The sequence below is a fragment of the Methanobrevibacter arboriphilus genome (assembly GCF_019669925.1).
GTDB lineage: Archaea > Methanobacteriota > Methanobacteria > Methanobacteriales > Methanobacteriaceae > Methanobinarius > Methanobinarius arboriphilus_A.
This window is the reverse complement of sequence record NZ_AP019779.1, coordinates 1233358-1464043: the sequence shown is the minus strand read 5'-3', so window position 1 is coordinate 1464043 and position 230686 is coordinate 1233358. Positions and strand designations below refer to the sequence as shown.

Below are 230686 nucleotides of genomic sequence, written 5' to 3'. Positions count from 1 at the left end.
TGGCTCTTGGAAGTTCATACTTATCACAAATAGCAAAAGCTTCATCTACATATTTTGGATTAATAACAAAAACCATTCTTTCTTGAGATTCAGAAAGCATAACTTCATAAGGAGTCATGCCCTCTTCTCTTAAAGGGATTGAATTTAAATCAACTAAAGCACCATTTCCACATTTATCAACAAGCTCAGAAATACAGCAGGTTAGTCCTCCACCACCAAGATCTTTAACTCCAGCAACATCGATATTTTCAAGTATTTCCAAAGAAGCTTCTAAAACTTTCTTTTTTGTAAAAGGATCCCCAACTTGAACAGCAGGCCTATCTTCAATTTCACTATCAGATGTAAGTTCTTCTGAGGCAAATGTAACACCATGAATTCCATCCCTACCAGTTAATCCACCCATTAATAAAAAAACATCTCCTACATTTGGGGCTATTCCCTTAACTATATTATCTTTTTCAACAATTCCTGCACACATAACGTTTACAAGAGGGTTTGTTCTAAAAGATTCATCGAATTCAACTTCTCCACCAACTGTTGGAACACCAACACGATTACCATAATCAGAAATTCCTTTTACAACATGTTCAAAGAGATATCTAGATTTTTGATCTTCAAGAGGTCCAAAACGAAGAGAATCTAAAAGTGCTATTGGCATTGCTCCCATTGAAATAATATCTCGAAGAATACCACCAATTCCTGTTCCAGCCCCACCATAAGGTTCAATAGCTGAAGGATGATTATGACTTTCAATTCCTACTGCAAGAGCTAACTTATCTGTTATAGCAACCATTCCAGCATCATCACCAGGACCTAATATAATGTTTTTCCCTTCAGTAGGGAAAAGTCCAAGTATTGGCCTACTACTTTTATAAGAACAATGTTCAGAAAACATTATATCTAACATTCCCTCTTCCAACTCATTAGGACTTCTTCCAAGCATTTGTTCAATATAATCCATTTCAGAATCTGTTAAAGTCATTAAAAACACATACTCCTCATAAAATTGTTTTTGAATAATATTAATATATTATTAAGCTTCAGCTTTAATAATTTAAACTTCAATTTTAAGAATAATATTTTCATTTTCTATTTTCCACTCTTTAATATATTGTTTTTTATCTTTATTATCTTTATTATCATTATCATTTATAGAAGTTTCATGAATATTTTCAAATAAAATATTATTAGCCCTAACTTCATTTGAGATAAAATGAATTTGAGATGCTATCATAGTTCTAAAATCTTCATCTGCATCAACAGCAACATTAATATTAGCTTCAACATCTAAATCCATATCCTTTCTCATATCTTGGATTCTTCTAATTAATTCCCTTGCCATAGCTTCAGATAATATTTCTGGAGTAATCTGAGTATTAACAAAAACATTTCCTCCATCAAAATCAGAACTAACAATATCTTCAGGAAGTTCATTATCAAATAAAACATCTTCAACTGATAATTCAATTATTTTAATATTTTCTTGTTTTTCATTATTAGAATCTTTTTCATTATTAAAAATAGAAACATTAATCTTTCCATTAGCTTCTAATTCAGATTTAATCTTATTTCCATCATTTTCAGCTAAATATTTCTTAACAAAACCCATGTCTTGTCTAAGTCTAGGTCCAAGAGTTTTTAAATTTGGTTTAGCTATATATTTAACATTTTCAAACTCTTTTGAAGTGATTACTTCTTTAGTATTAGATTGATCTTTAATAACAGATTCAAGATTATTAACAGCTTCAAGAACAAAATCATCATCAGAAACAACTGTAATGTCATTTACAGGCCATCTTAATTTATATTTAGCTACATCTCTTGCTCTTGCACTAGCTTCAATGATTTCTCTTACAATGTCCATTTGGTTTTCAAGGTCAACATCAATTAGATTTTCATCATGCTTCCAATCTTCCATATGAATACTTAGCTTCCCATCAGATTTAGTACCTTTAACTAAATTTTCATAAATATTTTCAGATATATGAGGAGCTATTGGAGCTAAAACTTTAATTAAAAGTTCAATTGCAGTATAAAGTCCATAATATGCACCTAACTTATCAGGATCATCTTTTTCAACCCAAGTTCTGCCTCTTATAAGCCTTACATACCAACGACTAAGATCTTCCAATATGAAACTATTAATCTTTCTTGTAGCTTGATGGAAGAATGCATTACCTAAATCCTCTTCAACATCCCTTAATAATGAATTAGCTTTAGAAATAATCCATTTATCTTCATCTCGAAGAACAACACTATTTTCATCATTTAAATCACAATTTTCTGGATTAAAATTATCAAGAGACATATAAGTTGTTGAAAATACATAAACATTCCAAAGAATATTGAACATCTTTTTTATATTATTAAGTTCGTCCCAAACGAATTTGAGATCATCCCAAGGCTTACTTGCCCATAAAAGATAGAATCTTAAAACATCTGCACCATAATCTTCAATAACATCTTCAGGTTGAACCACATTTCCAAGAGACTTACTCATTTTCTTGCCCATCTCATCAAGGACAAAACCATGCATTAAAACTTTTTTATAAGGTATTTGATCAAATGCAATAACACCAGTGCCAAGTTGTGAATAGAACCAACCTCTTGTTTGGTCGTGCCCTTCAGTTATAAAGTCATATGGGAACCATTCATCAAACATATCCTTTTTTTGAGGGTAATAAAGAGACGCCCATCCAGCCACTCCTGAATCAATCCAAACATCTAATACATCAGGAATACGTCTCATTTCACCATTACATATATTATTTAGGTCATCAGATCCAGTTTTATCATTACTATTACAATCACATTCAAGTGAATCACATTTAATAATTATTTCATCAACATAAGGCCTATGAACTAAATCTTCATCATTAGCTTTAATTTCATTGATAGAATTATCTTTTAATTCTTTTACAGATCCAATAACCTTTATATTTCCACAATCTTCACATACCCAAACAGGGATAGGAATTCCCCAATATCTTTGTCTTGAAATTGTCCAATCTTTTGCATTATCAACCCAATCATGGAATCTTCCTTCACCTGCCCATTTAGGAACCCATTCAACTTTTTCAATTTCAGATAGCATCTTGTCTTTAATTTCAGTTATTTTTAAAAACCATTGCTCTGTAGCTAAATAGATAATCGGAGTTTTACATCTCCAACAAGTTCCATATCTATGTTCTATTGTTTCTTCCTTAAATAAAAGATTTTTCATCTTTAAATCATTGATAATATTTGGATTTGCATCTTTAACAAATTCTCCAAAATATTTGCCTCCAAATTGAGTGAAATTCCCTTCTTCATCAACTGGGCAAAATATTGGAAGATTGAATTGTTTTCCTATTTCAAAATCATCAGGTCCATGTCCGGGAGCAGTGTGAACAAGTCCAGTTCCTTCTCCAAGCTCTACATGGCCTCCTGGTAAAATTGTGTGAACATTAGATGAATATTTATCTTCATTATCTTCATCAAATTTCTTTTGTTCGGGAATTTCATCTAAAAGAGGATATACATAAGATAAACCTTCTAAATCAGAACCTTTAACAATCTTTATAACTTCATAGATAGGTTCTCTAATTTCTTCAATTTCTTTAATAGGTTTTCCATTCTCGTCTACTTCACCAGTATCTTTTTTAACTTTTGTTATTTTTACAGCTGGACCAAATATTGTTTCAACCAAATCACTAGCTAAAATTAATATTCCTTCATTATTTAATATTAAATCATTTGATATTTCATCCCCTTTTTTCTCATTTAAAAATTTAACAAATGAATAATCGAAATCAGGATTCATACAAATAGCCAAATTAGCTGGAAGTGTCCAAGGAGTAGTAGTCCAAACTAAAAAATACTCTTTTAATACATCAGGGTTATCTGCTTTGTTCAATATTGGTTCTGTTGATGGGAATTTAACATATATTGAAGGATCAATTTTATCTTCATAGTCTATTTCAGCAGCAGCTAATGCTGTTTCACATCTTGGACACCAACTAATAACTCTTTTATCTTTTAAAAGAAGATCTTTTTCATGTGCTTTTTTAAGAGTCCACCAACAAGATTCCATGTACTTTGGATCAAAAGTCACATAGGGATCATCCCAGTCCATCCATACCCCAAGATCTTCAAATTGACTTGTCATTGCATCTTTATTTTTCAATGCAAATTCCTTACATTTTGAAACAAAATTAGCTATTCCAATCTCTTCTTCAATCTGTTGTTTATTCTTGATATTGAGTAACTGTTCCACTTTATGTTCAATAGGAAGGCCATGAGTATCCCAACCTGCCTGTCTTCTTAATGAAAAACCTTTCATTGACTTAAATCGAAGATAAGTATCCTTAATAATTTTATTCCAAGCTGTTCCAAGGTGTATTTTTCCACTACAATAAGGAGGACCATCTAAAAAAGAATATTTTGGACCTTCTTCCCTTAATTGGTTTGTTTTAGAATAAACTTGATTTTTAATCCATACCTCTTGGACTTCTTTTTCTATTTTCTTATGTTCATATGATTTTTCTGCCTCTTTTATTGGCATTAGAATTCTCCTTATAATAATGAGTTAAATAAACTTATGATTTAAATAATCTATATAATTAGTAAATAAGCTATATAATTTAAATAAAATTTAATATTTAAGTTTATTAGCTAAGTAAGCTTAAGCTAATAAACTATATGGTTTAAATAAGTTTTAAGATTAAATAATTTTTATGATTAAATAAGATTATTGTTAAATAAACTTTATAAGTAATAATTAAATATTATAGAACAATTAATATTTGCTTAAGTGATTAAACAAAATGTAAAAATAAAACTAAAAATAGATTTAATAATATTAAAATAATGGAAAATAAAAATGTAGATTATCTTTATAACCTACAATTTAATTAAACAATATTCTTAAAATGTCCTTGCTTTGCCTTTTACAACATTTTCTGTTATGGTTGATATATTTTCAAGCCAACTATCCATGACAGAAGCAACTTTTTTACTAACATCATCCATTTTATATCCATCTTCAAGAATTATTTGAGAAGTTGCAGCCTTAGGTTGATCAATAGGTTTACCAATTTGACTCAAAATCATTATATTAATTTGTTTTATTCCTTCAACATTATTAGCTATATCATTAGCCATTTCATTAGATAAAATATTATAAATTTTACCAACATGATTTATAGGGTTTTTACCAGAAGTTGCTTCCATAGACATCGGCCTATTAGGAGTTATAAGACCATTAGCCCTATTACCCCTACCAACAGAACCATCATCACCCATTTCAGCAGAAGTTCCAGTGACTGTTAAATAATAACCTTCTTCTCCCTTAGCATTATCATTATCAGCAGTATTTACAAATACTTCAATCTCCCTATCTGTAACTTGGCTAGCTATATCAAGAGCTACATTTTTCAAGCCTTCACGGACAGCTATATATTCTTCACGGTCAGTAACATATTTTGAGACCATAGCACATGCAATAGTCAAAGTAATTTTATCATTATCACGAAGCCCCATAACTTTAATATCTTCACCAACAGCAGGATTCTTCTTTGTAAAAGCTTTAGAATTTAATAATTCTTCAATAGCTAAGACTATAGTTTCAACTTCTGAAAATGGAGCATAACCTACACCAAAAGAAGTATCATTAGAAGACGGTGCACCATCTCGTTTAAACACGTCAACAAGGTCTCCTGAACCATGTCCTATTTTACATTCAACTACAGCATGAGATTCTACTTCAAGATTAGGAATATATTCATCTAAATAAGTTTTAGCAGCATCAATAGCTACTACATCAACTGGTAACTTTTTACCTTCATATTCAGAAACTCCACGACCTGTAAGAAGGAAATCAATAGGCTTAATTACATCTCCTCCTCCAAAAATAGGATTCGATTCACCTGCAGTTATTTGAACTTCATCAGTATTGTGGTGGAGTACTCCTCCAAATTCATCCATATAAAGTTTACAAAGAGCTCGACTTACAGACTCTGCAATTCCATCACTAATACTGTCAGGATGACCAATTCCTTTCCTTTCTACAATTTCAATGTCTAATTTTTCTATTGGTGTTTGGTTGAGCTTTTCAACAATGATATTTCTCATAAAAACCCTCACATAAGATTTTAGTAAAGTATTAAAGATCAATCTATTTATTAATTTTAGTTATTAATTTTTATTAACCTTAAGATTTAAATTTTAAGATCTGATAGTTTAAATAGTATATATAGATATAATTTAACTTTCTATATTATCTTTTTGATAAGATAATAAATAAATGTTAGTATTATAAGTATTAATAATATAAAAATTAATAATAAAACATAGAATATAATGAGATATATAATATAACAAGACGTAAGATATGATAGATAATAAAATATAACATTATAATATCATACAAATAATTAATTTAATTTTAACACTTAAAAACTTTTATAAATTTTTCAAAATTAATGAAGTGGAAGTATTTATTAAAAGTTTATGAATAGTAAAAATTGATTATTAATATGAAGTTAATCAATAATATGAAAGTCGATTAAAAATATGAAAATTGATTAAATATAAAAGTTGATTAAATATGAAGATTGATTAACAATATTAAAATATGAATAATATGGAAATTGACAAATAATACAATATTCTATAATAACATAATTTATAGAAGGTGATTTAGATAAACAATAAAACTATTTTAATAAAAGAAAAAAACAAAACACAGGAAAAAATAGTTTTAGGCCCTATAAAATTTGCAAATAATTTTTTATCTAGATTCCAAGGACTGATGTTTAAAAAAGAATTAGAATATATTTTTGTTATGAAAACAGCTAATTCTAATGTTAAAATCTATTCTTCAATACATACATTTTTTATGAGAATAAATATTGATGTTATTTTTTTAAATGAGGAAAAAAAAGTTATAGAAATAGCAAATATTTCACCTTGGAAGTTTTATAACCCCAAAAATAAAGCTCATTATATTTTAGAATTAAAAGAAGGAAGTATTAAAAAATATAAAATAAAGATTGGAGATAAATTAGATTTTTTTTGTGAGTCTGTATAATAAGTATATCGACTATATTTTTAGATAATAGTATATTAATTAATAATTATTAATTATAATTACTTATATTGAGTATAATAGTTATATTGGCTATATTTAGATAATAGCTATTATATAATTATATTAATTATAATTATATATGCTGATTAATCTATCTGATTAACCTATAATGATCAGGATATTTATATTGTGAATATTTTATATCAATTATGATACCTATATCAATTATTAGATTAGATTTTAGATTATATTAGATATAAACTCAGCAATTTCATTAGGATGTTTTAAAACATCAATATCTTCCATTAAAACTAACTTATGAGTGTTTTCAATATCTATTTCCCTCATATGAATAGTGATTAATTTTCCAGCTTTTATAGCATTAAATGGACATGAATCTTGGCAATCACCACATCCAACACACTTAAGTAAATCAATTTCCTGTTTAGCTATTATTGCCTCTTGAGGACAAGATTTAGATGCTTCACACTCATCACAATCTGCACAACTTTCAAGATCTAACTTAGATGGAAGAATTGTTTCAACATCTCCCTTTTCCATGTCCACTGGAATAACAATAGTTTTAACTCCACCTTTTCCAGCTTGAGCAACAGAATTTGTAACAAGAGTATCAGAAATTCCATGAACTATTTTAGCAACAGTATTAGAGGTAGTAGGAGAAACAATTAAAAGATCATACTTTCCTAGAGAAAAACGTCCAGAAATAGGATAACTAAAACTTTGATCGCTTTCTAAAGCTAATTCTTTATAATATCCCCCTGTAATAGCAGCAACTCTTTCAAAAAGACCATACATATTTAAAACTTCTTCTCCAGCATTAGAAAGTAAAATTGTTATCTTATTATCCTTAGATAACTCTTCCATTACTGCAACACTTTCATCTAATAAATGTCCAGCTCCAGTTATTGCCCATCCAATACGCATTTTTAACTCCATATCATTTAAATTATTTCTAAATATTAGAATTGGATATATTTATAAGCTTCTGATTCCTCAAAGGCATAATGAACTTTAGTATAATCATTCATAAATTCACTAACTTCATCTTTAACATAAACTTTATCCATACAAACTCTCATTATAAATTCAGCAATATCAGACATCTGAGATTCTTTCATACCTCTTCTTGTAATCTCTTGAGTACCCACTCTAATACCAGAAGGATCATCAGATCTATTAACATCATCCCATGGAAGGAGATTTTTATTTAAAATAATATTATTAGATTCTAAATCTTTAGCTAAAGAAGAGGCTCTACCAATATTAGAAACATCAAAACCTACTTGATGAGATTCTGTAAATCCTTGATCTTCACAAAGAACATTGAAACCATATTCATTTAAAGCTTGAGCTAAAGCTTTAGCATTTTTAATAGTTTGACTAGCATAATTTTCACCAAATTCAAGCATTTCAGCTGTTGCTATTCCAAGCCCAGCTACATGATGAAGATGATGATTACTAACAACACCAGGGAAAACCGCCTCATCAATTTTTTTAGCATACTCTTCTTTAGTTAAAATAATACCTCCTTGAGTTCCAGGAAATGTCTTATGAGTACTACCCATCAAAACATCAGCACCTTCACGAAGAGGATCTTGGAATTTTCCACCAGCAATAAGGCCTAAAACATGAGCACCATCATACATGATTTTAGCTCCAACTTCTTGAGCAGCTTCGTATGCCTCTTTAACAGGATGGGGGAAAAGGAATAAACTACCACCGAAAAGAATTATTTTAGGCTTTATTTCAAGAATCTTCTTATTCATTGCATCAACATCAATAGTCATTGATTTTTCATCAAAAGGATGTTGATGTACTTTAAGGCCCCTTATACCAGCAGCACTTACATTTGCATGGCTAATATGTCCACCTACTGGAACTTCGAGAGCCATTATAGAGTCTCCTGGCTTTGAAAAAGTAAAAAATGCTGCAAGATTAGCTACAACACCAGATGTTGGTTGAACATTTACATGTTCTGCTTTATAAAGTTTTTTTGAAAGACGTATAGTAATTGATTCAATATCATCAATATATTTACAACCTTCATAAAGCCTTTCACCACATTTACCTTCAGCATATCTATGAGAAAGATCTGAAGCCATTGCAGATTGTACTTGAGAGCTAGTTATATTTTCACTAGCAATAAGATTTATACTATTTTTCATCCAATCATTGTGATCTTTCATCAATTTTTGAATTTCAGTAACATTGCTTTCATTTTCAAACATTTATACACCTATATAATGAATATTAAAAATTAATACTCCTTGAAATTGTATTTAATAATAAAATATTTAATAATAAAACTTACTATTAATTTATCAAAATGATAATTTTATAAATTTTAAGATATATCATATTAAGACATTTTAATTATATTAAGATATTTATATAATAGATATATCAAAATATTTTAGTTAAGATTTTATAAATTTTATAAATATAATATTTTCATATTACAATTATTCTATATTATTTTCTAATTATTTATAGTTTTAAAATTTTCAAAAAAAATAAGATTAAATTATAAAAAACAAATTGAAAAAAAAGTTAAATATATTAAAATATACTTAATTATAGTTAAAAATAGCTAAATATAGCCAAATACAGCTAAAAAAAGTAAAAACAAATAAATTCTTAATTGAATAATTTAAAAATAAATAAAAAAATAAAAAATGGAGAATAAATCTCCAGGTTTATTTACCATCTTCAAGAGCAGCTTCAATTTGTGCCATGATTTGGTCAGTTTTGAAATGATTTTGATCCATAGCTCCAGATGGGCATGCAGCTACACAAGTACCGCATCCTTTACATAATGCAACATTAACAGTTGCTTGATCATCTTCAATAGCTACTGCACCATATGGACAAAGTTCAACACAAACTTCACATGCCCCACAGACATCTGTATCAGTAGTAGCAATAATAGGTTCAATTTCCACTTCACCTTTAACCATAGGAATCGCTGCACGTGCTGCTGCACCAGAACCTTGTGCAACTGCATCAGGAATATCCTTAGGACCTTGTGAAACACCAGCTAGGTAAACACCGTCTGTTAAAGTATCAACAGGTCTGAGTTTTGGGTGAGCTTCCATTAAGAAACCATCTCCACTCTTAGATAAACCGATAGTTTGTCTTAACTCTTCTGCTCCTTCAGGAGGTACAAGACCAACACTAAGAACAACTAAATCATAATCATATTCAGTTACTGTATTAAGTAATGTATCTTCTCCCCTTACAGTTAAAGTTAAATCATCGTTTTCGATAATTTCAGAAGGACGTCCTCTTAAGAACTTAATACCATATTTTTCTTGAGAGTTTTTATAGAACTCTTCAAATCCTTTACCGAAAGCTCTGATATCCATGTAGTAAAGAGTTACATCAGTATCTGGTTCGTGATCTATAATCAATTGAGCATTTTTCATAGAGTACATACAACATACTCTTGAACAATATGGTTTACCAATCTTATCATCTCTTGAACCAACACAATGGATAAATGCAACACGTTTTGGAGATTCATGATCAGATGGTTTAATAACATGTCCTTCAGTAGGACCAGATGCATTAATCATCCTTTCAATTTCCATAGCAGTAATTACATTAGTATGAGCACCATAACCATATTCAAGTTTTTCTGTAGGATCATAAGGGTCATAACCAGTAGCTACAATAATAGTTCCTACTTCTAAATCAATGAATTCAGATTCTTGGTCATGTTTAACTGCTCCACGTTCACAGATTTGATCACAAAGTTTACATTCAATACAGTAATCCTTGTCTATAGTAGCACATAAAGGTACTGCTTGAGGGAATGGAATAAATGCAGCTTTAGTCATGCCAATACCTTCATCGAAGTAATTAGGCATTTCAATTGGACAAACTTCTACACAAGATCCACAGCCAACACATAACTCTTCATCAATATATCTTGGTTTTCTTTCAACTTTTACTTTAAAGTTACCAATATAACCATCTACTTCTCTTACTTCAGAGTAAGTTAAAAGTTCGATGTTTTCGTGTTTACCAACATCCACCATCTTAGGAGCAAGAATACACATTGAACAATCAAGTGTTGGGAAAGTTTTATCAAGTTGTCCCATCCTTCCACCAATGGTTGGTTGTTTTTCAACCATGTAAGTTTGGAATCCCATATCAGCTAAATCAAGAGCAGATTGAATACCAGCTACTCCTCCACCAATAACCATAGCTTTATTATCCACAGACACAACAGAAGCTTCTAAAGGTTCTAAAAGTCTAGCTTTAGCTACAGCCATTCTTGTTAAATCTTTTGCTTTTTCAGTAGCAGCTTCTGGTTCACCCATGTGTACCCAAGAATCATGCTCTCTTAAGTTAGCAAACTCAAACAAGAACTGGTTTAATCCAGCTTCTCTAATACATCTTCTAAATGTAGGTTCGTGAAGCCTAGGAGAACATGCAGCTACAACTATTCTGTTAAGATTATGTTCTTTAATGTCATTTTGAATTACTTGTTGTCCTGGATCAGAACAATAATATTTATAATCCTTTGCAATAACCACATTAGGGAGAGTTTTTGCATATTCGGCAACTGCTGGGACGTCGACGACCCCACCAATGTTTATACCACAGTGACAAACATATACTCCAATACGTGGCTCTTCATTTTCTATATCTCTCTTCTCTTCTGCCATTTATAATCACCTTGTACAAGTTGATGATATCTAATATTTTATAACAATGCCCCTATAAACAACCATTAATAATCAATTTTCAATAATTAATTATACTAAATTTAAAGAATATTGTTTAATATTAAATATTTTAAATTATTAAATAAAATTATTAACTAATATTTAAATTATTGACTAATTTATTATTAATTAATTTTTTATAATTTCAATTTATTAATATTTATAAAATTTTAGATAGTGTTATGTATGCCATTTAAATAAATAAAGGTTTCTATTATTATTATTGAGTAAAGTTTATATATAATAAAAAAATTTTGAATTAAATTGATTAGAATAAAGAAAAAAAGAACTAAAAAGATTAAAATAAGAATCAAACTATTAAAAAGAATTAAAAAATATTAAAAGCACTTATAAATAATTAAAAATGCTTAAAAAATCTTTCAATTATAATTATAAAAAGTCAAAAAAGAGAAAATTTTTTTAAAAAAATAAAGTTATGTGAAATTTCAAAGCAACATATAATCTTATATAATGCCCGTGATAAAAGGCAAGGTTCCAATTAAGATAGGTAAAGTAATCAAGCTAAAAACAGTAGTGACAACTGAACAATCAGCAGAAATACCAAAATCTAAATTATAAGTAACTGCCAAAACCATTGTTAACATTCCAGATGGCATTCCAGCTTCTACAATGGCTATTGTAAATTCCATATTAGACAAACCTAACAAAGTTACAATAGTTAAAGCAATAATAGGGGCAATCACAAGTTTAACAATTACATCCAATCCTGCTATTTTTAAATTATTTTTAAGACCTTTAAATTGGAGAGAAAGGCCTAATGAAATCATTATTATTGGAATAGCTGCTGCAGATAAATATCCAATTATACTAGCAGGAATATTTCCAATAGGAATATTTAAAAGATTAAAAGTAATTCCTAAAATAAATGCCCATAAAACTGGAAAACCTAGAATTCTTTTAAACACATCCTTGATATTACCTCCAAAATTAGCAATCAATAGTATGCTTAAAGAAAGAAACAATATTAGAGTACCCATATCATAAAAAATTGCTCTTAAAAGACCTGATTGACCAAAAACACCTAAAACCATTGGAAATCCTAAAAAAGCAGTGTTTCCAATAACAACCGGTACAACAGCTCCCCATAATTTTTTTTCAGGCAAGTTTTTCTTTCTAAGGATAAGGTAAACAAGCAACCCTGAAATTGCACCTACAGTAATACTAATTGTGGGCATTACAGCCAGAGTTGTAATATTAGATAAATTTGCAGCATATAAAGAAGAAAAAATGAGACATGGCATTGCAACATTAATAACTAATTTATTCAACACTTCAATGTCTTTGATATTAAGTAAATTAATTCTTTTAAGAAAATATCCCAAAAAAATCAAAAATAAAATAACAATTATAGTACTTATTACTTCAGACATCGTTTTCACTTTAAACGTAATTATAAAATTTTTAATTATAAAATTTAATTTTCATAAAAATATATTCGTTAATCTATTAATCTTATCAATAAAATCCTATCCTAAATAATAATATTTTTTATTTCATCATTAATAAAACTAAAGCATTATCTAAATCAAAGCAAATCTTAAAAATAAATGAATTCACTATTAAAAATAAATCAAAGTTACTATTAAAAATATAATTAAATTTATTATATATTAAGAAAAAACAGAAAATATTAAACAATCCAAAATAAATGAATAAAAATTAAAGAATAAAAAATTAAAATAAAAAAGAAAGTTAAATTAGTAACTTAATCAACAATACCATCACTAGTAATTTTAAATACACATTCACCTTCTGGTAAATGAGGAGAATCAACTAAACGAGCAATTCTTTTACCGGCTAGACCTTTTTTAAGCCAAATTCTATAAGTAGAAGCATGCCCTAAAACATGCCCTCCAATTGCTTTTGTTGGGCTACCAAAGAAAGCATCTGGTCTTGCTTGAACCTGATTAGTAATGAAAACAGCCACATTGTAAGTATTAGCTATATTTTGAAGAGCATGCAAATGTTGATTTAATTTTTGTTGTCTTGTTGCTAATGATTCTCTTCCTACATATTCTGCTCTAAAATGAGCCATTAATGAATCAACAATTACTAATTTTATATTTGATCCATTTTGGATCAATTCATTAATTTTATCTGCCATTAAAATTTGATGAGCAGAATTAAAAGCCCTAGCTATATGAATTTTTTGTAAAACCTCTTCATGATCAAGTTCAAAACCATCAGAAATTTGTTCGATTCTTTCTGGACGGAAAGTATTCTCAGTATCGATAAAAACACATTCTCCATCAAGTCCACCACGATCTCTTGGAAGTTGAACAGTTACAGCTAATTCGTGAGAAATTTGACTTTTACCAGACCCAAACTCACCAAAAACTTCTGTAATAGATTGAGTTTCAATTCCTCCCCCAATTAACTCATTAAAAGCTTCACTTCCAACTGTAATTCTTCCAACATCACGTCTTCTTTCCATAACATCATATGCAGTTTCAAAATCAATAGATTCTGCTTTTCTAGCTGCTTCAATAACTTTTTCAGCAACACCTTCTCCAATTTCTGCTTTTACAGCTAATTCCTTTGCAGTAGCCGTAGCTAATCTCATCATATCCGCAAAACCAGCGTCTCTTAATTTTTGTGCGGTTTTTTCCCCAACACTAGGCAAATCTTCAAGTTCTACCATAATACTCATTCCTATATTATTTATATTTTATTTTTATAATTTTTGCTTTTATAATTCATTTATAAATTTCATACTTTAATAGTTCTAAAGATAAATTACTAATTCAGTCACTATAATTCTGTAGAAATAATTTTTTTAGGATTTAATCTAATTTCTTCATTATATTCATCAAAATTAACATCAGCGATAATTTTAATACTGAGACCTGCTAAATTTTCAACTTTTCCTTCTAAAACACCTTCATCAGCACTTTCTTCAACAATCTCTGCTGCTTCATCAGTAGTCATTCCAAGAAGTTTTTCAGCTAATTTACCAAAAAATGTGATAGAAATTTCCCCAGTATCATCCTCTATCCTAGCAGGAATCATCAAAAGATATCTTGGCTTTTCAACATCTTCTCCACAATAATCACAAACATATTCATCATCAATTTGATCTAATCTATTGTTACAACTAGGACATCTAGCAGAAAGAATATTATTACCAAAAGTATCACCCAATGCCCCTTGAATCTTAATATTTCTATCATCATCCTCTAAGTCAACAATGTTTTTAGATTGATATAAAATTTCTTCCAATTCTTCAAAAGAAGGTAATTTATCTAATTCATCATCTTTTGCCTTAATTATTTTAGTGTTATTACTAATACTTAACTCAAGATTATCATTTCTAAAAGTTACCCTTGGATTTTCAATTTTTAACGCATCTCCAACTTCATAAGGATTATTTGCTTGTTCATTCCAAAGAGTAGTTCTTATAATTCCAGTATCATCACCAATTTCAATATTTCTAACTAAACCAGGAGTTCCATCTTGTCTCTGGAATTCATTCACATCTTGAATATCAATAACTCTTGCTAAAACTCTTATATTAGAATCATCTTCTTCCAATTCATCAATTTTTTTAGGAACATAAATCATATCTTCAAGTTCTGAAAAAGAAGGTAAATCACCAGTTTCATCTTCATCTAATTTTATAATTCTTGCAGTTTTTCCTATATTAAGTTCCACTGAATAAAGACCCATTCGAGTCCTTGCATTCTCAATTAGAAAAGCATTTCCAGGTTCAAAATTATTTTGAGCTTTTTCATCCCAAAAAGATAACCTAACAACACCTGTTTCATCAGCTAAATCTCCAGATCTAACTAAACCAGTAGTACCATCATCTCTTTGAAACTCTCTTGGATCATGCATGGTTATAATTCTACCAAGAACATCGACCTCTTCACCATCTTCCTCAATTTCTTGAACAACTTCAACTTTAATTGGTCCTAATTGTGATTGATAATCTTTTAAAAGATCGATTAAACTATTATCTTCATCGGGATTAGTTATTATTTGAGTGTTCCAATTAGTATTAACCCTATAACCAGTTTCAGTATATTCATCAAATTCAATGTTTCCACCAGTAATTTTAATAATATCTCCCTTATTGATGTTTAATTTAGTATCATCACCCCAAAGAGTTACTCGGATAGAACCTGTATCATCAGCTACCTCAATAGATTTAACGGCCCCTTTAGAACCATCAGCTCTATCAAATTCTATAGTATCTTGAATTTTAGTGACAATTCCAAGTAATGTCACATCTTTCATTTCCTGAACTTCAGCAATTTTTAAGATTTTATCCTCATATTCTGGAACTTCAAAATCCCCTTTAACTATTCTTCCATCCCAATGAGACAAAGATACTTCACCATTTCTTTCTCTAGCAGAAGCACCTAATATTTTTAAAGAATCTCCTTCTTTAATATCCAAGCTGTTTATTAAACCAGTATCTTTATTCCATAATGTATAACTAATTTTTCCAGTTTTATCTTGTAGTTCTAAAGAAGTTACTTTACCCTCTTTTCCATTTTTCTCATAGCTTCTAATTTTAGGAACTCTTATTAGTCTTGCAATAATATTTACAGTGGTATCTGGGGTAATTTCATCTATAGGAGTTATTATTTCCTCATATTCTGGAAAATTATGATAATCATTACTATCTAAAACATTTATTGTTGAACGTGGCTGTAAATGAATTTCTTTAGTTCCAGATTGATAGCCGTCTTTAATATCGACTCTGTTTATTTGAATAACATCTCCTTCATTAAAATTTTTTAATAATTTTATGTTTTCAGTCCATAAAACTACCCTTATTTCTCCAGTATCATCAGCTATTTTTAAATTAGCTAGTTTTCCATCTTTCCCTTTACGACTTGTGAAAACTTTTGGATTTGAAATACCCATTACTCTACCAATTACACTTAAATTTTGAGCTCCAGATTCTAATTTAGATATTTTATCCATTGCATGTTCTTGACTTTCAGACCTATGTTCATTTTTTTCATTGATATATTCCCCTACAACAGTCCGAGCAATGTCAACATCACTCATAAAGCTTATATCCTTATAATCTTTCTTTTTTTCATTCATTTTCTCTAAAAATTCTTCTTCAGAGATTTTATCTTTAATTTTGTTATATTCTTCTATTATTTCATTATCCATACCAAGCCCTCACAGTTAAATATTAATTATTTTTTATAGATAGGATTTTTCCAAGCAAATGAGGAGTAATATTTAAATAAATATTAAATTTTAACAATTATAATACTAATTTTTCAAAATTCTTTTTTATAAATATAATATTCTCTATAAAATTATTAAAAATATTTTTATAAATCCTCATTTATCACTAAAATATCCTAATTTATTAGTAAATTTTTACTTATAATTAGTAGATTTTTACTTATATAATTAACATTGCTTGTATTACAATTAAAAAGTTAGTAATAACTATCATATAAATATTATTACAATTATTTTAAAAGATTGTAATCATATACTAATATTATAGTAATTAAAACATAGCAAAAAAGATTGATTAAAAGTTAATTAAAAAATTCACAATTTAAAAATAACAAAACAAATTTAATAAGCATTCTTATTACCTTTCAAAATCGTTTTCCACATGATTAAAATATCTAAACCAAAATACCAATTTTCTACATACTCAATATCATACTCAATACGCCTTTTAATAGAAGTGTTTCCTCTATACCCATGTACTTGAGCCAATCCAGTGAGTCCTGGTCTAACTTGATGTTTTACCATGTACTTTGGAATTTCATCTCTAAACTTCTCTACAAAAAAAGGTCTTTCAGGTCTAGGACCAACAACACTCATTTCACCTTTTAAAACATTGAAAAACTGAGGCAACTCATCAATACTAGTTCTTCTAATAAAGTCCCCAATTCGAGTTTTTCTAGGATCATCTTCAGTAGTCCATTCAGATTTCTCTTCAGATTCATCCTGTACTTTCATACTTCTAAACTTGTACATCATAAAAGGCTTTCTTTGATATCCAATTCTTTCTTGTTTAAAAATAATAGGGCCTGGAGAACTTATTTTAATAGCAATAGCTGTTAAAATCATTATAGGAGAAGTTATAATAATAGCAATTAAAGATATCACAATATCAGAGACTTTTTTCATAAATCTATTTAAAGCATCATCTAAAGGTACATAACGAATATTTATAATAGGTAATTCATCAATCATGTCTACAGAAGGCTTTGCAGGGAAATATCTATAATAATCAGGAATTATCTCAGCTTTTACACCATGATTTTCACAAATATCCACCAACCTAGTCAAATTATCATAATATTTAAGAGGAATAGCTATTATAACCCTATCATATTGATTATTAGCTAAAAAATCATTTAAATCACCTATTGATCCAATAACAGAAGCCCCATTAGTTCCATCAATCATATGCCCAATTTTATGATGAGAACCTAAAAATCCACTAATAGAATAACCTAAATATTTCTTAGATATGATTTTTTTAGCAAATTTAATAGCTAACTCCCCATCCCCAACAATTAAAATATGTTTAAGGTTTTTATCATTGGATCTAATATGTTTTAATATAGATCTAAATATTGCTCTTTCAATTATAGCAAAAACAGTACTAAAAGAAGCAAACACAAAAATTAACTTCCTTGAATAGTTAGGTTCATCTATAATAAATAATAATGCAATTAAAATAATAAAAGCCATTAAATTAACTTTAAAAATCTCTGTAGCCTCAGATATTATATTTGATTGATTTCTAAAAGGCTTATATAATCCTGAAAAATAGTAAAAAATTAAATACAATGGAATAATAAAAAGTGCAAGTAGCAAATAATTTTCAAATGGAAGAAATCCTCCCAAAGGTCCAAAAATAGTTGTTTTAAATCTTAAAAACCAAGCAGCAATAAATGCTAAAACAACCACTAAAGCGTCAGTTGTAATTAATATAGCATTTAAAAGTCTTTGGTTTTGTTTTATCATGATATCCCTATTAATATATTGATATGAATTAATTTAAATTAAATATAAATTAATCTAAATTGATATAGCTTAAATATAGCTTAAATATAAATTAAATATAAACTAATATAAATTATAATATTTTAATATGTTAAATAATTATACAATTATATAATATAATTACTATTATTTATATCATTATTGTAATCTAAATAAATTTATATAAATACAATGATGAATACTAATTATTTAATATTTATAGAAATTAAAATCAGCATCATTTCTTAAAAACATTTAAAAATAATTTAATCGTTAAAAGAAAGATTATACCTAAATATACCAATAATCTAGTAAAAAAAGAGTATTTCTTATCATAATTCTTATTATAAAAAAGATACATAGCTCTATAAAACTCATATATTAGCTTAGATTTTTGTTTTTTACTGCTTGCGCCTTTATAATGGATAATTTCAGATTTTCCATAGTATATAATTTTCCAACCAGCACTTTTTATTCTATAGCACCAATCAATATCTTCACCATACATAAAATAATCTTCATCTAAAAGACCTACTTCATTTATAGCTACCTTTCTAACAAGCATAAACGCTCCAACCAAGCTATCTACTTCATAAATTCCATTATCATCAAGATGATCTAAATTATAATCATCAGAATTAGAATTTTTAATCTTATTAAAACCAAAAAGCTTGTAAAAAGAATTTTTAGGATTTGGAAAACTACGTTTACAAGATTTATCTAAGTCACCATTAGGTAAAAGAATCTTACAACCAACAGCCCCAACATCATTATGATTCTTTATAAATTTTAAACAATCATCGATTGAATCATCTTTTACAATAGTATCCGAATTTAAAAGAAGAATGAAGTTCCCTTTAGATTTTTTAATAGCTACATTATTAGCAGCAGCAAATCCTTGATTAGTTGGATTATGTATAAAATTTATCTTTCCATTCGAAGCTTCATTTGAAAAATGAGAAAAGTAAGATTTTAATTTTTCATAACTCCCATCTTGAGAATTATTGTCAACTAGGAAAATCTCATAAGGTGACTCTGTTGTTTCTAAAACAGAAATAATTGTATTTTTTGTTAGTTCATAAGTCTTATAATTAACAATTATTATTGACAAATCCATATAATCACTATAAATTTATAATCACGATAATTCTATGATTAAAATAATTCTATAATTAGAATAATTTTATAATTAGAATAATTAGAATAATTAGAATAATTCTATAATCATTTGTAAATAAGTTTAAATGTATTGATTATTAGTCTCCCTTGAATTTTAAAATAATTTTTTAAGTTATTTCTTTTAAATTCTATTTTTTTTATTTTATTCCTATTTTTTATTCCCTCTTTTAAGCCTTTTAGATATAAATCCCCATATCCTTTCCTAACGAAAAAAATATATTTTATTAAAAATCCAATAGCTAAAAATCCTATATTTAGTATTATTTGAGGCCAAGGCATATTTTTATATATAACCCATATGTTATTACGAGCAGCTAAAGGTATTTTAAATTCATTATACTTATCTCCACTTGAACCACTCCCAATATGATAAACAATTGCATTTGGACAATATACATTTTTAAATCCATTAATTAAAGACCTGTATCCAATATCAACATCTTCCATATATGCAAAAAAATTTTCATCAAAAAGCCCAATTTTATCTAAAATCGATTTTTTATATAATGCTGCACCTGCACATGATGAAAAAATTTCATAAGAATTATTATACATTTTCTCATCTTTCCCTTCGCCTTTTTTAATAGTCCAACCCATTATATTATAATAATCCCCAGCATCGTCAATTAAATCCCTATTGTTAAATTGAATCATTTTTGAAGATACAGAAAATATGTTTTTATTGGAATTTTGATTATTATATGATTTAAAACAATTTATTATATTTAAAATAAAATTTGGATCAAGTTCTATATCATTATTAAGTAATAAAATATATTCTGATGACGAATGATTAATTCCTTGGTTAACAGCTGCGGAAAATCCTAAATTAGACTTATTTTTCAGTACTTTGATATTTTGAGATAATTTTTCACTAAACCTATTTACAAAATAAATACTATTATCTATAGAATTATTATCAATGAAAATAATCTCAAATTCTTGAAAACTTTGATTTTTAATAGAATTAAAGCATTTTTCAAGAAAATTTTCTCCATTATAATTTACTATTATAATTGAAATATTGTTAATATTATCACCAAATCATTAAGCAAATAAAGAATATCATATAGAAACTGTATAATTAAAAAATAAAACTTAAAAGAATTAATACAATAATGAATATGGAATAAAAATAGAATAAATAAGGATCATATAAAATAGTAAAAGGAAAAAATACAAAATAAAAGCTTATTTGTTATATTAGATAGTTATACTATGTAATTATATAATTATATTACATAATTTAAAGAATATTTAAAAAATTATTGGCTAAATATTTTGATTTTTAATCTTACTATTTATTTTCCCTTTGTTCATTTTCAATTTCTTCCAAAGCCCTTTGTTCTTTTTCTTCCATTGATTTTAAAATTTTTTGTCTCTTCTTAAGGTTTTCAATCCGTTTCAATCTTAAATTCTTAGAGAGATCCTTATCTTCATCCAAAGTTTTTTCAAACTCATTACAAACCTCTTCACAATCCCCTTTCATTACAATTTCACCTTTTTCCAGCCAAACTGCTTTGTTACATAATCTACGAACTTGATTTAATGAATGAGAAACAAAAATCACAGTTGTTCCTTTTTCAAATAGTTCCATAATTCTTTTTTCACTTTTTTTTCTAAATTTTATGTCACCAACTGATAAAACCTCATCTAAAATAAGAATATCTGGATCAACTAGAGTAGCAATTGAAAAACCTAATCTAGCTTTCATTCCAGAAGAGTAATTTTTAATTGGAACATTCATAAAATCTTTTAATTCAGAAAATTCAACTATTTCATCAAGTTTAGAGCGAATAAACTCCTTAGGAAACCCCATCATTGCAGCATTTAAATAAACATTCTCATAACCAGAATAATTAGAATCAAAACCAGCACCTAATTCTAATAATGGAGCTATTTTACCAGTTATGGCAACATCTCCTTTTGTTGGTTTCATTACTCCAGAAATAATTTTAAGAAGAGTACTTTTACCTGCTCCATTTAAACCAACAATTCCAATCCTATCTCCTTTTTTTATATTAAAAGAAACATTTTTTAATGCCCAAAAGTTATCATGTTCAATGTCTCTTTTTATAAATTTAATAATATACTCTTTAAAATTATCAATTTTTTCTTTGCTTAGATTAAATTCCATACTGACATTATTTACACTTATTACAATATCATCAATATTTTCTGATTCCTTCTCATCAGGCAGATTTTCTGTTTTTTGATTGTTGGAATTGATTTCAACCAAATGTATCACCTAAACATTAAGTATAAATTTATTTTGGTATTTATAAAAGATTATTACTCCTATTATCAGAGATACTAAAGCAAATGTTGATAAATATAGAAAAGGACCAATTGCTGGAAGTTGACCATAAAGAATAGAATCCCTAAATGAACTTATAGCTGAGTAAACTGGATTTGCAAGGAAAAATGGTAAGAATTGTGAAGGAACAATAGAAATTGGATAAAAAATTGCACAACCATACATTAAAAGAGTCATGAAAACCCCATACAAATATTCAATATCTCTAAAGAATACCGTAACTGTTGCCAATATTAAACCTACACCAAGAGTTAATATAAACAAAGGAATGATAGTAAGTATTCCTGCTAGATTAAATACTGAAAATGATGCTCCGGTTGCTATCATTACTAATACTAACACTATTAAAGAGATTAAAAAGTTTACAAAGTTTGAGATAATAACACTTAGACTATATATATATTTAGGAACATATACTTTTTTCATAATAGAGGCATTTGATCTTATTGAAACCATTGCTGCCCTTGTAGATCCCGAAAAGAAATCAAATATCAATCTCCCAGTTAATAAATAAACTGGATAATTAGGTATATCTCTCTGAAAAAATGTAGAAAAAACAATTGTTAATACAATCATCATAAGTAATGGATTTAAAAAACTCCATAAAATTCCTAAAGCAGATCTTCTGTATTTGATTTTTATATCTCTTTTTACAAGTTCATATAAAAGAAATTTATATTTAGAAAAATTTAAAAGAAATCTGTGTTCAAACATCAAAAATCTCCTTAATAATCATTAGAATATGAACATATTGTTAATAAGTTAGAAAGATGAATAATATTCATAATTCAAGCTTATGTAAATTTTTTTTGGCTAATTCTAAATCTGCCTTAGTATCAATCTCATAAGACTCTATGAAAATTGTTTTTAAAGGAAGACTTTTTCCTAAAGCATCCACAACATAGTTATCATTTTCAGTAATTTTAACATCATTAGTTACATATGTAATGCCTGCATATTCATAATCAAGAGGATATTCTCTTTGAAAATTAATAACCCTATTATCATCATTTAATTCAGCAAATATAGCATCTTCAGTTTTAGAAGGAGTTATGCCAACAAGAGATTCATTTTTACAGTTTACAATAAAGTTTTCAAAATCTGTCTTATTAAATAAAACATCACCAATTATAAGGAGATAAGGTTCATCTAAATCTTTATTAGCTAAGCTAACACTATAAGAAGTAGAAGTATTTCTAAAATCATGATTAGTAATAAATTTAACATCATCTCTAACTTTTTTAACATGCTCTTTTACTTTTTCTTTTTGGAAACCAACTACAATCCTAACATCTGGAACATCTTTCAATCTATCAAGATGGTAATCAACAATTTTTTTTTCACCAACTTTAACCAAACCTTTTGTAGTATCTAAGCCTAAACGTGAGCCTATACCTGCCATAATTATAATAGCATGTTTAACATTTTCCATAACATTTCCTCATTAAATATACATTTTTCAATTTATTGTAAATAATCATATTTATATTTTTTTAAACTTTATTTCGTAAAATAAATTTATAGTATATTTATTTAATTATATTATATATTCAAGATATATGTTTTAAATATTTTAAATATTTTAATACATATTATTTTTAATTTAAAATTATTAAATAAATGATTAAATATATAATTAGCTATAATTTAATAAATTCAATCAATTTTCATATTAGATAGCTTAATTAAATAATCACCATAATCTGTTTTTTGAAGAGAGTTGGCAATTTTAACAAGTTTTTCACGATTTATATATCCTTTATAAAAAGCAATCTCTTCTAAACAAGCGATATATAAACCTTGTCTTTTTTGAACTGTTTCTATAAAGTTAGCTGCTTCTAAAAGTCCATTATGAGTACCAGTATCAAGCCAAGCCATACCTCTACCTAAAAGCTCAACTTTAAGTTTATTTTGCTTTAAATACTCTTCATTTACAGAAGTTATTTCTAATTCTCCTCTTGAAGAGGGTTTAACATTTTTAGCTATTTCAACAACATTATTATCATAAAAATAAAGCCCTGGAACAATATAATTTGATTTTGGATTTTTTGGTTTTTCTTCAATGGATAAAACATTTCCTTCATTATCAAATTCTACAACACCAAAATCTTCAGGGTTATTAGTATAATAACCAAAAACAATTGCACCTTCTTCAAGTTTATAAGCATGCTCTAATATTTCAGTTAATCTATGACCATAAAAAACATTATCTCCTAAAACAAGAGCGACATTTTCATCTCCAATGAAATTTTCACCTACAATAAATGCTTCAGCTAAACCGTTAGGATTATCTTGAACTTCATAGCTAAAAGATACTCCAAAGTCACTTCCATCACCAAGTAATTTTTCATATTGAGAAATATCATGAGGAGTTGAAATAATAAGTATTTCTTTAATTCCTGCAAGCATTAAAACAGATATTGGATAATAAATCATTGGTTTATCATATAATGGAAGTAATTGTTTGGAAACTACCTTTGTAATCGGATATAAACGAGTTCCAGAACCTCCTGCTAAAACTATACCTTTCATTTTTAAATCTCCATCCATTTAATCATTATGTTTAATTGTTAATTTTAATTCTAAGCTTAATCTCCATGTTTAATCTCTATACTTAATCTTTGTGTTTAGTTTCTAATTCAATCTTCATATAATTTTTAAGAGCATTTTTATAAGATCTTAATGATTTAAAACCAGTGTTTTCCCATTTTTCATTTGAAAGAACTGAATACGATGGTCTTTTAGCTGGTGTAGGATATTCTTCAGTAGTAACAGGTACTATATTAATATTTATATTTGCTAATTCAAATATTTCCTTTGCAAATTCATACCAAGTACAATTATCACTATTTGTAACATGATAAATTCCATATTTATCAGTTTTAATAATTTCAGATATAGCCATAGATAAATCTTTTGTAAAAGTAGGAGAACCATGTTGATCATTAACAACCATAATTTTATCATTTGTTTTAGATAATTGAAGCATAGTTTTAACAAAGTTCTTTCCATTAAAACCATATAACCATGCAGTTCTAATTATAAAATAATTATCTGTATTTTCTTTGATAAATAACTCTGCTTGAAGTTTAGTTTCACCATAATAACTATTAGGATCAGTTTCATCATCTTCATGATAAGGTTTCAAGCTATCACCAGAAAAAACATAATCAGTGCTAATATGTAATATTTTAGCATTAATTTCATTTGATACTATAGCTAAATTCTTAGGACCAATTGAATTAACATTGAAAGCTAAATTTCGATTAGTTTCACAGCCATCAACATCAGTATATGCAGCTACATTTATTATAAGTTCTGGTGTTTCTTTTTTTAAAAATTCATCTACTTGATTAAAGTTAGTTATGTCTAAATTTTCAACATCAGTAAGGATTAAATCGTGTTTATTTTCATTTTTTAAAGTTTCTACTAAATCTGAACCTAACATTCCTTTATATCCTGTTATTAAGATTTTCATATTATCCACTTTTTATTGAATATCAACATTTTTGACTCATTGATTTTTGAGTTTTTATAAAATACTTATGATTATTTTATTATTTTATTGAATAAACTAAATAATTTTATTTAATCATAATCTAACTACCAATTTGATAGTATTCAAAACCAAGATTATTTAATAATCGTTTATCAAATTGATTCCTACCATCAAAAATAATTTTATTATTTAATCTATGATAAATTTCGTTAAAATCAGGACTTTTAAACTCATTCCATTCAGTTACAATAATAAGTCCATCACTATTATTTAATACATCATATTTGCTATTGAAAAATTTAATATTCTCATTACCCTTGAAAATATCCTTAGCTACCTCACGAGCCTTAGGATCATAGGCTTTTACAGTTGCTCCAGATTCAATTAAACCATTAATTATGACAACAGATGGAGCTTCCCTCATATCATCTGTTCCAGGTTTAAACGATAAGCCCCAAAGACCAAAACTAAAGTTTGAAAGGTCTTCACCAAACTTTTCTTTTATCTTATTTAAAATGACCTTTTTTTGTTCATTATTAACATTTTCGACTTCATTCAAAATTTTAGGAGTATAGCCAGCTATTTCACCAGTTTTAATTAATGCACTAACATCTTTTGGAAAACAACTCCCACCATAACCACAACCAGCATATAAAAAGCTATAACCGATTCTTTTATCACTGCCTACTCCTAAACGAACTTTATTTACATCAGCCCCAACTTTTTCACAAATATTAGCTATTTCATTCATGAAAGATATTCTAGTGGCTAGCATTGCATTAGAAGCATATTTAGACATTTCTGCACTTCTAATATCCATTATAATAAATCTATCATGGTTTTTAACATAAGGAGCATATAGCTCTTTCATCATATTGATAGTTTTTTCATCTTCAGAACCAATTATAACCCGGTCTGGTCTCATAGAATCTTCAACAGCAGTTCCTTCTTTTAAAAATTCAGGATTTGAAACCATTTGAAATTTATAATTAACTCCTCTTTTATCGAGCTCTTTTTGTATAATTCTATCAATTTTATCTCCTGTTCCAACTGGTACAGTAGATTTTGTGACAATTATCAGATCATGAGACATTAATTCCCCAATACTTTTAGCTACTTGAAAAACAACATTTAAATCAGCACAACCATCTGAAGCCATTGGAGTTCCTACCGCTATAAAGCAAATATTCGACTTAGATAAACCTTTTTCAAGTTCTGTTGTAAAGATAAGATTTCCTTTATTATGATTTTTAATAACCATGCCTTCTAAATGCTGTTCATAAATAGGTATTATCCCATTTTTAAGGGATTTAATTTTTTCCTCATCAATATCTATACAATAAACATTGTTTCCCATTTCTGAAAAGCAAGTTCCTGTTACTAATCCCACATACCCTGTTCCAATAACTGTTATATTCATGTTTAATCACTGATGAATTTTAATATTAAAAATACTAATTTTTTATAGGTTATTCTTAATAAATAAAGAATCAATAGAGCCTAATATAGTATAAAAATGTTTATTATACTACAATCAATATAAGATAAAATATTTAAATATACAATATATTATACAATATAAATATAATAGAAGATAATTTTACTGTATAATATTTTACTATATAAATTAAAATTTAATATGAGAATTTTATATATAATAAAAGTTAAATTAGTATTGTTTTTAATAAATACACTAAACATAATATTATTTTTACTGATATATAAATATTCTAATACTATATAATATTTAATATTAGTTAAATTAATAATTACTTAAGGATATATAATGAAAATAAAATTTTTAAATATAATTATTTTTAATAATTATCTAATAATTATTTATATAATTCAGAATTATTTCTATAAATCTAAATCTATAAATTTGAATAGCTAGTGATTATAATGAAAGTTTGTATAATTGGTCAAGGGTATATTGGTCTTCCAACAGCAGTTTTATTTGCAGATAATGGTTGTGAAGTAGTAGGAGTAGATATAAACCCAAATATTATTAGTAGTTTGAATAGTTGTGAGCTTCACATAGAAGAACCAGGACTTAAAGAAAAATTAGAACTAGCTATAAATAATAAAAGATATTCTGCATCATTAAATCCACAGAAAAGTGATGTATTTATAATAACAGTTCCAACACCAAACAATATAGAAGATCTCTCTTGTGATTTAAGTTATGTTATATCTGCATGTAAATCTATAATTCCTTGCTTAGAAAAAGGAAATATCGTAATTATAGAATCAACAATAGCTCCAATGTCAACCAATAAAATTATAAAACCTATTTTTGAAAAAGGGGGATTTGAAATCGGGAAAGACTTATACCTTGCACACTGCCCTGAAAGAGTTCTTCCTGGGAAAATAATAGAAGAACTCATAAATAATGATAGAATAGTCGGAGGAATAACACCTCAATGTTCTAATAAAGCAGCTGAAGTTTATGAAACTTTTGTAAAGGGAAAAATAATGAAAACAGAGGCTAAAACAGCTGAAATGTCAAAATGTATGGAAAATACATTTAGAGATGTTAATATAGCTTTAGCAAATGAATTAACAAAAATATGTTCAAAAATAGGAGTAAATACTCTTGATGTTATTGAATTAGCTAATAAACACCCGAGAGTTAATATACACAGTCCAGGTCCAGGAGTTGGCGGACATTGTTTAGCTATAGATCCTTATTTTATTTATTCATTAGCTCCTGATGAAGCTAAAATGATTAAATTAGCCAGAGATACTAACAATAGTATGCCAAAATTCGTGGTTGATAAAACAAAAGAAATATTAGCGAAAATTAGTGGAATTGAAACTATTGAAAACCTAAAAATAGCAATTTTAGGAGTTTCATATAAAGGGAATACTGGAGATACAAGAGAAAGTCCTGCTCTTACCTGCATTGAGCTATTTAAAAAAGAAGGTTTTGATATAGCTATACATGATCCTCATATTAATGATGAAAATTATTGTAGTTTTGAAGAAGCTATTGAAGATGCTGATATCTGTATTGTATTATCTGAGCATGATGAATTCAAGAATTTGGATTATAATTTGATGAAAGAAAAAATGAAATCCCCAATTGTTTTTGATACTAAGAATATCGTTAAAATTAGTGATAAAACTAAAAAAGAAAATATGGACATTATAAATTATGGAAATATGAATAAACATTAAAAATAAAAAAATGTTTAAAAAAGTGTCTTATTGGCATTGAAAAAATAAAAAGAAATCTTAATATTTAAAAGTCTATTTAAATATTTTTCCTATAATCCTAATAGGTTTTGTTAATTTCCAAGAATTAGAAGAATATAATTCTTTAATTTCCTCCTTAATTTTTTTATTTTCATTATTCAATTTTTTATTTTTATTAATTAATCTTTTATTTTTAGTTCTTAGTTCATAGTTTTCTTTTAATAATTTAAATTCCAAGTAATTTGATGATTTAAGTATAATTAGATAAAAATTCAGATTTTTCTTATTCAAATTGTCTTTAAAGTCTTTGTTGGATTGAGTATCTTTGCTTATATTTGAAAAATATTCCTTCATAATCCAAAAAAACTTTTTTTTATATTTATCATCCATTAAATTATATTTATTTCTTGTTGTTAAAACATTAAAATTAAGTAAATCTTTTTTAAATCTATCATAAGCATTATTTTTTCGAAAAACATTAGTAATTATATCAATGATTGGTATTATTCCATAATACGAATCATTTATAGATGACATTACTGATGATTCTCTTCTTCGTCTATAATATACGTATTCATCTAAAAGAAAAATTTTATCAGCTTTTAGCATTAAATCAAAAAAAAACGGATTATCTTCAAATATAAATCCTTCTGGAAAACGAGTTCCTGATTTCTTTAAAAATTCAGTGTTGTAAAATTTATTAGCAGTTGAAGTAGTTATTTTAAATAAGCTATTTTCAATGTCTTTAATTTTAAATAACTTATTATTAAATTCATTTAAAGGTTTAATTTTATAATAATCACTCTTATAAAATTCATCATTTTTTTCATCATAATCAAGCATTTTAAATATGATTATATCAGTATTCTTAGATTCAGATAAATTATAAAGCTTTTCAAAGATGTCAGAATCTACCCAATCATCAGCATCAACAAAAGCTACGTATTTGCCATTAACATTTTCCAATCCAACATTTCTTGCAGAGCCAGCTCCCCCATTTTCTTTAGATATGACTTTTATTCTACTATCTTTTTTTGCATAATCATTTAAAATTTCAAGAGATTTATCAGTAGAGCCATCATTTATACAGATAATCTCAATAGTCTCTAATGTTTGCTTATTTAAACTATCTAAACATTTTTTTAGGTATTTTTCCCCATTATAAACTGGTACAATTACAGAAACATCTATATTAACCATTATAAACCTCAAATATATAATTTATATTAATAATACAATAAAAACCTCTATCATTATTATTTTATATATTCTTATTATTGCTTATAGTATTAAATATAGTTATTTTATGATATTTTATTATCAATATATTCTTCAATTTCAACGAAAGAATTAAAATCTGCAACAGAAGCATAGTCCATTAAAATAATCATTTTAGTTTTAATAGGCTTTTTTTTATCATATTTTACTATTTCAATTAATTCTTTCTTCTTGGAGTATAAGTTTCTTTCTTTTTCATTTTTTAGTATTTTAATAGTATTTTTAAAACTTATTTTATTATTTCTATATTTTCTTACAATTTTATAAATATTAGGATTTAAAAAGAAATCTAAATAATTTAATCCTATTAATTTTAAAATTATCTTTCCTTTAAAGCCTAATTTTTTGTTAAGATACTTTTGTAAAGGAACTTTTAATTTTTCTCTAACATAATCATAGTCCCAAAAAAAAGGAACCATTTCATGGAATTTAGATTCATATATTGTAGAATAAGGTTCAACATCAATTTGAGGTAACTTATCTCCAACAAATGGAATTTCTAAAAGTTTTGGTTCAGCTCTCTTTAAAATCTCATATACAAATTCTTTATAACCTGATTGAGTATCGTTATATAATAATGCTAAATATGCTTCTTTTTCGGTGTAGAATAGTGGAAAAAAGAAATTGAAACCAGCCAAAAATCTTCTTGAACCCCATCTGTTTCCAGAATATATTAGATTCATATTCTTTTTTTTATAAGCATCTTTTCCAGTACAGTAGAATAATTTAGAATCATGTATAAGTCTATTGAAAGGTTTATAATTATTCGAATTCCAATCTCCTTGTGAAGAATAAAAAGTCGCCATATATTCAGAAATCTTTTGAGGGAGTGGAGACTTTGATTCTACAGTATCATTGAATGAATAATCAATATTTAATTTATCAACTATCATTTTAGCAATGAAAACATCAGGATGATTATTATTCCCAATAGTGAAACATTCCAAAGATATATTCTGTTTATTACATATTTTAAATAATACTGAAAGTGTAATTCTTGAATCAAATCCCCCTGTTAGCCCCAATCTTATTTTTGAAATATTTGGGCTTAAAAATTTTAAGCTATTTTCAACTGAATTAAATAAATTCTCATAATATTTGTCATAAAACCCCGTTTGTCTATGATTAAACTTATTTAAAAAGTTTTTTGGTATTTCTATAGTTGATTTTTTCTTAATTAATATTTTTCCTTCTTTAAAAAATATATTATCATGAGGAAGGATTCTTTTAATATTCTTAAAGATTGTATGTCGAGGAAATTTACGATTCCCCCATTCATTATAAATAGAATCAAAAATAAAGTCTACATCAAAATTTTCAGAGAAAGTCTGTTTTTGGATATTATAAATTCCATCAACAATCAATTTTATTTCTGTAGATAATACACTAAAATTTTCATCTTCATAATAAAATAACTGTCTTAATCCAAAATCAGGAGTCTTCAAAAATCCATTTCCATTCTTATCAATATTAACAAGCTGATAATCTCCCCAAAAGTTAGATTCCTGATTTAATTCATGAAAAACATCTTGAATATCTATCTTTATTTCATTATTAACAGTGAAAAAACCATTTGAAAGTAATAACTTATTTTCATCAAAATAAAAAGAATAATCTTCTTTTTCCTCAATAATTTGATCATAAAGATAAGAATAAATAATAAAATTACTAATATTTATTTTAACATAATTATTAGCTATAAGAGAAGGAGCAGTATTAGAAGATAAATAACTATCATTGATTATTTCATTATCAATCCCAGATCCATCATTTATTGAAATTATTATAAAATGCATAGGTAGCTACTCCATTAATCTTTTAATAATTTTTTGAATTTTCTAAATGGTTTAGTTATTTTCAATACCTTTGATGATTTCAAAGAGTTAATTTTTTGTTTAAGTTTATTATTTTCCTTTGTACATTTTTTAATTTTGTTTTCCAACTCTTTAATTTCATTTAATAGTTCTACTTCATTATAAGAATCAAATTTGACAATATTTAGGTAAATATCTTTATATTTTTTAGGTAATTTTCTTAATTTAACTTCAGACAATCCCATGCTTAGAAATTCTTCTTTAGACCTAATAAAATATTTTTTTTGATAGCTTTCACCACATCTTAGAAACCAAAAATTTATTTGACCTAATTTAAACTGATAAAACTCAAATTTATATGATTCACAAAAATTATTAATAATTAAAAAATCTTCAACTTCATCAATAACCTCAAAAATATCAAATATTCGAGGAGTATCTTTAGAAATTAAAAGCATGGACTCTTGATGATTTCTTCTATAAAAATATAAATATTCTGGGCAAAAAGACAATTTTTCAGCTTTTAATAAAGTTTGAACATGGAAAGGTACATCAGGATAGGTTATATTTTCTTTAAAGTAAAAATTATGCTTTTTTAAAAACTCTAACTTATAAAATTTAAACCAAGGTGCAAAAAGAGTATTCATGACTTGTTTTTTAATATTTTCTGCTTTAAAAGTAAAATTATTATAATCAGTACCTTCATTAAAATAATTTTCAAGATTAAGAGACTTTGGATAAATATAAGAATCATTATCAGAATAATAAAAAACAACTTTAAAAATTACAACATCAGAATCATTAGATTTAGCATTATTATACAATTTTTCAAAAGCATCCAGAGCTAGCCAATCATCATTATCAGAAAATGCTACATATTCGCCATTAGCTATTTTTAAACCTGCTTCTCGAGCAGCTCCTACATCCTTATTTTTTTGAGTAATTATCTTAATCCTATTATCTTTTTTTGAATATCTTTCTAATATTTCTGGTGAAGAATCTGTTGAGCCATCATCAACGCATATAATCTCAATTTCTTTTAATGTTTGATTAATTAAGCTATCTAAACATTTTTCAAGATATCTTTCAGAATTGTAAACTGGAACAATGACCGATACTTTTATATCATCCATATAATCACATTATGTATTACTTATGACATATATTAAATTATTTACTCAATTTACCATATAATAAATTAAAAAAGCATGAAAAGAATAATATAAACTATTTTAAACTATGGAATGATTTCCTTAATTTTCTAATAGGTTTAGTTATTTTCCAGCTATTTGAAGATTTAATAGTTTTCAATTCTTCATTTTTCTTTTTTAATTTTTTATTACTTTTTTTAAGTTCATTTTTAATTTTTGAATTTTTAATAATGCATTTTTCATATAAAAGACTCATTTCTCCGATTATAATTCCATTATCATAATTTTCTTCTGATATTAATTCAAAAAATGAGTAATATGCAATGTTAGTTGGCTTAATATTGTTTTTTGATAGTAATTGAAAAAGTCCTTTTGCTTTTATTAAAAGTTTCTTTTTTTCATTATGGGATAAATTACTTAAAAGTAAGTTCTTCACCCACCAAGTTAAATGTATATTTAAAAAATTAATAAAATAATCTTCTTTATCTTCTTCTTTAAATAGCTGCCAAGTTTTTTCGTAGCCATCAATTAAGCTTGCAGTATATTTATAATTTCGTATTTTGCTTGTTGATTTTGTTTCAGAATCTTGTAATCTATAATAATAAGTAATATCATCTATAAATTTTATCCCATCTGCTTTTAAAAATGTGTGGGATGAGAATAGAACATCTTCTGCTAAAGAATCTTCTGGAAACCTTATTCCACCTTTTTTAATAAAATTTGTTCTAAAAATCTTTGTCCATGCTGCAGGAGGCAAAGAAAAAAAGTTAGGATTTTCATGAATAGATTTAACTTTTTTCAACCCTTTAAGATGACCAGATTGAATATTATCATCATTAAAAACTTGGTACCTACCAACTACAATATCAAAATCCTCATTTTTTATTGTGTTGTATAATAACTCACACGCATAAGATGGGCATTGGTCATCATGATCAATTAACATTAAATATTCACCATTTGCAGTTTCAATTCCAATGTTTCTTGCTCTGCCTGGAAAACCAGAGTTATAATCTAAATAAATGTGAAAAACATTCTCATATTTTTCACTATATTCATTGATAATTTTTTTAGTTGAATCAGTTGAACCATCATCTACTATTATAAGTTCTATATTAGAAAATCCAATAGTTTGATTTATAATAGAATCAACAGTTTCATTAAGATATCTTTCAATATTATATGTTGGTATGACCACACTTATTTTATAATCCATTTATTCTCCTCTATTAGTTTTTCTATTACAATTTTTTTCTTTTTTATTTTTATTAAACAACCTAATCAAGTGATAGGGCCATGTGAAAGTTTTTTTCGAAGGTTTACTTGCTTTAACCATTAAATCTCCAATCTGATATCTTATAGAGTTTTTATGTTTTTTATTTTCTTTTCTTAGTTCCTTTTTTAAAGCCTTTATTTTTACTTTATCTTTAGAGTATTGACTTATATTATCATTATCTAAGTAAATAATAGGTTTGTTTGGTATTTCATATGGTTTTCCACCCCTAACAAAACTTAAAAATTTTTGATCCCATTCTAAAAATGTAGAATATTTCTTTTCAGGTAGATCTAATTCTTCCAATAATTTATTTTGTGGTATGATATCTTCCAAAAATTCATTAAAATAGTAAAAAACAGTTATAGTCCTCCATAAAATAAAGTCTACTGGAACTGGAAAATCAAAGCACCATTCATAATCAATAATAATATATTCATTTCCATCTATAAAAACATTATTAAAAATTAAATCAAGATTGGGGTATTCTAAGCATTTATTAAATCTATTGTCTCTTTTATCTCCAAATATTTCTGAGAATTTAGAGTCATGATAATCTTTACATACTATAGAAGAATCTTTAATAGTTTTAGAAAAAGATTTTATATATTTTAAAAATTTATTGATGTCATTTTCATTTATTAAATCTAGTAATACTGAATCTAATGGATTTTTTTCAATGAAAGGGTATGATAAACTATTATTATTAATATATTTAGTTTTTAAATAATTTAATTTGCTGATTTTATTTTTTGAACTTGTTTGTGACATTTTTACAAGGTGTTTTTTGGCTTTTTCATTTAATGGTGTTTTAATAGCTATTAGTTCATTATCATGTTCTTCAATAAAAGTAGCTATTCTAAAATCTTCTCTACGGCTTGCACTTAATTTTACAAGTTTAATATTTTCAGATAAGCTCCCTTCATCATTTTTTATTTCCACTAAAAAAGAGTTTGAAAAGTATTTTGAAATTCCTTCATATCCGAGTGAATTATTTAAAAGGCTTTCATTGAAAAATTTAGCTCTCATTTGGTCATAATTTGGAATTTTTTCTTTAAAAGGGTATTTTTCTATGAAATAATCAGTGTGAATTATTTCTGGAAATTTATAGTCGGGATAAGGGTAAAAAAATTTGTAGTTAGAAAAACCTGCATTTTCAATAATTTTTTCTAATTCTAATTTAGAAAAAGTTCTAACTTTATCAGTGTCAGAATATTGATTTATTCCAGAAAAAAACATGCTTGTATGGTCTTCTTTAAATCCAGATATATATTTCAAGCCTAATCTATTTTCTATAGCAACTAATATAACCCCATCATTCTTAAGAAAAGATTTAATTTTTATTAAAAAGTCTTTAAAAGGATCATCTGTGTTTGTAAATTGTTTTGCATATTCTAAAACACCGTTTAGAATCACATAATCAAACTTTTCACCGAATTCCATATTATTTAAATTTCCCGCGAAAATTTCTATGTTTTCTTTGTCTTTATGTCTTTCATATATTATTTGAGCCCTTCTATCTGTTAATTCAACAGCTTTAACTTTACCAGCCTTTTGAGAAAAAAGCCCAGTCAATGCTCCACAGCCAGCACCAACTTCTAAAATCGAACAATTTTCCTTAAATGGATACCAATTAAGAATATTTTCCCTTAAATGAGATAAATGATAAAAAATAGCCCAATTATCTTTAAAATCACTCAATTCTTCTAAATTATGATTAGATTTGACAATTTTCAATATAGTGTCCTCAACAGAACCATCTGAATATTCTCTTTCTCCTTTATAAAATTCTTTATTTATTGTAGCCATTGAATCACTTTGAACTTAAAATAACACATAAATCGTGAAATCAAAACCTATAAAACTATAATATAAGTTATTTACTTAAAATCTTTTTAAGTTTTCTAATAGGTTTTGTAATTCTCCAACTCAAAGAGCCTTTCATCTTTTTATTTGTTATCTTTTCTTTTTTTAATTTTTTCTTTAATTTTTTAATTTCTTCTTTGAATTCTTTATTTTCATCAATCGCTGAAGAATTATCCCTAATTATACCAATTCCAGAAAGTCTTTCAATTAGGTATTTCTTATTAAATCTATTTTTTTCATAATGTATTAAGTTATAATCTTTCCAAGTTTTAATGTTTTCTTTTTGATGTTTATCATAATGGCCATGCCAACCATATTTTTTCCTGTCAGACTCAAATCGTGGAAGCCTATCCTTAAAAATTTTTTCTATGGCATGTTCTTCATTTCTCAATGGGTAATGCTTCATTAAAAATTTTAATGGAAAAACTTTTTTAAATGGAAATTCACAATTGTGTCCACCATATCCTGCTAAAGATATATCTTTATTATTTTTCCATGTATTAACCCTTAAAAAATGACCATCTCTTCTACCAAATTCATAATCTAAAATATTTCTTTCAAACTCACTATAAATATCCAAATTTATGTCAGTAAATCTAAAAACTATCTCAGAAAAATCAATTGCATTATATCCTAAGTAATTTGCCCAAGAAATAGCTTCTATAAGTTTTATATTTTCCCAAGGAGCGTATCTTATTTCATCAGCATCATGATGTATAATCCAATCATAATCAGAATCTATAGCTATTTTTTCTTTATGTGATAGAATATCATGCCACTTATATTGTTTATGTTTAGGTTTTTCTAAAGGAACTCTTGAAATAGTTACTCGTTTATTATTTTGATATTCATTGACTAAAATTCTATATGTATCATCAGTAGACCAATTATCCATTACATGAACATCCACTCCTTGATTTAGCAAATGATAGACAACTTCTAAAATAATGTCTTTTTCATTGAAAGTTGAGATAATAGCTAAACATGATACATTAGGAACTTTTTTTATAGCAGTTTCTTTTCCAAATATGGATAAAAATACATTTTTCTCATTTGTATAATTATTATTTCGTGTATATCCAATAGAATAAGGATTTAAATCATGAATTGCCAGTAATTGATAGAAATCATTTAAAAAACATTTTTCATCTAAAATTTCATGATTTGAATGATTTTTTTTGAAATATTCATAATCTACTGTAAATAATAAATATTTACTGCTGTTTACAAAGGTTTTAATAGTTTTTAAAAATTTATCCAAAATTTTTTGGTTACTAATATGTTCTAATATATTATTTGCTATTACAACAGAATTTTCAAGATTTTTTATATTGTAATTACTATTTAAATTTTTAGTAGTGTAACCTAATTTATTATAATATTCCACATATTCTTCAATTGTTATTACTAGTATACTGTATTTTTTATTGAAAATTTCTAAATTATGTTCTTTTCCTGCAGTAATATAAATAAAAGTATTAGACTGTGATTTATCCAATAAATATTTACTGAATTCCCAAACACACGGTTGTTTTACTAATTGATTCATGATTTTTTCCCATAATTAGTTTATTATTTTAAAATTTTTGATGAGTTTGATCTATTTTCTAATAGTGCATCTAATGTTGCTTCTAGATATGCAAATCCATATTTTTTATCTGGTTCTAAATGTGCTCCTTCTGCCCATTCATTCCAAGCATTAATAAAAACAATTTTATTATCAGGGTGGATTTTTTCAGTTTTTTTTATTGCATTAGATAACCATTTTTTATAGAAATCTGGAGAGGAATTATAATATACATGCCCATTATTTTTCTTTCTTGCAGTATTATCCCAAGAGGGTAAAACAGTTTTATAAAGATTTTCATTTTCTTGAATATCTATAAAATTCTTCATTACTATCTTTGGCAAATCAAAAATTCTTCCTTTAAAGTTAGGATTTATAATTTTCTCATTATTGAGAGTATCTCTATATGAAATATTATTGGGAGGAAATTCTAACTCTCCATCAAAACCCCAATCTAAAGAATTAGATTCAAATCCACCAGTTCTTGTGTGTAATAGATATAAATCATCAAATCCTTCTCTTTTTCCATATTCCCTCCAAATTTCTGACATTTTCAACATCATATCTTTTGAAAAAAAATGAGGGCGATATATAATTAAAATTGGGCAATTATTGACTTTGATGTAACGTTTATCTTTTAAAAAAGGCATGATATCTTTAATGAATTTTTTAATATCAGATTCTTCAAACTTTTGGTCTATTAATATATCATCTTCTGAGCCATCCCATCTTCTTGACCATGGTTCATTTGCCCAACAAAGCATGAAAGGAAAATCTAAAGATTTATCATTTAAATAATTAAAAATAGGTTTCTCTAATAATCTTTTTCCGCCTGAAAACCAATAATAATGGAAACAAAACCCGTAAACTCCATATTTTTTTGCTAAACTAACCTGTTCTTTGAAAATTTTAGTGTTATCTAAATCATAGAAGCCTAATTCATCTGGTAAGTGTGGTTGATAATGTCCAACAAATTGAGGTTGACCCTGAGTAACATTTGTCCATTCTGTAAATCCCTTACCCCACCATTTATCATTTTCAGGAATAGTGTGGAATTGAGGTAAATAAAAAGGAATTAGCTTAGGATCATTTTTTTTTCTTTCAAACTCTCTTGAAGATTTTTTAATATAATTTTTAGAGAATAAATTAGAGTTGTTAGCATAAATATCTTTTAATATTTCTTCATTGCTTGCTTTTAAATTTTTATAGTTTTTTTCAAGCTTCAGATATCTTTTTTTAAGCTTTTCATATTTTTTCATGCTAACTATATTGAATATCTTAGAAACTTTATTATTCATAATTTTTTTCATAATTATTCCCTATTTAGATTTATTATTCGTTCTATTCTGATTTTCCATTATTTTCATTTTTAAAAGCTTTGGCAAATAATCTTAATGGTTTTGTTATTTTCCAACTATTAGAGTTTTTAATTTTTAATATTTCTTTTTTATTCTTATTAATTAGATTTTTTTGAGATTTAATTTTTGATTCATATTTTTTAATTTTTTTATTATTTTTTATATTCTGTTTTTTATATGTGTCAATACTTTTTTCATACTTCTGAATTTTTTCACAATAATATTTGAGATTTATATTATTATAATTAATTTCTCTAGCTTGTTCATTTATTTTATTCTTCAAATCTATTTCAACATAATACTCAGAGTCTAAAGTATTAAAATATAAGTTATGAAAGATATCTGGTAATTTATCAATTTTTTCTTTTTTTAAATGGATATCAAGAAGCCCTCTTTTAAATTTTTCAAAGAATTTTTGCTTATATTCTTCATTGATTTTATAAAACCATGAATTAAATAGATGAAGATAAAATAATAAAAATTCATAATCATAATAATTAAAGAGGTCATTTTTTATTAGAAACTCTTTTATTAAATTTATAGCTATAAATACATCAAAAACCTTTTCTCTAGTATTATTCATTATAGAATTTGAGTTAGATCGCCTATATAGATATAAACCTTCATTACAATAGGATATCCGTTCTGCCCTAATTATTACTTGAACATGGAAAAAAAGGTCTTCAAAAATTCTATGTTTTGGGAAATAAAAATCATCATATTTATATAGAAAACTTTTTTTGTAGAGTTTTGACCAAGCTGAGAAATAACTATTTAAAACACATTCTTTTATTTCATATGCTTTGAATGTTAAGTTGTTAAAATTTTCAGAATTTTTAAGTGAATTAAAAGCATTACATGAAATACATGGATCAAAAACTCTGTTTTCATTGAAATCACAAAAATTAAAAAAGACTAGCTCAGAATCATTTGATAATGCATTTCCATAGACTTTTTCACATGCATCATTTTTTATATAGTCATCAGAATCAACGAATAATATATATTCCCCAGAGGAATTATCTAAACCAGTTTTTCTCGCTGCACCTAAACCTTCATTTTTCTTTGTTATAATTCTGATTCTATTATCATTTGCAGCGTATTCTTCTAAAATTTTCAATGAATTATCAGTAGATCCATCATTAACACAGATGATTTCAATATCTTCTAAACTCTGATTGATGATACTATCTAAGCAATTAGACAAATATTTTTCAACATTATAAACAGGCACAATAACTGAAATCTTGATGTTATCTACCATAATATCTCCTTAATACAACCATTAATCAATAAAAACTTAATTTACAATAACAACTTAATACATAACATGAATATTTCATTAAATATATTCATTAAACATGTTTAATTATATAATTCTAAGTTATTTATTTTTATGCTTTTTATAATATTTTTATATTATTATAGTATAATTATATTAGTATACTATATTAGCATAGTTTATACTAGTATAATCCTTCAAAATTAATATATTTCAAATAATATAATTAATTAAGATTGTATTATTAATTCTAAAATCGTTTTAAATTTCTAATATTTCTAAAGAGTTTAGTCATTCGCCAACTATTAGAAGAGTATATTGCATTAAGTTTATCTTGATGTTTTTTATTTATTTTTTTTAACTTTTCATTTTTAGCTTTTATTTTCTCATTTTGAATATTAATAGTTTTATTAGCTAAATCAAGTTTATTTTCAGTCTCTTTTAAAATATAATCATTATAATAAGCATACTTATTGACACTTGTTGTATTTTTCCCTAATAAAGACAAATAAAATTCAACACCGTTGGATTTTTTTCTGTCATTTTCATTTAAATGGCCAGTAAATCGTTGGCATTTGCTTATAAGATTTTTTCTTATTTTTAGATAGTTATTTTTATTAGAAGGAGGGTTTTCAACATCAAATATATTATAATTCTGAAAATAGTCATCAATTTCAGTAGTATATAATAACTCCTTTAATCCTGAAAATCTATCTTTATCGAAGTTATAATTATCTAATAAAAGAACTGGTGTGTTAAAAGCTAAGCATGGGAGTGCAACATGAAGCCTATTGGTTATTACACATGAAGCAGACTGATATAAATTTAATAAATCTTCTGCTAAAGAAAATTTTTCATTTGGTGTATATAATGTACTCAAAGATTTAAATGAAGGAAGAGATACATCAACTGGAAGAAGATGAGTGATATCAATGATTTTTTTTTTTAGTTTTAGTTTTTAAAAATGAGATTATTTCTTTTGGAGCATCTACTGCAATAATGAAATCTTTATTATTAATATTTGGATTTTTATCTAAAGTTAAAGTTAAACAACCGGAAAAATATGAGGGAATATCATTATCATTTAAAAAATTCATTGTAGAAAAGCTACGAGCTCCAACAGGACCATATTTTATCAGATATTCACGACTTTTGTCTGAAAGAAATGTGTTTAAAGTCCTTTCATCATTCGTATTGATATGTATAGATATCAATAGTGGATAAATTGAATTTGAAGGAGGCCATGAAGTATGATTATCAAGATACCATGAATTCATAATAGTTTTAACTTTTTCTTCAGTCTTAAACTTGGGTAATTCTTCATGCTCAATAAAATAATCTACCTTTGGTAAAAATTTACGTGCAGCTATGCTTTGAATTTCATTCCCAATATTTTTTGTATACCCATACTTTATTAGTCCAAACTTAATTTAAAAATCTCCTTGATTATGCTAATCAAATAAATTATCTAAATCAATAATTTCTATTTTATTATCTTAAAACCATGAAATTACTTCATTATGATTAACATCCATCTTCATAGCATTGTTTACATTTTTATTATTTTATTTTCCCCCGAAATAAATAATATATTTATTATAATTTTTTATTACTGTTATATATATACTTTTCTTTTAAAATTTGACTTTGAAGTTTGATTATAGACTAAACCATTAAAATGATTCATCTAATTCATATTAATTGTTGTAAAACACATATAGCCTCATATTCAAATTATTATATACAATCTATCAATAGAAGTTTTAATTCTTTAATTTCAAATTTACTTCCAAAAACCAATTTAAATTTTCATTATCCTTCCAATATTCTTTATTTTCCAAAAATTTTTCTTGAATAGATAACCATAAGACATTTGTTACTTTATTTTTAGAAAACCCATTAATATTTTCTTTTATGTTTTCAAATGTTTTATTATCCACTTTAAATCCAAAGAGATTTGGATCCTTTTTTTCAGCCAATATCCCCATTATTGTTCTAGAACATTTTTCACATAAGCTACAGTTTTTTCCACTAGTATTTTCCCAGCAAACATGTAAATAATCAGTTTTATTATTATTTTCTAAAAAATTAGTTATGATTCTAATTTTATCTTGTCTAGAATTTTCTACACCATCATGATTAACATTTCCATTTTTTGCAAATTTAAATTCATTATCAGTACTTAGACAAGAAGCACATGGTATTTCATTTACTCCATAAATTTTAGATTATGAATAAGAATAAGTACTTGGAATTAAAACATTGTTAATTTTATATAAATATGCATATGGAATAGCATGGCTGATAATACTCATTCCATGTTGTAATCCATGCCACCAATTATCATCGAGCTGTTCTTGAAATTTGTTTGAAAGATTTTGTGTGTTAAGTAATCTTCTAAAGTCTGATTTAATAAATAGTCTTTTTAATCCGAATTCTTCTGAAAAATCTGTCAATTTCCTACCAATATAATTCAATCCAACTTCTTCTTCTAAAGGAATATCAGATCCCCTAATATTAACCAATATAGGATTCTTATCAATATTATTGATTATTGTACTTGTAGAATCAACCCCTAAGCTAAAAAATGATAAATATTTTTCATTATAATTAATTTCATAGTCAATAATATTTTTAACTATTAGTTTCCCTTTAAAATCACATTTAGGATATAAATCTGAATATTTATTTTTAATTCTATTAATACTTTCATAAAAAGTCTTATCTAATTCATCAATGATAATTGTCGTATCAAACATCCAAGATACTGGTAAAACATTGCATAATATAGGTATTATCAATATGCCTTCTGGAACCTCATTTAAGTTTCTATCAATGTTTAAATATTCTACAAATGAAGTTTTTTGCATGAAAAAAATCATTTAAATTTTTACTTGTTTTCAAACTAAATTTTATAGTATTATTTGAAATTTTTGGAATATTAATACTAATAAAATTATTTTTATAAAGATTAAAAGCATTATAAATCATGTTTTTTAACATTATTTAAGCCTCATTAAAAGAAAATTAAAAATTATCACAATTGTTTATATAAATGTTAAGCAATAATAATTAAATACACTAAGATTAAATAAAATTATATTATTTTATAAACATAATATTATTAAATATTTTTAGTAACTAATTATTATAATTAAGTATTATGTTATTATTATATTTAAAGTTATTAATATAGGATAAAATATAGTTTATTGTATAAGAATAAGTGACAAATAATTATCAAATTATAATAATTATCATTAAATACTATAAATAATACAAAATCTTTATGTTTTATGAATTATCTTAATAAAATTACCTTAATAAATATTTGGAGAATAATAATCATGTCAATGACAATGTCCGAGAAAATATTAGCTAAAGCATCGAATAAATCTTCATCTGAAGCTGGTGAGATAGTTATGGCTAATATTGATGTAGCTATGACTCATGATTTAACTGGACCTCTTTCGGTTGAATCATTTAGAAAAATAGGAACTGAAAAAGTTTGGGACCCTAGTAAAATTGTTATCCCTTTTGATCATCAAGTACCTGCTGATTCATTAGATGCAGCTAATAATCATATTATTATGAGAGAGTTTGTGAAAGAACAAGGAATAGAAAGCTTTTATGATGTTAATGAAGGAGTTTGCCATCAAATATTGCCTGAATTAGGTCATGTTGTTCCAGGAGAAGTAATAGTTGGAACCGATTCTCATACTTGTACTCATGGTGCATTAGGTGCTTTTGCAACTGGAATTGGATCTACTGATATGGCCATGGTATTTTCAACTGGTCAGTTATGGTTTAAAATTCCAGAAACTATTAGATTTAATATTGAAGGTACTTTAAATGAAAATGTTTATGCAAAGGATGTAGTTTTAAACATCATAGGTAAAGTTGGAGCTGATGGTGCAACCTATAAAGCATGCGAATTTGCAGGAGAAACTGTATCTAACATGAGTGTTTCTGATAGGATGGTTCTTTGTAATATGGCTATTGAAATGGGTGGTAAAACTGGTCTTGTAGAACCAGATGATAAAACTTTAAATTATGTCAAAGCTAGGTCTAATAAACCATTTGAAGTTTTTAAAACTGATTTAGAAGCTCCATCTCTTGAAATTATTGATATTGATGTAAATAATCTTGAACCTCAAATAGCTTGTCCTCATAATGTTGATAATGTTAAACCAGTTAGTGAAGTTGACAAAGAGATTGATCAAGTTTTCTTAGGTTCATGTACTAATGGAAGAATAAGTGATCTTAGACAAGCTGCTAAGATATTAAAAGGAAATAAAATAGCTAATGGTGTTAGAATGCTTGTTATTCCTGCTTCAAAAGAAGTTTATACTAAAGCTCTTAATGAAGGATTAATAAATATTTTTGTTGATTCTGGAGCATTGGTTTGTAATCCTTGTTGTGGCCCTTGTCTTGGAGGTCATGTTGGTCTTATTGGACCAGGAGAAGTTAGTCTTTCAACTTCTAATAGAAACTTTAAAGGAAGACAAGGTAGTCCAGAAGGGGAAGTTTATTTATCTTCAGCTTCAGTAGCTGCTTCTTCAGCTATTGAAGGAAAAATAGTAGCTCCAAAATAATTAAGTTAACAAGGAAGTGTAATAATGAAAGGAAAAGTTTGGAAATTTGGAGATGACATTGATACAGACATCATCATTCCTGGAAGATATTTAGTAGTAACTGACCCTAATAAATTAGCTAAACATTGTATGGAAGGTTTAGATTCTGATTTTTGTGGTAAAATTAATAAAGGAGATTTTATTGTAGCTGGAAAAAACTTTGGTTGTGGTTCTTCACGTGAACATGCGCCACTCGCTCTTCAAGGAGTTGGAATTGGAGCTGTAATAGCTGAATCTTTTGCAAGAATATTTTATAGAAATGCTACAAATGTTGGAATTCCTCTTCTTGAAGCTCCAGGCATAAGTAAAGCTTTAGAGGAAGGAGAAAAAATAGAAGTCAATATGAAAAAAGGAGTAATTATATCTGAAAGTGGAAAAGAATACAAATTCAAAAAATTACCTCCATTTATGCTTGAAATCCTTGAAAAAGGTGGTTTAATACCTTATTTAAAATAAAAAAGCTAATATGAAAATATTTTATTTGATTGAATTATTATAATTATTATTTTAATAATATTCTTTCTTGAAAATATATTCACAAAGAAGTTTTGATATAATTAATCATTATTTGCTTCTATTTAGTATTTAATTCTGTATAATTAATATATAATTAATAAAATTACATATAAATTAATCGATAGTTTAAAATATTATTAGAATAAAAACTGATTATAGCGAATTAATAGTAAAACTATATAATTATTATTGATAATATTAATTATCAGCTCTAAAATAGAGGTCAATGAATGAATTTTTTAAAAAAAATTTTGCTAGGTAATAGTTATACAAAAAAAGCTAAATATAAATACAATACTTTATCAAAAAAGTTAGATTATATTACAATACAGAATAATCTTACGACTATTCGAAACAAGAAGAAAATTAATGTTATTTTTATTTTTTATTTTAGAACAAGTGGCATGGATTCATTAATTGATTTATTAAACAAAGATGAATCATTTAATGTTACAGTTTTACTAGTTCCTTTTAAAACCATTAGTTATAATGTATATAAAAATGATAGACTTCATGATTCCCAATTAGAAGAATATAATGATAATTATAATTATTTTAAAAGTAAAGGGTTTAATACTATTAAAGCTTATGATGAAAGTACTAATTCTTTAATAGATATAGAACTTGAATTAATGCCCGATATAATTTTCTATATGAGTCCATGGGAAGGAATATTACCTCCAGAATATAGAATGCATAATTTACCTCAGAATATTATCTACTGTTATATACCTTATTCAATGTACCTTTCTAAATTAAAAAATGATCAATTTAATCGTCCTTTACAAAAAAAAGCTTGGAAAATATTTGCTCAAACACCATTACATAAACAATTAGCTATTAAATATTCTAATAATAAGGGTTCTAATGTTCTTGTAACAGGATATCCAAAAATGGATCCTTTAATCAAAAATACAGAAGGAAATATGCCAAAAATTTGGAAAAGCGAAGGTTCAGAAAAGATAAGGATTATATGGGCTCCACACTACTCAATTGGAAAAGATGAAAATGTTAAACTTGCATTTTCGACTTTTGAATATAATTATAAATTTTTCTACGAATATGCTAAAAAACATCCAGAAATTGAGTGGATATTTAAACCTCATCCAAAATTAATATATGCTGGAGAGAGGATGCCTGATAATGAGAATTTTAAACTTGAAAATCTCAAAGAATATTATAAAAAATGGGATGAATTGCCTAATGCCACAGTATATGAAAGAGGAGATTATTTAAATGTTTTTAAAAATTCTGATGCTATGATAACTGATTCTATTTCATTTTTAGCAGAATATTTATATGCAAAACATCCAGGACTATTATTAACTCGTCCAGAACAAGAATTTAATGAATTTGGAGAGATAATAAAAGAGGGATGGTATAAATCTGATGGTAAAGATTTAGATGGAATTGAAAAATTCATTAATGATGTTTTAATTGAAGGAAAAGATAATTTGAAAAATGAAAGAGATAATATTTATTTTGCTTATTTAAATAAAAATGGTGTTTCTGCATCTCAAAACATTTATAAATATCTTAAAAAAACATTAGTGGATTAATGATATATAATTATATTATTATTTATAAAATAGATAAAAATCATTTAGCTATTATTCGAAATTAAGTTATAAATTTTATATTAATGAATTATTTTATAATAGTTGACTATTATTTAAATTAAGGTGAGTTAGAGGTTTATTTATGGACAATGTTAAAATTTCAGTTATCATTCCTGTTTACAATGCTGAAAAATATCTTAAACAATGTTTAAATAGCATTACTAAACAAACTTTAAGAGATATTGAAATTATTTGTATTAATGATGGATCTACTGATAATTCTCTTAAAATTCTTAGAGAATATGCTGAAAAGGATGAAAGATTCAAAATTATCAATCAAAAAAATGCTGGTGCAGGATCTGCAAGAAACGTAGGTTTAGATAATGCTACTGGAGAGTATGTAAGTTTTATTGATGCAGATGATTGGATTAAGCACAAATTATACAAAAAACTCTATTCAATTGCTGAAAAAGAAAATTTAGATATTATAATGTTTAAAATGATTAATTACGATCATGAAAAGGACAAGTTATATGAAACAAATTATTATAATCTTTCAGAGCTAAAAAAATGGTTTGATGGATCTTTATTCAGTGAAAAAATAACTAAAAATAAAATATTCAATATGTCGGTTTCACCAGGAGGGAAATTTTATAAGCGAAGCCTAATTGAAAGTATTAATGCTCGTTATCCAGAAGGAATAATATTTGAAGACACTCCTTTTTATATGGAAACCTATTTAAATGCTAAACGTTGCAAAATAATTAATGAATATCTATATTTTAGAAGACGAAGTGAAAAATCTGTTACTACTCAATTTGACAAACACTATGAAGATATAATATATATGAGTAATATTCTTATAGATTTATTCAAGAAACATGATAAATACAAATCATATAAAAAAGGATTATTTAACTTTAAAATTGCATTTATTCGTAAAAAATATAATGATATTTTTAAAAACAGAGAAAAACTATTTTATTTAATAAAAAAAAATTTTTTGAAAATGAATAAAGAGGATTTAAAAGAAGAAGACTTAGAAACATTTCTTTATCCATATAATTACAAATTTTTCTCAGAAATTATTAATAACTCAGAAATTAATAAAAAATCAGATTTTGAAATATTTGAAGTATTAAACAAAATATCTGTTTTAAAAATAGAAAATGAAAAACTAAAGAAAGAAATCAGTAGACTAGAAAAAATTAAATCAAAAAAGATTATAAAAAATTTTTTAAGTTTGAAAAACAAATTTAAATATTCATTCTAATAAATTAAAGAATAATGATTAAATTAATAATTAAATTAATAATGTATATAAATGAAATATTTATATAATATTTGAAACCAAAAAAATATTGTAAAAATAAATTCAAGTAATTAGAGGCATTATATTGAAAAATTGGGTAGAAACTACATATAAAATGAATATTGATGAAATTTCAACATATAATTTTCCTAAAAACGAATATTTTGGTCTAAAAATTATTGAAAATAATGTTAAATATGAATTTATAATAAAAATATCAAGTGAAAGTAAAGGACTTTTATGTTTAGGTCCAGGAGTTATAGATCAAAAAACTAAAAGTATTCCTAGATTTCAAAGATATCGGTGGAAAGATGATTTTGAAGAATCTGTAATTTATTATTTTGACCCTACTTTATATTTAGATCCTAAATTAGGTGCATGTTGGTGTATGGGAACTAAAGATGATTGGTATTTAGAAAAAATTAGTAAAATTATAGAAAAAATTGTATACAATGGAAAAATTAAGAATGAAAACATATTATTTTATGGTACCTCTATGGGAGGTTTTGTATCAGCAATGCTTAGTACTATGATTAAAGGATCAAGTGCATTAGTAGGTAACTTTCAATACTCCATATTTAAAGTTCATGCCAAAAAATATCTTAATGATGTTAAAGAAGTTTGTTTTCAAAATTTAGATGATAAAACCCTTTTAGAAAAATATGAATATAGATTTAATCTAATAAAAATGTTTAAAAAAGAAAATTATGTACCTCCAATTATTTATTATGTAAATGCAAATTCCAAAGCAGATATATTATTACAATGCATTCCATTCATTAAAGGATTGGAAAAATTAGATTATTCTGATAATGATGTCGAAATTATAATATACCATGACCAAAATGGACATCAGTCAAGAATATCCTATGAAGAAGCTTATCCATTAATTCAGATGGTTTTAAAAAGAAAAATTTATAGATACTATAATAGAAGCTCTTTTCCTGATAAAAGAATAGAAGCACTTAGTAAAGAAAACCATACTCTTAAATTAGAATTAGAAAAAATTAAATCCCAGAATAATACTCAAAAGAAAACCAAAAAAAATAATAATATAATAAAAAAAATAAAAGAAAACTTATTGTTTATCAAAAATTTATAATATATGTTAAATGTTGGAAAATATCTTAATATTCATTATATTATAATATTTTGTAAAGAAAGGAAAGAGTGTAACTTAACACACACTACAAATAAACTAAGTCTTTTTATTCTGTGAATACTTCGAGACCAGACCTTAATAAGTATCTTTTTTGAATTGCTGCTGCAAAAGCATAATCTTGGGAAATTCTTTTTTTAGCAGTATTTGGTTTATTATCCTTATAATTATAATTCATCCAAATTTTCCATCGACCTTTAATATAATTCATAACAGTAGGATTTTTTAAAACATCGAATCCTTTTAAACCACCTACCCATCCAGTCAACATATCTGACATTGAAATATAATATTGTTGAACATTGTCATAGTCTTCACAATTATCAAAACTACTACAAAATACATTATTTGTAGCACCTTCATAAAGTCCATGTAGTCCACTATCTGAAATACGCTTCTTATTTTTGTCTTCTGCCACAGGACTTATTTGATACAGAAAATCATATTCAGGATGATTATATTCATCGCGTCCGACTAAATTATCCATATGTACTGGACAAGCAATATCTTGAACATAATGAAATGCTTTTCCAAGTTGGTAAGCAGCTTCCCTATATTTTCCACTATTGAAAGAAGATACTGCTTTATTACTAAGAAAATCTGCTTTACTTTTACAAAGGTCATAATTTAATTGGAAATGATTATCCTTCCATTCTTCATCTATTTCATCAGGATTATGCCATTCGTTAGTTTTATCACTGCTATTAAATAATGTTTCTTTATAAGGAGCTAATTTATTCTTAGCATTAGTTCCAAGCATATTATACAAAAGTCTATTTAAAAGTTGGTGACCGCCAGTTTTACCAGCAGCTGGTGGAATAGTAGCATCAGAATATTTTCCTACTCTCCAACAAAACATAAAAAGTACCCGTAGTACTAATCTTGCTTTTTTAATTTTATTTTCATATTTCATATTCTCAACTCCATTTTAAAATATTTATTATAAAAAAGACATTTAGCAAATTAACAATTAAAATATAAATTAAAAAGTAGTGTTATATGCCCTTTTTATAAAACTGATACATGACAATTTCATAATACTGTAATAAGTAATCCAACTATAACTGTCAATAATCCAGATAATATGGGTAATCCAATTCCAAATACCCATTTAAGAATATTTACTGAGCCTGTAAGTATATCAACAGTTTCTTTAAGGGTAATAATAATATCTTTTATATCTTTATCTTCTTTTTTTAATTCTTCAACATTATTTTCAATATTTTTAATTCTTTGTTTTTGACTAGAAAACTCTTGAGAACTAATTTTTTCTTGTCCTTTTGAAGGAATATATTGTTTATTGTTAAATTCCATCACCATTTATTCACCCTCTATTTTGTATCTTTAGACAAATATCCAACTAATCCACTAATACTCGCTATTAAAGTTTGATCATGCCCAAAAAATGCTCCAACAATTCCAAGAAACATGACCCCTGCAATTAAAATAGTTATATTGTTTATTTGCATATTTATACCTCTAATTATCCATTATAATTAGTAAAAATCGCCCATAATTTAACAAATTTAATAGAATATCATTGCATAATGTATTATAATGAGATTTAACTTATTTATTTTAAATTGATTCTAATAGTCTTAATTATAGTGTGAATTAATACCTATTAAGACTAGAAGAAATTTATTATAGTATTAATTTCTATAATCATTAAATCCTTGTCTTAATACTAATCCACATTTCTTACAAAAAAGTTCATCTCTTTTAGAATCATATTCAAGTTCATCACTATCACATATAAGATTAAAGTAATCTGTTTTTCTTTTAATTTGAGTATTGTTATTATTGAGATTATGATCAGGTCTTATGAAGATTTTTTCAAAAATAATCAAATTTTTATGTTTTTTTTGATGATTAAAAAGATTATTGTCCCAATTTTTATTTAATACAGATTTCATTATTTTCACCTCCACATCAATAACACATGTACTAGCAACGGGATAAATAAAGAATGAAAAATACATTGAATTATGTATTTTTATATCTAACTAAAGATTTTTTTTGGTAAAAATCGCACATTTTTGTTATCAGGGTCAAACAAGTTTTTTCAGTTAATTTATTCTCTTTAAAAACCTTATAATCAGCTAATTTAATTTTACTCAGGTTTGACTTCATTACATAAAAACATATTGTAGCTATTACCATTTCAACAGAACAATTCCTACACAATTCTTTAAAATCGCCGATATCTTGAATTATATAAAGTATTCTCTCTTTATCTGCCCCATTTATATTCAATCGCCCCATCATTATTTTTGCTATCCTGATTTTCTGTTTCATGTTCCAAGCAGATTTTCCTTCTTTTTTTTCCCTTCTTTTATTCCAAATTTCACCAGGTTGTTTAGTTTCATATTTATTTAACAAATACTCAATATTTCTATTTTTATTTAGTTTAATGCTCATTATATAACCTCATTTTCAGAATTAAATTTTTAAAAATATAACAATACATTTTAATCTGAAAAATAAAAAACTCTAATTCTGATAATTTAAAAAATTTAATATATATTAGAAATATTCTATATATAGATAATTTTTTCAAATAGTTTCACAAATTCCATTAAAATTACAATTAGTTCCTATAAAAAGTTTTTCTAGAACAAATTTAGTGTGTTTTTTGATGATTAAAATAAAAATTATCCAAATTTTTATTTAGTACATATTAATTATTTTCATCTACACACCAATAACACATGTACTAGCAACGAAATAATTATATAATAAATTCCATTCAAATTAAATACTATCAAAAATTGGATACTAAAGTTCTTATATAGATTTACAATTCTTTAAACACATGTTTAATAAAATATAAAGAATGTTTTATTTTTAGATTCAAATAAAAACTTATAATTGAATTAATCAATCAATATCTATTATTTTATCTTATTTTTATAAATAGACTACAGATTTCCCCTTGCATATAGCCTTAGCCCATCACCCACCCACCCACCCATCAATTCAATGTTGGCAAGTTAAACTTTTTTTATTTATAGTTTTAGGGCATTAGAACTATACCTTATTTGAAGGTTTTTTAGAGGTTAAAACATAGTTATTCATTAAATTACTGAAAATCTTCAATTTTCGATAATTAAAGGCTTAAAGTAGTGAAATTTACGATTATCTTAATAAAATGATGATAAACTTCCAAATAGCACCATAAAATATCAATGAAAAATAATTAGGATATAAAAATATGTGAACAACCCTTAAAATATTTAAAAATAATGAAATAATCTTAATATTTGATAAAAAGTACTTATCAATCAAATTTTTCCAATATACCTCATAAAAAACATTAGATTCATATTCAAAGTCAAAAAAGACAACTATAAATCCAAAACAATGAAATAAAGGGAAATTACAGAAAAATAAACTTAAAAATCAATGAAAAAGACTACAAATAATAAAAAACGCCAAAACCAAAGAAAAACTATTAAATGAGGAAAAGATTAAGTTTAAAAATTATTAAAATCCCCACAAAAAATAATAAAGTAATTTTAATAAGTACTTTACCAATAAAAGAAGTATCATATGATGAAATCAATAAATTGTATCGTCAAAGATGGAAAATTAAAAAATCATTTGAAATATAAAAAAACAAGCTATAAATAGAAAATATAAGCATTTACAGTAAAATATCAGTTGAACAAGACTTTTATTCATAAATATTAACCTATAACATAGTTCAAGACGTAAATAACAAAGCTAATGAAATTTTAAAAGAACAACAAAGGAAAAGCAATAAAAAAGAAAATCCAAAAAACAATAAAAAAAGGAATAAACGCGACTAAAAATCAATACAAACCGTTTAATAGGTTATTTCAGGGAAAATATCCTAAAAATAAATCAAAAATTGTAAAAAATAAAAAATTAGATATAATATCAGAACTTCTGGAAAAAATTAATATAAACAGTCTTCAGTAATTTTAGTGGAGCCATATGATTCTGCACGTTCTCCAGCTTTACACAACAATTTAATGCCATAACGTAGATCATTTCTCTCAAAAGTATAGTCACTAGCTAAATTAATAATTTTTTCAGAAATAACCCCTGAATAAAATCCTGAAGTACACCTATTTTTAAGAATATCAAATATTTGAGAATATGTATATCTAGGAAAATTAATTTCAACAGGATAAAAGCTAGAAACAACACTATCACTTAAAATAACATCTTTATATTGTGAAGATATAGTTACTACAGAAATTTTAACATTATTATATGTTTCATGGACTCTTAAAAGATTATATAGTGTTTTATTTAATTCTTTATCATTTTTTATAAAATCGAAATCATCTAGTGCTACAATTAATATATTATCTTTTTTTTTAATTTCTTTCATTATTTTTTCAAAGATATTAAAAGTAGATAATCCATTAACTATTATATTTTCTCCAAAAAATCTTTTATATATTTTTGTAAAAATCTTATATTCTGTTTTATTTATCTGACAGTTAATATGCACACAAATAACATTGTTAAATCTTTCTTCAATTAAATTAAAATATTTTAATATTGTGGAAGTCTTACCAGTCGCATATTTACCTATTAACATCATATTTTGAGGAAGTTTTCCATTTTTAAGACCTTTAGAAAATCTAATCATTTCATACAATTGTTTATCACGATATTTATAAACATCTGGTAGATAATTAGGGCTAAAAACGTCAATATCTCTAAAAATAGTTCCTGTTTCATTAATTATATTATCGAATGTTTGTTTATCCAAAGTAATCACCAGAGAAATATATTAAAAAAATAGAATATAAGCTGAATCCTAGCATTTGAAAAGTAATCTAATAATAAAAAACTAATAAATAACAATAATGAATTTGATTAAATTAAAATATCCTTTGAATATTAAAAATTAGGAGACTCACAATTATTTCTTCAATTAATATATACCAAGATGAACAATTTCTAAAAAATTTTATAATATGTTATTTTGTTCAAAAATACTTTAAATTTAGTTTTTTGCTTATTGAAGTTGTAATTGTGAGTCACCCTCAAAATATGATAAGAAAATTATTTAAAAAAGCAGAAAAACAAGATAAATATAAGAGAAAGACTAATTATAACTTTATATAGGGATTTATATTGATTTAATATCTAATTTTTCAACTTACTAAAAAATTTTTTTATGTTATCCACAATCTTTACAATTTTTCTTGATTTATACTCTTCTATAATTTTTTCATATTCTTTTAATTTATAATTTAAAGATTGGTTATTTGCATCATTCTCTGCATAATAATTATAAATATTTCTATCTAATACTAACTTAATTAATGGTATACATATCGATCTAGATAACCTTGCTGAATGACCATCTTCATCATGATATACAATTATTTCTACTTCATTATTATTAAAATCTGGGAATTTCCCTAATTCTTCAAGAAATGGGATGCATTGTTTATATAAATCCCTTTTAGATTGAGCATTGACAAGATAAATTATATGAGGAATGTATTTTTCTCTTTTAAAAAGATCAAATGTATTGAAACGATACCCATACTCTTTTAAAAGTGTTTCATCATCTAAGTCATTGAAACAATATTTTTTTATGTTATCAAATGGTCTTTGATAATGATTTGGAACAATTAATTGAGGATTACCTACTAGTGTAGTAGATTTTTTAAATAATGTAGAGAGCATTACTGATGAAAATCCCCCAGCTGATGTTCCATAAAATAAAATATCCTGATTTTTGATTTTATGATTAGCTGCTATTTTTGAAATTATCTCTGCAATTCTTTCAAGATACCAATCATCTTCAGTTCCCATATACCATCCTGTCTTTATTTCTTTATTAACATGAAAAGTAGGGTCTGCATAGTATATCAATGATTCTTGAAAGCTTTTATGCCAAGAATGTCGAGGGAAATCGGGAAGTTTAGCTTTTTCTCTTACCAATCCTCCTTTAGCACCAAAACAAATAAGTTTTTCACTTTTATCATTTAACTTTATCAAAAATTCATATTTAACATTATTTTTTAAGATTTTCAACCCAAATAGTTCATTTTTTGGGAAATTATAGGTAGATATTTCACTTATGTCTAATTCTAAAGTTGTATCAACTAAATCTTTCAATAAATCACCTTTATTGTATTAATAAATTATATGTTTAAAAATATGATGAAAATTAAAAACTATAATAATGATTAGAAATACATAAGTAAAATACATAATTTAAATTTATTGAAGTTTAAAATATATATTTTAATATTTTCAGTATTTGTTAAACAATAAATATATCGTTTAAACTAGTATATAAATTTAAATAATGCCCTATTTAAATCTTAATATTATAATAAATATTTTAAATAGAAATTAAATAAATACCTAATTTAAATAAATAACAAAAAATAATATCTAATAATTAAAATCTAACAAAATATATATTTAATAAAAATCATTGTGTAAGTATTACTGTAGAAAATAAAAATGTGAAATATTAAAATCTGAGTTTTAATCATATCATAAATTATTATTATCGTATTAATGATACAGATTTTATATTTTATATCCTATTAATCAGAAGTTATACAAATTGTAAATTAAATTTTTAGTTAGAGTGGATAAAATGGTTTATAAACTAAGTATAATCATCCCAACATATAATAGAGAAGAATATATAAAAAAAACTATCGATTCTGTTATTAACCAGACAATTGGATTTGAAAATATTGAGCTTATTATAATTGATGATAATTCTAAAGATAATACTCAACAAATCATTAATGAATATGCAAAAAAATATTCTAACATTAAATCAAAATATTTAGACGAAAATAGTGGATATCCAGGCAAACCCAGAAATATTGGAATTGAATTATCCACTTCAGATTATATAATTTTCTTAGACTCTGATGATTATTTTGAAAAGGATGCTTGTGAAATTTTATACGAAAAAATAAATAGTGAAAAAGCAGACCTTGTATTTGGATCATGTACTATACATAAACTTGGTAGAACACTTGATGGTACTCCAAAATACTTTAAAAATAAAGGTATTCTGAAATTTAATTCTAAAAATGATGAATTTATAAAAATAATCGAATTAATATCTCCTCAACTTCCTAAAAATATTTTTAGTAGAGAAATAATAGAAAAAAATAAAATTAGATTTCCTGAAAGGATTCCTGCACAAGATGCTGTGTTTATAATCGAATATTATTTTAGTTCAGAAAAAATTATTTATTTAACAGATTTCAATGTTTACAATTATATTTTCCATGAGGGTTCAATAACAACAACACAAAACCTAAAATACTTTAAAGGAGTTTTTAAAGCAGAAAATTATATTTTAGATATTTTTAAAAGTAATAATAGAGAAAAAGATTATAAATATCATTTAAATAGAAAAATTAATTTTTTCATTTCCCAAATTCTTTCAAATGAAATTGAAAAAAAAGGAGAATTAGAAGATGTTTTCAAATTATTTAGCAAATTTTTTAAAAAAATATCGATATATGATATTACTCCTAAAGATGATTTATACAAAATAGCATTATATTTAATAGAAAATAATGATATTGATAATTTTAATCATTTGAAACATATTAATAAAAAAGTTAAAAGACTTTGGAACAGTAATAAAACTCTGAAAACTAAAAATTCCAATATAAAAAGAAAAAATATTAATTTAAAAGAGAAAAATTCTAATATAAAAGAAAAAAATCTTGAATTAGTAGAAAAATACTGGAAATTAAGAGAAAAAAACGATTTATTTAAAGAACAGATTAAAGAATTACAATCAATAAAAGGTTGGGTCGGTTATAAAAAATCGGATATAATAAATAGGATTAAAAAATAATAATTTTGTGATAATATGTATAAAATAGCAGTTATTCCTGGAGATGGGATTGGAAAAGAAGTAATGGAAGCTACTTTAAATGTTTTAGAAGCTTTAGACATCGATTTTAAATTTGAATTTGGTGAAGCTGGTGATGAATGTAAAGAGAAAACTTGTGTTGCCCTTCCTCAAAAAACAATAGATTTAGTAAAAAATTCTGATGCTTGTTTATTTGGAGCTGCTGGTGAAACAGCTGCGGAGGTTATAGTTAGACTTCGCCAAGAAATGGATTTATTTGCTAATCTTAGACCTGTAAAGTCATATCCTGGAACTAAATCAATATTTGATGACCTTGATTTCATGATTGTTAGAGAAAATACTGAAGGGATGTATATTGGAGATGAAGATTATATTAAAGACGATGCAGGGAATATTACTGGAGCAACAGCTAAACGAGTCATAACAAGAGATGCATCAGAACGCATATGTGAATATGCTTTTAAATATGCAGAAGAAAATAACAGAAAAAAAGTTACAGGCGTACATAAAGCAAATGTATTGAAAAAAACTGATGGCTTGTTTAAAGAAGTATTTTATGAAGTAGGTAAAAAATATAAAAGTAAAGGCATTGAATATGAAGATTTTTATGTAGATGCAACAGCAATGTACTTATTAACTAGACCTAAAAGCTTTGATATTATTGTAACAACAAATCTTTTCGGAGATATCTTATCTGATGAAGGTGCTGGTCTTGTTGGTGGCCTTGGACTTATACCTTCAGCTAATATTGGTGAAGAAAGAGCATTATTTGAACCAGTTCATGGATCTGCACCAGACATAGCAGGGAAAGGTTTAGCTAATCCAACAGCTATGATATTATCAGCTATTATGATGCTTGAATATTTAGGTGAAAAAGAAACAGCTAATGCTATTGATAAAGCTGTTTTAAAAGTTTTATCAGAAAATAAAACTGTTACTAGAGATTTAGGTGGAAAATCTACTACAATAGAAATGTCTGAAGCTATAAAAGAAAAAATAAGATTTTAAAAAATAGTATAATAGGATTTTAAAGAATAAAATTCTAATAAAATTCTAAAAAACATAGTTTTAAAAAATAAAATTTAGATAAAAACAAAAATCATAGCTAAAAATATAATATTTAAATATTAAAATAGGAGGAATTTTTTGACTTCAATAGAAAACATTAGAAAAGATTTTCCTATTTTAAAAAATATAATTTATCTTGACTCTGCAAGTACTAGTCTCACCCCAAATCCTGTTGTTGAAGCTATTGATGATTATTACTATAATTATAATGCAAATATTGGTCGAGGAGCATATAAAACAGCTATTAAAACTGGGCAAAAAGTAGAAAATACAAGAGAAAAAATAGCTAATCTAATCAATGCTTCAAGTAATGAGATTATTTTTACTCAAAATACAACTAGTGCTATTAATATTGTAGCTAATGGTTTTTCTTTTGAAAAAAATGATAATATAATTATTTCAAACATTGAACATCATTCTAATTTTATTCCTTGGTTGAATGTTGAAAAAAGCACAAAAAATAATCTTTCAATTGATGTGAAAATAGCTGAAGCTGATTCAGACGGAATAATTGATTCATTAATAATTGATGAATTGATTGATAATAATACTAAAATAGTAGCTATTAGTCATGTTTCTAATTCTATTGGATCTTGTCAAGACATAGAAGAAATTTCAAAAATAGTTCATGAACATGAAAATGTTTATCTTTTAGTAGATGTTGCTCAATCAATTGGACATGAAAAAATTGATATTAAAAAATTTGATGCTGATTTCATAGCTGCTCCTGGACATAAAGGTCTGCTTGGACCTAGTGGAACTGGATTTTTATATGGAAAAAAAGAATTATTAAAAAAATTATCCCCAACAAATCTTGGTGGAGGGACAATTACAAGTCTTAAGAACAAAGATTTTAAATTAGAAGAAGTTCCTTATAGATTTGAAGGAGGAACTCAGAATATTAGTGGAATTATCGGCCTTGGAAGAGCTATAGAATACATTAACAGTATTGGCATTTCAAAAATTAAAGAACATACTCAATATTTAACACGAGAGCTTTATACTCTTTTATCTGAAATTGATAATGTTATTTTATATGGAGATCTTGAAAACATATTTAATATTGTTTCATTTAATATAAAAAACGTTAATCCATATGATGTTAGCAAAATACTTGATGAAACTGAGAATATTTGTGTTAGAAGTGGATTTCATTGCGCTATACCATCATTAAATCTAATCAATGCTAATGAGGGAACTGTAAGAGCTTCAATACATTGTTACAATAATTTAAATGATATAAAAAAGTTAGTTGATTGTGTAAATGAACTATCTAAATTTTTTTAATATGAATAATATAAGATGATTAACCTATAAATTAAAATACAAGTTTTAATAACAATAAAATAAACTATAAAATATTTATAAAATAAATATTTATAAAATTTCTATAATATTTTTTATGATATTTTTAATGTGGATTTTCTATAAAATTGGATTTTCTATAATATTTTTTATAAGATTATTATAGAAATTTTCTATAATATATCTAATAGAAAATTTTTATAATATTTTTAATAAATATTATTCTAACTAATAAATATTGATTTGGAGGCAAACAATGGATATAATAAAAATAGCAGCCATAATAATTATTTTAATTATGGTTATGAGTGCAGCTGCTGGTTTCTTACTTATGGTACAATAACATATAAAATAATATATAACATTAGAATTAATTTAAAAATTAATACTATTTATTAAATTGGACGAATATAAGATTAAATTATAACAACAAAATGTTTAGAGGTGTTTTTATGGTAAAGTATAGAATAGGAGCGGTTGTAGCTGAATTTAATTATGATTTAACCCATATGATGTTAGAATTAGCTAAAGAAGAAGCAAAAATTAGAGATTGTGAAATTGTGCAAGTTGTTCCAGTTCCTGGAGTATTCGATATGCCATTAGCTATTAAAAAATTATTAGAAAAAGAGGATATTGATACTGTAATTACTCTTGGTGCTGTTATTGAAGGCTCAACTGATCATGATCAAATAGTGGCACAACATGCTTCAAGAAAAATAGCTGATCTTTCACTAGAATTTGAAAAACCTGTTTCACTTGGAATAAGTGGACCGGGAATGACAAGATTAGATGCCCATAAACGTGTCGAATACGGTAAAAGAGCTGTAGAAGCAGCAGTTAAAATGTGTGATCGTTTGAAAGAAATCTAATTTTAATAAACTACTTCTTATTAAAATTTATTTTTAATAGATTTTATTATAGATTAATAGTTTTTATTAATTAATTTCTTATTAACTAATAAGTGATAAATTAAGTAATAATTAATATTAATCAATATAATATATTAACTTAATAATTAATAATATTAAATATATATTTATAAATTATAAAAGAATTTTTTATAAAAAATTTTATTTTTACATTATTATAAATCAATTAACAATAGACTGGTTTTTATGGAAATTTTGAAGCCTAATGATTTAAAAAAGAAATTTAATGATCCTTGGATAGCTCCCTATGAAAAAGTAATAACAATGGCTGATAATGATCTTGTTGAAATTGTTGAGTATCACCCATGTATATCAGGTTCACATTGGCTTGTTAATCAGTATAAAAATACTAGTAAGTTAATTTTAAATGCTTATAGAGATGGTAACAAACAAGTATTTTTAACAAAAGTTGGTAAAGAACCACTTAACCTTAAAGCCAGTGTCAATGCTGCTGGAATTGAAGAAGTAGCTATTGATGATGAAAATAATACTGTTAAAGTTGTTCATAGTGGTTTAGCAGGAGCAGGTGTTGGAGCAGGAATGTGTCGTGGAATGGGTGATGGAATAAAACAAGTTGAGATTTATGAAAAAGGTGGAGGGTCTAAACTTGGAAAAGCAGGAGTAATAACTCCAAAAATGGAAAAAGTAGTTATTGGGATTGATGATACTGATACTAAAGATGAAGGAGCTACTTGGACTATGGCCCATAATGTAGGAATAGAACTAAAAAATGAAGGTTTTGAATATTTAGACCATATTATAGTTCAATTATATCCTCATAATCCTCATAAAACTCAAAATTGTGTTTCAATAGCATTAACATTTGCTGTTTTTCCAGAAGAAAAAGAAAAACTTATTAACAAGACTATAGAACTATTAAAAAGAGATACATTGTCTGATAAAACAGCTATTGCCATATTAAACGGACTTACCATTCCCCAAGAACTTTTTGAATATTCAATGAAGGCTAAAACAGCTATGGTATCTGTAGAAGAAGCTGAAAAAGTAGCTAAAGATTTAAGTATTCAATTAATAGCTGTCACTGGAGATCATGGGAAAATAGGCGCATTAGCTGCACTTGGACTTTATAACAATCCCGATGAAGCTGTTAAAGTATATTACTAAGAATATAATCAATATACTATTTATAGTATTACTAAGAATACTACTAAAAATACTTCTAAGAATAAATAAGGAATATTATTAATAATATTCTAATACTATTACTAATTACTTAGTATATAATACTGCTAAGATTATTAATAATAATATTAATAAAAATATTAATAAAAATATTAATCTTTTAACAAAATAAGGTTTTATTATTAAAGATATTAAAACTCATTTTTTAAAATAATAAAGCTAAATTATTCAAAATTAAAGCTATTTCAAGCTAAATATTATTTAAAATTGGATATTGTTAAAAACTAAATTTATTCAAAGTTAAAAACTAAAAAAGGTCCAAATTTATTTGGAAGAAATCTTTTTGATGTTGAAATATTGTTTGAAACTTTTAGTTCAATAATATGATCTCCAGAATAAATGAAATAGCTATTTCCTCTTTTTATATCATCATTTATATATATAGATTTAGCTATTAATCCATTAAGATATATATCATAAGTTTCATTAGGTTTAAAAGATCCAGAAATAGATCCAATTCTATTATGATCAATATATACATCCATTGTAGTTCCATTCATATTTCTAGAGTTTATTATAGAATATTCAGAACCAGATATATTAGAATCATTAATATTAAAACTATGTTCTACTTGAATTCCTTCAAAAACTCCCTTTATTTTTCCATCTGATATTACATCACCAACTTGAAGATCAAGAAACATCCTAACATCATAAGGAATTCTTAAAATATTCGGTTCTTCATTCCTAACCTTGTTAACCGTGTAATATTCATCTTCAATACGGAGTTTATCACCATAGCTAAGTTCTAATGTATTTAAAGCATCTTGGGGCATTCTTATAATAGTTGATTGATTTTCTAGTGCACTATCAACAGTATAAGGACCTCTAACATATATAGTCTGATCTGGAGATCCTGGGAATATTACAAGATTTTTTGAAGTAGGTTCAATAGATAATTTCCCATCTGAATATGTAGCTGCGCTTAAAAATGTTGATATCATTACTAATAATACAAGAGCAGAGATGACAACAGGAAAATGCATCTTAATAAATGATCTGAAAAAATTACCCTTAGGTCTCTTCCTAAACATTATCGTGGTTTTTATAATAAGTTTAATCACATAATAAATTGTTAAAAGAATACCAGCTAAAGATATAATTGCTCCTAATTCTAAAGGAACTCCCTGAACAAAAAATATTGTAAAAAGACCTAAAATAATTAGTGACAGTCCAAGTGTAGTCATTCTGATGTAATTACCCATTGAATCCATCATTGTTACACGGCCATATTCCATAGCCCTATCAACAATGGTCCTTGTAACTTCATTAGCCATTTCATTTAGACTTTCAAGAGGAGACATATCATGTTTAATTTCTCCAATGTCCACTTCTTTGATTCTCATACCATGAGCATCAGCATCAAGTACAATACCAACATCTACACCATAATCTTTTTCAAATTTAATTTTTTCGAGAACTGAACGTTTTCCAGCAAATTGACCACTTAAAGGCTGTTCAAAGCTAACTTCTGGAAAGAAAAATCTAAGAAGAGGTTTAGCTGTAAGTTCAGTTACTCTTCCACTTTCTCTCATAAATTTAGTTTTTGTAATATCTGTTTTACCTTCCAAAATAGGAGAAATAATCATTTCAATCTTATCAGAGGTTAAATTATAAATATCAGCATCTATAAATGCAACTATATCTCCTTTAGAATGTTTAAAACCTGTTTTAATAGCTGAACCTTTTCCTTGATTACTAGTGTGAGATATAACATCTGCTCCTACAAGTTTAGCTTCCTCAGCTGTTTTATCATAAGACCCATCATCAATAACAATAACTTCAGTTACATAAGGTAATTCCATAGCAACATTTACAACATGAGCTACAGTTGCTTCTTCATTATAAGCAGGAATAATAATTGAAACAGATGGAGAGTGTCTATTTTCCATTTTGCACCTTTAATAAGTTTTTTAATAAACTTTATAAAAATAATATTTAAATATTAAAAATTTGATTTATCAAAATAATTTATCAAGAATTTGATGAAAGCCATCAGATTAAAACTGTCAAATTAGTTTATGGTTATTCTAATTAAAATAATTATTTATCAATTTAATAATTATTTATGTATTATCTTGTCATTATTAATTTATAAAAATTTTTAAATATCAAATTAATGGAGAATAATAAATAAAAAATAATTTTAGAATTATAAACAAAATTTAAAGCTTTAAATATAAAAATACTATGTATAAATAAGTATATACAGAAATAGGCTAATAACTATATTCAATAATATAAATTATATCCTAATATACTATCATTCTAATAGTATCACCCTAATATTAATTTAATAATATTATAATTTAATAATATTAGTTTATTAAATAATATTCTTCTATAGTATACTAATTATTCTAATATAATTATTTTAATATTAGGGTGATACTATTATAATGTTTTGATATAATATTATCTAATATATAAATTTTAATTATAAAAATATTAATCTAAGAACATATAAATATATCTAAGTACATTAAAAGTTTCAAAAATCTATTAAAAAATCTAAAATATCAAATATAATTAATCATTAATAACAGAAATTATTATAAAAATATATTAAATAATAAATAAATCCTATAAAAATAATATTTATTATTAAAAAGGTGAATTAATGAACCCTAAAGTAATGATAATCTTAGGAAGTGCATCAGACATAAAAATAGCTCAAAAATCTATTGATATATTTGAAACACTCCATATTCCATACAGTTTAAAAGTTGCATCTGCACATAGAACCCATGAAAAAGTAAAAAAATTAGTAGTTGAAGCTACAACAAATGGAATAGAAGTTTTTATGGGAATTGCTGGATTAGCAGCCCATTTACCAGGTTCTATAGCAGCTTATACTCACAAACCAGTGATTGGTGTTCCTGTTGATGTTAAGTTAGGTGGCTTAGATGCATTATTTGCTTCATCCCAAATGCCTTTCCCTGCTCCAGTAGCAACTGTTGGAATTGATAGAGGCGACAATGGAGCGATTCTTGCTGGGCAAATTATAGGGGTTAATGATCCTGAGGTTAAAAAAAGAGTATCAAAACTTAGAAAGTCATATCAAGAAAAAGTTAAAAGCGATGAAGAAAAGCTAATCTCTCAGTTAGATGGTAAATTATTACAAAAAAACTTTTTAGATAACTATGATGAAATAAGTGAGGAAAAATTAAACAAAGAAGAACCCCACACAGATAAAATATTCAAAGAGTCTGAAATTGTTGAATCAAAAGAAAATATCCCTTTAGTTTCAGTTGTTCCTGGAAGTTATTCTGATATTGAAGAAGCTAAAAATGTTGCTTTAACATTAGACAGATTAGGAATTAGTTATGATATTAGTGTAATATCTCCTATAAGATATCCTGATAAATTTAATAAATATATGGAAAATATGAAAGATGTTAAATTATTTATAGCTGTTACTGGATTGTCTGCTCATGTTACTGGATCCATAGTTGCATTAAGTGAAAAGCCAGTTATAGGAGTTCCACGTTCTGTAGAGATAAATGGACTTGATTCATTATTATCAATGGCAAATATGCCACCAGGAGTTCCTGTTGGAACAGTTGGTATTGAAAATGGAAGAAATGCAGGAGTTTTAGCTGGAGAAATATTAGGTATTTCTGATAAGAACATTGAAGAAAAGTTAAAATTAATGAAATACAAAACAGCAGATATATAAAAAACAATTAATGATAAACGAATTATTACAAATATAATAAATCATTACAAATTAAGGAATTATTGTTAATAAATTGATTATTACTAATTAATGAATGATTACTTAATATATATTAAAATTTTAGAGGAATTAATTATGGAAAATTTTTTAAATATAATAAAGGATGAATATGGAATTTTGACTATAGAAGAAGAAGTTTCTACAGAGTTTGAAGCAGCAAGAATACTTAGAGAGCATCCTAAAAAAACAGTTATATTAAAAAATGTTAAAGGTTATGATATTCCAATAATCTCAGGAATTTGTAATACTAGAGAAAAAATAGCTAAGTCATTAGGTTGTATTGTTGATGAAATAACCAAAAAAATTATTAAAGCTACTGAAAATCCTCAAAAAATAACTAAATATAAAAAAATTAATGATGCAGAATATAGCACCAAAAAAGCAGATTTAGGTAAAATTCCAATATTAACTCATTATAAAAGAGATGGGGGAGCTTATATAACTGCAGGAGTAGTTTTTGCAAAGGATCCAGAAACAGGAATACAAAATGCTTCTATACATAGAATGTTAGTTAATGGAAAAGATAAATTAGCTATAAGAATCGTTCCAAGAAACCTTTACACATATTTTCAAAGGTCAGAAAAATTAAATAAAGATTTAGAAATAGCTATAGCTATTGGAATGAATCCATCAACACTTCTTTCAACAACAACGTCTGTCCCAATTGATTGTGATGAAATGGAAGTTGCAAATGTATTTAATGATGGAAATCTTGAATTATTAGAATTGGAAAATACTGGTTTAAAAGTTCCCCAAGCAGACATAATATTTGAAGGAAAAATATTAGCCAATAAAAGAGCAAAAGAAGGACCATTTGTTGATTTAACAGACACATACGATGTAATTAGAGATGAACCAGTTATTAAATTAGATCTTATGCATATAAAAAATAATGCAATGTATCATGCTATTCTTCCAGCTGGATTTGAGCATAAATTACTACAAGGACTTCCTCAAGAACCTAGAATATTCCAAGCTGTGAAGAATACTGTTCCAACAGTTCAAAATGTTTTATTAACAGAAGGAGGTTGTTGTTGGTTACATGCAGCAATAGCTATAAAAAAACAAACACAAGGTGATGGTAAAAATGTTATACTAGCTGCACTTGCAGCTCATCCCTCATTAAAACATGCAGTAGTGGTTGACGAAGATGTTGATATTTTTGATCCTCAAGATCTTGAATATGCTATAGCTACAAGAGTTAAAGGTGATGATGATATAATTATTATCCCTAAAGCAAGAGGTTCATCACTTGATCCTGTAGCATTACCTGATGGAACAACTACCAAAGTTGGTGTTGATGCTACTAAATTACTTGGAAAAGAAAAAGAATTTGAAAGAGTGAGTTATAGTGAATAATTATTTAACAAATAGTACTATAATAATACAATCATAGAATCAAAGCCAGGCAAGTGTTTAAATGGAAAAAATAGGAGTTATAGGGGCAGGTAGTTTTGGTACTGCCCTATCACAAACAATATCGAACAATGTAAAGAATGTATTTTTATATTCAAGACGAAAAGAAATATGTGAAACTATTATTAAATCTGGATATAATTCAGAATATTATCCTAATACAAAGTTAAATAAAAACATAATCCCTACAAATAATCTAAAAGATTTAAAAAATTGTAGTGCTATTTTTATTTGTGTTCCATCAGCAGGCTTTAGAAAAATTCTTAAGAAATTAAAAGAAATTGGTGTTAATAATGAGGTTATACTAGTGACAACTGCTAAAGGTATTGAATACCCCTCATTAAATACGATGGGAAATATAATTAAAGAATATTTTGATATTGAGTATGTTGCATTATCTGGACCAAATTTTGCCTCGGAAATAATGTTAGATTTAGCTAGTATTTGTAATATTGCATCTAAAAATTTAAAGAATTCTATAAAAATTAAAAATGTCTTAAAAACTGATAAATTTAAAATAGAAATAATTGATGATGTAATTGGTCTTGAATTTTGTGGAGTAATAAAAAATATTAATGCTATTGCATATGGTATCTGTGAAGGGATGGAAATTAATGAAAATGCAAGATATGCGATTTTAAATAGAGGCTTTAATGATACTAAAAATATAATCTTGAATATCGGTGGTTTAAAATCCACAGTTGATAAATATTGTGGTTTTGGAGATATAGTTCTAACATCAACTTCAAAAGAGAGCAGAAATCATACTTTAGGAATGCTCTATGGGCAAAGAATTATTGTTGATGAAAAGTCTTCAGGAATTGTTTTTGAAGGAAAAAATTCTATAAAAGCTATAAAAGCTGTTTGTGATAAATACAAGATTAATAGTGTTATTGTTGATTTTGTATATGATGTTATAATAAAAAAAAATCTTCCAAAACTTGCTTTTAAAGAGTTATGGAATAAATTATAAGTATTATAAGGTGAAAAATTGATTGCAATAATATTGGCTGCAGGCACAGGTACAAGATTACGACCATTAACAAAAAATATTCCTAAGGCATTATTAGAATTAAATAAAATAACAATAATTGAAAGATTAGTTGAAACACTTGTTAATAATAATATAAGCCAATTCATATTTGTTGTAGGACATTTTAAGGATAAAGTCATTATACATTCAGAATATCTTGAAGATAAATATAATATTAAAATTAATATTATTGAAAATGAAAATTATTATATGACTAACACTTCATATTCAGCTTATCTTGCAACAAAAGATATTAGTGATGATTTTATATTAATTAATGGAGATAATATCTTAGATCCTCAAATAATTAGAAATATAATGAAAACTAAGAATAGTTCAATGGTTATTGATAACTATAAAAAATTAAATGAAGAATCTTTTAAAATAATTATAGAAGATGGAATAATAAAAGATATTGGAAAAAATTTAGAAATTTCAAAGTCTAGTGGAGAATTTATTGGAGTTTCTAAAGTTATTTCATCAGATCTGCCTGATTTTAATGATATTTTATTAAAATTAATAAGAAAAGATTCAGAAAATTATTATGATTTTGCATATGAAAAACTAAGTAAAAAAACTAGAATTGATTTTATAGAAACAAATGGTCTAAAATGGACAGAAATTGATGACCATGCTGATTGGGATTATGCTAAAAATCTTATAAAAGAAATTGATAATCCTTAATTTAAAATTAAAACTATTATAAATCCTGATATTTATGTCTAAAATCAAGCAATTTATAAAAGTATTTGTTAGATTCATAATAATTTTCTTTTATAAAGTATTATTTAATATTTTATCTACAAAAAATATAATAATGTTTGAAAGCGGTAATGGGAGAAATTATACTGGAAATCCTAAATATATCTATGAATATTTAATAAATAATAGTAATTATGAGTATAATGATAAATTTAAATATGTATGGTCAGTGAAAGACACCAAAATCAAAATTCCAGGAAATCCTATAAAAGTAAAGAAAAATAGATTAAAATATCTTTATTATACCATAATTAGTGCATATTGGATATTTGATGCCAGACATCCGGAATATCTTCTAAAAAAATCTAAATGCAAATATATACAAACATGGCATGGAACTCCTCTAAAAAAATTGGGTTTAGACATAGAAAATCTAAATATGGGTGGTAAAACAAATATTGATATTTATAAATCTGAAATCAAGAATAATGCAAAAATTTGGGACTATTTAATCGCTCAAAATGACTTTTCGATCGATGCATTTAAAACTGCATTTAATTTTAAAGGAGAATTTTTAAAAGTAGGTTACCCTAGAAATGACATTTTAATAAATAAAAAAGAAGACAAAGACTTTATTTTAAAAATAAAAGATGATTTAGGTATTTTAAATCCTGAAACTAAAAATAAAAAAATTATACTCTATGCCCCAACATGGAGAGATAATGAGTTTTATAATAATGAGATATATAAATTTGCGAGTCAAATGGACTTTGATTTATTAAAAAAAGAATTGTCAGATGAATATATCATGATAATAAAGTATCATTACTTAGTACAAGAAAAAATAGATTGGAATAAATACTCTGATTTTATTAAAGTGGCTGATGAAAAATGGGATATACAAGAATTATATTTAATATCTGATATGTTAATCACAGATTATTCATCAGTGATGTTCGATTATGCTTTACTTCAAAGACCTATTATATTTTATACATATGATTTAGAATTTTATAAAGAAAGCTTAAGAGGTTTCTATTTTGACATAATTGAAGAAGTTCCAGGCCCTATTATTAAAAATAACCAAGAATTATCCAAATATCTAAAAAATTTCAATTTAAATGAGTATTTTTTAGATTATAGAAACAAATATTCTAAGTTTACAAGAAAATATAACCAATACGATGATGGAAATGCATCAAAAAAAGTATCAGATATTATTAAATCATAGAACATCAAATAATGAAGGAATAATATGAAAAAATTAGGATATTACTTATTTAACATAGTTTACTATATTTTTTATCTTATACCTATTAACAAAAATAAGATATTTCTAATAATGACTCACGATGATAGTACTGAAGGAAATGTTTTGTATACAGCTAATTATTTCATGCAAAAAAATCCTAATATATTTTTCAAGTCAATAACTAGAGAAGACTATGAATTCAAAAAAAACTCAAAAATAATTGAAAAGGTCATTAATTTTTTTATATTTGTTCCTTATCATGTTGCAACATCTAAAAATATTTTTTTAGATAATATATTTCTACCATTTGCTTATACTAAATTTAAAAAGAATGTGAATATTGTTCAGTTATGGCATGGAACTGGAACAATTAAAAAATTTGCTTTAAACACTGAAGTTGGAGAAATCAGAGATTTAGCTAAATCATCCTCAGTAAAAAACACACATTTAATCGTTGGTTCTCAAAAAATGGTCCCTATATATAAATCAGCTTTTCAAATGGATTTAAATAAAATATATCCAATTGGTACACCAAGAACAGACATTTTTTTCAATGAAAATTTAATAAATGAAAAAATAAAAGAATTTTATGAGAATTATCCTGAGTTAACTAATAAAAAATTAATTTTATATGCACCAACATTTAGAGATGAAGAATACAAAAAAAAATTAAATAATTCAAGTGAGAATATTGATATAAATACAGAAATATTAAAGATTCTAAACTATCTTCCTGAAGATTATATCCTTATTTTAAGATTACATCCATATATATCCAATAGATTCTCACTTAAAGAGTTAAATTTAAGTAAAAAAATTGAAAAACGAGTTTTCAACCTTTCGAAATATAATGAAGTCAATACACTATTGTTTGTATCTGATGTTCTTATAACAGATTATTCCTCTATTATTTTTGAATATTCATTGTTAAATAAAAAAATGATCTTTTATCCATATGATCTTAAAGAGTTTGAAGAAAAATCTCGAGGTTTTTATTTTGACTATGAATCATTTGTTCCTGGAATAATATTAACAAACATTGAAGATATAGGAAATTATATAAAAAACACAGATAAAGAATATTTAAAAATAATAAAAACTTTTAAAAATAAATATATGGAAAAAAGTGATGGTTTTTCCACCAAAAGACTTTTTAATATTTTAAATAATAATAAGAATTAAAAATTGTTTATTGAAAATTAATAATTAAAATAATGTTTAAATGATAATTTAGTCAAAAATATATTACTTTGATTATCTAGATTCGATATACAATTTCAGTATTTCTATAAACATTTTTTCCTTAATAATATCTTTAAATATTAAGAACATTTTAATGTATAGCTTTTTTTCATTATATTTTTCACTATAATAGACTAGTTTCTTGAGAAGTTTAAGATTGTTATCAATTATAGCTTGATATTTAATCTTATCAAATATGCCTAAATTAAATATATTCAGATCATCATAACCCTCTAAAAAAATATCTTCTAAAAATAAGTTTATTTTATTGATAATTTCACATTGCAAATCTTGGCTTGATTCATTTATTTTATTAAGAATAATTATAAAATCATGATCTAAACATTTTTTATAGTGATATTTAAGTAAATTTTCATTTTTTTCTCTATATAAATCAGTTATTTTATTAAGGATAAATATTCTATCATTAAAATTTTTTGTATCAGTTAATTTTTGAGTTGTAGACTTATTAGCTTGATTTTCACGGATTCGCCAATAATAATTAACATTAGAAAATATTCCGATTGAATCAGCACAACAATATAACCGAGCTGCAACTAAGAGATCCTCATAAAATCTACCTTCTTCAAATTTAAAGCAATAATTATCCCAAAATGATTTTTTTATTAGCTTATTAGATGCACTTGAATCATAAACTAAATTAGGAAAATTAATAATGTTTGTAGAAGGTATATTTTCATTTGGAATAGAAATTCTATGAAGTCTTCCTTTCCATGTATTTTTTTTATTAAACCGTAAAACATTAAATAAAACTATATCATTATTATTACTTTCAGCATAATTATAAATTTTTTCATATGCATTTAAGTCAATATAGTCATCAGAATCAATGAAAGATAGATATTTACCATTAGATTTGCTTATAGCTAAATTTTTAGCAATGGCTTGACCTTCATTGTCTTTATTAATAATTTTAATTCTTGTATCTTTTTTTGCATAGTCTTCTAAAATCTCAAGAGAACCATCAGTAGAACCATCATTAACCAGTATAATCTCAATATTACTTAATGATTGATTAATTATGCTATTCAAACATTCTTGAATATAATCTTCAGTATTATAAACTGGCACTATAACACTAACTAAAGGTTTACTATTATTCATTAAATCACTTAATTTATCTATAACTATGATTCAGTACTTATGAATCATTTAATTAAATTAATAAATTTTAGATGTGTATTCACTTTTATCTGGTGAGCACAGCCCTATTTTATAAAAAATTAAATTATCTATATTTTTCATTATAGTAATTTATATATTTATTAGAATTGACATACTCCAGCCATTTTTCATTATTCAAATACCAATCAATAGTTTTTTTAATCCCATTATCAAAAGTATATTTAGGTTTCCAACCTAATTCACTTTTTATTTTTGTTGAATCAATTGCATATCTTTTATCGTGCCCTAATCTATCTTCAACAAATTCAATCAAGTCATTAGACCTATTTAGATATTTAAGAATAATTCTAACGATTTCAATATTTTCTTTTTCATTGTTTCCACCTATATTATAAATATCCCCTATTTTTCCATTATGCAATACAAGATCAATAGCTGTACAATGATCATAAACATGTAACCAGTCTCGAATATTTCTTCCATCACCATAAACAGGTAATTTCTTATTAGTTAGTGCATTATTAATCATTAATGGAATCAATTTTTCTGGAAATTGATATGGTCCATAATTATTAGAACACCTAGTTATATTAATAGGAAGGTTGAAAGTTTCATGATATGCTCTAACAATCATATCAGCTCCGGCTTTACTAGCTGAATAAGGACTGTTTGGAGAAAGAGGAGTTTTTTCTGTAAAATAACCTGTTTTTCCAAGAGTTCCATATACTTCATCAGTGGATATTTGAATATATTTTTTAATCTGACCTCTTTCATGATATTTTTTAGCTACTTCAAGCAGATTTTGGGTTCCAATAATATTTGATTCTAAAAAAATCTTAGGATTATGAATACTACGATCAACATGAGATTCAGCAGCAAAGTTAATTATATAATCAACATTATTTTCAGCTACAATACTATCAACAAGTTTAGTATCTAAAATATCTCCTTTAATAAATTTATAATTAGGATTCTCTTCAGCTTCCATCAAATTTCCTAGATTTCCACAATAAGTAAGTAAATCTAAATTTATAACATTATAATTAGAGTATTTATCTAAAATATAATGTATAAAATTACTCCCAATAAAACCTGCTCCTCCAGTAACCAATATTTCCATTTTAACTTTTCCTCACATTTATTAATATTTTAGTCTTTAAAAATTAGTTGAAGTATTTTTTAAAGATTTCCACTTTTGATCTTTTTCAGATAGAATTAACTCATCTTCATTTAAAGGCCATTCAATGTTTATGTCTGGATCATTCCAGGTGATACCGCCTTCATCAGATTCATTATAAAAATCAGTACATTTATAAGTAAATTCTGCTTCATCGCTTAAAACTAAAAAGCCATGAGCAAATCCTGGTGGAATATAAAATTGTTTTTTATTATCTTCTGAAAGAATTACACTTTCATATTTACTATAAGTTGGAGAATCTTTTCTTAAATCAACAGCTACATCAAATACTTCACCTTTGATTACCCTTACTAATTTCCCTTGTGGTTGATTATACTGAAAATGAAGTCCACGCAATACACCCTTTGTAGATTTAGATTGATTATCTTGAACAAAATCAATGTTTAATCCATTCTCTTCAAATTCTTTTTTATGATATGATTCCATAAAATATCCTCGATCATCAATGAAAACTGTTGGTTCTATTATAAAAACCCCTTCAATAGAAGTTTTAGTAAATTTAAATTTATTCAATATTATTCCTCTTTAGTTCTATTATATAGCTAGATTTAGCATTCATTAAAATATTATAAATTTATAATTATATAATAATCTATATTTATAAATATATTATGATTATGGTTATGAACAGCAAAATTTATAAAAGACAATATTTTATTAGATGAAAATTTTGAATAATTAAGATTTTCAAACACGACAATACTTTTCAAAAAGCAAAAAGTACAATTTAAAGTATACTTTAAGATTATTAAACTCAATAAGATAATATTTGATTAGTTATAGATAAAATTTAGTTTTCTACCACAATTAATACATTTATTATTTTTAATTTTACTCTTACTGATAGTATTATATCCATTTCTTTCAATAAGTAGTTCACCACAATCAGGACAATAACTATTTTGATCGGTTTGAACATTACCTAAATAAACATATTCTAAACCTGATTCAGTAGCTATTTCTTTAGCAAGTTCTAATTTACTAATTTCAGTAGGAGGAACATCCCTCATTTTATAATAAGGGAAAAATCTAGAAAAATGAATCGGCACATCTTTTCCAAGTTCGGTTACAATAAAATCGGTTAAACTTTTTATTAAATCATAAGAATCATTATAGTCAGTTATTAAGAGATTAGTGATTTCTAAATGCTTTTTATGATTATATATTGATTTTATATTATCTAAAATAGGATCAAGTTTAGCTTGACAATTATTAATATAAAATTCATTACTCATAGATTTTAAATCTATGTTAAATGCATCAATTCTAGGAAGCAAGAGATTAAGAGCTTCTTCACTCATATAGCCATTACTAACATATATATTTTTAAGACCATTTTCATGAGATATTAAAGCAGTTTCAAGAGTATATTCTAAGTACATAGTAGGTTCATTATAGGTCCAAGCAATCGACATACAATTTGCATTAATAGCATTTTTAACAGCTGTTTCTGGAAGAATTTTAATAGCTTCATTATACTCATTACTATTTTGGGATATGATATAGTTCTGACAGTTCAAACATCTCATGTTACACCCAAAACCACCGATAGAATATGCCAATGATCCTGGTAAAAAATGATAAAGCGGTTTTTTTTCAATAGGATCAATAGCTTGAGAGGATATAGAAGCATAGTTACAACTATATAACTTTTCATTTAAATTTTTACGTGTTAAACAAAACCCCAGTTTGTTTTCAGCAATTTTACATCTATGGTTACAAACATTACATTGAACATTACCATTATCTAATTTATCATACAAAATTGATTCAACAATCATTCAAATTACTCCTTTTCAAATTACTCATTAATAGTATCATCAACTAAAAAATTAATTATCAAAATATTATCAAATTTACCATCAAATGAAAAAAATATTGTTAATTAGAAACATTTAAAAGTTATTAATCATTAGATAAATGTTCATAACCCTTTGAAGATAATTTTTGAACTTTTCCATCACAATATTCGATTTCAACCTTATTATAATTATTAATTTCCCCAATAATAATGAAATTCAACTTTTTTGATAACTCATCGATAATACTATTCTCATTATCATTATTGAAAGTGAATAAAAGTTCAAAATCTTCCCCTATATGAAAAATAAGATCAAAAATATCTTTATTTAATATTTTCGACAAATCATATATTTCTTCAAATAGTGGTTCATTAGCTATTTTATCTTCATAAACTCTTATTCCAAGATTGTTATTTCTATTAAAATTTTTATTAGCCTCAAATAATTCATAAAGTTCACTTGCTAACCCATCAGTAATATCAGTGACAGATGAAGCTATTTTACTTAAAATAATCCCTTCATTTAATCTAGCTTTAGGATTTAAAGCAGCATCAATCGATAAATCAACTAAATCGCTGCTAATTTTTTTATTTTCAATAGATTTTTCAATTATTTCTTTATTTTCTTCTTTTAACAATTCAAATCCAAGTGCAGCAAGACCTAACTGTCCAGTGATAGCTAATTTATCTCCAATTTTAAACCCATATTTTTTTTTAGCTAATGATTGTTCAACTTTCCCTAAAGCAGTTCCTGAAATTATTATTTCATCATCTTCATTTGTATCTCCACCTATTAAAGGGATTTTATAATAATTGCATGCTTCTAAAATTCCATCAATCATTTCTTCGAATGATTCAAGGGCTAAATTTGGAGGAATAGCTAAACTAATCAATATTCCAACAGGTTTAGCTCCCATAGCTGCAATATCACTAACATTTACTGTAACAGCTTTCCAACCCATCTGAAAAAAAGACATTTGTAATGGAAAATGATGTTTCTGAATCAATAAATCAGTCGTAGCTACTAAATAATTTTTTTCATTTGTTAAATTATTGTTAAAATCGATTAATGCAGCATCATCACCAATATAAGAATTTAAATATTTATTACTGTTAAACTCAAAATCTTTAGACTTTTCAACTATTCTTTCAATTAGCTTTTTTTCTCCAAGATCTGAAACTTGAAGATTTTTTTTAAACATGTTGATATATTTGTTTATTAAATATAATAAAATTTTTTTAGTATAAATTGAAATAAAAGTATATTTGAAAAATATTATAAAAAATATTATAAAAAATATTATAAAAAATATTATAAAAAATATTATAAAAAATATTATAAAAAATATTATAAAAAATATTATAAAAAATATTATAAAAAATATTATAAAAAATATTATAAAAAATATTATAAAAAATATTATAAAAAATATTATAAAAAATATTATAAAAAATATTATAAAAAATATTATAAAAATCAAAAAAACATAAATAAATAGATTATTACTGGTTTAAAGCATTATCGACCCTATTTTTTATTATCTCGAGAACTAATGGGTCTGCTCCTAATGGTTCAGTGTAAATAATTTTTCCATCAAAATTTATTTTTTCTAAGTCATGATGGTGATGATGATGGCTATGAGAGCTTTCATCTTTATTTTCATGATTATGACTATGATGGTTCTGATTATTAGAGTCTTCCTCATTGTCTTCTTCATTTAGACGTAATATTTTAGGAATATCTCTTGTAGTGTGCATTCCATGAGCCAAAAATACTGGAACAGCAATTACAGTGTCAATTTCAGTGCCTTTAACTAAAATATCTAATGCTTTTGGAATATTGGGTTCATGAATTTCCATATATCCTACACCAACTTTAAAATTAGTTTCTTGTCTATACATTTCAGCTAACTTATTTATAGTTTCACTAGATAATGGTAACCTACTTCCATGACTTATAAGTAAAATCCCAGTATTATTAGAGTTAAAATTTGATTTTCCTTCTGACATATTATCTTCCTATTCTCGTATTATAATAATTTATTAATAAATCAATTTATTCAAGAAATATAATTTTAATATTAACTATAGTATATTATAAATTTTATCAATTTTTCTTTAAAATATTAAAATATTATTGAAAAATTATATTATTGAGAGATTATATTATTGAAAGATTATTAATGAAATTATTAATAAAAGTTCTAATATTATGAATAAAAAGGCATGTAATGATAAAAATAACAAAAAATATAAAAAGTAATAAAAAATAATAAAAAAGATTATTATAGAAGAAAACAAAAAATAATAAATAATAAAGCAAGCTAAGGTTCAAAAAAATTATATGTTGCTTTCAATTCTATTTTTAAGAATTTCAATTATAACATCATCAGAACCTAATGGTTCTGTATATAATATCTCTCCATCAAACTCAACAAGGCCGCCATGAGCATGATCATGAGATTGAGCATGGCTATGATCATGAGAATGGGTATGAGAGTGAGAATGATCATTGGAAAAATGAGTACTGTTTATATCTTCGTCCTCCAAAATACCTAGAATAGTAGGTATATCTCTTTTGGTGTGAACACCTGGAGCTAAAAATACAGGAACAACAATTATTCTATCTAAATCTTTACTTTCAAGCATGGTATTAATAGATTGTGCAATAGTAGGTTCACAAAGTTCCATGAAACCTTGAGAAACAGAATAATCAGTTTGAGATTTATATTGATTATATATATCTGTAATAAATTCACGATTATAATTTAACCTACTTCCATGACTCACAAGTAAAACACCTGTTTTATCTGCACTTACATCCTTATTAGATTCAAAAACAGTTGATTCAATCTTTTTATTTATAACATTAATTATTTGTGGATCAGGGCCTATACAACCAATTAAATTGATTTCACCATCAAAATTGATAGGTTTTGACTCCATTAAATAATGATCTTCAGGATAGTTTCCATCAGGGCATCTTGGATCAGTTTCTTTAGGCTCAAGACCTAAAATTATTGGTATATCTATATTCGTGTGAATACCTGGAGCTAAAAATACTGGCATAGCAATGATTCTTTTTATGTTATTATTTCTATCCAATAAGTTATCAATAGCTTCAGAAATAGATGGTTTGGCAACTTTCATATATCCAACTTCAGCATTATGACCAGTTAAAGATATATATTTTTCAAGTATATCTTTAAAAATTTCTTCTGCATAAGGTAAGCTACTTCCATGACTAATAAGCAATACACCAAAATCAGTTGAAAGTGGATTCTCTGAAATATTCAGATTTTTATAATTTGTAAATCCTTCAGAATTATTTGATTGGTTTAAATTTGAATCCATAAGAGATTACTCCGTCTTCTCCATCTTCCCTAATTTTTCGAAATACCATTTCAACCGGATCCCCAATCTCTATTTCATTAAGATCACAATCTACAAGCTGAGATGTGAGTCTTGCGCCTTCTTCTAAATCAATTATAGCTACTGCATATGGAGCAATAGTTTTAAAATCATCAGTTGGAGTTTCAACAATGGAAAAACTATGTATTTTACCTTTTCCACTAAATTGAATATTTTCAATCTTACCTTTTCTCCTACATTTTGGACAGATAACTCGTGGAGGGAAATAAACTCCATCACAGTTAGTACATTTTGATCCAATTAGATTGTACCTTTGTTGAATATGACGCCAGGTTCTTACAATATCAGACATTTAAATCCTCCTAACTCTAATTTATAATTATATTTAATAATGTATTAATTGTATTAGTTTATAATGTAATAATTAATATGTAATTTATTAATAAAATTATGCAAACTATTAATATAAGTATATAATGTATTATTAAAATCATTAATGATATAATATATCAATAAATTATGAATAATATTATATATAATAAACCATGAATTAAATTACACTAAAAAGCACTATGATTTTAATATTAAAATATTAATTTATTAAATAATCAGATTAGTTTATTTTATAACTTTATGAGATTATAGCTTTTATAAGCTTTAAAAGTCTTTTAATATACTTTAAACACCTTCAAGTGAATACTAATTCTAAATAGTTATTTATATTCTTTAATAATAATTCTTATTAATAGAAATATTATTAAAAACTTAATTTATACTAATAATTTATTTGTGATAATCATATAAAAATTTATTTAATATTAGTAATACTTCTTATCAATTTTATATTATTTAATTTATTTTCCTAGTAAATAAATCTTTGTATTGCTATAAGTTTAAAAAATATATTAATAAAATGAAAAAATACAAAACTTTTTAAATAACTTAGTACTAATATAAAGAATGTATAGTAATTTTATAAAATAAAATTTTTAATATATTTATCTTAATTTACAATTAACATGCTAATTATTATTTAATTTATTCAAATCTATTTATGGAACTTATAATTTATATATATAGAGTATATTTAATTAAATCCATGAATAGTAGTTGTTTGTATTAATTATAAAAATGTTAAATCTTTATTTACTATTTATTTTAATTTTTGGAGGATTATTTATGAGTAACGATATTTTTAACGAAGTTTCTGAGATTTTAAAACATATTATGGAAAATCCAAGTGTCCCTCGTAATATTAGAAGGGCTGCTGATGAATCTAATACACTTCTTAACAATAAAGAAGAAGATGAAACTGTAAGAGCAAGTGCAGTTATCTTAATATTAGATGAAATTAGTAACGATCCTAATATACCTATTCATGCAAGAACCCTTATTTGGGAAGTTTTAAGTAAATTAGAGTCAATTAAAACAAATTAAACATATATTCCATATCAGTATTTTTTTATTAAGTATTTAATAGATATTTATTAGCTAGTTAATAAATATATAGTTACTTAATTAATATTTAATTATTTTTTAGTTATTTATTACTTATAAATACTTAATATGATTTTTTAACCTTTTTATTGCTTTTCAATATTTATTTTTTAATTATTTAATGTTTTTTTATTTAGTCAATTTTTATCTATAATCTTAATTATATGAATCTTAATACTAAGAATCTTAATACAAAAAATCTTAATACTAAAAATATTATTTTTTATGAATCTCAATCATATTAAAATGAGTCTGATAGATTCAAAGTATGTGAAATGAACTGAGTTTTAGCTATATCTTCAACAAATTCCGCCAATGAACATGCTTCTTCAATATTTTTTCCTGTTGATATAACTCCATGATTTTTTAAAATCAATACATCTTCATTTTTAAGTGCTTCAGCAGATTTAACAGCTAATTCATTGCTTCCAGGTTTTTCATAGTCAATTTCTGCCAAGTATGGGGAAATTATTTCACCAAATCCCTCTAATCTTTTTATCCGTTTGTTAGAAAATGCAAAACCAGTTGCAAAAGGAGAATGAGTATGAACAATTGCACCAATATCATCTTTTTCTTTATATATAGCTAGATGTAAGTATATTTCAGAAGAAGGAGTTCCTTTAGTTAAATTGTTCCCATCAATATCAACTAATATTATTTCTTCTTCTTTTACTTTACCTAATGACCTCATAGTAGGAGTAATAGCTATAACATCCATTCCATTATCATTAAATCTAGCACTAACATTTCCAGCTTTTCCAGAAACTAATTTACGTTCAAAAAGATATTTTGAAACATTAACAACACTTTTAATATTATCATCTTTATCACTCATTTCATCACCAAATAGAACTGAAAGATTATTTTAAAATATATAGCTGAACGATCATTTAAAAATATTTATTCTAAATAAAATTTAACTTTTTATAAACGCCTCTATGAAGAATTGGAACTTCAGCACAAGTTGGAAGAATATTATGAACCTTTTGAAACTCAGTCTGAGTTTGAAAAGTTCCTGAATTAATCATATGAATTCCTTTATAATTTTTATATGTATTTATATGAACATGACCAGTATGGAAAATATCAGGAACATTATCAATTACAAGATGATCTTCAAGTTCTGATGCCAAAGGAGTTCTCTCTCCATATATCGGTGCTAAATGACGTTTATTTAATAATTCTTCCATTATAAGATCATTTCTTTCATGTGAAAATCCTTTAACAGTAATAGCAATATCATCAAAACCACGGCCATGATAAATAAGAGTATTCCAACCATCAAGACTAATAATCGCTGGATTACTTACAAATTCTACATTATTTAAATCATAAAGAGATTTTGCATATTTTTCAGGTATTGCAGGTTGTGGTTCAGCCACTCTTGAAGCATCGTGGTTTCCAGGAGATATAATAATCTTTACATCACTTCTAATATCTCCAAGAAGTCTAGCTGCCTCTTCATATTGTTCTGAAATATCTTTAATAGCTAATTCCTTGTCTTGATTAGGGTAGACACCAATACCATCCACAATATCCCCACCAACTATCAAATATTTAACATCTTCACCAATGGATTTTTGCTCTTCTGTTCCATAATCACCATTTAACCATTTAGTAAATCTTATAAAAGCATCTTCGAGAAAAGTTAAACTACCGATATGTATATCCGAAGTAAAAGCCGCGGAAAAATTCATTGATTTTTTCGCAATTCTTGGTACGCCTGGTTGGATAATTTGATTTGCAATAGCTAAATCTCCCTTTTTTTCAGCAAGAATACCAACAACTTCATCTTTAACAAGCTTTTCTGATTCTCTAAAAAGTTCATGGTTGTCTTTATGGAAAAGAACACTTATTTCACCTGTATCATCATCAAATACAATTATCTTATGTCCATTTTTAGTAGACCTAATCTCTTTAACCATTACAATTAAACTTAAATCTGTAGCTTTTTCTTCTAAATCAGAAATTTTCTGATATGCTTTGAGTTCAGGTCTTTTAGATAAAATATTTGATAATTTAGAGTATCTATTCTTAAAATAAGTGATTAAATTTCCAATTTCTCCATTAGTATAAGATTTCTTAGTAGTATCTTGAATTACTTTATAATTATAGTCTATATTACAAGGATCGAGATTTCTTTTACATTCAGAAGGTGAAAATCTATTTTTTTCAACATTATTTTTAGTATTAAAAGTAATATCATTAGAATTTGCTTCAGCACTATCAATATGGTCAAAATCAGATTTAAAATCAGATAACTGTGATTCTGAGTTAATTAAGCTAGATTTTAACTTAAAATTCTTAAAATCGGTTTTTTTAGTTTCAAATTTATTATTATTGAGATTATTGATGTTTTGATTATTAGCCTTAGATTTATTATTAAAATTAGTATTAAGCCCAGTATTAAAATTAGTATTAAGATTAGTATTGGGTTTATTATTATTAAAGTTAGATTTTTCATTATTATTTAGAGTTTTTTGAGATTTATGAATTGAACCGTCTGAATCATTATTTTGGTTTGGAATAGCTAACCCTAAGGTTTTAATAAAGTCCTCAACAATATCCACTCTTAAGGAGATTAAATCCTCTTTAGAAAATTCTTGACTTTTTAATTTAACAATTAAAGATGAAGAAAAATCTAAAGGATCATCCAAATTATTTATTAAATAATAAGCTTCAGGAGATAAGTTAATATTTTTTTTAGCAAATTTAAAAAGAACTTCTGTTGTCATTTATATCTATCGTTGTTTTTATGTAAAATCCACAAAATATTTTATTATAATTATAGTTTATTTTACTTTATTTTTTCTTGCTATTAAATTTTATTTTTAGTTATTATATTTTAACTTATTTTACTATAAAATCTCTTGTTATGAAATCTATTTATATAGTTTCTATTAATACAATCTCATTTGTATAATAGTCTATTATATAATTTTAGTATAATTTAAAATTAATTCATGTATTTTTAAATTTGCATGTTTAATGTTTAGCATTTTACAACAAATACTTTACAATAATACTAAAAATAATTATAAATCAATATTTAATAAAAATATAAAAATAGTTAATTTTATTAAACTAAATAAACAAAGTTAATTTAATATATATTATTAATAAATAGAATATATTAAAATGAATTTAAAAATTATTTATTTTATATTCTTATAAATTTTATATTTCTTACAAGTCTATATTTTTTAAAAGTTTTATGTTTTTATAAAATTTTAGTGATACTTTAAAACTTATTGAATAAAGATGAATTACAGAAAAATATTTAATGTATCTACTTTTAAAATATAGTTTCTCGAATAAATAGTTTCTTGAAGTATAATTAATAATTAAAATATAATATTAATACTTGAAATGCATCAATACTTATTATAATTTTAAATTATATAATTAATTTATAAACAACATGAATTATTATAAAATATGTTAATTTAGCTTATTAAACGATGGGTAATTAATGATTTAAAAGATAATTAATAACTTATAACAATATACAATGAATATTAAATAATTAATAACAATTAAATGTTATATTAATAAATATTACTAATTAAATATTATATTAATTAAAATATTAGGTGATAGTATGCCAAAAGCACTTAAGATAATTCTCATCTTATTACTTTTTATAGGATTTTTTGAAGCAGGTCTTCTTAGCTCATATACAATCGTCACTTCAGAGCCACCAGATGTTAAAGGACTTATTGACCTACAAATAAATACCATTGCAGAATTATTTAGCTCTGAAAATATTAATAGTGTTCTGATTAAGGATCCTCAAAAAGTAAATGTTACAAACAAAGTAGATGTGAGTGAAAATTTAACGTCTCTTGCAAAAGTTGATGGTGTGGATATAGATAGTATGAACTTTACTACCTATTCTGGTTCCAGTGAAGGTAAAATTTCAGTCAATATTACTGCGTTGGCTTATTCTTCACCAAATACTACATCCGGGAGAATTGTATTGTCTGGAACCCCTGATTATATTATAAAAGCCACTGCTGAAGCGAACAGTAGTGATAGTGGTATCACGGTTGATTTAAATACACTTAAAATAATTTCTATATTGAAATTCTTCAATCAAACCAGCTCTAATAGTTACTCTGTAAATAATGGTTCTGATAGGATTACTATTGGTTAAATATAAGCTTTAAAGATAGATATAAAAATAGTTAAATAATAATTAAAATAATAATTAAATATTATATTAATAGCTAATAGTAATATCATACTAATATCTAATGGTGGAAATAATGATCAATATAATTGGGATTGGACCTAGTAGAAACAATATTACAGAATCAGCTCTTAATGCTTTAAAAGAATCTGATGTTATAATTGGTTATAAAAAATATGTTGACTCAATACAGGATTTAATTAAAGATAAAGAAATCATCAAAAAAGGAATGGGAGATGAAATTTCTAGAGGAGAGCTTGCTATAAATAAAAGCTTAGAAGGAAAAAATGTTGCCTTAATTAGTTCTGGAGATCCTGGTGTTTATGGAATGGCCAACTTAATGTTTCAACTTATAAGTAAATATAATGATTTTAATCCACAACGAGATATTAAAATTTTTCCAGGTGTTAGTGCTGTTAATTTTGCAGCTTCTCTTCTTGGAGCACCACTCCATGATTTTGCAGTTATAAGTTTAAGTGATATATTAACACCATTATCAGAGATAGGAAAAAAAATAGAATTTGCATCAAAAGCTAACTTAATTATGGCCATATACAATCCAATTAGTAAAACCAGGAAAAAACCTTTTAGAATGTTTAAAAAAATACTAAATGAAACAAAAGATTCTAAAACATTAATTGGAATTGTTGATAGTAGTGAAAGTGGGTATAACAATGAAAGTCCTATAAAAACAAATATAATTACTCTTGAAGAGTTAAATGAAGAGGATATTAATATGTCCACAATATTAATTGTTGGAAACTCTTTAACCTATCTTCAAGATGGTTTCATGATTACACCTAGAGGTTATGTTATTAAATCTGAAATTCATCCACTTTCAGAAAATTTTTATAAAGAATACTTAGAAGGAACTTCTCCAATAGGACCTAATACTAGCTGTGAGTACTATCCTTGCCATGAATGTGAAAACGAGTCCCAATACTGTGATTTTTGTTATTGTCCATTTTATCCCTGTGGAGATGGATCAACTGGTGGAAAATGGATAAAAAATAAAGGTGTTTGGAGTTGTGAAGACTGTGAATGGATCCATCAAAAAAATACAGTTGAATGCATTAGAAAAGGATTAAACAATATATTAGAAGATGTTAATGATCTAAAATTAAAAAAGAAAGATTTATTAAAATTAAGAAGACAATGTATTTTAGAGAATAAAAATAATTGATAAGGATGGAAACATGGCTAGCATAAAAGATATTCTAATAGAAATGAAAAATTTATCCGAGCTAATGGTAGATTTAGCTTATTCAGCTGTACTTTTTAATAGTAAAGACGCTGCAAAAGAAGTTTTAAAGCTTGAAAATAAAGTTAATAGCTTAAATTATGAAATAAAAAAGCAATCTCTTGTGGCTGCACGTTCTGTGGAAGATGCTGAAAAATTAACTGCATTAATCGAAATAGCTGAAGCAGCTGAAAGTATTGCAAATGCAGCTAAAGATTTGGCAGATATTGTTATTAAAGGAATAAAACCACACCCAGTATTTAAAATGGTCATGGAAGAAGCAGAAGAACTTATTATAAGTGTTACTGTTGAAAAAGAATCAGAATTGTCAGATAAATCACTTGGTGAATTAGTTTTAGCTAACAGGACAGGAATGATTGTTATAGCAATTAGAAGAGATGAAACATGGATATATGGGCCTGATAAACACACTGTTATAAGAGAAGGAGATGCTTTAATTGCTAAAGGAACTGAGGTAGGCTCAGAACTCCTTAAAAAATTAGCTAATAGCGAAATTGACTTTGATGAAATATCCGATATAGTTGATGAAGAAGGACAATCGCAATCTGGAGATTAAAAATACTGAAAGATTAAAAATAACTGATTAAATAAAATATTTAAATAATTTAATTACACTTGAAATATACGTTTAAATTTATTAAAAATAAATATTTAAGAATAATAATAAATATATTAGAATAATAAATATTTTAGAGTAATAATAAGTCTATTATTATAATAATAAATATTTAAAGTAGTATAATATTAAATAAGCTTTTAAAAATAAAATAAAACTATTAACCAGAAGAGTTGGAATTATGTTTGTAGGTGATATTTATGAAGAAAATAAAACTTCTATTGAAGATGATTCGCCAAATATTTTCAATAATAATATCATTCATAGTCAACTCTTTTATATTCATATATAGAAAGATAAATTATTTATTTTCTATTCCTTATCTAATAGGCCACAGATTTAAGTATTTCTTTAAGGAAACAAATGATGTGTTAAGAGAGGCATTTATTGCTCTTTTAATATGTGCTATTGGAGATTTATTTGCAGGCATTATTATTGGAAATATGACAAGTTTTTTAGCCGCGTTTCCAGGGCTCTTAGTTATTATTCCAGGAGCTATTGGAATGAGGGGAAACATATTTGGAGCTCTTGGTTCACGATTAGCTACAAATCTTCATATAGGTTTATTGTCCCCTAAATTTAAGCGTTCTAAGATTTTATCAGAGAACATATTATCTTCACTTATTTTAACTATGATACTTTCTATTTTTTTAGCATTTTTAGCTAAAGGAATATGTATAATATTTGGATTTGAAAGCATAAGTTTAGTTGACTTTACATTAATTTCACTATTTGCAGGAGTTATTTCAAGTGTAATAATGCTACCACTAACTATGTTAATATCACTTAAAAGTTTTGAAAATGGGTGGGATCCAGATAATATATCAACTCCAGTTATAGCTGCTTTTGGAGATTTATTCACATTACCTGCTATCATTTTAGCTGTAATTTTAGTTTCTTTTTTATCAAGTGTGATTTTAAAATATAGTGTGTTTATATTTATAATATTAATCGCTATTTTAAGTTTTATTTATGGAATAAAAGCAGGTGGGGAAATGAAAAAAATTTTAAAACAATCCACTCCAGTACTGCTTGTTTGTTCATTTTTAGGAGTTACAGCAGGCGGATTTTTAAATAACTCTATTAATACTCTTCTTAAAAATCCGAGTCTTTTAACTTTAGTTCCACTTTTTTCTGGTGAAAGTGGAAACCTTGTTAGTATTCTAGGAGCAAGACTTTCATCTGCACTTCATTCAGGTTTAATAAGTCCAGTATTAAAACCAGAAAAGATAACAATTAGAAATTTCTCAATAATAATTTTTTTAGCAATAATTATATATCCAATTATTGGATTATTAGCAGAATTATCTTCAAAACTCCTTAATATACCAGGTTTAGGTTTTATACCTATCATAGGGATAAGTACAATAGCAGGTATACTTTTAATAAGTGTTATGCTTTTAATAGTATTTTTAATATCTTCATTATCATATAAAAATGGTTTAGACCCAGATAATATTGTAATTCCAATTTCAACAAGTGTTACTGATTCTCTATCATCTTTAACATTGATTTCAATTTCTATAATGATTTTAAGCCTTTTAAATTTATAAATAAATCTTCTTCTGTTCTTTATTAAATCTTTGAAAACTTTTTATTTTTTAGTTTATTTTATGTTTTAAAGTAAATTTTTGAAAATTAATATAATAATCACTCTTAGAAGCATTATTAAGTTTAAAATTAAGTAATATACTTATATAAAGATTTATAAATAGTTTTTCATGAAATTATTAGAAGTTATAAGTTTATACTATAAAAAAATTAATTCTATAAAAAATATTAATTTTAAAAGTTTTGATTTTAAAAATTATCATTTAAAAAGAATAGGTAAAAATAATCTATTTAAGGAAAAGAAAGGCAGTATTTTTACAGGCTTATCATTATTATTTATTTTTTGTTTTATAATAAGCATTATATTGATTTTAAACTTTTCAATATCCTATCAAGAAATAATTAGTGCTTCTGAAGATTCAAACTCTTTTAATTATGTAATTGAGAATCATAATAAGAATATTCCAGTTCTTAGTAAAGTTGTGATTAGTAAATTAACTGATGATGTTATTAAAAACCATAATCCAAGTTATGATAGTAGAGAAATAGTTAAAGATGAAATACAAAAGAAGTTAGAAAAACAAGAAGAATATTACCAATTAAAAAATGGCATAAATATTGAAAATGAGGTTTTATCTGTTTACAATGGAAAAGATCCATTTCATATTAATGTGAAAACTCTCGTCAATGCAAAAAAAGGAAAAGAATCATATAGTAATGTGGTTGAAAGTGTTGTTTCAATTGAAGGGCTTAAAGATCCTTTGCCTTTTTTAATGTGTAGAGAGCACCCCACACTAATTGAAAATGGCACAAAAATAGATTATAATGATGCATTATCATATTATATGGTTAAAAATGGACTTTTAAATCCAAAAATTTATGAAAATGCTACTGGTTCTTTGATAATAAGAAAATGTATATATGATCCTTATAAAATCCATGGCGAAGGATATTGCATGAAAAATTGCATTGATAATGGCTATTTTCATGAAAGTGCAGATGGAAGCTGTTATTTATGCCGTTTAGAAGGTAAAGGAAGTTGTTATCATTATGGGTTGGAAGTTTTTATTGTTCCTCAGCCTAAAAAAAATATTAATGGAAATATAACTGAAAAATCCATTTCTGGATCAGATCACGTGCTTTTCAATGATCATTATCCTGGAAATATTGTTGAATTCTTTAAAAAAGATGATATATCTGAAATATTAGTTATAGATGACTCTCATAGAGCTAAATATGGGATTTTATGAAAATTGGATTTATATAAAACTATTTAAAAATGGTTAAATTTTAATTAAAATCTATTTAAAATTAGTAGTTAATAAATAGTTAAAAATAGTTAAAAAAACATTTTAAAGGAATTTCAAAGAATGATTAATAAATAAAATAATAAGTAGCTAATAAATAGCTAATAAGTATCTAATAAGTATCAAATTTTAATGATGATAAAATGTTTTTAAAAGATTCAAGAGGGTTAACATTCTCAACAAACATGTTAATAACGTTATTTATGTTAATTTTAGTTTTTGGGGCTATCATGAATATTATTGACATTTCAAGTGAAAAAACAATGAATTCCCTAGAAGTACAAGAAATTGAAAGAATAACAAATGAAATAGTAGATATTTTAATAAATAATCCTGGAACACCAAAACACTGGGAAAACTTATATGATTTTAGTATTGTTAATCCAGGACTTAGTATTGAAAATAGTAGTGAAGTTAATGATGAAGAGTTTTACTTGAATACAGTTTCATTTAAAAAGCTTCAAATATTAAAAAATGGAGAATACGAAAACTTAATTACAAAAAAACTATTTAAAAACAAAATTAAAAGTTCTATTAGTATTTATCCTATTAACTCTAGTATTGACCCTATTACTATAAGTGATGATTTTAATAATCACGAAACTAGTTCATCAAACATTATCGCTGTAAATAGAACTGTTAGATGCAATTTTTATAGCGATTTATCAATTATAAGTGTTTCAAACATTGATAAAATTAATAATAAGTCATACAATAATTTAAATTTATGCAATCATCGAAATATTGAAAAAAATGAGCATTTTGATGATGAAAAGTATGAATGGATTTGTAAAGGATTCAAGCTCAATAAAAACGATTTTGAGGAAAAAAACTATTATGTTGTTTTTAATGAAAATAGTGTGAACAAAGAAAATTATTGGGTTTTAGACACTATAAAAAATCATTCAAACGATGAAAAAATAATTAATAGTAATAAAATTAATTTAAATGATCAGCTAAACCAATTTTTTGAAAATGAAAACTCAATGATATTTTATTTACATTCAAAAATTAACAAAAATAATATAGATAAATATGAGTATGTATTAATAGAAGTTCCAAAAGATTTGGACATCAGCAGCTTTAACATTGATTATTTTAAAGACCAAGATTGTTATTTCATTATGAAAAGTTATTATGATGAAAATTAGATATAAAAAATATTTAAAGCTTTAAATTAATTAGAAACTGCAACTGCAACTGTAACACCATTAATAGCTATTTTTTTATGAATAAGTTTTGAATTATTTTCATTTTTATTTGCTATTATAAGAGCTGCTGGTTCAGCTACTCCAGGGATATTAAATTTGTTTTTTACAAAATCTGAATGAGATATGGTTTTATTATTTAATCTTCTTATTTCATTTAAAGATACGATTTTCAAGGGTGTCTTAAGATGTTTAGCTGTTTTTAAAATTCCTTCCTCATTAGATTTAATTTCAACTGTAGCAATTGCATCAATCCGTCCCAGAGGAAGTTTTAAATTATGCATAGCTAGTTTAATAGCATTTAAAACGTTTTTTTCTTTTATATCTGCTCTTGATCCAATTCCAACAACTAATTTTTTTTGTTTAAAAAATAGGTAGTGATTGTTAAAATTAGCAAAAATATCGAAATAATTATCTTTATACATATTATTATATTCATCTTGATTAGATTTAGTATTAGAATTATATACTGAATTAGTAATTGTAGATGAAATAAATATATTATCAATATTATTTATTGACATTTCATTATCTTTTAGGTCAATGATTTCAACTGTATTTTTATTTTTATTAGTTAAAAAATCATTTAAATCGCGGATATATCTTACATTAGAATTTTCATCATTATTTAAAAAAATTTTAATATTTTTTTCATCTAAAATTGCTTTATTGAATTCTAAAATTTCATTTTTATTGATAATTTCCCAATAATATTTGTTTGAAAGAGAATCAATACCAATTTTATTATTAATATCTGTGGCAGTAGTTATTACTGGTTCTGAATTAATTAATTTAGATATTTTTAAAGCTAATTCATTTGCCCTGCCGAGATGACCAGAAAGTAAACTAATAGTAAACTTTCCATTATCATCCATAGCTAAAATAGCAGGATCAATGGCTTTATTCTTAATTTTTTTAGCTATAGATCTTATAAGGATTCCTGTAGCCATTATTCCAATAATAGCATCATATTTTAAAGTTTTATCCTCATTATCGATAAAAATATTGTCAATATTATTTTTAATATTCTTATGATATGTATCAACAGTGATTATAGTTGGATCTTTAGATAATAACGATTTAAGTTTTGATGAAAGGATTTTTCCTTTTTTTGAAACTGATAATATTGCAATATTCATATATAATCCTTCATAGAAAGGGTTCAATTTAAATAAAAAATTGAATAATAATAAATTGAATAATAATAAAAGTTAAATTATAAAGTTTGAAATAATAATTTAAATGATAATATAATCTAAATTATTTGAATAATAATCTTATCATAACCTAAATAATCAAAACAATAGTAAATAATAAACATTAAATAGAATATAGTGCATCCTCTAATATGTCATTATCACACTGTAAAGAAATTATATTAGTTCTTCCTCTACCACGCCCTCTTGAAATTGTGTTTGTAGAAATAATTCCAAGCATTTCAAGTTCATTGATAAAGTCAAAAATTCTTCTATATGAAACTGTATCTCCTTTAGAAACCTCTTTATATGTATCATAAAGTTTACCAGAGGTAATTTCTTCTTTTTCCTGAGTTAAATTTAAAATTGCTTCTAACACTCTCTGTTGTTGAGCAGGTAGTGTGGTAATAAGATCTGTTATTTTATTATGTTCAATCTTATCTTTTGCTTCTCTAACATAGTCACCATGGACAAGCTTAGACTCTTTTTCATCAGCTATTTCACCAGCTGTTCTTAAAAGATCCAATGCATACCTTGCATCTCCTTCTTCTTTAGCAGCCATAGCTGCACAAAGAGGAATAACGTCATTTGTTAATGTTTCTGGGTTAAAAGATAGTCTTGATCTTTCTTCTAAGATATCAACTAACTGTTGAGCTCCATAAGGAGGAAAAACAATTTCTCTATCTCTAAAACTACTCATAACTCTGCTTTTAATGAATTTTTTAAAATCAACATAATTACTTATAGATAATATTGACACATTATCAGTTCTTGTTAGTGTATAAAGAATCCCATCTCCGTCATTCTTAAGAAGAATATCTATCTCATCTAAAACAACAATCAAGATCATCTTATTTCCATATAAATTAGATTTAAGAATATCTCTAAAAGTATTTACAACTTCTGCCTTAGTCCATCCTCTATAAGGAACATCTCTTCCCATTTGTTGACAAAGTTTAGCTATAACCTGATATTCTGTTGTATAATCTGTACATCTAATATATTCAGTTCTAATTCTTAATTCTTTATTAGATGCAGCTTCTTCTAATTGTTTCATTGCAAATTTAGCTGCTGCAGTTTTTCCAGTCCCTGTTTTTCCATAAATAGTTACATCAGAAGGTGTTACATTGTTTAAAGCTTCTATCCAGTATTTAGCTATGCCCGTAATCTGGTCTTTTCTATGAGGTAAGTTATCAGGTAAAAATCTGTGGTCTAAATATTGTTTATCTTTAAAAACGGAACCTTTGTCAGCCAAATTATCAAAAATATTAGTCATTGCATCACCAGTGTTTGAATTATGATATTAATGTTAATTTATGTATAATATATAGTAAAATTACAGCCATTGCTAGGTTTACAAAAGTTTATATTTCATAATACTAAATTCACTTATTAATCTTCTTATATAGTAATAAAATACATACTTTTTTCAATTGAATATAATTTAAAGATTTATGAATAATTAAAATATAAATGCCACATTTTTCAATATCATATTATCATATAATTACTATCAAATTGTAATTACTATAAATAAAATAATATTGAAATATCTTGTAGATTAAATATCAATATTAGTATTACATATCAATATAATCTCTAAATATCATATAATATCAAGAGTATCAATATATAAAACATAATAAAATAATAAATAAAAATAATAAAAATACAAAACAAATATACGAAAATATTTAATTTATGTATTTGATTATTATCTAACTTTTATTAAATTATTTTAATATGCAATGTTTTAATAAAAGTATAACTCAAATCAATATATTATAGATAAAAAAATATAATAAATTTAAACCTAGACATTATTTTGTATTTTTACTATTTTTATTTGGTTTTTATACTATAAGATAATATGACAAGTGTATGTTTAAAATTACGTTTGTTTAAAATTATAATTTTTTATCTAATGCTATTTATGAGCCTAAAAATACACCTTAAAATATAATAAATATTGATTTTTATCTAAAAAAATTAATTTTAGATATTTTTTAAGATTTTTTATCAATACTTTTTATTAATAATACTTTATAATGCTAAAAAATATTTATACCTAAAAAATATTTATTATAGAAAATACTTATTCTAAAAAAATATTATTAATAAAAATACCTAATAATAAAAGTTTCTATAAAATTTTTAAATGTTTCAAGTGTATCCTATACTTCAAGTGTAATATTAGAAATTAAAACATATAAACTTATTTATTAAAAAACTTTAAAAAAATAATAAAAATAATCAAGTTCAAAAATCAATCATACAATGGATTAAAGAGTTTAAAGTAATTAATTTAAAAAATTAAAAATATTAGTACTATAAATTATAAAACAATTTATTTTAATTGTTTTTTTAAGTTAAATTAATAATATTATCTTTTTTTATCCATAAAAAAAGAATATTTAATTTTATAATTAAAAACAAATCAATTAAATCGAATGAAATTATATGAAAAAAATTATAAAACAAATTTTTTAATATTATTAGATATAATAGAGAAAAAAAGAAAATATTGAAAATATTAAAATATTAAACATTAAATATATATTTTTTTAAGAAATCTGAACATATATTTCAAGTGTAATTAGATTATCTAAGTCTTTATTTTTTATTAAAAAAATCAGTATTAATTTATTATAAAAAAAATAAATTAAAATATTCATTTTACGATAATAAACAAAATTCAATAATAAACAAAAATTTTAAGGATATAGCATTAATACTTTAAAAAAATCATTATATGAAAAAATTAAAAAATAATCCAATAATAAAAATCAAATAAAATTCGTTACTTTTAAAATTTTTTTATTTTATAGTTTAAATATATTTTTTAATTATGTACATTTAAATAAAAAAGGAAGTGAGAGGTGTATTGCAAGTGAAAGTTATTTTTCAAAAAAAGAAAATTCAAGACATCTATTTCAAGTGTAATTTTATTATATTTTTTAAAAATTAAAATCTATTTAAAAATATTTAATTAAAATTTCAAGCATTTAAATTAGTTTAAATAATAAAATAGCTTATAAAAATGTTTTTTTAAAAAAATCAATACTAAATATTGAAAAAATAGATCAATGAAAGGCTAATTTCTAATTTTTTCAGTTGAAATGCATGTCTTCAATCATACAAAATACTAAAATTAACTTTCACTTGCAATACACCTCTCACACTCACAAAATATATAATTGTCAATAATTAATATAAACATACATTTCAAGTGTAAAACTTTGAAAAATTATAATGTATAAAAGTCAATATATAAAAATTAATTATATAAAAAATATATTTAATTAAGATATATTAATTAATATAAATAATAATATTATAAAATTAATAATATAAAATAAATAAAAAATATTAAAAATAATAAGTATTAAACAAACATACTATTATCATTTATTTGCGAATTTTCACCTTCACCAAATGTTTTACCAGTTATCCAAATACACTGTAACTTTCCTTTAAAAACTTTTTTAATTGATAATATTAAACTATTTTTTGTTAAACCATCTTCATATATTTCTTCAGAGATAACAAATCTATTTAAAACATTATCTGGATGCTCAAGCTCAAAATCAAGAAGAAACTGATTTAAAGCAAATCTAATGTCCCATATAAATTTCTCTCTTTTTTTATTCGCTGAATCTTTAATCAAAGCTACTTGTTCAGGAGCTATTTCAGATGCACAACCAATAAGTATCATATCTTCTTTATGTTTTGGCTGTATAAGATCAAGTACATGTTCATTTGGATAGTTTATAAGAAAATGGAAATTAGAAGTTTCATCAGGTATTTGTTCTTTAAATAGGCCTTCTTCAACAAGCCATTTTTTGATTATTTTTTCGTCAATCATATAATCACTGTCTATTAAGAAATTATAATATAAATTAAATTACTTTTTATATATTATAATATATTATATAAATATATAAGTAGTTATATAACTAATTTTTACTATATGTAAATTAAAGGTTAATTAAATTTTAATTATACAATAATAATTAAATATTTTTAAATAATAATTTTTATTACTCTCAAAAAAATTTAAAGAACTATTAAAATCATGAATATTAAAATCATTTTCAATGAATAAGGTTTTATAATGTATTTTCAAGATATAACTAGCTTACAATTTTTTATACCTTTTTCATTGGGTATATTGATTTTTTCAATATTATTTGATATTTTTTTAGGTGAACTACCAACAAAAATACACCCCGTAGTTTTCATTGGTAAAAATATTGAATTTTTCTTAAAATACTTAATAAAAATTAAAAACAAATTATCTGGACTTATTTTAACAATATTAGTTTTATTAATAGTAATATTATTTTTCATAGTAATATTATTAATATCTAGCTATAATCTTATTATCTTTGTGATAATATCATCGTTAATACTTTCTTCAACATTTTCAATTAGAATGCTACTTTCTTCAGCTAAATCGATTTCCAATGATTTAGAATTAGATATTAACTCTGCAAGAGTTTCCATGTCATATTTAGTAAGTAGAGATACATCTGAACTCACTGAATCTCTTATTATTTCCGCCACAATTGAAACATTATCTGAAAATATAACAGACTCTGTTATTTCACCGGTATTCTATTATATTATAGCTAATATTATCCTTATCTTAGTTTTATCTTTAGAATTGTTTAGCTTTTCTTCAGTTAATATAAATATTTTAAATATTATAATATTTTCTGTTATTATAGCTATTTTTTATAGAATAATTAATACATTAGATGCTATGGTTGGATATAAAAATGAAAAGTATTTTAATATTGGATATTTTCCAGCAAAATTAGATGATATATTGAATTATATCCCTGCTCGTCTTGGAGGAGTTTTAACAGTTTTAGCATCTTTTTTATATAGAAATCAAGGATTTAATTATAAAAATAGCTATTTAACAATGTTAAATGATGCTAAAAAATGCCCATCCCCAAATTCTGGATTTACAATGGCAGCTGTTGCAGGAGCTTTAGATATTTCCCTTACAAAAAAGAATGTTTATAAAATCGGTAAGGATAAAAATGTCTTAAAAAAGAATGATATCAATAAAGCTATTAAGCTTTCTAAATTAACTATTCTTTTATCTATTTTGTTTTTAATTTTAATTTTTTTAATATTTATATTAATTATTTTTGTATTTTTGTTATAATCTTAAAATTCATTTTAATTTTTATCATAACTTTAATTTTAGAAAGAATTATTTTGATGGTGTTATTTTACCTATTTAAAATTTATTTTTAATAATATTCTTTAAAATAGCCATTCTTACAGGAACACCATAAAAAGCCTGTTCAAAATACTTATTATATTTAGTATTATCAATATCTGTAGATATTTCATCAACTCTTGGAAGAGGATGCATCACAATAAGATCTTTTCCTTTTACAAGGTCATGATCAATCAAATAAGCTCCTTTTATTTTTGAATATTCTTCTTCATCTGGAAACCTTTCTTTCTGTATTCTAGTAACATACAAAACATCAATCTCATCAATAACATCTTTCAAACTATTTGTTTCGTGAAATTTTACATTGTTCTTTTTTAGATCATGGAGAGTTTCTTTTGGCATTTTTAATTCATCAGGCGATACAAAGCTCATTTGAGCATCAAACATTCCAAGTGCATAAGCTAAAGAATGCACAGTACGGCCATATTTCAAATCCCCTACTAAAGCAACATTTAAACCTTTAATTTTATCAAATTGGCGCTTAATTGTGTAAAGATCAAGAAGAGTTTGAGTTGGATGTTGTCCAGCACCATCTCCAGCATTTATTACAGGAACATCCACAATATCTGAAATAAATTTTGCAGCTCCTTCTAAACTATGTCGAATAATAAGAGCATCTGAATAAGCTTCAAACATTTTTGATGTATCAGCTAAACTTTCTCCTTTTGAAACAGAACTAGCTGAACTTCCAGCAAAACCAACACAATTACCACCTAATCTTTTCATGGATGTTTCAAAAGATAAACGAGTTCTAGTTGAAGGTTCAAAAAACATCATTCCCAATATTTTACCTGCTAATTCATCTGAAAATTCCTGGGATTTCGCTATTTTTTCAAGATTTTCAGCTTCATTTAAAATAAATTCAATATCTTTTTTTTGAAAATCCTTTATTGATATTACATCATTCAGATTAAAAATTTTAATCACACTCTAAAAAAATTATAATAATTGTATTATATTTTTAATAGCTATATATTAGCCATACTTATATTTTTATAGTAACTCTATTTATTTATAATATCATACTTGGTTATATTCATATTTTAGCCATATACCCACATATTTAACCATAATATTCATATTAATAATATTTTGATATTTATAATAAATATGTTTATATTTATAATAATAATTTTATATAATATATTTTATTATTTATCATTAAATTTTTATTATTTTCACTTGCAATTAATGAATATTTAAAATATCAAAGTTTTCTTCCAAACATCAAATAACCACTATGCCCTATCATTCTAGTTTTAGGCCTTGTACCTTGATTTCTTACTTCAATTTCTCTTTCAAGTGTTTCAATAATTGATAAATCTAGGAAACCTATCTTTTTAGCTATTTTATATGAAGTTTCAATTTGATCTATATATGGAGCATAAACAGCAAGATATCCGCCTGTATTTAAACAACTATAAACATCTTCAAATATTTCATATGGTTTGATTAAATCAAGAAAAATTAAGTCTATTTCGTTTTCTTCAATTCCTTCTTTTATATCTTTATTTTTTATTTCAATAATGTTATCTAAACCAAATTTTTCTATATTACTTTTAGCTACCTCTGCAAAATCTTCTCTAATCTCGTAACTGTAAACATTTCCACATTCTCCAACAATATTTCCAAAATTTAAAGCTATAGCACCAGCTCCAGTACCAGCATCAACAATTCTACTTCCACTTCCAATACCACACTTTGAAATTATTGTACCAATGTCTTTTTGAATCAATATTGAACATCTTCTATCCATTAATTCTATAAAATCATTAACAGATGGTTTAATTACTTTAAATTTTTTTCCCAAGTGTGTTGTTAGTGTTTGACCTATTTTTGCATTAGCTAGATCATTTTGATCTATAATTCCTAAATCACTCTGAAAATCAGATTTTTGATCAATAATATATTTTTTAGATCTTTCATCTATTATAATTATCAATTAATCACCGTTTATTTATTATCTTTGATTTATATTGTTATTTTTATTTTATCTTTATCATTCTTGTTTTGTCTTTATTATTTTTGAATTTATTTTATCTTTAATTTATTATTTTATTATTTTTTCTTTATCTTTTTTCTTATCTTTTTTCTTTATCTTTTTTATTTATTTTTTTCTCTTTATTTTTTCTTTTTATTCTTTTTATATATTACTTTTCATAATCTCTCTCACAACTTATTTAAAGATGTTTTACAATATAAATCACATGGAAAAATTTATTGAACATCCTTTTATAAAAGAAAATACTGCAGAAGCAAGGATATATCAACAAGTTCTAGCTGCTGATGTTCTTAAAAAAGGAAATACAATGATTGTTGCTCCAACTGCTTTGGGAAAAACTCTTGTAGCTGTATTAGTAGCTGCAGATAGACTTAAAAAAAATAAAGGTTCTAAAGTTCTTATTTTAGCTCCTAGTAAACCTTTAGCAATTCAACATGAAGAAAATTTTAGACATTTTCTTAATGTAAAAACTACTTCTATTACTGGGGCTACTAAACCAGATGAAAGAAAAAAAAGATGGGATGATTCTCAAATTATTTGTGCAACACCACAAACAATCGAATCAGATTTACTTAATGGAAGATATGATCTTGAAGATGTATCTCTTCTTGTTTTTGATGAATGTCATCATGCTGTAGGATCTTATGCTTATGTATATCTTGGACAAAGATATGTAAAAACAGCTAAAAATCATTTGATTCTAGGATTAACTGCTTCTCCTGGTTCTAATAAAGATAAAATTCGGCAAATATGTGAAAACCTTTTTATTGAAGATGTTGTTGTAAAAAATGAGGATGATGTGGATGTAAAACCTTATTTTAATCCTATTGAGATAGATTGGGTTAAAGTTAATATGAGCAAAGAGCTTGAAAAAATCAAAAATCACATTAATAAAGCTCTTAGGCATCGATTAAAAATGTTAAAAAATTTAAATGTTATTTCTACCATTTCTGTTAATAAAATTGATATCTTAAAAGCTCGAGGTAAAGTACAAAATCGAATTGCTAGAGCTACAAATCCTCCAAAAGAATGTTATCAAGCAATTTCAATTTTAAGTGCAGTTATTAATCTTCAACATGCTTTAGAACTTTTAGAAACTCAAGGTGTTTCAACTTTCAATAAATATGTTTCAAGGATAAGAAAAAAGAATACTAAGGCTGCTAAAGGACTTTTAATAGATGCTGATTTTTCTCAAGCTATTCTATTAAGTGAACAAGCTGAAAAAAATGGATGGGAACATCCTAAATTAAAAAAACTCATGGAAATATTAAAAGAAGAACTAAACATTGTTGATATTAAACAATCTAAACTAATAGAAAGCACTGATCAAGAAAACAATCTCTCTAAAACCAACAACTCTTCTAAAGATAATAATTCTTATAAAAATAATAGCTCTTCTAATATGAATAAAAATAAAAGAATCATCGTTTTCACACAATTCAGAGATACACTTGAAATGATCCAGAAGAAGTGTGAAAAAGAAGGTATTAATTCTGTTAAATTTTATGGTCAAGGATCAAGGGATGGAGAAAAAGGACTTACTCAGACAGAACAAAAGAATATTATTAAATCATTCAAAATTGGAACTTATGATGTTTTAATTTCAACTAGTGTTGCTGAAGAAGGAATTGATATTCCTTCTGTTGATTTAGTTGTTCTTTATGAACCTGTACCTTCGGAAGTTCGAATGATTCAAAGAAGAGGAAGAACTGGAAGGAAAAATACTGGTAATATGAAAGTTCTCATTGCTAAAGGTACTAGAGATGAAGGTTATTATTGGGCAAGTTTAAATAAAGAAAAACAAATGAAAAAACATTTAATAGATAAAGATTCTTTAAAAAATTTAAATAAAAACTCTTTCAATAAATCAAAACATGAAATAAATTCAAAAATAATTGGAAGAAAGGCAGAAATAGGCGTTATTTTAGACGATGACGGTATTTCAATAAATAATAACCATAATAATTATAATGGTAATATTAATAATATTAATAGCGATTTTGATAATAATTATGATAATTATAATAATTTTAATAATTCTAGTAAAATAATTAAGAATGATATCAACAATAATACTCAAAATAATAATATTCTTGTTTATGCAGATTCAAGAGAAGGAAACTCTAATGTACTTCGAGCTTTAGATACAATCAATGTCAATGTGAGAATCAAATCTATGGCTGCTGGTGATTATCAAATTAGTGATGATATTGCTATTGAAAGAAAAACAGCTAAAGATTTTATTGATTCTATCGTTGATAAAAGACTTTATAAACAAGCTAAATTAATGAAAGAAGAGTTTAAAAAACCAATTTTAATTTTAGAAGGAGATGATATATATTCTGGTTTTTTATCTCCTGATGCTATTAGAGGTTCTATTGCATCTATTGCAATAGACTTTGGAATTTCCATTATTCCAACTAGAAATCCTGAAGATACTGCAGCTATGATTAAAAGAATTGCTATTAGAGAGCAAAATCAAAATAATAATCCTATTCAAATCAGAACTGAAAGAAAACCCACTGAATTATGGGAACAACAGCTGTTTATTATTGAATCATTGCCTAATGTTGGTCCTGTTACAGCAAAAAAATTACTTGAAAAATTTTCAACAGTTCAAGCTGTAATTGATGCGTCTATTTCAGAACTTAAAGAAATTGATGGTATAGGATCTAAAACTGCTGAAAATATTAGAAAAGTTTTAGACTCTAAATATTTAAGCTTTAAAGATAATGATAAAGATAAAAAATTATTATAACTTATACCTTTTAATTTATAAAAAATTTTTAAATATCATCAAATAATTTCCATATTTCAGGATATTTTTCTGAAACAGCTTCATCTATTAATTTTGAGGCTTCTTTACTTATACTAAATTCTGGCTTAGTTTTCCTTAAATATCTAAATACTGCACTTGATTTAGCGGACCATAGAGTGATTCTAGGGTTTTTTTCAATTATTTCTTTTACTTCTTCTATACTATCTATTTCATAATCGCTTAATTGATTTTCCTCTTCAATTTCAGCTGTTTTTGAATCAATATCTTTATTTTGGATTTTATTTTCTTTTTCTTCAATCATATCTTCTTCAATATTTTTTCCAATTTCTTTCACTGTTATTTCTTTATTTTCCTCTATTTCCTCCTCATCTTTTTTACTTTCTTCTTTATCTTTCCTTTGTGCTGTTTCAATTAATTTTTTTTCTTTTTCATCTGCAATATCATTTGATGTTTCCTTTATTTCAGACCTTAAGGAGATTTCAGTTTCTGTTTCATTTAATTGTTTATTTTCATCATCATTAACTTTTATTTCTTGAGTTTTTTCCTCAATATTTTCTTCATCCTGTTCTTCATTATTTTCTTCAGTTATTTCTTCAAATTTTTCTTCAGTTTTTTCTTCAGTTTTTTTTTCTTCTTTTTCATCATCTGAGCTAGAAAGAATATCTTCCAATGTAATTGAAGAATTTTTATTTTTTTCATCTTCTTCATCGTCTATTTTTGGTATTAATGAGTCTAAACCTCTTCCCAATCCTCTTTTGTTTTTTTTATTATCTACCATTTTTTAACCCCCATCACTCTCTAAACTTAATATTTCTTTAGCTAATTTTAAATAAGATCTTGCACCTCTACTTTCTTCATCATATGCTATACAAGGCATACCATAACTTGGAGCTTCAGCTAAACGTATATTTCTTGAAATCACTGTTTTAAATATGTTTTCTTTATCTCCAAAATATTTTTTTAGCTCACTATATACTTCTTTTCCAAGTCGTGTTCTAGAGTCATATAATGTTAACACGATTCCTTTGATTGGTGAAGGACTTCTTAAACGTTCTTCTACAAGATTAATTGTATTTGTTAAATCAGCTAGCCCTTCCAATGCGAAGTATTCTGCTTGTATTGGTATTATTAAACTATCACTTGCTACAAGACCATTAATTGTTATCACTCCTAATGATGGAGGAAGGTCTATAATTATATAGTCAAAAATGTCTACTATTGGTGATAATAATTCTTTCAAAACTAAGTGATAATTATCTAGTTTGCTTAATTCAACTTCTACTCCACTTAGTGAAATATTACTGGGGAGGATGAATAAGTTTTCAACAATTGTTGGAATAATAGCTTTTTTCACACTTACCTGACCACTTATTGCTGCATAAACTGTATTTTTTAGCTCTTGTTTGTTTATTCCAAAACTTGTAGTTGCGTTTCCTTGTGGATCCATGTCAACAAGTAGCACTGATTTACCTAATGTTGCAAGTGATGCAGCCAAGTTAACTGCTGTGGTTGTTTTACCACAACCACCTTTTTGGTTTATTATTGCTATTGTTTCTCCCATTTTATCATTCCTTTATAATTTTTATATCAATTGATATTAATTTACTTAAGTTATATATTATCATTTATACTATATAAGTTTTAAATTAAAACTGAGTAGTTTTTATTTATAAGTTATAATTTATTTCTTATAAATTAATTTTTATAATTTTTAAGTTATTTTTTATAAGTTATAATTTATTCTATATAACTTATATGTTTTATTTTTTAAGTTATTTTTTATAAGTTTTAAATTATTATTTATATATTATATATTATAATTTATAACTAATTAGTTATTATTTATTTTTTATAAGTTATATTTTATTTCTTATAATTTATTTTTTATAAGTTTTAAATTAAAACTAATTAGTTTTTATTTATAATTAATAATTTATTTGATTTAACATATAACTTATATATTATTTATTATATCTTATTTATTATAATTTATTTGTTATATGTTATAACTTATATCTTGAAATTTATAACTTATTTTTTATAAATTAGTATAAATTTTTATAAAATCACCCAATATCTGATGATTCAAAGAAATAATTAAGAAAATAAAATAATACTAAGATATTAACTAGAATAGAACAATACAATTTGAATAAAACTAGAATAATAAATAAAACATTAAATAAAGTATAATGGAGATGAAATATAAGAAATAAAAAAATAAAAACTAAAATAAAAAACTAAAATAAAAATAATAGTTAAGATAATAATGATAAATCATTATTATACTTGTTCGTCCTCATCAAGAGCTAATCTCATATTGTCAGGATCTTGAGGTAAGTGAGCTAAGAAATCTTCTGCAGATCTTCTAACATCCCTTGAACCAATTATATATCTTCCAACAACAATTATGTCTGCTCCAGATTCAATAGCTTCATCAACTTTTTCAGGAGTTATTCCACCAGCAACAGCAACTAGACCATCACCAATTAATTTTTTAATTTCTTTGATATTACCCCATTCAGTCATGTCACTAGTATCTTGACCTTTTTCAGCCATTGAAGTTTCAAGATCAACATTTCTATGTAATAAAACAATGTTTGGTTTAAGATTATCTTGTAGTTTATTAATTTTTTCTTTAAAGTTATCAACATTCATCATATCAAGGATTGAATATATTCCTTGTTTTTGAGCTTCATGAATAGCTTTTTCAATGGATTCAATTGTTCCAAGTCCAGAAATAGCTACTGCATCAGCTGTTTCATCAGCTGCCATTTTAATCTCAACACGACCAACATCTAAAGTTTTTAAATCAGCAATAATGAATGCATCAGGTCTAAGTTTTCTTATTTTACTTACTACTCCAACACCAAACTTCTTAATCAGTGGTGTTCCAGCTTCAAGTAATATTCTTTCTCTATCTGGAACTGCAGAGATAATTTTTTCCATTGCATCGAGATTATCGAGATCAAGTGCAACTTGAACATAAGGAGGAGACCATAGTCTTGTAACTTTGAATCCCATAATAGGGTGTGTTCCTCTGTCTTTTTCAGCTAATACTTTATTAATTCCTGGATAATCAGACATTGCTCTTCTAATAGCTAATTTAGTAGCTCCATAATTGTATTGATATATTTTTCTGTAATCTTCAGCATCAGGATGTATAAATACACTTACCATAATTACAATGTCTTCTGCAATATCTTTTGGAATAAGACCTTCTTCAACTGCATCAGCAACAGCTCTTCCAACAGCAGTTTGTGCAGGTCCAAATATTTTACTTGCATCATCTAAATCACCAACAGTAACTTTTGGAATTATTAAAGTTGCTGGTTTAGTCATTAAATTCGGTCTTATAACAGATAATAGAGGTGTGTGTCCAATAGATAATTGTGTCATTCCATTTGCAAATGCAGTTCCTGCAGGACCTTCTTTATCTCCAATTATTAAATCAACATGAGCTAATTCGTTTCCATCCCCAACAAGGGCTTCTCCTATTTTATACATCAATATGTCTCCAAAATTTTAAATAAATTTTAAATAAGTTTAATTTTTATAAATAGAATATTTATAATCAGAATATTTATAAATAAGTTTAATTTTTATATATTAAATATTTGTTTTTAATTAATATAATATTTCCTATAAACAATTTCCTATAAAATATTTTCTAAATTTAATAATAGAATGATTAATAGCTATAATGATAAACATATTCTATTTAAACACATTCTATTTAAAGTTGATTCTTTCAGATAAGTTTCTTGGAATAGGTAACTTTCTGAAAGGTTTTTCCATTGTTTTAGATAAAATTTGATAAATAACTTCATCAAGCTCTATATCACAGTTATTTTTTGTTTCTCGAATAGTCACATTGAAAACATTTGTTTCTACTTCTTTATCACCAATGACAATTGTATATGGAACCCAATCAGTAGCTGCATTTCTTATTTTCTTTCCAACACGTTCATCCCTATCATCAACATCTACTCTAATGTTATTAAATGCTATTTCATCTGCAACTTGATTAGCATACTCTAAATGCTTTTCTCCAACAGGTATCACTCTAACTTGAATTGGTGATAACCATACTGGTAACATTGGAGGCTTTTCATTTATTTCAATGGCTGTTTTTTCAAGCAAACTACATATAACCCTTTCAATACTTCCAGTAGGACTGCAATGAAGAATAATAGGATAATCTTCTTTTTCATTTTCATTTAAATAGCTAATATCAAATCTTTTTCCACTTTCAACATCAATTTGGACTGTGGGATTTTCAATAGGTCTACCAAGATAATCCATAGCTGCAAAATCCATTTTACAAACCCAATAATGTTTTCTTTCTGGTAATATCTCTAATATAACTGGTTTATTAAGTTTTTTAGCAGTTTCATACATCCAATCTTGATTTTCTTCATAAAAATCTTTTGTAGCTCTAAAAATTACTTCATAATTCACTTCAAAATCTTTTCCAGTTTGGATACACATATCAACCTGATTTTCAAATTCTATTAATGATTGACTCATATCAGCACATATTGAATGCATATCAGGCATTGTGAATCCTCTAAGCCTTTTTAAACCTACTACTTCTCCTCTTTTTTCAAATCTAAAACTATAAGTGGATAGCTCATATACTCTTGCTGGTAAGTTTTTCCAAGTTAAAAATGAATCAGCTAAAACTCTAAATGCCCCAAAACAACATGCAAACCTTAACATTAATTCTTTTTTGGTTTGGATTTTATATTGTCTTTCTCCAAATTTCTCTGCATGTTCTCTTATTGCATCATTAGCTAAATCATACATTACTGGGGTTTCAATAGGCATCGCACCTCTTTCTACTACAAGATCATATACATAATCAGATAACAAATCTCTGATAACTCTTCCTTTAGGATACCACTTTAAATGCCCAATATCAGCTGCACTTTCATAATCAGCTAATTCTTTTTCTTTCATTAATCTAACATGTGGAGGTTCAACATCTTTGCTTTTACCAGTCCCAAGTTCATACTTAGCTAATTTTTCTAAATCAGACTTTTTTTCATATTTATATTTTTCAGCGTCTTCTAAAATACTATCTTCTAATATATAAAATTTAGAAGGTTCTGATTCTTCTTCACCAATTCCATCAGCTGAAATATCAACAGCATCTATAGATCTTGAAAGTTCTGATAATGGATGACCTTTACATGATATTTCGAAGGATTTGTACCATCCAAATGGAACTCTTGAAACTTCAAAACCACGGACAGATAATTCTTTTTCTGCCATTTTTAATATTTCAATAGCTATTTTTGGAGAACTGAGTGAAGATGATAGATGGGCATAAGGATATAATACAATTCTTTCTGCATTGACTTGATCATTAGTTGATTTTATCTCGTTTATTAAATTATTCACAACTCCTGCTGGGTTTTTCTCATCTACTTTTTCAACAGCTGTAAATACAACTAAAGCTTCGTTAAAAACACCTTCTTCTTTATCTTTTTCTATTTCTTCAGCTATTGGAGTCTTATTTTTTGTTTTATACTTTAAATAATCAGAGTGTATTAGTAATACTTGCATTAAATCACCTAATTAAGATATTATTGGGAAAATTTTAATAATAAACTAAATAATATATTAATAAATAGTTCTTATAATAATAAATATTTCTTATAAAAAATTAATAGTCCTTATAAAAAAACTTATAAATAATTTTTATAAAGACTAATAGATAGTTTTTAAATAAAATTATAAATTTATATTTTATTTTATATAAACTATATTTACTTTTATTTTAACTATTTTTCATATTTTTAATGTATAATATTTAATATTTTTATTCATATTAATATTTCATTATAATATAAAAGCATATTTTATTATCATATAAAAACAGCTAATAAAATTTTTTAATAGATAATAAAACTTTTTCATTTTCTATAATTAATTTTTTAGATTTTAATAGTTGAATATTTAATTAAATATGATATATTCTATTAGAATTATTGACTATCACAAATTATTATACAAAATATTGATTATAAAATCAATACTGATTATAAAATTATTATAAAAGATTAATATAAAAAGTATAATTATACAGATTATAAAAATATAATTATATAAAAAATTATTAACTATTAAATTAGTAATATTATATAATGTTGTTATATAATGTTTTTATTTATTCCAATTATTAAATATTTATTTATAAATCAGTTTTATAATTTTTGAAACAATGGATTTTTACTTGTAATTTATTAAATAGATGGTTTAAAATAACATAATGACAATAAATATGAAAAAATGAGAATAAATAATAGGATAGCAATATTATAAACGTTAAGGGATAATATGAAAAATAAAACTATTAGTTCACTTAAAATGTTTGGCTTATCTACTTATGAGTCTATGGTATATTTATCAATGACTTATATGATTTCTGGAACAGCAACTGAAATTAGCCTTAATTCTAATGTTCCAAGAACCAAAATTTATGATGTGCTAAAATCATTATCAAACAAAGGATTTATCGAGATTGAACGGGGAAGACCATTAAAATATCATATTGTACCCCCTTCAGATGTTTTTCGTAGATATAAACAAAAATTACTAGATGAACTTGAAGAAACCGAAATGAATCTTAGTTATGCTTATGAAAGTCAGCTTTCTAAAATACCAGCACCAATTTGGCTAATTCATGGTACTGATAGAATTATTAAAAAAGAACTTGAGATTATTTCAAGAGCTAAATCTACAGTTTCTATCCGTATGGGCTTTTTATTTGAAGGAGAGTCAAAATTTTTAAAAGATAAATTCAAAAGTCTTTTAAAAAAGGGAATTGAAATAAACATTTTAGCTGCTGAGTACTGTTATATTGATGATAAAAAAATCGATGTTTTAGCTGAATTTCAAGATTGTGGTGTTAATATTTTAAAAGCAGATATTCCTTTTGTTAAATTAATCATTAGGGATGGTACTGAGATGATTCATATTTTTTCTAAATTTTCTGGTAAAAAGAAGAATGTTGTATCTAGTTCTGCTATTGGAGTGTGGAATCAATATGAAGATATAGCTAAAAATTATGACGATCGCTTTTTTAATATATTAAATAAAAAAATGAAAAAGAATTAATAACATTTTTTATCATTGAAAATATCTTTATTTTCTTAATTCAAATATCTTTTTAATCTTTTTTATATTATATACTTTAAAGAATTAATCTAATTAGACATAGGTTTCAACTGTAACATTTGTAAAAAACAATTTTTTTTAGAGAGTAAACTCTTCTTAAATAATATAAATAATAGATAAATTATATTAAATATTGAATATATGTATTATCAGTTTTTTTAGAATATAATTATTATCCTTAACCAGTTTAATTAAACTATCAGTTAAAATTTATAATTTAAACTAATCCATAATTTAAATTAAAAATTTCAGCTGCATTATAATTATCATTAATTTTGTAACATTTTACCCATAAAAAGTTACAAAAATTATATATAGAATTTTAAACAATATTAGTAGTAGGGATAAATTTCAGTAAAAACACGAGACTGTTAAAATTCAATATAGTATTTAAAAAATAAAATAACATTTTAGATATCTAAATTTTATATTATAATTTTAGATATGTTTCAAATATATAATCTTAATTATATAGTTTAAATATATAATTTATCTAAAGATATATAAAATATCTAAATTTATTAGGTTAAAAATGTTATTTTTTATAAAAAATAGATTATACTCAATTTCAGAAATTTAAACAGTAGTTTACATAAATCCCAGATTAATGAGCTATAGAAATTAAAAAATTAAATTGTGAAATTGAAGCAAAAGCTCAAATTTTTAAGGAGGAAAAATTATGGCATATAAACCACTTGATATGTTTTGTTACCAATGTTCTCAAACAGCCAAAGGAACTGGTTGTGATGTAAGAGGAGTTTGTGGAAAAGTTCCAACAGTAGCTAGGTTACAAGATAACCTTATTTTTTCCATAAAAGGAATCAGTGCATATAATTATCAAGCAAATGAATTAGGATATAAAGATGAGAGTATTGATGAATTTTTAACTAAAGGAATGTATAGTACTCTTACAAATGTAAACTTTGATGTTGAAGATTTAATCAAGTTAGGTCTTGATGCTGGTGAAGCTAATATAAAAGTAATGAGACTGCTTAAAAAAGCTCATATTGAAACCTATGGAGAACCAGAACCACAAGTTGTTGAAGTTGGATCTAAAAAAGGACCTGGTATTTTAGTCACTGGACATGACATGAAAGCTATTGAAGAACTTTTAAAACAGACTGAAGGAACTGGAATCAATGTTTATACTCATAGTGAAATGCTTCCAGCACATGGATATCCTGAACTTAAAAAATATAAACATTTAGCTGGTCAACTTGGAGGACCATGGTTTGATCAAAAGAAAACCTTTTCAAAGTATAATGTAGCTATTTTAGCCACTTCTAATTGTGTTTTACTACCAAAAGATGATTATAGTGATCGTATTTTCACTAGTGGTGTAGCTAAATTACCTGGAATCATGCAAATTGAAAATTATGACTTTACTCCAGTTATTAATAAAGCTCTTGAACTTGGAGATCTTGAAGAAGAAGAAAATAAACCAACCGTAACTACTGGATTTGGTGTATCAACTATTCTTTCATTGGCTGATAAAATTAAGGAACTTGTTGAAGCTGGAAAAATTAGAAGATTCTTCTTAGTAGGAGGATGTGACAGCCCACTTCCACAAGCTAGATACTACAGAGAGTTTGTAGAAAAACTACCTGAAGATACTGTAGTATTAACTCTTGCATGTGGTAAATATAGATTCAATGATTTAGATCTTGGTGATATTGAAGGTGTTCCACGTATTATAGATGTTGGGCAATGTAATGATGCTATTGTGGCTGTTGATGTAGCTCTTGCACTATCTGACTTGTTTGATCTAGAATTAAATGATCTTCCTTTAACAATTGTCTTAAGTTGGATGGAACAAAAGGCAGTAGCTATATTCTGGAGTTTGCTATATTTAAATAAAAAAGACATGCTTTTAGGTCCAATTTTACCTGCATGGGTAAATGATGATATAGCTGATTTCTTAGTTAATAATTACAATTTAACACCAATCGGAGATCCAGAAGAAGATATTAAAAGAATATTAGGTTAATTAAGTAGTTTGATGATATTTATATTTAGATTTAATTTATAGAGTTTATATTTAATTTATAGATTTTATTAGATTAAATGTATAAATTTAGTTAGAATTAAATATCATATAAACAATAATTCTTAATATTATAAACTAATAATTTTTAATATTTTTTATATTTTTGAGGTGTTAAAGTATGGAAGACATAAAAAGTAAGCCGATTAAGATAGATAGCTTAGCAGAATATCAGGATGAATCTGTTGTAAGTCGTGAAATTATCAAAAAAGAAGTTGGGACTGTAACAATTTTTGCTTTTGATAAAGGACAAGGATTAAGTGAGCATAGTGCTCCTTTTGATGCAATGGTTCAAATTGTAGATGGTGTCGCTGAGATAACAATTTCTGGAAATAAAAACATTGTTAAAAAAGGTGAACTTATTATAATGCCTGCAAATGAACCTCATGCTTTATTTGCAAATGAACCATTTAAAATGGTTTTAACAATGATAAAATCAGAAAAATAATTTTTTTATTAGTTTTTTATTAACTTTATATTTAATTTTTTAGCTATATTTTTATTATTTTTTATATTTATCTAATTATTTAATATTTATTCTACTTATTTAATACTTATTCTAATTATTTATACTTATTTCTTTTATTTTACACTTCTTTTAATTATTTATATTTATTTTAGTTATTTTTATACTCATTTTATTTATTCTATTAAAAAATATTTATAATATTAAAAAATCTATTTATCATAAAAATTATATATAATATATATTAAATCTCATATTAAATTTCATTATAATAAATTTCATAATAAATTTTAATAATTTTAATAATTTATATTCAATGTGGTTAGATGAAAAGCGATAGTATAAAAAAAGGAATTGAAAGAGCCCCACATAGATCTCTTCTTCGAGCTTGTGGCCTTAAAGATGATGATTTTGAAAAACCATTTATTGGAATAGCTAATAGTTTCACTGATATTGTTCCAGGTCATATTCACTTAAAAGAATTAGTTGAAGAAGTAAAAAAGGGAATTATTGATGCTGGTGGTGTTCCTTTTGAATTTAATACAATGGCTATTTGTGATGGAATAGCTATGAATCATGAAGGAATGAAATATTCTCTTCCTTCTCGTGAAATAGTAGCTAATACTGTTGAAAGTGTAGCTATGGGCCATAGTCTTGATGGGCTTGTTCTTATTCCAAGTTGTGATAAAGTTGTTCCTGGAATGTTAATGGCTGCTTTAAGATTAGATATTCCTTCTATTGTCGTGACTGGTGGGCCTATGGTTCCAGGAAAATTTAAGGGAGAAAATGCAGATTTAATCACTGTTTATGAAGCTGTTGGAGAAGTATCTAATGGTGAAATGAGTGAAGATGAGCTATATGAACTTGAATGTAGTGCTTGTCCTGGTGCTGGTTCTTGTTCAGGATTGTTCACTGCTAATACTATGGCTTGTGTAACAGAAACTCTTGGTATGAGTTTACCTATGTGTGCTACAACTCTTGCCCTTGATGAAAATAAGTTAAAAATAGCTAAAAATTCTGGTAAACGTATTGTTGAAATGATAAATGAAAATTTAACTCCTTCTAAGATCGTTACACAGGAATCTTTTGAAAATGCCTTAGCTATCGATATGGCTTTAGGTGGATCAAGTAATACTGCTTTACATATTCCTGCAATAGCTAGCGAATTTGAAGATAGGGGTATTCAAGTTGATCTTGAATTATTTGATAAAGTAAGTAAGTTTGTTCCACATATTGCTTCTATGAGCCCTGCTGGTAAAGATACAATGTTAGATCTTCATGAAGCAGGAGGAATTCCTGGTGTTTTAAAAACTATTGAAAGCAAAATACACACGGATTCAATTACTTGTAATGGTAAAACTATAAAAGAAAATATTGAAAACGTGGAAGTTAAAAATACTGGTGTAATAAGGCCAATTAAAAATCCTGTTCATGATGAAGGAGGAATAGCTATTTTAAAGGGTAACTTAGCTCCTAATGGTTCAGTTATAAAACAAGCTGCTGTTGAAGATGACATGATGTATCATAAAGGTCCTGCAAAGGTTTTCAATAGTGAAGAGGAATCAGTTGAAGCAATTTTCAATGGAAAGATCGTTGAAGGAGACATTGTTGTTATACGTTGTGAAGGTCCTAGGGGTGGTCCTGGAATGAGAGAAATGCTTAATCCAACTTCTGCTATAATGGGTCTTGGAATAAAGAATGTTGCTCTTATTACTGATGGTAGATTTTCAGGAGGAACTCGTGGACCTTGTGTAGGTCATGTTTCTCCAGAAGCTATGAGTGGTGGACCTATTGGTGGATTAATCGATGGAGATTTAATCGAAATAGATATTAAAAATAGGAAGATTAATGTAGATTTATCAGATGATGAAATTAAAGAAAGAATAGCTAATTCAAACCTTCCAAAAAGGAAAATTAAAGGTTGGTTAAATATATATCAAAAATCTGTTAGTTCTGCTGATAAAGGTGCTATTTTAAGATAGGATTACAATTTATTAATTAATTTATTTACTAATTTATTTACTAATTTATTTAATAATTTATTAATTATTTATTTTTAATTTGAATTATCGATATAAATTATAAATATAATTATCAATTTAAATTATTAATTCAAATTTTTTTATTTATATTTTTATTTTAGCTCTCTATTTCATTTTAGTTCTTATTTTCTTTTTTATATATTTTTCATATTATAACAAAAATTAGTAAATTGTTTATATAACATGAAGTCAATATTTATTGTTAGTATAAAAAATTTCATTTTATTAAATTAAAATTATGGTGCTTTAATGTCAACAAAAAGAGAGATAGCTGTTTATGCATTAATAATTATTGTTGGTTTATTAATTGCTCAACATATGAATGTAGTTGTTTCGGGAAGTATGGAGCCTGTTTTTTTCAGGGGAGACATTGTGGTAGTTGAAAAAGCTGATTTCCTTGGTTTCCATGAATTTGACCCAAACAATGCAGAAGTGGGGGATATAGTTGTATATAATGCTAAATGGTTCCCAAATCCAGTTATTCATAGAATTATAAATGAAACATATGTTAATGGCAGCAAGTATTATGTAATAAAGGGGGACAATAATAATGTTCCAGACCCTTACCTCGTCTCGCCATCTCAGATAACTGAACGAGTAGTGACGATTGGAGAACAACCGTTTATAATTCCTAAAATTGGCTATATAACGATATGGCTTAAAGGTCTATGATTTAGTTAAAGTTTAGCTAATAATTAGTATTAAGTATTATTTAGGTTATGTAATTATTTAGTTGTCTTATAATTAGAATTATAACTCAATTATTTATTACTTTAATTGTTGTTTTATATAGTTAATTATTAAATCTAATGATTATTAAATTCTCTAATTATTAAATTTTAGGATTATTATAATTTTTAATGATTATTATAATAATTATCTATAGTTTTTAACTATATTGGTCTGATTAAGATTATTTAATTAATAGTCTTTTTATTTAAGATATCTCTTATTAAATACTTCTTTAAATATTTTTTATTTAAGATGATCTTTATTTAATAGATATTCTTACTAATTTTTATCATAACATTAATTTAATATTAATTATATATTCTATTATCATTATATTTTATTATCATATATTTTATTATTTTACACTCTATTTTTATTATTATTTTACACGGTGAAGATATGTACTTTGAAATTAAAAATAATGCATTAAAATCTTTAAAGAATACTCTTAAAAAATTAAATTATCAAATTCCAGAAGATATTAAGCTTGAATTTCCACCAAACCCAAAAATGGGAGATTTAGCCACTACTGTATCATTTCAATTAGCTAAAGATTTAAAAATGTCTCCAATGGATATTACTTCTAATATTATGGAAAATATTGAAATTTCAGATCTTTTTAAAAAAGTAGAAGCTAAAGGCCCTTATATAAACTTTTTTATTAATTATGAAACATTTTCAAGAAGGCTACTTGAAACTGTTGGAGATGATTATGGAAAGCTTCCACCTACCAATAAAAAGATTGTTTTAGAGCATACTTCGGCAAACCCTAATGGTCCTCTTCACATAGGTCATATTAGAAATGCTATTATTGGTGATTCTTTAAAAAGGCTTCTTAAAACAGCAGGATATGATGTTGATACTCAGTACTATGTTAATGATATGGGCCGTCAAATAGCTATGATTGTTTTTGGAATGGAAAAATTAGGTTTAAGTATTGATGAAGACCTTTCTAAAAAATATAATGATACTTTAAATGATAGAAAATCAATGGCTAGCTTAAACAATAGTTTAAATAACTTGAATACTAAATTAGATAATAAAATTGATCATCAAATTGGTCAGCTTTATTTTAAAGTTAATGAATATATTAATGTTAATGAAGATAAGAAAATAGAGGTTGATAATCTTATTAAAGCTTATGAAGGAGGATTGAACAAAGATCTCGATAAAGTATTTGAAAAAGCTGTGAATGATTGTTTAATTGGAGTGAAACAAACTTTAAATAGTTTAAACATTGTTCATGATGATTTTGTCTGGGAAGGTCAATTTGTTAGAAATGGAGATGTTGATGAAGTTGTCAATGGATTAATAGCTAGTGGTCATACAAAAGAAAATGAAGTTTTATGTTTAGACCTTGAAGATTTTGGAATAGAAAAAGAACTTGTTCTTAGAAGGTCTGATGGAACATCACTCTATTCAACTAGAGATCTTGCATATCATAAATGGAAATCAGAACATGGAGATACAGTTCTTGATATTTTAGGTTCTGATCATAAGTTAGCTATTAAACAAGTTAGTATAGCTTTAAATCTGCTTAATGAGAAAGCTCCTGAAGTTATATTTTATGAGTTTATAACTCTTCCAGAGGGGTCAATGTCTACAAGAAGAGGAATATTTATTTCTGTTGATGAATTAGTAAATGAAGCAATAAGCAGGGCAAAAATAGAAGTTGAATCACGACGCACAGATATTGATAAAAATGAAATTAATAAAATTTCTAAAGAAATAGGTATTGGGGCTATAAGATATTTTATTTCAAGATTATCTCCAGAAAAACATATTACTTTTAAATGGGATGAAGCTCTTAGCTTTGAAAGAGGTTGTGCTTCAATTCAATATGCTCATGCACGTGCCTGTAAATTACTTGAAAAGTGTGGACATTTCAATCTAGAAGAAGAGCAATTAAACATTGATTTTGATAAAATTGAGGATAAATGGGTTCCAAATGAAATTGAAATGGATTTAATTAGATCAATAGCTAAGTTTCCAATTGTAATTGAGGAATCAGCTAATATTATGAGAGTACATCCAATTGCTCAATATGTTCAAGAACTTGCTGGTGCTTTTAATAAGTTTTATAAGTCAGAACAAGTTATTGGCTGTGAAATTGAATCAGCTAGGCTTTTATTAGTTGATAAAGCTAGAATAACAATTAAAAATAGTTTAAATTTGTTAGGTATAGCTTCTCCAATTAAAATGTAATCAATATATTATTTTTTATTTATTTCATATATTTATTAAAAAATTTAAAATTATGTAAAATAAGAAATATGATCTATTAAAACTAAATTTAAAGATAGTATAGTTATTAAAAAATAATTAAAAAACAAAATTTTCATTAGGAGAACTATAAACTAGGGGAACTATAGTCTACATTATGATAAAAAATTATCTATACTATGATAATATTCTAAATAACATTAAAATTAATTAAAAATTAATAGAAGTTTATATAAACATATTTTTATTCTATTTTAAAAAATAGTAAAGTACAGCTTTTTGAGCATGTAGTCTGTTTTCTGCTTGGTCAATTACTGCTGATTGTGGTCCATCGATGACTTCACCACTTACTTCTTCTCCTCTAATAGCAGGTAAACAATGCATAAATATTGCGTCTTGGTTAGCTAATTCCATAAGTTTTTGGTTAACTTGATATTTTTTCAAGGCTTTCTTTCTTTTTCCTTGCTCTTTTTCATCACCCATGCTAACCCAAACATCAGTATATACTACAGTTGCATTTTTTACAGCAACTTCAACATCATTTGTAATTACAACATAAGAATTATTTTCTTTAGCTATTTTATTAGCTTTTTTAATAATATCCTCATTAGGTTCATATCCTTCTGGACAAGCTACAGCTATATTCATACCAATACATGCACATATAAGGAGTAGGGAGTTACAAACATTGTTTCCATCACCAACATATGTAAATTTACCATTAAAATCTTTAAAATATTCTTTAACAGTTAAAATATCTGCAAGGGCCTGGCAGGGATGTTCAAGATTTGTAAGACCACTTATTATTGGAACATCAGATTCTTTTGAGAATTCTACAACGTCCTCATGTTCAAGAGCTCTTATCATAATTCCGTGCACATATCTACTTAAAACTTTAGCTGTATCTGCTATTGGTTCTCCTCTACCCATTTGAATATCGTTGTTGGATAAAAAGATAGCATTACCTCCTAATTCATTCATTCCAACTTCAAAAGAAACTCTAGTTCTCGTAGAGGATTTTTGGAATATCATTGCTAGTGTTTTATCTTCAAGAGGCTTTTCATTGATTTTACCCTCTTTAAATTTTGTAGCTAATTCTAGTATTTCAGGAATTTCATCTTTTATGTCACAAATTGATAAGAGACTTCTCATTCTATCCACCTAAGGATTAAATTATATAATAATGTTTGTATATATTATCTTTGTTTATAGTATTATAGATTTTAAATTATTTTATAAGTTATCTTATATGTTTCTCTTAATATTTAATTATAGTAGTTATACTAGTTAATTCTAGTAATATATTATTTAATTATATTAATATAATCTAGCTAATTATAATAGTATAGTATTTAATTATTGTAATATAATAATTAATTATAGTAATAATTTATAACTATTAACAGTTTTTATTTACGAATTTCTTTCATATGATCTATTCTTTGTTGTATTAACTCTTCTGTTCCAATGTCTTTTCTGTGATATAAGTTTCCTTTCACATATTCACAAGCTTTTTCAGCTATTGATTCACTCTTATCAATTGAATCAGCTATTCCAACAATTCCAAGAGCTCTTGATGATGAAGTGTATATTTTACCATCTTCTTTTTGATTAACAGCTGCATAAAATACTTTTGCACCGATGGATTCAATCTTTTCTTCATCTACAACTATTTCTTCATTGGCATATTTAGTTTCTGGGTAACCATCTGGAACTATATACTTACAAACAGAAGATAAAGGTTCAAATTCAACATTTTGAAGGTTTCCATCAACTATAGATTTACAAACTTCAATCATTGGAGTTTTCATCAATGGAAGAACATTCATAGCTTCTGGATCTCCAAATCTTGCATTGTATTCAATCAATCGAGGTCCATTTGATGTAAGCATAAATTGTCCATAAAGAATACCTTTATAAGGGCTTGCTTCTTTTGCTACTGCATGGATTGTTTTTTCCATTATTTTGACTGCTTCATCATAATCTTCTTCTTTTAAAAATGGAAGTAACCCATCTTTATTGGAATATGATCCCATTCCTCCAGTTATAGGTCCTTTTCCACCTTCAAATGCATATGGATGATCTTGTGCTGCTGGCATTGGTGCTAAGCTTTTTCCATCTGAAAATGCTTGAATTGTAAATTCTTCTCCAATAAGTCTTTCTTCAATAATAACTTGAGGAAAACCTCCCATTTTATTATCCATAACTTCTTTAGCATATTCTTTCGCTTCTTGGTTATCTTTTAAATGTTCACCAACAATTTTTACTCCTTTTCCACCAGTTAAACCGACTGGCTTTATAACTGCATCTCTATCAAAGTCATCAAGGAAATTTTCTATATCTTTAAAATTATCAAATACTTTATAAATTAGTGATCCTTCAATATCGTATTTTTCAAAGAGGTTTCTCATAAAAGACTTATCTGTTTCAATCTTAGCTGCTTCTATATTAGGTCCAACACATTTAATTCCATTTTTTTCTAATTCATCTACAATGCCTTTTCCAAGTGGAGCTTCTGGCCCTATAACTGCAATATCAATTTTATTATCAACTGCATATTTAGCTACAGATTGGATATCTCCCTCATCACCTTGTTTGAATTTAGCTATTTTAGCTATTCCTGGATTTTTATTAGACATATATGAGTATAATTCACAATCATCTTTCAATGATTCACAAATAGCATTTTCTCTTGCACCAGTACCAACAACTAAGACTTTCATTTAAATCACTATTATTCCTTATAAATCAATCTTTTTATTCTAAATTTTATTATTATAATCTTAATAATCATATTAATAATAAATGTTATTATATAATATTGTAACTATATTTATTTGATTATATTAATTGATAATTAATTATTAGCTATATTGACTGTATTAGTTATATTAGCAGTGATTAACTATATTATTCATATCTGTCATATTTAAGATAATATATTTTTATTAGAGCTTTTAACCTATTAAACATTATTGATATAAACACTGTCATAAATATTACAGATATTATCATATTATTATTCTATATTACATACTATTCTATATTACAATATAAATATTAAATTATATATTGATTCTCTATATGTTGTTTCTTTATATATTATTTTTATATGTTATTTTGTTATTATGAATATTTTAGATTTTTTTAGATTTTTGTGTTATTTACTATAGATTGTAATATCTTTTAATCTTTCAATTTTTTATTTTTAATTTTTCATTTTATTTTTAATTTTATCTTATTTTATTTTACTTTTTTATCATATTTACCTAATTTTGATTTAGTAGATAATTTTTTTAGTATAATGATTTTTAAATATTTATAGGATGTTATTAGATATAAAAAATAGTAATATATTGTTATAAGCTTGTCTATTATAGATTTATAGTAATATATTATATATTATTATTTTTCTATTGTATACTTTATAATTGGTAGTAATTTTACAAAATGATAGTAATAATATGACTTAACTATATAATAATATAAACTCAAAAGTAATAAAAATAATAATATAAATAATAAATTTAAAAATATAAATACTAAATTATACTAATAATTAAAATATATTTTAATAGGTTAATAATCTTAAATTAATAATCTAAATATATAATTAAAACACATTATCAAAATACATTATTAAATCATATTATTAAATTATATTATTAAGTACATTAATTAAGTATATTTTAATAAAATATAATAATTCTTAATAATATATGATATTTAATAAATAAACTTTAATAAACAATTTTTTATAGATTGTTTTTTATAGATAATTTTTAGTATGTAATATTTTATAGATAATATTTAATAGAAATATTTTAATTAGATAGTATGTTAATATTTATGGTGTTGAAATGAAAGGTGGAGAAGCTATAATAAAAGCTCTTATTGAACAAGGTGCAGATACAGTCTTCGGATATCCAGGAGGTCAAGTACTTCCTTTATATGACATGATTTATAACTCTGATTTAAATCATGTATTGGTGAGACATGAACAATCTGCATCTCATGCTGCAGATGGATTTGCAAGGGCTAGTGGAAAAGTAGGAGTTTGTATAGCTACTTCTGGCCCAGGAGCTACTAATCTTGTAACTGGAATTGCTACGGCTTATATGGATTCATCTCCTGTTGTTGCAATTACTGGACAAGTTCCAACTCATTTAATTGGTAATGATGCATTTCAAGAGGTTGATATGCTTGGAATAGCCATGCCTATAACAAAACATTCATTTCAACCTAAGAATAGTACTGACATTCCTGCTATTATTAATTCAAGCTTTGAAATAGCTAAAAGTGGCCGCCCTGGTCCTGTTGTTATAGATGTTCCTAAAAATGTTCAAGAACAAGATTTAGACGAGGATATTTCTAATTTAGATAATTTTTCAAAATTAAGTTTTAATACACCAGGTTATAATCCTACAATTAAAGGAAACCCCCGACAAGTTAAAAAAGCTTCTAAGATAATTGCTAAATCGTCTAAACCAATAATATTAGCTGGTGGAGGAGTAATAATTTCTGAAGCTTCAAAAGAATTAAAAGAATTTTCAGAACTTATTCAAGCTCCTGTTACTACAACTCTCCTCGGTAAAGGTTCTTTTCCAGAAGATAGCGATGCATATCTTGGAATGTTAGGGATGCATGGAAGAAAAGTAGCTAATTTGTCTCTTGATGAGAGTGATTGTCTAATTGCTATTGGATGTAGGTTTTCAGATAGAACTACTGGAAATATAGCTGATTTTGCAAGAAATTCAAAAGTTATTCATATTGATATTGATCCTGCTGAAATTGGAAAAAATGTTGAAGTTGATGTCCCAATTGTTGGAGATGCTAAAAATATATTAAATAGCTTAATAACTAATATAAAATCTTTAAACCTTAAAAAAATTAATGAAAATTCAACTGAATGGTATAATGATACATTAATGTTTAAAAAGAGTTGTATTCCTAGAGTTACTTATAATGAAACACCTCTTAAACCACAACAAGTTATAAAAGAGATAAGCAATGCTTTAGATAATGATTCAATTATAACAACCGATGTTGGGCAACATCAAATGTGGGCAGCTCACTTTTTTAATACAATGAAACCTAGAAAGTTTATTAGTTCTGGTGGTCTTGGAACTATGGGATTCGGTTTCCCTTCAGCTATTGGAGCTAAGGTAGCTATGCCTAAAAATGATGTTTTAGCTGTTACTGGAGATGGGGGATTTTTAATGGTTTGTCAAGATTTAGCTACTGTTAAAGACTATGATATTCCTATTATTATATGTTTATTTAATAATAGAAAGCTTGGAATGGTTTACCAATGGCAAAATCTCTTTTATGAAAATAGACTTTCCCACACTGATCTTGGTCAAACTCCTGACTTTTTAAAACTTTCTGAGTCCTTTGGAGTAAATGCAGAAAGGATTACTAAAGTAGGAGAAACTGAAAAAGCTATAAAAGCAGCAAAAAAAGATGGAGAAGCTATATTGTTGGATATTGTAATTGATAAAGATGAAGAATTACCTATGGTCCCTCCAGGCTGTGGAATTACAGATATCCTTGGAGAATATAAGATTGAAAATGATATTACTGGCATTAGTGGTGGCCATAGTGATACAAATGATACTATAGCTAATAAAAAGGATGGTGATTAGATGGATTCTAACAAAAAACAAAATAATGAATTAAAAAGCCATGTAATCAGTACATTAGTAGAAAACAAGCCAGGTGTTCTACAAAAAGTTTCAAGTCTTTTTACAAGAAGGGGATTTAATATTGAAAGTATTACTGTTGGTGAATCTGAGACTAAAGGATTAGCTGCTATGGTTATAATTTCTAAAGGTGATGAGAAAGTCCTTGAACAGATTACAAAACAATTAAATAAGTTGATAGATGTTGTAAAAGTAGTTGATTTGGATCCTAATAATTCTGTAAAAAGAGAGTTAGCTCTTATAAAAGTTAAAACTAATAATGAACAAGCAAGATCTGAAATTATACAACATGCTAATATTTTCAGAGGAAAAATTATTGATATGGGGCCATCAACTCTAACAATTGAAATAACTGGAGATCCTAATAAGATCAATGCTTTAATTTCTCTATTAACAAACTTCGGAATTAAAAAAATTGTTAGAACTGGGCCAACAGCTATTGCTCGTGAAACTATTTTATAAGTAATTTTTTTCTAGTTTCTATTCTTTATTTAAATTTCTATTTTTTATTTTTATATTTATATTTTATCTTTAAAATTTATTCTTTATTTTAAATTAAAACAGTTATATTCTCTATTTAAAATTTTATTTTTATTTCTCATTTTCTTTGTTTTTTGAATAATTTAATGAGAGTTTTTTTATTTTGAGCTTAAACTTATAATATATTTTGAACTTAAAATAAAAATACCAAAATACCAAAATACTAAAATACTAAAATACTAAAATATTAAAATACTAAATTATTTTAATAATAAACTACAACATATTATCATGAAGATTTTAATTAGTAATGATGATGGAATTAACTCCTCTGGGATTTTAGCTGCTAAAGAAGCGGTTGATGAATTAGGGCATGTTACAGTTGTGGCACCATCTTCTCAACAGAGTGGAATAGGTAGGGCTTTAACTCTTTTTGAACCTTTAAGAATAAGTGGAGTACAATTAAAAGATGGCAGTCGTGGATTTTCAGTTTCTGGAACTCCGACTGATGCTGTTACTTTAGGGATCTTTGAATTAATGGAAGAACAGCCTACTTTAGCTATATCTGGTATTAACACGGGTGAAAATATTGGAAAAGGTGAACTTACAACATCTGGAACTATGGGTGCAGCTATGGAAGCTGCTTCTTATGGTATACCTACAATAGCTGCTTCTCTTCAAGTTTCTAGAGGAGATATTAAGTTTGAAGATGGACATGTTGATATTGATTACTCTTTTGCAAAAGAAATTTTAAATAAAGTTGCTAAAAAGGTTGTAGATAAGGGGTTGCCTGAAGGTGTTGATTTATTAAACCTTAATATTCCTTCAAATCCTAAAAGCGATGAAATAGCTATTACTTCTTTAGGAAATAGGATGTATAATCCTCACATTGAGATGCGTTTTGATCCTCGTGGAAAACCATATTATTGGATTGATGGTACTCCATTTAATGGTGATGTTGAAGGAACTGATGGATATGCTCTTAAAACTCTTAAAATACCTACTTTAACCCCACTTTCTATGGATTTTACTTCTAATTTAAATTCTTTATCTAATTGGTTTGATTAAACCAATTAGTTTTAACAATCATTTTATTTTTATTTATAATAATTTTATTTATAATAATAGTTCTATTATTTTTATTTTTAATAACTGTTTTATTATTTTTATTCTTAATAATCACTTTATTATTTTTATTTAGTATTATTTCTATTTTTAGTTCTTGTTTCAATCGATATATACCTTTTTTACCTCTCTAAGATAAATTTTAGTGTATATATAGCTAACTAAATAACCTACTAATCCTCCTAATGAAAGACCCCACCAAATACCCGCAGTTCCCATATTTAATACAAATGCAAATATATACATGAAAATAATTTCAAAAACCAATGCTCTTTGAATTGTAAGAGTTAAGGATATAAATGCTTTTCCAAGTCCTTGAAATGTAGATGATGATAGTATTCCTAATGGAAGTGCTATACAAAATATAGATAATATTCTTAAAAAGTCACTAATTGCAGGTATTAAATTTGTTTCAGAATAACTAAATATCATAGCAATTTGTGGGGCAAATACGAATATTATAATACTACTTACTATTGAAATAGATAATCCAAATTTTACAGAGTAATTATAAGTAGTTATCAACTTTTTAAATTTTCTAGCACCATATGCTGCACCTACTACAGTTAATGTAGCAGTTCCAAGTCCCATATGTGGAATCATTGCCAAATTGACTATTCTCCATCCTGCAGTGTATACAGCAACACCCAATGGCCCTGCAATAAATGAGAGCATAAAATTTATTACTAATGAAACTATTGAGAATATTATTATTTCTGATGTTGCAGGAATAGCTATAAATACTATTTCTTTAATAATTCCAAGGTCAAAATTAAAACTTTCTTTTGATAGATTTAAGTAAGTATCTTTTTTTATAATTAACCAATAGAATATTATAAATGAGGATATAAAAGATGATAATAACGTAGCATAAGCTGCTCCAGCTAATCCTAAATTAAGGATATAAATGAAGATTGGGTCTATTATTATATTTAAAACAGCTGTTATAACCATAACATTCATGGCCCTGTTTACATCTCCTTCTGATCTAAGGATACTAGCTCCAACTGATGAAAATAATAAAACAATTAGTCCTGCTAATATTACTCTAGCATATTCTGCTGTAAGACTAGCTACAGATGCAGCACCCATTAAAAGAAGGATATCATTTAAAAAGAATATGAGTATTATAGGCGCGATAATAGATATTATTAATGTTATTAAAAGACCATGAATGGCTGTATTATCTGCTTTTTTCTTATCTTTAGCACCAATAGATCTAGCAATTAGTGAATTGGCACCTGCTCCAATACCATTTCCAAGTCCGATTATTATTAAAAATATTGGCATGAAAAATCCTAATGCTGCTAAAGATTCTGTTCCAAGTCCAGCTACCCAGATAGTGTCAGCTAAGTTATATGCAAATGTAACAAGCATTGATACCATTATAGGCCAGGATAACTTTCTTATAGCCTTTTTAGGATCTCCTGTGATTATTGATATATTATTTTTATTATTTTCTTTTCTTTCTTCAATTTCATTACTCATTAATTTCACTTTTTTGCTTTAATTCTTCATAATTTGTTTAATAGACTATTTTTAATTATTAATAATTGATTTATTGAGATTATAATTAAATAATTATTATTAAATAAATTTAAAATAGGATTTTAAATTCTATATTAAATCATCATAACATTTTATAATCATTTTATAAAATTATTATAAAACTACTAATTATTATAAAACTATTATAAAACTGCTATAAAATTATTATAAAGTTATTATAAAATATTATAAAGCTATTTAACATTATAAAATTATTATAAATCTATTTAGCATTATAAAAATATTAGGTTTATTTAATATAGAATTTAAAAATACTAGATTTGCTCAATCTAAAATTATTAGATTTATTTTTAAAATTATATGGAATTATTAGCTTTATTTTAAAACTATACATAATAAAAATCTATTAAATACAATTATTTTAGCTAATATTACTTATCTAATATTATTTAATATAATACGATGATATCTAGTATAATACTATACTTATATCAAGAAAAATATATTAAGAAAAATTGAAAAATAATCATTTATATCTATTATTATATTTGATAACTCATCCTTTATATACTTAAATTATAACATGGTTAATTATATATGATAAAAAAATTATAATTATGATGTGATAAATTCTATAAAATAGTTTAATAATATTAAAATTGTTTACTATTTTAATTCAATTTAATCTAATCCAAGCTAATTCAATTTAATTCAGTTTAACTTAGTTTAATTTATTTTAATTTAATTAATACTGGTTTAATTTATTATTATTAGGAGAATTTCAAATGAAAATGTATTATGACAAAGATGTAGATGTTAAAGCTTTAGCTAATAAGACTGTAGCTGTTATCGGTTATGGTAGTCAAGGAATGGGTCAATCACAAAATATGTCAGACAGTGGATTAAAAGTCATTGTTGGATTACGTGAAGGAGGAGCCTCCTGGCAAAAAGCTAAGGACGATGGTATGAATGTTAAAACTATTGAAGATGCTGCTAAAGAGGCAGATGTTATTCATATATTACTTCCTGATGAAATTCAAGCTGATGTTTATGAAAAATCAATAGCTCCCTATGTAAAACCAGGCAATACTATTTCTTTCTCTCATGGATATAATATCCATTTTAAATACATAAAAGTACCTGAAAATGTAAATATTACTATGATAGCTCCAAAAGGTCCAGGTTCTATGGTTAGAAGAACTTATCTTGAAGGATTTGGAATTCCTGGTCTTGTAGCTGTTGAACAAGATGCTACTGGAGATGCTCTTGATGTTGCTTTGGCTATGGGTAAAGCTTGTGGACTATCTAAAGCTGGAATCCTTGAAACTACATTTAGAGAAGAAACTGAAACTGATTTATTTGGTGAACAGGCTATTCTCTGTGGTGGTGTCACAGAACTTATAAATGCAGGTTTTACAACTCTTGTTGAAGCAGGATATCAACCTGAAATAGCTTATTTTGAAACTTGTCATGAATTAAAACTTATTGTAGATCTTATTTATGAAAAAGGTTTTGCTGGAATGTGGAATGATGTTAGTAATACTGCTGAATTTGGTGGTTTAAGCAGAAGAGATAGGATTATTAATGATGATGCTAAAAAGGAAATGAAAAAAATCCTTTCAGAAATCCAAAAAGGTAAATTTACTAAAGAATGGGCTCTTGAATCTACAGCTAAAATGCCAATGCTCAATAGAATGAGAGAACTTGAAAGTGAAGAAAAAATCGAAAAAGTAGGATCTAAGCTTAGAAAAGCCTGTGGATTAGAAAAAAAAGCTAAAGAGAAAGAAGAAAAAGTCGTTGTTGTTAATTTTGACAAAAATAAGAAGAAATAATTTCACTGTATTTTTCTGTATTTAGTTATTAGGTATTCATACTTTTTTATTTTAATATTTTTTACATATTTATTATTTTTTAATTTTTTTATTTATCTTGTTTAATTACTTAACTATAATAATTAATTTTTAAGAAAGAAAACTTCAATTTAGGGCTGTATTTATAGGATTGTTAAATAAAACATGTTTTTCAGAGGAGATAATTGAAGAGATCTTTCTTAAGGTGTTTATTGTTTATTTTTTGGGTATCTAATACATAAATTTGTATTAGATATTCACTAATATTTTCTTAATACTATATAAATATTTGTTATTACTAATTTTTTATTCTTTAAATAATTGGTATTATTATAATATTTTTTAAATCTTAATACTTTTATTTTAATCATTTTTATTTTAATTATTTCTATTTCAACATTCTCATATTACTCTTTATTTTTATTTTTTTTGTTTTTCCATAATCAGCAAATAAATTATTATATAGGTATTGGATATTTTATAAAAATAAAAATAATAATAAAATAAGTCTTTTTAAAGAATTTGAAATAAATAATGATTAATATCATATATGACTGTTAATTTTAAATATAACTATTAATATATTATTAAGTAGGAGAATTTAATATGACAGTCACAACTAAAATATATGAAAACAATCAAACAGCCATACCTTCTGAAATAAGGAAAAGATTTAATGTAGGAAAAAATGATTTAGTAGAATGGTCTGTTAATGAAAAAGGAAAACTTGAAGTTAGTTTTAGAAAAAAAGCTAGTTTCAAGGATATTAGGAGTAAAGGAAGGTTAGATTATAAAACTAATTCTGTAAATCTAAAAAAGGAGTTATATAAGTGAAAATATTCTTAGATAGCTCATTCTTAATAGCTTATGTGATTGAAACAGATGAAAATAACAAATTAGCTTTGAAATTAGAAAATGAAAATATATTTGATAATGAATGTTATATAAATAATCTTATAGTAAATGAAATAGTTACTGTTATAGGGAATAAAACCAGTTTAGATTTAGCAATTAATACATATAATGCTATTAAAGATAATTGTAATATTATTAATGATTATAATAAACCTAATTTTAATGATAATGTGATGAAGATATATAAAAAGAATAATACTAAACTATCATTTACTGACTGTGCAATAATTGAAACAATGAATGAAAATAACATTAATAATTTAGTTTCTTTTGATAAATATTTTGATAGAGTGCTTGGAATAAAAAGAATACATTAAGGAGGATATATTAATTATTTATTTTTTCTAATATGATAGTTGTGTAAACAAAATTTCATCATAAAATACAGAATCAATAAATCATAAAAATAATAATATATATCATATAAATTAATATTATATGTAATTACTATTGAAATAAAAGGAATGTTTGAAATAAGGTGAATGTTTTGGTATTTGTAGGAATGGATCATGGGACTACTGGTATTTCATTTGGAATAATGGCGGGTGATGGAAAACCGATTGAAAGTTTTAAAATTGATCGTGAAGACAGTAAAGCAGGTAAAGTTTCAGCTATCGAAGAATTATCTAAGAGAGTTAATCTTAATGATATTAAATTAATGGCTATAACCTATGGTATGGGTGATGGGATAAATTCAATATTACCTATTACTAAGGTTAAAAATAGAGGTATTTTATCCATTGAAGGAGCTGGAAGAATAACTGGCGGAGGAACTTCTGTTTATAGTGAAATTGAAAAGTCTAAAATACCAACCTTTGTCATACCTGGTCTTCATAAAGATTCTCCTTCTCTTGATCCTTTATTTAAAGCAGCTTATTCTCATCAAGCTAGCTCTGAAAAAGTAAGTATTTGTTATAATGCATATCTTACTACTAATTGGAATAATATGATTATTGCTGATATTAGTTCAAATAGTGTTAATATATTAATCGAGAATGGTAAAATACGTGGAGCTATGGATGCTTGTGTAGGAGCGATGGGAATTGTTCATGGGCCTATTGATTTAGAAATGATTAGAAATATTGATGAAAATAAAATAACTGCAAATGAAGCTTTTTCAACTGCTGGAGCTGTTAAAATTGCAAATATTAATACTAAAGTATCTTTTATGAAAGATATTCTGTTAAGTGCTTATAAAAAAGGAAATCCCAAAGCAAAATTAGCTATCGATACTATGATTTTTACAGTAGCTATGGAAATTATGGGGTTGATTGGAATATCAAAAAATAAGATTGAAGGTATTGTTTTAACAGGTTCAATTGGATCGATTGAAGATCCCTTTAATTTTAAAAATGAACTAAATAAATACTTAAAAAATAAATTTGAAATGATTATTCTTCCAAGTACTTCTGGAGCATTTGGAAGTGCGGAAATAGCTAGAGATGTTTATAATAAAAAAGATAATATTCTTGGAATTGATATAGAGCCTTAATATTAATATACTATGATATTAAGCATATTACTACACTATTAGATATATTGCTGATATATGCATATTTATAATATTCGTATATTAGTATATAATGCTATATTGTCTGTATTAGTTATTTGGCTATATTTAGTTATATTAGTTATATTTTCACTATGATTGTATAACTTTGTATATTGTTTTATAGCTTTTAAAAGATAATCTTTTTAAATAATATAATTATTTGATAATAATTTATTTAATAATATAATCATTATTTAAAACATCATTTAAGATTGATCTTTTAAGTCTAATCTTTCATGGAGATAAAAGCTATTTTTCCACCTTTGACAACTTTTAATCCATCATCTACTTCTAAAACTGTGTTTAGGAAATTATCGATTGCTATTATTTTGCCTTCAAATTCTTCCCAGTTTTTCAGACCTATTAAGACATCTTTTCCTTTGAAGTCTGCAAATTGTTTGTTCACTTGAAAATTATTGTTACTATTATTCATGTTATCATCTTTTAAATAAAAATAATCATAAAAATAAAATTATTATATTTTATACTTTTTTATAAAAATTTTATTTTAATAAATTTTATAATAATATTTATTAACTAATATTTATTATAAAATATTTATTTTATAATTTTAATATCATTATCAATTTAATATTATTATCAAAGTTTTAATTTGATAATTTCATTCATCATATATTTTATTTCTTTATGATATAAGCTATTTAAATATTTTTATTTTATATTTCATTTATATTTTATTTATACATTATTTATATTTCAGTTATATTTTATTTTTATAATACATAATTCTATTATTAATTGTCTAATAAAATATTAACTATTTGATAATTTTACACCAATATATTTTTTTAATTCTAAACTTTTTGTTTTATAAAGTGAAAATATTAAATATAATGAGTAACAAATTAATATTTAGCACGGAATTAATATTTAATTAAGATATGTAATTATTAACAGAATATTAAAGATGAATTAACTATGTTAAGTTAATTTATAAATTGATATATAATTTATATTTAATTGTATTGTTATTAATTGGAAAAATAGTATATACTAGTTTAATATAAAAATTTTAGCTAATAGAAAAGTTTTAATTTAAAAGGAAGAGTAAAAATGCCTATAAATCAATTAGAAACTAATTTATCAGAAATTACAACTACAATTGCATATTTGGAAAAAAAAGGATGTGCTGACCAAAAACTTTTGAATAATCTTAAAGATGAAAGAGATAGGTTACTTAAAGATTTAAAATTAAAATGAACCTTTTTTAAAACTGAATCTTTTTTAAAATAAAGTCTTTTTAAATTAAATTAACTATTAAATAGTTTTTTAATTAATATTAGGAGTTTAAACCTTATTATTATACTCATTTTGTTTATATATTTTTATTATCCTCTAAACGATAATATTCTATTTTAATTTTATACCTAATATTTTTATTATTATACTCTTTTTATTAAATTATTAATCTTTTTATTAACTTATTTTTTATTATAATATTATAAAAATAGATTAAATATTTAAATTAAATATATTAATAAGAAACATAATATATAGTACTATATATTAGCAACTAATAATTATTTATAGCTAATATTTATTTATAGTTAGTATTTATCTATAATTAATAATTAATTAGTGTCTATAAAGTTAGGTGAGATTGTGGAAAAGCTACAACTTGTAAATTTCATTTCTAAAGTGATGGAAGAATCTGGTTTTAAAGTTTATAAAGATTTCAAAACTTCTCAAAAAGTCATTGATATATATGGCGTTCTTCCAAGTGTAATGGGAGATTTTAGTGTTGTTGTAGCTTGTAAAAACTATGATAAGCAATGGGAAGTTGGCATAGATATTTTAAAAGAAATGGAAATGATTGGAAGAAATTTAAAGGCTTCTAAAGTAGTAATTGTAACTAGTTCTATATTCTCTTCTCAGTCTCGTAATTATGCTTCTAAAAAAAATATTAAACTTATAGATAGAGATAATCTAATGATACTAGCTAAAAAATTTTCTAAAAAAGCTAGTAGTTCTCATGATTCTCATAATTATGTTAATACTGATTCTAATTCACATGATTCATTTGACAATCCTGATATTCAATCTTCTGAAATGAAAAAGAACTATGGAGATAATTCGAATGATAATTATGATGATTCTGATAGCTATCATGATAATTATTATTCAACAGATTCAAATAATAATCCGGGGAATGTTTATAGGGATAACTCTACATTTATTTCTGGGAAAAGTAGTATGGGTCTTAAAAAACAGAGGTCTAATTCAAATTCAACTCATTCTTCAGTATCAAGAGATGATTCTAAATTAGCTAAGAGAAAGCCTAAAAAACAAGGGCCACCTTTAAGTCAAAGAATCTTGCCAATTTTAAATAATACAATTGTATTGATAATTTTAGTTGTTTTAGTGTCTTATTTGATATCTTCATTGCTGGTTTTAGCTACAGGTACTTCAAATGGAATAAGTGGTTTAGTTAAAATTCTTTCATCATTAGTACTATCTTATGGGCTTGTATTAGTTTTAAATAAGGATGGAACTGCAGTACTTGTAAAAGGGACTACAGTATTTTTTGTTTCTTTAATAATTTTAATCTTAATGATAATTGTTTTATAATAATTTTATAATTATTTTATAATTATTTTGGGCTTATAAAATTCTATAATACTAATAACATTAATATTATAATTAATATTCATTTTTAAAATTAATATTATAAAAGTAAAAACTATATTCATATTATAGTATGAATATTGCCAATAGAATATTAATTAAAATATTAATTATAGGATAAAAACTGAATATACTGGATTATATGGTAAAAAAGTTGATTATATTAGTATAAATATATAAATTTTTGAAAATAGCTTCAATATGTAAAAACAGAAAAATAAATTAGTGGTTCCGGCGAGATTCGAACTCACGATCCTCTCGTTGTAAGCGAGATATCATACCCCTAGACCACGGAACCATAGCATACCAAATATTTAAAAAATCAAGTATATAAACTTTTCTAATTTTTCTATTTTTTATAGATTTATAGAATTAAAAAATTATTTTATATTAAGATTTTTTCATATTATTATTTAAGATTTTTTATATAATATAATAAAATTAAAAAAACTTATATAAATTAAAGATTAATATTAAATAGGATTTTTATAAAGAATTTTTAAATAGAATTATTTTATAATTTTATTATATTCTTATATTATTTTATAATTCTTATATTATCTTATATTATTCTTATATCATTATTTTATAGTACTAATGCCATATTTGTTAATATTAAACTTGTTTAGATAGAATTCAAATAATGATCCAAATAATAATTCAAAAGGAGGAATAAAGTATGTCATGGGATGAAAAAGGTGGAAAAATATGGATGGATGGAGAATTTGTAGATTGGAAAGATGCTAATATTCATGTTTTATCTCATGTAGTTCACTATGGTTCAAGTGTCTTTGAAGGATTAAGATGCTATGAAAATCCAAATGGTAGTGCAATATTCCGACTTAATGAACATGTTGAACGATTATTTGAATCTGCTAAAATATATAAAATGCCAATACCATTCAGTAAAACTGAAGTATCAGACGCAATTAAAGATGTTGTAGCTATAAATAATTTAAAATCTTGTTATATACGCCCAATAGCATATAGGGGATATAAAGAATTAGGTGTCAGTCCTTTAAACTGTCCAGTTAATGTAAATATTGCTGCATGGAAATGGGGAACTTATTTAGGCGATGAAGCCATGAAAAACGGTGTTGATATTGGAGTTTCTTCTTGGAGAAGACTTGCTCCTGATACAATGCCTAGTTTAGCTAAAGCTGGTGCTAACTATATGAATGCACAATTAGCAAAGCTTGAAGCTATCGAAAATGGTTTTGATGAAGCTATAATGCTTGATTATCATGGTTTTGTTGGTGAAGGTAGTGGTGAAAATATATTTTTGGTTAAAGATGATGTCATACATACTCCTTCTTTATCTTCTTCAATATTGAAAGGAATTACAAGAGATTCTGTTATTAAAATAGCTGAAGATCTTGGTTATGGTGTATTAGAAGAAAAAATCCCTAGAGAAATGTTATATTTGTCTGATGAAGTATTTTTTTCAGGATCTGCTGCAGAAGTAACTCCAATAAGATCCATTGACAAGATAGAAATAGGATCTGGTAGACGTGGGTCAGTTACAGAAAAAATACAATCTGAGTTTTTCAGCATTGTTGATGGGAAAACAGAAGATAAATTTAATTGGTTATCTTACATAGAATACTAGATAATAACATTGATAATAATTACTTTTAGGATTTTTAGAATTTTGAAAATCTTTAGAATTCTAAAGATTTTAAGATTTTTAGGTAGCTATATATTATAATATTATTTTTAAAGAATTATTTTTAAGAGGCTTTATAATGCATATTTTACAAGCGGTTATTGTAGGAATAGTACAAGGATTAACAGAATTTCTCCCAGTAAGTAGTTCTGCTCATCTGATATTTGTTCAAGAATTATTAGGGATTAATCAACCAGGAATAGCTTTTGATGTTTTACTTCACTTAGGAACACTCGTTGCTGTTGTTGGATATTTCTTTAAAGATATTGTTGAAATGATAAAGGCTTTTATATCTAGTATACTTGATTTATTCAGAGGTAAGTTTAAAGAAGGGTTTAAAAATGATCCTTATAAAAGATTGGCATGGATGGTTATTATTGGAACAATTCCTGCAGGTGCCGTAGGTATAATTTTTGATACTCAAATTGAAGCTATATTTCAAAGTGTTACAATTCCAGCATTTTTTTTACTTATCACAGGAACATTACTTTATGTTTCCCAGCGTTTAAATGTTGGAAATAGAGATATAAAAAACTCTGGAATAAAAGATAGTATTATTGTTGGTATAGGACAAGCTTTCGCGATTTTACCAGGACTTTCACGTTCAGGAACTACAATTGCAGCTGGACTTTTAATTGGATTAGATAAAGAATTTGCAGCTAAATTTAGTTTTCTTTTAGCTATTCCTGCTATTCTTGGCGCTGCTTTGACACAAATAGATGGAATTGGTGCAGGAATGGATACTAATTTATTACCTTATCTTTTAGGATTTTTAGCATCTCTTATTTCAGGGTACTTAGCTATTAGTATTTTATTAAAATTAATTAGAGAAAGAAGCTTGGATATATTTGCATTTTACTGTTGGATAGTTGGTGCGATTGTATTAGTTTATAGCTTGTTTTTCATGTAACTTATAAAACTTATAATAGATTTAATATATCATAATTTAATGTATTATATTTAAAATTTTTTCATAATTTAAAATTTTTTTCATAATATTTTTTATTTATTATACAATATTTGCCTATAATTAAATTAATTTATTTTTTTTCTTTTTTTTAAATATAGGTATTTATAATCATTTAAATCTATGTCTTAATGATTATAATAATATATTTCAATTTTTATAGGAGAATATTGCTTTATAGTTATTATATTACTTTATTAAATAGATCATTATAATTAAAATAGTAATTAATTATATTAATTATAACAAAATTACATTTTCATAAAATTGCATATAATATGAAATTAGACATCATATAAAATTAGAGTATATATTAATTATAAAATATAAATTAAATTTATACTTTTTATAGAGAATTAGTATAATTAGTACAATAATATATAAAATTAGATTTATACTAAATTTAATAAATGAAATAAACTTATTAATGGTGCAATAATGGCAGAACTATTCAATGGACTAAAATCTTATGGTTCTTTTGAACTTTTAAAAAAGATAGAAGGTAAAAAACCTTTTTTCATATGTACGATTGCTACAACTTCTACAGCAAATATTCCTTACATTACTGGTGCTGGAGCAACTCCTGAGCTGATGGAATATACTCCTGCAGGAGATGTTGAATTAATTATTCATGGAGAACTTAGATGCTGTGATATACCTCCTCAAACTATTGTTGATGGTGCTTCAGCACCTACTCCTGCAATGATTACAAAAGCTGCTCTTGAATTAACTGATGTTCCTTTTTTAATAGTTGATGCAGGTTCAAGAATAAAACCAGATGTCCCCTGTATTACAGCTTCTAATAAATCCATTCATGGAAAAGATATAAGAACTGGTGAAGCTGTTGAAAATCCAGAAAAAATTTTCAATGATTCAAAGATAATTGGAAGGGAGCTTTCTAAGTCTAATGATTACCTTGTGATTGGAGAAAGTATTCCTGCAGGTACAACAACAGCTCTTGGTGTTTTAACTGCTCTTGGATATGATGCTAATTTTAAAGTTAGTGGTAGTATGCCTGAAAATCCACATAATCTCAAAAAAGATGTTGTAATGGAAGGACTTGCTAATGCTGGTATTTTAGATGGTATTGGGAATATTGGAAAGATAGATCCTTTTAAAGCAGTAGCTGCTGTAGGAGATCCAATGATTCCTGCTGTTGCAGGTATGGTTTTTGGAAGCACAGTCCCTGTTATTTTAGCTGGTGGAACTCAAATGGCTAGTGTTTGCAGTTTTATTAAAGCAATTGATCCAAATTTTGATTTTTCAAGAATTTGTTTAGGTACAACCAGTTTTGTTGCTAACGATTCTACTTCTGACTTATTCAACATAGTATCTCAGATAGATGACATAGATGTTCATGTTGTTAATCCTAATTTTGAAGAATCTTCTAATGGAGGCCTTAAGAATTATCTAAAAGGATTTGTTAAGGAAGGTGTTGGGGCAGGTGGTGCAATGCTTATGGCACTTCTTTTAGGATACTCAATTGAGGATATTCGAAAAAAAGTTGAGGAGATTTGTGAATAGTTATTGATTATTGTTTGTTATAATTGGATATATGAAAATATATTTTAAAAAATTTATTATTGGTTGATTAAGTTGATTTGTTTAGGAATTGAAGGAACAGCAGAAAAAACTGGTGTTGGAATTGTTGATAGTGATGGTAATATTCTTTCATTAGTTGGAAAACAATTATTTCCAGAAAAAGGAGGTATTCATCCTAGAGAAGCTGCTGAACATCATGCAAAATGGATTCCTAAGTTAATTTCTGATGCCTGTGATAAAGCAAAATTAGGTCTTGATGAAATTGACCTTGTATCTTTTTCAAAAGGCCCAGGATTAGGTCCAGGACTTAGAACAACAGCTACTGCAGCTAGATCATTATCATTATCAATTAATAAACCTATTATCGGAGTAAATCATTGTATTGGGCACATTGAAATTGGAAAACTTGATACTTCTGCTAATGATCCTGTTTCTTTATATGTTAGTGGTGGAAATAGTCAAATTATAGCTTATGAATATGGAAGATATCGTGTTTTTGGTGAAACTTTAGATATAGCAATTGGAAATGCATTAGATCAATTTGGAAGGGAAACAGGACTTGGACACCCAGGAGGTCCAGTTGTTGAGAAATTAGCCAAAAATGGAAGTTACATTGATTTACCTTATACTGTTAAAGGAATGGATCTTTCATTTTCTGGATTAATGAGTGCAGCAATTCGTAAATATAAAGAAGGAATTGAAATTGAAGACATTTGTTATAGTTTCCAAGAAACTGCATTTTCTATGCTTGTTGAAGTAACAGAAAGAGCTCTTTCACACACTAAAAAAGATGAAGTTCTTTTATGTGGGGGAGTAGCTGCAAATAAAAGACTTAGGGAAATGTTAGATGATATGGCTGAGGATCACTTTGCTAAGTTTTATATGCCTAAAATGGAATATTGTGGAGACAATGGTGCAATGATTGCATGGCTTGGAATACTAATGAATAAAAGCTATGGCCCTGATAAAATCGGGGAGACTAATGTTATTCAAAGATTCAGAACAGATGAAGTTGATGCACCATGGGTTAAACAATCAAAATCAAGAATTATATTACCAAAAGAGATATTAGCTAAAGGTGCTGAGGCTGATATTTTAACTGGAAATTGGATAGAAAAAGAAGTTATTATAAAAAAGAGGATTCCTAAAAGATATAGGATTAATGAAATTGATGATAAAATTAGAAAATCAAGAACAAAAAGGGAGACAAAATTAATATCTGATGTTAAAAAATCAGGAGTATTTTCACCAGTTCTATATGATATTGATTTAAAAGAAAAATCAATAGTAATGGAGAAAATTAAGGGGGAAACTGTTAAAAATATTTTAGAAGGGTCATCTGAATCTAATAATTTTAATAAATTTGACCAAAATGAACTTTTATTTGCTATTGGTCGAAGTATTGCTAAAATTCATCAAAAAGATATTATTCATGGAGATATTACTAGTTCTAATATTTTATTCAGTGATGGTAATGTTATTTTAATTGATTTTGGTTTAGGTAGATATTCTAATCTTATTGAGGATAAATGTGTTGATTTATTAACTTTTAAAAAATCTTTACAAAGTGTTGATTATAAAATAGCTGATAAAATTTTTAATACAGTTTTAGAAGGATATATTAATACTTATAAAACCTTTTCTGAGGATTTTAATTTTAAAAAGATTAATATAATTAAAAAAATACATGAAATTGAGTCTAGGGGACGTTATACTCCTCACTAGATATATCTTAGTTAATTTTTCTTTTTATTTTCAAACTTAATAATTTTTATCTTCTATCAATTAATCTTTTTGGTCTGCCTTTTATTTTATAAAATTCGAGCTTCCCTTTTTTTAAAAAGTTAAATATAATTTCAAATTCGTCATTATAATATTTTTCTTTTAAATCATTATTTTTTCTTAAAAATGAACTTAGAAAATTGTTTTCAACAATTTTTTTATTTAAATTTGAATAGTCTTTATATTCAACCGATATTCTTAAAGTATTTTCAGTTTCATTTCCATATAAGAATGATTCATATTCTCCAGTTAAATATTCCATATTTTCTCTTTGAAATACTCCTGCTTCAATATCTACTCTGTTAACACTATTTCCAAACATAGTAATAGTTTCAGCATCTCTTGTAGGATTATCAATTTTCATATGTGTCCTACCACAACCGCATTTTTTTCTTGTTATAACTGAACTAGAATCATCTGTATCATAGTTAATAAGTAATGTTCCTGCTTTATCTTCTTTGCTAAGCAAAGTCGTTAGTATCATTTTTCCTTCTTTTCCATCTTTTAAAAAGCATGATTCTGAACAATCAAGATTGGAATCAGTACTATTATTTTCTAATCGCATATTTGGGTCTGTTTCAGTGTTACTATTATATATATCTAGATGTATTAAGTCTTCTGGGACATGAATTCCTTTTTTTTCAATACATTCTCCACACATTGTTCCTTCAGTACTTCCATAAGTATTATATACATTAACACCCCAAATTTCTTCTATATATTCTCGTGATTCTTCTGAAAAACTTTCTCCACCTGCAATTAAGCGTTTTATACTTGATTCTTGGGGATCTAATTTATTTTCTTTCATTCTTTCTGCCAGTCTTAAGAATTTAAATATACTTCCTACGATACTTGTTGGTTTATAATTTTTAAGTATTCTTATTGGGAAAGTGCATTTTCCTTCAGGTATTGTAGTAATTTTCAGTTTTTTTGCAGCTAAACTCATTGATTCTGCTCCAATGTTCATTCCGTAAGATGTGCAAACAATTAAATAGTCATTTGATTTAAAGCCTTGGGATTTGAAAGTTCGTGCATATTTTTCTATATATTTCTCCCAATCATTTTCTGTTAGGAAAAATGATTTTGGTGTTCCTGTTGTTCCACTTGTTTCATGAATAGTAACTATATCCTTATTTTTTGCAGATTTAAAGTTGAAAAAATTAGTAGCTGGGGGTTGGTTTTTCTTAATTGTATCTCCTGTTATTATTGGGAGTTCTTTTAAATCTTCATGGGTTTTAATAGATTTAATTTCTATTTTATTTTTATCAAACCATTTTTTATAGAATTTAGAGTTTTCATATGCATATTTTATTGTGTATTTAACTTTTTCATCAATTAAAGAATCTAAATCTCCTCTATCCATTGTTTCAATTTCTTTGTTATAGTAGAGATCATTATTTTTCATATTAATATATTGTATTTATTAACATTTTAATCTTTAGTATATGCCTATATTTTTGTTGTATTCTATGATACAATCTTGTGGTTCAATATAACTATAATTTAATATAATTAATGATATTTAATATATTAATCATTAAAGATATTATTAATATAAAATACTGTTTATATAAAAATATTAATATAAAATATTTTTTTCATGAAAAAATATTATTATGAAAAAATATTATTCTTATAAAGTTGCTTATATGAAAAAATATTTATAAAATTAAAACTCATAGTTTTACTATTATGATAACATTTATTACTGGTAACAACCATAAAGTAGAAGAAGCAGAAAATATTTTTCGAAAATTCAATATTGAATTAGAGCATATTGACTTAGGTTACACAGAACCTCAAGGAACTCTTGAAGAAGTAGCTATATCTGGTGCAAAATATGCTTCTCGAAAATTAAATAAACCTGTGATTGTTGAAGATGCTGGTTTATTCATTAAAGCTTTAAATGATTTCCCTGGAACATATTCATCTTATGTTCAAGATACAATAGGAAATGAAGGTATTTTAAAGCTTATGAATGATTTAAAAACTGACCAAGAACGTTATGCTGAATTCAGGTCGGTCATTGGGTATTGTGCCCCCAATATCGAGCCCAAGATTTTTTTAGGCAAAGTTTCTGGTGTCATTGCATTTGAAGAAAAGGGTAATAAAGGTTTTGCTTTTGATCCAATTTTTTATGTTCCCAATATGTCTAAAACGTTTGGTGAGCTAACAACAGATGAAAAAAATCAGTTTTCTCATAGAAAAAATTCGTTAGAACTTTTTGTCAATTGGTATAAATCTGATAAATAAATTATGATGCATAGATTTAACAATTTTTCAAATTAAACAGTTCTATTGTTATTTATTGCTAATTATATTAATATAATAAAAAATTGACTTATAACAAAGTTAGTTTATAAGATTAACTTATAAAAAGAATTAATATTATAAAAAATTAAGAGGTATTTACAATGTCTAAACCAGAATGGGTTACTTATTCAAATGAAGAAATTGAAGAATTTATATTAAAATTTACAAAAGAAGGTAAATCTCCAAGTGAAATTGGTGTTATTTTAAGAGATCAGTATGGTATTCCTAGTGTAAAAGCTGTTACTGGTGAAAAAATCACTGCTATATTAAAAAGAAATGAACAAGCTCAAGAATATCCTGAAGATATCATGAACTTAATTAAACGTGCTGTAAACATTAGAGATCACTTAAAAGAAAATCCAAAAGATTTACACACTAAAAGAGGATTAACTATCATAGAATCAAGAATTAGGCGTCTTGGTAAATATTACGTTAACGATGGTGAATTACCTGAAGGATGGAGATATGACCCACAAGAAGCAGCACTCCTTGTTAAATAAGGCTAATGAAGCTTCTGACATGATATCCAAACATATCAAGGATGATCATGTTATAAGAATCATTTCTCATAATGATGCAGATGGGCTTTCTGCAGCTGGTGTTATAGCTAATGCTATAAAAGAGGAGGGAGGACAGTTTCATACTACCATCCTTTCTCGCTTAAAGCCAGAAAATGTGAAAGAACTATCTAAAGAGAAATATAAGTTATTTATATTTTCTGACATGGGAAGCGCCAATTTAAAGCTTATTAATAAGTTTAAATCAGAGGTTATAATTGCAGATCATCATCAAGTTGATGATACAGAATCAGAAGATCATATTATTCATGTTAATCCTCATCTTTATGGGATTGATGGTAGTAAAGAACTAAGTGGTGCTGGTTCTTCTTATTTAAGTATTAGAAACTTAGGTGATGGGGAAAATAATAAAAAACATATTGCTCCACTTGCTTTAGTAGGTGCTTTTGGAGATATGCAATTTAATGATGGATTTATTGGTGCAAATGAGCTAATCGTTGAAGATGGGAAAGAATTTGGAAATCTTGAAATACATCAAGATCTTAAAATTGTTTCCAAAAATCAAGAACCACTATATAAATCTTTAGCATATACTTTAAATCCAGCTATACCTGGTTTAACTGGTGATTTAGAGGGATCAATGGGATTTTTAGAAAAAATAGGAATTTCTTATGGAATAAAATTCACTGATCTTGAAGATGAAGAAAAAGATGTTTTAAAAGATGAACTTATTAAAGTAACTCCTGATATTTTTGGAAGTATTTATAGTGTGCCTAAAGAAAATCCTGTTTTAAGGAACCTTGAGGAATATTCTTATATTTTAGATGCTTGCGGGAAAAACAAAAAAACCGGCCTTGGTCTTTCTATTGCATTTGGAGAACGTGGAGAAGCACTTGATGCAGCTTTGAATCTTCAAAAAAAATATAGAGATCAGTTAATTAAAGGAATGGAATGGATTAAACGAGAAGGTGCAGTTCAAATGGACTTTATCCAGTATATGTATAGTGAAGATAAAGTCTTGAAAAGTGTTATGGGTACTATTTCTAGTGTAGGAATTGCAGCTGAAATTTTAGATAGTGATAAACCCATTCTATCTATGGCTAGAATGCATAATGATGTAAAAGTTTCTGGAAGAACAACAAGAGAGATGATAGAAAAAGGAGTAGATCTTGGAAAAGTTCTCCATGATAGTTCATTAAGCTTTGGAGGTCAAGGTGGGGGTCATGATATAGCTGCTGGAGCTATGATTCCTTATAAAGAGATGGATAATTTTTTAAACTTAGTAAATGATATGGTTGAACACCAAATTGAAAATAATTAATCCTATTATTCTTATATTATACTTAGTATTCTTTATTATTCCTATCATTACTATTTATATAAAAATTATAATCTTTCATATTTTTAAAATTTCCCTGATTTAATTTTAATATATTTTGACTTAAATAACTTATTAATAGTATTTTTGAGTAATAGTTTTTGTAATAATATTATTTTTGATTTAAATATGGTAATGGGATTTAAATGTATTTAAATAAAGAAGAAGAAAGAATGTATAATGGTTTCTATGGAGATACTGTACGTAAAAGCATGGAGATCCTAGTGGCACTTGGGGATATTTATAGTGCAGAAAAACTTGTAAATATTACTTCTGCTCAAATATCTGGTGTTTCTTACAAGACTATTGGTGATGCAGGTCTTGAATATCTTGAAGATTTGGCTAGTGATAAGAATTTAAATAGAAACTCTGCTGCAAAAGTTCCTTCTACTTTAAATCCTGCTGGTACAGATCTAGATAACTGGAAATCTCTTGGATTTCCACCAAAATTTTCTAAAAAGCAGAATGAAATTGTTGATGCTTATGGGATGCTTGGAATTTCGAAAACATGTACTTGCACTCCTTATCTTGTAGGTAATGTTCCTAAATTCAGAGATCATGTAGCATGGTCTGAATCTTCAGCAGTTGCTTATGTAAATTCAGTTATCGGTGCAAGAACTAATCGTGAAGGAGGGCCTGGTGCATTAGCTGCAGCTATTTGTGGTAAAACCCCTATGTATGGTTATCATTTAGAAGAAAATAGGAAAGCAAACCTTTTAATAGAACTTGAAACTCCTATATCTGGAATTGATTATGGGGCATTGGGATATATGGTTGGTAAGGAAGTTGGAAATGGTGTTCCTTATTTTGTCCTTAAAAATGATTCTACTAATACTGAATTAAAAGCTCTTGGAGCAGCACTTGCATCTTCGGGTGCTGTTGCATTATATCATGTTGAAAATGAAACTCCTGAGTATGATTCTGCTGGAAAGACTGAATTGCTTAAAAATAATAATAAAATCTTAATTACAGATTCTGATATTAAAAATACTTGTGAAAATTTAACTAATTCATCTAAAAATGAAGCAGATTTAGTTTGTTTAGGTTGTCCTCATGCTTCTTTAGAAGAAATTAAAAATATTGCAAATATAGTCAAAAATAAAAAAATAAAGAATGATTTATGGGTATGTACTTCTATAAATGTTAAAGCTGCCTCAGATAGAATGGGTTATACAAAAATAATCGAGTCTGCTGGTGGACATATAGTGTGTGATACTTGTATGGTTGTTGCTCCAATTGAAGACATGGGATATGAAACAATTGGTGTAAATTCTGCAAAGGCAGCTAACTATGTTCCTAATATGTGTGGTCTTGATGTAATATTTGATGAGGCAAAGAATTTAATAAAATTCAAATCTTAATTTTATTTTTATAAATATTTTTATAATATGTTATTATGCTTTTAATATCTACTTTTAATATCTACTTTTAATATCTACTTTTAATATCTACTTTTAATATCTACTTTTAATATTTATTTTTAGTATTATATTCTTAATATTATATCATATTTTTAACATTATATTCTATTTTTCAATATTATATTTCTTTTTTAATATTATTCTAATTACTTTTCATTTGCTTCCAAAAATTAATAATATATAAAATTACAAAATATATAACAATGAACACTTTAAAGAAAATGCAAGTTTTGAGTGATTCTGCACAATATGATATTTGTGATTATGTAAATCACTATAAAAAATCTGATATTAATCTTCCAGGAATTTATAATGCAACAGGACCTGATGGCTGTAAAATTCCTCTTTTTAAAACATTAATGACAAATAAATGTGTTAATGATTGTAAATATTGTATCAATCAGTCTAAAAGAAATTTTACTAGATTAGAACTAAGTCCAGAAGAATTAGCAAGAGCTTTCCTTAGTTATTATAATAATGATTATGTACAAGGATTGTTTCTAAGTTCTGGAATTGCAAAAGATGTTGATGACACTATGGAGAAAATGTTAGATGTTATTAACATACTTAGGAAAAAATACGGATATGATGATTACATACACTTTAAAGTGATTCCTGGTGCTAACAAAGATTCTATTAAGCGTGCAATGTCATTAGCTAATAGAGTAAGTTTAAATATTGAGTCTGCAACTTCAGATGGATTGTCTCAAATTTCTTCAAACAAAGATTATAATAAAGATATATTAAAAAGAATAAGTTGGATAGATTCTATATCTAAAAAAAATAACTCTATAATATGTTCTAGTTCAACTACACAGATGATTGTTGGAGCAAATGATGAGACTGATGTGGAAATTCTTTCTAGAATAAAATCCCTTTATAAAAACTATAATTTATCTAGAAGCTATTTTAGTTCTTTTTCTCCAGTTGAAGGAACAGAACTTGAAAAGAGGGAAGAGTGCAATAAAAATAGGACTTCAAAACTATATCATGCTGATTCTCTGTTAAATATATATAAATTTGAATTAGATGAGCTTGTCTTTGAAGAAAATAATCAATTATCAATTAATGAAGATCCTAAATATTTATCTGCTTTAAAACGAGATATATTTCCTTTAGAAATTAATTCTGCTTCTTTTTATGAATTAATTCGCGTTCCAGGTATTGGAACTATTTCTGCAAAAAGAATCATGGCTATAAGAAAGAAAAAACCATTTAAGAAGATGATAGACTTGAGAAAATTAGGAGTTGTTATAGATAGGGCTGAACCATTTATTAAATTAGATGGTAATTATCAAATTGCTCTTGATAAATATTAATAATTATTAATAAACAATATTTAAAAATAGAATATAATGTTAAAAATATGCTATAATATTAAAGATATAATACTAAAAATAAATATTAAAAGTAGATATTAAATTGTATATTAAATAATAATATTCTAAAATAATATTAACTGAATTTTTTATTATCTAAACTCTGATCTTTTTTTCCAAATCGCTTTCATAGACTTTAAACCACTTTTCTTAGGAGGATTTTTTAGATTAAAATTGTTAATAATATCTACAAAATTTTCAACAGCAATTTCACTATTTTTAATTAATTTTTCACTTTCTGGTCTTGGAAGCTTATTTTTTAACATTTTTAACATATAATCCTCATATTTGTCATCATAACTATTTTTATCTTCATGATTATCTTTGCATTTATTGTTATCTTTGTTTTCATGTGTATGTTTGTTTTCATGATCATATTTATCCTGATGGTTATCTTTAAATTCATCTAAAAAATCTGAAACTTCTTCTATTTCAAGTATTGGAATTTTTAAATCATTTGCTAAATCTACACTACCATGTTCTTTATGAAACCCTGCTATTTTTATTGAAGGGATTTCTAAAACACCTGCTTCTATTGTCATTCCCATACCAGCTCCATAAATCATAAGATTTGAAGATTTCATTAAACTTAATAAATCAACAAACTCATCTAAAACTTTAATTTTATTAGATTTTATCATATCTTGAATTAATTCTTTTTTAAAACGATATGGTGCTATAAGTGTTGGAAGATTTATTTTTTCTAGAATATTTATTAGCTTTTTTATATCGCTAGTTTTTAAATCTCCTCCTAAAACTACTAATATAAATTTTGAATAACCATAATCCTTTTTTATATCTTCATTATCTAATAAATGATTATTAGTAACACAATCAACAATATAATTAACCATAGGATAACCCTGAATGTTTTCAGTAGAATCTATATGGTATTTTTCACTTAAATAATTTTTATAACTTTTTGAAGGTACTGTTACTAAATTAGAAAATGCAATTGTTTCAATTGGATTATATATATCTTGTTCTATATGTATTGCAGGAATTTTAAGTAAATTAGCAGCTGATATAGATTTTCTAACATCACCAGCATTTCCACAGGTAATTAAAAGATCTATCCCTTTTCCTCTCAATCCTAAGATTGCTTTAATAATGTCTTTGAAAATTAGATATGCAAGTTCAAAATTATTTCTTTTTACTTTTCCAGAACCCCTACCTTTTCCAATTGAATAAAATTCATCACAATATGGTTCAAGTAGTTCTTTAACACCTGATCCATGGGTTAAACAGATTATTTTGCTTTTTTTCCAATTTAATTTTCCTAAATTTTCCATTTTTTTTATTTTTTTTATAATAGGAATAAGTGTTTTTGCAGGAGCTAATTCACATGCAATTGCTATAGTAATTTTTTCCAATTAATCACTCTCATTCTTATTAATATGCCATTATCTTTTAAAATTGTTTTCATGACATTTATAGCTTATAATAATTTTCTAGATTATAAATATAATCTATTTTATAAATATAATATATTATTGTAATAATTCCTAAAATATAAAAAAACCAAACTATTATGTCTGTAGGACCTGTTTCAATCCAAATTAAAGTTTGTCCTAAAATTATTCCATAGATAGCAGTAGCTATGCTTTTCAAATGTTTTTGAATTATATATAACATTTTTAATATAAATCCTATTAAAAACATTTGAATGCTCATTCCAATCCATCCAAAGTCCAGTATGGCAGGACCAAATATTGTTGAAGTTATAGAATGATTTTCTCCTAATACAGCTTGTCCAACAAGCACACGAGGATCTACAGATTTAAAAAATCCTGTTAATGTATAATAAAATAGTTCTCCTTGTGTTGAACCAGCTAGTGGGATTGTTCTATCTAGAATATTAATTGTAAAACCTGCTCTATAGGATATTAGTTCTAATGCATTTAATCTCCAATGCTGCCATTCAATTGATTGCACAGCTATAAAACCTATAATAGTCATTAAAAAAATTATTATAATTCCAAAAAGTATTTGGTACTTTATTTTTAAATTTCTTGAGTAGTATAATGTTATAAAAGAGCTTAATAAAATTGCCATTGGTGTTGTTCTATACCCGGTCAGTGAAAAAAGTCCTAATCCAATTATAAGCAATAAATAATAAATTTTTCTATTATACTTAGCTAAAAGTATATTTATTCCTATTATGAAGAATATATAAGAGAATAACCATATTTTAGTTGCAGCCTCTGCTTTTAAAAACCCACTAAATAGGGGAATTCCTCCAAGTAATATGAAATTAATTATTTGTAGTAATAATCCAATTAGAACTATGGATAATACAATAAACTCAAAATTCTTGAATTTATTACCATTATTATTTTTATTTTCATTATTTTTATAATAACTACTTATTTTAAATGAAGGTAACGATTCTAATTTCTTTTTTTTTATTTTATTTAGAGTTTTTATTTTTTTATTGAACTTTTTTGACAATTTTGATAGTATTTTTGGGAATTTAATACCAATAATAAAGAATATAATACCTAATAAAATATAAAGATACACTTGAAATGATGGTCTTGGTAACTCATCAGAAAAATATAGCATAGGTAAAGATACAAGTATAAAGATTATTATAAAAAATATAACTATATAGGGATTGAATATGTCTATATTTCCATATTTTTCTTTGATTTTGTGTTTTATCTTCATATTTATTAGATTCCCATTTCTTTATTTTATTATTTACTTATTAGTAATTCTATATTATTTTTATTACTATTCTTATTACTATTTATATTAATAATTTTATCAATAGTTTTATTAGTAAATTTATTAGTAATTTTTTAATTTTACTATTTATTTTATTACTAATTTCATTAGTAACTTTATTATATTTGCTTTTATTTATTTTTTATTAAAATATAATTTTATTTTTTGTTAAAATATAAATAAACAAAAGTACAATTAATATTCATGAGAATTGTATTGGCTGGAACTGGTAGTGCGGTAGGTAAAACAACTATTTCAACAGGAATTATGAAAGTATTATCTGATGAAATGAATGTACAACCTTTTAAAGTTGGTCCTGATTATATTGATCCTTCATATCACTCGTTAGCTACAAAAAACCCTCCTAGAAATCTTGATTCATTTTTCATGAATGAGGATCAAATTAGAAGCTCATTTGTTAGAGGTTTAGAAATTTCTAAAGCTGAAATTGGGGTTATAGAAGGTGTTAGGGGACTTTATGAAGGTATTAGTCCTACAGGGGATGTTGGAAATACTGCTTCAATAGCTAAAGCTTTAAATGCTCCAGTTATACTTATTTTAAATGCTCGTAGTCTTGTAAAAAGTGCAGCTGCCGTTGTTTTAGGGTTTAAAACTCTTGATCCTAATGTTAAAATTGAGGGAGTAATACTTAATAAAGTTAAAGGGAAACGTCATTATCTTAAAGCTAAAGAAGCTATTGAAAAACTTTCTAATACCAAAGTAATTGGGGGAATCCCTCGTGACGATGATTTGATAGTAAAAGAACGACATTTAGGTTTGATACCAGCATTAGAAAAAGAAAGAATTGCTAATAATATTGATAAATGGGCTAATGTTATTAGAGAAAATATTGACTTAGATGCTTTAAAAAATATAGCAAAATCAAATTCAAAAGTTAAAACAGATTCCAAAACTGAACTTTGGACTTCTGAAAATAAAAAAAAGACAAAAATTGCAGTAGCTCTTGATGAAGCGTTTAATTTTTATTACACTGAAAATTTTGAAAGTTTAGAAGATAATAATGCAAAATTGATCTATTTTAGTCCTTACAATGATGATGAGATCCCTGATGTTGATGCTCTCTATCTTGGAGGAGGATATCCTGAAATTTTTGCAAAGGAGCTAGAATTTAATCAATCTATGCGAAAATCTATTAATAAATTCCATAATAATGGTAATCCTATTTATGGGGAATGTGGAGGTTTATTGTATTTATCCAAATCTATTGATGGGTTTAAAATGTGTGATGTTATTCCTCATCCTTCTAAAATGACTGATAAGGTTCAAGGTCTTAGTTATGTAATCGCTAAGTCAAATAAAGATAACCTTATTTCAAAAAAGGATGATATATTTAGAGGACATGAATTTCATTATACAAAGCTTCAAATTGAGAAAAATCTTCTTAATAATGTTGATTTTGCTTTAGATATTCAAAGAGGAAGAGGAATAATTAATAATCATGATGGTATTTCTATTGGAAATACTCTAGCTAGTTATCTTCATATTCATGCTTGTTCTTGTCCTAATTTTGCACATAATTTTACAAATAATATAATTGAATTATAAAATAATTGGATTATTGGATAATTGACTATTAAATAAGTGAATTATGAAATAAATCGTATAATTCTCTTCAAATCATTTTTTATATTATTAAAAAGATTTCTTATAAAATTTATAAAATTTAGATTTTTATTAGAAATTTTAGAATTATAATTTTATGTACAAAGATTCACTTTTTTATATATATTTACATTAATAAACATTAAAATATATTAATAAACATTAAAATTAATAATATAAATATTTTTATATTTAATTAATTATATTAGCTTTTAATTAAATATTTTATATAATAAATAATTTTAATGGCTAATTTCTCAAAAATACTGGAAATTAAACCTATTGCTTAGTTTAATTGTTTTCATTAAGCTTATTTCTTATTATATTTTTATATTAATGAGTTTTTTTAATAATATGAAACTTATATATAAACTTAATGGTCTAAACCAAAACATAAAGTACTTATTAAAAAACAATAAATAAAAAAATGGTGATAAAATGGTTGTCAAAATTGGAATTATAAAAAGTGGTAATATTGGTACTTCTCCAGTATTAGATTTATTACTCGATGAACGTGCTGATAGACCTAACATAGATGTTCGAATTATCGGTTCTGGAGCTAAAATGAACCCAGAACAAGTAGAAGAAGTAACTCCAAAAGTTAAAGACTTTGACCCAGATTTTGCTATATTTATAAGTCCTAACCCAGGTGCACCTGGACCAGCTAAAGCAAGAGAACTTTTATCTGGATATGACATTCCTGCTGTAATTATAGGGGATGCTCCAGGAGCTGGAAAGAAGGATGAAATGGATGAACAAGGTTTAGGATATATAATTGTTAAAGGAGACCCAATGATTGGAGCAAGAAGAGAATTACTCGATCCAACAGAAATGGCTTCTTTCAATGCAGATGTTATTAAAGTTTTAGCTTTAACTGGTGCTTACAGAGTAGTTCAAAATGCTATTGATGCTCTTATTGAAGCAGCTGAAGCTGGTAAAGAATTAGAATTACCAAAAATCATATTAACTGCTGAAAAAGCTGTTGAAGCTGCAGGATTCACTAATCCTTATGCAAAAGCAAAAGCTATTGCTGCGTACGAAGCGGCTGGTAAAGTAGCAGACATTGATACTAAAGGTTGTTTCATGGTTCGTGATGCTAATCAATATATACCACTCGTAGCTGCTGCTCATGAGTTAATTGGAACTGCTGCTAAACTCGCAACTGAAGCAAGAGAAATTGAAAAAGCTAATGACTCAGTTTTAAGAACTCCACACGCTGGTGACGGTTCTATTGTTTCAAAAACTAAATTGTTAGATAAACCATCCTAAGTTTATATTAATAATTAGATTTTATTCACCGTTTTAAAAACGGTGTTTCTTATTTTATTTTTTTTCATTGTTTCATTAGTATATTGTTTTATACTATATTTTTTGGGCTATATTCTTTTTATAATGATTTTAATATTTTAATTTATGCAATTATCAAATATTAGTTTAATTATTAAGCATTTATTTCATTAAACCATTTGTTTACTATTAAAGTATTCCTTTAGTACTTGGAATTGAGTCATGCTCTATTTTACAAGCATCATGTAGTGATTTTGCAAATGCTTTGAATATTGCTTCAGCTTTGTGGTGGTCATTTGAACCTTCAGCAGATATATTTAGATTTACTTTTCCTGAACTTGCGAAAGATTCAAAAAAGTGTTTAATCGTATCACTAGTCATATCTCCAATTTTATCATTATTAAATTCGAAATTAGCTTTGAAATAGCTACGTCCACTTATATCAATTGCTACTGTAGCTAAAGAATCATCCATAGGTACTATTGCATGAGACATTCTTTTGATTCCTTTTTTATCTCCAATAGCCTCTAAAAATGCTTCTCCAAGTAAGATTCCAACATCTTCTATTGTATGATGGTCATCTATATCTATATCTCCTATGGCTTGGATATCTAGATCAATCATGCTGTGTTTTGAAAATGATTCAAGCATATGATTAAAGAAATTTATCCCACTATTGACATTGTATTTTCCTTCACCATCTAAATTAATCTTTATTCTAATATCTGTTTCAGATGTTTTTCTTGAAACTTTGGCTAATCTATTTTTCTCCATTTCAACCACTAAATTTTATTATTATTTATTATTTTTTATAAGAGTATTATTTATATAGAAATTTATTTATAAACTATATATTTAGAAATATTACTTAGAATTATTATTATATATAAGTATTACTATATTGAAATATTGTTAATATATTAATTGTTAAATCCCTAATTTGCTTTTTCCAGACTTTGCTTTTTTGAGTCTTTTTATTTCTTTTTCTTCATTTGGAGCATTTCTTTCTATGGTTATTGCTCCTTCTGGACACTTTGATGCACATAGGGTACACACATGACAATATTCAAGATTATCTGCATGTGCTGTTTTATTTATTTTCCAGATTTTTTGGCCTTTAGGACATATATCTTTGCATTCTCCACAACCAGTACATTTATCTTTATCAACTAATATTTTTAAAATAAAAACACCTCATCATCAATAACCTAAAAGATAAAATATTATTTAATAATAGAATAGTATCTTATTTAATAATAAAATATTATTTAATAGAATACAGACTAATTACTAAAGCAGAAATTAATACTAAAGTAGAAGTTAGTAAATTAGAAATTACTAAAACATAATTACTAAAGCTTCAATGTTGCTATTGAAACAGCTTTGAAACCAAGATAAATTTCTTTTCCTAATCTTAACTTAAGATTTTCTTCTGCTGAACGAGTTATGTTTGAATATAAATAAATTCCACCAACATCTGCTTTAACTCTTATCATTTCTCCACTAAGACTTATTTCAACTATTTTTCCTTTTAATATATTTCTAACACTTGATTTTTGCTCTTCTAACATTATAAATATATTATCATAACTTATTAGAGCTAAAATATTGTCTCCAACTTCATATTTTTCATTTAAAGGAATTGTCATATTAAGGTCTTTCATCTCAATGGTCATAACCTGCTTTTCTTTGTTCACTGAAATAACTTCAGCTTCAATCTCGTTTACTTCTTTATGGAGTTCCATAATTGCATTAATTTTTTTACATTCTTTTAAAATTAATCTGCCTTCTGAAGTTAATTTTGCACTACCTCCTCCTCCTTTACCTCCTTTTGTAGTTGAAACAACAGCTATTTCTAATGAAGTCTCAATTTTTTCTATATAATTAAGAGATGTTCTATAAGATATTTTTGTTAGTTTAGCTGCTTTTGTAATAGAACCTGTTATGTTTATATTGTTAAGGAGATTAAACTTTTTTTCATTAAGGAGAAAATTTTTATCCCCAACATTTATTTTATATTCTACACCCGCTTTGACTTCTGTCATTTAAATCCTCTCTAACCTAGTTTATTTTTAAATATTTAATATATATTGTTTATATATATTTAATCTTTGTTAAATATCTTGATATTTGTCAATATCTTTAATATTTATCAATATCTTTGTATTTTATAAATACCTTTCAATTATTAATTATATTACATCTCTTTTTATTATATTCTTCTATATTATATTTCTATGTATTATTACTATTTTTATTATTTCTATTATTATCTCCTTTATTGTTTTTAGTATTATTTTTACTGTTATTTTTATTATTATTCTAATTATTATCTTTAGTATTCTTTTTATTATTTTTATTATTATTCTAATTATTATCTTTAGTATTCTTTTTATTATTTTTATTATTATTCTTATTTAATAAAAATTATAAAATTACATAGAGTTTATATTGATGAAGATTATATGTAATGAAGTATTATAAATAAATAAAATATTATAATTGAATATAATATTATATTAAACAAAATATTATAATGTACAATAATGTACAACAAAGGTTTAAATAGTACTTTGGATAATTTTTAATATAATGATAAATTGTACAAGAAATATTAATAAGAAATTGTAACAAGAAGTTATAAAAGAAATTATAATTATGAATATTTTGATAAAATTTACAAATAATATTATTTATGTAAATATTTATGTAGATGATATTATTCATGAAAAATCCATATAAATATAATTTAAACAATAGAAAAAGGTGAATTATGTATAAAATAGAATTATCTTCCGATGAAGTACCAAAAAAATGGTATAATATTAATGCAGATCTTCCTTCTGAAATTCCTCCTCCAAAAAATAGTGAGGGTAAAAATCAGATTGAATATCTCCCTAAGATTTTTTCAAAAGGAGTTCTTGAACAAGAATTTTCAACAGAAAGATATATTAATATCCCAAATGAAGTAAGGGAATTATATATGAGAATGGGTAGGCCAAGCCCTTTATTTAGAGCTAAAGGTCTAGAAGATAAGTTAAACACTCCTGCAAAAATATATTTTAAAAGAGAAGATTCTTCTCCAACTGGCAGCCATAAGCTAAATAGTGCAATTCCACAAGCATATTATGCAAAAAAAGATGGAATTGAAAGGTTGACAACAGAAACAGGTGCTGGACAATGGGGTACTGCTCTTTCACTTGCTTGTTCTCAAGTTGATTTGGATTGCACTGTTTATATGGTTAAAGTATCTTTTGATCAAAAGCCTTTCAGAAAAGTCATAATGGGCATCTATGGAGGGGAAGTTCATGCTTCTCCAAGTAAATATACAGAAGCTGGAAGAAAAACTTTAGCTGAAAATCCAGATCATCCAGGATCTCTTGGAATAGCTATTTCTGAAGCTATTGAAGATGCGTTAGATAATGAACATGCATATTACTCAATTGGTAGTGCTTTAAATCATGTAATGTTACATCAAACAATCATTGGCCAAGAAGTTAAAACACAATTAGAGATTGCTGAAGAAGAACCTGATGTAATGATTGGATGTGTTGGTGGTGGAAGTAATTTTGCAGGATTTACATTCCCTTTTATTAAAGATAAAATTGATGGTAATAGTGATTGTGAGTTTATAGGTGTTGAGCCTAGTTCCTGCCCTACTTTGACTGAAGGTAAATATGATTTTGATTTTGGAGATACTACTGGTTTAACTCCTCTTATTAAAATGTTCACATTAGGGCATGATTTTGTAGCTCCTTCTGTACATGCAGGTGGACTTAGATATCATGGTATGTCTCCTCAAGTTTCTTTACTTAAAAAAGAAGGGATTATTGATGCTAAATCTGCTACTCAGAAAGAAGTTTTCAAGGCAGGTATTTTATTTGCTAAATCTGAAGGTATTGTACCTGCACCAGAATCTACTCATGCTATTAAAGTTGCTATTGATGAAGCTAAAAAATGTAAAGAAACTGGAGAAGAAAAAACGATTGTCTTTAATTTATCTGGACATGGTTTGCTTGATCTTGTAGGATATGATAAATTTCTTTCTAATCAGTTATCTTCTGATAATTGAGTAAATTGATTAGCTAAAAAGATATTATATTTAATATAATCTCTTTATTTTTCTTTTCAGTATCTATTTTTATTTTTTTCTTTTTATTCTTTTTAATTTCCTTTTAATTTTCTTTTATTTTCCTTTTATTTCTATTTTTACTACTTTTTACTATTTTTATACTTAATTTTTTTATTTAATTAATTCATTATATTTTTTAATTTATTTATAGTAAATTTGATTTTTCTTGTTATATTGATTAATATTTCATTCTTTTTTCTATGTATTTTATATATTATTGTGAAAATCATAAGAAATTGCTTAATTTCTAATTATTTTACATATTGGTGAATTATAATAAGTTTTATATATCTTAAAATTAATATAGCTGTAGGTATAAGGTTTCCGTTTTCCTTATATTCATAAAATAATTTGTATTATTTTAATGTTCTATTTTCTTTTATTTAGGATTTGAATTGGAATATTTGTTTATTAATAAATTAAATTTATATAAGAGGTTTTTTATGGAAGGAATACTAAATGCAGGGGATACTTCATGGGTTCTTATTTCTACTATCTTAGTACTTTTAATGAGTATCCCAGGGATTGCTTTTTTTTATGGTGGCTTAGCTAAAAAGAAAAATGTTTTAAATACTATGTTTTTAACTTTAATTGCTTTTTCAATAGTAACGATAATTTGGATAGCTTTTGGTTATGAACTTGGGTTTGGAAATTCTATTTCAGGTTTTATTGGATATCCTACAAGTATAATGTTACATGATGTTGGAATAAATTCAATAACAGGCACAATACCTACATATGTTTATATAGCTTTTCAACTAACTTTTGCAGGGTTGACAGCAGCTCTTATTTCTGGAGCTATTGTTGGAAGAATGAAATTTTCAGCATGGGTTGTTTTTGTAGTGCTTTGGACAATTGGTGTTTACATTCCTATCACTCACTGGGTTTGGGGTGGTGGATGGCTAATGAACATGGGTGTTATTGATTTTGCTGGAGGAACAGTCGTTGAAATATGTTCTGGTCTTTCTGCATTAGCATTAGCTCTTATAATTGGAAGAAGAAAAGACAGATCTCTATTACCACATAATTTGGGATACACTGTATTGGGTGCAGGATTTCTATGGTTTGGATGGCTAGGTTTTAATGGAGGTTCTGCTTTAACTGCAGGAGGTCTTGCTGCATCAGCTTTATTAGTTAGTAACTTAGGAGCTGCAGTAGGTCTTTTAACATGGGTTTGTATTGATATTTGGAGAGAAGGAAAACCAACTGTACTTGGAGCTATTTCTGGGGCTATTTCTGCTCTTGTTGCTATGACTCCTGCCGCGGGATTTGTAAATGCTGATGGTGCAGTTGTAATTGGATTTTTTGCAGCAATCTTATCATATATAGCTATTAGTTATATTAAACCAAAATTTGACTATGATGATGCTCTAGATGTTTTTGGAATACATGGAGTATCGGGTATTTGGGGAACTATAGCCACAGGAATTTTTGCAGTAGTTGCTGTTGGAGGTGTTTCAGGATTAATAGAAGGTAATGCTAATCAACTTTTAATTCAATTAATTGCTACAGTTTCTACAATGGCTTATGCATTTGTAATAACATTGATAATAGGTAAATTCATTGATTGGACAATTGGCCTTAGAGTATCTGAAAAAGAAGAAATAGAAGGTTTGGATACTCATGTCCATGAAGAATCTGGCTATAGATTATAAAACTTTATCATTTTACAAAAATTTAGAATATAATATAATTTATAGTATACTATATATTAATAACAATCAAAAAATTAATTAAAATAAAAAATTATTAAATTATATGAATAATGAGATATAATATAATTTTGTTTAGTATTTTTTATTTAAAATATGGTTTATATTAATATATAAGTTTATCAATATTATTAGAGGTTTCTAAAATGAAAAAAATTGTAGCTATTATTCGTCAGGAAAAATTAGAAGATGTTAAAAATGCACTTGTCGAAGTTGGTTGTCAAGGAATGAATTTATCTGAAGTTAAAGGAAAAGGAAGACAAAGAGGGCTAAGAGAGTATTATAGAGGTCATAATTACTGTATAGAATTTCTTCCAAAAACAAAATTAGAGATAGTTGTTAATGATAATCAAGTTGAGGAGGTTGTAGATGCTATTATTAAAAGTGGTCGAACAGGGGAAATTGGAGATGGAAAAATATTTATTTCTAATATTGAAGAGGTTATAAGAATAAGAACTGGTGAAAAAGGAGAAAAAGCAGTTTAATGTCCATTATTAATTAGTTTTATTCTTTTTAAATATTTTATTAGCTTTAAACATTTTATTATTTTTAAATATTTAAATTTAAATATTTTATTAATTTTTAACTATTTTCAATGATTTTTAAATGTTTTAAATGTTTTTTAATTTAGTACGATTTTAAGATAAATTCTTTTAGCTTTTTAGAAATATTTTCATGATAAGTTGCAGATTGTTTTGCTTTTTTAAGGGCAAGTTCTTTGTTTTTAGATTCCTGTTTTAAATTTTCACATTCTTGTTTTAACTTATCATATTCTTCTTTAAGTATCGATACTTCTTTTTTTTGCGAATATTGGAGTGTTTTTATACTATACTTTAAATCTTTTATATATGAGTCTAAAAATTCTATTTTTTCCTTTAAATTCTCTTTATCTTTTTTTAAATCTTTGTTTTCCTGATTTAATCTATTTAAATCTTTATTTTTGTCTAAAATTTTTATTTTATCTAAATTAGCAGGTTTTCCTGAAAATATACAATTTTCTTGTTCTTGATTATTAGTTTTTGCTTCATATTTTTTGAGTTTTTTCTTAAGAGAACTATTTTCCACATTTAATTTTTCTATATTAGTTTTAATATTATAGATTGTATCATTATTTTTTTCTATTGTAGATTTTAAACTATCGTTATCTTCGTTTAATTTATTATTTTTTAGCTTCCACTTGTTTATTTCATCAGAACTTCTTTCAATTTCATTCATATATTTTGATGGAATAATGAGTACAATTTCATCATTCTCAAATATATTATCTTCTTTGGGCACTGTTATTTGAACTTGTTCTGTTTGGTATTTCTTTTTTTTACCATTTTTTAGAGTTCTGTTATATTCTCTAGAATATTTTTTAACGATAGCTCTTATAAATTCCATAAGAATCCTCAATATAAATTCTACTAAATAAATATATTATATATTTTTAATATAATTATTTTTATATAATTATATATTATTATATTATTTATTTTATTATTATCGTTTATTTATCTTTTTATTATTTTTAGTCTCATTATTTTTCATTTTATTATTTTTATATTATTATTTTTCATCTCTATTTCTTATATCATTATTTCTATATTATTATTTATCTCATTTTTAATCTTAATTATTTTATTATTATACATAATTAATTCATATTGTTAAGATATTTTTGTTAATTTATGAACAATTATATTTATAATGAAATTAATAATAATAATATCAATTAATTATCCCAATTAGAGTATTAAATAATAATACAATGTTATTTTAGTGGTTTAATTTAAGAGATAATTTAAAGGTGAAATAGCTTAAATAATACAATATATTTTAATATTTAGGATAAAACTTTTAACTCAAAATTTAAATTTGGGTTAAGTTTGGGAGGCTTTATTCATGTTTATTGTAGGAATTTGTGGAAGTCCAAGAAAAAAAGCTACTGAGTATGTTCTTGATAAATCTTTAGAGGATTTAAAAAAACAAGGCTTTGAAACTGAAATGTTCACTGTACGGGGCAAAGAAATAAATCCTTGTCGGCACTGTGATTATTGTTTAAAAAAGAAAGAATGTGTAATGAAGGATGACATGTTTGATGTTTATGATTTGCTTAGAAAAGCAGATGGAATTATACTTGCAAGTCCAATGTATAATGGATCAATTTCATCACAAATTAAAGCTGTAATGGATAGATGCCGAGCTCTTGGTGCTGAAGATATTAATTTACTTAAAGGTAAAATAGGTATGTCAATTGCTGTTGGAGGTGACAGGGCTGGAGGGCAAGAATTAGCTATTCAACAGATTAACACTTATTATATTTTAAGTGGAATAATTCCTGTAAGTGGAGGTCCTTTTGGAGCTAATCTTGGAGCTACTTTATGGTCACAAGATACACTAGAAGGTGTAAAAAAAGATGAATATGGCTTTAAAACTTTAAATAAAACTTTAAAACGATTTGTTGAATTTTTAAATTATTATAAACAATAATATTATAAAAAAATATTATATAAACAATATTAAGAAATATTATATAAATTTAATAAGAGAATATTAATAATGAATATAATATTTCATTTATTTCATTTTTTATTTACCTTTCTATTATTTTATCTCATTATTTATCTTTTTTCATTTTATTATTTATCTTTTTGATAATTATATGAATCTCTCAATTATTTTTAAAATTTTATTAATTATATTAGATAATGGTCCAAATTTATGAGAAAATCTACGAATAGCATTTATATCTTCTTCAGAAAATGATTTTAGAAGTATTAGGAATACCAAATAAATTATTGGACAAACTATTATTCCTAATATTAATCCAAGTACTGTATTTGGAATAATTAAAATAATTAAACCCATTAATAATGATGATATAATAACTTTTCCAATAAAGGAAATAGGAGCTTTTGTATTTGTTAAACTAAAACTCATTTTTAATATAGGGATCATAATTAAAAAACATGCTATTGTAGTTGCAATAGCTCCACCAACAATTCCATAAATTGGAACCATTACCCAATTAAGAATAAATGTTGCAATTGCCCCTGTTACTAAGACATACATTGGAATTCTTGGATTTCCAATACCTTGAACAATACTTGAAGAAATTGCAAACAGTGAATAAAATGTCATTCCTATAACAAGTATACTTAATGCAGGAGCTGCATCTAAAAATCTTGGAAATGTGATTTGAAGTATTGGAGTTGAAAATAAAGATATTCCAATACACATAGGAATAACAACTAACATTGAGTATTTATATGATTGTGAAACATATTTACTAAGTAAATTTTGATTTTTTGTACTGAATGCAGCTGAAACTGCAGGTAATATTGTTGTTGCAAGTGAAGTTGAAATTATTAAAGGGAATCTAGAAATCGGATCGGCAGCACCAAAATACCCTGTAAATGTATCTCCTAATAATTTAGCTATAACAAAAGTAGATATTGCAAAAATAAGCATTTCAGCTAATGCAGTTATAGTCACTGGGACAGCAAAGAATATCATCTTTTTAGCTAATTTTAATTCTTCATAGATTGAAAATTTATATTCTACTTCTGGTTTAGGGACATATTTCCACATATACCTTTGGAATATAATAACAGATAGTATTGCTGAAGCTGCAAATCCTATTACAGAACCCATTACTGCTCCAAATGCAGAATATCCTAATAAAACTAATAATGTAGCAAAAACTATCATAGAAATTTGTTCTGTAGCTCGGGTAGCTAAAATATATTCCATTTTGATAACACCTTGGAAAGCACCTCTGAATGCTCCTACAATGACACTAAATGGAACTATAAAACCTACTGCTTGTAATGGATATAAAAGTCCAGGCATTTTTGGATTTAAAGCTGTTAAATAGGGGGCAATAAAAAAAACCATTAAAAAACCAAATACAATTCCAAGAAAGAGCATTATTTTTAGTGAAGTGTATATCGTTTGTCTTGCAAGGGCTCTTTCATCAATAGCAGTATACTCTGCCACATACTTAGCTATAGCTGGAGGTAACCCTCCTGCAGATAATACTTGAAGAATACCTTGAAATTGTAGTGTATAACTTAATATTCCATAAGAGGAGGGTCCTAGAAGCTGTCCCATTAAAAATCGATATACGAATCCTCCAATACGAAATATTATATTACCTATTAATATTAAAATGCTTCCTCTTGCTAGCCTATTACTCATTACATCACCAAGGTATAAATATAAGGTATAAGTATAAAATATGAAATCAAGATATAATGTATAAAATTTAGATATAAAATATAACACAAGTATAAATTATATTATTATTTTTAATTTTGATTACTATTTAGTTTATTATTGGTTTACTTCATATTTAACTTAAGTTTAATATGTATATTTGTTTTAATATTTATACACATTTTATAATTCATAGTAATTTTAATTTCATAACCATTTTATGATTAATTTTAAATATTATATTTTGAATTCTACATGAAATATTTAATATATTAAATTTTTAAAATATTTTTAATAAAAATATTTTAAATACTTTTATTTTAGATACTTATTAATATTTTTTCATTGAATTTTTTTTCAATGAATTCATTGAATAATATGGAATAATTTTAAATTTTTATAATTGAATAGTTTTAAATATTTTTAAATACAATTATTTTTATGAAAATTTTAGCAATTGACATTGGTGCAGGAACTCAAGATATATTATTTTATGATGATGAAAAAGAACTTGAAAATTCTATAAAATTAGTTTTACCTTCTCCACCTGTAATAATTGTTGAAAAAATTAAGGAACAAACAGCTAAAGGAAACAATATTTACTTTGATGGAACTATAATGGGTGGAGGAAAAATTAAAAGTGCTATTATCGCTCATATAGAAAATGGCTATAAAATAGTCATGGAAAAACAGCCTGCTAGAACTATAAAAGATGATTTAAAAGTAGTTGAGGATTTGGGAGTTGAAATTGTTGATAATGGCAGCTTTTTAAAAGATTCAAAATATTCAAATTATTATAAAATAAACTTAATAGATGTTAATATTGAACAAATAACTTCAACAATTTCAGAATATGATATAAACTTCAAATTTGATAAAATTGCAGTCGCTGCTCAAGATCATGGTTTTAGTGAGAAAATGGGTGATAGAGATTTTAGATTTGAAAAAATTAAAGAAAAGTTAAGTTATCCTATGCATGTTGAAGAATTTGCTTTTGATGGTAATGTTCCTGATTATTTTTCTCGAATGAAAGCTATTGAAGAATCTCTTTTTGGTTTAAATCCAATTATTATGGATTCTAAATTTGCTTCTATTTGTGGGGCTTGTTTTGATCCTGAAATTTCTCATTTAAACAGTTTTGTTGTTATGGATATTGGTAATGGTCATACGATGGCTGCTTCTATTGAAGATGGAAAAATTCAAGGTGTTTTTGAGCATCATACTTCTAGTTTATCTCCAGAAAAAATAGAAAAACTTGTCCAAAGACTTGTTGATGGAACTATAACTCATAAAGAAGTTCATGATGATCATGGTCATGGTGCACATGTAGTTAATCCTATTTCAACCCTTGAAAAGGTGATTGTCACTGGACCTAAGCGAAAAATTATTGAAAAAACAAATTTAGCTTATTATAATGCTTCTCCAGGGGGAGATGTTATGATGACAGGTCCTGTTGGTTTGATTAAAGCTGTTGAATATTTAAAAAATTAATATTATTACAAATAATATTAAAAACTAAAATAAAATAATATATTATTTTTTTTGATAGAATGAAATTAGATCCTCATATTCATAGTTGTTATTCTGGAGATGCCAGATCTAGTCCTAAAAGCATTATAGATCAAGCTAGAAAGATAAAGTTAGATATTATAGCTATAAGTGATCATGATACTATTAAAGGTTCTAAAATAGCTTCTGAAATATCGAAAAATTTTGATGATATTCTTGTTGTACCTTCTATTGAAATTACCTCTTCTGAAGGCCATATTCTTGGTTTTGGAGTGGATACTGTGATTGAAAAAGGTCTTTCTCCTGAGGAAACTGTGGAAAAAATCCATGATGAAGGTGGAATAGCTATTATACCTCATCCATTTTCTTCTTATAGGAGTGGTCTTTTTTTTAAAAATGAAAAAACTTTTAAAAGTTTAATGGGGGATTATAAACTTAATAATGGTTCAGTAGAGGGTGTTGAAGTTTTAAATGCTAGATATATCATTGGGTATTCTAATCATAGGTCTAATAAAGTTGCTAATAAGTATAATTTAGCTAAGATTGGTTCTAGTGATTCTCATTTTATTGAATCAGTTGGCAATTGTTATACTGAAATTATTGATATTGATAGTGAACCTAATGTTGATGATGTTATTGATTCTATTAAGCCAAATAATACTATTGCTAGAGGTAAAAGGACTTCTAATTATTTAATTGCTAAAGAAGTATTTAATAAAAAAATAAGGAGAATTTATTAGTTATATTTCTTTTTAGCTTTATTTAAAATAATAATTATTTAATATAATAGTTATTTATATACATATGGATGATAAAATGTCTATTGAATCCTCATTTATCAGTTTTTTATCAATTTATTTTTTTTCAGGATATACCATATTTAACACAATTGTTTATTGGATAATTCTTGTTATTGCTCTTTTCATGATTATTAAAATTTTTAAACATTATAAAATCAACCCTACTGATCTTATAATCCCATTAATGCCTTTTATTTTCCTGGGATCTAGTGTAAGAGCTTTAGTTGATAATGGAATATATCCTTACAATTGGTTTTTAATAACTCCAGGAATTTACTTTATTGTAGCTGGTATTGTAGTGCTATCTATTTTTTTAGGAATAATTATTCAGAAAAAGACTGATATTGATTTTAAATATACATTATTTTTCATTGGATTAATTTTAGCTATTATCAATTTAATTAATATTCAAAGTATTAATTTAATAGCTTTTAGTCAAGTTATCTTATCTTGGATAGTGATGACTGTTATTTTTATAATTATTGGTAAATTTTGGGATCTTTTTACTTTAAGTTCTTATGATGGTAAAATAAATCTATCAATTATATCTGCTCATTTGTTTGATGCATCTTCTACTTTCATTGCTGTAGATTATTATGGCTATTTTGAACAACATGTCCTTCCTGGTTCAATATATAATCTATCTGGAACAGCAATTACTATGTTTCCACTAAAAATAATTGTTATATGTATCTCTTTATATATCATTGATAAATATGTTGATGATGAGATTTTATCTGGAACTTTGAAATTAGCTATTTTTATACTAGGACTAGCTCCAGGAGTTAGAAATTTTTTAAGCTTAGCTATTGGAACTTAGATTTAGTATTGGATATATTAACTTAATTTATATTATTTTTAATTTAAATATTTTAATTTAAATTTTTTTTTTATATATATATATATTTATCTTCTTAAAATTTTTATACTATTAAAAACAGATTTTATAATGTTATATTTTTTATCAATTATTCGTGATATTAAATATAGCTAGAAGAATATTCAATATAGAGGAATCAAATAGAGGAATCAAAGTGGAAATAAACGATTTAAAAATTCCAAAGAGTGATATTACTCTTTCAAAAAAGGTTAAAATTTTTGATACAACTCTTAGGGATGGAGAACAAGCTCCAGGAATAGCTCTGACTACTGATGAAAAAATACAAATAGCTCAGAAGTTAGACAATCTTGGGATAAATACTATCGAATATGGATTTCCAGCTGTTTCTGAAGGAGAGCGGAAATCGGCTAAATTAATAAATGATTTGGGTTTAAATGCAAATATTTGTGGTTTAGCTAGAGTATTGAAAAATGATATTGATGCTTTGTTGGATTGTGATTTAAGCTATATGCACACTTTTATTGGAACTTCTCCTCTTCATAGAGATTTTAAACTTAAAATGTCAAAAGAAGAGATTGTAGATAAAGCTTCTTCTGCTATTGAATATGCTAAAGATCATGGTATAACTGTAGAATTTTCTGCTGAAGATTCAACTAGAACCGAACTTGATTATCTTATCGATGTTTATAAAGCTGTGGAAGATGCAGGTGCAGATTTAATCAATGTTCCCGATACTGTTGGTGTTTTAGTTCCAACTACTTCTAGAAAATTAATTTCTAATCTTAAAAATGAGTTGTCATTACCAATAAGTGTTCATTTTCATAATGATTTTGGTTTAGCTGTTGCTAATTCTCTTGTTGCTATTGAATCTGGAGCAGAACAAGCTCATGTAACTGTAAATGGAATTGGGGAGCGAGGAGGCAATGCTTCTTTAGAAGAGCTTGTTGTTACATTAAAAGTTGCTTATGGTCTTGATTTAGATATTGACACTACGCAATTATACAACTTGTCTGATTTTGTTTCAAGAGTTACGGGTATAAAAATGCCTCCTAATAAGCCTATTGTTGGTGAAAATGCTTTTGCTCATGAATCTGGTATTCATGTTCATGGTGTTTTAGAAAATGCAGCTACTTATGAACCTATTGCTCCTGAACTTGTTGGTCACACTAGAAAAATAGCTTTAGGTAAACATACTGGTGCAAATGCACTTAAAGCGAAATTAGCAGAATATGATATTAAAATGGATGAAGAACAATTTTGTACTGTTTATGATCAAGTAAAAGGACTTGGTGATAAAGGTAAATCTATAACTGATGCTGATTTAAAAGCTATTGCTATAACAGTTCTTGGAAAAGCTAAAGAAGAGGCTGTTAAACTGATAGGTTTATCTGTTAGTTCTGGTTCTGGAAAAACAGTTTCACCAACTGCAACTGTTAAGTTAATGATTAATGGTAAAGAAAAAGAAACTTCTTCTATCGGTGTTGGTCCGGTTGATGCAGCATTAAATGCTATTCAAACTCTTGTTAAAGGAACTACTAATATACAGCTTGAAGAATATCATATAGAAGCTATTACTGGTGGAACTGATGCTTTAGCTGAAGTTTTTGTCATTACTTCTGATGAAGAAAATAATAAGGCTACTGGACGAGCTACTCGTGAAGATGTTATTATGGCTAGTGTTGATGCAGTTTTAAATTCAATTAACAAAATTTTAATGATAAAAGAGGCCAAATAACAGTATAAATGAATTTTTATTATTTTTATTATTTTTTCTATTTTTAACTTTTTATTTTATTTCATTTTCATTATTTTTCATTTTTTACTATTATTTCTTAGTATCATTTCTTGGTATTTTTAGTATTATTTTTTATTTTTATTAGATTTATTCTTAATTTCTAGTTTTAATTTTTATTTTTAATTTTTTAGTATTACATTTTTAAAAATTATTTTGATATTTTTTCTTTTAAAATTTTTATAATAATTTTTTTTTAAAGTGAATTTAATAAAAATTTAGTGTATTTTTTAAAAAATTGTTTTTAAAAGATATTAAAAACATAAATTATATAATATGGTTAAATAATATATTATTACATAGTGTCGGAGGTCATTAATATGCCAGAAGAAAATATTGTATACATTGGAAATAAACCAGTAATGAATTATGTACTAGCAGTAGTAACTCAGATGAACAGTGGCGTATCCGAAGTTGTTTTGAAAGCAAGAGGAAGGGCTATTAGCAGAGCGGTTGATGTGGCTGAAATAGTCAGAAACCGTTTTATACCAGACATGGATGTTGAAAGTATAGATATTTGTACTGAAGAAATTGTTGGAAACGATGGTGTTTCAACCAATGTTTCTACTATAGAGATACATCTTAAAAAAGATAATTAAGGCTTTAGCTTTTTTTATCTTATTTTTATATTGCATTGCTTATTCTAACTTTTTTATTCTAATTTTTTATTCTAATATTTTTTAACTATTTTCTAATTAATAATAATGTTAATATTTAGTATTAAAATAAGGAATATTTGTATTAAAAAGGAGTATTCATTTAACAAATCTATATTGTTGAAATTTTAGAGATTATGCATCGAATATGTAATCATTAAATGATTATTTAATATTAAATAATTATTTAATGTTATTATTTAAAATATCATATTTAATTTGGTTCAATATTTTCAATGCTTATTGGTTGTATATTTAATTGGTGTATATTTTCTATTATTGATTATTATTAATTATATATTAGTTATTTATTGGCTATTTACATTATTAGCTATGTATTGGTTATCTATATATTATTAATTTGACTATTTTTCCTAATAATCGATAATACCATTTATCCATAGATTTACTAACATTTTTTAACTCTTCAATAATAGGAATTTCTTGAGGGCATTTTTTCTCACAGACTCCACATTGAGTACATTTATATGCTGCTGATTTATCTTCAGTAGCATTTACATACATTACTTGTGGTTTAAATCCTCCAAAAATTGATTTATCGTTGTAAGATGAAAAACAAGTAGGTATATCAACTCCTTGGGGACATGGCATACAATAGGCACAGTTAGTACATTCAACCTTTATTTTACTTTTAAACTCTTCCTTAACTTTTTCTAACATTTGTTTTTCTTCTAAACTAAGTGAATTTGGACTAGATTCTGATGCAGCATTTATATTTTCTTCAATGATTTTATCATCATTCATTCCAGATAAAACTACCTTAATATCTGGACTATCCCAAACCCATCTTAATCCCCATTCCCCCGGAGACCTTTTAACATTGAAATTTTCAATAATTTTTTTTGCTTTTTTTGGTAATTTTTCAACTAACATTCCTCCTCTTAGAGGTTCCATTGCAATTACTCCAATATTTTTTGATACAGCATAATCTAATCCTTCATTTCCTGCCTGATAATGTTCATCTATATAATTATATTGTATCATACAGACTTCCCAGTTATAATCATCGATTATTTTTTTAAATTCATGTAAATTGCCATGAAATGAAAAACCAAAGTTTATTAGTCTTCCTTTCTTTTTTTCAGAGTTTATAAAATCTAAAATTCCAAGATTTTTAAGATTTTCCCATTCTTCAAATTTTATAAGATTATGTATTAAGTAGTAGTCTATATAATCAGTTTTTAGCCTTTTCAGCTGATTTTCCAAAATTTCATCCATTTTTTCTCTAGTTTTGATAGCTTGAACAGGCATTTTTGTTGCAATTTTAACTTTTTCTCTACAATTATTTGATTTTAAAATTTTTCCAAGAGTTTCTTCACTTTTTGGATATAAATATGCAGTATCGAAATAATTAACGCCTTTTTCAATAGCTGTGATGATCTGTTTTTCTGTTTTTTCATAATCAATTACTCGATTTTTTTTTGGAAATCTCATACATCCATATCCTAAAACAGATAATTTGTCTTTATTTTTTTCTATTTTCCGATACTTCATGTTAATTCTCCTTATATTTATTATAATTAAAGATAAATTAATAGTTTAAAATAATATTATAATATAAAATTATACTATATAATATGAGATTATACAATATAAATTAATATAATATAAAATTATAACAACATAAAATTATACAATATAAAATAATGAAAATAAACTAAAACTAACTATTATAAAAATAAAATTAAATTCAAAATTATTAAATTAAAAATTAAATTAAAAATTAAACTAAAAATTAAAATTATTTTAGATTAAAATTAAATTTTAAAATAAAAATAAAGTTAATAATTATAAAGTTTAATTTTTATTTTTAATTTTTTATTTTCTTCTTCTTTTTATAAAAGTTATTAAACCTATTATTACAGCTAAAACAACTATTATAACAATTATAGCATAGTATACAAATACAGAAATTGGTGTATTTAATTTATCTCCATCTAATGAATATAAATACCCATCATTACCTGCAAAAAATATCACATCTCCGTATACTACTGAAGAGGAAGTTATTGGGGAATTAAATAGATAAGTTCCAGGATTATATGTTAATTCTGGATTTCCAGTATATTTATTCAAGATATATTGAGTTCCATCATTTGATCCAAAAACAACTTTATCTTCGTATATAGCAGGTGTAGTTCTAACATCTCCTCCTGTTTTATATGCCCATTTAAAAGTACCATCTCTAGTATCTAAACATGTTAAATTATCACTATCTGAACCAATATACAAATTATTGTTTCTTAAGTCTAATGATGCAGATGAATTGACTTTATTTCCCAAGTCATATTTCCAAGCAAGGCTTCCATCTGATCCATTTAAACTATATATGGTTCCATCAAGTGAACCTATATATAGTTTACCGTCTCCATAGCTAGGTGAAGCTACTACTTGATCTCCAACAGTGTAGTTCCATATTGGGCTTCCATCATTTCCATTTAGTGCGAAAACTACTCCATTTGTAGAACCAACATAAACTGTTCCATCGACATATGTTGGTGAAGATTTTACCTTTCCTCCAATTTCTTTTTCCCATAGCTTAGACCCATCTTTTGTATTTAAAGCATAAATTTTACCATTATCTGCTCCAAAATAAATAGTATCATTGGTTAATGTTGCAGTAGATTCAATTGGTTTTGAAATTTCAAATTTCCAAGATAATTTTTTATTTTCAATGTTATAACTATACATATATCCTTTATTATTATCTACATTTGTACCTATAAACAAATTATCTCCTTTAACAACTGGAGATGCTTGAACACTTCCATTTAATTGATATTTCCAGTTTATATCACCATTTTCCATATTTATAGCTTCAAGTAATCCATTTTCAGATGCCAGGTATATTATTTTGTCTTGTATAGCTGGAGAGGATAGAATAGGATTATTCATACCATGTATCCATAAATTTGAAACAAAATCACCTGCTTCTTCTATAAAACCAGTATGTTCAATGTTTTCTTGAAACATTGTCCAATTATTATTAGCTCCTGCAATAGGATTTATAAAAATAGCAAGAATAGCCATTCCTATTAAAATTTTTTTAAAATTATTTGTCATCGATTTTGACATTAAATCACCAAGTAATAATTAAATTACTAATAATTAAATTACTAATAATTAAATTAGTAATAATTAAATTACTAATAATTAAATTAGTAATAATTAAATAAATAGTTAAATCAATTAAATTAATATTTAGATCAACATTTAAATCAGTATTTTTATTATTATATTTTTTAACCTCTATTATACATCTCTGTCGAATCTTATAACTCCTGCAACAAAGAAAAATACTAAAAATCCTAGAAGGACTAAGAGGTCAATCCATATATCTCCTATTCCTGCCCCTTTAATCATTACTCCCCTCATAGCATCATTTAAATAAGTTAATGGGAATAAATAAGCTATTTTTTGGAAAATCCATGGCATAGTTTCTATTGGATAGAATACACCTGATACGAACATCATTGGCATAGTGAAAGGCATTACAATCTGTGTATAATCTTCTTGTGTTTGTGTAGTTGCAGAAATCATTATTCCAAATCCAACAAATGTTAATGCTCCAAGTATAAGCACTCCTATAGCTAAGAAAATATTTCCGTTTATCGTTATACCAAAAAGTAGAATCGCCGCTGCCAGCAGTATTAGAGCTTTAGCAATTTCTATTATTAGTTTTGAAAATATTTTTCCACCTACAACAGTTGTGATGCTTGTAGGAGTCATGAATAATCTTGCTAATTCTCCTGTTTCTCTTTCACCTGCAATAGATTGACCCATACCCATCATACATGACATCATAACAGTCATAGCTAAAACTGCTGGAACTAAAAAGTCAATATATGCAATATCGCCATATATTCTGTTTATTTGTAAGTTTATAGAATTTACTATTCCATTAACATTTGATGAAATTGAACTATCTGCTCCTGAGCTATCTGCTGCTGAATTGTCTGCTGTTGAATTATCTGTTGTATTTGCTACTCCACTACCATTTGAAGAACTACTTTGAGGATTCATTGCAGTATTTTGAACTTCTAAACTAGCTAATTTCTCAGCACCTATCTGTGCACTCAATTGACTAAACAATCCTTGTGTAGCTGGAACTATGGCTTGAGAAGCTATTTGATCTGATGAATCTAGATAAAGTACTACCATTTTACTTTGATCCGTCCTAATATCATCATAATTTGGTGGCAGTATTATAGCTGCCTTCACCTCTCCGTTATTTACCATCTCCTTTGCTAGATTCACATTTGAAGTAATATTTTTTACTTCAAAAAGAGACATATTTTTAACTGCCATAAGTGTTTGGTCCGCCATTTCGCCATGACTTTGATCTACAATAGCTATAGGAACATTTTCGATAGTTCCTCCCATACCATAGCCAAACAATACTATCATTATTATTGGGAAAAGAAACATTGATACTAATCGTGGTTTATGTCTCCAAAGGGATAAAAGATCCTTTTTAAGCATCCACATAAATTTTTTTCCTTCCATATACTCTCAACTCTTTTTATAATTATTATTTTTGATTGTCTGTAGTTATTATCTTTATTTGATATTTTTATCTATCAGTGTATTTATTCATCAATTATATTTATATTAGTTTTATCAACAGCTTTTTTACTAGTAACATCTACAAAAACATCTTCCAAAGATGGATCTCTAGTATTAATTGATTTTATATTACCTTCGTTCTTAATAATGATTGCAATAACATTACTAACACTATTTTCAGCAAATCTGTCAACAGATATTGTTAATCTAGTACCATCACTAGTTTGATTAGAAGTAACATGATAAACAACATCTAATTTTTTGATATCTTCTAAAATTTTATCATTCATATTTTTAATCATTATACTAATTTCTTTGGAATGTTTCTGTATTTCTGCAAGATATTCTGGGCTGTGATTGTCTGGATCTTTGTCAAAAAGAGCTGTAGGAATATTTTTATGTTTTAATGATTCTTCAATTGATTTTAATTCTTTTGATTCTTTTTCAGTGAATTCCCCTATACTGGACAAGCTTTCCATTTTTTTAAGAACTTCTAACTCGTTTTTATGCATTAAATTATCTTTTAATCCTTGAGGAGTATCATATGCAGCTAATTCTCCTAAATTCATAATACCAACATTTTCACATAACATTTCTACTTCATACATATCATGAGAACATAAGATTATAGTATGCCCATGATCATTTAATTCAGCTATTAAATCCCATAAAACCATTTTAGTAGTAGGATCTAAACCTATTGTTGGTTCATCTAAAAATAAGACATCTGGTCTATGAATTAAACTTGCTACTACGGATACTTTTTGTTTTTGACCTCCAGACATTTGTTTAACTAGCTTATCTTCAGCATACTTAATATCAACTAGCTCCATGAGTTCTGGGATTCTTTCTTCTTTTTCATCTTCATTGAGTCCATAGTAGTCAGCACAAAGTTCTACATTTTCTTTAGCTGTTAAATCTTTATACAGACTAACAAGTTGTGGAACCATTCCTATTTTCTTTCTTACTTCATTTGGATTTTTGGTAACATCGTAACCTCCAACTGTTGCAGTTCCACTTGTTGGTTTTATAAGACAGGTTAACATTTTTATTGTTGTGGTTTTACCTGCTCCATTTGGTCCTAAAAATCCAAAAATACTTTTATTTTTTATTTTCATATTTAAATCATTAACAGCAAGAAAATCACCATATTTTTTTGTAAGTGAATCAGTTTCTATTGCATATTTCATTTATTCACCTCTTTTTAGTTTAAATCCTTTTTTAGTTATTTTAATTATTCAAATGTTATTTTACTTTTTAAGATTTTTTGGGATGTTTTAACATTCTTTTTGATTTTTACAATCTTTTCCTGCATTTTTATGAGGAACTATAACATCTCTCCAAAATTCTTTCAATATTGGTGGAACATCTCTATGAGGCTTTTTCTTTATTAATTCAATGGTATTAACTCCTTTTTCTGTAGCTTCATAGAATTTTAATTTTCTTTTTCCTTGAAATTCCCAATCTCCTTTTATTAATCCTTTTTTTTCTAACTCATGAAGGATAGGATATATTTTATTAGGGCCAGGTCCTTTAAATTTTAGTTTTTTCGTGGTATTTCCTTCCTTCATTTTTTTTATTATTTCATATCCATGAATTCTTTCTTTTGTTATAATCCAAAGAACTATTATTTTTAAAAAACCTTTCATAACTCCTAATATCAATGTTTTATCAAACTCACCCAAAACTGGAAAATCTTCATTTTTTTCTAAAAATCTTTCATCATTCTCTTTATAATCATCATTTTTATCTATTTCATCATCATATATTCCTGATTCTCTGTAATTATTAGTTGTATTGATTATATTTCCCCCATATTTCGTTTTTTTATTCACTTAAATAAAATCTCTAAAAAACTCTAAATAATATTATCTTATTATTAAGATTTTTGGCAATATCTTCAATTCATTTCTTAACAAAAAGCCAATGTATATAAAACTGATATATTCAGAATCATATATATCAAATTTATGATATATCTACTTTATAGGTATTCTTTTATATATAAACTTTCCTACGTTTGTGTAAATATTCTATAATCATATCAATATAAACTATTAATTGTATATAGAATATGTATAAAACATTAAGTAGTAATATTAAAGAGCAATTTTGGCGTGATTCAATGATTTAAAATAGTTTTAAGAACAATATTTGAGCTTTAAGAATTATTCTTGAAATTAAACTTTATTTAAAATTTTTATATATGGTTTTTAAATAAATAGTAAAAATAATAATATTTATAAAGGATTAAATATAAACTATATAAAAGATTAAATCTATTTATTAATTATTTATACAAGCGTGTTTTTTAATTAGTTTCATATAATATTTTATTTTCATCATATTTTGCGATTTAGTTTCATATAATGATGAATATTAAAAATATGCTTATTAATAATATTGATTTTTTGAGTTTACAGATTATTAATAATACTCTTTTTATTTTTAGATAATTTTAAAAATGGTGATATTAAATGAGAATATTTCATAAAGCAGTTGAAATTCGAGTACTAGTTGCTTTATTATTATTTATATTAACCTTAATTATAAGCTTAGGAATTGTTTCTGCCACTGAAAATTTAACTTATAGTAATGGAAATGATAAAGACATTGTAAAAGAAAATTCTAATGTTGATAATTCCAATATTTCTATAAAAACATCAACAAAACCTTCAAAAGTTTCTCAAAGTAGTGTTATAGCTGCTTCAAAAAAGCTTAAAGCTCACGTTGATAAAAATAAGAGGTTACCAGATACAGTAATTATTAATAAGTATAAATTTTCAATGCCAGAATTTTTTTATTTAATGTCAAAAACTATTAGCTATAAAAATAGTAAAATAAAGTCTAATGTAGCTGTTAAATATAATATTAAAAATCCTAGTAAAGCTTCAGGAACTTGGGTTAAAGGGAAAATTTATTCATATTATTATTCAATATATGCAAATAAAATAATCAAAAATATTGATAAATATAATAAAGCACCTGATTATTTAGTAACTGCTGGAGGTAATAAATTACAATATCAATCAAATATTTATTTATTTGCATCTGTATTAAGTAAAACAAAAACTAAACTCCCATACTATGTAAATATTAATATAAAATCAGCAAATCCTATAAATAAATATTTACCTTATTATGATAGGAATAAAGTTTCAAGTAAAATATTAGGGAAAAATAAATTAGGACATGTGGAATTAGTAGGCCCATATGGAAATATTGATTCAAAAATCAAAATAGCGTACATAATAAGAATTTATCCATCAGAAAATAATTTTCAAACTGCTCTTTATGAGTCTTTAGCTAACTCAAACTTAAAATATGCATATTATGTTTATAAAATAACTTTAGCTAATAATAGTAATCAAGATTTTGAAAAAATGAATACTCAATTACTCGCTCAAGAATACATTATTCCAAACATTAAACTAAATAAATATAATTTAGTAATTGATATTCATTCTAATCGAGGGATAAATGTTAATGGATCTGATAAAACAAATTTCATGTTTGCTCCAAAAAATAGCACTTCATCAAAGATAATTGCAAATAAAATAATTAAAAATATCACTGGATTTTCTTATTATTATCCTGAATTTCAAACAAATTCATCATATTATACTGAACAGTTGATAAAGTCAGGAATTAAAACAATAATTTATGAAACATCTTTCAACGAATCTAATACTACATTAAGCTATATTCAAAATTTAATTACAGAAGTGGATAAATTAGCCTTAGATAAAGAAATGGATGTTGTTGAGTCAAAACTTCAAAAAACTTGGAGTCTTTCAAAAGCAAAATTGGGAGTTGGAGATTTAAAAAATATTAATAAGTATGAATATTTAAGTATTTATAAGCATATTAAAGCTTTTGAAGGAAAAACTATTACTTTATATGTTAATGGGGGAAAAACTAGTCACTACAAGATATTAAATAATTTAGGTCTTTCAGATAAAAATAAAATCAAATTAAAAGCATATTTAGATAATTATCCTAAAATATTCAGTGAACTGAAAACAATGGCTGCTGCTGGAAAGGATAATACTACTGCTTATAAAAATAATTATAAAAAATTAGAAGCACATTATAATCAATCCTATAAACTAGCTAAAAAGGCCGGTGCATCTAATGTAGCTTTAAATGCTATTAAAAATAAGTGGTTATCAATGTGTAATTTATTATATGATTTAAAAAATTTCTTAAATTAATTTTTATTTATTAATTCTATAATATAAACTTATTAATTATTAAACATATAATAAACATTATTTTTACTTTTTATTATTTTTTATTCTTATTTATTTAATTCTAATTAATAGAGGCAAATTAACCCTAAAAAGAGGCAAAACAATGAAACTGGGATTTTCATCATTATCACTTTTTATGAAGTCTTTAGAAGAAATTTTAGATATAGCTACTAATGATAAATTCGATCTTTTAGAGTTACTTTGCGAAGGTCCTTACTGGCCAAGAAATCTTCTTAATTCACAAAATCATATAGATCTTGAAGTATTTGATTCATATAATATTGAATTAATGTTACATAGTCCAACCATTGATTTAAACCCTGCTAGTATGAATGAAGGCATAAGAAACGAAACAGCTAAGCAAACAAAAGAAGCATTGGATTTAGCAGCTAATATTGGTGCAGTAGCAATTACTACTCATCCCGGTGTTGTTCATAGAAAAGAAGAAAGAATTAGAAATTTAGCAGTTGGATTCTGTATAGAAACCTTGAAAGATTGTCAAAAATATGCTGAAGATGTGGGTGTGATACTTTCAGTAGAGAACATGCCTAACAAACAGAAATATTTAGCTAATTCTCCAGAAGAACATAAAAAACTAGTTGAAGCTATTGGATCTTCAGCTACAATTGATTGGGGGCATGCTAATACTTATAAATCTCCTGATGAATATTTAAAAATTCCTAATATTAGCTATTTCCACCTTAATGATAATGAAGGGGAAAAAGATTCTCATATTTCTCTTGGAAAAGGATCAGCAGATTTTAGTAAAGAATTTTTAAACCAGGTTAAAAAGGGAATAATAGAATTAAATAATTATGAGGATGTTTTGAAAAGTAAACAATATATTTTAAAAGAGTTGAATACTGATTAAATTTAAAATTCAATATTTAAAATTCAATATCTAATACTTGACATATTTGATCTATAACAACGTCTACAGCATCAAAAACTTTCTTTGATACTTCTTCATTTTGTTCAAGTGTAAGAACTGCTAAATCAGCTTTTTCAAATGCAAGTATGTCGTTTGGTCCATTTCCAACCATCATAACTTTATATCCTTCTTCTTGTAATTTAGCAACAATTTCTCTTTTTCTTTTTGTATTAGCTGTTTCGAAAACATTTTCTTCAGGTATGTTTATGATTTCTGCAAGTTCATACAATGACTTTGCTCTATCTCCTGATGCTATAAATGTGTGGATTCCTCGGTTTCTGAGAGTTTTAATAACTTCACTAACATATGGAAATACTTTTCCTCCAGCAGCTATAACATAATCGACTTCATAAGTATTTAAATTTAAAATAAAAGCAGAACCACTACATAATTCAATGAAATTATTCTCTGCACTAAGTTGGTATGCTGTTTCATGGAATTCTTTTAGTTTAATATTACTTTTTTTTAATATTGGTAATATTTCTTCTTTTGAAATGTTTGAAGATGAATAACTGATGTCTAATGGAATATTATAGTTTTTTATGAAATCATACAACTTTTTTTCACCATTAGCTAACATAATACATTTTTTTGTATCAGTTTGTATTACAACAAGAGCACTGTTTCCTAATTCATCTATTAAATCTAAAGAACTATTATCTGCTCTTTCACCAGTCTTAATGTTTTTAACAACTCTGCATCTTTCTAATAATGTTCCTGCATTATCAAAGACAATAGCTTTTTTCATAGTAAATACCTATATTGTAGTGTTTTATAAATTCTAAATTATTTAAACTTTAAAAATATAATTATATTATTAATTTTTATATAATTGTATATTATTAAATATAATTTTTGGAAATATCTTAACTTTTTTACTTTTCAAAAGTTCTTTTACAGAAATGAAATATGAAAGAAAAGTGAAAAAAATAACTGAAAAAGTAAAATAATTAGTAATATTGTAGGAGAAAATATTAATTTGAAAAAATCAAATGGATTTCTTAATAAATACAAATTGAGAGTAAAGAAAGACTATCAAAAGCCAAAGAGAATGTTTATTCAGAGCTGAATGTCAATGATCAAGAAAAATGCCTTGAATTTATTAAAAACAGATTTAATAATATTTTTACTCATATAACTATTTTAATATTAATTTGAAAAGTATTCTATTTTTTTCTTTTTTAAGACCTTTATATTGTTTATATTCTTTTTTGGGTTTTCCAAAAATGTTTTACTAAATTCACCAGTTAGTATTGCATATTTTATTGTGGTCATTAAATAATTTTATTGAATTTTTTCTGACATTTTAGATCAATAACTTTATTTTATTTTTAATGATATTTATTTTATTTTTTATAATTTCAAAGTTTTTTATTAGTTTTCATATGCTCCTTTGGATTAATTGTATTTTATAATATCATTATACATTTTTATAGTGAGGGATGATTATTATGAAAACTGTGGAAAACATATTTGAGGCAGTAATCCAACAAGAAGGAACATTATTTAAACAACCAGAAGTATTTACATTAGAATATTTACCAGAAATATTAAGATTTCGTGAAAAACAATTAAGAGCTATGATCAACCATAGCCGAACATTAAATAATGATCATGCTCCAACCAATATGGAAATTACTGGTCCTTATGGTACTGGTAAAACAACAGCTGTGAAGAAATATTTTGAATTAATAGAAAATAAATTTAATGTAGCAACTGCTTATATTAATTGTGAATTTGATAAAACAGAAAATCAAATGTTGACAAAGATCTATAATAAATTATATAAAAAAAGTGTTAAAACAGGGGTAACAACCAATATTCTTAAAAATAAGATAGTTAACTATCTTGGTAAAACAGAAAAAGTCTTAGTAGTTTGTTTAGATGACTATGGATCAAATAAAATATCTGGCGATGATATTGATCAAATAAACAAAGTTATGTACACTTTACTAAGGGCTCATGAAATAGATCACAAAGCTAAAATCAGCCTAATAACAATCACCAATCGAAGATATATTAACTTTGTATTGTCTCAGAGTGTTGAAACAATATTTAGACCTGTCAATGTTAATTTTGATGCATACACTTTAAATGAAATTAATATTATTTTAAGTGATAGGTGTGAATTAGGTTTTGCTCGAGGTGTAATTAGTGAAGAGGTTATTTATATGGTGGCTGAGCATGCTTATCGTGAAGGGGATCTGAGGATAGGTATAAGATGTTTATATGATGCAGGTCGTAATGCAGAACTTGTGGGTAGTAGTACTATTGGAAGAGAACATTTAGACTTTTAATTTTTTTTTAGGGTTTTATATGATGAATTATATTTTGAATTCATTTTTGTTTAAATTTGATTTTTTATTTTTTGGAATTTGTTTTTTTTAATTTGTCATGGAATTTTTCATAATAGTAATCATCATGATACTTACTATTAAGGAATTTTCTATATTCTCCAATGTTTGAATTAAATTTGTGAACAGCTCCACTAGTGAATTGGATTGATAGAACTTTTTTAATAGGGTCAAATCCAATTTTATGTATTATGGGGCTGTTTATTTCATATTTAGGTTTGCTAATATTTTCACCTCCTGCTTTTATGGTTTCTGAATGGTTATAATTTTTGATAAAAGTAGTATATAAAAATTGTTGAATTGTATTGTTAAAAAATTAATATTAATATAATTATTATTAATATTAATATAATCATTATTTTTTTACACTTGAAATCCTACTTTTTTCTCTTATTTTCACTTATAATTATTTATTTATTCTTTTGCATTGTTTTTAAAATTTATATTCTTCATTTATTAATCATATTGTTATTTCTCATAATGTACTTTAAATGCATCTTTTATTGATAATGTTTTAATTTCATTATCACCATATACGATTTTAAGGGTTTCATCTTCTAATACGAGAGATTTAACTATTTTGTTAGGATCAAAATTTTCTTTAATATCTTTTGTAATGGTTTCTATAGGTTTTCCCACAATAAATTGGTAACTATGATCTGAATAAACCACTTCAATTCTTTTTAAATTTATTTTCATTTTTTAACATACTTCCTGCTATATTATATAATATATTTTATGTTTTCCATAATATTTTTAATTTTTTATTAAATATTAAAAATCTAATAAATAGTATCAGAAAAATATCAACAATAATAGACAAGATAATTTGAAAAGACCTTAAATAAAGATTTAGAAACCTTAGATGAAAATATTTTACTAGTCCGAGAATTAAACACTATTATGAAATAAAAAAAGAAGCTGAGGAAAATCAAGAGAAAAAAGAGAATACTAATCCTTGGCGATATGTGATGATAACATTAGTAGCAGTATTCTTAATAAGTAGACTAATAAACATAATACTATTATCAGATATTAAGCATTCTGCATTTGAGGAGATATGTTTAGGTAATATTCAGATGAGATAATATTATTCAAGTCAATATTTCTCTAATCAATATTAAAATTATTTGTTAAAATTGTATCATATCTATTTTTTATATTTATTTTATAAAGCTATTTTTACAACTGTATGAATTTATCAGAGAGCTGATTTTTTATTTAATACTTTTTTGTTAGGATATATTGATACTAAATTTTTTATTTATAATATTTAAAAGAAGTTAATTTAATTAATTAAAAATTTAGCTAGTTTATTTTTGTTATAAAATTAAAAAAAGAAAAAAAATGTTTAAATTTGTTATTCTGTTTTCCCATTTTGACAGTAGTATTGTCCAGGTTCTTTTTCATTTAGTTTATTCTCGAAATATATTTGGCAATTAATACAGTTGCATGTTTCATCATAGTTTAAGTCTTTGCATAATGTAGTTCCTGTGGCACAATATATTCCAGGTATTTCTTTTGGATTTGGCATATTGCCTTTGTTCATTTCTTCTATGATTTGTGGTAGCATTTTAAATCCTTTTTGAGCACATTCACTTTTGTCTTGAACCATACATTTAGGGCATTGACATTTTTGTAGATTTTCTATATTAAATTCTATCTCAGTCATTATATTCTCCCCTGTCTATTATATTTATTAAACAATTTTATTAAACTTTTTGGATAGATAATACTAATTTTTCTGGTCATAATATTAATTTAAAATTTTAAAATATATTATATTTGATAGCTATTAAAAAGTAATGTTTATTATTGTAGTTTAATATATTAATTAAAATAGTATTTTTTTTGTTCAAAAATTATAAATATTTCTCGTATCATAATTTACATTAGAGCTTTTGAAAATACTTAAGATATTTATATAAATTCTTAAATATAATTATCAATTAAATGTAATTATCAAATATCATTTTATCATATATCATTTTATCAATTTCATAAAAATTAACATAATATCATAAAAAATTATCAATTATCTAAAAAATAACTTAATTTAAAGTTCGTCATATTTATTGTATAACTATATATAGCTATCAAATATGCTAATTATGGCTAATAACTGGGTGTTGTAATGAATACATTTGAAAAATCACAAAAAATTAAAAACAATGATTTAAAAGCTACTGAAAACTTGGAAAATTTTATAGCAACAATCGAAAAAAACAATCCTTCTATTAATGCGTTTTTAGAGGTAAATAAGGAATCTGCATTATCTCAAGCTAAAAAAATTGATGAAAAAATTAAAAATGGATTGAAAGTTGGATCTTTAGCTGGATTAGTGTTTGGAATAAAGGCTAATATAAATGTAGAGGATAGAATAATCTCTGCAGCTTCTAAAACATTGGAAAATTACTATGGGAGTTATGATGCTACAGTTATAAAGAAAATAAAAGAACAAGATGGGATAATTATTGGAATGTGTAACATGGATGAGTTTGCAGCTGGTAGTTCTACTGAAAGTTCATATTTTGGAGCTACTGAAAATCCTGCTGCTCCTGGTCATATACCTGGTGGTTCAAGTGGTGGTAGTGCTGCAGCTATTGCTTCTGAAATGTGTGATATTACACTGGGTTCTGATACTGGTGGTTCTATAAGAAATCCTGCATCTCATTGTGGTGTTATTGGATTTAAACCTACTTATGGTGCAGTTTCAAGACAAGGTCTTCTTGATTTATCAATGAGTCTTGATCAAATTGGTCCTCTTTCAGATAATGTGTCTGGAATTTCTATGGCCCTTGATACGATTGTGGGTTATGATGAAACAGAATGTACTAGTTTAAATCAAAAATTCTCTTCTTTTACTGATATAGCTACTCAAGATCGTGAAAAATTACAGGAAGATGTAAAAGACATGAAGGTCTTATGCATCAATCAATTCAAAGATGTAACTGATGAACATATAAATAAAATAATTGATGAATCAGTTGATAAAATTGGGGACATGGGTGCTGAAGTAGTTGAATCTAGCTTCGATTATATTGATTTGTGCTTACCTACATATTACCTTATAAATTATGTTGAGTTTTTCTCAAGTACAAGAAAGTATGATGGAAGAAAGTATGGTCATAAGATTGAGGATGTTTGTGGTGAAGAAGTACTTAGAAGAATAGAGATGGGCTCATACATATCACAACAAGAATTCAGTGGAAAATATTATAAAAAAGCTTTACAAGCAAGATCACTTATTAGAAATGAAATTAACAAGATATTATCTGATGTTGATCTTATATTAGGTCCAACTGTTCCTAAACTTCCTCATAAAATTGGAGAAAAACTTGAACCAATGGAAATGTATGCTTATGATGTTTTAACAGTTATAGCTAATTTAGCAGGTATTCCTGCTGGAAGTATGAAAGCTGGAGAATATAATGGAATTCCAGTTGGATTGCAGCTTCAAGCTAAGCCAAATGATGATGATAAAATCATTAAAACTATGGCTGCATTAGAATCATTATAATAATAAATTTAACACTATTAAAACAGTTATTTATATTATAATATTTTAATCTTAAAATCATAATTAACCATAATAATTAATATTACTAGTTGAATCATTATGAAAATTGGATTAGTTTATGTTAAAGGAGCTCTTCCAGGATTTGAAGACTTTGGAAACTTACCAACAGATATCGTTAAATCAAATGGGCTGATTAAGGATTCTAATGCTTTGAAAGCTAGTGAAGAGCTTGATGCAATTATAATTCCTGGAGGATCTCTTCTTGAGTCTAATTCTGTTTCAACTGATTTAGCTAATGAAATTACTAAAATGGCTTATGATGAAAAACCAGTTATTGGAATATGTTCTGGTTTCCAATTATTAGCTAATGAAACTGATGTTGGACGAAGATCTCCATGTCCAATTATTAAAAAAGGTTTAGGCTTACTTGATGTTAATTTTTCTCCTTTAATTAGTAATGATCGTATTAATGCTGTTGTATCTGATAATAATAACTCTTTTTTTACAAAAAATATTACTCCTTCTGATTTTATAACTGGTTTTCATTGTCATACTTATGGTAAAATTGAAATTATTGATGAAAATTATGATAATGGCTCTAAAGATGAAAATACTATTAAAAACAATTTTGGAGCTAAACCATTACACTATTCTAAAATTAAACGAATGAACTATGGGGATACAGATTCTTCTATTCTTTCAGGTGTTTCTAATGATAATGGAAATGTTATAGGTACGATGATTCATGGAATACTTGATGAAAACCCTGTAATTGTTGATAATATTCTTGATTATATTGGTGCTAATTATATTGAGCTCGATAATATATTTAAAGTTAATGAAGAACTTAAAAAATTCATAAAAAGTGAATTAGCTATTGATACTGGAATAAATACTAAAAATATAAATAGATGTAATGAATTTAGAAAAATTATTATTTCTTCTATTAATAATAAAATAACTAATTTTAAAGAAACTAATTCTAAAGATATTAATTTTTACAACCTTGATTCTTTTAATAAAGAAATTCCTCCAACTCTTATGATTGGAAGTACTGGTTCTGATTCTGGAAAAACATTTATTGTAAGTGGTATTACAGGAGCTTTAACAAAAAAAGGGTTAAATGTAGCTGTTTTAAAAGTTGGACCAGATGTGAGAGACATAGAACCTTCTCTTTATTTAACAAAAAATAAGATGGAGGATTATTCCTCAATTAAAATTGGTCATATTGGATGGATGGATATTGAAGAAACTTTAAAACGATTAAAAAATTCCAATTATGATTTTGTAATTATTGAAGGGGTAATGAGTGTATTTACTGGTATATTAAATGAAAAAATCCCTTATTCTGGTGCTGAAATAGCTGTATCATCAAATATTCCTATTTTAATGGTTTCTGGAGTTAATAAAGGTGGAATAGAATCAGCAGCTGTTGATTTAGTTTCACACACAAATAAATTAAAAGAACTAGGGATTAATGTTAATGGGATCCTATTAAACAAGGTTTATGATGAAAATATATTTAACAATGTTTCTAAGTTTATAGCTACTGAAACTGGTCTTTCAAAAGAGGATATACTTTATCTTCCTAAGATAAAAATGGATGCTAGAAGTACAACCCCAGAAGTAGAAATAAAATTAGAAGAATTTTCAAAATATGCTTTAAAAACAGTTGAATCATATCTTGATTTAGAAAAAATAGTCAAAATGGCAGATATTCCTGGATTTAAAGGATATTTATCTTTTGATGATATAAAAAAGTTTTTTTAAGTTTTAATTTATTAGTATATTTTCTGATTTAAATATTTTTTATACTTTTTTAATAATTTTTAATAGTTTTTGTAAATGTTTATATATGATGAGAAGATAATATTTATATAACATAAAGAATGTTCGCTATTTATATATTTTTAATTTTTTTTAGTATGAGGATATTTAAGTTTTTTAGATTTTTATAGCAGGTGGTGGTGATGAATTTAGAAAATTTGAGAGGAACACGGAAAATGAAAAATTATTATAGTTTAGTTCGTATTTTTATTCTATTTTCTTTTATAATTTTGTTTTCATTATCTTTAACATGTGTTACTAGTGCTGATTTTGGTGATATTCGTGAAGCTATCGCTGACACTGATCCTGGTAAGACAATAACACTTCAAAATACTACTTATGTTGGTAATGGTTCTCAAATACCAATTACTAAGAGTATTACTATTCAGGGACCTAATGGTCAGTATGCTACACTTGATGCTAAAGGTGAAAGTCGTATTATGAGGACTGGTAATAATACTGTTGTTACTTTTAGGAGGATTATTTTTAAAAATGGTTTTCTTGAAGGCACTGGTGCTGGTTCAGCTATTCGTGCAGGTGGACAAGTAATTATTGAAAATTGCACCTTCCTTAACAATCAAGGAGAATCAGGAACAGCTGTATTTTTATCTCCAGATGCAGATAACTCTAGGATAAACAACTGTATATTTAAAGGAAATAAAGGTATATATGCTGGTGAGGATGATTGGGTTGAAGGTGCTGCTATTGATGTTCATGCAGGGCATGTCAACATTACAAATTCTATTTTTGAAAACAATCAGGCACTTGATACTGGCGGAGCGATCAACTTTGCCATTCAAAGTGTAGGTTCTCAACTGATTAACTGTAATTTCACAAATAACACTGCACCTACTGGTGGAGCAATAAAAATCATCAATACTGATATTCTTATTCGTAATTGTAAATTTACAAGTAACACTGCTAATTCAGGAAGTGCTATTAATATTCGCGATTCTAAAGTCAGATTAGAAAATTCAACATTCATTTTTAACTCAGCAACAAATAACGGTGGAGCAATCTATAATGATTTATCTAACACTTCACGCAATGGCTATTTAAATATTTCTTCTTCGAATTTTATAGATAATAATGCTGTTAATGGCGGAGCAATATTTTCAAAAAACATCTTAAATATTAAAAACTCTAACTTCACAAATAACCATGCAACAAATAATGGTGGAGTTATCTATTCATCCAACATTACAATGCTCTTAAACACGTCATCACTTGTTAACAACTCTGCAACAAATGGAGGAGGAATATACTCAAGTCATTCAAACATAACAGCCAATTATAATTATATAGCTAATAATAATGGTAATAAGTATGTTTATATTACTGGATCAAGCACTTTTATTGATTTATCTTATAATTGGTGGGGTGATAACAATAATCCATTAATTAACCACGTTACTAACACTAGCAGTGTTGTTTTAAGTGATTATTATACTGTTAATGTTAAACTTGTTAGTTTAAATGGTGATTTAGCTACTTTTAATTATTTTTTAACTCTAAAAAATAGTGAAATCTCACTTGGCTCAGATTATTTACCAGCTTTTTATGGTGATTACTATAATGGAACCAACCATACTCGATTTCAAGCTAATACACAAAAAACAATAACCACAAGTCTAAATGGTGACAAGCTATTTAAAGTTAGTGTTGATGACTTTGTAGGATATCTTGTTGTTTTTGTTAATGATATTTATGGTGATGACTTTTATAGTGGTGATTCCTGGGAATCTAGTCTTAAAAGCTTGAAAAAAGCAGTAAATCTTGTAATTGATGGAGGGTATGTTTATATAGCTTCATCAGTTTACAATGGAGTGAATAATACTAATATTCTGATTGATAAGGATTTAAATATTATTGGTGTTAATGATAATGAAGGTTGTGTTGTTTTTGATGGTGAAAATAAATTTAGTATTTTTAAAATCCTAAATGCAGATGTGAAAATTAATAATATTACATTTATTAATGGTAATAGTGATAATGGTGGAGTTATTTATTCTGATAATTCTAATTTAACCATAAAAAACACAAATTTCTTAAATAACACAGCTATTAATTATGGTGGAGCAATAGCCATCAACGGTGGAGGCTATTTTAACCTATCTAATATTAAATTTTCTAATAATCATGCTACTTATGGAGCTGGAATTTACTTAAAAAATACTAATAACTTTAACTTATACTCATCAGTCTTTGAAAATAATACTGGAGGTATTGGTCAATCAATATACCTTGATAAAGATAATAATGGTTTTAATGTTTCATACTCCTTGTTTTTAGATAATGGTAACAATATTGTTTTTTCCAATGGTTCTAACACTGGTTACTTTGATTATAATTGGTGGGGAGATAATAATTACACTAATCACACTAATTTAAAAGTAAATACTTATTATACTGCAACTTTCACTACAAATAGGACTGTTAATACTGTTGTTGGTGATAATTGCACAATATTTTATTCTTTTCACTTAAATAATACAATAAATAAAGGAAACATAAACCTCCTGCCTGATTTTAATGTTTCACTCTACTACAATGATATATTCCTTGATTCATTAAATGTAAAAGAAGATAAAACATTTAAATTCCTATTAAAGCATGTTTATAATAATCTTTCTATTTTTACAAATAATAGGGTGTTCTTTTTAGAGTATTTGGTTGGTAAAGGTAAATTGGAAATTGAAAACCTCACTATATTGGTTGATAAAATTAATTATGCTGATAATATAACTTTAAAGATAGATTTAAAAGATAATTTCACAGGAAAACTAAACATAACCCTAAAGACAGCTAATAGTACTGATAATGATATTTTAACAAGAGAAATAAGTTTTATCAATGGTGTTGGTTATTTTGATTATGTTATTACTTTATTAACTAATGTTTTATTTGATATTCAAGGAACCAATAATGTTGATTACAATGATACTGATAATATTAGTACTTGGGGTGTTGTTAAGTATTATCTTAATATAAGTAATATTATTATTCAGAATTTTAACTATGGTGATGATTTGAATATTAATATTGACTTATATCTTTCTTCTCTTAATCCTAATATTGCCCAAGTATTTAATGTTACTGTTAATGGTGAAACAAGGGAAATAAACTTTATTAATAACTATGGTGTCTGGGTTCATAGAGTAACACAGGCAGGAACAGTAAAATTTAATATTAATTTAGAAGAAGATGATTATTACTATTCTGCAAATAAAAACACTAATAAATTCTTCAACTGCACATTCTATATAGATTCTGTAAATGGTAATAACAGTAACATTGGAACCAGCCCAGATAAAGCTTTCAAGGATTTTAAACATGCATTAAATCTACTTATTAGTGGTGGGACAATATATGCACTAAATGGAACTTATACTGGGGGGAATAATACTAATATAACCATTAGAAAAGATGTAAACCTCTATGGATTAGATAATATCATATTCACCACAAAAAATAATAATATAAGGGTTTTTACTGTAGAAAACGGTTTATTATACATAACTAATATTATATTTTCTGGTATTAATTTTAATGGTGATGGAGGAGCAATATATACAACCAATAAAGGTCGCATTGAGATTATTGATTCTAAATTCATAAATAACAATATTGATGGTAATGGGATAATCTATCTTAATTCAACTGGAAGCCTTATAAACAGAACAGAATTCATTAATAATGCAGCTTTTAATGGAGGAGCTATTTTTATAGAAGGTGACAATAATATTATAGTTTCTTCATCCTTTGTTGATAACACAGCAGAATATAATGGAGGAGCTATAAGTATTACTGGTGATAACAATATCATTGGTTATACTAGATTCTTTAATAATACTGATAATACTTTAAAACAAGTTTATAATGCTGGATATGGTTCTAATCTATCTTTTAATTGGTGGGGAGATAATTTTAATCCTTTAAGTGCTCATATTAATAATACAGGTAGTATAAATTCACTTAATTATTACAAAGTACTTTTTAAAGATCTAGGAAATGGATTATTCTCTTATCAATTAGCTACTGATTATGGAAATTCTGAGGGAGTTTCTAACTTTTTATCATTTAATGGTTCTTTTAAAGATAAAATGTCTCCTATTTCAGATTTGTTTAAAGCCAACACTGATTTAAAAGAAATACTTGTTAATGGTAGTCTTGGTTTTGTAATGTTTAATGTTGATAATTGGAACAATATGATGATTTTTGTCAATGGAACAGGAGGATCTGACACAAATAATGGAACCGACTGGATTATTGCAGTAAAAACAATAAAAAGAGCATTAGAATTAGTTGTTGATGAAGGAACAATATATATTGCAGGAAACATTACTTATAAATCACTTGCTAATTTGAATCAGACTATAGCTAAAAATATTACCATCATTGGAGCTTCTAGTTATAGTGGAGGAGCTATAATCTTAGATGGTGAGAAAAATCCAGATATTAATGTTTTCACAATTATTGATTCAATAGTTACCCTCAAAGAATTGGTTTTCAGAAATATTAATGGAACAGCTATCAATATTCTAGATTCTTATTTAGAATTGTTAAAATGTGATTTCACAAATAGTACAAGTTTTAATGGTTTAATAAGATTAAACAATTCTTACATTGAATTGAATGATACTAAATTTAATCTTATTGATGGAAAAGTGATTAACTCTTTTAAAAGTGATTTAAAGTTTAATAATAGTTTATTTACTGATATTAAAACAAATAATGGTATTATTCATGGTTTTAACACTGATTTAATTTTTAATAATACAAAATTTACTAATATTAATGGTAAAAACTCTATTATTTGTGTTGATATTGGAAATATTAATGCTTTTAATTTAAATTTCATAAATAATAATATTAGTGCTTTTTATCTTAATAATAGTGATTTAAATATTCAAAATAGCTTATTTGAAAATATTAGCCTTAATAATAGTGATATTGGTCTTATTCATGTTGTTAATGGGAATTTAACTGTCAATAATACTGTTTTTAAAACTATTAAAAATGGATTGGTTTTATATTTAAATAATTCTAAACTTATTTTAACAAGTTCTAATTTTATAAATAATGATTTGAAAGGTAATAATCTTATTTATTCAACTAATAGTGAGTTGAAATTTAATAGGGTTAATTTTGTTAGTGATACTACTAATAATAATCTTATTTTTACTAATAATAGTAATTTATATATGAATTCTTGTATATTTGAAAATATTGTTGTTGATGGGTCTGTTATTTTTAATACTCATAGTAGCTCAAATTTTAATAATGTTACATTCTCTAATATCACTCTAATTGATGGAAATATTGTTAGTGATCTTGATGGAGATATGAGCTTTAATAATTCAATTTTTCAAAATATTACTAATGGAACATTATTATATACTAATAATTCAAGTTTTAATATTGAAAATAGTAGATTTAAAAAACTTAAAGGAAACTTACGTGTTGTTGAAAGTGTTAATAGTAATTTAAATGTTACTAACTTGATTTTTGAAGAGATTAATTCAACAGCTAACTTGTTTTATGTTATTGGTGGTGATTTAAGTTTTAAAAATCCAGTATTTGAGGGTATTGTTTTTGAAAATGATTCTTTCTTGTTTTATACTAATAATTCTAATGTGAATATTGATAATTTTGTTTTTAACTCAACTATCAAAGGAAAACTCATTAATGTTCATGGTGGAATTGTAAATATTAATAATTCTGCATTTAAAAGCTTTAGTAACTCTAATATTATTAGCAATAATGGAGAACTCAGTATAATTAATTGTAATTTCACAGATATTCATGTTAATGGTGTTATTTATAATAATGGTGTTTTAAACATCGTTGATTCATTATTTAAAGATATTAGTTCTAATGAAACTGTGATTTTTAATAATGGTTTTTTAGTTGTTTCTGGTTCTGTTTTTGATAATATTGTTTCTGGTGGTGATGGTGGGGTAATATACTCTACAAACACTCTTAATATTGTATTTTCTAATTTTACTAATATTTCTAGTTTTAATGGTGGTGTGATTTTCTTATTAGGGCAGAGTAATATTTCAAAATCTATTTTCATTAATAATAGAGCTACTGGAAATGGTGGTGTGATTTGTACTAATGGTACATCTGGTAATCTAAATATTGTTGCTACTATTTTTGAGTCAAACAATGCGGAAAATGGAGGAGCTTTATTTTTAACACTACCAACAACCATCACAACTTCTACATTTAAAAATAACATAGCTACAAGTAATGGTGGAGCTATTTATTCAACTAATCATTTTACTATTGTTAGTGGGATAATTAGTAGATGTAATGCTACATATGGTAGTGGGATTTATAATACTGGATTTTTAAATTTAAGTAGCTTTAGTTTTATTAACAATAATGCAGTAATTTTTTCTATTGAGGTTGAATCTCCAAGTTTTGCTACTGAAAATGAAAGATTTATAATCACTTCTTTTATAATTAGTGGAGATAATCTTTTAAATGCAATTTATACAACAAACAATAACTTCATTACTGATCGTGGATCTTTTGAAGTTTTGAATAGACTTATTGGGGTGAATATACAGTTAAAATTTGAAGATAACGAATATAGCAGTATAACTGGGTCAGATGGAATAGCTATTTTCATCGTTGTAGCATCAGGAGGAAATCCTACAATGAAATATACAGCTTACATTATAAGCAATGGTAATGTGAAAAAAACAAGTGAAATAAAGAAAATATCATTAAAAACTATAACAAATAAATTAAAAACAATAAATAGCATTGTTACTAAAAAGAATAAAAAGAATAAAAAGATTACTTACACATACAAAAATAATGCAATTAAAACAATTAAAGAAGCCGAATCTGCTAAAAAATCACTCTCTGGATCTCAGAAAAAGAAGCTAAATAAGTTAATTTCAGACACTAAAAAGGCTATTAATAAGATTCAAGTTGATTATGATGCATATATAAAATCTTTGAATAAATCAATTTCTAAAAAAACTGTTTTTGCAGATAAAGCTAAGAAAAAAGCAGATAAAGATAAAACAGCTAATCTTTTAAATGATATTAGCAATGATAAGGTTTTAAAACCAACCAAGAAAAAATCATTGAAATCGAAAGCTAATGATTTAATAACTAAAGTTAATAATATTCCAGTTAAAAGTCTTCATGATAATTATAATAAACAAATAAACAATATAAAAACAGCCGTTTCTGGATTAAGAACTTTTTCTAGTAATAAAACAAAGAATGATTATATATCTAAATTAAAAACTATTAATAGTAATATTGATAATGATGTTTATTTAACTAAAAATGAAAAAACTAAGTTAAAAAATTTATATTCTAATGTTTCAACTAAGATAAATAGTATTTTGGTTCAACTTTCTCCCCCAGCTCCAAATATAACTTATGATGGTGATTTAAAGATCGTTATTTCGTGGAGTGATCTTGTTAAAGCTAAAGTAGATGAAATTATTATTACTGCTATGGTAGTTAGTAAAAAGAATATAACTGTTAATTATTTGAATTATTATTATGAACTTATTAATAATGATATTTCAGATTTAAACTATTCAAATAATAAATACATGGGTTATGAAGTTGGAGAAAGGAATATTACGGTCGATGATGTTGTACAATGGGTTTTACTTTCAAATAATTCTCTTAAAGAGCAATATAAATGGTATTATCAAAATAGTACAACATATAAATTTTTCACTGGGACTAAAAATGTTGTAATATATGATAAAGATAATAATATTGTCTCTAATACAACTACCTATGGTGAATCTTATAATAATTCTTCACATCAAGTTTTAAGGGAAGATTTTTCTATGTATGTACTCCCATCAGAATTTTGTGAAGCAGATAACCCAGAAATCATTAATTTAGCTAATTCTATTAAAAAAAATACTACTGATAAATCTGATAAATCTGTTGCAAATGCAATTCTCAATTGGGTTCAAACACATATTAAATATCAGCTTTATAGTAATACACTTTACGGTGCTTTGGGTACATTACATTCTAAATTAGGCAATTGTGTTGATCAAGCTAGTTTGACAATAGCACTATTGCGTGCAGTGAATATACCTGCTAAATATGTTTCAAAACAAGCTATTTTTGAAAATGCACAGTTAGGCCATGCTTGGCCTGAAATATATTTAGCATCATATAACTCAATTCAACATCCAGATTATTGGGTTTGTGCTCAACCAACATCAAATATAGCATATGATTTAGGTACTCATGCATCTAAAGAAAAAGAGGGAGATTGGTGCACTGTAACTCCTTATAATAATTCATTTTTTGAAGGTGCTAATTATAATTTTTATAAGTTAATTAAAATTGATGGAAAATGGTGTATAGCAATTCAAGATGTCTTGATTAATGAAACATGGATACCTTATTGGAAATAAAAATATTTATTATAATTAATCATGATTATTGGAGGTTTATTATGAATTGTTTATTTAAAAAGTGCTTTGTAATAGGATTGTTTTTGTTGTTAACCTTAGGTTCGTTATCTTGTGTTAGTGCTTCTACTTATGTTGTTAATGAGTCTTGGTCTAATGATGATATTCAGGTTTTAATTGATAATAAAGGATTAAATGTTACTGAGTTGATATTTTCTAAAACTACTGATGGCATTTATAGGGATATTTGTTTAATTATTTACAATTCTATTAATATTGTTTCTAATGAGGATATTTTATTAAATGGAACTGATAATGAGCTTGATTATGCTTTCAATATTTTAGGGCATGATACAACTATCACTGGTTTTAATATTATAGGATATTCTACTGGAATATCTGCTTCATTTTTAGATAATCTTATTTTGTCTAATAATAGTTTTTATTCTAATGATAATGGGATTTCTGTTAGCTGTTCTAATAATGTTAGTATCCTTAATAATAATTTTAGTGGAGATGATAATTCTGATAGTATTTTTATCACTGGTTCTAATAATGTAAATGTTTTTGATAATGATATTCAGGATTCAGGGTCTGGTATTAATATAATGGAGTCAAACAATACACAAATTACTACTAATAATGTTAGTAATACTAAAAGTCATGGAATTTCTATAGATAACAGTGAAAATGTAAATGTTTCTAATAACGCTTTAGATAATAATAGTATTGGAATTTCATCAAATAATGCTAATAATTTAAAGATTAATGATAATAATATTAAAAATAGTCGTAGTGATGGTATTTCTACCTATAAATCTAGAAAAAATAAGATTATTGATAATGATATAGATGATGCTTTCAATGGGATTTCTGTTTATGATAGTGAAGATGTTAACGTTTCTAAAAATAAGGTAAAAAATAGTAAAAATAAAGGAATATCTTTAGATTTAACTAAAAATGCTAAAATAAAATCAAATAATATTAAAAATAGTCAAGATATAGGTGTTTCTTTAGGAAATTCTGAAAATATTAATCTTACTAACAACAATATCACATTCAATGCTGCCGATGGAATTTATATTTCCTATGGAAACTTTATTGGAATCAACAATAACACAATAACAAATAACACTAATTTAGGAATTTCAATAACTAACACAAAAAACACCTTAATTAATACTAATAAAATAATTGGCAATAATGAAGGTATAAATGCATTATACTCTGCTTTAATTGGAATATTCAATAACTCTATAGAAAAAAATAAAGAAAGGGCTATTTATCTTGAAAATGATATTAATAACCAAACCAGTCCTTATTCACCATGTATATTACCAGATAATATATTTTCTGCGATACCTCCTCACATGAAATATTTAAAATATTCTGCTATTATTAGTGAAAATAATATTTCTAATAATGGTTATGGTATCGAAATACATAATTTCAATGCAGCTAAGGTTAATTTTAATATTGTTAATAATAATTATGGTGATGCTATGAGCATTTTTTATTCTAATAATTCTTTTCTTATTAATAATAGGGTTTTCAATAATAAAGGGGATGGTTTGATATTAGGTGAAACCAATATCAATGTTTTTAAGAATAATATAACTAATAATAACGGTAAAGGTATTAGCATTTCAAAATATAGTGCTATTGCTGCATTTCTTAATGGTTCTGAATCTTTCACTAGTACTAATCCATTTAACCCATATCATATATTTAATTCTGATATTTCAAGTATCTATCTTGGTTCTGAAGGTGTCTATTTGAATCTTTCGGGTATTTATTCAGTTTATTCAATGATTAGTGATAATATTGTGTCTGATAATGGTGAGTATGGTATTTTGGTTTTGGATTCTGAAAATTTATGGATTCGTAATAATGTTTTTAGTGGTAATGGTCTTAGCGGTGTTCTTTTGTCTGGTTTTGATGGCAGTGTTTTGTCTGATAATGTTTTTATTGGTAATGGTGTTGGTGTTTCTTTAGATTCTTCTAATGGCAATAATATTTTTAATAATAGTTTTATTGGTAATGTTGCAGGGATTGATGTTGGTTCTAATGATAATAATATTATTTTGAATGTTTTTTCTAATTGTACTGATGATATTGTTCTTAGAGGAAATCGTAATATTATTAGTGGTAATAAATTTTTTAATTCTAAATCTGATAGTATTTCTGTTTATGGTTATCAAAATACTATTAAAAACAACAAAATCAACAATTCTAAAGGTTATGGTGTTTATTTAGGATCTTCTAATAATATTATTTCCAATAATGATTTTGTTAATATTAAATGTGTCTATGTTGGTTCTGATAATAATAGCATTCTACTAAATTCTTTTTCTGGAGGAGTAAATGGTATCATTATTAGTGGTGTTAAAAATGTCATAAGAGATAATAGTATTTCCAATACTAAGTCTAATAGTGTTTCTGTTTATGGTTATAAGAATACTATTAAAAACAACAAAATCAACAATTCTAAAGGTTATGGCATTAGTTTATTTGCTTATGGTAATAATGTGACTTATAATTCTCTTATTAATAATTATAAAAGTTTGTATATTGATTCTGATCAAAATGTTTTTTCTTATAATAATATAATTGGTTCTAAAAGTGATGGTTTGACTATTCTTGGTTTTTCTAATGTTTTTAAGAAAAATATTATTAATGGTTCGTGGTTTGGTTATGGTGTTAAATTACAAGGGAGTTATAATGTTTTTGAGGATAATAAGATATTTAAATTTGGCTGTGGGCTTTATACTCGAACCTATAATTTAGTTTATAATAACCGTGTTGATGTTAAAAATGTAGGTATTTCAGCTAAAGGGAATTATAATTATTTATTTAAAAATAATATTATTAGTAAAAAGTATGCTGTTACAGTTAATGGAAAATATAATGAGCTTGATTCAAATAAAATCACATCAAAAATAGGTATCACTATAAACGGAGATAAAAATAAAATTAAAAATAATCAAATTAAATCTAAAAGTTATGGAATAAGTATAAAAGGCCATAAAAATACTTTATATGCTGATATTATAAGTAAGAATAAGAAATTCGGTGCTCAAATACTTGGACATAAAAACACTATTAAAAAATGCACAATTACCAAAAATAAGGGTCATGGAATTAAAATTATTGGAAATAAGAATATTATTACTCGAAACATTATTAAGTTGAATAAACATCATCAGATAAAGTTATTGGGTGTTGGAAATAAGCTAACTAGGAATAAATTCGGTGTGAAAAAGAATAAAGCAGTACATACTGTTTATTCAAGAAATAATTTTAATAAAAACAAATAAATCATGGTGAATATTAAAATTGAGGTTTATTTTATGAGTTTTGAAAGGTTTCTGTTAATAAAAAAGATCATACATATCATGTTATATAATGTTTTATGAATTTATTTTATTAGGGAATTGTTTGTTATGTTAAAATTTAGGTTAATTTCAATGTTTTTAGTTGTTTTGATGATAATATTATCTTTTATTGTCATTGGTAGTGTCGATGCTAGACCTGATCATTATGTTATAAAAAATGAAAGTGATATTAAATATTTTAAATTTTCAACAAAAAATGTTTATTATGGTAAAAAAGCTACAATTAAAGTTAAATTAATAGGACATGATAATAAACCTGTTAAAAACATGAAACTTTTTGTTAATGTGATTACTACTGGTTCACCATATCCTGGTAAAGTTCTCAATACTATTAAAACTGATTCTAAAGGTATTGCTACTATAAAATATAAACTAACCGAATTTGGTTATAATACTATATTAGTTCAATCTGATGAGATTATTCCTTCTTATGGTGGTGGTGATAATACTGCAATGTGTGATCTTTATGTTTATAAGTCTTTTTTGAAGCAAAGTAATAATGTTTTTGTTAAGAATCGTACTATTGGCATGAAAAGTTATTTTAAGGTTTTTGGCCCTAAACATTCGACTTTTAAGATTTATTATAGGATTCCTAAGGGAGTTAAGTATATTAAACCTAAAATTAAATGTAAAGATTTTAAATCTGCTAAGGTTACTTATAATCGCAAAAAAAGAATAGCTGTTTTGAAGGTTACTAAATTGAAGCCAAAAAGGAGTATATCTCTTAGGTGGAGGTTGTCTGCTAAGTCTGGTAATTATATTCTTAAATCTATTGTTAAAAAACCTAAATCTACAAAATTTAAGGGGAATAATGTTTTAAAGAAAATTAAAGTTTAGAGTTTAAGTTTTAGTGGATTTTTGATGTGTGGAAGTTATAAATTTTATTATTAGTTTATTGGAGGAGTTTCTGATAAGATGGATGAATTTAAGCGAAGTAACTTTATTTTTGCTATAGTTAACGTGATTATTGTTCTTTTGATTTTTATTTTCTTGCCTTCTGTTAGTGCTGTGTCTTATAGTGTTAATAGTAGTATAAGTAAAAGACTTTCTATTAAAGGATATAAGAATAATATTAAAAAAATAAATCATAATGTTCATATGAACTAATAAATATTAAATAATTTAGTGTTTTTTATTTTTTAGTTCTTTTTAGACCTAGGTAAAAGTCATTTTTCAAGAAGAAAATTTTCTTCATTTCCTAAATAAAGGATTTTAAGATAGTTTTCCTTTAGTGGTTTAGACTTTTGACTATCTCTACTTTTATATTATTTAATTATCAATCGATATATTTATATAGCATTAAATTTATAAATTTTATTAAATAAAGAACGCTCGCTTTCATATTAAAATTCATTCCTTTGAGATTATGTGGGTAGTATAGATGATAGAATATGATATTAAATAGAAAAATACAGTTTAATAAGGATAAAATCTTCTTTTTATTCGTACTTTTTTTATTCTTATTGTTATCTGTTTTATCTTTAACTAATGTTTATGGTTATGATTCTGAAAATATCACAGATATTTCTAATATTCCTATTAATAATGATACTATTTCTATTAATAATTATAGTAATGATATTAATAATAGTATTAATGATACTAATACTAGTAATATTAACAATGATACATCGACTTTAATTGATGATTCTACTCATTTAATAGAGGATAATTCTATTTGTACAACTGTTGGTTCTTCCAGCCAATTTAATAGTAGTGGTGTGAGTGGTGCTATATCTATTGCTATAAACACTGGAGCTGTTGTATCTGGTAGTGCTGTTATTGCATCATCTTATAATAAAAATCTTTATAATATGCCTTATATTCTTATTATTTATTCTCCATCTTCTTCATATTCAATAGCTAATAATCAGTTTATTTCAATATATAATGATTATTTTAATTTTAATTATAAATTTAATAATATTAATAGTATTAATAGTATTAATAACATTAATAATGTTTTTGGACTAGAGAATTATGTTAAAGATAAATTTATATTCAATAATTTTATTTTCCAACTTCAAGATGATTATATGGGTTATAATATTTTTGGTTATTTAAATTTTGAAACATTGTTCGATTCTCAAATAACCAATTATCCTTTTAATCCGGGTATTATTTCTGATTTTATTTTTATTATTGGTTCTAATAATCAAGATTCAATTTTAAACATTGATCATCGCTATAATAACTATAATTCTGGTCATATTACCTATAATCGAACTCATAATCAAATTTCAGAGAGAAGTTATGAAAATTATTCTATTAAATTTGATAATATTGATTATAATAACATTTTTGATCTGCTTCCTTATGAAAATATTCCTGAAAGTAGTGATACTGCTAATTATGATAATGAATACAATTTGGTGTTGATATCAAGTTATTATTTTACAGGAAAAGGTATTGAAAGTTTTAATAAATTCATTAAAGCTGTCTCTAATTTTAATTTCAATAAAATGATTATTAGCAATGACTTTTCTAGTATTCCTTTTTTTGAGTCAGTTGATGCTCCGATTTTAACTATTTCATTTTTTGTTGCTATTTTTATAGAACATCATAATAATGGTAAAGAACATTTTAATCATATTTAAAGTAGAATTTTTGATTTTAATCAATTTTACTTTCTTTTTTAGTATTTTAATTTAGTTTTAGCATTATTTTTGTTTTAACTTTATTTATAATACTTATTAATCTAATTCTACTTTAAATTTCTTTTTTTATATTAGTGATTATAGTTATTTTTAGATTATATAATCTTATTTTATATAATTAGTTATATAATTGAATTAAAAATGCTATAATTTATTGATAGATGATTTTAGAATATTTTAGAACTTAATAAATTTTAAAGCTTGAAACAAGCTTCTAAAATTCGAATAAAAATGATTTAAATTATAAAGGGGTTTTTATTATGATAAATAATATTTTAATGAGTGGTTATTATGAATAAAATTATTATTGGAAAAATTAGTTTTATACTATTGATATTTTTGATAAGTGTTTCTTGTGTGTATTCTATGGATGATTATAATGGGCAAGAAACTATAGAATTAGATAATAAATCTAGTGATAATGATTCTTTGAATAATTATGCTGATTTAAATAATTCAAGCATTCCTATATTTATACTTCCTCCTGATTTGTTGATTGATGAAGTGAATAGTTTTAATGAATCTAGTAATGTTATATTAGAGTTTACAATAAAAAAATTCACACAACAAATTTTTGTTGTTTGTGGTAGTAGTCGTCCTTATTTATCATTTGATGTTTTTCTTTCATTTAAGGAAACCAATGCACCACTTCCTAATCAAACTATTAATTTTGCTTTTGGTGATGAGGTGAGATCTTTTATAACTGATGAAAATGGTAAGATTACATGGAATCATTTTTATCCAGATATTTACGGATTTGTAAATTTTCAAATGCTATTTAATGGTTCTACAATAAATAATAATGGATCTATGATAAATTTGGATCCTGTTTCTACACATATTATATATTATATTGCTGAACCTTATAATCACAGAATTTGGCCTACTGTTCCAGGGCCTATTGTTCCAATTTATAGGATAATTGACTTTCCGAGCTCAAACAATTCTGATTCTTTAATTTTCTATAATTCTAATCAAAATATCACTTTTCAGAATAGTTATAAGGAAATTAATGGTAATAATAAATTAAAACATGACAAATATTTTTCAAATGAAATAAATAATAATACTAATACTAAAATTAATAATAATATTAGTGAGAATAAATCTTTAGAAAAAACAGTGAATAATAATTTAGGATTTTTAGATAATTATGAGTTTTTTGATTATTTTAGAATCTATTTTGAAAACTTATTTGATTTTATAAAAAATCTTTTCAATGATTTAATCAATGATTTGAACGGAGTATTTTCTTATTTAAAGATTTAAATATTCTTATTTTATATTTATTTATTTTTCATTTATTTTCTATTAACTATAATGGGTATATAAATGTTTAAAAGTGGAAAGGAGTTAATAACATTAATAAAGTAAATTTTGATTTAAATTAATAATGATTAATATTTTAATGAGTGGTTATTTATGAATAAAATTATTATTGGGAAAATTAGTTTTATATTGTTGATATTTTTTATAAGTGTCTCTTTTGTGTATTCTACCGATGATTATAATGGACAGGAAACTTTAGACTTAGATGATAATTCATCTAATAAAGATATTTCTTATCCTGATTTAAATTCTTCAAATGGAAGTGAAATAGTTAATTTAACATTATTTAATCCAGTTTTACAAATAGGAGTTGGTTGCCATCCTATCAAATTGATTAAACCAATAGGATTAGGTTGCCATCCTTTTCATGTGTCAAAATTGCCTACTAAGATAACTCCTATCCATTTTTCCCCTAATTTCATAATTCAGGGCAATTTAAACTCCAATTTGTTTCTTATTAATTCTAATCAAAATTTTATTATTGAGAACAATCTACAATTTAAACATAATAAACACAATAAACACAATAAAAATAATAAAATGAAAATTATTTATAAGAATGATAATCAGAATATAAAAGAGATTGAATCTGTAAAACGTGGAATAGATAAAAGTGAGGGATTTTCAAATATTCCAGAATCATTTTTTAATCTATTTAGATTTTCTTTTGAAAATTTATTTAATATTGTAAGTAATTTTTTTAATAACTTAAAAACTGATTTAAATGGGGTTTTGTTGTATATAATAGAGTTTAGTTAGAATATAATAGTTTCTTGATGTTATCTAAATTTTGCTAGATTATCTATTATTTTTATTTTTAATTAAATATAATAATAGTTTGTAGATTAAAAAAGTAAAATAAGCTAAAAATAGTAGATTAATTAAAAATAATTTATTAAAAATATTCTCAAAATTAAAAATATTCTTGATATGTTGTATTAGATAATAATAAAGATTTTAAGATTAAAAAAGTCTTTTATATTTTTTAATCTTTTAGGTATTCTTCTATAACTATATTTCCATCCATGAATATTAAACCATGTTCTTCAGCATAGTCTTCTGCATCAGCTACAGACCTTGCTTCACCAGTATTGCCGTCCATCATTTCACAAACAACGGTTACAGGTGTTATTCCAGCCATTTCACCCATAGCTAAGCTTATCTCAGTATGTCCTTGTCTGTTTTTTAAAAGATTATCTGCTCCTCTAAGTAAGGATACATGGCCTGGAGATCTAAATTCTTTTCCAAAATCATCAAATCTTTCTTCTTTACACATTTGAGCCATTTTATTTATTGTAAGAGCTCTGTCATTATCAGTTATTCCAGTGAATGTTTTCCTGTGATTTGCCCAAACAGAAAATGATGATCTTTCATCATAGGGAATATCATTTGGAGTTAATTTTCCAAGGATTGGGTATTTTTCTTTAGCTACATCCATTATATCAGTCATAAATGGTAATCCAAGACTATCACAGTATTCTGGATGAATACAGCAACAAATCAAACCTCCAGCATCATTTCTCATGGTAGCTACTTCTTTAGCTCCAACGAATTCTGCTCCTATAATCATGTCAGTTTCACTTTCTCTTTTCTCATCATCATACATAAGAACAAATTCACCATTTTGTAATGCTTTTAATGCTTTTTTTAACATGATTTCACCATTTATTATTTTTATATCTATTATTTCAAACCTATATAATTTTTATTATTCATTAATTCTTTATTATTCCTATATTTTTATAATCAATTTTTTATTATTCTTAAAAAATTTTTAATAATTATTTATGCATTGATTTTTTATTATTTTGAATTTTTTATAATCAATTTTTATTATTTTTATAATTCTAATAATTTTTCATTAATAAATATTTATTATTACTTTATTGTTCATCAATACTGATTTTAACTTCATCTTCGTCTTTTAGATCAAATTTTTTTCTAAGATTTTCTTTTGCTATAAATTCTAGATAATTTTCTTCATGTGTGGTTTTATCTGGGAATACAATAGCTCCAGTAACAGTATTTTGAGTAGCTAGATCTTTTAATGTAGCTTTAATATATCTAACACCACCAAAACCTTCTCTTGGCTTTATAATATTGTTAGTATTTGACTTTATTCTTTTTATTGAGTCCAAATATTTTTCAGGAACAACTATATTAAGCGTTCCAGGGTAGGGTGTAAAACCACATTTTTCATTGAATTTTGACTTATAAAATTTTTGTCCTAAAAAATACGCTCCTTTTCCATATCCTGTAGCTACTGATCCTTTGATTTCCATAATAACCATCATAATCTTTTAAATCATTATTTAATTTCTAATTTTATAGTAGAAAATATAGGTCCTCTAATATCAATTAATTTATTTTCATTATTTATATAATTCATAGCAATAGTATCTAGCTTTAGATTAACATCTGATAAAGCTCTTGCAATTGTATTTCTAAATATTAAATCTTCTGATCTACTAAGAACTGCCTCTTCAATTTTATAAGCTGTTTTTGCACTTAATGCATCTATATATCGTATATTGGTTGGAACACCATTTTTAACTGCATCATAAATAATTTTTGTATCATCTGGTATTTCATTTATAATATCTTTTTCATTATATTCTTGAGGATTTAACTCAACTTTCTTAATACTTACCTCTATGTTTTCTGGAATACCAAGAATATTTCCATCATAAATATAAACATGGTTTGTTGAAGCAGGACCAAGAAGTTTAGCATTATTTTCTCCTTCAAAAGCTTTAACTGATATTTCTTTATTTAAGAATTCTCCTTCAAAGATTGTAAACTCACAAGGAGAATTACAGTCCTTTTCACTGGTCCAAACATTTAAAATATTCTCCATTAGAGATTGTCCTTCTTCTGTAACAGGGTAGTAATTATAATTTAGCATTGTAGCTATATCACGATCATTAAGCTCTAATTTTTGATATAATTGTGGATATACTAAGTTTCTAACATCATTTATCTGATTTAAAACCATAGCTATTCTTTCAACACCTAAACCAAGATTCATCACTTCTTTTTCAATTCCATATTTTGAAAGAGCTATTGGGGAATAAAGTCCAAAGGTAGCTATTTCAACCCATTCATTTAATTTAGGATGATATCCATAAACTTCAGTTTGTGTTTCTGGAATATAATATTTAGATTTTTTTTCATCAGGAACAAATTTAAATTTAGAAAATCCAAAATACTCAAGTAATGCTTCTGAAATAGCTTTCCCCATGTCAAGAGTCACTTCATCATCTACAATAACACATGATGCTGAATGGTAGGTCATAAGATGACTAGAGTCTTCTTTTTGCTCTCTTCTAAAACATCTATCTATTGAAAACATTTTTAATGGGGTTTTAGATTTTTTAACCATCTTTTCAAGTGATATGAACCATCCTGAAGTCATATGGGATCTAAGTGTAGTGTTACTTGCAATAGGCATTAAATCTTTAATCTCAGGAAAAACTTTTTCAAGAATACTTAATCCTTCTTCATTGTCTATTTCAAGTGCTTCAGAAACTTTCAATACAAGGTCGTCTCCATCAAGATATCCTTTTTTGTATCCTCTAAAAACTTCTTGGAGTTTAGCTATTTTTTCATCATTAATATCTTTTCCAAGCTTTTTGATATAATTTATTTTATCTACACCTATTCCAATATCTGGACGAGGTAACCCTGCTAAATAAAAACATCTATCAAGAACAGCTGGGGCTTCAGGACCAAACTGTTTGTAAACATCATTTTTATCAATAAATAAAGGATTAACAGCTTCGCTGAAACCAAGTCTAAGGTATGCTTCACGAAGCATTGCTATTGTATCATTTAAGATATGTGATTTTCCTATTTCATATTTTAATCTAGGATATTCTTTATCGGGATGTGATTTTTTTACTAAATTTCCAGATTCAACCCAAGCACGTTCAAAATCTTTTTTAGCTAATTTTATAATCTTTTTCTTATCCAATATAGTTCCTCCTGATATAATTACTTCATGATTCGATTATTTGATAATGATTTAGTTTAATAGATTATTTTTATTCTATTTAATATTTTTTGATAATATTGAAAAATATTCTTTTGACAATTAAAAGGCATTTATATTTAAAATATATTTATATTTAAAAAACATTTATATTATTACATAATACTACTATTGATTATTAAATATATCATTTGATTAGTATTATTCATGTCATTATTTTAACTATTATTATTTATGTCCTTAATTAGTATATCCTTAATTTAATCATTATTTTAATTTTATATTTTTATAATTTATATCTTTAATATACTATAAACATTTAATACTTTTTCATAATTTTATAAAATAGTATAGCTTTATAAAACTATTATAATCTCATAATACTATTATAATTTTATAAAAATATTTATAAAATTAATATCAAATATTATTATTATGGAAACTAGAATTATTAAATCAGATGTTCTTATTATTGGCTCAGGGGGGGCTGGATGCCGTGCAGCAATCGAAATTTCTAATAATGGTCTTAATCCTTTGATAGTTTCTAAAGGACTTTCATTTAGATCAGGTTGTACTGGAATGGCTGAAGGAGGTTACAATGCAGCTTTTGCATTTGTTGATGAGGAAGATACTAAGGATATTCATTTTAAAGATACTATAAAAGGTGGTAGCTATCTTAATGATTCTAAATTAGCAAGAATATTAGTAGATGAAGCTACAGATAGATTAATCGATCTTGAAGAGTATGGTGCTCTTTTTGATAGACAAGATTCAGGTGAACTAAATCAAAGACCATTTGGAGGTCAAACATTCAGGAGAACTTGTTTTCAAGGTGATAGAACTGGTCATGAGATAATGATGGCTTTAAAAGAGGAGATAATAAAGAAAAAAATTCCTACAATTGATGAAGTTATGATAACTTCACTGATACTGGATGATTCTAAACAAAAAGTTATTGGTGCAGGGGGATTATCTTTAAAAAATTCAGAAATCATTTTTTTCCAATCAAAAGCTGTTATATTAGCTACTGGTGGAGCTGGTCAACTTTATCCAGTAACTTCTAATACACTTCAAAAAAATGGAGATGGCTTTGCATTAGCTTACAATGTGGGAGCAGACCTTATTGATATGGAGGAAATTCAATTTCATCCAACTGGAATGTTATACCCTGATTCAAGAAAAGGAATTCTTGTTACAGAAGCTGTTCGTGGTGAAGGAGGGATTCTTTTAAACAAAAATAATGAGCGTTTCATGGGTAATTATGATGATAGAAAAGAATTAGCCACTCGTGATGTTGTTTCAAGAGCTATTTATAATGAAATAAGATGTGGACGTGGAAATGAAAATGGAGGAGTTTATCTTGATGTTACTCATCTTGATGATGAGGTTATTGAGGAAAAACTTGAAACAATGCTTTTTCAGTTCCTTGATGTTGGTGTTGATATAAGAAAACAACCTATGGAAGTAGCTCCAACTGCTCATCATTTTATGGGTGGAGTTAGAATTGATGAAAACTGTAGATCCACTGTTAACAATTTATTTGCCGCAGGAGAAGCTGCTGGTGGAGTTCATGGAGCTAATCGTCTTGGTGGAAATGCATTAGCTGATACCCAAGTATTTGGAAAAAGAGCAGGAATTTCAGCATCAAAAGCTGCAAAAAGCTCTGACTTTGAAATTAACAATGAAGAAATCAAAAATGAAATTGATAGAATAGATAAACTATTTAAAAAAGGATCTATTCTACCATTTGAAATTAAAAAAGAGCTTCAAAATTTAATGTGGGATAAAGTAGCTATAATCAGAAATGAAAAAGACTTAAAAGAAGCTTCATCTCATATTAAGACATTAAAAGAAAAATTAAATGATATGGATATTAATAATGAAACACATTATAATAAAGGGCTTCAAGAAGCTTTAGAAGTTATTAACATGGTTGAAATTGCTGAATTAACTGTAAAATCAGCTTTAATTAGAAAAGAAAGTCGTGGAGCTCATTTTAGGGAGGATTTCCCTGATACAAAAGAAGAATGGAAAAAGAGTATTGTAATGAATAAGAATCATAGTGTTAAATGTGTAAGTAGGTAATATTTGAAGTAGATAAGATTTTAAGTAGGTAAGATGTGTAATTAGGTGATCTTGTATTATATCTTCAATTTTTTATTACTTATTTTAATTCTTCTCTTATTTCTTTTAACTTTTTAATAGATTTATTAGCTTTTTCAATAATCTTACTTTCATTTAATGTTAGTAATTTCCTATCTTCCATCAAAATTTTACCATTACAAATGGTTGTATTCACATTAGATCCATTAGCTGAATAAACAAGATTTGAACTAATCTTTTCACTCATTGGATTTAAATTAACTGATTTATTATCTATTAATATTAAATCTGCTTTTTTACCAATTTCAATTGAACCTATCTCTTTTTCGAGATTTAAAGCATTAGCTCCATTAATTGTTGCCATTTTTATTGTTTGATTAGAATTTAAAGCTTCAGGATTCATAGTATTTACTTTTTGAAGAAGTGAAGCAAATTTCATCTCTTCAAACATATCTAAATTATTATTTGAAGCTACACTATCAGTTCCAAGCCCTACACATATATTTTTTGATAATAATTCTTGAACTGGAGCTATTCCTGAAGCTAATTTCATATTACTACACGGATTATGAGATATTTTAACATCTCTTTTTTTTATAATTTCTATTTCTTCTTTAGACAACCATACTCCATGTGCAGCTAAAACATCACTATCTAAAAATCCAATATCTTCTAAATATTCAAATGGAAGTTTTCCAGTAGCTTCTTTAACATCTTCAATTTCTTTTTTTGTTTCATTCATGTGGATGTGGATTCCAACATTATATTTATTGGCTTCATACCTTACTCTTTCTAATAACTCTTTTGATGCTGTAAATGTTGCATGTGGTCCAAAAAATGTTTTTATTCTTCCTTCAGCAGTATTATTACAATTTTTTATTAGATTTATGTTTTCTTTAAATTCATTTTCACGTTTTTCTTCATCACCAAAGTCGATCATTCCATAAGAAAGACATCCCCTTATCCCTGATTCATCTACAGCTTTAGCTACATCTTCCATGAAAAAATACATATCATTGAAGGTTGTTGTACCAGATTTAATCATTTCTGCAATTGCTAAAAGTGCACCATCATAGCAATATTCTCCATTTAATCCAGCTTCAGTTGGCCATATATGATTGTTTAACCATTCATCAAGAGCCATATCATCAGCTAACCCTCTAAAAAGATTCATAGACATGTGTGTATGTGTGTTAATTAATCCGGGCATTAATATTTTGTTTTCTCCATCAATAATCTTTTCTACACCTTTTGAATTTATGGGTTCATCATTTTTTTTAGATATTTCAGCTATTTTATCGTTTTCGATTAATAAATTCCCTCTAAAAGCCTCTATGTTATCTTTTTCAGCTGATTTTGGATTTAGTATTGTTGCACTTTTAATTAGAATATTTTTCGTTTCCATTGTATCGCCTATTTATCAATGCTTGATATATAATAAATAGTTTTTATTTATATGTAGTAATTATTTTATTATTTTATATTATTATCTTTTATTATTATTTTTATTTTTATTATTATTTTATATTATTTTTATTATTATTTGTAATCTTATGATACTAATCTATTATTTTATATAACGTGATATTTAATATAATATTAATAAAAATAATAATATTATAATAAAAATAACAATATAAAATTATATAAATTATATCTATTATAAAACCATAATAATTCATACTAAATCATATAGGCTCATATAGACTCATACAAACTTACATAAACTTACATAAACTTCAATGAATTATATAACTCATATAAGCTCATATAAGCTCATATAAACTTATATAAACTTACATAAACTTATATAAAATCATACAATCATATGGGTTTATATAAAATCGTATAAACTTATATAATAACTAAAAATAGATATGATAAGGAGAAATAATGAAAATTAAAATTGCAATTCCTTCTAAAGGTCGAATCAGTGACCCTGCAGTAGCTATTTTAGAAAAAGCTGGTCTTGGACTTAAAGATGCTTCTAATAGAAAATTATTTTCAAACACTCATAATTCTGATATTAGTGTAATGTTTGCTCGTGCAGCTGATATTCCTGAATTTGTAGCTGATGGTATAGTGGATATGGGAATTACTGGCTTAGATTTAATCAAAGAAAGCAATTCTGATGTTGAAATTTTAACAGATCTTAAATTTGGTCAAACAAGCTTAATTCTTGCTTCTCCTGAGGATTCTGACATTAATTCTCTTGATGATATCAAATCAGAGATTGTTGTAGCAACTGAATTTCCTAATCTAACTAATTCTTATCTTAAAAGTCATGGAATTAATGCAAAAATTGTTGAACTTACTGGTTCAACAGAAATAGCTCCTTTTATTGGAATAGCTGATATTATAGCAGATTTAACTAGTACTGGGACTACTTTAAAAATGAATCATCTTAAAATTATTGATAATATTTTAGATAGCTCAATAAAGCTCATTGCTAATAAAAATGAATATTTTAACAATAATGAAAAGAAAAATCTTATAGACACTGTTAATATTAGTATTAACGGTGTTATTGAAGCAGAAAGGAAAAAATTGCTAATGATGAATGTTTCAAAGGATAATTTACAAATTATTAAAGATTTAATGCCTTCAATGACTGGGCCTACTGTTTCAGAAGTTTTATCTGATAGAGAAGATACTGTAGCGGTTCAAGCTGTTGTAGATGAGGAAGAAGTTTTTGATCTTGTAAATAAACTTAAAAATTCAGGTGCTAGAGATATATTAGTTGTACCTATAGAAAGGATTATTTAAATTATTCATTATTAAATACTGATGAGGAATTATATGAAGTTTTTAAGATTTTTTGTCAATGATTTTCTTGGTGATGATAATGATATTATGAATTGTTCTTTTAATTCCTCTAATATTAAAAGTGGTTATTTTGATGGTGAAAAAATTGTTTCATTGACTGATCCACTTGAAATTGTTTTAAATAATTGGCAACATGAGAGATATCTTGAAGATCAGATTGTAAATAGCTATTCTCTTGAAGATGTTATTTTTGCTCCACCTACCAATCCTTCAAAAATTATTTGTATTGGTTTAAATTATAAAGATCATGCTCAAGAACTTGGTATGGAACTCCCTGATGAACCTAAAATTTTTTTAAAACCTCCTTCTTCTGTAGTTGCTCATCTAGATGATATTATATATCCTAGAATGTCCTCTGAGGTAGATTATGAAGCAGAATTAGCTATTATAATATCTAAAACAGGGAAAAATATTAGTTTTGATGATGTTGATGATCATATTGGTGGTTATACAATATTAAATGATGTTACTGCTAGAGATATTCAAAGAAAAGATGAACAATGGACTAGAGCTAAGAGTTTTGATACATTTGCCCCGATTGGTCCTTATATTGAAACTGAAATGGATCCTATGGATCAAAATATTTCTTTATCTATTAATAAAGAAGTTAAACAAGAATCTAATACTAAAAACATGATTTTTTCTCCGAAAGACCTTGTTGAATTTATTTCAAGTATAATGACTTTAAATACTGGTGATATAATTGCTACTGGGACTCCTTCAGGTGTTGGACAGATGAATAAGGGAGATATAGCTGAAGTAACAATCGAAGGCATTGGAACATTAATCAATAAAATCATTTGATTTTTTTAAATAAGGGGATTATATGGATTTAGATGAAAAAATTGATAAAAATTTAATGGATGAATTTTTAATAAGTGATTTAGTTAAAATTATTCATAAGTCATATAAACATTATTTAATGCATCAATTAGCTTACTTGGATGTAACTCCTGGCCAAATTCCTTTTATATTAGAATTAATACACGAACCACTTTATCAGAGTGATTTAACATCCAAATTACTTTTAAGCAGAGCAGTAACAGCTAAAACTCTTAAAAAACTCGATGAAAAAGATATAATTGAGAGAAGAGTTTCTAAAGACAATAAACGAAAGAATGAAGTTTTTTTAACTAATAAAGGAAAAGATATCGCCTCTAAAATTGAAGAAATTGAAGAAAATTGGGATAATATTCTTTTAAAAAATTTTATTAAAGAATTTCCTGATTTAGATGAAGAGGGATTGAAAAAAGTATTAAAATCATTAGCTAAAGCTTCTTTGAATTCAATTATTGAAGAAAGAGAAAATTTTGATGATTTTAGAGACTTTGATACTTTTAATAAAATGTATCATTCTAGAGGCCATCCATTTAAAGGACATCATTTTAGAGGTAATATGTCTAGGAAAGATTTTTTTAGAAAAAGAGGAGAATTTAGAGGGAAAAGATTTAAAAAATAATAATATTTTAGAAAACATTATATTTATATAGTTTTTAATTATTTTATTATTAATTAATTATAATTTTTATTTTTAATATTCTTTTATATTCTTTTATATCATTTTATATTCATTTATACTATTTTTATCATCGTTTTAAGTATTTTTTGTATTATTTTTAATATTTTTGCTGTTTTTAAATTGAATAATAATCTCATTATAATGATTGTAGTCATAGTTATTTTTCATCATAGTCTTATTGTTACCTAGGGTAACATTTATATAGTTTAATATTCAAATAATATATTGTCACCCAGGGTAACAGTTATCTTTTTTGATAGCTAAAATTTAATTATTTAAATAAAAATATTGAGGTATAAAAATGTTTTTTAACGAAAAAATTGATGAAAATGAGTTTAAAGATTTATCTCTAGCAAATTTCATGACTATAGCAAATAAAGCATATGTTTTATATTTAAATCAACGAATTGAAGATTTAAATATAAATATGGATCAAATTCCTTTAATCGTCGAGTTTGATAGAGAAAAAAATGTATCTAAAAGAGATTTAGCTAAATATTTATTTATGAATGATAGAAGTATGGCAAGATCCTTTATTGAATTATATAAATTAGGAATAATTGATAAAAAATATGTTTTAGATAAAGAAGAAGAAAAACGCGATATTGAAATATCATTAACCTCTTATGGAAAATACATTGCTTCTGAAATTAGAAAAGTTGATGAAGAATGGGAAAAATTAATTTATAATAATCTTGAATCTTCAGACAAAGAGGAAATAATGAGCAATCTAAAAGATTTAGTTGTTAGCTCTATTAAAATTAATAATGATAATAATATAAACAAAAACAGCAATTCTAAAGTTTTAGAAACTAAAAATATGATTGATAGCATTTTAGACAGGATCTTTAATTCTGATTTTGATGGTGATTATTCAACATTTAGAAATGATTGTTTTAATAGATTTAAAAATTCTCATAATAGAAAAATGAATAATGATTTTAATAATGATTTTTGTTTTAGAGGTAATTTACATGGAAAAATGCATCAAAATAGAAGAAATCAATTTTAATTTTTTATAATTTTAATTTTTTATTATATTTTTTATATTAAATAAATAAAAAATTAATAAATAAAAAATAGAGGTAGTAAATAAAATATTAAACAAAAATTAAAAAATAAAAATTAAAGACTTAATTTATCTACTTCTGATATTAATTTCTTAATATAGTTTAATGTAGTACTCATAGACTCGTATAAGTATGTTTCATAAACTATTGTTTTAATTCCTGCTTTTACTAGTGGTTCAGTACAAAATGGTGGGCTTGTTTGAGAGCTAGGATAATAATATGAAAGTCCTGGAATTTTCTTAATTATCTTATTTGCAATTAATTTTGATGAAGCACTATTTTTTGGAGCAAATATGAAGTTTGTTTTCTCGTAACTTCCACCATTTGTTCCTTGATTTGAATGAACATCTATAACTAAGTTATATTTATTCAATTTAATGTTTGGTAGAATATACTTTTGAGCAAGTAATTGACCATTCATCCTCCCATTATCATAATCCTTAGGGTTTTGAGTAACGGTTATTTTATAAATATAATAGGCATATTTTAAATTTTTAGAGCTAGTTAAAGTTTTATAAAGAGTACTATGAGAATTATTTTCTAATGGATGCATACCTATAATATAAGCTATCTTAATTTTTGAATCAAGGTTTCCATATGGCCCTAATAGCTCTACATAGCCTCGACTGTCTTTTCCTAATAATTTGCTGACTGGCTTATTCCTATTATAGTAAGGCATATATTTATTTATAGGATGACCGGCTTTTATATCAATATTAACATAATAAGGAAGTTTAGTTTTTGTTTTACTTAATGCATTTGCAAACAAATAAATATTTGATTGATACTGTAATTTATTGCCTCCAGCAGTTACTAAATAATTAGGTGCTTTATTATATTTATTAATATATTTAATTATTTTATTTGCATATATGGAGTAATAATAAGAATATATATTGCCTCTCACCCATTTTCCTGAAGCTTTACTAGGATTTTTAATATTATATTTAACAACTACATTAGACTTTATTTTACTATTTTTATAACTGATAGTTTTTGACATTAAATAGAAAAATTCAGGCATTGAAAATTTATATTTACTAATAGTAATATAGTTGGGTAACTTTTTATATCTATCAGCATAAGCTTTGACTTTTTTTGAAGCAGCAATAACACTACTTTGAGAAACTTTTGAAGGCTTTTTAGGTGTTTTTATAGAAGTATTTGAATTATCTACAGTAGAATTTCCTTCTCCTGTAGTATTATTGTTTTGATTAACTGTTGTATTATTATTTGTTTGATTATTCGTAGTATTATTATCAGGTATTTCTACATCCTCTGCACATACAAAACTAACAGATAAGAATAATGTTGCTAAAATAATTGAAATAATTAAAATTTTGTTTTTCATATTTTTCATCAATTCCCCTCTAATAACATTTTATATAAAATTAAAATTTTTTATTAGAATATATTATATAATTAGATATATTATTATAGTATATCTATTGTTTCATATTATAAAAATATTATTAATATTTTCATTTTAATTTTTAATAATATTCATTAAATTTATTTATTAAACTAAAATTATTCAATTTAAAGTAATATTGCATCTTTTTCTACATCTTCAGGGGTTTTTCCTTCATAGAGAACTTCTGCCATTTCTTTTAACTTTTCTACTCCTTTAACTTCTTCTTTAAATAATGGCATTTCAGCTATTGTTTGATGTGAAAACTTTTGTCTAATTAAAGCAAGTCTTTTTTGTTGTATTTTATGTCTAGCTTGACAAAAATCACAATCTTCAATATCTGGCATAATTTGATTAACAACAACTCCATCAACAGTCATATTATTTTTTGCTAATGATTCCATGGCTCTATCAGATTCATATATGGACATCTCTTCTGGAATCACAACCATCTTAAATGTTGTCCTTTCAGGATCAGACATTACCTTTTTAGCTTCATTGATTTTTCTTTTAGTTTCTTCTAACTCAGCTGTGGATTGAATATCATTTTCATCATCATCTCCCATAAATGGAATTAGATTTTTAAATGTGTTAGCTACACCACCAATTTTTGTTCTAACTTTAATCATTTTTCCAACCCATGAATCCATCAAATCAGGAAATGAAAGGAATCTAAGTGTGTGACCAGTTGGAGCTGTGTCAAATACCACTACGTCATATTCATTAGTTGTCATTACTTGAAGGAAAACTTCAAATGCAGCTGCTTCATCAGCACCAGGGGCTGAAGATGCAAGATCGAGTTGATCACCTAATAAATCTAATCCCATTGCTTGTTCACCAGTAGCTAAGCTTTTTTTACTTTCAAGTTCTGCTTGTTGTTGTTCCATAGCCATTTCAGGGTCAATTTCAACTGCATATAAGTTTGACATAATTAAAGTTGGGGAATGGCCGATAGGTGCTTCAAGTGAGTCTGAAAGGGAATGAGCTGGATCAGTAGATACAACTAATGTTTTTTTTCCTTGGTTTGCCATCCAAATTGCTGTAGCTGCTGATATGGATGTTTTTCCCACTCCTCCTTTTCCTCCTACAAATACAAATGTTGTTTGACCTTCTTTAAATGTGAATAAATCTTTAAATCCCATTATTATTCCTCCAAATACTTTTCTATTTTTTATTATTTTTATTACTTTTTTATTATTTCTTATTTTAACTTTTAAAAATATTTTAATTTTTAAAAAACTAATTTATTTGAAAATTTATAATAAAAATTTATAAAATTTATAAAAAATTTAATATAAAAATTAAGTGAATATTATAGTAAGATAAGTTATATATACTATAATATAAATTTTTCGTGATTATATGATGCTACCAAAAATCAATTCAGAAGTAGTTAAAGAGAAAATAGTTAATTTTATAAGGGAAATAGTTAATGAATCAGACACAGATGGAATTGTCATTGGTTTAAGTGGTGGAATTGATTCAACTGTTGTTGCTTTCCTTTTAAAGGAAGCTATTGGTAATGATAAAATATATTCTTATCATTTATATAGTTCAACCACCCCAAAAGAAGATACTGAGCATGCTAGACTTGTTTCTGAAATATTGGATATTAATTATAAAGAAATTGATATAGATACAATAACTAGTGAATTTTTAGATTTAGCTGATGATAATGGAGTTTCAAATTCCTTTGAAAATAAGTCTGCTGAAGGTAATCTTAAAGCAAGAATTAGAATGTCTATGTTATATTATTTTGCAAACATGAAAAATTGCCTTGTAGCTGGTACTGGTAATAAAAGTGAGTTGTTGATTGGTTATTTTACAAAATATGGTGATGGGGCTTGTGATTTTGAACCAATAGGGGATATTTATAAAACACAGCTGAGAAAATTAGCTAAGAGCTGGAATATTCCTGATGTAATTATAAATAAACCTCCAAGAGCAGGCTTATGGATAGGTCAAACTGATGAAGATGAAATTGGTTTAACTTATGATGTTTTGGATCAGCTCCTCTATCTAATAATAGATAAAAATTTAACTAATGAAGAAATCTTAAAGGAAATGAATAGTTCTAATATGGAAATTAATAAAGTTCGTGATAAGATTAGTAATAATCAACACAAGTTACAATTTCCTCCAAGTCCATTTGAAAAAAATAAATTGTTTTGAATTTAAATTTTGATACTACATTTTTATAATTTTTATAATTTTTGTGGTTGTCGTGGTTGTGAAAAAATGATGGTACTTATTTATGTTACTACAAGTAATGAAGAAGAAGCTATAAAAATCGGAGAATTAGTGGTGAAAAAAAGGTTAGCTGCTTGTTCTAATGTAATTTCTAATATGAAATCTATATATTGGTGGGAAAGAAATCTTGAAAATGATAATGAAGCTATTCTCATTCTTAAAACATTAGAAAAGAATGTTGAAAATATATTTGATTTAGTAAGCAGTGTTCATAGCTATGATAATCCTTGCATTTTAGCATTGCCTGTTTTAAATGTTGCTGAGAAATATTTAGGATGGATAAAAGAAGAAATTGATTGATTTAAATTTTTTTAATTTGGTTTGAATATTTATTACTTTTTTGTAATGTAATGTTAATTTTATTTTAAATTTAAGTATTTCAGATGTTAAATCAGTTTTAGTATTTTTATTTATTAATCAGTTTTAATATTTTTATTAATTATATTTAATATTTTTATTTTTATTAATTAGTTTTAATGTTTTTATTTTTAATATTATTTATTTAATTTATTATCATAACCATAATTATTTAATTTAAGTTTATTAATATGATAATATACTAATTATATATGATATCAATTTTTATTATAATTTTCATTATAATTTTTATATAATTTCTAAATTATAGTTATAATTATAATTTTCTAATTCATAATTTATATCTAATTCATAATTTATAATTATATTTTAATCTAATTTAATTAATTTAATCAAATTTAATCTAATTTAATCTAGTTTAATTAGTTTAATTAACCTAATTTAATTAATTTAACTAATTTAATTCAATTCAATTATATTGGTGATCAAGTGAGTAAAGAGATGGAAAAGAAATGGCAGGATAAATGGGAAAAATCAAAGCTATTTCAAGCAGATCATGATGAAAGAAAAAAAATATTTTTAACAGTAGCATATCCTTATCCAAGTGGAGCTATGCATATAGGACATGGTAGAACATACACAGTTCCAGATGTTTATGCAAGATTTAAGAGAATGCAGGGTTACAATGTGTTGTTTCCTATGGGTTGGCATGTTACTGGAGCTCCTGTGATTGGAATTGCTAGTAGGATAAAGGATAAAGATCCTTGGACTCTTGAATTATACGAAAAGGTTCATAAGGTTCCAAAAACTGAGATCCCAAAGCTTGAAGATCCTGAATACATTGTAAAATATTTCAGTACTGAATATCATAATGTAATGAATGATATGGGTTATTCAATAGATTGGAGAAGGGAGTTTAGAACTACTGATCCTACCTATAAAAAATTTATTGAATGGCAAATAAGAAAATTAAAAGAAATGGATTTGATAAGGAAAGGAAATCATCCTGTTAAATATTGTCCTCATTGTGATAATCCTGTTGGAGATCATGACCTCTTAGAAGGAGAGGGTGTTGGAGTAAATGAATTAACTCTTCTTAAATTTAAACTATTAGATAAAAATAATAATGAAATTAATGGAATTGATGAGGGTAATAATAATGTTAAATATTTAGTTCCAGCTACTTTTAGACCAGAGACTATTTATGGTTCTACAAACTTATGGTTAAATCCTGATATTGAATATATCGAAGTGATTAGTGATGCTTCTAAAGATGGAACCAATGGAGAAACATGGATAATTAGTAAAGAAGCATATGATAACATATCTAATCAGATAAAAGATTTAAAAATAATAGGAACTATTGATCCAAAACCATTGATAGGAACTTATGTTGAAAACCCTGTGACTAAAGAACCTCATCCTTTATTACCTGCTAGTTTTGTTGATCCTGAATATGGTAGTGGTTCGGTATTTTCTGTTCCAGGTCATGCTCCTGCAGATTACATTGCACTTCAAGATTTAAAAAATAATAATGAACTTTTAGAAGAATATGGGTTAGAAGATATAGTAAATAAAATAGAGCCATTAAATGTTGTAACTCTTAAAAAATACAGTAAAATTCCAGCTCGTGATGTGATTGAAAGATTAAATGTTAAAACTCAGGAAGATCCTAATTTAGAAGAAGCTACAAATGAATTATATAAGGTTGAACACTCTAAAGGAATTATCAGTGATCATATTCCTATTTATTCAGGTGAGCGTGTTTCAATAGCTCGTGAAAATATTAAAAAGGACATGATTTCTAAAAATCAAGCTACTATCATGTATGATTTTGCAGAACATCCTGTAATATGTAGATGTGGTACAAAATGTGTAGTTAAAATAATGGACAATCAATGGTTCCTCAAATATTCTGATGAAGAATGGAAAGAAAAAACAAGAAACCTACTTAGAAATGAAAACATAATTCCCAACGAAGTTAGGTCAAATCTTGAGTATTATATTGGCTGGTTAGAAGATTGGGCATGTTCTAGAAGGATTGGGCTTGGAACTAAACTTCCTTGGGATAAACAATGGTTAATAGAACCATTAACAGATTCTACAATTTATATGTCTTATTATACAATAGCTAAATATTTAAAAGATATTAATCCTAATGATTTGAATGATGCATTTTTTGAAAAAGTATTTTTTGATAATGATATTAATATTGATAATGATATAAACACTAATAAGATTAATACTAGTCAATTAGATAGTATTGGTGCTGATATTGATGATTTTAAGCTTAAAATTGATGAAGATATTATAAGTGAGATTCAAAATGAATTTAGTTATTGGTATCCTTTAGATTGGAGACTTTCAGCTAAGGATCTAGTTGGTAATCACTTAAGTTTTCATATGTTCCATCATGCAGCTATTTTCCCTCCTGAAAATTGGCCACAGGGAATGGTTGTGTTTGGTATGGGTTTACTTGAAGGTAATAAAATGTCTTCATCTAAAGGAAATGTTATACTTCTTAGTGATGCAATTGAGGAGTATGGTGCTGATGTTGTAAGATTATTTTTAATGTCTTCAGCTGAACCATGGCAAGATTTTGATTGGAGAGAAAAAGAGGTTGTTGGTACAAAAAGAAGACTTGATTGGTTCTTTGAATTTGCAGAAAAAATTGAATCAATTAAAAAATCACCTTTAGATTTAAGTAATATTGAAAGAGTTGATTTAACCCGTAAAATAGACCTATGGATGATGAATCAGTTATTCATAAGGATAAATGATGCAACTAATGCTCTTGAAGGGTTTCAAACAAGAAAAGCTCTTCAAGATTCTCTTTTCCTTCTTAAAAAAGATGTTGATCATTATATGTACCGTACAAAACATTTATTAGAAGACCCTGATGAGGCAATTATCTTTGTTTTATCTTCAATATTAGAGGCTTGGATTAGAATTCTTGGACCATTTACACCGCACAGCTCTGAAGAATTATGGAGTAAGTATGGTGGTGAAGGTTTTGTGTCTGAAGCTGAATGGCCTATTACATATCAATACTTCCCAATGAAGTGTACTCCAACTTTAAACCTTCAAGCAGATAGCTGTATCCCAAGTGAAGTAATAGAAAAATCTGAAGAAATGGTTCAGTCAATTGTAAAAGATATAAATGAAATTAAAAAGATTGTTGATGTTGTTCCTAAAAAAATTCATGTTTATTTAGCTCCTGATTGGAAATGGTTATTATATAGGATAGCTGCGGATATTGGAAAACCAGATATTGGTCAAATTATGGGTAGAGCTATAGGTGAAAACATTCACGATAATAAAAAAGAAATAGCTGACGTTGCTAAAAAAGTTGGTCGTGAAATTACAAAAACAAGATATATAGGAAAAATAGATGAGTATGATGTATTTTCTGATGCTTTAGACTTCATATCTGAAGAAGTAGATGCTGAAGTAATTATTCATACTGATGATAGCTATGATCCACAAAACAAAGCTAAAAATGCAATGCCGTATAAACCAGCTATATTTATGGAATAGGATTATTATTTCTATTTTTCTATTTAATAATATTTTTATAGATATTATTTTTATAGATAATATTTTTATAATAAAAATATAATAAAGATATTTTTATAAAATTTATTATTTAATAATTTTATTTTTATATTTTTCTATCTTTAATTTTTTCATGCTAATATATTATCATAACACACATATAACTAAAATCACTAGTTAAAACTTCTTTTAAGCTTGTTGTAATAATTTTTTCTTCAGGATAACTTAGTTTTTCACATATTGTCACTTTTCTGTTTTCATCTACTCCGTTATCAAGCAAAAACTTGGCCATATCCTTAACACTTTTTGATGGTAGTGCAATTGTAGGAAGTCCATTATCAATAACATTTAAAATATCTGAAATATTTTCTCTACCATGAAATGTCATTATATTTGCTTCATCCCATGATATTCTATTTTTAGCTGCTGCTAATTGCAGTGAACTAATTCCTGGTATTACTTCTATACTATTTTGATCAAAATTTTTATTTTCAGCAATCTTTTTTATAGTTTTTAAAACTCCTGAGAAACCAGGGTCTCCTGTTGAAAGTACACAAACTTTTTTTCCATTTTTAGCTAAATCCACAGCATTTTCTAACTTTTCCTGAAGATCTTTAACATCTAAACCTATAACTTCACCAATATCATCAAAAACATTGATAGCTCTCCAACTTCCAATAGTAACATCAGCACTTTTAACAATATTTTTTGCTTTTTCAGTTAGATAATCTTTAGAACCAGGACCTACTCCAATAATAAATAATTTTGACATATTTTTAACCTATATAAAATCTTTAATTTTTTTAATTATTTAAATTTTCTTTAAGAATTCTATGGATATTTTCAGCACCAACAATTTTTTCATCTTTTATCTTCCAATCAGAGGGATACATAATAAATGGTTTGTTTTGGGTTCCTCCAAGGCCTCCATGACTACCAACTAACTCTTCAAATGCTGCAACTTCATCATTATGTTTATCATACACGCTGTTTACTAAAATATCTGGAACATATTCGAATTTGTTTGTTCTAAGTAGATGTTTTCTAGCATTTGGTCCAAAATCTTCTAGAGGATTCTTTCCTTCAACTTTATTTTCATCTAGATAATAAACTCCTTTTTCTCCAATAGCTAATGCTCCATGCTCACTTGAATTTACTAATATAAATCCAATTCCTTCATGTTGAACAAGCCCTGGAATTAATTCAGGAAACAATTCTTTTATGGTTTCATAATTAAGTCTAGTCTCCCATTGGGTTAAATAGATTAATCCTAAGTTTCCAGATGCAAGAACAATCACTTCAGCATCTCTTTGACCAATTTTAGATTTTTTCGTTGTTTTGGTTTTTGAAATTTTATAATTAGTAATATATTCTAGAACATTATCTCCTTTTGATTTAATCTTTGTTGATATTTCATCATATTTATTTTTAGCGTTATATGTTTTATTTTTAACAAGATTTTTAACATCTTTAATTGGTAAAGTGATTACTTGAGAAAAATGATCTTCATTGGATGATAATTCATCATAAATCTTCATATCTTCCGGAAGTAGATTATGTACTAAATCTTTTAAGCTTAAATCATATCTTTGTTTGAATGTTGATCCATTACTTTGTCCATGATCAGATTGAATAACAATATTATATTGTCTTTTTGAATAATTATTTGCACCATATATTCTTTTAATTTGTCTATCAATCCCTTTCAATGCATTAAAAGAGTCTTTATCTCTGATTCCTGAGTGATGTGCTATTTCATCATATCCTAGGTACGTGGAGTATATTGTATCTGCTTCTCCTTTTATCATATCTCCAATGATTGTTTGCGTATTTATTTCTCTTATATATACATTAGCACAAGCTCTTACAAACAAATAAATAAAGTTTTTTCTAATTCTAGGTTGAATATTTTTAATTTTATGGTTTATTTGGGATATAATTTCTTTTACAATATCTGCTCCACATAACAACAAAATACGTCCAAAATTAGATGGATTTGAATAAACAAAGTACCATGTTTTATTATAAAATTTTCTTATATCATGCATTTTACTATAAGTAAATAATACATTTTCAGTATCTCCTGAAAATAGATTGGAACGGCTTGATCCATTTTTATGAAGAAGTCCTTTTCCATTTGAGATTCTTTCTTCAATTTTTGGAGCATCTAAAAGCCCAGTTGAAACCATTATTTTATTATTATTTTCTTTTTCAACCCATCTAAATGCAACTATATCTTTGTTATTACCATGTAGAATTCCTGCCTGACTTGAACCTGTTTGGCTAGAAAGATCTGTTTCCCATTCTTTTATTACATGTGTTTTTTCTTTTAACCATTTAGCTAATGTAGGCATATGCCCTTTCTGAATAGCTTCTTCTAATATTTCTTTAGCAAGTCCATCTATTTCTATTATTACTATTCCAGGGAATGATTTAATTGAATTGTCTTCACTAACCTTTTTTATTCGATTACTTATACTTTCACTGCTTTCCCTATTATTTTTACCTTTATATATTTTATCGCTATTACTATTTTCTTCATTATTATAATTATCTTCATTATCTTCATTATTATCGTAGTTATCATAATTATCATAATTTTTGATATAATCAACTTCTCCATTTTTAAAATAATTATCATTATACCTTATTTTTTTCCTTTTAATAATGAAATTATAATATTCTTCTTCATTTCCCAGTGTTAATAATGTCGTTAATATGGTATGTACTACTGCTATTCCAAGTGGAACAATAATCAGAGCATAACCTTCAATACTTAATGTTGGTATAAATAAACTCATTACCCATATTATTCCACCATTTAAAAGTAAAGAACCGATTCCAATAGTATAAACTAAAAAAGGGAGGAAGATTTTTGTTAGTGATGGCCAAAAAATAGAATTTATTATTTCTAAAATGATTATAACAAATATCGCTGTGATTAAACTATCTATTGTTAAACCAATACCCAAATCAGCTAATAAATAAAATACTATTATTTCTCCAACCCAAACAATCAAGATTTTTATAAAAAATTTTAGATTAGCTAATATTTTATTAGATAGATTATTCATACATTTTAGTTTTAATTTTTAAATTTAAATAATTTTTTAATTAATCTTTCAAATAATATTCATATTAAAATATTTAGTAAATAGTAAGTATTTAGTAAATATTTAGCAAATTAATAAGTAGCAATTATTTAGTAAATTAATAAGTAGTAATTATTATTAAAAAAGTTAATAATTAATAAAATTCTCATGAAAAATAATTTAAAAATAAAAATATCTAAAAATATGTTGTATAATCATAATCCTCAAAAAATAACAGATAGCTCACTTCTCAAAAAAATTATAAAACCATATAAACTTATATTATTGAACTTTTTCTAAAATTTCGGGGATAAATAGAATAAGTTAATAATATTTAAGTTTTTAACTTTTAAATAATATTCTTGAGGATTAATTTCTTATACAATTAACTTTTTAAAGTTTTTTATTATATAAAATTAATCATGGAAAAAGGCAACTGCTTACCTAATATGCAATGTATAGCATTTTATGAATTAATAAAATAATATTATGATAATGTAGCTACTACTCTTAATTGGATGTTTGAAAAAGGAGCATTAATATAAAAACAATGTTATACTAACTTATAAATATTAAATCATAATTTTTATTAAATCATAATTTTTTCTAAAGTCTATACTGAACGTTCTCTTTTTATTAATTATTAAATATTATTAAAAACATAATATAATATCAGAAATTTTATGTAAATCATTCTTTGTTGTTTGATGTTTAAAATGGTATTTTTGAAAAATAATCATTATTTGATAAAAAAATGAACATTAAGAATTTAAATCAGTTACAAACTTTTTTCTCATGAAAATGAGAAGACTCATAATAACAATGTCGATAAAAGACATGTTATAAGTTGAATATACTTTAAAAATGTAAATTCAACCAAATTATTAAATATATATGGAGGGGATTTTTTCATGGATATGAATGATTTTCTTGATATGGAAGTAATTGATAAAGAGGGGCAAAGTATTGGGAAAGTTGACACTGTTGAATTTAATGAAGAAACTGGAACAATCAATAAAATAGTTATTAAACTAGATAAAGGAATATTTTCACGTGCAAAAGAAACAATTACATTTGACCAGATAAAAAATATAAAAGATGTAATATTATTGAATATTGTAGTAGATATGGATAAATAATTTCTATTTTTAAATAGAAATGGCTATAGAGGGAAGTTATAAAAACATGGAGTTTATGAAAAATCAATAAAAACGAAATAATAGATGATTCTCTAATTTCGAAATAATTATTGAAAATAATAAATTTTCAATGAAAATGAGGTGATTTTTTATGGCTAATGGGATACTTGCAGCAATATTGTCTTTTATTTTACCAGGTTTAGGACAATTATATGGTGGACAGGGAATTATGAAAACTGTTGTTTTCTTAATTATTGCTTTGATTTTTTATGGGATTGGTGCCACAATATTTTCCTTTATTTGGTTACTAGCATTGATTTTCAATATATATGCAGCATATGATGCATATGTAAATGTTGCAGACTGAATATCGATTTGTATAGAGGGATTATGAAAAAGAATTTATTAACAGAGATGAAAATATGAGCGATGATTTAAAAGATAAATTGAAAAAAAAAGTTAATGAAACTAATGAGAAAATTATGGATGTTGCATCAGATGCTAAAAGTGTAGCTGAAGATGTTGCATCAGATGCAAAAGATAAGGTTGATGATGCTAAAGATACTGCTAAAGATAAAACAGAAGAAGCAAAAAATAAAACTGAATATGAAGGTAAAAAAGCTAAAGATAAAGCAGAACATGAGGCTAAAGAAGCGGATAGAAAATCTTAAACCTTATTATTTATAAAATCTTTGATTTTATAAGTTAAAACAAGTTTTTATTTTTTATAAAATTTTTTATTTTTATAAGTCTAAAAATGAAGTTTTTACTATTTATAAAATTTTTTTATTTTTATTATTTATAGAACTCAATATTTTCTTTTTTATAACAATTATTAATATAAATTTACTTTTATTCTCATTTTCTAACATATTATTGGTTTTTTTTCTAAAATTGATGAGATTTAAAATTGATGAAAAATATTCTTATTCTTTTCAAGAATAATTTCAAAAATAATTATTTTAAGAGATATATTTTTAATTTTTTATAAAAAATTATTTTTTATATTTTTATATTAATTCTATTTTATTTAATTTAATTATTTTTTAAAGTAATATTTAATAAGGTAGTTTAATAGATTTATTAGAAATATAGTATAATTAGATAATATAAAAATATTATTTTAGAAAATAATATATTATTCAAATATCTTAAATAGTTAATTATTTAAATGTCTTAAATAGCTACTTGTTTAAATGTCTTAAATATTTACATATCTTAAATAAAATTTATAAGGAAGTTAAAAAAAATGCTTCAAATTGCAGTTACAGGAAAACCAAATGTGGGGAAATCATCATTTTTTAATTCAGCTACAAAATCAAAGGTAGAAATGGCAGATTATCCATTTACAACTATTGATGCAAACAAAGCCATAGGAAATGTTTTAAAACCTTGTCCTTGTGTGGATTTAGAATTAAATTGTAATCCAAGAAATTCAGAATGTATTGATGGGAACAGGTACATTCATGTAGAATTAATCGATGTTGCAGGTCTAGTTCCTGGTGCTCATGAAGGAAGAGGTTTGGGAAATAAATTTTTAGATGATTTAAGACAAGCTAAAGCTTTTATCCATATTATTGATGCTTCTGGATCTACTGATGAAGAAGGCCGTCCAGTTGATCCTGGATCTCATGATCCTCTTGAAGATATTGAGTTTCTTGAATATGAAATAGTTATGTGGATGTATGGTATATTAAATAAAAACTGGAGCAGGCTTATTCGGAAAATAGATGCAGAAAAATTAGATGTAGCTAAGGTTATATATGAACAAATGTCTGGTACTGGTGTAAGCCTTGAAGATGTTATTGAGGCAAAGCGAACTATTAATCCTGACTATCAAAAATGGGAAAAAGAGGATTTAATCCAACTTGTAACAAATCTTAGAAAAATAGCTAAACCAATGTTAATCGTAGCTAATAAAGCTGACCTTCCAATGGCTGAAGAAAATATAGAAAGAATCAAAGAAAGATATCCTGATGTTATTCCTGCATCAGCTGATAGTGAATTAGCTCTTGTCAATGCTAGTAAAGCAGGATTAATTAATTATAATTCTGGAGATTCATATTTTGAAATTATTGATAAGGATAATTTGAATAAAAATCAACTTAATGCTTTAAATTATATTAAAGAAAATGTTTTAGATAAGTATGGAAGTACTGGTGTTCAAAAAGCTCTTAATACTGCTGTATTCGAATTACTTAATATGATTGTTGTTTATCCAGTTGAAGATGAACATAAATTCACAGATAATAAAGGTAATGTTCTTCCAGACCCTATACTTATTAAAATTGGTTCAAATCCGAGGGAACTTGCATATATTGTTCATACTGATATTGGGGATAAATTTATGCATGCTGTTAATGCAAGAAAAAATATGAGAGTAGCTAGTGATTATGAATTATGTGATGGAGATATTATTAATATAATAACTTCTTAATCATTTATTATTTTGAATAATATTTGAGAATATTATTAAATAAACACTCTAATTTATTAAATATTCACCAGTTTAATTTTTATATGTGTTGGATTTTCTGATTCTAATTATATTATTTTGCATTGTGTATATTATTACTTCATAATTTTTGTTTTTCTTATTAATTGTTTTTAATTTTGAATCAGTTTTAAAGCCTGCTTTTTTTAAGACTTTCTGAGAAGCAATATTCTCTTTAAAGGGAGTTGCATATATGCAATTAATTTCATAGTTATTAAATCCATATTCTACTATATCTTTGATAGCTAATGTGATTATTCCTTTGTTCCAGTATTTTTCAGCTAACCAATACCCTAATTCAGCTGTTTTTAGATTTTCATAATTATAGTTATTTTTATCATTTATCTGACTGAAATTTAAAGCTATTGAGCCTACAGCTTCATTACCTACTTCAATAGCAAACACTTTCATTAATTTTTCTTTTGAAGCGATATCTATAAAGCTTTCTGCATCTTTTTTAGAGTAAGGATTTGGAAATTCGTCAGTAAGCCATTTTGCAATATTTTCATTGTTAGCATATTTAGCTATACTACTAACATCGTTTTTATTAAATTCTCTAAGTTTATAGTTGATATTAGACATTTTTATATTTAAATTATGTTTATTTTAACTTTTATTAGATATTTTGAGTTTTTTTGTTATTTTAGCTTTTATTACTTATATTAGACTCTATTAACTTTTTTTATTTTCTTGTTTTTGTTAGTTGTTTTAATATATTGTTTATTAGTTTAATTACCAATATTGTTGACATAATTTAGGAACAAGAGTTCTTACACTTTCTTTGTCTTTCTTATCCCATTCAGCATTAATATCTTCACCAAAAGAGATCTCATCAACTATATCAAATATTTCTTTTGGATCTAGTTCAAATTGCCTCATTCGTTGATAGTAAGTGTCTAAATCATCGTCATTTCCTATTTTTTTATTAAAAGCAAGTTCTGCAACTGATATCATATCTTTATTTTCATAATAATCATCTTGATAAGGCATATCTAGATCAATAATGGAATCTGGATTAATTAAAGCATTAAAATATGGTTCTTTCCCTCTTGAAATTAACCAACCTCGAAAAGATTCAAAACAATCTTCAGAACATCCGTCATTTAAAACATGAGCTGCTGCCCATAATTTACTTTTCTCTGATTCTTTTGCATAAATTTCATATATCTTTCCAAATTTTAATATTTCTTCTTGGCTATATTCTGATAGTTTGCCAATTAATAGTTGCATTTGTTTGTCTGTTTCCCAATTAGCTTCTTTGTATGAGGTTTGAATTAGTTCCCAAAATTTATTTTTGTCCATCATCGTTTTACTCCTTTTTTAATCCTTTTTAAATATTTTTATAATAATTTTTAAATATTTTCATACAATAATTAATTATTATTTTTCTACTAGTTTTTATGTTTTTTAAAATATTTAATATTTTTTATAAAAAATAGTATGATGTACGTTTTATACATATTAATTAAATATATAAATTATAAAATCATTATTAAGATTCTTCAATTGTTTTAAGTTTAATAGGGAGATTATTATATAAATATTAATAAAATTAGAGAAGTTTAATAATTGTAATTAGAAAAGCTTGAAAAATTAGAGAAATTTTAAAATTTAATATAAATAATAAATAAAAAGATATTATTAATAATTTATAATTTGGTTTTTGTTTAATACTATTTAATAGTGTCTTTTTTGGTTTTTAAAAGTAAAATATGGGCACTAACACATATTCCAACAATAAGTAAAATTAATCTAACAATCAAACTATTTACTATAATAGCTGAAATACTCAGTGTCAACCATAGAAATATTAAACTATTTCTTTTAACATCTAATGGAACACCTTTTTTTTCTTTATAATTATTTATATAGCTTCCAAAATATTTATTGTTTTCAATCCATTTTTCTGCTCTCTTTGAACTTTTTCCAAAACAGAAAAATGCAGCTAAAATAAATGGAGTAGTAGGTAAGATTGGTAAAGCAACTCCTACTGCACCTAAACCTACTAATGCCACTCCTAAACTAAAGAAAACTGTTTTTTTAGGTTCCATAGTTGCACAATTAATGATTTAATTTCAATATTTTTACTTTTTATTTTCTTTTGAAAATGATATTCATTCTTTTGTAGCTTCAACTCTTTCTTCTTGAGTCATTTCAGAAAGTTCTTTAACTTTATTTATATCAAGACCTATTCCTTCAGCTACACGAGTTCCATATTCTGGGTCTGCTTTGTAAAAAAGAGCACATTGTCTGTATCGGATTCTTTCTTGAGCATTTCCTAAATGAACAACAATATTGTATACAAGATGGTCTTTATCTTCATCACTTAAAACTCTTCTCCAAAGTTCTCCAGTTTGGAAAAAGTCAACATCTTCAGTTGGCATAGTGTGCCTATTAATCTCTGCTTTTAATTCTATAGTCGGTGGAGTCACTGTTTCATCTGGTTCTGCTCCTCCAAAAGAATTTGGATAGTAATTAGGGCCTTTTCCACCATTTTCATCAACTGTCATAGGTCCATCTCTTTGATAGCTGTTGACATCAGCATTTTTAGGTCTGTTTACTGGAATTTGGTGATGATTTGGACCTAATCTGTGTCTTTGTGTATCTTCATAAGAAAATAGCCTTCCTTGTAATAATCTATCTGGGGAAGGACCAATTCCTGGAACAAAATTTGAAGGTGCAAAAGCTACTTGTTCAACTTCAGCAAAGAAATTTTCTGGATTTTTATTTAAAACTAGTTTTCCAAGAGGTATTAAAGGATAATCACCATGGAACCACACTTTTGTTACATCAAAAGGATCAAATTTATATTTTTCTGCTTCTTCTGGTTTCATTATTTGAACATAAACATTCCATTCTGGATAATTTTCATTTTCAATAGCTTCAAACAAGTCTTCTACTGCATGATCTGGATTTTCACCACACATTTTAACAGCTTCATCATTTGTAAAGTTTTTTATTCCTTGTGCTGTTTTAAAATGATATTTTACCCAAACATATTCATTTTTTTCATTATACCACATGAATGAATGGCTTCCAAAACAATCCATGTGTCTGAAATTTAATGGAGTTCCTCTATCAGTAAATAAGAAAGTTGCTTGGTGTATAGATTCTGGTGTAAGTGACATGAAATCCCAAAACATATCGGCATCAGGTAAATTGTTTTGAGGGTTTCTTTTTTGTGTATGTATAAAGTCTGGGAATTTTATTGAATCTCTAATAAAAAATATGGGAGTATTATTTCCAACAAGATCATAATTCCCTTCTTCTGTATAAAATTTCATAGCTGTTCCACGAGGGTCTCTTTTTGCATCAGCTGAACCTTTTTCCCCACCTACTGTAGAAAATCGTATAAAAACTTCTGTTTTTTTACCAACTTCAGATAAGAATTTAGCTCTTGTATATTTTGAAAGGTCATTTGTAACTTCAAAATATCCATATGCACCAGTTCCTTTAGCATGAACAACTCTTTCAGGTATTCTCTCTCTACCAAAATGTGCAAGCTTTTCAGTTAAATGTGCATCTTCTAGCATGGTATAGCTAGCTCCTTTACCTGTAGTAATAGATGCTTGATCATTTGGAACAGGAATTCCTTTATTTGTTGTGTATTTTTTTTTATTTGACATTTTTATCACATTATGATTTTATAATCATTCCTTGTATATTATTATTTTATTACTAAAATATATAATTTTTTGATTATCTTTATGCATTATTTTATTATAATTATTATAGTGTCTAATTGAATATAGTTTTTAATAAAATATATAAAATAGATGATTTATAAAAATAGTAAATTAGATAAAATAAAAATTATAATTATTTCAAATAGTTTTATAATAATTATTTCAAATAGTTCTATAAATATTTTAAATAGCTTTATAAATAAAAAGAAATAGGTAATTTATATGGATTTAAATTTAGGAAATGGGCATGCCGAAACACATTTAGAATTTATAAGAGTTTTAAATGTTAGAATAGAAGAAAGAGACCCTTTAAAACCAGTTTTCGATGATTTGCCTTTTTTAGCAAATTTTGAAAATAAAGAAGATTATCTTAAATTGGTTGATTATGGAGTATTTCACATTGAATTAGAACAGGGTACAATATTAGCTGATTGTAGACTAAATGATAAAATTAAATATATCGATGAAAATACTGATATAAGTGGTTATTATAGCTATTCTAAGCTATAAATACTTATTATATTCTTTAATTTAATTTTTATATTTAGTTTAGTTATATTTTTTTAATTTCATTGTATTTTTAGCTGTATTTAATTTAAATTTTATAATTTAACTTTTATATTTGCATTGAAACAAAATTCTTTAACATTTTTAGGCCAGGAACTCCACTTTTTTCTGGATGAAATTGGGTTGCGAACACATTATTTTGATGTAAAACAGCTGTAACATCAAAACCATATTCTGTAGTTCCAGATATAACTTCTTCATCTTCGGGAGATGCATAATATGAATGAACGAAATAGAAATAATCTTGGTCTATCCCATCTATAATAGAACAACTTTTTTTACTTTCACATAAAGTCATATCAAGACGATTCCATCCCATATGGGGAATTTTAAGACCGTTTTCTATTGGAAGCTTTTTAACTTTTCCTTTAAAAATATTTAGTCCTTTAACACCAGGAGTTTCTTCACTACTGGATAATAATGCTTGTAATCCTAAACAAACTCCTAAAAATGGTTTACCTTCTGAAATATGTTCGATTATAAGTTTTTTATAAGGCTCAATATTATTCATAATTTGCCCAAATGCACCGACTCCAGGCAAAACTAAATATTCAGCATCTGATATTTTTTCAGGATTTTTTGTAACATTTGACTTTACATTAATCTTAGAAAATCCATTAGAAATGCTCCTAAGATTTCCACTTCCGTAATCAATAATTGTAATCATAATTTAGCCTATTTATTATCATTATTTTAATTTATTATTATTCTATTCATATTTTATTATATTTACCCATTTAATATTATCATTCTATTTAT

Annotated in this window: 179 protein-coding genes and 1 tRNA gene (2 of these 180 running past the window's edge); 88 read left to right on the top strand and 92 right to left on the bottom strand. The window is 25.4% G+C overall.

Annotation, left to right across the window (positions count from 1 at the left end):
- The 3 genes from purL to MarbSA_RS06350 all read right to left on the bottom strand — a co-directional run.
- Nucleotides 1-982, bottom strand: the start of a protein-coding gene (purL, locus tag MarbSA_RS06360) for a phosphoribosylformylglycinamidine synthase subunit PurL (protein WP_221061211.1). It extends 1241 nt beyond the left edge of the window; 982 of the gene's 2223 nt are visible here — the first part of the coding sequence; it begins with the start codon at nucleotides 980-982; its stop codon lies beyond the left edge, outside the window.
- Nucleotides 983-1054: 72 nt separating this feature from the next.
- Complete coding sequence (gene ileS / locus MarbSA_RS06355; protein WP_221061210.1) at nucleotides 1055-4543, bottom strand: isoleucine--tRNA ligase; 3489 nt, start codon at nucleotides 4541-4543, stop codon at nucleotides 1055-1057.
- A gap of 362 nt (nucleotides 4544-4905) precedes the next feature.
- Nucleotides 4906-6111 (bottom strand): methionine adenosyltransferase, encoded by a 1206-nt coding sequence (locus MarbSA_RS06350; RefSeq protein ID WP_221061209.1) that lies wholly within the window; start codon nucleotides 6109-6111, stop codon nucleotides 4906-4908.
- Between the two features lie 571 nt (nucleotides 6112-6682).
- Here MarbSA_RS06350 and MarbSA_RS06345 point away from each other — a divergent pair.
- Nucleotides 6683-7069 (top strand): DUF192 domain-containing protein, encoded by a 387-nt coding sequence (locus MarbSA_RS06345; RefSeq protein ID WP_348531742.1) that lies wholly within the window; start codon nucleotides 6683-6685, stop codon nucleotides 7067-7069.
- Between the two features lie 240 nt (nucleotides 7070-7309).
- On the opposite strand, the gene MarbSA_RS06340 is transcribed toward MarbSA_RS06345, so the two are convergent.
- The 15 genes from MarbSA_RS06340 to MarbSA_RS06270 all read right to left on the bottom strand — a co-directional run bounded on the left by MarbSA_RS06340 (nucleotide 7310) and on the right by MarbSA_RS06270 (nucleotide 27240).
- Nucleotides 7310-8026: a dihydromethanopterin reductase (acceptor) gene (locus MarbSA_RS06340; RefSeq protein WP_502306556.1), complete on the bottom strand. Its 717-nt coding sequence runs from the start codon at nucleotides 8024-8026 to the stop codon at nucleotides 7310-7312.
- Nucleotides 8027-8049: 23 nt separating this feature from the next.
- Nucleotides 8050-9318, bottom strand: a complete 1269-nt coding sequence (gene glyA, locus MarbSA_RS06335) for a serine hydroxymethyltransferase (protein ID WP_221061208.1) — start codon at nucleotides 9316-9318, stop codon at nucleotides 8050-8052.
- Between the two features lie 468 nt (nucleotides 9319-9786).
- Nucleotides 9787-11763, bottom strand: coding sequence for a CoB--CoM heterodisulfide reductase iron-sulfur subunit A family protein (locus tag MarbSA_RS06330; protein WP_221061207.1), 1977 nt, complete (start codon nucleotides 11761-11763; stop codon nucleotides 9787-9789).
- A gap of 524 nt (nucleotides 11764-12287) precedes the next feature.
- On the bottom strand, nucleotides 12288-13214 hold the full coding sequence (locus tag MarbSA_RS06325; RefSeq protein ID WP_221061206.1) for an AEC family transporter: 927 nt from the start codon (nucleotides 13212-13214) through the stop codon (nucleotides 12288-12290).
- Between the two features lie 335 nt (nucleotides 13215-13549).
- Complete coding sequence (radA, locus tag MarbSA_RS06320) at nucleotides 13550-14485, bottom strand: DNA repair and recombination protein RadA (RefSeq protein ID WP_221061205.1); 936 nt, start codon at nucleotides 14483-14485, stop codon at nucleotides 13550-13552.
- 110 nt (nucleotides 14486-14595) lie between these two features.
- Nucleotides 14596-16974, bottom strand: a complete 2379-nt coding sequence (locus MarbSA_RS06315) for an OB-fold nucleic acid binding domain-containing protein (RefSeq protein WP_221061204.1) — start codon at nucleotides 16972-16974, stop codon at nucleotides 14596-14598.
- Between the two features lie 423 nt (nucleotides 16975-17397).
- Nucleotides 17398-18807 (bottom strand): undecaprenyl-phosphate glucose phosphotransferase, encoded by a 1410-nt coding sequence (locus tag MarbSA_RS06310; RefSeq protein WP_221061203.1) that lies wholly within the window; start codon nucleotides 18805-18807, stop codon nucleotides 17398-17400.
- 256 nt (nucleotides 18808-19063) lie between these two features.
- Nucleotides 19064-19942, bottom strand: coding sequence for a glycosyltransferase family 2 protein (locus MarbSA_RS06305; protein ID WP_221061202.1), 879 nt, complete (start codon nucleotides 19940-19942; stop codon nucleotides 19064-19066).
- A gap of 107 nt (nucleotides 19943-20049) precedes the next feature.
- Complete coding sequence (locus tag MarbSA_RS06300; protein WP_280636279.1) at nucleotides 20050-21015, bottom strand: glycosyltransferase family 2 protein; 966 nt, start codon at nucleotides 21013-21015, stop codon at nucleotides 20050-20052.
- A 286-nt stretch (nucleotides 21016-21301) separates the two neighbouring features.
- Nucleotides 21302-22243, bottom strand: coding sequence for an ABC transporter ATP-binding protein (locus MarbSA_RS06295; RefSeq protein ID WP_244987856.1), 942 nt, complete (start codon nucleotides 22241-22243; stop codon nucleotides 21302-21304).
- 9 nt (nucleotides 22244-22252) lie between these two features.
- Complete coding sequence (locus MarbSA_RS06290; RefSeq protein WP_221061201.1) at nucleotides 22253-23035, bottom strand: ABC transporter permease; 783 nt, start codon at nucleotides 23033-23035, stop codon at nucleotides 22253-22255.
- Nucleotides 23036-23102: 67 nt separating this feature from the next.
- Entirely contained in the window at nucleotides 23103-23753 is a 651-nt protein-coding gene (locus MarbSA_RS06285) for an NTP transferase domain-containing protein (RefSeq protein ID WP_054835392.1), read from the bottom strand.
- Nucleotides 23754-23977: 224 nt separating this feature from the next.
- Nucleotides 23978-24853 carry a glucose-1-phosphate thymidylyltransferase RfbA gene (rfbA, locus tag MarbSA_RS06280; RefSeq protein WP_054835575.1) on the bottom strand — a complete coding sequence of 292 codons (876 nt, stop codon included), beginning with the start codon at nucleotides 24851-24853 and terminating at the stop codon, nucleotides 23978-23980.
- A gap of 82 nt (nucleotides 24854-24935) precedes the next feature.
- Nucleotides 24936-25799, bottom strand: a complete 864-nt coding sequence (gene rfbD, locus MarbSA_RS06275; RefSeq protein WP_054835573.1) for a dTDP-4-dehydrorhamnose reductase — start codon at nucleotides 25797-25799, stop codon at nucleotides 24936-24938.
- Nucleotides 25800-25920: 121 nt separating this feature from the next.
- Nucleotides 25921-27240, bottom strand: coding sequence for a UDP-glucose dehydrogenase family protein (locus tag MarbSA_RS06270; protein ID WP_221061200.1), 1320 nt, complete (start codon nucleotides 27238-27240; stop codon nucleotides 25921-25923).
- 482 nt (nucleotides 27241-27722) lie between these two features.
- Between MarbSA_RS06270 and MarbSA_RS06265 the strand changes: the two genes are divergently transcribed.
- Nucleotides 27723-29000 (top strand): nucleotide sugar dehydrogenase, encoded by a 1278-nt coding sequence (locus MarbSA_RS06265; RefSeq protein ID WP_221061199.1) that lies wholly within the window; start codon nucleotides 27723-27725, stop codon nucleotides 28998-29000.
- A gap of 72 nt (nucleotides 29001-29072) precedes the next feature.
- On the opposite strand, the gene MarbSA_RS06260 is transcribed toward MarbSA_RS06265, so the two are convergent.
- From MarbSA_RS06260 to MarbSA_RS06205, 12 genes are all read right to left on the bottom strand, one after another.
- Entirely contained in the window at nucleotides 29073-30218 is a 1146-nt protein-coding gene (locus MarbSA_RS06260) for a glycosyltransferase family 2 protein (RefSeq protein ID WP_221061198.1), read from the bottom strand.
- A 104-nt stretch (nucleotides 30219-30322) separates the two neighbouring features.
- The gene (locus MarbSA_RS06255) at nucleotides 30323-32092 is read right to left on the bottom strand and encodes a hypothetical protein (RefSeq protein ID WP_221061197.1); all 1770 of its coding nucleotides are present in this window, start codon (nucleotides 32090-32092) and stop codon (nucleotides 30323-30325) included.
- A 14-nt stretch (nucleotides 32093-32106) separates the two neighbouring features.
- Complete coding sequence (locus MarbSA_RS06250; protein WP_221061196.1) at nucleotides 32107-33243, bottom strand: glycosyltransferase family 2 protein; 1137 nt, start codon at nucleotides 33241-33243, stop codon at nucleotides 32107-32109.
- A 94-nt stretch (nucleotides 33244-33337) separates the two neighbouring features.
- Entirely contained in the window at nucleotides 33338-34477 is a 1140-nt protein-coding gene (locus MarbSA_RS06245; protein ID WP_221061195.1) for a glycosyltransferase family 2 protein, read from the bottom strand.
- A complete protein-coding gene (locus MarbSA_RS06240; RefSeq protein WP_221061194.1) occupies nucleotides 34478-36343 on the bottom strand; it encodes a class I SAM-dependent methyltransferase in 1866 nt (621 codons plus the stop codon).
- Nucleotides 36344-36410: 67 nt separating this feature from the next.
- Nucleotides 36411-37949, bottom strand: a complete 1539-nt coding sequence (locus tag MarbSA_RS06235; protein WP_221061193.1) for a glycosyltransferase family 2 protein — start codon at nucleotides 37947-37949, stop codon at nucleotides 36411-36413.
- Between the two features lie 23 nt (nucleotides 37950-37972).
- On the bottom strand, nucleotides 37973-39277 hold the full coding sequence (locus MarbSA_RS06230; protein ID WP_221061192.1) for a glycoside hydrolase family 99-like domain-containing protein: 1305 nt from the start codon (nucleotides 39275-39277) through the stop codon (nucleotides 37973-37975).
- A gap of 31 nt (nucleotides 39278-39308) precedes the next feature.
- Entirely contained in the window at nucleotides 39309-40589 is a 1281-nt protein-coding gene (locus tag MarbSA_RS06225; protein WP_221061191.1) for a glycosyltransferase family 2 protein, read from the bottom strand.
- Nucleotides 40590-40857: 268 nt separating this feature from the next.
- Nucleotides 40858-41487: a polysaccharide pyruvyl transferase family protein gene (locus tag MarbSA_RS06220; RefSeq protein ID WP_221061190.1), complete on the bottom strand. Its 630-nt coding sequence runs from the start codon at nucleotides 41485-41487 to the stop codon at nucleotides 40858-40860.
- Between the two features lie 49 nt (nucleotides 41488-41536).
- Nucleotides 41537-41884 carry a hypothetical protein gene (locus MarbSA_RS06215; RefSeq protein WP_221061189.1) on the bottom strand — a complete coding sequence of 116 codons (348 nt, stop codon included), beginning with the start codon at nucleotides 41882-41884 and terminating at the stop codon, nucleotides 41537-41539.
- 486 nt (nucleotides 41885-42370) lie between these two features.
- On the bottom strand, nucleotides 42371-42586 hold the full coding sequence (locus MarbSA_RS06210; RefSeq protein WP_221061188.1) for a hypothetical protein: 216 nt from the start codon (nucleotides 42584-42586) through the stop codon (nucleotides 42371-42373).
- A gap of 249 nt (nucleotides 42587-42835) precedes the next feature.
- Nucleotides 42836-43477, bottom strand: a complete 642-nt coding sequence (locus tag MarbSA_RS06205; protein ID WP_221061187.1) for a hypothetical protein — start codon at nucleotides 43475-43477, stop codon at nucleotides 42836-42838.
- Between the two features lie 477 nt (nucleotides 43478-43954).
- On the opposite strand from MarbSA_RS06205, the gene hacA reads away from it, so the two are divergent.
- The 5 genes from hacA (at nucleotide 43955) to MarbSA_RS06180 (ending at nucleotide 49730) form a co-directional block, all read left to right on the top strand.
- On the top strand, nucleotides 43955-45202 hold the full coding sequence (gene hacA / locus MarbSA_RS06200) for a homoaconitase large subunit (RefSeq protein ID WP_221061186.1): 1248 nt from the start codon (nucleotides 43955-43957) through the stop codon (nucleotides 45200-45202).
- Nucleotides 45203-45226: 24 nt separating this feature from the next.
- The gene (locus MarbSA_RS06195; protein WP_054834617.1) at nucleotides 45227-45697 is read left to right on the top strand and encodes a 3-isopropylmalate dehydratase small subunit; all 471 of its coding nucleotides are present in this window, start codon (nucleotides 45227-45229) and stop codon (nucleotides 45695-45697) included.
- 290 nt (nucleotides 45698-45987) lie between these two features.
- A complete protein-coding gene (locus tag MarbSA_RS06190) occupies nucleotides 45988-47316 on the top strand; it encodes a CDP-glycerol glycerophosphotransferase family protein (protein ID WP_221061185.1) in 1329 nt (442 codons plus the stop codon).
- Nucleotides 47317-47458: 142 nt separating this feature from the next.
- On the top strand, nucleotides 47459-48589 hold the full coding sequence (locus MarbSA_RS06185) for a glycosyltransferase (protein WP_221061184.1): 1131 nt from the start codon (nucleotides 47459-47461) through the stop codon (nucleotides 48587-48589).
- A 124-nt stretch (nucleotides 48590-48713) separates the two neighbouring features.
- On the top strand, nucleotides 48714-49730 hold the full coding sequence (locus MarbSA_RS06180; RefSeq protein WP_054834621.1) for a hypothetical protein: 1017 nt from the start codon (nucleotides 48714-48716) through the stop codon (nucleotides 49728-49730).
- Between the two features lie 106 nt (nucleotides 49731-49836).
- Here MarbSA_RS06180 and MarbSA_RS06175 read toward each other — a convergent pair whose 3' ends face one another.
- The 7 genes from MarbSA_RS06175 to MarbSA_RS06145 all read right to left on the bottom strand — a co-directional run bounded on the left by MarbSA_RS06175 (nucleotide 49837) and on the right by MarbSA_RS06145 (nucleotide 55901).
- Nucleotides 49837-50700, bottom strand: a complete 864-nt coding sequence (locus MarbSA_RS06175; RefSeq protein WP_054834622.1) for a zinc dependent phospholipase C family protein — start codon at nucleotides 50698-50700, stop codon at nucleotides 49837-49839.
- A 119-nt stretch (nucleotides 50701-50819) separates the two neighbouring features.
- The gene (locus MarbSA_RS06170) at nucleotides 50820-51107 is read right to left on the bottom strand and encodes a hypothetical protein (RefSeq protein WP_054834623.1); all 288 of its coding nucleotides are present in this window, start codon (nucleotides 51105-51107) and stop codon (nucleotides 50820-50822) included.
- A gap of 11 nt (nucleotides 51108-51118) precedes the next feature.
- Nucleotides 51119-51256, bottom strand: coding sequence for a hypothetical protein (locus MarbSA_RS06165; RefSeq protein ID WP_156314548.1), 138 nt, complete (start codon nucleotides 51254-51256; stop codon nucleotides 51119-51121).
- Nucleotides 51257-51439: 183 nt separating this feature from the next.
- Nucleotides 51440-51703: a TFIIB-type zinc ribbon-containing protein gene (locus MarbSA_RS06160; protein WP_054834624.1), complete on the bottom strand. Its 264-nt coding sequence runs from the start codon at nucleotides 51701-51703 to the stop codon at nucleotides 51440-51442.
- Nucleotides 51704-51773: 70 nt separating this feature from the next.
- Nucleotides 51774-52208, bottom strand: a complete 435-nt coding sequence (locus MarbSA_RS06155) for a hypothetical protein (RefSeq protein ID WP_221061183.1) — start codon at nucleotides 52206-52208, stop codon at nucleotides 51774-51776.
- 1501 nt (nucleotides 52209-53709) lie between these two features.
- On the bottom strand, nucleotides 53710-54537 hold the full coding sequence (locus MarbSA_RS06150) for an AAA family ATPase (RefSeq protein ID WP_221061182.1): 828 nt from the start codon (nucleotides 54535-54537) through the stop codon (nucleotides 53710-53712).
- A gap of 380 nt (nucleotides 54538-54917) precedes the next feature.
- On the bottom strand, nucleotides 54918-55901 hold the full coding sequence (locus MarbSA_RS06145) for a hypothetical protein (protein ID WP_221061181.1): 984 nt from the start codon (nucleotides 55899-55901) through the stop codon (nucleotides 54918-54920).
- Nucleotides 55902-56394: 493 nt separating this feature from the next.
- Here MarbSA_RS06145 and MarbSA_RS06140 point away from each other — a divergent pair, with 493 nt between their 5' ends.
- The 5 genes from MarbSA_RS06140 (at nucleotide 56395) to mmp11 (ending at nucleotide 62072) form a co-directional block, all read left to right on the top strand.
- Complete coding sequence (locus MarbSA_RS06140) at nucleotides 56395-57627, top strand: glycosyltransferase family 2 protein (protein WP_221061180.1); 1233 nt, start codon at nucleotides 56395-56397, stop codon at nucleotides 57625-57627.
- A gap of 15 nt (nucleotides 57628-57642) precedes the next feature.
- Nucleotides 57643-58653, top strand: coding sequence for an isocitrate/isopropylmalate family dehydrogenase (locus MarbSA_RS06135; protein ID WP_054835079.1), 1011 nt, complete (start codon nucleotides 57643-57645; stop codon nucleotides 58651-58653).
- Nucleotides 58654-58791: 138 nt separating this feature from the next.
- Nucleotides 58792-60000 carry an aminotransferase class V-fold PLP-dependent enzyme gene (locus MarbSA_RS06130; protein ID WP_244987855.1) on the top strand — a complete coding sequence of 403 codons (1209 nt, stop codon included), beginning with the start codon at nucleotides 58792-58794 and terminating at the stop codon, nucleotides 59998-60000.
- A gap of 470 nt (nucleotides 60001-60470) precedes the next feature.
- Entirely contained in the window at nucleotides 60471-60887 is a 417-nt protein-coding gene (gene ribH, locus MarbSA_RS06125) for a 6,7-dimethyl-8-ribityllumazine synthase (protein WP_054835469.1), read from the top strand.
- Nucleotides 60888-61133: 246 nt separating this feature from the next.
- Nucleotides 61134-62072: a methanogenesis marker protein 11 gene (mmp11, locus tag MarbSA_RS06120; protein WP_221061179.1), complete on the top strand. Its 939-nt coding sequence runs from the start codon at nucleotides 61134-61136 to the stop codon at nucleotides 62070-62072.
- A gap of 308 nt (nucleotides 62073-62380) precedes the next feature.
- On the opposite strand, the gene MarbSA_RS06115 is transcribed toward mmp11, so the two are convergent.
- The gene (locus tag MarbSA_RS06115; RefSeq protein WP_221061178.1) at nucleotides 62381-64042 is read right to left on the bottom strand and encodes a glycosyltransferase; all 1662 of its coding nucleotides are present in this window, start codon (nucleotides 64040-64042) and stop codon (nucleotides 62381-62383) included.
- Between the two features lie 728 nt (nucleotides 64043-64770).
- Between MarbSA_RS06115 and purE the strand changes: the two genes are divergently transcribed.
- From purE to MarbSA_RS06085, 6 genes are all read left to right on the top strand, one after another.
- Nucleotides 64771-65829, top strand: a complete 1059-nt coding sequence (gene purE, locus MarbSA_RS06110) for a 5-(carboxyamino)imidazole ribonucleotide mutase (RefSeq protein WP_221061177.1) — start codon at nucleotides 64771-64773, stop codon at nucleotides 65827-65829.
- A 135-nt stretch (nucleotides 65830-65964) separates the two neighbouring features.
- Nucleotides 65965-67248 (top strand): UbiD family decarboxylase, encoded by a 1284-nt coding sequence (locus tag MarbSA_RS06105; protein WP_221061176.1) that lies wholly within the window; start codon nucleotides 65965-65967, stop codon nucleotides 67246-67248.
- A 61-nt stretch (nucleotides 67249-67309) separates the two neighbouring features.
- Nucleotides 67310-68278 (top strand): NAD(P)H-dependent glycerol-3-phosphate dehydrogenase, encoded by a 969-nt coding sequence (locus MarbSA_RS06100; RefSeq protein WP_221061175.1) that lies wholly within the window; start codon nucleotides 67310-67312, stop codon nucleotides 68276-68278.
- An 18-nt stretch (nucleotides 68279-68296) separates the two neighbouring features.
- Nucleotides 68297-69022: a phosphocholine cytidylyltransferase family protein gene (locus tag MarbSA_RS06095; protein ID WP_054834983.1), complete on the top strand. Its 726-nt coding sequence runs from the start codon at nucleotides 68297-68299 to the stop codon at nucleotides 69020-69022.
- Between the two features lie 34 nt (nucleotides 69023-69056).
- On the top strand, nucleotides 69057-70271 hold the full coding sequence (locus MarbSA_RS06090; protein WP_280636252.1) for a CDP-glycerol glycerophosphotransferase family protein: 1215 nt from the start codon (nucleotides 69057-69059) through the stop codon (nucleotides 70269-70271).
- 24 nt (nucleotides 70272-70295) lie between these two features.
- The gene (locus MarbSA_RS06085; RefSeq protein ID WP_221061173.1) at nucleotides 70296-71474 is read left to right on the top strand and encodes a CDP-glycerol glycerophosphotransferase family protein; all 1179 of its coding nucleotides are present in this window, start codon (nucleotides 70296-70298) and stop codon (nucleotides 71472-71474) included.
- A gap of 72 nt (nucleotides 71475-71546) precedes the next feature.
- On the opposite strand, the gene MarbSA_RS06080 is transcribed toward MarbSA_RS06085, so the two are convergent.
- From MarbSA_RS06080 to MarbSA_RS06045, 8 genes are all read right to left on the bottom strand, one after another.
- A complete protein-coding gene (locus MarbSA_RS06080; protein ID WP_221061172.1) occupies nucleotides 71547-72659 on the bottom strand; it encodes a glycosyltransferase in 1113 nt (370 codons plus the stop codon).
- A gap of 124 nt (nucleotides 72660-72783) precedes the next feature.
- The gene (gene rfbB / locus MarbSA_RS06075; protein ID WP_221061171.1) at nucleotides 72784-73800 is read right to left on the bottom strand and encodes a dTDP-glucose 4,6-dehydratase; all 1017 of its coding nucleotides are present in this window, start codon (nucleotides 73798-73800) and stop codon (nucleotides 72784-72786) included.
- A 36-nt stretch (nucleotides 73801-73836) separates the two neighbouring features.
- A complete protein-coding gene (gene rfbC, locus MarbSA_RS06070; RefSeq protein ID WP_221061170.1) occupies nucleotides 73837-74391 on the bottom strand; it encodes a dTDP-4-dehydrorhamnose 3,5-epimerase in 555 nt (184 codons plus the stop codon).
- Nucleotides 74392-74651: 260 nt separating this feature from the next.
- Nucleotides 74652-75659, bottom strand: coding sequence for an AmmeMemoRadiSam system radical SAM enzyme (gene amrS, locus MarbSA_RS06065; protein WP_221061169.1), 1008 nt, complete (start codon nucleotides 75657-75659; stop codon nucleotides 74652-74654).
- Between the two features lie 124 nt (nucleotides 75660-75783).
- Nucleotides 75784-76881, bottom strand: coding sequence for a thiamine-phosphate kinase (gene thiL / locus MarbSA_RS06060; protein WP_221061168.1), 1098 nt, complete (start codon nucleotides 76879-76881; stop codon nucleotides 75784-75786).
- A gap of 301 nt (nucleotides 76882-77182) precedes the next feature.
- Nucleotides 77183-77689 (bottom strand): sirohydrochlorin nickelochelatase, encoded by a 507-nt coding sequence (gene cfbA, locus MarbSA_RS06055; RefSeq protein ID WP_042702717.1) that lies wholly within the window; start codon nucleotides 77687-77689, stop codon nucleotides 77183-77185.
- Nucleotides 77690-78019: 330 nt separating this feature from the next.
- Complete coding sequence (gene cfbA, locus MarbSA_RS06050; protein ID WP_221061167.1) at nucleotides 78020-79033, bottom strand: sirohydrochlorin nickelochelatase; 1014 nt, start codon at nucleotides 79031-79033, stop codon at nucleotides 78020-78022.
- A complete protein-coding gene (locus tag MarbSA_RS06045; RefSeq protein WP_042702713.1) occupies nucleotides 79005-79403 on the bottom strand; it encodes a Zn-ribbon domain-containing OB-fold protein in 399 nt (132 codons plus the stop codon). The genes cfbA (MarbSA_RS06050) and MarbSA_RS06045 overlap by 29 nt, the downstream gene beginning before the upstream one ends.
- Nucleotides 79404-80230: 827 nt before the next feature.
- Between MarbSA_RS06045 and MarbSA_RS06040 the strand changes: the two genes are divergently transcribed.
- Complete coding sequence (locus MarbSA_RS06040) at nucleotides 80231-80488, top strand: stationary phase-response protein (RefSeq protein WP_042702709.1); 258 nt, start codon at nucleotides 80231-80233, stop codon at nucleotides 80486-80488.
- A gap of 301 nt (nucleotides 80489-80789) precedes the next feature.
- Here MarbSA_RS06040 and MarbSA_RS06035 read toward each other — a convergent pair whose 3' ends face one another.
- Both MarbSA_RS06035 and MarbSA_RS06030 read right to left on the bottom strand, forming a co-directional pair.
- Nucleotides 80790-81383 (bottom strand): class II aldolase/adducin family protein, encoded by a 594-nt coding sequence (locus tag MarbSA_RS06035; protein WP_042702707.1) that lies wholly within the window; start codon nucleotides 81381-81383, stop codon nucleotides 80790-80792.
- 70 nt (nucleotides 81384-81453) lie between these two features.
- Nucleotides 81454-83283 carry a DNA-directed DNA polymerase II small subunit gene (locus MarbSA_RS06030; RefSeq protein ID WP_221061166.1) on the bottom strand — a complete coding sequence of 610 codons (1830 nt, stop codon included), beginning with the start codon at nucleotides 83281-83283 and terminating at the stop codon, nucleotides 81454-81456.
- A gap of 866 nt (nucleotides 83284-84149) precedes the next feature.
- On the opposite strand from MarbSA_RS06030, the gene MarbSA_RS06025 reads away from it, so the two are divergent.
- The 6 genes from MarbSA_RS06025 to MarbSA_RS06000 all read left to right on the top strand — a co-directional run bounded on the left by MarbSA_RS06025 (nucleotide 84150) and on the right by MarbSA_RS06000 (nucleotide 90626).
- Entirely contained in the window at nucleotides 84150-84704 is a 555-nt protein-coding gene (locus tag MarbSA_RS06025) for a hypothetical protein (RefSeq protein WP_042702704.1), read from the top strand.
- Nucleotides 84705-84816: 112 nt separating this feature from the next.
- Nucleotides 84817-85923 (top strand): precorrin-3B C(17)-methyltransferase, encoded by a 1107-nt coding sequence (gene cobJ, locus MarbSA_RS06020; RefSeq protein ID WP_221061165.1) that lies wholly within the window; start codon nucleotides 84817-84819, stop codon nucleotides 85921-85923.
- Nucleotides 85924-85936: 13 nt separating this feature from the next.
- The gene (locus tag MarbSA_RS06015; RefSeq protein ID WP_042702701.1) at nucleotides 85937-86557 is read left to right on the top strand and encodes a potassium channel family protein; all 621 of its coding nucleotides are present in this window, start codon (nucleotides 85937-85939) and stop codon (nucleotides 86555-86557) included.
- Between the two features lie 260 nt (nucleotides 86558-86817).
- Nucleotides 86818-88170 (top strand): magnesium transporter, encoded by a 1353-nt coding sequence (locus MarbSA_RS06010; RefSeq protein ID WP_221061164.1) that lies wholly within the window; start codon nucleotides 86818-86820, stop codon nucleotides 88168-88170.
- 168 nt (nucleotides 88171-88338) lie between these two features.
- Nucleotides 88339-89418, top strand: coding sequence for a hypothetical protein (locus MarbSA_RS06005; RefSeq protein ID WP_221061163.1), 1080 nt, complete (start codon nucleotides 88339-88341; stop codon nucleotides 89416-89418).
- 287 nt (nucleotides 89419-89705) lie between these two features.
- Entirely contained in the window at nucleotides 89706-90626 is a 921-nt protein-coding gene (locus MarbSA_RS06000) for a hypothetical protein (protein ID WP_054835145.1), read from the top strand.
- A 26-nt stretch (nucleotides 90627-90652) separates the two neighbouring features.
- Here MarbSA_RS06000 and MarbSA_RS05995 read toward each other — a convergent pair whose 3' ends face one another.
- The 3 genes from MarbSA_RS05995 to MarbSA_RS05985 form a co-directional block, all read right to left on the bottom strand.
- Nucleotides 90653-91822 (bottom strand): cobalt-precorrin 5A hydrolase, encoded by a 1170-nt coding sequence (locus tag MarbSA_RS05995; protein WP_221061162.1) that lies wholly within the window; start codon nucleotides 91820-91822, stop codon nucleotides 90653-90655.
- Nucleotides 91823-92003: 181 nt separating this feature from the next.
- Nucleotides 92004-93155: an orc1/cdc6 family replication initiation protein gene (locus MarbSA_RS05990; protein ID WP_054835147.1), complete on the bottom strand. Its 1152-nt coding sequence runs from the start codon at nucleotides 93153-93155 to the stop codon at nucleotides 92004-92006.
- 2109 nt (nucleotides 93156-95264) lie between these two features.
- Nucleotides 95265-95744: a DUF2299 domain-containing protein gene (locus tag MarbSA_RS05985; protein WP_221061161.1), complete on the bottom strand. Its 480-nt coding sequence runs from the start codon at nucleotides 95742-95744 to the stop codon at nucleotides 95265-95267.
- A gap of 249 nt (nucleotides 95745-95993) precedes the next feature.
- Between MarbSA_RS05985 and MarbSA_RS05980 the strand changes: the two genes are divergently transcribed.
- Nucleotides 95994-97058, top strand: coding sequence for a cobalamin biosynthesis protein (locus MarbSA_RS05980; protein WP_221061160.1), 1065 nt, complete (start codon nucleotides 95994-95996; stop codon nucleotides 97056-97058).
- 75 nt (nucleotides 97059-97133) lie between these two features.
- On the opposite strand, the gene pyrB is transcribed toward MarbSA_RS05980, so the two are convergent.
- Both pyrB and MarbSA_RS05970 read right to left on the bottom strand, forming a co-directional pair.
- Nucleotides 97134-98063, bottom strand: coding sequence for an aspartate carbamoyltransferase (gene pyrB, locus MarbSA_RS05975; protein ID WP_054835744.1), 930 nt, complete (start codon nucleotides 98061-98063; stop codon nucleotides 97134-97136).
- 280 nt (nucleotides 98064-98343) lie between these two features.
- Entirely contained in the window at nucleotides 98344-99078 is a 735-nt protein-coding gene (locus MarbSA_RS05970; RefSeq protein WP_054835310.1) for a tRNA (adenine-N1)-methyltransferase, read from the bottom strand.
- A gap of 265 nt (nucleotides 99079-99343) precedes the next feature.
- Between MarbSA_RS05970 and MarbSA_RS05965 the strand changes: the two genes are divergently transcribed.
- Complete coding sequence (locus MarbSA_RS05965; RefSeq protein WP_221061159.1) at nucleotides 99344-101896, top strand: DEAD/DEAH box helicase; 2553 nt, start codon at nucleotides 99344-99346, stop codon at nucleotides 101894-101896.
- Nucleotides 101897-101924: 28 nt separating this feature from the next.
- Here MarbSA_RS05965 and MarbSA_RS05960 read toward each other — a convergent pair whose 3' ends face one another.
- The 4 genes from MarbSA_RS05960 to MarbSA_RS05945 all read right to left on the bottom strand — a co-directional run bounded on the left by MarbSA_RS05960 (nucleotide 101925) and on the right by MarbSA_RS05945 (nucleotide 107488).
- Complete coding sequence (locus MarbSA_RS05960) at nucleotides 101925-102695, bottom strand: AAA family ATPase (RefSeq protein WP_221061158.1); 771 nt, start codon at nucleotides 102693-102695, stop codon at nucleotides 101925-101927.
- Between the two features lie 3 nt (nucleotides 102696-102698).
- Entirely contained in the window at nucleotides 102699-103478 is a 780-nt protein-coding gene (locus MarbSA_RS05955) for a ParA family protein (protein WP_221061157.1), read from the bottom strand.
- 722 nt (nucleotides 103479-104200) lie between these two features.
- Complete coding sequence (locus MarbSA_RS05950) at nucleotides 104201-105424, bottom strand: bifunctional 5,6,7,8-tetrahydromethanopterin hydro-lyase/3-hexulose-6-phosphate synthase (protein WP_221061156.1); 1224 nt, start codon at nucleotides 105422-105424, stop codon at nucleotides 104201-104203.
- A gap of 225 nt (nucleotides 105425-105649) precedes the next feature.
- Entirely contained in the window at nucleotides 105650-107488 is a 1839-nt protein-coding gene (locus MarbSA_RS05945) for a threonine--tRNA ligase (RefSeq protein ID WP_221061155.1), read from the bottom strand.
- 774 nt (nucleotides 107489-108262) lie between these two features.
- On the opposite strand from MarbSA_RS05945, the gene MarbSA_RS05940 reads away from it, so the two are divergent.
- From MarbSA_RS05940 to argS, 6 genes are all read left to right on the top strand, one after another.
- Nucleotides 108263-109042: a TrmB family transcriptional regulator gene (locus MarbSA_RS05940; RefSeq protein WP_042702674.1), complete on the top strand. Its 780-nt coding sequence runs from the start codon at nucleotides 108263-108265 to the stop codon at nucleotides 109040-109042.
- A gap of 739 nt (nucleotides 109043-109781) precedes the next feature.
- The gene (hcp, locus tag MarbSA_RS05935; protein ID WP_054834974.1) at nucleotides 109782-111089 is read left to right on the top strand and encodes a hydroxylamine reductase; all 1308 of its coding nucleotides are present in this window, start codon (nucleotides 109782-109784) and stop codon (nucleotides 111087-111089) included.
- 178 nt (nucleotides 111090-111267) lie between these two features.
- Nucleotides 111268-111594 carry a cupin domain-containing protein gene (locus tag MarbSA_RS05930; protein ID WP_054834973.1) on the top strand — a complete coding sequence of 109 codons (327 nt, stop codon included), beginning with the start codon at nucleotides 111268-111270 and terminating at the stop codon, nucleotides 111592-111594.
- Nucleotides 111595-111938: 344 nt separating this feature from the next.
- A complete protein-coding gene (gene ilvD / locus MarbSA_RS05925; RefSeq protein ID WP_221061154.1) occupies nucleotides 111939-113594 on the top strand; it encodes a dihydroxy-acid dehydratase in 1656 nt (551 codons plus the stop codon).
- A 309-nt stretch (nucleotides 113595-113903) separates the two neighbouring features.
- Nucleotides 113904-114326 carry a signal peptidase I gene (locus MarbSA_RS05920; protein ID WP_221061153.1) on the top strand — a complete coding sequence of 141 codons (423 nt, stop codon included), beginning with the start codon at nucleotides 113904-113906 and terminating at the stop codon, nucleotides 114324-114326.
- A gap of 459 nt (nucleotides 114327-114785) precedes the next feature.
- Nucleotides 114786-116591, top strand: a complete 1806-nt coding sequence (gene argS / locus MarbSA_RS05915; protein ID WP_054834972.1) for an arginine--tRNA ligase — start codon at nucleotides 114786-114788, stop codon at nucleotides 116589-116591.
- 267 nt (nucleotides 116592-116858) lie between these two features.
- On the opposite strand, the gene argF is transcribed toward argS, so the two are convergent.
- Both argF and purD read right to left on the bottom strand, forming a co-directional pair.
- Nucleotides 116859-117761, bottom strand: a complete 903-nt coding sequence (gene argF / locus MarbSA_RS05910; RefSeq protein ID WP_042702658.1) for an ornithine carbamoyltransferase — start codon at nucleotides 117759-117761, stop codon at nucleotides 116859-116861.
- 257 nt (nucleotides 117762-118018) lie between these two features.
- Nucleotides 118019-119332 carry a phosphoribosylamine--glycine ligase gene (purD, locus tag MarbSA_RS05905; RefSeq protein ID WP_054835881.1) on the bottom strand — a complete coding sequence of 438 codons (1314 nt, stop codon included), beginning with the start codon at nucleotides 119330-119332 and terminating at the stop codon, nucleotides 118019-118021.
- Nucleotides 119333-120469: 1137 nt separating this feature from the next.
- On the opposite strand from purD, the gene MarbSA_RS05900 reads away from it, so the two are divergent.
- The 3 genes from MarbSA_RS05900 to surE all read left to right on the top strand — a co-directional run bounded on the left by MarbSA_RS05900 (nucleotide 120470) and on the right by surE (nucleotide 123859).
- A complete protein-coding gene (locus MarbSA_RS05900; RefSeq protein ID WP_221061152.1) occupies nucleotides 120470-122254 on the top strand; it encodes an acetolactate synthase large subunit in 1785 nt (594 codons plus the stop codon).
- Nucleotides 122255-122773, top strand: coding sequence for an acetolactate synthase small subunit (ilvN, locus tag MarbSA_RS05895; RefSeq protein WP_042702652.1), 519 nt, complete (start codon nucleotides 122255-122257; stop codon nucleotides 122771-122773). It abuts the gene before it with no gap.
- 309 nt (nucleotides 122774-123082) lie between these two features.
- A complete protein-coding gene (surE, locus tag MarbSA_RS05890; protein ID WP_042702649.1) occupies nucleotides 123083-123859 on the top strand; it encodes a 5'/3'-nucleotidase SurE in 777 nt (258 codons plus the stop codon).
- A gap of 159 nt (nucleotides 123860-124018) precedes the next feature.
- Here the strand turns inward: surE and MarbSA_RS05885 are convergent, their stop codons facing one another.
- On the bottom strand, nucleotides 124019-125392 hold the full coding sequence (locus MarbSA_RS05885; RefSeq protein WP_432420124.1) for an MATE family efflux transporter: 1374 nt from the start codon (nucleotides 125390-125392) through the stop codon (nucleotides 124019-124021).
- Nucleotides 125393-126210: 818 nt separating this feature from the next.
- Between MarbSA_RS05885 and ilvC the strand changes: the two genes are divergently transcribed.
- The 4 genes from ilvC (at nucleotide 126211) to MarbSA_RS05865 (ending at nucleotide 129682) form a co-directional block, all read left to right on the top strand.
- The gene (gene ilvC, locus MarbSA_RS05880) at nucleotides 126211-127257 is read left to right on the top strand and encodes a ketol-acid reductoisomerase (RefSeq protein WP_054835087.1); all 1047 of its coding nucleotides are present in this window, start codon (nucleotides 126211-126213) and stop codon (nucleotides 127255-127257) included.
- A gap of 624 nt (nucleotides 127258-127881) precedes the next feature.
- Nucleotides 127882-128109 carry an AbrB/MazE/SpoVT family DNA-binding domain-containing protein gene (locus MarbSA_RS05875; RefSeq protein WP_054835086.1) on the top strand — a complete coding sequence of 76 codons (228 nt, stop codon included), beginning with the start codon at nucleotides 127882-127884 and terminating at the stop codon, nucleotides 128107-128109.
- Nucleotides 128106-128507: a type II toxin-antitoxin system VapC family toxin gene (locus MarbSA_RS05870; protein ID WP_054835085.1), complete on the top strand. Its 402-nt coding sequence runs from the start codon at nucleotides 128106-128108 to the stop codon at nucleotides 128505-128507. The genes MarbSA_RS05875 and MarbSA_RS05870 overlap by 4 nt, the downstream gene beginning before the upstream one ends.
- 170 nt (nucleotides 128508-128677) lie before the next feature.
- Nucleotides 128678-129682 carry a methanogenesis marker 12 protein gene (locus MarbSA_RS05865; RefSeq protein WP_221061150.1) on the top strand — a complete coding sequence of 335 codons (1005 nt, stop codon included), beginning with the start codon at nucleotides 128678-128680 and terminating at the stop codon, nucleotides 129680-129682.
- Between the two features lie 286 nt (nucleotides 129683-129968).
- Here the strand turns inward: MarbSA_RS05865 and MarbSA_RS05860 are convergent, their stop codons facing one another.
- Nucleotides 129969-130175, bottom strand: coding sequence for an LSM domain-containing protein (locus tag MarbSA_RS05860; RefSeq protein WP_042702628.1), 207 nt, complete (start codon nucleotides 130173-130175; stop codon nucleotides 129969-129971).
- A gap of 641 nt (nucleotides 130176-130816) precedes the next feature.
- Between MarbSA_RS05860 and MarbSA_RS05855 the strand changes: the two genes are divergently transcribed.
- Together MarbSA_RS05855 and MarbSA_RS05850 are read left to right on the top strand one after the other, a co-directional pair.
- Nucleotides 130817-130963 (top strand): hypothetical protein, encoded by a 147-nt coding sequence (locus MarbSA_RS05855; protein ID WP_221061149.1) that lies wholly within the window; start codon nucleotides 130817-130819, stop codon nucleotides 130961-130963.
- Between the two features lie 402 nt (nucleotides 130964-131365).
- The gene (locus tag MarbSA_RS05850; RefSeq protein WP_042702626.1) at nucleotides 131366-132331 is read left to right on the top strand and encodes a restriction endonuclease; all 966 of its coding nucleotides are present in this window, start codon (nucleotides 131366-131368) and stop codon (nucleotides 132329-132331) included.
- Between the two features lie 283 nt (nucleotides 132332-132614).
- Here the strand turns inward: MarbSA_RS05850 and MarbSA_RS05845 are convergent.
- Nucleotides 132615-132686 (bottom strand) — tRNA-Val (locus MarbSA_RS05845).
- 381 nt (nucleotides 132687-133067) lie between these two features.
- On the opposite strand from MarbSA_RS05845, the gene ilvE reads away from it, so the two are divergent.
- From ilvE to MarbSA_RS05825, 4 genes are all read left to right on the top strand, one after another.
- Complete coding sequence (gene ilvE / locus MarbSA_RS05840) at nucleotides 133068-133997, top strand: branched-chain-amino-acid transaminase (protein ID WP_221061148.1); 930 nt, start codon at nucleotides 133068-133070, stop codon at nucleotides 133995-133997.
- Between the two features lie 136 nt (nucleotides 133998-134133).
- Nucleotides 134134-134964, top strand: a complete 831-nt coding sequence (locus MarbSA_RS05835) for an undecaprenyl-diphosphate phosphatase (RefSeq protein WP_054835790.1) — start codon at nucleotides 134134-134136, stop codon at nucleotides 134962-134964.
- 495 nt (nucleotides 134965-135459) lie between these two features.
- Nucleotides 135460-136545 carry a nicotinate mononucleotide-dependent phosphoribosyltransferase CobT gene (gene cobT, locus MarbSA_RS05830; RefSeq protein ID WP_042702618.1) on the top strand — a complete coding sequence of 362 codons (1086 nt, stop codon included), beginning with the start codon at nucleotides 135460-135462 and terminating at the stop codon, nucleotides 136543-136545.
- 63 nt (nucleotides 136546-136608) lie between these two features.
- Nucleotides 136609-138288: a bifunctional N(6)-L-threonylcarbamoyladenine synthase/serine/threonine protein kinase gene (locus MarbSA_RS05825; protein WP_221061147.1), complete on the top strand. Its 1680-nt coding sequence runs from the start codon at nucleotides 136609-136611 to the stop codon at nucleotides 138286-138288.
- A gap of 46 nt (nucleotides 138289-138334) precedes the next feature.
- Here the strand turns inward: MarbSA_RS05825 and ftsA are convergent, their stop codons facing one another.
- A complete protein-coding gene (gene ftsA / locus MarbSA_RS05820) occupies nucleotides 138335-139750 on the bottom strand; it encodes a coenzyme F390 synthetase (RefSeq protein ID WP_221061146.1) in 1416 nt (471 codons plus the stop codon).
- A 287-nt stretch (nucleotides 139751-140037) separates the two neighbouring features.
- Here ftsA and MarbSA_RS05815 point away from each other — a divergent pair, with 287 nt between their 5' ends.
- The 5 genes from MarbSA_RS05815 (at nucleotide 140038) to MarbSA_RS05795 (ending at nucleotide 145294) form a co-directional block, all read left to right on the top strand.
- A complete protein-coding gene (locus tag MarbSA_RS05815; protein WP_221061145.1) occupies nucleotides 140038-140598 on the top strand; it encodes an XTP/dITP diphosphatase in 561 nt (186 codons plus the stop codon).
- Nucleotides 140599-140759: 161 nt separating this feature from the next.
- The gene (locus MarbSA_RS05810) at nucleotides 140760-141158 is read left to right on the top strand and encodes a 30S ribosomal protein S15 (RefSeq protein WP_042702610.1); all 399 of its coding nucleotides are present in this window, start codon (nucleotides 140760-140762) and stop codon (nucleotides 141156-141158) included.
- Nucleotides 141148-142497 carry a RecJ family nuclease gene (gene recJ / locus MarbSA_RS05805; RefSeq protein WP_221062062.1) on the top strand — a complete coding sequence of 450 codons (1350 nt, stop codon included), beginning with the start codon at nucleotides 141148-141150 and terminating at the stop codon, nucleotides 142495-142497. The genes MarbSA_RS05810 and recJ overlap by 11 nt, the downstream gene beginning before the upstream one ends.
- Before the next feature lie 203 nt (nucleotides 142498-142700).
- On the top strand, nucleotides 142701-143915 hold the full coding sequence (locus tag MarbSA_RS05800; protein ID WP_221061144.1) for an aconitase X: 1215 nt from the start codon (nucleotides 142701-142703) through the stop codon (nucleotides 143913-143915).
- Between the two features lie 263 nt (nucleotides 143916-144178).
- On the top strand, nucleotides 144179-145294 hold the full coding sequence (locus tag MarbSA_RS05795) for a radical SAM protein (RefSeq protein ID WP_054834887.1): 1116 nt from the start codon (nucleotides 144179-144181) through the stop codon (nucleotides 145292-145294).
- Nucleotides 145295-145446: 152 nt separating this feature from the next.
- On the opposite strand, the gene MarbSA_RS05790 is transcribed toward MarbSA_RS05795, so the two are convergent.
- Entirely contained in the window at nucleotides 145447-146727 is a 1281-nt protein-coding gene (locus tag MarbSA_RS05790) for a DUF354 domain-containing protein (RefSeq protein WP_054834886.1), read from the bottom strand.
- A gap of 58 nt (nucleotides 146728-146785) precedes the next feature.
- On the bottom strand, nucleotides 146786-148024 hold the full coding sequence (locus MarbSA_RS05785) for an oligosaccharide repeat unit polymerase family protein (RefSeq protein ID WP_221061143.1): 1239 nt from the start codon (nucleotides 148022-148024) through the stop codon (nucleotides 146786-146788).
- A gap of 264 nt (nucleotides 148025-148288) precedes the next feature.
- Here MarbSA_RS05785 and cfbB point away from each other — a divergent pair, with 264 nt between their 5' ends.
- Together cfbB and MarbSA_RS05775 are read left to right on the top strand one after the other, a co-directional pair.
- Complete coding sequence (gene cfbB, locus MarbSA_RS05780) at nucleotides 148289-149650, top strand: Ni-sirohydrochlorin a,c-diamide synthase (RefSeq protein WP_221061142.1); 1362 nt, start codon at nucleotides 148289-148291, stop codon at nucleotides 149648-149650.
- Nucleotides 149651-150145: 495 nt separating this feature from the next.
- On the top strand, nucleotides 150146-150976 hold the full coding sequence (locus tag MarbSA_RS05775; protein ID WP_042702600.1) for a F420-dependent methylenetetrahydromethanopterin dehydrogenase: 831 nt from the start codon (nucleotides 150146-150148) through the stop codon (nucleotides 150974-150976).
- Nucleotides 150977-151183: 207 nt separating this feature from the next.
- Here the strand turns inward: MarbSA_RS05775 and hisB are convergent, their stop codons facing one another.
- The 3 genes from hisB to MarbSA_RS05760 all read right to left on the bottom strand — a co-directional run bounded on the left by hisB (nucleotide 151184) and on the right by MarbSA_RS05760 (nucleotide 153039).
- Nucleotides 151184-151768 carry an imidazoleglycerol-phosphate dehydratase HisB gene (gene hisB / locus MarbSA_RS05770; protein ID WP_054835557.1) on the bottom strand — a complete coding sequence of 195 codons (585 nt, stop codon included), beginning with the start codon at nucleotides 151766-151768 and terminating at the stop codon, nucleotides 151184-151186.
- Between the two features lie 153 nt (nucleotides 151769-151921).
- A complete protein-coding gene (locus tag MarbSA_RS10430; protein ID WP_269316556.1) occupies nucleotides 151922-152170 on the bottom strand; it encodes an ATP-binding protein in 249 nt (82 codons plus the stop codon).
- A 176-nt stretch (nucleotides 152171-152346) separates the two neighbouring features.
- Complete coding sequence (locus MarbSA_RS05760; RefSeq protein WP_221061141.1) at nucleotides 152347-153039, bottom strand: TOBE domain-containing protein; 693 nt, start codon at nucleotides 153037-153039, stop codon at nucleotides 152347-152349.
- A gap of 725 nt (nucleotides 153040-153764) precedes the next feature.
- On the opposite strand from MarbSA_RS05760, the gene MarbSA_RS05755 reads away from it, so the two are divergent.
- From MarbSA_RS05755 to MarbSA_RS05745, 3 genes are all read left to right on the top strand, one after another.
- Complete coding sequence (locus MarbSA_RS05755) at nucleotides 153765-155066, top strand: TrpB-like pyridoxal phosphate-dependent enzyme (RefSeq protein ID WP_221062061.1); 1302 nt, start codon at nucleotides 153765-153767, stop codon at nucleotides 155064-155066.
- A 503-nt stretch (nucleotides 155067-155569) separates the two neighbouring features.
- Nucleotides 155570-156781 (top strand): ammonium transporter, encoded by a 1212-nt coding sequence (locus MarbSA_RS05750; protein ID WP_042702587.1) that lies wholly within the window; start codon nucleotides 155570-155572, stop codon nucleotides 156779-156781.
- A gap of 203 nt (nucleotides 156782-156984) precedes the next feature.
- A complete protein-coding gene (locus MarbSA_RS05745) occupies nucleotides 156985-157323 on the top strand; it encodes a P-II family nitrogen regulator (RefSeq protein WP_054835887.1) in 339 nt (112 codons plus the stop codon).
- A 142-nt stretch (nucleotides 157324-157465) separates the two neighbouring features.
- On the opposite strand, the gene MarbSA_RS05740 is transcribed toward MarbSA_RS05745, so the two are convergent.
- Nucleotides 157466-158221 (bottom strand): hypothetical protein, encoded by a 756-nt coding sequence (locus tag MarbSA_RS05740; RefSeq protein WP_221061140.1) that lies wholly within the window; start codon nucleotides 158219-158221, stop codon nucleotides 157466-157468.
- Between the two features lie 501 nt (nucleotides 158222-158722).
- On the opposite strand from MarbSA_RS05740, the gene MarbSA_RS05735 reads away from it, so the two are divergent.
- A complete protein-coding gene (locus MarbSA_RS05735; protein ID WP_042702578.1) occupies nucleotides 158723-159310 on the top strand; it encodes a flavodoxin family protein in 588 nt (195 codons plus the stop codon).
- A gap of 168 nt (nucleotides 159311-159478) precedes the next feature.
- Here the strand turns inward: MarbSA_RS05735 and MarbSA_RS05730 are convergent, their stop codons facing one another.
- Nucleotides 159479-161020 (bottom strand): flippase, encoded by a 1542-nt coding sequence (locus MarbSA_RS05730; protein ID WP_042702575.1) that lies wholly within the window; start codon nucleotides 161018-161020, stop codon nucleotides 159479-159481.
- Between the two features lie 459 nt (nucleotides 161021-161479).
- On the opposite strand from MarbSA_RS05730, the gene MarbSA_RS05725 reads away from it, so the two are divergent.
- The 5 genes from MarbSA_RS05725 (at nucleotide 161480) to albA (ending at nucleotide 166579) form a co-directional block, all read left to right on the top strand.
- Nucleotides 161480-162529: a DUF1786 domain-containing protein gene (locus tag MarbSA_RS05725; protein WP_042702572.1), complete on the top strand. Its 1050-nt coding sequence runs from the start codon at nucleotides 161480-161482 to the stop codon at nucleotides 162527-162529.
- A 59-nt stretch (nucleotides 162530-162588) separates the two neighbouring features.
- Nucleotides 162589-163287 (top strand): PHP domain-containing protein, encoded by a 699-nt coding sequence (locus MarbSA_RS05720; RefSeq protein WP_221061139.1) that lies wholly within the window; start codon nucleotides 162589-162591, stop codon nucleotides 163285-163287.
- Nucleotides 163288-163363: 76 nt separating this feature from the next.
- Nucleotides 163364-164167: a DUF63 family protein gene (locus tag MarbSA_RS05715; protein WP_244987853.1), complete on the top strand. Its 804-nt coding sequence runs from the start codon at nucleotides 163364-163366 to the stop codon at nucleotides 164165-164167.
- Between the two features lie 235 nt (nucleotides 164168-164402).
- The gene (locus MarbSA_RS05710) at nucleotides 164403-165923 is read left to right on the top strand and encodes a 2-isopropylmalate synthase (protein WP_432420123.1); all 1521 of its coding nucleotides are present in this window, start codon (nucleotides 164403-164405) and stop codon (nucleotides 165921-165923) included.
- 377 nt (nucleotides 165924-166300) lie between these two features.
- Nucleotides 166301-166579, top strand: coding sequence for a DNA-binding protein Alba (gene albA, locus MarbSA_RS05705; RefSeq protein ID WP_042702564.1), 279 nt, complete (start codon nucleotides 166301-166303; stop codon nucleotides 166577-166579).
- Between the two features lie 399 nt (nucleotides 166580-166978).
- Here albA and MarbSA_RS05700 read toward each other — a convergent pair whose 3' ends face one another.
- From MarbSA_RS05700 to MarbSA_RS05680, 5 genes are all read right to left on the bottom strand, one after another.
- Nucleotides 166979-168151, bottom strand: coding sequence for an aldo/keto reductase (locus MarbSA_RS05700; protein WP_221061136.1), 1173 nt, complete (start codon nucleotides 168149-168151; stop codon nucleotides 166979-166981).
- Nucleotides 168152-168475: 324 nt separating this feature from the next.
- Complete coding sequence (locus tag MarbSA_RS05695; protein WP_221061135.1) at nucleotides 168476-169732, bottom strand: outer membrane protein assembly factor BamB family protein; 1257 nt, start codon at nucleotides 169730-169732, stop codon at nucleotides 168476-168478.
- 177 nt (nucleotides 169733-169909) lie between these two features.
- Nucleotides 169910-171163, bottom strand: a complete 1254-nt coding sequence (locus MarbSA_RS05690) for an ABC transporter permease (RefSeq protein ID WP_054834757.1) — start codon at nucleotides 171161-171163, stop codon at nucleotides 169910-169912.
- Nucleotides 171164-171246: 83 nt separating this feature from the next.
- Entirely contained in the window at nucleotides 171247-172413 is a 1167-nt protein-coding gene (locus tag MarbSA_RS05685) for an ATP-binding cassette domain-containing protein (RefSeq protein ID WP_221061134.1), read from the bottom strand.
- 87 nt (nucleotides 172414-172500) lie between these two features.
- Nucleotides 172501-173058: a PadR family transcriptional regulator gene (locus MarbSA_RS05680; protein WP_244987852.1), complete on the bottom strand. Its 558-nt coding sequence runs from the start codon at nucleotides 173056-173058 to the stop codon at nucleotides 172501-172503.
- A 642-nt stretch (nucleotides 173059-173700) separates the two neighbouring features.
- On the opposite strand from MarbSA_RS05680, the gene MarbSA_RS05675 reads away from it, so the two are divergent.
- Both MarbSA_RS05675 and MarbSA_RS05670 read left to right on the top strand, forming a co-directional pair.
- Nucleotides 173701-175437: a hypothetical protein gene (locus MarbSA_RS05675; RefSeq protein ID WP_221061133.1), complete on the top strand. Its 1737-nt coding sequence runs from the start codon at nucleotides 173701-173703 to the stop codon at nucleotides 175435-175437.
- Nucleotides 175438-175579: 142 nt separating this feature from the next.
- Nucleotides 175580-176347 carry a sugar phosphate isomerase/epimerase family protein gene (locus MarbSA_RS05670; RefSeq protein ID WP_221061132.1) on the top strand — a complete coding sequence of 256 codons (768 nt, stop codon included), beginning with the start codon at nucleotides 175580-175582 and terminating at the stop codon, nucleotides 176345-176347.
- A 16-nt stretch (nucleotides 176348-176363) separates the two neighbouring features.
- Here the strand turns inward: MarbSA_RS05670 and MarbSA_RS05665 are convergent, their stop codons facing one another.
- Nucleotides 176364-177155: an HAD family hydrolase gene (locus MarbSA_RS05665; RefSeq protein WP_054834763.1), complete on the bottom strand. Its 792-nt coding sequence runs from the start codon at nucleotides 177153-177155 to the stop codon at nucleotides 176364-176366.
- Between the two features lie 703 nt (nucleotides 177156-177858).
- On the opposite strand from MarbSA_RS05665, the gene MarbSA_RS05660 reads away from it, so the two are divergent.
- Both MarbSA_RS05660 and MarbSA_RS10425 read left to right on the top strand, forming a co-directional pair.
- Nucleotides 177859-178704, top strand: a complete 846-nt coding sequence (locus MarbSA_RS05660) for an NB-ARC domain-containing protein (protein ID WP_054834764.1) — start codon at nucleotides 177859-177861, stop codon at nucleotides 178702-178704.
- A gap of 194 nt (nucleotides 178705-178898) precedes the next feature.
- Nucleotides 178899-179027, top strand: coding sequence for a hypothetical protein (locus MarbSA_RS10425; protein ID WP_278522142.1), 129 nt, complete (start codon nucleotides 178899-178901; stop codon nucleotides 179025-179027).
- Between the two features lie 202 nt (nucleotides 179028-179229).
- Here MarbSA_RS10425 and MarbSA_RS05650 read toward each other — a convergent pair whose 3' ends face one another.
- Both MarbSA_RS05650 and MarbSA_RS05645 read right to left on the bottom strand, forming a co-directional pair.
- Nucleotides 179230-179460: a hypothetical protein gene (locus MarbSA_RS05650; protein ID WP_054834765.1), complete on the bottom strand. Its 231-nt coding sequence runs from the start codon at nucleotides 179458-179460 to the stop codon at nucleotides 179230-179232.
- A 661-nt stretch (nucleotides 179461-180121) separates the two neighbouring features.
- Nucleotides 180122-180433 carry a hypothetical protein gene (locus tag MarbSA_RS05645; RefSeq protein ID WP_054834766.1) on the bottom strand — a complete coding sequence of 104 codons (312 nt, stop codon included), beginning with the start codon at nucleotides 180431-180433 and terminating at the stop codon, nucleotides 180122-180124.
- A gap of 462 nt (nucleotides 180434-180895) precedes the next feature.
- Here MarbSA_RS05645 and gatA point away from each other — a divergent pair, with 462 nt between their 5' ends.
- The 9 genes from gatA (at nucleotide 180896) to MarbSA_RS05600 (ending at nucleotide 200665) form a co-directional block, all read left to right on the top strand.
- Nucleotides 180896-182281, top strand: coding sequence for an Asp-tRNA(Asn)/Glu-tRNA(Gln) amidotransferase subunit GatA (gene gatA, locus MarbSA_RS05640; RefSeq protein ID WP_221061131.1), 1386 nt, complete (start codon nucleotides 180896-180898; stop codon nucleotides 182279-182281).
- A gap of 96 nt (nucleotides 182282-182377) precedes the next feature.
- Complete coding sequence (locus MarbSA_RS05635; protein WP_221062058.1) at nucleotides 182378-184051, top strand: nucleotide-binding protein; 1674 nt, start codon at nucleotides 182378-182380, stop codon at nucleotides 184049-184051.
- A gap of 200 nt (nucleotides 184052-184251) precedes the next feature.
- Nucleotides 184252-192528, top strand: coding sequence for a transglutaminase domain-containing protein (locus MarbSA_RS05630; RefSeq protein ID WP_221061130.1), 8277 nt, complete (start codon nucleotides 184252-184254; stop codon nucleotides 192526-192528).
- 41 nt (nucleotides 192529-192569) lie between these two features.
- Entirely contained in the window at nucleotides 192570-195842 is a 3273-nt protein-coding gene (locus tag MarbSA_RS05625; RefSeq protein WP_221061129.1) for a right-handed parallel beta-helix repeat-containing protein, read from the top strand.
- 150 nt (nucleotides 195843-195992) lie between these two features.
- Nucleotides 195993-196757, top strand: a complete 765-nt coding sequence (locus MarbSA_RS05620; protein WP_221061128.1) for a hypothetical protein — start codon at nucleotides 195993-195995, stop codon at nucleotides 196755-196757.
- 78 nt (nucleotides 196758-196835) lie between these two features.
- Nucleotides 196836-197027: a hypothetical protein gene (locus MarbSA_RS05615; RefSeq protein ID WP_221061127.1), complete on the top strand. Its 192-nt coding sequence runs from the start codon at nucleotides 196836-196838 to the stop codon at nucleotides 197025-197027.
- 284 nt (nucleotides 197028-197311) lie between these two features.
- On the top strand, nucleotides 197312-198517 hold the full coding sequence (locus MarbSA_RS05610) for a hypothetical protein (RefSeq protein WP_054835017.1): 1206 nt from the start codon (nucleotides 197312-197314) through the stop codon (nucleotides 198515-198517).
- A gap of 351 nt (nucleotides 198518-198868) precedes the next feature.
- Nucleotides 198869-199846, top strand: coding sequence for a hypothetical protein (locus MarbSA_RS05605; protein ID WP_221061126.1), 978 nt, complete (start codon nucleotides 198869-198871; stop codon nucleotides 199844-199846).
- A 153-nt stretch (nucleotides 199847-199999) separates the two neighbouring features.
- Nucleotides 200000-200665, top strand: a complete 666-nt coding sequence (locus MarbSA_RS05600) for a hypothetical protein (RefSeq protein WP_221061125.1) — start codon at nucleotides 200000-200002, stop codon at nucleotides 200663-200665.
- Nucleotides 200666-200891: 226 nt separating this feature from the next.
- Here MarbSA_RS05600 and ribB read toward each other — a convergent pair whose 3' ends face one another.
- From ribB to sepS, 3 genes are all read right to left on the bottom strand, one after another.
- Entirely contained in the window at nucleotides 200892-201560 is a 669-nt protein-coding gene (gene ribB / locus MarbSA_RS05595; RefSeq protein ID WP_054835286.1) for a 3,4-dihydroxy-2-butanone-4-phosphate synthase, read from the bottom strand.
- A gap of 229 nt (nucleotides 201561-201789) precedes the next feature.
- Nucleotides 201790-202188, bottom strand: a complete 399-nt coding sequence (locus tag MarbSA_RS05590) for a DUF120 domain-containing protein (protein WP_054835287.1) — start codon at nucleotides 202186-202188, stop codon at nucleotides 201790-201792.
- Between the two features lie 26 nt (nucleotides 202189-202214).
- Nucleotides 202215-203879 (bottom strand): O-phosphoserine--tRNA ligase, encoded by a 1665-nt coding sequence (sepS, locus tag MarbSA_RS05585; RefSeq protein WP_221061124.1) that lies wholly within the window; start codon nucleotides 203877-203879, stop codon nucleotides 202215-202217.
- 453 nt (nucleotides 203880-204332) lie between these two features.
- Here sepS and tfrA point away from each other — a divergent pair, with 453 nt between their 5' ends.
- On the top strand, nucleotides 204333-205982 hold the full coding sequence (tfrA, locus tag MarbSA_RS05580) for a fumarate reductase (CoM/CoB) subunit TfrA (protein WP_221061123.1): 1650 nt from the start codon (nucleotides 204333-204335) through the stop codon (nucleotides 205980-205982).
- A 79-nt stretch (nucleotides 205983-206061) separates the two neighbouring features.
- Here the strand turns inward: tfrA and MarbSA_RS05575 are convergent, their stop codons facing one another.
- Nucleotides 206062-207405: an amidohydrolase family protein gene (locus tag MarbSA_RS05575; RefSeq protein ID WP_221061122.1), complete on the bottom strand. Its 1344-nt coding sequence runs from the start codon at nucleotides 207403-207405 to the stop codon at nucleotides 206062-206064.
- A gap of 488 nt (nucleotides 207406-207893) precedes the next feature.
- On the opposite strand from MarbSA_RS05575, the gene hisG reads away from it, so the two are divergent.
- The 4 genes from hisG (at nucleotide 207894) to MarbSA_RS05555 (ending at nucleotide 211357) form a co-directional block, all read left to right on the top strand.
- The gene (gene hisG / locus MarbSA_RS05570) at nucleotides 207894-208766 is read left to right on the top strand and encodes an ATP phosphoribosyltransferase (RefSeq protein WP_054835552.1); all 873 of its coding nucleotides are present in this window, start codon (nucleotides 207894-207896) and stop codon (nucleotides 208764-208766) included.
- 33 nt (nucleotides 208767-208799) lie between these two features.
- Nucleotides 208800-209630 (top strand): fumarylacetoacetate hydrolase family protein, encoded by an 831-nt coding sequence (locus MarbSA_RS05565; RefSeq protein WP_221061121.1) that lies wholly within the window; start codon nucleotides 208800-208802, stop codon nucleotides 209628-209630.
- A gap of 22 nt (nucleotides 209631-209652) precedes the next feature.
- Nucleotides 209653-210285: a MarR family winged helix-turn-helix transcriptional regulator gene (locus MarbSA_RS05560; protein ID WP_054835553.1), complete on the top strand. Its 633-nt coding sequence runs from the start codon at nucleotides 209653-209655 to the stop codon at nucleotides 210283-210285.
- A gap of 361 nt (nucleotides 210286-210646) precedes the next feature.
- Nucleotides 210647-211357 carry a MarR family winged helix-turn-helix transcriptional regulator gene (locus tag MarbSA_RS05555; RefSeq protein WP_054835554.1) on the top strand — a complete coding sequence of 237 codons (711 nt, stop codon included), beginning with the start codon at nucleotides 210647-210649 and terminating at the stop codon, nucleotides 211355-211357.
- A gap of 113 nt (nucleotides 211358-211470) precedes the next feature.
- On the opposite strand, the gene MarbSA_RS05550 is transcribed toward MarbSA_RS05555, so the two are convergent.
- Complete coding sequence (locus MarbSA_RS05550; protein ID WP_054835485.1) at nucleotides 211471-212775, bottom strand: hypothetical protein; 1305 nt, start codon at nucleotides 212773-212775, stop codon at nucleotides 211471-211473.
- A 179-nt stretch (nucleotides 212776-212954) separates the two neighbouring features.
- A complete protein-coding gene (locus MarbSA_RS05545) occupies nucleotides 212955-213968 on the bottom strand; it encodes an ArsA family ATPase (protein ID WP_054835486.1) in 1014 nt (337 codons plus the stop codon).
- A gap of 220 nt (nucleotides 213969-214188) precedes the next feature.
- Between MarbSA_RS05545 and MarbSA_RS05540 the strand changes: the two genes are divergently transcribed.
- From MarbSA_RS05540 to leuS, 3 genes are all read left to right on the top strand, one after another.
- Entirely contained in the window at nucleotides 214189-214998 is an 810-nt protein-coding gene (locus MarbSA_RS05540; protein WP_052332095.1) for an NAD+ synthase, read from the top strand.
- Between the two features lie 66 nt (nucleotides 214999-215064).
- Complete coding sequence (gene cutA, locus MarbSA_RS05535) at nucleotides 215065-215376, top strand: divalent-cation tolerance protein CutA (protein WP_221061120.1); 312 nt, start codon at nucleotides 215065-215067, stop codon at nucleotides 215374-215376.
- A gap of 507 nt (nucleotides 215377-215883) precedes the next feature.
- On the top strand, nucleotides 215884-218931 hold the full coding sequence (gene leuS, locus MarbSA_RS05530; protein ID WP_221061119.1) for a leucine--tRNA ligase: 3048 nt from the start codon (nucleotides 215884-215886) through the stop codon (nucleotides 218929-218931).
- Nucleotides 218932-219085: 154 nt separating this feature from the next.
- Here the strand turns inward: leuS and MarbSA_RS05525 are convergent, their stop codons facing one another.
- Both MarbSA_RS05525 and MarbSA_RS10345 read right to left on the bottom strand, forming a co-directional pair.
- A complete protein-coding gene (locus MarbSA_RS05525; protein WP_221061118.1) occupies nucleotides 219086-219721 on the bottom strand; it encodes a cobalt-precorrin-7 (C(5))-methyltransferase in 636 nt (211 codons plus the stop codon).
- A 31-nt stretch (nucleotides 219722-219752) separates the two neighbouring features.
- Nucleotides 219753-222023, bottom strand: a complete 2271-nt coding sequence (locus MarbSA_RS10345) for a phage holin family protein (protein ID WP_054835350.1) — start codon at nucleotides 222021-222023, stop codon at nucleotides 219753-219755.
- Between the two features lie 929 nt (nucleotides 222024-222952).
- Between MarbSA_RS10345 and MarbSA_RS05515 the strand changes: the two genes are divergently transcribed.
- The 4 genes from MarbSA_RS05515 to MarbSA_RS05500 all read left to right on the top strand — a co-directional run bounded on the left by MarbSA_RS05515 (nucleotide 222953) and on the right by MarbSA_RS05500 (nucleotide 225617).
- Nucleotides 222953-223180 carry a PRC-barrel domain-containing protein gene (locus tag MarbSA_RS05515; RefSeq protein ID WP_042702470.1) on the top strand — a complete coding sequence of 76 codons (228 nt, stop codon included), beginning with the start codon at nucleotides 222953-222955 and terminating at the stop codon, nucleotides 223178-223180.
- Nucleotides 223181-223331: 151 nt separating this feature from the next.
- Nucleotides 223332-223547, top strand: a complete 216-nt coding sequence (locus MarbSA_RS05510) for a hypothetical protein (protein ID WP_042702467.1) — start codon at nucleotides 223332-223334, stop codon at nucleotides 223545-223547.
- A gap of 55 nt (nucleotides 223548-223602) precedes the next feature.
- Nucleotides 223603-223851 carry a YtxH domain-containing protein gene (locus MarbSA_RS05505; RefSeq protein WP_054835351.1) on the top strand — a complete coding sequence of 83 codons (249 nt, stop codon included), beginning with the start codon at nucleotides 223603-223605 and terminating at the stop codon, nucleotides 223849-223851.
- A 578-nt stretch (nucleotides 223852-224429) separates the two neighbouring features.
- Nucleotides 224430-225617 (top strand): redox-regulated ATPase YchF, encoded by a 1188-nt coding sequence (locus MarbSA_RS05500; RefSeq protein WP_221061117.1) that lies wholly within the window; start codon nucleotides 224430-224432, stop codon nucleotides 225615-225617.
- A 72-nt stretch (nucleotides 225618-225689) separates the two neighbouring features.
- On the opposite strand, the gene MarbSA_RS05495 is transcribed toward MarbSA_RS05500, so the two are convergent.
- The 4 genes from MarbSA_RS05495 to MarbSA_RS05480 all read right to left on the bottom strand — a co-directional run bounded on the left by MarbSA_RS05495 (nucleotide 225690) and on the right by MarbSA_RS05480 (nucleotide 229300).
- Complete coding sequence (locus MarbSA_RS05495; protein WP_054834846.1) at nucleotides 225690-226256, bottom strand: GNAT family N-acetyltransferase; 567 nt, start codon at nucleotides 226254-226256, stop codon at nucleotides 225690-225692.
- 150 nt (nucleotides 226257-226406) lie between these two features.
- Entirely contained in the window at nucleotides 226407-226979 is a 573-nt protein-coding gene (locus MarbSA_RS05490; protein ID WP_042702460.1) for a DUF4240 domain-containing protein, read from the bottom strand.
- Nucleotides 226980-227347: 368 nt separating this feature from the next.
- Nucleotides 227348-227725 (bottom strand): YbaN family protein, encoded by a 378-nt coding sequence (locus MarbSA_RS05485; protein ID WP_054834847.1) that lies wholly within the window; start codon nucleotides 227723-227725, stop codon nucleotides 227348-227350.
- Nucleotides 227726-227788: 63 nt separating this feature from the next.
- Nucleotides 227789-229300 carry a catalase gene (locus MarbSA_RS05480; protein WP_221061116.1) on the bottom strand — a complete coding sequence of 504 codons (1512 nt, stop codon included), beginning with the start codon at nucleotides 229298-229300 and terminating at the stop codon, nucleotides 227789-227791.
- A 282-nt stretch (nucleotides 229301-229582) separates the two neighbouring features.
- Between MarbSA_RS05480 and MarbSA_RS05475 the strand changes: the two genes are divergently transcribed.
- Entirely contained in the window at nucleotides 229583-229870 is a 288-nt protein-coding gene (locus tag MarbSA_RS05475) for a hypothetical protein (RefSeq protein WP_221061115.1), read from the top strand.
- Between the two features lie 106 nt (nucleotides 229871-229976).
- On the opposite strand, the gene hisH is transcribed toward MarbSA_RS05475, so the two are convergent.
- Both hisH and cfbD read right to left on the bottom strand, forming a co-directional pair.
- A complete protein-coding gene (gene hisH, locus MarbSA_RS05470) occupies nucleotides 229977-230594 on the bottom strand; it encodes an imidazole glycerol phosphate synthase subunit HisH (RefSeq protein ID WP_042702448.1) in 618 nt (205 codons plus the stop codon).
- Nucleotides 230595-230678: 84 nt separating this feature from the next.
- Nucleotides 230679-230686, bottom strand: partial view of a Ni-sirohydrochlorin a,c-diamide reductive cyclase catalytic subunit gene (cfbD, locus tag MarbSA_RS05465; protein ID WP_042702444.1) — the 3' portion only. 1084 nt of this gene lie beyond the right edge of the window; only the last 8 of its 1092 coding nucleotides appear in the window; its start codon lies beyond the right edge, outside the window; the stop codon is at nucleotides 230679-230681.

Excerpts from the sequence above, each read along its gene's own strand:
- ileS (WP_221061210.1), bottom strand. The coding sequence starts at position 4,543 with ATGCCAATAAAAGAGGCAGAAAAATCATATGAACATAAGAAAATAGAA.
- MarbSA_RS06350 (WP_221061209.1), bottom strand. The coding sequence starts at position 6,111 with ATGAGAAATATCATTGTTGAAAAGCTCAACCAAACACCAATAGAAAAA.
- MarbSA_RS06340 (WP_502306556.1), bottom strand. The coding sequence starts at position 8,026 with ATGGAGTTAAAAATGCGTATTGGATGGGCAATAACTGGAGCTGGACAT.
- glyA (WP_221061208.1), bottom strand. The coding sequence starts at position 9,318 with ATGTTTGAAAATGAAAGCAATGTTACTGAAATTCAAAAATTGATGAAA.
- MarbSA_RS06330 (WP_221061207.1), bottom strand. The coding sequence starts at position 11,763 with ATGGCAGAAGAGAAGAGAGATATAGAAAATGAAGAGCCACGTATTGGA.
- MarbSA_RS06325 (WP_221061206.1), bottom strand. The coding sequence starts at position 13,214 with ATGTCTGAAGTAATAAGTACTATAATTGTTATTTTATTTTTGATTTTT.
- radA (WP_221061205.1), bottom strand. The coding sequence starts at position 14,485 with ATGGTAGAACTTGAAGATTTGCCTAGTGTTGGGGAAAAAACCGCACAA.
- MarbSA_RS06315 (WP_221061204.1), bottom strand. The coding sequence starts at position 16,974 with ATGGATAATGAAATAATAGAAGAATATAACAAAATTAAAGATAAAATC.
- MarbSA_RS06310 (WP_221061203.1), bottom strand. The coding sequence starts at position 18,807 with ATGATAAAACAAAACCAAAGACTTTTAAATGCTATATTAATTACAACT.
- MarbSA_RS06305 (WP_221061202.1), bottom strand. The coding sequence starts at position 19,942 with ATGGATTTGTCAATAATAATTGTTAATTATAAGACTTATGAACTAACA.
- MarbSA_RS06290 (WP_221061201.1), bottom strand. The coding sequence starts at position 23,035 with ATGTTTGAACACAGATTTCTTTTAAATTTTTCTAAATATAAATTTCTT.
- MarbSA_RS06285 (WP_054835392.1), bottom strand. The coding sequence starts at position 23,753 with ATGGAAAATGTTAAACATGCTATTATAATTATGGCAGGTATAGGCTCA.
- rfbA (WP_054835575.1), bottom strand. The coding sequence starts at position 24,853 with ATGAAAGGTATAGTTTTAGCAGGAGGTTCTGGAACTCGTTTATATCCG.
- rfbD (WP_054835573.1), bottom strand. The coding sequence starts at position 25,799 with ATGAAAATCTTAATAACAGGATATAAAGGAATGTTAGGTTCAGATTTA.
- MarbSA_RS06270 (WP_221061200.1), bottom strand. The coding sequence starts at position 27,240 with ATGAATATAACAGTTATTGGAACAGGGTATGTGGGATTAGTAACAGGA.
- MarbSA_RS06265 (WP_221061199.1), top strand. The coding sequence starts at position 27,723 with ATGAAAGTTTGTATAATTGGTCAAGGGTATATTGGTCTTCCAACAGCA.
- MarbSA_RS06260 (WP_221061198.1), bottom strand. The coding sequence starts at position 30,218 with ATGGTTAATATAGATGTTTCTGTAATTGTACCAGTTTATAATGGGGAA.
- MarbSA_RS06255 (WP_221061197.1), bottom strand. The coding sequence starts at position 32,092 with ATGCATTTTATAATAATTTCAATAAATGATGGATCTGGGATTGATAAT.
- MarbSA_RS06250 (WP_221061196.1), bottom strand. The coding sequence starts at position 33,243 with ATGGATGATATAAAAGTATCGGTCATTGTTCCAGTTTACAATTCTGAA.
- MarbSA_RS06245 (WP_221061195.1), bottom strand. The coding sequence starts at position 34,477 with ATGGATTATAAAATAAGTGTGGTCATACCAACATATAATATTGAAAGA.
- MarbSA_RS06240 (WP_221061194.1), bottom strand. The coding sequence starts at position 36,343 with ATGGCTACAATAAATAAAGAATTTTATAAAGGAGAAAGAGAATATTCA.
- MarbSA_RS06235 (WP_221061193.1), bottom strand. The coding sequence starts at position 37,949 with ATGAATCAATTAGTAAAACAACCGTGTGTTTGGGAATTCAGTAAATAT.
- MarbSA_RS06230 (WP_221061192.1), bottom strand. The coding sequence starts at position 39,277 with ATGAAAAAAATTATGAATAATAAAGTTTCTAAGATATTCAATATAGTT.
- MarbSA_RS06225 (WP_221061191.1), bottom strand. The coding sequence starts at position 40,589 with ATGGTAGATAACATCAAGATTTCAGTTATTGTGCCTGTTTATAATGTT.
- MarbSA_RS06215 (WP_221061189.1), bottom strand. The coding sequence starts at position 41,884 with ATGAATTCATGGTATCTTGATAATCATACTTCATGGCCTCCTTCAAAT.
- MarbSA_RS06205 (WP_221061187.1), bottom strand. The coding sequence starts at position 43,477 with ATGCAAAAAACTTCATTTGTAGAATATTTAAACATTGATAGAAACTTA.
- hacA (WP_221061186.1), top strand. The coding sequence starts at position 43,955 with ATGTCAATGACAATGTCCGAGAAAATATTAGCTAAAGCATCGAATAAA.
- MarbSA_RS06195 (WP_054834617.1), top strand. The coding sequence starts at position 45,227 with ATGAAAGGAAAAGTTTGGAAATTTGGAGATGACATTGATACAGACATC.
- MarbSA_RS06190 (WP_221061185.1), top strand. The coding sequence starts at position 45,988 with ATGAATTTTTTAAAAAAAATTTTGCTAGGTAATAGTTATACAAAAAAA.
- MarbSA_RS06185 (WP_221061184.1), top strand. The coding sequence starts at position 47,459 with ATGGACAATGTTAAAATTTCAGTTATCATTCCTGTTTACAATGCTGAA.
- MarbSA_RS06175 (WP_054834622.1), bottom strand. The coding sequence starts at position 50,700 with ATGAAATATGAAAATAAAATTAAAAAAGCAAGATTAGTACTACGGGTA.
- MarbSA_RS06170 (WP_054834623.1), bottom strand. The coding sequence starts at position 51,107 with ATGGTGATGGAATTTAACAATAAACAATATATTCCTTCAAAAGGACAA.
- MarbSA_RS06165 (WP_156314548.1), bottom strand. The coding sequence starts at position 51,256 with ATGCAAATAAACAATATAACTATTTTAATTGCAGGGGTCATGTTTCTT.
- MarbSA_RS06160 (WP_054834624.1), bottom strand. The coding sequence starts at position 51,703 with ATGAAATCTGTATTAAATAAAAATTGGGACAATAATCTTTTTAATCAT.
- MarbSA_RS06155 (WP_221061183.1), bottom strand. The coding sequence starts at position 52,208 with ATGAGCATTAAACTAAATAAAAATAGAAATATTGAGTATTTGTTAAAT.
- MarbSA_RS06140 (WP_221061180.1), top strand. The coding sequence starts at position 56,395 with ATGGTTTATAAACTAAGTATAATCATCCCAACATATAATAGAGAAGAA.
- MarbSA_RS06135 (WP_054835079.1), top strand. The coding sequence starts at position 57,643 with ATGTATAAAATAGCAGTTATTCCTGGAGATGGGATTGGAAAAGAAGTA.
- ribH (WP_054835469.1), top strand. The coding sequence starts at position 60,471 with ATGGTAAAGTATAGAATAGGAGCGGTTGTAGCTGAATTTAATTATGAT.
- mmp11 (WP_221061179.1), top strand. The coding sequence starts at position 61,134 with ATGGAAATTTTGAAGCCTAATGATTTAAAAAAGAAATTTAATGATCCT.
- MarbSA_RS06115 (WP_221061178.1), bottom strand. The coding sequence starts at position 64,042 with ATGGAAAATAGACACTCTCCATCTGTTTCAATTATTATTCCTGCTTAT.
- purE (WP_221061177.1), top strand. The coding sequence starts at position 64,771 with ATGAACCCTAAAGTAATGATAATCTTAGGAAGTGCATCAGACATAAAA.
- MarbSA_RS06105 (WP_221061176.1), top strand. The coding sequence starts at position 65,965 with ATGGAAAATTTTTTAAATATAATAAAGGATGAATATGGAATTTTGACT.
- MarbSA_RS06100 (WP_221061175.1), top strand. The coding sequence starts at position 67,310 with ATGGAAAAAATAGGAGTTATAGGGGCAGGTAGTTTTGGTACTGCCCTA.
- MarbSA_RS06090 (WP_280636252.1), top strand. The coding sequence starts at position 69,057 with ATGTCTAAAATCAAGCAATTTATAAAAGTATTTGTTAGATTCATAATA.
- MarbSA_RS06085 (WP_221061173.1), top strand. The coding sequence starts at position 70,296 with ATGAAAAAATTAGGATATTACTTATTTAACATAGTTTACTATATTTTT.
- MarbSA_RS06080 (WP_221061172.1), bottom strand. The coding sequence starts at position 72,659 with ATGAATAATAGTAAACCTTTAGTTAGTGTTATAGTGCCAGTTTATAAT.
- rfbB (WP_221061171.1), bottom strand. The coding sequence starts at position 73,800 with ATGGAAATATTGGTTACTGGAGGAGCAGGTTTTATTGGGAGTAATTTT.
- amrS (WP_221061169.1), bottom strand. The coding sequence starts at position 75,659 with ATGATTGTTGAATCAATTTTGTATGATAAATTAGATAATGGTAATGTT.
- thiL (WP_221061168.1), bottom strand. The coding sequence starts at position 76,881 with ATGTTTAAAAAAAATCTTCAAGTTTCAGATCTTGGAGAAAAAAAGCTA.
- cfbA (WP_042702717.1), bottom strand. The coding sequence starts at position 77,689 with ATGTCAGAAGGAAAATCAAATTTTAACTCTAATAATACTGGGATTTTA.
- cfbA (WP_221061167.1), bottom strand. The coding sequence starts at position 79,033 with ATGGATTCAAATTTAAACCAATCAAATAATTCTGAAGGATTTACAAAT.
- MarbSA_RS06045 (WP_042702713.1), bottom strand. The coding sequence starts at position 79,403 with ATGTCTGATATTGTAAGAACCTGGCGTCATATTCAACAAAGGTACAAT.
- MarbSA_RS06040 (WP_042702709.1), top strand. The coding sequence starts at position 80,231 with ATGAGTAACGATATTTTTAACGAAGTTTCTGAGATTTTAAAACATATT.
- MarbSA_RS06035 (WP_042702707.1), bottom strand. The coding sequence starts at position 81,383 with ATGAGTGATAAAGATGATAATATTAAAAGTGTTGTTAATGTTTCAAAA.
- MarbSA_RS06030 (WP_221061166.1), bottom strand. The coding sequence starts at position 83,283 with ATGACAACAGAAGTTCTTTTTAAATTTGCTAAAAAAAATATTAACTTA.
- MarbSA_RS06025 (WP_042702704.1), top strand. The coding sequence starts at position 84,150 with ATGCCAAAAGCACTTAAGATAATTCTCATCTTATTACTTTTTATAGGA.
- cobJ (WP_221061165.1), top strand. The coding sequence starts at position 84,817 with ATGATCAATATAATTGGGATTGGACCTAGTAGAAACAATATTACAGAA.
- MarbSA_RS06015 (WP_042702701.1), top strand. The coding sequence starts at position 85,937 with ATGGCTAGCATAAAAGATATTCTAATAGAAATGAAAAATTTATCCGAG.
- MarbSA_RS06010 (WP_221061164.1), top strand. The coding sequence starts at position 86,818 with ATGAAGAAAATAAAACTTCTATTGAAGATGATTCGCCAAATATTTTCA.
- MarbSA_RS06005 (WP_221061163.1), top strand. The coding sequence starts at position 88,339 with ATGAAATTATTAGAAGTTATAAGTTTATACTATAAAAAAATTAATTCT.
- MarbSA_RS06000 (WP_054835145.1), top strand. The coding sequence starts at position 89,706 with ATGAATATTATTGACATTTCAAGTGAAAAAACAATGAATTCCCTAGAA.
- MarbSA_RS05995 (WP_221061162.1), bottom strand. The coding sequence starts at position 91,822 with ATGAATATTGCAATATTATCAGTTTCAAAAAAAGGAAAAATCCTTTCA.
- MarbSA_RS05990 (WP_054835147.1), bottom strand. The coding sequence starts at position 93,155 with ATGACTAATATTTTTGATAATTTGGCTGACAAAGGTTCCGTTTTTAAA.
- MarbSA_RS05985 (WP_221061161.1), bottom strand. The coding sequence starts at position 95,744 with ATGATTGACGAAAAAATAATCAAAAAATGGCTTGTTGAAGAAGGCCTA.
- MarbSA_RS05980 (WP_221061160.1), top strand. The coding sequence starts at position 95,994 with ATGTATTTTCAAGATATAACTAGCTTACAATTTTTTATACCTTTTTCA.
- MarbSA_RS05965 (WP_221061159.1), top strand. The coding sequence starts at position 99,344 with ATGGAAAAATTTATTGAACATCCTTTTATAAAAGAAAATACTGCAGAA.
- MarbSA_RS05960 (WP_221061158.1), bottom strand. The coding sequence starts at position 102,695 with ATGGTAGATAATAAAAAAAACAAAAGAGGATTGGGAAGAGGTTTAGAC.
- MarbSA_RS05955 (WP_221061157.1), bottom strand. The coding sequence starts at position 103,478 with ATGGGAGAAACAATAGCAATAATAAACCAAAAAGGTGGTTGTGGTAAA.
- MarbSA_RS05950 (WP_221061156.1), bottom strand. The coding sequence starts at position 105,424 with ATGTATAAAATAGGAGAAGCCCTTGTTGGGGATGGAAACGAATTAGCT.
- MarbSA_RS05945 (WP_221061155.1), bottom strand. The coding sequence starts at position 107,488 with ATGCAAGTATTACTAATACACTCTGATTATTTAAAGTATAAAACAAAA.
- MarbSA_RS05940 (WP_042702674.1), top strand. The coding sequence starts at position 108,263 with ATGAAAAATAAAACTATTAGTTCACTTAAAATGTTTGGCTTATCTACT.
- hcp (WP_054834974.1), top strand. The coding sequence starts at position 109,782 with ATGGCATATAAACCACTTGATATGTTTTGTTACCAATGTTCTCAAACA.
- MarbSA_RS05930 (WP_054834973.1), top strand. The coding sequence starts at position 111,268 with ATGGAAGACATAAAAAGTAAGCCGATTAAGATAGATAGCTTAGCAGAA.
- ilvD (WP_221061154.1), top strand. The coding sequence starts at position 111,939 with ATGAAAAGCGATAGTATAAAAAAAGGAATTGAAAGAGCCCCACATAGA.
- MarbSA_RS05920 (WP_221061153.1), top strand. The coding sequence starts at position 113,904 with ATGTCAACAAAAAGAGAGATAGCTGTTTATGCATTAATAATTATTGTT.
- argS (WP_054834972.1), top strand. The coding sequence starts at position 114,786 with ATGTACTTTGAAATTAAAAATAATGCATTAAAATCTTTAAAGAATACT.
- argF (WP_042702658.1), bottom strand. The coding sequence starts at position 117,761 with ATGAGAAGTCTCTTATCAATTTGTGACATAAAAGATGAAATTCCTGAA.
- purD (WP_054835881.1), bottom strand. The coding sequence starts at position 119,332 with ATGAAAGTCTTAGTTGTTGGTACTGGTGCAAGAGAAAATGCTATTTGT.
- MarbSA_RS05900 (WP_221061152.1), top strand. The coding sequence starts at position 120,470 with ATGAAAGGTGGAGAAGCTATAATAAAAGCTCTTATTGAACAAGGTGCA.
- ilvN (WP_042702652.1), top strand. The coding sequence starts at position 122,255 with ATGGATTCTAACAAAAAACAAAATAATGAATTAAAAAGCCATGTAATC.
- surE (WP_042702649.1), top strand. The coding sequence starts at position 123,083 with ATGAAGATTTTAATTAGTAATGATGATGGAATTAACTCCTCTGGGATT.
- ilvC (WP_054835087.1), top strand. The coding sequence starts at position 126,211 with ATGAAAATGTATTATGACAAAGATGTAGATGTTAAAGCTTTAGCTAAT.
- MarbSA_RS05875 (WP_054835086.1), top strand. The coding sequence starts at position 127,882 with ATGACAGTCACAACTAAAATATATGAAAACAATCAAACAGCCATACCT.
- MarbSA_RS05860 (WP_042702628.1), bottom strand. The coding sequence starts at position 130,175 with ATGAATAATAGTAACAATAATTTTCAAGTGAACAAACAATTTGCAGAC.
- MarbSA_RS05855 (WP_221061149.1), top strand. The coding sequence starts at position 130,817 with ATGCCTATAAATCAATTAGAAACTAATTTATCAGAAATTACAACTACA.
- ilvE (WP_221061148.1), top strand. The coding sequence starts at position 133,068 with ATGTCATGGGATGAAAAAGGTGGAAAAATATGGATGGATGGAGAATTT.
- MarbSA_RS05835 (WP_054835790.1), top strand. The coding sequence starts at position 134,134 with ATGCATATTTTACAAGCGGTTATTGTAGGAATAGTACAAGGATTAACA.
- cobT (WP_042702618.1), top strand. The coding sequence starts at position 135,460 with ATGGCAGAACTATTCAATGGACTAAAATCTTATGGTTCTTTTGAACTT.
- ftsA (WP_221061146.1), bottom strand. The coding sequence starts at position 139,750 with ATGAAAAATAATGATCTCTACTATAACAAAGAAATTGAAACAATGGAT.
- MarbSA_RS05815 (WP_221061145.1), top strand. The coding sequence starts at position 140,038 with ATGATAACATTTATTACTGGTAACAACCATAAAGTAGAAGAAGCAGAA.
- MarbSA_RS05810 (WP_042702610.1), top strand. The coding sequence starts at position 140,760 with ATGTCTAAACCAGAATGGGTTACTTATTCAAATGAAGAAATTGAAGAA.
- MarbSA_RS05800 (WP_221061144.1), top strand. The coding sequence starts at position 142,701 with ATGTATTTAAATAAAGAAGAAGAAAGAATGTATAATGGTTTCTATGGA.
- MarbSA_RS05795 (WP_054834887.1), top strand. The coding sequence starts at position 144,179 with ATGAACACTTTAAAGAAAATGCAAGTTTTGAGTGATTCTGCACAATAT.
- MarbSA_RS05785 (WP_221061143.1), bottom strand. The coding sequence starts at position 148,024 with ATGAAGATAAAACACAAAATCAAAGAAAAATATGGAAATATAGACATA.
- cfbB (WP_221061142.1), top strand. The coding sequence starts at position 148,289 with ATGAGAATTGTATTGGCTGGAACTGGTAGTGCGGTAGGTAAAACAACT.
- MarbSA_RS05775 (WP_042702600.1), top strand. The coding sequence starts at position 150,146 with ATGGTTGTCAAAATTGGAATTATAAAAAGTGGTAATATTGGTACTTCT.
- hisB (WP_054835557.1), bottom strand. The coding sequence starts at position 151,768 with ATGGAGAAAAATAGATTAGCCAAAGTTTCAAGAAAAACATCTGAAACA.
- MarbSA_RS05760 (WP_221061141.1), bottom strand. The coding sequence starts at position 153,039 with ATGACAGAAGTCAAAGCGGGTGTAGAATATAAAATAAATGTTGGGGAT.
- MarbSA_RS05750 (WP_042702587.1), top strand. The coding sequence starts at position 155,570 with ATGGAAGGAATACTAAATGCAGGGGATACTTCATGGGTTCTTATTTCT.
- MarbSA_RS05745 (WP_054835887.1), top strand. The coding sequence starts at position 156,985 with ATGAAAAAAATTGTAGCTATTATTCGTCAGGAAAAATTAGAAGATGTT.
- MarbSA_RS05740 (WP_221061140.1), bottom strand. The coding sequence starts at position 158,221 with ATGGAATTTATAAGAGCTATCGTTAAAAAATATTCTAGAGAATATAAC.
- MarbSA_RS05735 (WP_042702578.1), top strand. The coding sequence starts at position 158,723 with ATGTTTATTGTAGGAATTTGTGGAAGTCCAAGAAAAAAAGCTACTGAG.
- MarbSA_RS05730 (WP_042702575.1), bottom strand. The coding sequence starts at position 161,020 with ATGAGTAATAGGCTAGCAAGAGGAAGCATTTTAATATTAATAGGTAAT.
- MarbSA_RS05725 (WP_042702572.1), top strand. The coding sequence starts at position 161,480 with ATGAAAATTTTAGCAATTGACATTGGTGCAGGAACTCAAGATATATTA.
- MarbSA_RS05720 (WP_221061139.1), top strand. The coding sequence starts at position 162,589 with ATGAAATTAGATCCTCATATTCATAGTTGTTATTCTGGAGATGCCAGA.
- MarbSA_RS05715 (WP_244987853.1), top strand. The coding sequence starts at position 163,364 with ATGTCTATTGAATCCTCATTTATCAGTTTTTTATCAATTTATTTTTTT.
- albA (WP_042702564.1), top strand. The coding sequence starts at position 166,301 with ATGCCAGAAGAAAATATTGTATACATTGGAAATAAACCAGTAATGAAT.
- MarbSA_RS05700 (WP_221061136.1), bottom strand. The coding sequence starts at position 168,151 with ATGAAGTATCGGAAAATAGAAAAAAATAAAGACAAATTATCTGTTTTA.
- MarbSA_RS05695 (WP_221061135.1), bottom strand. The coding sequence starts at position 169,732 with ATGTCAAAATCGATGACAAATAATTTTAAAAAAATTTTAATAGGAATG.
- MarbSA_RS05690 (WP_054834757.1), bottom strand. The coding sequence starts at position 171,163 with ATGGAAGGAAAAAAATTTATGTGGATGCTTAAAAAGGATCTTTTATCC.
- MarbSA_RS05685 (WP_221061134.1), bottom strand. The coding sequence starts at position 172,413 with ATGAAATATGCAATAGAAACTGATTCACTTACAAAAAAATATGGTGAT.
- MarbSA_RS05675 (WP_221061133.1), top strand. The coding sequence starts at position 173,701 with ATGAGAATATTTCATAAAGCAGTTGAAATTCGAGTACTAGTTGCTTTA.
- MarbSA_RS05670 (WP_221061132.1), top strand. The coding sequence starts at position 175,580 with ATGAAACTGGGATTTTCATCATTATCACTTTTTATGAAGTCTTTAGAA.
- MarbSA_RS05665 (WP_054834763.1), bottom strand. The coding sequence starts at position 177,155 with ATGAAAAAAGCTATTGTCTTTGATAATGCAGGAACATTATTAGAAAGA.
- MarbSA_RS05660 (WP_054834764.1), top strand. The coding sequence starts at position 177,859 with ATGAAAACTGTGGAAAACATATTTGAGGCAGTAATCCAACAAGAAGGA.
- MarbSA_RS05650 (WP_054834765.1), bottom strand. The coding sequence starts at position 179,460 with ATGAAAATAAATTTAAAAAGAATTGAAGTGGTTTATTCAGATCATAGT.
- MarbSA_RS05645 (WP_054834766.1), bottom strand. The coding sequence starts at position 180,433 with ATGACTGAGATAGAATTTAATATAGAAAATCTACAAAAATGTCAATGC.
- gatA (WP_221061131.1), top strand. The coding sequence starts at position 180,896 with ATGAATACATTTGAAAAATCACAAAAAATTAAAAACAATGATTTAAAA.
- MarbSA_RS05630 (WP_221061130.1), top strand. The coding sequence starts at position 184,252 with ATGAATTTAGAAAATTTGAGAGGAACACGGAAAATGAAAAATTATTAT.
- MarbSA_RS05625 (WP_221061129.1), top strand. The coding sequence starts at position 192,570 with ATGAATTGTTTATTTAAAAAGTGCTTTGTAATAGGATTGTTTTTGTTG.
- MarbSA_RS05620 (WP_221061128.1), top strand. The coding sequence starts at position 195,993 with ATGTTTTTAGTTGTTTTGATGATAATATTATCTTTTATTGTCATTGGT.
- MarbSA_RS05615 (WP_221061127.1), top strand. The coding sequence starts at position 196,836 with ATGGATGAATTTAAGCGAAGTAACTTTATTTTTGCTATAGTTAACGTG.
- MarbSA_RS05610 (WP_054835017.1), top strand. The coding sequence starts at position 197,312 with ATGATATTAAATAGAAAAATACAGTTTAATAAGGATAAAATCTTCTTT.
- MarbSA_RS05605 (WP_221061126.1), top strand. The coding sequence starts at position 198,869 with ATGAATAAAATTATTATTGGAAAAATTAGTTTTATACTATTGATATTT.
- MarbSA_RS05600 (WP_221061125.1), top strand. The coding sequence starts at position 200,000 with ATGAATAAAATTATTATTGGGAAAATTAGTTTTATATTGTTGATATTT.
- ribB (WP_054835286.1), bottom strand. The coding sequence starts at position 201,560 with ATGTTAAAAAAAGCATTAAAAGCATTACAAAATGGTGAATTTGTTCTT.
- MarbSA_RS05590 (WP_054835287.1), bottom strand. The coding sequence starts at position 202,188 with ATGGAAATCAAAGGATCAGTAGCTACAGGATATGGAAAAGGAGCGTAT.
- tfrA (WP_221061123.1), top strand. The coding sequence starts at position 204,333 with ATGGAAACTAGAATTATTAAATCAGATGTTCTTATTATTGGCTCAGGG.
- MarbSA_RS05575 (WP_221061122.1), bottom strand. The coding sequence starts at position 207,405 with ATGGAAACGAAAAATATTCTAATTAAAAGTGCAACAATACTAAATCCA.
- hisG (WP_054835552.1), top strand. The coding sequence starts at position 207,894 with ATGAAAATTAAAATTGCAATTCCTTCTAAAGGTCGAATCAGTGACCCT.
- MarbSA_RS05565 (WP_221061121.1), top strand. The coding sequence starts at position 208,800 with ATGAAGTTTTTAAGATTTTTTGTCAATGATTTTCTTGGTGATGATAAT.
- MarbSA_RS05560 (WP_054835553.1), top strand. The coding sequence starts at position 209,653 with ATGGATTTAGATGAAAAAATTGATAAAAATTTAATGGATGAATTTTTA.
- MarbSA_RS05555 (WP_054835554.1), top strand. The coding sequence starts at position 210,647 with ATGTTTTTTAACGAAAAAATTGATGAAAATGAGTTTAAAGATTTATCT.
- MarbSA_RS05550 (WP_054835485.1), bottom strand. The coding sequence starts at position 212,775 with ATGAAAAATATGAAAAACAAAATTTTAATTATTTCAATTATTTTAGCA.
- MarbSA_RS05545 (WP_054835486.1), bottom strand. The coding sequence starts at position 213,968 with ATGGGATTTAAAGATTTATTCACATTTAAAGAAGGTCAAACAACATTT.
- MarbSA_RS05540 (WP_052332095.1), top strand. The coding sequence starts at position 214,189 with ATGATGCTACCAAAAATCAATTCAGAAGTAGTTAAAGAGAAAATAGTT.
- cutA (WP_221061120.1), top strand. The coding sequence starts at position 215,065 with ATGATGGTACTTATTTATGTTACTACAAGTAATGAAGAAGAAGCTATA.
- MarbSA_RS05525 (WP_221061118.1), bottom strand. The coding sequence starts at position 219,721 with ATGTCAAAATTATTTATTATTGGAGTAGGTCCTGGTTCTAAAGATTAT.
- MarbSA_RS10345 (WP_054835350.1), bottom strand. The coding sequence starts at position 222,023 with ATGAATAATCTATCTAATAAAATATTAGCTAATCTAAAATTTTTTATA.
- MarbSA_RS05515 (WP_042702470.1), top strand. The coding sequence starts at position 222,953 with ATGGATATGAATGATTTTCTTGATATGGAAGTAATTGATAAAGAGGGG.
- MarbSA_RS05510 (WP_042702467.1), top strand. The coding sequence starts at position 223,332 with ATGGCTAATGGGATACTTGCAGCAATATTGTCTTTTATTTTACCAGGT.
- MarbSA_RS05505 (WP_054835351.1), top strand. The coding sequence starts at position 223,603 with ATGAGCGATGATTTAAAAGATAAATTGAAAAAAAAAGTTAATGAAACT.
- MarbSA_RS05500 (WP_221061117.1), top strand. The coding sequence starts at position 224,430 with ATGCTTCAAATTGCAGTTACAGGAAAACCAAATGTGGGGAAATCATCA.
- MarbSA_RS05495 (WP_054834846.1), bottom strand. The coding sequence starts at position 226,256 with ATGTCTAATATCAACTATAAACTTAGAGAATTTAATAAAAACGATGTT.
- MarbSA_RS05490 (WP_042702460.1), bottom strand. The coding sequence starts at position 226,979 with ATGATGGACAAAAATAAATTTTGGGAACTAATTCAAACCTCATACAAA.
- MarbSA_RS05485 (WP_054834847.1), bottom strand. The coding sequence starts at position 227,725 with ATGGAACCTAAAAAAACAGTTTTCTTTAGTTTAGGAGTGGCATTAGTA.
- MarbSA_RS05480 (WP_221061116.1), bottom strand. The coding sequence starts at position 229,300 with ATGTCAAATAAAAAAAAATACACAACAAATAAAGGAATTCCTGTTCCA.
- MarbSA_RS05475 (WP_221061115.1), top strand. The coding sequence starts at position 229,583 with ATGGATTTAAATTTAGGAAATGGGCATGCCGAAACACATTTAGAATTT.
- hisH (WP_042702448.1), bottom strand. The coding sequence starts at position 230,594 with ATGATTACAATTATTGATTACGGAAGTGGAAATCTTAGGAGCATTTCT.